Origin of the sequence: Tersicoccus mangrovi (assembly GCF_036881825.1) — a bacterium.
Lineage (GTDB): Bacteria > Actinomycetota > Actinomycetes > Actinomycetales > Micrococcaceae > Tersicoccus > Tersicoccus mangrovi.
Genome location: NZ_JBAJMW010000003.1, coordinates 211,929 through 437,896 on the forward strand (window position 1 = coordinate 211,929; position 225,968 = coordinate 437,896).

Annotated in this window: 213 protein-coding genes, 4 tRNA genes and 1 pseudogene (1 of these 218 only partly in view); 92 read left to right on the plus strand and 126 right to left on the minus strand. The window is 71.6% G+C overall.

The window, feature by feature from the left end; genetic code table 11:
* Window positions 1–63 precede the first annotated feature (63 nt).
* On the minus strand, window positions 64–2,037 hold the full coding sequence (locus tag V6N00_RS07085) for a S53 family peptidase (protein ID WP_334231377.1): 1,974 nt from the start codon (window positions 2,035–2,037) through the stop codon (window positions 64–66).
* A gap of 346 nt (window positions 2,038–2,383) precedes the next feature.
* On the minus strand, window positions 2,384–3,088 hold the full coding sequence (locus V6N00_RS07090; RefSeq protein ID WP_416385043.1) for a TrmH family RNA methyltransferase: 705 nt from the start codon (window positions 3,086–3,088) through the stop codon (window positions 2,384–2,386).
* Window positions 3,089–3,292: 204 nt separating this feature from the next.
* Between V6N00_RS07090 and V6N00_RS07095 the strand changes: the two genes are divergently transcribed.
* Window positions 3,293–4,033: an HAD-IIA family hydrolase gene (locus V6N00_RS07095; RefSeq protein WP_334231378.1), complete on the plus strand. Its 741-nt coding sequence runs from the start codon at window positions 3,293–3,295 to the stop codon at window positions 4,031–4,033.
* A 36-nt stretch (window positions 4,034–4,069) separates the two neighbouring features.
* Here the strand turns inward: V6N00_RS07095 and V6N00_RS07100 are convergent, their stop codons facing one another.
* Both V6N00_RS07100 and pyrE read right to left on the minus strand, forming a co-directional pair.
* Window positions 4,070–5,089: a thioesterase domain-containing protein gene (locus tag V6N00_RS07100; protein WP_334231379.1), complete on the minus strand. Its 1,020-nt coding sequence runs from the start codon at window positions 5,087–5,089 to the stop codon at window positions 4,070–4,072.
* 2 nt (window positions 5,090–5,091) lie between these two features.
* Entirely contained in the window at window positions 5,092–5,664 is a 573-nt protein-coding gene (gene pyrE / locus V6N00_RS07105; RefSeq protein WP_334231380.1) for an orotate phosphoribosyltransferase, read from the minus strand.
* A 129-nt stretch (window positions 5,665–5,793) separates the two neighbouring features.
* Here pyrE and V6N00_RS07110 point away from each other — a divergent pair, with 129 nt between their 5' ends.
* Window positions 5,794–7,443, plus strand: coding sequence for a stealth family protein (locus V6N00_RS07110; protein ID WP_416385044.1), 1,650 nt, complete (start codon window positions 5,794–5,796; stop codon window positions 7,441–7,443).
* Here the strand turns inward: V6N00_RS07110 and V6N00_RS07115 are convergent.
* Together V6N00_RS07115 and V6N00_RS07120 are read right to left on the minus strand one after the other, a co-directional pair.
* The gene (locus V6N00_RS07115) at window positions 7,432–8,361 is read right to left on the minus strand and encodes a phosphodiesterase (RefSeq protein ID WP_334231381.1); all 930 of its coding nucleotides are present in this window, start codon (window positions 8,359–8,361) and stop codon (window positions 7,432–7,434) included. The genes V6N00_RS07110 and V6N00_RS07115 overlap by 12 nt on opposite strands.
* A 215-nt stretch (window positions 8,362–8,576) precedes the next feature.
* Window positions 8,577–9,782, minus strand: coding sequence for an acyl-CoA dehydrogenase family protein (locus V6N00_RS07120; protein WP_416385052.1), 1,206 nt, complete (start codon window positions 9,780–9,782; stop codon window positions 8,577–8,579).
* A 216-nt stretch (window positions 9,783–9,998) separates the two neighbouring features.
* Between V6N00_RS07120 and V6N00_RS07125 the strand changes: the two genes are divergently transcribed.
* Window positions 9,999–11,939: an AMP-binding protein gene (locus tag V6N00_RS07125; protein ID WP_334231383.1), complete on the plus strand. Its 1,941-nt coding sequence runs from the start codon at window positions 9,999–10,001 to the stop codon at window positions 11,937–11,939.
* Window positions 11,905–12,414, plus strand: coding sequence for a MarR family winged helix-turn-helix transcriptional regulator (locus V6N00_RS07130; RefSeq protein ID WP_334231384.1), 510 nt, complete (start codon window positions 11,905–11,907; stop codon window positions 12,412–12,414). The genes V6N00_RS07125 and V6N00_RS07130 overlap by 35 nt, the downstream gene beginning before the upstream one ends.
* A 32-nt stretch (window positions 12,415–12,446) precedes the next feature.
* Here the strand turns inward: V6N00_RS07130 and V6N00_RS07135 are convergent, their stop codons facing one another.
* Genes V6N00_RS07135 through V6N00_RS07150 form a run of 4 tightly spaced genes read right to left on the minus strand, consistent with a single transcriptional unit; the run spans window position 12,447 to window position 16,924 of the window.
* Window positions 12,447–13,268 (minus strand): enoyl-CoA hydratase, encoded by an 822-nt coding sequence (locus tag V6N00_RS07135; protein WP_334231385.1) that lies wholly within the window; start codon window positions 13,266–13,268, stop codon window positions 12,447–12,449.
* 4 nt (window positions 13,269–13,272) lie between these two features.
* Entirely contained in the window at window positions 13,273–14,286 is a 1,014-nt protein-coding gene (gene mmsB / locus V6N00_RS07140) for a 3-hydroxyisobutyrate dehydrogenase (protein ID WP_334231386.1), read from the minus strand.
* Window positions 14,283–15,425, minus strand: coding sequence for an enoyl-CoA hydratase/isomerase family protein (locus tag V6N00_RS07145; RefSeq protein ID WP_334231387.1), 1,143 nt, complete (start codon window positions 15,423–15,425; stop codon window positions 14,283–14,285). The genes mmsB and V6N00_RS07145 overlap by 4 nt, the downstream gene beginning before the upstream one ends.
* On the minus strand, window positions 15,425–16,924 hold the full coding sequence (locus V6N00_RS07150; protein WP_334231388.1) for a CoA-acylating methylmalonate-semialdehyde dehydrogenase: 1,500 nt from the start codon (window positions 16,922–16,924) through the stop codon (window positions 15,425–15,427). The genes V6N00_RS07145 and V6N00_RS07150 overlap by 1 nt, the downstream gene beginning before the upstream one ends.
* A gap of 161 nt (window positions 16,925–17,085) precedes the next feature.
* Between V6N00_RS07150 and V6N00_RS07155 the strand changes: the two genes are divergently transcribed.
* Both V6N00_RS07155 and V6N00_RS07160 read left to right on the plus strand, forming a co-directional pair.
* Window positions 17,086–17,889 carry an exodeoxyribonuclease III gene (locus V6N00_RS07155; protein ID WP_334231389.1) on the plus strand — a complete coding sequence of 268 codons (804 nt, stop codon included), beginning with the start codon at window positions 17,086–17,088 and terminating at the stop codon, window positions 17,887–17,889.
* Window positions 17,890–17,910: 21 nt separating this feature from the next.
* The gene (locus V6N00_RS07160; protein WP_334231390.1) at window positions 17,911–18,753 is read left to right on the plus strand and encodes a DUF8083 family protein; all 843 of its coding nucleotides are present in this window, start codon (window positions 17,911–17,913) and stop codon (window positions 18,751–18,753) included.
* 46 nt (window positions 18,754–18,799) lie between these two features.
* Here V6N00_RS07160 and V6N00_RS07165 read toward each other — a convergent pair whose 3' ends face one another.
* From V6N00_RS07165 to V6N00_RS07185, 5 genes are all read right to left on the minus strand, one after another.
* On the minus strand, window positions 18,800–19,939 hold the full coding sequence (locus V6N00_RS07165) for a LacI family DNA-binding transcriptional regulator (protein ID WP_334231391.1): 1,140 nt from the start codon (window positions 19,937–19,939) through the stop codon (window positions 18,800–18,802).
* 158 nt (window positions 19,940–20,097) lie between these two features.
* The gene (locus tag V6N00_RS07170; protein WP_334231392.1) at window positions 20,098–20,367 is read right to left on the minus strand and encodes a hypothetical protein; all 270 of its coding nucleotides are present in this window, start codon (window positions 20,365–20,367) and stop codon (window positions 20,098–20,100) included.
* A 20-nt stretch (window positions 20,368–20,387) separates the two neighbouring features.
* The gene (locus V6N00_RS07175; RefSeq protein ID WP_334231393.1) at window positions 20,388–21,287 is read right to left on the minus strand and encodes a carbohydrate ABC transporter permease; all 900 of its coding nucleotides are present in this window, start codon (window positions 21,285–21,287) and stop codon (window positions 20,388–20,390) included.
* Window positions 21,284–22,207, minus strand: a complete 924-nt coding sequence (locus V6N00_RS07180) for a carbohydrate ABC transporter permease (protein ID WP_334231641.1) — start codon at window positions 22,205–22,207, stop codon at window positions 21,284–21,286. The genes V6N00_RS07175 and V6N00_RS07180 overlap by 4 nt, the downstream gene beginning before the upstream one ends.
* Before the next feature lie 207 nt (window positions 22,208–22,414).
* Window positions 22,415–23,707 carry an ABC transporter substrate-binding protein gene (locus V6N00_RS07185; protein WP_334231394.1) on the minus strand — a complete coding sequence of 431 codons (1,293 nt, stop codon included), beginning with the start codon at window positions 23,705–23,707 and terminating at the stop codon, window positions 22,415–22,417.
* Between the two features lie 200 nt (window positions 23,708–23,907).
* Here V6N00_RS07185 and V6N00_RS07190 point away from each other — a divergent pair, with 200 nt between their 5' ends.
* Window positions 23,908–25,596 (plus strand): glycoside hydrolase family 13 protein, encoded by a 1,689-nt coding sequence (locus V6N00_RS07190; RefSeq protein ID WP_334231395.1) that lies wholly within the window; start codon window positions 23,908–23,910, stop codon window positions 25,594–25,596.
* A 293-nt stretch (window positions 25,597–25,889) separates the two neighbouring features.
* On the opposite strand, the gene V6N00_RS07195 is transcribed toward V6N00_RS07190, so the two are convergent.
* Window positions 25,890–26,342, minus strand: a complete 453-nt coding sequence (locus tag V6N00_RS07195) for an Asp23/Gls24 family envelope stress response protein (protein WP_334231396.1) — start codon at window positions 26,340–26,342, stop codon at window positions 25,890–25,892.
* A 79-nt stretch (window positions 26,343–26,421) separates the two neighbouring features.
* Window positions 26,422–27,027 carry a TetR/AcrR family transcriptional regulator gene (locus V6N00_RS07200; RefSeq protein ID WP_334231397.1) on the minus strand — a complete coding sequence of 202 codons (606 nt, stop codon included), beginning with the start codon at window positions 27,025–27,027 and terminating at the stop codon, window positions 26,422–26,424.
* Window positions 27,028–27,177: 150 nt separating this feature from the next.
* On the opposite strand from V6N00_RS07200, the gene V6N00_RS07205 reads away from it, so the two are divergent.
* Window positions 27,178–28,203 carry an aldo/keto reductase gene (locus V6N00_RS07205; RefSeq protein WP_334231398.1) on the plus strand — a complete coding sequence of 342 codons (1,026 nt, stop codon included), beginning with the start codon at window positions 27,178–27,180 and terminating at the stop codon, window positions 28,201–28,203.
* Between the two features lie 40 nt (window positions 28,204–28,243).
* Here V6N00_RS07205 and V6N00_RS07210 read toward each other — a convergent pair whose 3' ends face one another.
* A complete protein-coding gene (locus V6N00_RS07210; RefSeq protein ID WP_334231399.1) occupies window positions 28,244–29,245 on the minus strand; it encodes a LacI family DNA-binding transcriptional regulator in 1,002 nt (333 codons plus the stop codon).
* Window positions 29,246–29,367: 122 nt separating this feature from the next.
* Between V6N00_RS07210 and pulA the strand changes: the two genes are divergently transcribed.
* Complete coding sequence (gene pulA / locus V6N00_RS07215; protein WP_334231400.1) at window positions 29,368–32,721, plus strand: pullulanase-type alpha-1,6-glucosidase; 3,354 nt, start codon at window positions 29,368–29,370, stop codon at window positions 32,719–32,721.
* 103 nt (window positions 32,722–32,824) lie between these two features.
* Here pulA and V6N00_RS07220 read toward each other — a convergent pair.
* From V6N00_RS07220 to V6N00_RS07230, 3 genes are all read right to left on the minus strand, one after another.
* A tRNA-Phe gene (locus V6N00_RS07220) sits at window positions 32,825–32,900 on the minus strand.
* Between the two features lie 83 nt (window positions 32,901–32,983).
* Window positions 32,984–33,057, minus strand: a tRNA-Asp gene (locus V6N00_RS07225).
* A 72-nt stretch (window positions 33,058–33,129) separates the two neighbouring features.
* Window positions 33,130–33,205, minus strand: a tRNA-Glu gene (locus V6N00_RS07230).
* A 140-nt stretch (window positions 33,206–33,345) separates the two neighbouring features.
* Between V6N00_RS07230 and V6N00_RS07235 the strand changes: the two genes are divergently transcribed.
* From V6N00_RS07235 to V6N00_RS07255, 5 genes are all read left to right on the plus strand, one after another.
* On the plus strand, window positions 33,346–33,690 hold the full coding sequence (locus tag V6N00_RS07235; RefSeq protein ID WP_334231642.1) for a metallopeptidase family protein: 345 nt from the start codon (window positions 33,346–33,348) through the stop codon (window positions 33,688–33,690).
* A 253-nt stretch (window positions 33,691–33,943) separates the two neighbouring features.
* The gene (locus tag V6N00_RS07240) at window positions 33,944–35,635 is read left to right on the plus strand and encodes a C40 family peptidase (RefSeq protein WP_334231401.1); all 1,692 of its coding nucleotides are present in this window, start codon (window positions 33,944–33,946) and stop codon (window positions 35,633–35,635) included.
* A 66-nt stretch (window positions 35,636–35,701) separates the two neighbouring features.
* Window positions 35,702–36,394, plus strand: a complete 693-nt coding sequence (locus tag V6N00_RS07245) for a TetR/AcrR family transcriptional regulator (protein ID WP_334231402.1) — start codon at window positions 35,702–35,704, stop codon at window positions 36,392–36,394.
* Window positions 36,391–37,491, plus strand: coding sequence for an ABC transporter ATP-binding protein (locus V6N00_RS07250; protein WP_334231403.1), 1,101 nt, complete (start codon window positions 36,391–36,393; stop codon window positions 37,489–37,491). The genes V6N00_RS07245 and V6N00_RS07250 overlap by 4 nt, the downstream gene beginning before the upstream one ends.
* Window positions 37,488–38,327, plus strand: coding sequence for an ABC transporter permease subunit (locus V6N00_RS07255; protein WP_334231404.1), 840 nt, complete (start codon window positions 37,488–37,490; stop codon window positions 38,325–38,327). The genes V6N00_RS07250 and V6N00_RS07255 overlap by 4 nt, the downstream gene beginning before the upstream one ends.
* A gap of 728 nt (window positions 38,328–39,055) precedes the next feature.
* Here the strand turns inward: V6N00_RS07255 and V6N00_RS07260 are convergent.
* Window positions 39,056–40,030: a universal stress protein gene (locus V6N00_RS07260; protein ID WP_334231405.1), complete on the minus strand. Its 975-nt coding sequence runs from the start codon at window positions 40,028–40,030 to the stop codon at window positions 39,056–39,058.
* Window positions 40,031–40,194: 164 nt separating this feature from the next.
* Here V6N00_RS07260 and V6N00_RS07265 point away from each other — a divergent pair, with 164 nt between their 5' ends.
* Window positions 40,195–41,688 (plus strand): NCS2 family permease, encoded by a 1,494-nt coding sequence (locus V6N00_RS07265; RefSeq protein WP_334231406.1) that lies wholly within the window; start codon window positions 40,195–40,197, stop codon window positions 41,686–41,688.
* Between the two features lie 88 nt (window positions 41,689–41,776).
* Here V6N00_RS07265 and V6N00_RS07270 read toward each other — a convergent pair whose 3' ends face one another.
* From V6N00_RS07270 to V6N00_RS07285, 4 genes are read right to left on the minus strand one after another with little or no spacing between them, the layout of a single operon-like run.
* The gene (locus V6N00_RS07270) at window positions 41,777–42,406 is read right to left on the minus strand and encodes a CoA transferase subunit B (RefSeq protein WP_334231407.1); all 630 of its coding nucleotides are present in this window, start codon (window positions 42,404–42,406) and stop codon (window positions 41,777–41,779) included.
* 1 nt (window position 42,407) lies between these two features.
* Window positions 42,408–43,202, minus strand: a complete 795-nt coding sequence (locus tag V6N00_RS07275; protein ID WP_334231643.1) for a CoA transferase subunit A — start codon at window positions 43,200–43,202, stop codon at window positions 42,408–42,410.
* Window positions 43,203–43,249: 47 nt separating this feature from the next.
* Window positions 43,250–44,044, minus strand: a complete 795-nt coding sequence (locus tag V6N00_RS07280; protein ID WP_334231408.1) for a 3-hydroxybutyrate dehydrogenase — start codon at window positions 44,042–44,044, stop codon at window positions 43,250–43,252.
* The gene (locus V6N00_RS07285) at window positions 44,041–45,432 is read right to left on the minus strand and encodes an MFS transporter (protein WP_334231409.1); all 1,392 of its coding nucleotides are present in this window, start codon (window positions 45,430–45,432) and stop codon (window positions 44,041–44,043) included. The genes V6N00_RS07280 and V6N00_RS07285 overlap by 4 nt, the downstream gene beginning before the upstream one ends.
* A 176-nt stretch (window positions 45,433–45,608) precedes the next feature.
* Between V6N00_RS07285 and V6N00_RS07290 the strand changes: the two genes are divergently transcribed.
* From V6N00_RS07290 to V6N00_RS07300, 3 genes are all read left to right on the plus strand, one after another.
* Window positions 45,609–46,523 carry a LysR family transcriptional regulator gene (locus V6N00_RS07290; protein WP_334231410.1) on the plus strand — a complete coding sequence of 305 codons (915 nt, stop codon included), beginning with the start codon at window positions 45,609–45,611 and terminating at the stop codon, window positions 46,521–46,523.
* A 92-nt stretch (window positions 46,524–46,615) separates the two neighbouring features.
* On the plus strand, window positions 46,616–46,858 hold the full coding sequence (locus tag V6N00_RS07295; protein ID WP_334231411.1) for a hypothetical protein: 243 nt from the start codon (window positions 46,616–46,618) through the stop codon (window positions 46,856–46,858).
* Complete coding sequence (locus V6N00_RS07300) at window positions 46,855–47,232, plus strand: type II toxin-antitoxin system VapC family toxin (protein ID WP_334231412.1); 378 nt, start codon at window positions 46,855–46,857, stop codon at window positions 47,230–47,232. The genes V6N00_RS07295 and V6N00_RS07300 overlap by 4 nt, the downstream gene beginning before the upstream one ends.
* A 42-nt stretch (window positions 47,233–47,274) precedes the next feature.
* Here the strand turns inward: V6N00_RS07300 and V6N00_RS07305 are convergent, their stop codons facing one another.
* Together V6N00_RS07305 and V6N00_RS07310 are read right to left on the minus strand one after the other, a co-directional pair.
* Window positions 47,275–48,150 carry a spermidine synthase gene (locus V6N00_RS07305; protein ID WP_416385045.1) on the minus strand — a complete coding sequence of 292 codons (876 nt, stop codon included), beginning with the start codon at window positions 48,148–48,150 and terminating at the stop codon, window positions 47,275–47,277.
* A gap of 34 nt (window positions 48,151–48,184) precedes the next feature.
* Window positions 48,185–48,523: a thiamine-binding protein gene (locus V6N00_RS07310; protein ID WP_334231414.1), complete on the minus strand. Its 339-nt coding sequence runs from the start codon at window positions 48,521–48,523 to the stop codon at window positions 48,185–48,187.
* A gap of 140 nt (window positions 48,524–48,663) precedes the next feature.
* Here V6N00_RS07310 and pta point away from each other — a divergent pair, with 140 nt between their 5' ends.
* A complete protein-coding gene (gene pta, locus V6N00_RS07315; protein ID WP_334231415.1) occupies window positions 48,664–50,760 on the plus strand; it encodes a phosphate acetyltransferase in 2,097 nt (698 codons plus the stop codon).
* Window positions 50,761–50,804: 44 nt separating this feature from the next.
* Window positions 50,805–51,962, plus strand: a complete 1,158-nt coding sequence (locus V6N00_RS07320; protein ID WP_334231416.1) for an acetate/propionate family kinase — start codon at window positions 50,805–50,807, stop codon at window positions 51,960–51,962.
* A 39-nt stretch (window positions 51,963–52,001) separates the two neighbouring features.
* Here V6N00_RS07320 and V6N00_RS07325 read toward each other — a convergent pair whose 3' ends face one another.
* The 4 genes from V6N00_RS07325 to V6N00_RS07340 all read right to left on the minus strand — a co-directional run bounded on the left by V6N00_RS07325 (window position 52,002) and on the right by V6N00_RS07340 (window position 56,765).
* On the minus strand, window positions 52,002–53,918 hold the full coding sequence (locus tag V6N00_RS07325; RefSeq protein WP_334231417.1) for a glycoside hydrolase family 15 protein: 1,917 nt from the start codon (window positions 53,916–53,918) through the stop codon (window positions 52,002–52,004).
* A 4-nt stretch (window positions 53,919–53,922) separates the two neighbouring features.
* Window positions 53,923–54,852: a glycerophosphodiester phosphodiesterase gene (locus V6N00_RS07330; protein ID WP_334231418.1), complete on the minus strand. Its 930-nt coding sequence runs from the start codon at window positions 54,850–54,852 to the stop codon at window positions 53,923–53,925.
* 72 nt (window positions 54,853–54,924) lie between these two features.
* Entirely contained in the window at window positions 54,925–56,064 is a 1,140-nt protein-coding gene (locus tag V6N00_RS07335; RefSeq protein ID WP_334231419.1) for a DUF4383 domain-containing protein, read from the minus strand.
* A gap of 251 nt (window positions 56,065–56,315) precedes the next feature.
* Window positions 56,316–56,765, minus strand: coding sequence for a DUF4383 domain-containing protein (locus V6N00_RS07340; RefSeq protein ID WP_334231420.1), 450 nt, complete (start codon window positions 56,763–56,765; stop codon window positions 56,316–56,318).
* A gap of 167 nt (window positions 56,766–56,932) precedes the next feature.
* Here V6N00_RS07340 and V6N00_RS07345 point away from each other — a divergent pair, with 167 nt between their 5' ends.
* Window positions 56,933–58,243: a DUF445 domain-containing protein gene (locus V6N00_RS07345; RefSeq protein ID WP_334231421.1), complete on the plus strand. Its 1,311-nt coding sequence runs from the start codon at window positions 56,933–56,935 to the stop codon at window positions 58,241–58,243.
* A 125-nt stretch (window positions 58,244–58,368) separates the two neighbouring features.
* Here the strand turns inward: V6N00_RS07345 and V6N00_RS07350 are convergent, their stop codons facing one another.
* The 4 genes from V6N00_RS07350 to V6N00_RS07365 form a co-directional block, all read right to left on the minus strand.
* Complete coding sequence (locus V6N00_RS07350; protein ID WP_334231422.1) at window positions 58,369–59,124, minus strand: SDR family NAD(P)-dependent oxidoreductase; 756 nt, start codon at window positions 59,122–59,124, stop codon at window positions 58,369–58,371.
* Window positions 59,121–59,999: a hypothetical protein gene (locus V6N00_RS07355; protein ID WP_334231423.1), complete on the minus strand. Its 879-nt coding sequence runs from the start codon at window positions 59,997–59,999 to the stop codon at window positions 59,121–59,123. The genes V6N00_RS07350 and V6N00_RS07355 overlap by 4 nt, the downstream gene beginning before the upstream one ends.
* Window positions 60,000–60,196: 197 nt before the next feature.
* Complete coding sequence (locus tag V6N00_RS07360) at window positions 60,197–61,555, minus strand: FAD-dependent monooxygenase (RefSeq protein ID WP_334231424.1); 1,359 nt, start codon at window positions 61,553–61,555, stop codon at window positions 60,197–60,199.
* Window positions 61,556–61,557: 2 nt separating this feature from the next.
* The gene (locus V6N00_RS07365; RefSeq protein ID WP_416385046.1) at window positions 61,558–62,868 is read right to left on the minus strand and encodes an MFS transporter; all 1,311 of its coding nucleotides are present in this window, start codon (window positions 62,866–62,868) and stop codon (window positions 61,558–61,560) included.
* Between the two features lie 55 nt (window positions 62,869–62,923).
* On the opposite strand from V6N00_RS07365, the gene V6N00_RS07370 reads away from it, so the two are divergent.
* The 4 genes from V6N00_RS07370 to V6N00_RS07385 all read left to right on the plus strand — a co-directional run bounded on the left by V6N00_RS07370 (window position 62,924) and on the right by V6N00_RS07385 (window position 66,655).
* Complete coding sequence (locus tag V6N00_RS07370) at window positions 62,924–63,706, plus strand: IclR family transcriptional regulator (RefSeq protein WP_334231426.1); 783 nt, start codon at window positions 62,924–62,926, stop codon at window positions 63,704–63,706.
* Between the two features lie 182 nt (window positions 63,707–63,888).
* The gene (locus V6N00_RS07375) at window positions 63,889–65,019 is read left to right on the plus strand and encodes a cupin domain-containing protein (RefSeq protein ID WP_334231427.1); all 1,131 of its coding nucleotides are present in this window, start codon (window positions 63,889–63,891) and stop codon (window positions 65,017–65,019) included.
* Window positions 65,016–65,888 carry a fumarylacetoacetate hydrolase family protein gene (locus V6N00_RS07380; protein ID WP_334231428.1) on the plus strand — a complete coding sequence of 291 codons (873 nt, stop codon included), beginning with the start codon at window positions 65,016–65,018 and terminating at the stop codon, window positions 65,886–65,888. Before V6N00_RS07375 ends, V6N00_RS07380 begins: the two co-directional genes overlap by 4 nt.
* A 2-nt stretch (window positions 65,889–65,890) precedes the next feature.
* Window positions 65,891–66,655, plus strand: coding sequence for a maleylpyruvate isomerase family mycothiol-dependent enzyme (locus tag V6N00_RS07385; RefSeq protein ID WP_334231429.1), 765 nt, complete (start codon window positions 65,891–65,893; stop codon window positions 66,653–66,655).
* A gap of 81 nt (window positions 66,656–66,736) precedes the next feature.
* On the opposite strand, the gene V6N00_RS07390 is transcribed toward V6N00_RS07385, so the two are convergent.
* Window positions 66,737–67,375 carry an alpha/beta hydrolase gene (locus tag V6N00_RS07390; RefSeq protein ID WP_334231430.1) on the minus strand — a complete coding sequence of 213 codons (639 nt, stop codon included), beginning with the start codon at window positions 67,373–67,375 and terminating at the stop codon, window positions 66,737–66,739.
* A 28-nt stretch (window positions 67,376–67,403) separates the two neighbouring features.
* The gene (locus tag V6N00_RS07395; protein WP_334231431.1) at window positions 67,404–68,531 is read right to left on the minus strand and encodes an SDR family oxidoreductase; all 1,128 of its coding nucleotides are present in this window, start codon (window positions 68,529–68,531) and stop codon (window positions 67,404–67,406) included.
* Window positions 68,532–68,690: 159 nt separating this feature from the next.
* Here V6N00_RS07395 and V6N00_RS07400 point away from each other — a divergent pair, with 159 nt between their 5' ends.
* Together V6N00_RS07400 and treS are read left to right on the plus strand one after the other, a co-directional pair.
* The gene (locus tag V6N00_RS07400; RefSeq protein ID WP_334231432.1) at window positions 68,691–68,930 is read left to right on the plus strand and encodes a hypothetical protein; all 240 of its coding nucleotides are present in this window, start codon (window positions 68,691–68,693) and stop codon (window positions 68,928–68,930) included.
* Window positions 68,931–69,165: 235 nt separating this feature from the next.
* A complete protein-coding gene (gene treS / locus V6N00_RS07405; protein WP_334231433.1) occupies window positions 69,166–71,418 on the plus strand; it encodes a maltose alpha-D-glucosyltransferase in 2,253 nt (750 codons plus the stop codon).
* A 36-nt stretch (window positions 71,419–71,454) separates the two neighbouring features.
* Here the strand turns inward: treS and V6N00_RS07410 are convergent, their stop codons facing one another.
* The 5 genes from V6N00_RS07410 to V6N00_RS07430 all read right to left on the minus strand — a co-directional run bounded on the left by V6N00_RS07410 (window position 71,455) and on the right by V6N00_RS07430 (window position 76,399).
* On the minus strand, window positions 71,455–72,603 hold the full coding sequence (locus V6N00_RS07410) for a cystathionine gamma-synthase (protein ID WP_334231434.1): 1,149 nt from the start codon (window positions 72,601–72,603) through the stop codon (window positions 71,455–71,457).
* Window position 72,604: 1 nt separating this feature from the next.
* Entirely contained in the window at window positions 72,605–73,975 is a 1,371-nt protein-coding gene (locus V6N00_RS07415; protein ID WP_334231435.1) for a cystathionine beta-synthase, read from the minus strand.
* A gap of 137 nt (window positions 73,976–74,112) precedes the next feature.
* A complete protein-coding gene (locus V6N00_RS07420) occupies window positions 74,113–74,346 on the minus strand; it encodes a hypothetical protein (RefSeq protein ID WP_334231436.1) in 234 nt (77 codons plus the stop codon).
* Complete coding sequence (locus tag V6N00_RS07425) at window positions 74,343–75,641, minus strand: glycosyltransferase family 2 protein (protein WP_334231437.1); 1,299 nt, start codon at window positions 75,639–75,641, stop codon at window positions 74,343–74,345. Before V6N00_RS07425 ends, V6N00_RS07420 begins: the two co-directional genes overlap by 4 nt.
* 296 nt (window positions 75,642–75,937) lie before the next feature.
* Window positions 75,938–76,399, minus strand: a complete 462-nt coding sequence (locus tag V6N00_RS07430) for a MarR family winged helix-turn-helix transcriptional regulator (RefSeq protein WP_334231438.1) — start codon at window positions 76,397–76,399, stop codon at window positions 75,938–75,940.
* A gap of 121 nt (window positions 76,400–76,520) precedes the next feature.
* Here V6N00_RS07430 and V6N00_RS07435 point away from each other — a divergent pair, with 121 nt between their 5' ends.
* From V6N00_RS07435 to V6N00_RS07470, 8 genes are all read left to right on the plus strand, one after another.
* On the plus strand, window positions 76,521–77,453 hold the full coding sequence (locus tag V6N00_RS07435; RefSeq protein WP_334231439.1) for an SDR family NAD(P)-dependent oxidoreductase: 933 nt from the start codon (window positions 76,521–76,523) through the stop codon (window positions 77,451–77,453).
* Between the two features lie 56 nt (window positions 77,454–77,509).
* Window positions 77,510–78,373, plus strand: a complete 864-nt coding sequence (locus V6N00_RS07440; RefSeq protein WP_334231644.1) for an amidohydrolase family protein — start codon at window positions 77,510–77,512, stop codon at window positions 78,371–78,373.
* Entirely contained in the window at window positions 78,370–79,554 is a 1,185-nt protein-coding gene (locus V6N00_RS07445; protein WP_334231440.1) for an acyl-CoA dehydrogenase family protein, read from the plus strand. Before V6N00_RS07440 ends, V6N00_RS07445 begins: the two co-directional genes overlap by 4 nt.
* A 42-nt stretch (window positions 79,555–79,596) precedes the next feature.
* The gene (locus tag V6N00_RS07450) at window positions 79,597–80,052 is read left to right on the plus strand and encodes a MaoC family dehydratase (protein WP_334231441.1); all 456 of its coding nucleotides are present in this window, start codon (window positions 79,597–79,599) and stop codon (window positions 80,050–80,052) included.
* Complete coding sequence (locus V6N00_RS07455) at window positions 80,052–80,525, plus strand: DUF3237 domain-containing protein (protein ID WP_334231442.1); 474 nt, start codon at window positions 80,052–80,054, stop codon at window positions 80,523–80,525. The genes V6N00_RS07450 and V6N00_RS07455 overlap by 1 nt, the downstream gene beginning before the upstream one ends.
* 157 nt (window positions 80,526–80,682) lie before the next feature.
* Window positions 80,683–82,020 (plus strand): MFS transporter, encoded by a 1,338-nt coding sequence (locus V6N00_RS07460; protein ID WP_334231443.1) that lies wholly within the window; start codon window positions 80,683–80,685, stop codon window positions 82,018–82,020.
* A 29-nt stretch (window positions 82,021–82,049) separates the two neighbouring features.
* Entirely contained in the window at window positions 82,050–83,594 is a 1,545-nt protein-coding gene (locus tag V6N00_RS07465) for an acyl-CoA synthetase (protein WP_334231444.1), read from the plus strand.
* A gap of 370 nt (window positions 83,595–83,964) precedes the next feature.
* Entirely contained in the window at window positions 83,965–84,906 is a 942-nt protein-coding gene (locus V6N00_RS07470) for a spermidine synthase (RefSeq protein WP_334231445.1), read from the plus strand.
* 163 nt (window positions 84,907–85,069) lie between these two features.
* Here V6N00_RS07470 and V6N00_RS07475 read toward each other — a convergent pair whose 3' ends face one another.
* Both V6N00_RS07475 and V6N00_RS07480 read right to left on the minus strand, forming a co-directional pair.
* Entirely contained in the window at window positions 85,070–85,660 is a 591-nt protein-coding gene (locus V6N00_RS07475; RefSeq protein WP_334231446.1) for a YdeI/OmpD-associated family protein, read from the minus strand.
* Window positions 85,661–85,864: 204 nt separating this feature from the next.
* Complete coding sequence (locus V6N00_RS07480; RefSeq protein WP_334231447.1) at window positions 85,865–86,329, minus strand: class F sortase; 465 nt, start codon at window positions 86,327–86,329, stop codon at window positions 85,865–85,867.
* Between V6N00_RS07480 and V6N00_RS07485 the strand changes: the two genes are divergently transcribed.
* Window positions 86,328–86,621 carry a hypothetical protein gene (locus V6N00_RS07485; protein WP_334231448.1) on the plus strand — a complete coding sequence of 98 codons (294 nt, stop codon included), beginning with the start codon at window positions 86,328–86,330 and terminating at the stop codon, window positions 86,619–86,621. The genes V6N00_RS07480 and V6N00_RS07485 overlap by 2 nt on opposite strands.
* 39 nt (window positions 86,622–86,660) lie before the next feature.
* Here V6N00_RS07485 and V6N00_RS07490 read toward each other — a convergent pair whose 3' ends face one another.
* Together V6N00_RS07490 and V6N00_RS07495 are read right to left on the minus strand one after the other, a co-directional pair.
* Window positions 86,661–87,479, minus strand: coding sequence for a hypothetical protein (locus V6N00_RS07490; RefSeq protein ID WP_334231449.1), 819 nt, complete (start codon window positions 87,477–87,479; stop codon window positions 86,661–86,663).
* Between the two features lie 235 nt (window positions 87,480–87,714).
* Window positions 87,715–88,344, minus strand: coding sequence for a hypothetical protein (locus tag V6N00_RS07495; RefSeq protein WP_334231450.1), 630 nt, complete (start codon window positions 88,342–88,344; stop codon window positions 87,715–87,717).
* A gap of 159 nt (window positions 88,345–88,503) precedes the next feature.
* On the opposite strand from V6N00_RS07495, the gene V6N00_RS07500 reads away from it, so the two are divergent.
* Window positions 88,504–89,877, plus strand: a complete 1,374-nt coding sequence (locus V6N00_RS07500) for an NAD-dependent succinate-semialdehyde dehydrogenase (RefSeq protein WP_334231451.1) — start codon at window positions 88,504–88,506, stop codon at window positions 89,875–89,877.
* 105 nt (window positions 89,878–89,982) lie between these two features.
* Here the strand turns inward: V6N00_RS07500 and V6N00_RS07505 are convergent, their stop codons facing one another.
* Window positions 89,983–90,573 (minus strand): hypothetical protein, encoded by a 591-nt coding sequence (locus tag V6N00_RS07505; RefSeq protein WP_334231452.1) that lies wholly within the window; start codon window positions 90,571–90,573, stop codon window positions 89,983–89,985.
* A gap of 68 nt (window positions 90,574–90,641) precedes the next feature.
* A complete protein-coding gene (locus V6N00_RS07510) occupies window positions 90,642–90,929 on the minus strand; it encodes an acylphosphatase (RefSeq protein ID WP_334231453.1) in 288 nt (95 codons plus the stop codon).
* Between the two features lie 133 nt (window positions 90,930–91,062).
* On the opposite strand from V6N00_RS07510, the gene V6N00_RS07515 reads away from it, so the two are divergent.
* Window positions 91,063–91,836 (plus strand): ABC transporter permease, encoded by a 774-nt coding sequence (locus V6N00_RS07515; protein WP_334231454.1) that lies wholly within the window; start codon window positions 91,063–91,065, stop codon window positions 91,834–91,836.
* 219 nt (window positions 91,837–92,055) lie between these two features.
* Window positions 92,056–92,991: an RIO1 family regulatory kinase/ATPase domain-containing protein gene (locus tag V6N00_RS07520; protein ID WP_334231455.1), complete on the plus strand. Its 936-nt coding sequence runs from the start codon at window positions 92,056–92,058 to the stop codon at window positions 92,989–92,991.
* A 376-nt stretch (window positions 92,992–93,367) separates the two neighbouring features.
* On the opposite strand, the gene V6N00_RS07525 is transcribed toward V6N00_RS07520, so the two are convergent.
* The 5 genes from V6N00_RS07525 to V6N00_RS07545 all read right to left on the minus strand — a co-directional run bounded on the left by V6N00_RS07525 (window position 93,368) and on the right by V6N00_RS07545 (window position 98,952).
* Window positions 93,368–93,934, minus strand: a complete 567-nt coding sequence (locus V6N00_RS07525) for a type 1 glutamine amidotransferase domain-containing protein (protein WP_334231456.1) — start codon at window positions 93,932–93,934, stop codon at window positions 93,368–93,370.
* 297 nt (window positions 93,935–94,231) lie between these two features.
* On the minus strand, window positions 94,232–95,071 hold the full coding sequence (locus V6N00_RS07530) for a carbohydrate ABC transporter permease (protein WP_334231457.1): 840 nt from the start codon (window positions 95,069–95,071) through the stop codon (window positions 94,232–94,234).
* Entirely contained in the window at window positions 95,064–96,044 is a 981-nt protein-coding gene (locus V6N00_RS07535) for a carbohydrate ABC transporter permease (RefSeq protein WP_334231458.1), read from the minus strand. The genes V6N00_RS07530 and V6N00_RS07535 overlap by 8 nt, the downstream gene beginning before the upstream one ends.
* A gap of 114 nt (window positions 96,045–96,158) precedes the next feature.
* A complete protein-coding gene (locus tag V6N00_RS07540; protein ID WP_334231459.1) occupies window positions 96,159–97,502 on the minus strand; it encodes an ABC transporter substrate-binding protein in 1,344 nt (447 codons plus the stop codon).
* Between the two features lie 223 nt (window positions 97,503–97,725).
* Entirely contained in the window at window positions 97,726–98,952 is a 1,227-nt protein-coding gene (locus V6N00_RS07545) for an ROK family transcriptional regulator (protein WP_416385047.1), read from the minus strand.
* Window positions 98,953–99,153: 201 nt separating this feature from the next.
* Here V6N00_RS07545 and V6N00_RS07550 point away from each other — a divergent pair, with 201 nt between their 5' ends.
* Genes V6N00_RS07550 through V6N00_RS07565 form a run of 4 tightly spaced genes read left to right on the plus strand, consistent with a single transcriptional unit; the run spans window position 99,154 to window position 103,251 of the window.
* Window positions 99,154–99,915: a sugar phosphate isomerase/epimerase family protein gene (locus V6N00_RS07550; RefSeq protein WP_334231460.1), complete on the plus strand. Its 762-nt coding sequence runs from the start codon at window positions 99,154–99,156 to the stop codon at window positions 99,913–99,915.
* A complete protein-coding gene (locus V6N00_RS07555; protein ID WP_334231461.1) occupies window positions 99,912–101,054 on the plus strand; it encodes a Gfo/Idh/MocA family protein in 1,143 nt (380 codons plus the stop codon). The genes V6N00_RS07550 and V6N00_RS07555 overlap by 4 nt, the downstream gene beginning before the upstream one ends.
* Before the next feature lie 2 nt (window positions 101,055–101,056).
* Window positions 101,057–102,205, plus strand: coding sequence for a Gfo/Idh/MocA family protein (locus tag V6N00_RS07560; protein ID WP_334231462.1), 1,149 nt, complete (start codon window positions 101,057–101,059; stop codon window positions 102,203–102,205).
* Window positions 102,206–102,249: 44 nt separating this feature from the next.
* On the plus strand, window positions 102,250–103,251 hold the full coding sequence (locus V6N00_RS07565; RefSeq protein ID WP_334231463.1) for a sugar phosphate isomerase/epimerase family protein: 1,002 nt from the start codon (window positions 102,250–102,252) through the stop codon (window positions 103,249–103,251).
* Window positions 103,252–103,655: 404 nt separating this feature from the next.
* Here V6N00_RS07565 and V6N00_RS07570 read toward each other — a convergent pair whose 3' ends face one another.
* Together V6N00_RS07570 and V6N00_RS07575 are read right to left on the minus strand one after the other, a co-directional pair.
* The gene (locus V6N00_RS07570; RefSeq protein ID WP_334231464.1) at window positions 103,656–104,138 is read right to left on the minus strand and encodes a GrpB family protein; all 483 of its coding nucleotides are present in this window, start codon (window positions 104,136–104,138) and stop codon (window positions 103,656–103,658) included.
* Window positions 104,139–104,240: 102 nt separating this feature from the next.
* Window positions 104,241–105,305, minus strand: a complete 1,065-nt coding sequence (locus V6N00_RS07575) for a LacI family DNA-binding transcriptional regulator (RefSeq protein ID WP_334231465.1) — start codon at window positions 105,303–105,305, stop codon at window positions 104,241–104,243.
* Window positions 105,306–105,486: 181 nt separating this feature from the next.
* Here V6N00_RS07575 and V6N00_RS07580 point away from each other — a divergent pair, with 181 nt between their 5' ends.
* From V6N00_RS07580 to V6N00_RS07595, 4 genes are all read left to right on the plus strand, one after another.
* A complete protein-coding gene (locus V6N00_RS07580; RefSeq protein ID WP_334231466.1) occupies window positions 105,487–106,683 on the plus strand; it encodes an amidase in 1,197 nt (398 codons plus the stop codon).
* Complete coding sequence (locus V6N00_RS07585; RefSeq protein WP_334231467.1) at window positions 106,676–107,593, plus strand: nitrilase family protein; 918 nt, start codon at window positions 106,676–106,678, stop codon at window positions 107,591–107,593. The genes V6N00_RS07580 and V6N00_RS07585 overlap by 8 nt, the downstream gene beginning before the upstream one ends.
* The gene (locus tag V6N00_RS07590; protein ID WP_334231468.1) at window positions 107,590–108,798 is read left to right on the plus strand and encodes a hypothetical protein; all 1,209 of its coding nucleotides are present in this window, start codon (window positions 107,590–107,592) and stop codon (window positions 108,796–108,798) included. The genes V6N00_RS07585 and V6N00_RS07590 overlap by 4 nt, the downstream gene beginning before the upstream one ends.
* Before the next feature lie 83 nt (window positions 108,799–108,881).
* Window positions 108,882–109,196: a sigma-70 family RNA polymerase sigma factor gene (locus V6N00_RS07595; protein WP_334231469.1), complete on the plus strand. Its 315-nt coding sequence runs from the start codon at window positions 108,882–108,884 to the stop codon at window positions 109,194–109,196.
* A gap of 56 nt (window positions 109,197–109,252) precedes the next feature.
* Here V6N00_RS07595 and V6N00_RS07600 read toward each other — a convergent pair whose 3' ends face one another.
* The 4 genes from V6N00_RS07600 to V6N00_RS07615 form a co-directional block, all read right to left on the minus strand.
* A complete protein-coding gene (locus V6N00_RS07600) occupies window positions 109,253–110,149 on the minus strand; it encodes an alpha/beta hydrolase (RefSeq protein ID WP_334231470.1) in 897 nt (298 codons plus the stop codon).
* Window positions 110,150–110,326: 177 nt separating this feature from the next.
* Window positions 110,327–112,600 (minus strand): DEAD/DEAH box helicase, encoded by a 2,274-nt coding sequence (locus V6N00_RS07605; RefSeq protein ID WP_334231471.1) that lies wholly within the window; start codon window positions 112,598–112,600, stop codon window positions 110,327–110,329.
* Window positions 112,601–112,694: 94 nt separating this feature from the next.
* Window positions 112,695–113,120: an arsenate-mycothiol transferase ArsC gene (locus V6N00_RS07610; RefSeq protein WP_334231472.1), complete on the minus strand. Its 426-nt coding sequence runs from the start codon at window positions 113,118–113,120 to the stop codon at window positions 112,695–112,697.
* Between the two features lie 40 nt (window positions 113,121–113,160).
* A complete protein-coding gene (locus V6N00_RS07615; protein ID WP_334231473.1) occupies window positions 113,161–113,610 on the minus strand; it encodes an Lrp/AsnC family transcriptional regulator in 450 nt (149 codons plus the stop codon).
* Between the two features lie 79 nt (window positions 113,611–113,689).
* On the opposite strand from V6N00_RS07615, the gene V6N00_RS07620 reads away from it, so the two are divergent.
* Together V6N00_RS07620 and V6N00_RS07625 are read left to right on the plus strand one after the other, a co-directional pair.
* On the plus strand, window positions 113,690–114,436 hold the full coding sequence (locus tag V6N00_RS07620; protein WP_334231474.1) for an AzlC family ABC transporter permease: 747 nt from the start codon (window positions 113,690–113,692) through the stop codon (window positions 114,434–114,436).
* Window positions 114,433–114,780, plus strand: a complete 348-nt coding sequence (locus tag V6N00_RS07625) for a branched-chain amino acid transporter permease (RefSeq protein WP_334231475.1) — start codon at window positions 114,433–114,435, stop codon at window positions 114,778–114,780. Before V6N00_RS07620 ends, V6N00_RS07625 begins: the two co-directional genes overlap by 4 nt.
* A 42-nt stretch (window positions 114,781–114,822) precedes the next feature.
* Here V6N00_RS07625 and V6N00_RS07630 read toward each other — a convergent pair whose 3' ends face one another.
* From V6N00_RS07630 to V6N00_RS07640, 3 genes are read right to left on the minus strand one after another with little or no spacing between them, the layout of a single operon-like run.
* Complete coding sequence (locus V6N00_RS07630) at window positions 114,823–115,875, minus strand: DUF2891 family protein (protein ID WP_334231476.1); 1,053 nt, start codon at window positions 115,873–115,875, stop codon at window positions 114,823–114,825.
* 1 nt (window position 115,876) lies between these two features.
* Window positions 115,877–116,965 carry a DUF979 domain-containing protein gene (locus tag V6N00_RS07635; RefSeq protein WP_334231477.1) on the minus strand — a complete coding sequence of 363 codons (1,089 nt, stop codon included), beginning with the start codon at window positions 116,963–116,965 and terminating at the stop codon, window positions 115,877–115,879.
* Complete coding sequence (locus V6N00_RS07640) at window positions 116,962–117,684, minus strand: DUF969 domain-containing protein (RefSeq protein ID WP_334231478.1); 723 nt, start codon at window positions 117,682–117,684, stop codon at window positions 116,962–116,964. Before V6N00_RS07640 ends, V6N00_RS07635 begins: the two co-directional genes overlap by 4 nt.
* 127 nt (window positions 117,685–117,811) lie before the next feature.
* Between V6N00_RS07640 and V6N00_RS07645 the strand changes: the two genes are divergently transcribed.
* Genes V6N00_RS07645 through V6N00_RS07655 form a run of 3 tightly spaced genes read left to right on the plus strand, consistent with a single transcriptional unit; the run spans window position 117,812 to window position 121,098 of the window.
* Window positions 117,812–119,983: a heavy metal translocating P-type ATPase gene (locus tag V6N00_RS07645; protein ID WP_334231479.1), complete on the plus strand. Its 2,172-nt coding sequence runs from the start codon at window positions 117,812–117,814 to the stop codon at window positions 119,981–119,983.
* A gap of 18 nt (window positions 119,984–120,001) precedes the next feature.
* Window positions 120,002–120,346 carry a metal-sensitive transcriptional regulator gene (locus tag V6N00_RS07650; RefSeq protein ID WP_334231480.1) on the plus strand — a complete coding sequence of 115 codons (345 nt, stop codon included), beginning with the start codon at window positions 120,002–120,004 and terminating at the stop codon, window positions 120,344–120,346.
* Window positions 120,343–121,098, plus strand: coding sequence for an SDR family NAD(P)-dependent oxidoreductase (locus V6N00_RS07655; RefSeq protein WP_334231481.1), 756 nt, complete (start codon window positions 120,343–120,345; stop codon window positions 121,096–121,098). Before V6N00_RS07650 ends, V6N00_RS07655 begins: the two co-directional genes overlap by 4 nt.
* 66 nt (window positions 121,099–121,164) lie before the next feature.
* Here the strand turns inward: V6N00_RS07655 and V6N00_RS07660 are convergent.
* Window positions 121,165–122,402 (minus strand): annotated as a pseudogene (locus V6N00_RS07660) (YbfB/YjiJ family MFS transporter); the annotation flags it as partial.
* Between the two features lie 7 nt (window positions 122,403–122,409).
* Here V6N00_RS07660 and V6N00_RS07665 point away from each other — a divergent pair.
* Entirely contained in the window at window positions 122,410–123,774 is a 1,365-nt protein-coding gene (locus tag V6N00_RS07665; RefSeq protein ID WP_334231482.1) for an ATP-binding protein, read from the plus strand.
* A gap of 217 nt (window positions 123,775–123,991) precedes the next feature.
* Here the strand turns inward: V6N00_RS07665 and V6N00_RS07670 are convergent.
* Window positions 123,992–124,067, minus strand: a tRNA-Lys gene (locus V6N00_RS07670).
* A gap of 93 nt (window positions 124,068–124,160) precedes the next feature.
* Window positions 124,161–124,601, minus strand: a complete 441-nt coding sequence (locus V6N00_RS07675) for a pilus assembly protein CpaE (protein WP_334231483.1) — start codon at window positions 124,599–124,601, stop codon at window positions 124,161–124,163.
* 204 nt (window positions 124,602–124,805) lie between these two features.
* Between V6N00_RS07675 and V6N00_RS07680 the strand changes: the two genes are divergently transcribed.
* Window positions 124,806–125,363, plus strand: coding sequence for an ester cyclase (locus tag V6N00_RS07680; protein WP_334231484.1), 558 nt, complete (start codon window positions 124,806–124,808; stop codon window positions 125,361–125,363).
* Window positions 125,364–125,662: 299 nt separating this feature from the next.
* On the opposite strand, the gene V6N00_RS07685 is transcribed toward V6N00_RS07680, so the two are convergent.
* Together V6N00_RS07685 and V6N00_RS07690 are read right to left on the minus strand one after the other, a co-directional pair.
* Window positions 125,663–127,522: a 5-oxoprolinase subunit B/C family protein gene (locus V6N00_RS07685; protein WP_334231485.1), complete on the minus strand. Its 1,860-nt coding sequence runs from the start codon at window positions 127,520–127,522 to the stop codon at window positions 125,663–125,665.
* Window positions 127,519–128,268: a LamB/YcsF family protein gene (locus tag V6N00_RS07690; protein ID WP_334231486.1), complete on the minus strand. Its 750-nt coding sequence runs from the start codon at window positions 128,266–128,268 to the stop codon at window positions 127,519–127,521. The genes V6N00_RS07685 and V6N00_RS07690 overlap by 4 nt, the downstream gene beginning before the upstream one ends.
* A gap of 164 nt (window positions 128,269–128,432) precedes the next feature.
* Between V6N00_RS07690 and V6N00_RS07695 the strand changes: the two genes are divergently transcribed.
* The 5 genes from V6N00_RS07695 to V6N00_RS07715 all read left to right on the plus strand — a co-directional run bounded on the left by V6N00_RS07695 (window position 128,433) and on the right by V6N00_RS07715 (window position 133,467).
* Complete coding sequence (locus tag V6N00_RS07695) at window positions 128,433–129,224, plus strand: carbon-nitrogen hydrolase family protein (RefSeq protein WP_334231487.1); 792 nt, start codon at window positions 128,433–128,435, stop codon at window positions 129,222–129,224.
* Window positions 129,225–129,278: 54 nt separating this feature from the next.
* Window positions 129,279–129,926: a hypothetical protein gene (locus V6N00_RS07700; protein WP_334231488.1), complete on the plus strand. Its 648-nt coding sequence runs from the start codon at window positions 129,279–129,281 to the stop codon at window positions 129,924–129,926.
* Window positions 129,927–130,002: 76 nt separating this feature from the next.
* Window positions 130,003–131,436 carry a hypothetical protein gene (locus V6N00_RS07705; protein ID WP_334231489.1) on the plus strand — a complete coding sequence of 478 codons (1,434 nt, stop codon included), beginning with the start codon at window positions 130,003–130,005 and terminating at the stop codon, window positions 131,434–131,436.
* Between the two features lie 392 nt (window positions 131,437–131,828).
* Window positions 131,829–132,446, plus strand: a complete 618-nt coding sequence (locus V6N00_RS07710; protein ID WP_334231490.1) for a nuclease PIN — start codon at window positions 131,829–131,831, stop codon at window positions 132,444–132,446.
* A 1-nt stretch (window position 132,447) separates the two neighbouring features.
* Window positions 132,448–133,467, plus strand: a complete 1,020-nt coding sequence (locus V6N00_RS07715) for an inorganic phosphate transporter (RefSeq protein WP_334231491.1) — start codon at window positions 132,448–132,450, stop codon at window positions 133,465–133,467.
* Between the two features lie 49 nt (window positions 133,468–133,516).
* Here the strand turns inward: V6N00_RS07715 and pstB are convergent, their stop codons facing one another.
* The 4 genes from pstB to pstS form a co-directional block, all read right to left on the minus strand.
* A complete protein-coding gene (pstB, locus tag V6N00_RS07720; RefSeq protein ID WP_334231492.1) occupies window positions 133,517–134,296 on the minus strand; it encodes a phosphate ABC transporter ATP-binding protein PstB in 780 nt (259 codons plus the stop codon).
* Between the two features lie 41 nt (window positions 134,297–134,337).
* Entirely contained in the window at window positions 134,338–135,444 is a 1,107-nt protein-coding gene (gene pstA / locus V6N00_RS07725) for a phosphate ABC transporter permease PstA (protein ID WP_334231493.1), read from the minus strand.
* On the minus strand, window positions 135,441–136,376 hold the full coding sequence (pstC, locus tag V6N00_RS07730; RefSeq protein ID WP_334231494.1) for a phosphate ABC transporter permease subunit PstC: 936 nt from the start codon (window positions 136,374–136,376) through the stop codon (window positions 135,441–135,443). The genes pstA and pstC overlap by 4 nt, the downstream gene beginning before the upstream one ends.
* Before the next feature lie 128 nt (window positions 136,377–136,504).
* Window positions 136,505–137,638: a phosphate ABC transporter substrate-binding protein PstS gene (gene pstS, locus V6N00_RS07735; protein ID WP_334231495.1), complete on the minus strand. Its 1,134-nt coding sequence runs from the start codon at window positions 137,636–137,638 to the stop codon at window positions 136,505–136,507.
* 227 nt (window positions 137,639–137,865) lie between these two features.
* Between pstS and V6N00_RS07740 the strand changes: the two genes are divergently transcribed.
* The 3 genes from V6N00_RS07740 (at window position 137,866) to disA (ending at window position 141,621) form a co-directional block, all read left to right on the plus strand.
* Window positions 137,866–138,996 carry an FUSC family protein gene (locus V6N00_RS07740; protein WP_334231496.1) on the plus strand — a complete coding sequence of 377 codons (1,131 nt, stop codon included), beginning with the start codon at window positions 137,866–137,868 and terminating at the stop codon, window positions 138,994–138,996.
* Window positions 138,997–139,069: 73 nt separating this feature from the next.
* Window positions 139,070–140,503, plus strand: a complete 1,434-nt coding sequence (radA, locus tag V6N00_RS07745; protein ID WP_334231497.1) for a DNA repair protein RadA — start codon at window positions 139,070–139,072, stop codon at window positions 140,501–140,503.
* Between the two features lie 53 nt (window positions 140,504–140,556).
* Window positions 140,557–141,621 (plus strand): DNA integrity scanning diadenylate cyclase DisA, encoded by a 1,065-nt coding sequence (gene disA / locus V6N00_RS07750; protein ID WP_334231498.1) that lies wholly within the window; start codon window positions 140,557–140,559, stop codon window positions 141,619–141,621.
* Window positions 141,622–141,698: 77 nt separating this feature from the next.
* Here disA and V6N00_RS07755 read toward each other — a convergent pair whose 3' ends face one another.
* Window positions 141,699–142,334 (minus strand): hypothetical protein, encoded by a 636-nt coding sequence (locus V6N00_RS07755; protein ID WP_334231499.1) that lies wholly within the window; start codon window positions 142,332–142,334, stop codon window positions 141,699–141,701.
* A gap of 84 nt (window positions 142,335–142,418) precedes the next feature.
* On the opposite strand from V6N00_RS07755, the gene V6N00_RS07760 reads away from it, so the two are divergent.
* Window positions 142,419–143,492: an HhH-GPD family protein gene (locus tag V6N00_RS07760; RefSeq protein WP_334231500.1), complete on the plus strand. Its 1,074-nt coding sequence runs from the start codon at window positions 142,419–142,421 to the stop codon at window positions 143,490–143,492.
* Between the two features lie 132 nt (window positions 143,493–143,624).
* Here V6N00_RS07760 and dhaM read toward each other — a convergent pair whose 3' ends face one another.
* The 12 genes from dhaM to lysS form a co-directional block, all read right to left on the minus strand.
* Window positions 143,625–144,341 carry a dihydroxyacetone kinase phosphoryl donor subunit DhaM gene (dhaM, locus tag V6N00_RS07765; RefSeq protein ID WP_334231501.1) on the minus strand — a complete coding sequence of 239 codons (717 nt, stop codon included), beginning with the start codon at window positions 144,339–144,341 and terminating at the stop codon, window positions 143,625–143,627.
* Complete coding sequence (gene dhaL, locus V6N00_RS07770; protein WP_334231646.1) at window positions 144,338–145,006, minus strand: dihydroxyacetone kinase subunit DhaL; 669 nt, start codon at window positions 145,004–145,006, stop codon at window positions 144,338–144,340. The genes dhaM and dhaL overlap by 4 nt, the downstream gene beginning before the upstream one ends.
* Before the next feature lie 2 nt (window positions 145,007–145,008).
* Window positions 145,009–146,010 carry a dihydroxyacetone kinase subunit DhaK gene (gene dhaK / locus V6N00_RS07775; protein WP_334231502.1) on the minus strand — a complete coding sequence of 334 codons (1,002 nt, stop codon included), beginning with the start codon at window positions 146,008–146,010 and terminating at the stop codon, window positions 145,009–145,011.
* Between the two features lie 155 nt (window positions 146,011–146,165).
* Complete coding sequence (locus tag V6N00_RS07780; protein WP_334231503.1) at window positions 146,166–146,339, minus strand: CsbD family protein; 174 nt, start codon at window positions 146,337–146,339, stop codon at window positions 146,166–146,168.
* A gap of 78 nt (window positions 146,340–146,417) precedes the next feature.
* Window positions 146,418–146,606 carry a hypothetical protein gene (locus V6N00_RS07785; RefSeq protein WP_334231504.1) on the minus strand — a complete coding sequence of 63 codons (189 nt, stop codon included), beginning with the start codon at window positions 146,604–146,606 and terminating at the stop codon, window positions 146,418–146,420.
* Window positions 146,607–146,767: 161 nt separating this feature from the next.
* Window positions 146,768–147,322: an amino-acid N-acetyltransferase gene (locus V6N00_RS07790; RefSeq protein WP_334231505.1), complete on the minus strand. Its 555-nt coding sequence runs from the start codon at window positions 147,320–147,322 to the stop codon at window positions 146,768–146,770.
* Entirely contained in the window at window positions 147,312–149,543 is a 2,232-nt protein-coding gene (locus V6N00_RS07795) for a prolyl oligopeptidase family serine peptidase (protein WP_334231506.1), read from the minus strand. The genes V6N00_RS07790 and V6N00_RS07795 overlap by 11 nt, the downstream gene beginning before the upstream one ends.
* A 141-nt stretch (window positions 149,544–149,684) precedes the next feature.
* Window positions 149,685–150,128 carry a YtxH domain-containing protein gene (locus V6N00_RS07800; protein WP_334231507.1) on the minus strand — a complete coding sequence of 148 codons (444 nt, stop codon included), beginning with the start codon at window positions 150,126–150,128 and terminating at the stop codon, window positions 149,685–149,687.
* A 210-nt stretch (window positions 150,129–150,338) separates the two neighbouring features.
* Window positions 150,339–152,834 carry an ATP-dependent Clp protease ATP-binding subunit gene (locus V6N00_RS07805; RefSeq protein WP_334231508.1) on the minus strand — a complete coding sequence of 832 codons (2,496 nt, stop codon included), beginning with the start codon at window positions 152,832–152,834 and terminating at the stop codon, window positions 150,339–150,341.
* 277 nt (window positions 152,835–153,111) lie between these two features.
* Complete coding sequence (locus tag V6N00_RS07810; RefSeq protein ID WP_334231509.1) at window positions 153,112–153,453, minus strand: histone-like nucleoid-structuring protein Lsr2; 342 nt, start codon at window positions 153,451–153,453, stop codon at window positions 153,112–153,114.
* Between the two features lie 94 nt (window positions 153,454–153,547).
* Window positions 153,548–153,712, minus strand: coding sequence for a hypothetical protein (locus tag V6N00_RS07815; RefSeq protein ID WP_334231510.1), 165 nt, complete (start codon window positions 153,710–153,712; stop codon window positions 153,548–153,550).
* A gap of 79 nt (window positions 153,713–153,791) precedes the next feature.
* Entirely contained in the window at window positions 153,792–155,333 is a 1,542-nt protein-coding gene (lysS, locus tag V6N00_RS07820) for a lysine--tRNA ligase (protein ID WP_416385048.1), read from the minus strand.
* A 45-nt stretch (window positions 155,334–155,378) separates the two neighbouring features.
* Here lysS and V6N00_RS07825 point away from each other — a divergent pair, with 45 nt between their 5' ends.
* On the plus strand, window positions 155,379–155,984 hold the full coding sequence (locus V6N00_RS07825) for a maleylpyruvate isomerase family mycothiol-dependent enzyme (RefSeq protein ID WP_334231511.1): 606 nt from the start codon (window positions 155,379–155,381) through the stop codon (window positions 155,982–155,984).
* 252 nt (window positions 155,985–156,236) lie between these two features.
* Here V6N00_RS07825 and V6N00_RS07830 read toward each other — a convergent pair whose 3' ends face one another.
* The 13 genes from V6N00_RS07830 to V6N00_RS07890 form a co-directional block, all read right to left on the minus strand.
* On the minus strand, window positions 156,237–156,953 hold the full coding sequence (locus tag V6N00_RS07830; RefSeq protein ID WP_416385049.1) for a Rossmann-like and DUF2520 domain-containing protein: 717 nt from the start codon (window positions 156,951–156,953) through the stop codon (window positions 156,237–156,239).
* Complete coding sequence (locus V6N00_RS07835) at window positions 156,950–158,629, minus strand: PH domain-containing protein (RefSeq protein ID WP_334231512.1); 1,680 nt, start codon at window positions 158,627–158,629, stop codon at window positions 156,950–156,952. The genes V6N00_RS07830 and V6N00_RS07835 overlap by 4 nt, the downstream gene beginning before the upstream one ends.
* Window positions 158,626–159,138: a PH domain-containing protein gene (locus tag V6N00_RS07840; protein WP_334231513.1), complete on the minus strand. Its 513-nt coding sequence runs from the start codon at window positions 159,136–159,138 to the stop codon at window positions 158,626–158,628. The genes V6N00_RS07835 and V6N00_RS07840 overlap by 4 nt, the downstream gene beginning before the upstream one ends.
* Complete coding sequence (locus tag V6N00_RS07845) at window positions 159,131–159,622, minus strand: DUF3180 domain-containing protein (protein WP_334231514.1); 492 nt, start codon at window positions 159,620–159,622, stop codon at window positions 159,131–159,133. Before V6N00_RS07845 ends, V6N00_RS07840 begins: the two co-directional genes overlap by 8 nt.
* Window positions 159,619–160,158 carry a 2-amino-4-hydroxy-6-hydroxymethyldihydropteridine diphosphokinase gene (gene folK, locus V6N00_RS07850; protein ID WP_334231515.1) on the minus strand — a complete coding sequence of 180 codons (540 nt, stop codon included), beginning with the start codon at window positions 160,156–160,158 and terminating at the stop codon, window positions 159,619–159,621. Before folK ends, V6N00_RS07845 begins: the two co-directional genes overlap by 4 nt.
* A gap of 26 nt (window positions 160,159–160,184) precedes the next feature.
* A complete protein-coding gene (gene folB / locus V6N00_RS07855; RefSeq protein ID WP_334231516.1) occupies window positions 160,185–160,544 on the minus strand; it encodes a dihydroneopterin aldolase in 360 nt (119 codons plus the stop codon).
* A gap of 5 nt (window positions 160,545–160,549) precedes the next feature.
* Entirely contained in the window at window positions 160,550–161,458 is a 909-nt protein-coding gene (folP, locus tag V6N00_RS07860; RefSeq protein WP_334231517.1) for a dihydropteroate synthase, read from the minus strand.
* Window positions 161,459–161,464: 6 nt separating this feature from the next.
* Complete coding sequence (gene folE, locus V6N00_RS07865) at window positions 161,465–162,046, minus strand: GTP cyclohydrolase I FolE (protein WP_334231518.1); 582 nt, start codon at window positions 162,044–162,046, stop codon at window positions 161,465–161,467.
* Between the two features lie 41 nt (window positions 162,047–162,087).
* Window positions 162,088–164,136: an ATP-dependent zinc metalloprotease FtsH gene (gene ftsH, locus V6N00_RS07870; RefSeq protein WP_334231519.1), complete on the minus strand. Its 2,049-nt coding sequence runs from the start codon at window positions 164,134–164,136 to the stop codon at window positions 162,088–162,090.
* Between the two features lie 221 nt (window positions 164,137–164,357).
* On the minus strand, window positions 164,358–164,909 hold the full coding sequence (gene hpt / locus V6N00_RS07875; protein ID WP_334231520.1) for a hypoxanthine phosphoribosyltransferase: 552 nt from the start codon (window positions 164,907–164,909) through the stop codon (window positions 164,358–164,360).
* Between the two features lie 134 nt (window positions 164,910–165,043).
* Window positions 165,044–166,234, minus strand: coding sequence for a tRNA lysidine(34) synthetase TilS (gene tilS / locus V6N00_RS07880; protein WP_334231521.1), 1,191 nt, complete (start codon window positions 166,232–166,234; stop codon window positions 165,044–165,046).
* A gap of 29 nt (window positions 166,235–166,263) precedes the next feature.
* A complete protein-coding gene (locus tag V6N00_RS07885) occupies window positions 166,264–167,412 on the minus strand; it encodes a zinc-dependent metalloprotease (protein WP_334231522.1) in 1,149 nt (382 codons plus the stop codon).
* 90 nt (window positions 167,413–167,502) lie between these two features.
* Window positions 167,503–167,985, minus strand: a complete 483-nt coding sequence (locus V6N00_RS07890) for a DNA-binding protein (protein ID WP_334231523.1) — start codon at window positions 167,983–167,985, stop codon at window positions 167,503–167,505.
* Window positions 167,986–168,117: 132 nt separating this feature from the next.
* On the opposite strand from V6N00_RS07890, the gene V6N00_RS07895 reads away from it, so the two are divergent.
* Entirely contained in the window at window positions 168,118–168,561 is a 444-nt protein-coding gene (locus tag V6N00_RS07895; protein WP_334231524.1) for a MarR family winged helix-turn-helix transcriptional regulator, read from the plus strand.
* Between the two features lie 144 nt (window positions 168,562–168,705).
* The gene (locus tag V6N00_RS07900) at window positions 168,706–169,800 is read left to right on the plus strand and encodes an ABC-2 transporter permease (RefSeq protein ID WP_334231525.1); all 1,095 of its coding nucleotides are present in this window, start codon (window positions 168,706–168,708) and stop codon (window positions 169,798–169,800) included.
* Between the two features lie 37 nt (window positions 169,801–169,837).
* Here the strand turns inward: V6N00_RS07900 and V6N00_RS07905 are convergent, their stop codons facing one another.
* The gene (locus V6N00_RS07905) at window positions 169,838–171,376 is read right to left on the minus strand and encodes a D-alanyl-D-alanine carboxypeptidase/D-alanyl-D-alanine-endopeptidase (RefSeq protein WP_334231526.1); all 1,539 of its coding nucleotides are present in this window, start codon (window positions 171,374–171,376) and stop codon (window positions 169,838–169,840) included.
* Between the two features lie 117 nt (window positions 171,377–171,493).
* Between V6N00_RS07905 and V6N00_RS07910 the strand changes: the two genes are divergently transcribed.
* The gene (locus V6N00_RS07910) at window positions 171,494–172,036 is read left to right on the plus strand and encodes an inorganic diphosphatase (protein WP_334231527.1); all 543 of its coding nucleotides are present in this window, start codon (window positions 171,494–171,496) and stop codon (window positions 172,034–172,036) included.
* A 219-nt stretch (window positions 172,037–172,255) separates the two neighbouring features.
* Window positions 172,256–172,867 (plus strand): hypothetical protein, encoded by a 612-nt coding sequence (locus tag V6N00_RS07915; RefSeq protein ID WP_334231528.1) that lies wholly within the window; start codon window positions 172,256–172,258, stop codon window positions 172,865–172,867.
* A 66-nt stretch (window positions 172,868–172,933) separates the two neighbouring features.
* Here V6N00_RS07915 and V6N00_RS07920 read toward each other — a convergent pair whose 3' ends face one another.
* The 4 genes from V6N00_RS07920 to serS all read right to left on the minus strand — a co-directional run bounded on the left by V6N00_RS07920 (window position 172,934) and on the right by serS (window position 177,562).
* Complete coding sequence (locus tag V6N00_RS07920) at window positions 172,934–173,929, minus strand: cation diffusion facilitator family transporter (RefSeq protein WP_334231529.1); 996 nt, start codon at window positions 173,927–173,929, stop codon at window positions 172,934–172,936.
* Window positions 173,930–174,026: 97 nt separating this feature from the next.
* A complete protein-coding gene (locus tag V6N00_RS07925) occupies window positions 174,027–174,911 on the minus strand; it encodes a Mut7-C RNAse domain-containing protein (protein WP_334231530.1) in 885 nt (294 codons plus the stop codon).
* A 359-nt stretch (window positions 174,912–175,270) separates the two neighbouring features.
* Window positions 175,271–176,158 (minus strand): HAD family hydrolase, encoded by an 888-nt coding sequence (locus V6N00_RS07930; protein ID WP_334231531.1) that lies wholly within the window; start codon window positions 176,156–176,158, stop codon window positions 175,271–175,273.
* A 123-nt stretch (window positions 176,159–176,281) separates the two neighbouring features.
* Complete coding sequence (gene serS / locus V6N00_RS07935; RefSeq protein ID WP_334231532.1) at window positions 176,282–177,562, minus strand: serine--tRNA ligase; 1,281 nt, start codon at window positions 177,560–177,562, stop codon at window positions 176,282–176,284.
* 59 nt (window positions 177,563–177,621) lie between these two features.
* Here serS and V6N00_RS07940 point away from each other — a divergent pair, with 59 nt between their 5' ends.
* The 3 genes from V6N00_RS07940 to V6N00_RS07950 all read left to right on the plus strand — a co-directional run bounded on the left by V6N00_RS07940 (window position 177,622) and on the right by V6N00_RS07950 (window position 180,431).
* The gene (locus V6N00_RS07940) at window positions 177,622–178,311 is read left to right on the plus strand and encodes a cyclodeaminase/cyclohydrolase family protein (RefSeq protein WP_334231533.1); all 690 of its coding nucleotides are present in this window, start codon (window positions 177,622–177,624) and stop codon (window positions 178,309–178,311) included.
* Between the two features lies 1 nt (window position 178,312).
* On the plus strand, window positions 178,313–179,215 hold the full coding sequence (locus V6N00_RS07945; RefSeq protein ID WP_334231534.1) for a bifunctional methylenetetrahydrofolate dehydrogenase/methenyltetrahydrofolate cyclohydrolase: 903 nt from the start codon (window positions 178,313–178,315) through the stop codon (window positions 179,213–179,215).
* A 124-nt stretch (window positions 179,216–179,339) separates the two neighbouring features.
* Window positions 179,340–180,431 carry a diacylglycerol/lipid kinase family protein gene (locus V6N00_RS07950; RefSeq protein WP_334231535.1) on the plus strand — a complete coding sequence of 364 codons (1,092 nt, stop codon included), beginning with the start codon at window positions 179,340–179,342 and terminating at the stop codon, window positions 180,429–180,431.
* Between the two features lie 50 nt (window positions 180,432–180,481).
* Here V6N00_RS07950 and V6N00_RS07955 read toward each other — a convergent pair whose 3' ends face one another.
* The 3 genes from V6N00_RS07955 to V6N00_RS07965 form a co-directional block, all read right to left on the minus strand.
* Window positions 180,482–180,715, minus strand: coding sequence for a hypothetical protein (locus V6N00_RS07955; protein ID WP_334231536.1), 234 nt, complete (start codon window positions 180,713–180,715; stop codon window positions 180,482–180,484).
* 128 nt (window positions 180,716–180,843) lie between these two features.
* Window positions 180,844–181,815: a prephenate dehydratase gene (gene pheA / locus V6N00_RS07960; protein ID WP_334231537.1), complete on the minus strand. Its 972-nt coding sequence runs from the start codon at window positions 181,813–181,815 to the stop codon at window positions 180,844–180,846.
* A gap of 10 nt (window positions 181,816–181,825) precedes the next feature.
* The gene (locus V6N00_RS07965; protein WP_334231538.1) at window positions 181,826–182,152 is read right to left on the minus strand and encodes a rhodanese-like domain-containing protein; all 327 of its coding nucleotides are present in this window, start codon (window positions 182,150–182,152) and stop codon (window positions 181,826–181,828) included.
* 112 nt (window positions 182,153–182,264) lie between these two features.
* On the opposite strand from V6N00_RS07965, the gene V6N00_RS07970 reads away from it, so the two are divergent.
* Window positions 182,265–182,789 carry a DUF6328 family protein gene (locus tag V6N00_RS07970; RefSeq protein ID WP_334231539.1) on the plus strand — a complete coding sequence of 175 codons (525 nt, stop codon included), beginning with the start codon at window positions 182,265–182,267 and terminating at the stop codon, window positions 182,787–182,789.
* A gap of 32 nt (window positions 182,790–182,821) precedes the next feature.
* Here V6N00_RS07970 and V6N00_RS07975 read toward each other — a convergent pair whose 3' ends face one another.
* From V6N00_RS07975 to V6N00_RS08000, 6 genes are read right to left on the minus strand one after another with little or no spacing between them, the layout of a single operon-like run.
* Entirely contained in the window at window positions 182,822–183,697 is an 876-nt protein-coding gene (locus tag V6N00_RS07975; protein WP_334231540.1) for a prenyltransferase, read from the minus strand.
* Window positions 183,694–184,140 (minus strand): lycopene cyclase domain-containing protein, encoded by a 447-nt coding sequence (locus V6N00_RS07980; RefSeq protein ID WP_334231541.1) that lies wholly within the window; start codon window positions 184,138–184,140, stop codon window positions 183,694–183,696. Before V6N00_RS07980 ends, V6N00_RS07975 begins: the two co-directional genes overlap by 4 nt.
* Entirely contained in the window at window positions 184,137–184,574 is a 438-nt protein-coding gene (locus tag V6N00_RS07985) for a lycopene cyclase domain-containing protein (protein WP_334231542.1), read from the minus strand. The genes V6N00_RS07980 and V6N00_RS07985 overlap by 4 nt, the downstream gene beginning before the upstream one ends.
* Window positions 184,571–186,223, minus strand: coding sequence for a phytoene desaturase family protein (gene crtI / locus V6N00_RS07990; RefSeq protein ID WP_334231543.1), 1,653 nt, complete (start codon window positions 186,221–186,223; stop codon window positions 184,571–184,573). The genes V6N00_RS07985 and crtI overlap by 4 nt, the downstream gene beginning before the upstream one ends.
* Window positions 186,220–187,200: a phytoene/squalene synthase family protein gene (locus V6N00_RS07995; protein ID WP_334231544.1), complete on the minus strand. Its 981-nt coding sequence runs from the start codon at window positions 187,198–187,200 to the stop codon at window positions 186,220–186,222. Before V6N00_RS07995 ends, crtI begins: the two co-directional genes overlap by 4 nt.
* On the minus strand, window positions 187,197–188,285 hold the full coding sequence (locus V6N00_RS08000) for a polyprenyl synthetase family protein (protein WP_334231545.1): 1,089 nt from the start codon (window positions 188,283–188,285) through the stop codon (window positions 187,197–187,199). The genes V6N00_RS07995 and V6N00_RS08000 overlap by 4 nt, the downstream gene beginning before the upstream one ends.
* A gap of 57 nt (window positions 188,286–188,342) precedes the next feature.
* Between V6N00_RS08000 and idi the strand changes: the two genes are divergently transcribed.
* Window positions 188,343–188,927 (plus strand): isopentenyl-diphosphate Delta-isomerase, encoded by a 585-nt coding sequence (gene idi / locus V6N00_RS08005; protein ID WP_334231546.1) that lies wholly within the window; start codon window positions 188,343–188,345, stop codon window positions 188,925–188,927.
* Window positions 188,928–188,943: 16 nt separating this feature from the next.
* On the opposite strand, the gene V6N00_RS08010 is transcribed toward idi, so the two are convergent.
* On the minus strand, window positions 188,944–189,612 hold the full coding sequence (locus V6N00_RS08010) for a MarR family winged helix-turn-helix transcriptional regulator (protein ID WP_334231547.1): 669 nt from the start codon (window positions 189,610–189,612) through the stop codon (window positions 188,944–188,946).
* Between the two features lie 55 nt (window positions 189,613–189,667).
* Between V6N00_RS08010 and V6N00_RS08015 the strand changes: the two genes are divergently transcribed.
* The 5 genes from V6N00_RS08015 (at window position 189,668) to V6N00_RS08035 (ending at window position 197,406) form a co-directional block, all read left to right on the plus strand.
* Window positions 189,668–191,116 carry an amidase gene (locus V6N00_RS08015; protein ID WP_334231548.1) on the plus strand — a complete coding sequence of 483 codons (1,449 nt, stop codon included), beginning with the start codon at window positions 189,668–189,670 and terminating at the stop codon, window positions 191,114–191,116.
* Window positions 191,117–191,179: 63 nt separating this feature from the next.
* Window positions 191,180–192,658 (plus strand): peptide MFS transporter, encoded by a 1,479-nt coding sequence (locus V6N00_RS08020; protein ID WP_334231549.1) that lies wholly within the window; start codon window positions 191,180–191,182, stop codon window positions 192,656–192,658.
* Window positions 192,659–192,850: 192 nt separating this feature from the next.
* Window positions 192,851–193,915 (plus strand): LLM class flavin-dependent oxidoreductase, encoded by a 1,065-nt coding sequence (locus tag V6N00_RS08025; RefSeq protein ID WP_334231550.1) that lies wholly within the window; start codon window positions 192,851–192,853, stop codon window positions 193,913–193,915.
* A gap of 215 nt (window positions 193,916–194,130) precedes the next feature.
* Window positions 194,131–195,780, plus strand: a complete 1,650-nt coding sequence (gene pgm / locus V6N00_RS08030) for a phosphoglucomutase (alpha-D-glucose-1,6-bisphosphate-dependent) (protein WP_334231551.1) — start codon at window positions 194,131–194,133, stop codon at window positions 195,778–195,780.
* A 117-nt stretch (window positions 195,781–195,897) separates the two neighbouring features.
* Complete coding sequence (locus tag V6N00_RS08035) at window positions 195,898–197,406, plus strand: metallophosphoesterase (protein ID WP_334231552.1); 1,509 nt, start codon at window positions 195,898–195,900, stop codon at window positions 197,404–197,406.
* Window positions 197,407–197,505: 99 nt separating this feature from the next.
* On the opposite strand, the gene V6N00_RS08040 is transcribed toward V6N00_RS08035, so the two are convergent.
* Complete coding sequence (locus tag V6N00_RS08040; RefSeq protein ID WP_334231553.1) at window positions 197,506–198,126, minus strand: malonic semialdehyde reductase; 621 nt, start codon at window positions 198,124–198,126, stop codon at window positions 197,506–197,508.
* Between the two features lie 169 nt (window positions 198,127–198,295).
* Here V6N00_RS08040 and V6N00_RS08045 point away from each other — a divergent pair, with 169 nt between their 5' ends.
* Window positions 198,296–199,612: a uracil-xanthine permease family protein gene (locus tag V6N00_RS08045; RefSeq protein WP_334231554.1), complete on the plus strand. Its 1,317-nt coding sequence runs from the start codon at window positions 198,296–198,298 to the stop codon at window positions 199,610–199,612.
* Window positions 199,613–199,833: 221 nt separating this feature from the next.
* Window positions 199,834–200,736: a DNA-formamidopyrimidine glycosylase family protein gene (locus V6N00_RS08050; protein WP_334231555.1), complete on the plus strand. Its 903-nt coding sequence runs from the start codon at window positions 199,834–199,836 to the stop codon at window positions 200,734–200,736.
* Window positions 200,737–200,885: 149 nt separating this feature from the next.
* On the opposite strand, the gene V6N00_RS08055 is transcribed toward V6N00_RS08050, so the two are convergent.
* Window positions 200,886–202,748, minus strand: coding sequence for an AAA family ATPase (locus tag V6N00_RS08055; protein WP_465192979.1), 1,863 nt, complete (start codon window positions 202,746–202,748; stop codon window positions 200,886–200,888).
* A gap of 297 nt (window positions 202,749–203,045) precedes the next feature.
* Here V6N00_RS08055 and V6N00_RS08060 point away from each other — a divergent pair, with 297 nt between their 5' ends.
* Together V6N00_RS08060 and V6N00_RS08065 are read left to right on the plus strand one after the other, a co-directional pair.
* Entirely contained in the window at window positions 203,046–203,480 is a 435-nt protein-coding gene (locus V6N00_RS08060) for a VOC family protein (protein ID WP_334231557.1), read from the plus strand.
* 5 nt (window positions 203,481–203,485) lie between these two features.
* Window positions 203,486–204,127, plus strand: a complete 642-nt coding sequence (locus V6N00_RS08065; RefSeq protein ID WP_334231558.1) for a winged helix-turn-helix transcriptional regulator — start codon at window positions 203,486–203,488, stop codon at window positions 204,125–204,127.
* Window positions 204,128–204,228: 101 nt separating this feature from the next.
* Here the strand turns inward: V6N00_RS08065 and V6N00_RS08070 are convergent, their stop codons facing one another.
* The 9 genes from V6N00_RS08070 to V6N00_RS08110 form a co-directional block, all read right to left on the minus strand.
* The gene (locus tag V6N00_RS08070) at window positions 204,229–205,050 is read right to left on the minus strand and encodes a glycerophosphodiester phosphodiesterase family protein (protein WP_334231559.1); all 822 of its coding nucleotides are present in this window, start codon (window positions 205,048–205,050) and stop codon (window positions 204,229–204,231) included.
* A complete protein-coding gene (locus V6N00_RS08075) occupies window positions 205,050–205,943 on the minus strand; it encodes an HAD family hydrolase (RefSeq protein ID WP_334231560.1) in 894 nt (297 codons plus the stop codon). Before V6N00_RS08075 ends, V6N00_RS08070 begins: the two co-directional genes overlap by 1 nt.
* A gap of 5 nt (window positions 205,944–205,948) precedes the next feature.
* Window positions 205,949–206,485: a YbhB/YbcL family Raf kinase inhibitor-like protein gene (locus V6N00_RS08080; protein WP_334231561.1), complete on the minus strand. Its 537-nt coding sequence runs from the start codon at window positions 206,483–206,485 to the stop codon at window positions 205,949–205,951.
* Window positions 206,486–206,586: 101 nt separating this feature from the next.
* Window positions 206,587–207,510 carry a carbohydrate kinase family protein gene (locus tag V6N00_RS08085; protein WP_334231562.1) on the minus strand — a complete coding sequence of 308 codons (924 nt, stop codon included), beginning with the start codon at window positions 207,508–207,510 and terminating at the stop codon, window positions 206,587–206,589.
* A 39-nt stretch (window positions 207,511–207,549) separates the two neighbouring features.
* Window positions 207,550–208,278, minus strand: a complete 729-nt coding sequence (locus tag V6N00_RS08090) for a glutamine amidotransferase (RefSeq protein WP_334231563.1) — start codon at window positions 208,276–208,278, stop codon at window positions 207,550–207,552.
* A 119-nt stretch (window positions 208,279–208,397) separates the two neighbouring features.
* Window positions 208,398–208,901: an SRPBCC family protein gene (locus tag V6N00_RS08095; protein WP_334231564.1), complete on the minus strand. Its 504-nt coding sequence runs from the start codon at window positions 208,899–208,901 to the stop codon at window positions 208,398–208,400.
* Window positions 208,902–209,029: 128 nt separating this feature from the next.
* Window positions 209,030–209,821, minus strand: a complete 792-nt coding sequence (locus V6N00_RS08100; RefSeq protein WP_334231565.1) for a glycosyltransferase family 2 protein — start codon at window positions 209,819–209,821, stop codon at window positions 209,030–209,032.
* Window positions 209,818–211,191 (minus strand): bifunctional PIG-L family deacetylase/class I SAM-dependent methyltransferase, encoded by a 1,374-nt coding sequence (locus V6N00_RS08105; protein ID WP_334231566.1) that lies wholly within the window; start codon window positions 211,189–211,191, stop codon window positions 209,818–209,820. Before V6N00_RS08105 ends, V6N00_RS08100 begins: the two co-directional genes overlap by 4 nt.
* Window positions 211,188–212,414, minus strand: a complete 1,227-nt coding sequence (locus tag V6N00_RS08110) for an acyl-CoA dehydrogenase family protein (RefSeq protein ID WP_334231567.1) — start codon at window positions 212,412–212,414, stop codon at window positions 211,188–211,190. The genes V6N00_RS08105 and V6N00_RS08110 overlap by 4 nt, the downstream gene beginning before the upstream one ends.
* Before the next feature lie 168 nt (window positions 212,415–212,582).
* On the opposite strand from V6N00_RS08110, the gene V6N00_RS08115 reads away from it, so the two are divergent.
* Both V6N00_RS08115 and V6N00_RS17210 read left to right on the plus strand, forming a co-directional pair.
* Window positions 212,583–214,049 (plus strand): OFA family MFS transporter, encoded by a 1,467-nt coding sequence (locus V6N00_RS08115; RefSeq protein WP_334231648.1) that lies wholly within the window; start codon window positions 212,583–212,585, stop codon window positions 214,047–214,049.
* A 1-nt stretch (window position 214,050) separates the two neighbouring features.
* A complete protein-coding gene (locus V6N00_RS17210; RefSeq protein WP_416385050.1) occupies window positions 214,051–214,149 on the plus strand; it encodes an MFS transporter small subunit in 99 nt (32 codons plus the stop codon).
* 43 nt (window positions 214,150–214,192) lie between these two features.
* On the opposite strand, the gene fdhD is transcribed toward V6N00_RS17210, so the two are convergent.
* Entirely contained in the window at window positions 214,193–215,044 is an 852-nt protein-coding gene (gene fdhD, locus V6N00_RS08120; RefSeq protein ID WP_334231568.1) for a formate dehydrogenase accessory sulfurtransferase FdhD, read from the minus strand.
* Between the two features lie 251 nt (window positions 215,045–215,295).
* On the opposite strand from fdhD, the gene V6N00_RS08125 reads away from it, so the two are divergent.
* From V6N00_RS08125 to V6N00_RS08140, 4 genes are all read left to right on the plus strand, one after another.
* Window positions 215,296–215,898, plus strand: a complete 603-nt coding sequence (locus V6N00_RS08125; RefSeq protein WP_334231569.1) for a hypothetical protein — start codon at window positions 215,296–215,298, stop codon at window positions 215,896–215,898.
* Between the two features lie 150 nt (window positions 215,899–216,048).
* Window positions 216,049–216,819, plus strand: coding sequence for a YcnI family copper-binding membrane protein (locus V6N00_RS08130; protein WP_334231570.1), 771 nt, complete (start codon window positions 216,049–216,051; stop codon window positions 216,817–216,819).
* Entirely contained in the window at window positions 216,816–217,433 is a 618-nt protein-coding gene (locus tag V6N00_RS08135) for a copper resistance CopC family protein (RefSeq protein WP_334231571.1), read from the plus strand. Before V6N00_RS08130 ends, V6N00_RS08135 begins: the two co-directional genes overlap by 4 nt.
* Window positions 217,434–217,630: 197 nt before the next feature.
* Entirely contained in the window at window positions 217,631–218,263 is a 633-nt protein-coding gene (locus tag V6N00_RS08140) for a DinB family protein (RefSeq protein WP_334231572.1), read from the plus strand.
* A gap of 122 nt (window positions 218,264–218,385) precedes the next feature.
* Here V6N00_RS08140 and V6N00_RS08145 read toward each other — a convergent pair whose 3' ends face one another.
* Window positions 218,386–218,664, minus strand: a complete 279-nt coding sequence (locus V6N00_RS08145; RefSeq protein ID WP_334231573.1) for a hypothetical protein — start codon at window positions 218,662–218,664, stop codon at window positions 218,386–218,388.
* Window positions 218,665–218,769: 105 nt separating this feature from the next.
* On the opposite strand from V6N00_RS08145, the gene V6N00_RS08150 reads away from it, so the two are divergent.
* The 4 genes from V6N00_RS08150 to V6N00_RS08165 form a co-directional block, all read left to right on the plus strand.
* Window positions 218,770–219,612 (plus strand): aldo/keto reductase, encoded by an 843-nt coding sequence (locus V6N00_RS08150; RefSeq protein WP_334231574.1) that lies wholly within the window; start codon window positions 218,770–218,772, stop codon window positions 219,610–219,612.
* Window positions 219,613–219,763: 151 nt separating this feature from the next.
* Entirely contained in the window at window positions 219,764–223,243 is a 3,480-nt protein-coding gene (locus V6N00_RS08155) for a DEAD/DEAH box helicase (protein ID WP_334231575.1), read from the plus strand.
* A gap of 406 nt (window positions 223,244–223,649) precedes the next feature.
* Entirely contained in the window at window positions 223,650–223,949 is a 300-nt protein-coding gene (locus V6N00_RS08160; protein WP_334231576.1) for a lactococcin 972 family bacteriocin, read from the plus strand.
* A 79-nt stretch (window positions 223,950–224,028) separates the two neighbouring features.
* Window positions 224,029–225,968: the 5' portion of a hypothetical protein gene (locus V6N00_RS08165; RefSeq protein WP_334231577.1), read on the plus strand. The gene runs 4 nt beyond the window's last position; the window shows 1,940 of its 1,944 coding nt (coding positions 1–1,940); its start codon is at window positions 224,029–224,031; its stop codon lies off the right edge, out of view.

Sequence of the window (225,968 nt, forward strand, 5' to 3'; positions counted from 1 at the left end):
CGCCGGGGCGCTGTGGGCGATCATCGCGTCACCCGGCCCGTTCCCGGGTCGGGTGACGCGCGGTCAGCCTCGCCGCAACATGGCCGCCGCGAGGTTCAGCGACAGGCTCCCGACCCCGGTCACGTCGTCGTAGCCACGCGTCGTCTTCAGGGACGAGTCGGTGTCGAGGGTGATCAGGTAGCTCGAGCCGGTGACGTCACTGGTGAACACCAGCGCCTGCTGCGGGTTCTGCGGCAGGACGTCGCGGAACAGGCTCGGCGCGTACCGATCGGTCAGGTAGATGGTCGGGTTCGCGAAGCCGAGCGTGCTGTGGGTCAGCTGCTGCGCGATCGCCATCTGGGCCGCCACGACCGGGGAGGCCAGCGACGTCCCGCCGTAGGTCTCGTTGACGTAGGCCCCGGTCTGCAGGGTGGTGTCGTCGACGATCGGGCTCAACCCGATCTGGTAACCGGTGTACGGGTCGGCGATGGCCGCGATGTCCGGGGAGACGCGGTGGCCGTTCGCCAGCGACGACGGCACGACGCCCTGCTGGTACGCCGGTTCCGGGAACAGCAGGCTGGGTCCGCCGCCGGCGCCGAACCGGAACGTTCCCGGCAGGGGCCCGGCGTAGGCGAGCCCACCGGTCGAGGTCTTGACGATCTGCTGGCGCGACGAGCCCCAGCCCGTCTCGAACAGGTAGTTCCCGTTCTTGCCGACCGCGAGGCTCGTGCCACCGACCGACGTCACCCACGGCGAGCTCGCCGGGAAGTCGGGGTCGGGGTAGCCGAGCGCGGCCGCCTCGTCACCGGAGTCACCGCTCGAGAAGTACAGGCCGATGCCCTCGGCGGCGGCCTGGATCTGCTCGTTCACCTCGCCGGCGATCGCGTCGGCGGGCAGGTTCTCGCCCTGGTTGCCGTAGCTGTTGCTGACGATGTTCGCGAGCTTGCGGTCGAGGATCTTCGCCATCGCCACGTCCAGCCCGCCACCGCAGTTGGTGCCGCCGACGTACAAGATGGAGGCACCCGGAGCGACGCCGTGCACGGCCTCGGTGTCGATGGCCTCCTCGCCCTGCCAGCCGCTCGGCCCCGCGCAGGCGGCCTGGTCGGTGAACTGCGACGGATCCGGGACGATCTCGCGGTACGTCGAGCCCGTGACCTGCGGCAGACCCGCGGCGGTGGAGAACGTGTTGAGGTCCTGCCGCATGGTCGGCGACGCGTAGGCGTCGATGATCGCGACGGTCTGGCCGTGCCCGTCGATGCCGTGCTTCGTGTAGTTCGTCAGGCCGTACGCGGACTGCAGCTGGCTGGGCTGGTAGCCGCAGATGTACGTCCCGTACTGGGTGTTGCCGCCGTAGGCGGGCGGCACCGTCACCTGGTGCTCGTTCCAGTAGGTGCTGCAGGGCGTCTGCACGACGGGGGTCGCGGCCGCGGCCTTGCGCGACGCGGCCGACGGGGCGTCCGGCTTCACGAGATCGGGGTGCGTGAGCAGACGGCCCTGGTCGAGGCTGATGCCCGCCACCTTGCCGGCCAGCGCGGCGGGCACGGACGCGGCCGTGGACGGAGCGACGACGGATCGGCCGCCGTGGTTGTAGCGGTGCAGCTGGGTGCCGAACGCGGCGCCGGCCTGGGCCGCCGTCGTCCGGAAGACGACGAACTGCCGGCTCTCGGGCACGGCGGTGATGGTGGCGTTGTGCGCCTTCAGGTAGTCCAGGACGCTGTTCAGGTCGGCCTGGGTCGGGGAGAACCGCTGGATCCACTGCTGTGGGCTGAGCCAGTGACGGTAGTCGCGGGACGTCGGCGAGGAGACCGCCGTCGCCAGCGCCCGGGCCTGGTCCGCGTTCCGCAGGGGCAGGTAGATCTCTCCCTCCACCGAGGTGTCGGTCGCGGCGGCGCCCTGGTCGTTGGCCGCGGTGGCCCAGGAGGGGACGGAACCGGCCAGGGTGTGGGGGCCGGGTGGCGCGGCGACCGCGCCGGTCGCGCCGATGGTCAGCAGGCAGGTGATGCCTGCGGCGAGTGCGGCGGCTCGCCGGGATCCGGCGGAGCGTCGGAAGGCTCTCATTCGAAACCTCTTCGCTTGGCGGGCGCCCTGTGCGCCCACATGGGCGGGAGCCTAGGCGGATAGTGAGGTTTCCGAAAGATCTCGACAGGTCGTCGATGTTGTGCAAGGGAGTCGGTGGTGCGTCCGGAGAGGGCGACGGACCGATCTCCGGGAGACCACGCGAATCTCTCTCGTTTATCGAGATGATGGGCTAAGCTGTTGATACCTCCCGGGCGGCGACTCGTCCCCCATCCCCCGCCCGGTCGAGGTGGAGAGTGGCTGGTATCGACCCTGTCCCCCCGGGTGCCGGTGCCAGCCGCTTCATGTGGCGGGCTCCTGTGCCGACGGCTCGCGTCGATGCCGGCGGTCAGATCACCGGGCGCTGGTGGAACCGGTGTCGCCGGACCCAGGCGTGCATCGCGATCGCGGCCGCCGCGGCCGCATTGATCGAGCGGGTCGACCCGTACTGGGCGATCGAGAGCGTCGCCTCCGCGGCGTCATGGGCCGCGTCGGTCAGGCCGGGGCCCTCCTGGCCGAAGACCAGGACACAGGCCGGCGGCAGATCGGCGGTCTCCAGCGGGACGGAGCCAGGTCCGTTGTCGATCGCGAGCACGGGCAGGCCGGCGTCCCGCGCCCAGGCGAGGAAGTCGGACAGCGTCTCGTGATGGCGCACGTGCTGATACCGGTCGGTGACCATGGCCCCGCGCCGGTTCCAGCGCCGGCGGCCGATGATGTGCACCTCGGCTGCGAGGAAGGCGTTGGCGGTGCGGACGATCGAGCCGATGTTGGCGTCGTGCTGCCAGTTCTCGATCGCGACGTGGAACGGGTTCCGCTGCTCGTCGAGGTCCGCGACGATGGCCTCGTGCCGCCAGTAGCGGTAGGCGTCGACGACGTTGCGGGCGTCCCCGTGGCGCAGCAGGTCCGGATCCCAGTGCTCCCCCTCCGGCCACGGCCCCTCCCACGGACCGACGCCCACCGGCAGCACCGGCTCGGCCGCGGAGGCTGCCGTCCCCGCGTTCTCGGCGGCGGGGTCGAAGGAATCGGAGGGCTCGGCGTCGGGCGGGATCGTCACCGTCTCACCGTAGTGGGGCGCCGGTGGCCCTCCGGCCCTCCGGCGACCGCGCCGTTCGCGACGGACGACCCGTCAGCGGCATCACACCGCCGAAGCCTCGCGTGGGGGCGGCAACGGTGGCAGGATCGGGGCATCCGCCCTTGCCACCGTGCTGAGGAGGCCACCATCAGAAACCCCCAGGACATCGAGTGCTGGCTCACCGACATGGACGGGGTCCTGGTGCACGAGAACCAGGCGATTCCCGGCGCTGCCGAACTGATCGAGCGCTGGGTGGACACCTCGCGCCGCTTCCTCGTCCTCACCAACAACTCGATCTACACGCCGCGGGACCTCGCCGCGCGGCTCTCCTGGTCCGGCCTGCCCGTGCCGGAGGAGAACATCTGGACCTCGGCCCTGGCCACCGCCCAGTTCCTGGCCAACCAGGCCCCGGGCGGCCGCGCGTTCGTCATCGGGGAGGCGGGCCTGACGACGGCCCTGCACGAGGCGGGCTTCATCCTGACGGACAGCGAGCCGGACTACGTCGTGCTCGGGGAGACCCGGACGTACTCGTTCGAGGCGATCACGTCCGCGATCCGGCTGATCATGGACGGCGCGAAGTTCATCGCGACCAACCCGGACGTCACCGGCCCCTCCCCGCAGGGCGTGCTCCCCGCGACGGGCGCGGTCGCGGCCCTGATTTCCCAGGCCACGGGACGGCAGCCGTACATCGTCGGCAAACCCAACCCGATGATGTTCCGGTCCGCGATGAACCGCATCGAGGCGCACTCGGAGACGACGGCGATGATCGGTGACCGGATGGACACCGACATCATCGCCGGCATGGAGGCGGGGCTGCTGACCGTCCTCGTCCTCAGCGGGATCACGACCCGGGACGAGCTCGGCACCTTCCCGTTCCGGCCCAACCGGATCTACGACCACGTCGGGGCGCTGCTCAAGGACCTGTGACGGGCAGCCGGGATCGTCGTCGCGTCGGACCGGGTATCAGGGTCCTGCGGGGCTCGCCGTCCCGATGGCGCGGGGCACCGGCAGGCACTGCCAGCACAACCGGTCCAGCGCCTGCTGGTACAGCTGCGGGTTCCAGTTCGGGCTCGCGTGCGGGGGCCGGGCCCCGGCCGTGGAGACGAGCGGCGGCACGAAGTTGCGGGGCAGCGCGTCCGCCCAGCCGGCGGCGGCGTTGACCGCGTCGACCGTGTCGTCGCCCGCGTTGCCCAGGTAGCCGACCGCCGTCGAGCCGAGATCGTTCGCGAAGACCCCGACGTCGTAGTTGTAGATGTACGCCGACTCGGACTGGATCAGCATGTTCGATGGCGCGAGCGGGCTCAGCTGCGCGGCGGTCTGATCGGCGATCTGCTGCCAGGTCCGCTCGTTCTTGTTGGCGACCCGTTCACCGAACTCCATCGCCGCCCGCACGGTCGAGGGGATCGCATAGCCGAGCTCGTAGGAGTAGACGAGCCCGTCGAACCAGCGGGAGTTCAGCACGTCCAGGCGGCTGTGCGGCGTCGAGTCGAGGACGATGAGCGGCACCGTCAACCCCGCCCGGCGCAGCCGCACGGCGAGCTGGACGGCGAGCATGCCGCCGAAACTGTGCCCGTAGAGCAGCATCGACGTGATACCCCGCTCGCTCGCATACGCGAGCGCCGCCCGCGTCAGCGCGGCGATCTCGAGGCCCTCGTTGGAGTAGCCGGCCCAGGCGAGCCGGCCCCACGAGACCATGGTCGGCGCGAGGGAGGCCAGCACCCACTGGCTCTCCTCCCAGCTGAGCTTGAAGCCGGGCAGCACGAGCCAGCTGGTGGCCGGGTGCAGGGTGTCCGCGTCGGACCCCACCCCCTGCACCGTGTGGATCGCCCGTTCGTGCGCGATGCGACCGGTGATGCCGAGGTCCGTGGCCAGCACGGCACCGACGACGGCCGTCCGCAGGAACGCCCGCCGGGACAGCGCACCCAGGCGGCCGGCGAACCGCAGCTGGTCCGCAGCCCGCGTGAGGTCCGGCAGACCGTCCACCGCTAGAGCCCGAGGTCGTCCTTGCTGAACGCCGCCAGGCAGGGCACGCCGGCGGTCTGCTCGATGCGCTCGCGGGCCCCCGTGTTGCGGTCCACGATCACGAGCACCGCGACCACCTCGGCGCCCGCGGTCGTCAGGGCCTCGACGGCGGTCAGCGCGGAGCCGCCGGTGGTCGAGGTGTCCTCGACGACGACGACCCGGCGTCCGGCCACGTCGGGACCCTCGACCTGCCGGCTCATCCCGTAGGACTTCTGCGCCTTGCGCACGACGAAGGAGTCGAGCTCCCGGCCGTCCGCCGCGGCCACGTGCATGATCGATGTCGCCACCGGGTCCGCGCCCATCGTCAGGCCGCCGACGGCGTCGACGTCGCCGAGCCCGTTGCGGTCCATGAGGTCCAGCAGCACGCGACCCACCAGCGGGGAGGCCTCGTGGTGCAGGGTCACGCGGCGCAGGTCGATGTAGTAGTCGGCCTCCATCCCGCTGGCCAGCGTGACCCGGCCGCGCACGACGGCGAGCTCGCTGATCAGTTCCTGCAGGCGCGCGCGGGCGGCGTCGAGTGAAGGGGGTGCGCTCATGCACGCCAGTCTATCCAGCGCTACCCGGGCGCCCCGCCGGCGCTCGCGCGGCCGCTCCCCGCACCCGCCCGCACCCCGCGACACCGTGAGGACCTATCATGGCGGCGAGACCGTCCAGGAAAGGATGCTGTGAATCCCACCGTCACGCCGAACGACGTCTATCACGCGACCGCGGAGGACGAGACCTATCTGACCACGGTCCAGGAGGTCACCTCCGCCGCGGCCGGACGGAGGTTGGCCGACCGGCCGGACGTCATCCACAGCGCCCGCGGGTACGCGCTGGTCAACGACGGCCTGACTCCGCACGAGGCGATGGTCGAGGACCTGTTGTTCGTCCGGGACACCCTGGACCGCGCCGGGATCTCTCTGCTGCTCGTGCGCGGCAACGACGCGCGACCCGTGATCGCGGTGCCCTGGACGGAGCGGAAGAAGTTGCAGGAGGCGCTCGTCGCCGCCTGCCAGGACGAGCCGTTCTACTCGGTGACGGTCGACGCCCGCAAGAACCGCGCCCTGCTGGTGGCCGACGGCAAGCTCGCCGAGAGCACCAAGGCCCGCATGTTCCGGCTCTACCGGCCGCGGGTGGTGCCGCACGGCGGTCTGCTCTACGGGCACGAGACCGGCGTGCAGATCGAGCTGTGGAAGTGGGAGGGCGAGACCCTGCAGCTGCCGATCGAGAACTCGATCACCCGGCGCACGCTGCCGGCCGACGAGGCGGTCCGCGGCACGGTCGAGCGGTTCGGGCGGACGTGGCCGACCATCGAGAACATGTTCGCCGACCACGCGACGGACATCGACTTCCCCATCGACATCGTCTTCTCGTGGGTCAACGGATCGGACGCCGAGCTGCTGGCCCGCCGCGCGTCCTACCTGCCCGGCGTCGTGCTCGGGGAAGGGGATGCCGCGGAGGCCCGGTACCGGCAGATCGACGAGCTGCGGTACGCGCTGCGGTCCGTGCACATGTTCGCTCCGTGGGTCCGCCGCATCTTCCTGTGCACCGACTCGGCCCTGCCGGACTGGCTCGACGCCGAGCACCCGGCCGTCACCGTCGTGCGCGCCGAGGACCACTTCGCGGACCCGTCCGTGCTGCCCGTGTTCAACTCGCAGGCGATCGAGGCGCAGCTGCAGAACATCGAGGGGCTCAGCGAGTACTTCCTCTACTCCAACGACGACATGTTCTTCGGCCGCCCGATCGGCCCCGACCTGTTCTTCTCCCCCGGCGGGATCACGAAGTTCATCGAGGCGAGCACCCGCATCGGACTGGGCGACAACCACCTGGACCGTTCCGGGTTCGAGAACGCGGCCCGCGTGAACCGCCGGCTGCTGTACGAGAAGTTCGGGCGGATCACCACCCGGCACCTCGAGCACACGGCCGCGCCGCTGCGCAAGAGCGTGCTGCGGGAGATGGAGCAGGAGTTCAGCACCGAGTTCGCGGAGACCGCGGCGAGCCGGTTCCGGGCCAAGGACAACATCTCCGTGACCAACTCGCTGTACCACTACTACGCGCTGCTGACCGGGCGGGCCGTGACCAAGGTGGGCGCGAAGGTCAAGTACGTGGACACCACGGTGCCGAGCGGGCTGAACCAGCTGGACAAGATGCTGCGGAAGCGCAACCAGGATTTCTTCTGCCTCAACGACGGCTCGTTCCCCGAGGTCAGCGCGGAGGAACGGCAGCAGCGGGTGACGGACTTCCTGACCCGCTACTTCCCGATCCCGGCGCCGTGGGAGAAGACCTCCGTGCCGGAGGACACCGCGAAGCGGGAGACGGCCTCAGAGGGCTGAGGCCAGGCTCCGCGACGCGGGGGCGGTGCGGACGTCGTGGCCGGCCGCGGCGAGCCGCCGGGCCACCTCCTCGGCGTCCACACGCTCGCCCACGAGGTCGCCACCGGCGGCCGGAACCACGGTGTGCAGCACGGTGTCCGGGTAGACGTGCACCATGTTGTAGGTCTGCGCCGCGTCTCGCCCCATCGTCGGACGGATCCCGCTGTCGGCGTCGACCGGCCGCGTGAGGTCCTGTGTGTAGCAGGTCGCCGAGGCCACGGAGACGGGGATGCCGGCGAACGTCGCGGTCGTCGAGTAGTGCAGGTGCCCGGCGAGGATCGAGACGATGTCGCTGCCGCGCACGACGTCCGCGAGCCGGGACTGGCCGCGCAGCTCGACGAGGGCGGCGAGGTCCTGGACGCACGGGACCGGCGGGTGGTGCATCGCGAGCAGGGTGCCGTCCGGTGCGGCCACGGACAGTTCGTCGGCGAGCCAGCGCAGCTGCTGGTCGGAGAGCTCACCGTGGTGGTAGCCGGGCACGGTGGTGTCGAGCACGATGATCCGCAGGCCGCCGACCCAGTGCACCTCGTCCATCGGCTCGGTGGTGCGGGCGTCGCCGCGCAGGTGCTCCCGCAGGTTGGCGCGGTCGTCGTGGTTGCCCATCACCCAGATCATCCGAGTGCCCAGACTCTCGGCGACGGGGTCGACCATGGCGCGCAGGGCGGCGTAGGCGTCCGCCTCACCGTGGTCGGCGAGGTCGCCGGTGACGACGATCGCGTCCGGAGAACCGCCGGCCGTCCTGATCTGCTCGAACACCCCCCGGGTGCGCTCCTCGGCGTCGAGGACGCCGCCGACGCGGCCCTCCGCACGCAGGTGGGTGTCACTGACGTGGAGCAGGAAGTAGGAAGGATCGGGGTGTTCGGACCGGAGGGTGGTCATCGGTCGGCTCTCTCGTGAGACGTGTCTGCGTGGCGTTCCCGGGTGTGTGGACACCCGGTCCGACGGGACGATCGTCACATGATCGAGACCGACCGGTCGGTAACGACACCAGTCAACAAGTCTGAAACCGACGCCGCGTGAATGTCCAGTGAACGCCTCGTGATGTGAGGTATTCGACGTCGTGACACCCTGCGGATGGGTCGGATTCCGCCGACTCAGACGAAGGCGGAGATCCCGGTCGCGGCCCGCCCCACGATGAGGGTGTTGATCTCGAACGAGCCCTCGTAGGTGTGCAGCACCTCGACGTCGGCGAGCAGCTTGGCCATCTCGTGATCGGTGAGGATGCCGTTGCCGCCGAGCAGGTTGCGCCCGACGGACAGCGTCTCGCGGGCCAGGCGCGTGAGCGTGGACTTGGCCAGCGCCGCCTGCGGCATCGTCAGGCGGCCCTCCTCCTGCGTGCGGGCGATCTGCGTCATGAGCCCGAGGCTGAGCGTGAGGTTGCCGAACATCTCCGCGAGCGCGGCCTGCACGAGCTGGAACGCGCCGAGCGGGCGGCCGAACTGCTGCCGGTCCAGGGCGTAGCGGCGCGCGATGTCGACGGCGGCGAGCTGGGCGCCGACGGCCTGCCAGCCGACCCAGGCGCGGGAGTCGCACAGCAGCCGGTTGGCCGCCGCGAAACCCAGCGCTCCGGGCAGCCGGTTCTCCTCGGGCACCCGGACGTCGTCGAAGGTCAGGTCCGCGTTCTGCATGATCCGCAGGCCGAGCTTGTGCTCGATCTTCGTGGCGGCGAAGCCGGGCCGGTCGGTCTCGACGATGAACGCCTTGATCACGCCGTCCGCCTCGTCGCGAGCCCAGGTGAGGACGATGTCGGCGACGGTGCCGAGGCCGATCCACCGCTTGGCGCCCGAGATGACCCAGGTGTCGCCGTCGCACCGGGCCGTCGTGGCCAGGCCGCCGGCGATGTCGGACCCGTGATCCGGCTCGGTCAGGGCGAACGAGCCGAGCGTCGCGAACCGCGACAGCCCCGGGATGAACCGCTCCCGCTGCTCGGCGGAGCCGAGGGCCTCGATCATGCCGACGACGAGCTCGTTGTGGATGCCGACGACGGAGGAGAGGGAGACGTCCGCGCGGGCCAGCTGCGCGTGCAGCAGACCGGTGAAGAGACGGCTGCCGGGCTCCAGACCCAGGTTGCCGTAGCCGCGATCGCCCAGGTCGGCGAGCAGGTCACGCGGCAACTCGTCGCGCTGCCACGGCCCGATGCTCGCCGGTCGCACCCGCTCCTGCAGCCATGCGGTGGCCTCGGCCAGGCGCCGCTGCTCCGTCTCGGGCAGCGCGCCGGCGACGTCGAGCACGTCGAGCGGCAGGAGGCCGTCGAGGGCGTCCGCGGCGGCGGCGGCGGCGGGTCGGAGTGCCGGGCTCATGGCGGCGGTGCCGGTGTCGGCGGCGGTGTCGGAGAGGGCGGTGTCGATGGGGCGCACGGTGCGGGCTCCTCGGTGTGGAGACGGGTACGGCCACGTCTGCGGAGTCTGATCGAGACTTCCACATGGTTGGATGTCCAAGTATAGTCCGATGTGATCTGAATCACGAATGCCGCACCTCAACGCCGCATCTCGAACACCGCCCCGGTCGGAGGTCCCATGCCCATACAGTCCGAGTCCCACGCGTCCGGCACGGTCACCGAGCGCTTCCGCGCCGCACGGGACCGGCTCGTCGAGCTGCGCGAGGACGCCGCGGCCGCCGTCGCCGAGTTCGCGTGGCCCCGGTTCGAGCACTTCAACTTCGCCCTCGACTGGTTCGACGCGGTCGCCGCGGGCCCGCGCGGGGACACGGATGCGCTCGTCATCGTCGAGGAGGACGGCGAGGCCGTGCACCACACGTGGGCCGAGCTGTCCCGGCGGTCCGCCCAGGTCGCGACGTGGCTGCGGGAGCAGGGCGTGCGACGCGGGGACCGGATGATCCTCATGCTCGGCAACCGCGTCGAGCTGTGGGAGCTCATGCTCGCCGGCATCAAGCTCGGCGTCGTGCTCATCCCCACGACGACGCAGATGGGACCGGCCGACCTGCGCGACCGGGTGGAGCGCGGCGAGGCCCGGTGGGCGGTGGCGGCCGGGGACGCAGCCCCCCAGGGCGCCGGGCACAGTGCCGTCCAGGACGCCGACAAGTTCGACGACGTGCCGGGCGACTACCGCGTCGTCCAGGTCGGCGGCACGGTGCCGGACGGACGACTGGACTACGCGCAGTCGTCCGATGCGGCGGAGACCTTCACCCCGGACGCCCCCACGGGCGCGGACGAGCTGCTGCTGCTCTACTTCACCTCGGGCACGACGTCGCGGGCCAAGCTCGTCGAGCACACGCACACCTCCTACCCCGTGGGCCACCTGTCGACCATGTACTGGATCGGCCTCGAGCCGGGCGACGTGCACCTGAACGTCGCGTCGCCGGGCTGGGCCAAGCACGCGTGGTCCAACGTGTTCGCGCCGTGGATCGCCGAAGCCACGGTGTTCATCCACAATTACTCGCGGTTCGACCCGGCGGCACTGATGGCGAGCATGGAGCGCCACGGGGTGACGAGCTTCTGCGCGCCGCCGACCGTGTGGCGCTACCTCATCCAGGCCGACCTGACACAGCTGCGGACCCCGCCGCGCAAGCTGGTCTCCGCGGGGGAGCCGCTCAACGCCGAGGTGATCGACCGGGTGGCCGCGGCGTGGGGGCAGACCATCCGCGACGGATTCGGGCAGACCGAGACGACGGTGCAGGTGGGCAACGCGCCCGGCCAGCGGTTGACCATCGGCGCGATGGGCCGTCCGCTGCCGGGGTACGACGTCGTGCTCCTCGACGTGGCCACGGGCGAGGAGGCCGACGAGGGCGAGCTCGCTCTCCGGTTGGACCCGCGGCCCATCGGGCTGATGCGCGGCTACCACGGCGACCCCGAGCGCACCGCCGACGTGTTCCGGGACGGCTTCTACCGCACCGGGGACATCGCCTCCCGGGACGAGCGCGGGGTGCTGACCTACGTCGGCCGCAGCGACGACGTCTTCAAGTCCAGCGACTACCGCCTGAGCCCGTTCGAGCTGGAGAGTGTGCTGATCGAGCACCCCGCCGTTGCCGAGGCCGCCGTCGTCCCCTCCCCCGACGAGCTGCGCCTCTCGGTGCCCAAGGCGTTCGTCGTCCTCGTCGGCGGCCACGAGCCGGGCCCGGACCTGGCCGAGGACATCCTGCGGTACTGCCGCGAGCACCTGGCCCCGTACAAGCGGATCCGGCGGCTCGAGTTCGCCGAGCTGCCGAAGACGATCTCGGGGAAGATCCGCCGGGTGGAACTGCGTGCGGCCGAGGTGGCGCGGCACGGGTCGGGCACGACGGCGGCCCCGCAGGGAACGGCACAGCAGACGACACCGCTGGAGGGCTTCGGCGTCGAGTACACCGACACGGACTTCCCGTCCCCGCGCGGGTCTGGGACGGACGGGTCCGGCACGGCCGCAACCGGTGCGGCCGCAACCCGCGCCGGTGCAGGCACCGACTCGAGCTCCGGCGAGGGAGGCGAGGATGGATCAGCCGCTGCCGCGGGATCCGATCGCTGACGCGCAGCGGAACTGGGAGCGCCGCGGCTGGGAGGCCCAGGCCGCGCCGATGGCGGCGGTCACCGCGATCATGCGCACCCAGCAGCTGCTGATGCTGCGCATCGAGGGCGTGCTCAAGCCGTTCGCCCTGACGTTCTCGCGCTACGAGCTGCTGACGCTGCTGGCGTTCACGCGGCGCGGGGAGCTGCCGATGAGCCGGGCCAGTTCGCTGCTGCAGGTCCACCCGACGTCGGTCACCAACGCCGTGGACCGGCTGCAGGCCGCGGGCCTCGTGGACCGGACGCCGCACCCGGTGGACCGGCGCACGACGCTGATCCGGCTCACCTCCGACGGACGCGACCTGGCGCGCCGGGCGACGGAGGCCCTGAACCGGGAGGTCTTCACCGACACCGGGTTCGACACCGACGACGTCGACGCACTGATCCGGATCCTCGCCCGGTTCCGGCAGCAGGCCGGCGACTTCGCCGTCGACTGATCGCTCGCGGAACGCGAGCCGGCGGGAAGACCTCAGCGGTGGCGGAACTCCGGCTTCCGCTTTTCCACGAAGGCGGCCATGCCCTCCTTCTGGTCCTCCGTGGCGAAGGCCGAGTGGAACAGCCGGCGCTCGATCTGCACGCCGTGGGTCACGCCCGTCTCGAAGGCCGTGCTGACGGCCTCCTTGGCGAGCATCGCGACGGGCTTCGACTTCTCCGCGATCGTGCCGGCGGCCTCGAGCGCCTCGTCGAGCAGCCGCTCCGCGGCCACGACCCGGGAGACGAGACCGGCGCGCAGCGCCTCCTCGGCGTCGATCTGCCGGCCCGTGAGGATCATGTCCATCGCGAGCGCCTTGCCGACCGCGCGGGTGAGCCGCTGCGTGCCGCCCATGCCGGGCAGCACGCCGAGGGAGATCTCGGGCTGACCGAAGCGGGCGGAGTCCGCGGCGATCACGAGGTCGCACATCATCGCCAGCTCGCAGCCGCCACCGAGCGCGTAGCCGGAGACGGCGGCGACGAGCGGGATCCGCAGCCGGGTCAGGTCCTCCCAGTGCCGGAACCAGTCCGCGGCGTACATGTCCATGTAGGACTGCGACGCCATCTCCTTGATGTCGGCGCCGGCCGCGAAGGCCTTCGCCGAGCCGGTGATGACGACGGCGCCGACGCCCGGGTCGGCGTCGAAGGCCGTCGCCGCGGCGACCAGCTCGTCCATCGTGGACTTGTTCAGGGCATTGAGGACCTTCGGCCGGTTCAGGGTGATGAGGCCGACCCGGCCCCGGGTCTCGACCCTGATGTTCTCGTGCCCGATGTTCTCGTGCCCGATGTTCTCGTGCCCCGCGTTCGCGTCATCACTCATGCCCTCACCCTCCCACGCCGGCGTCGCCGGAAGCGGCCCCGTCGGCAGCCGAGCCGCCCGCCGAGGCGTCCCGGATGTCCGTGATGATGCCGGAGAAGTCCCGGGTGGCGCCCTCCCCGGCGGCGTACCGCTGGTAGATGGCGGCCGCGGCCGGGCCGATCTCGGCGGCGACGCCGGTGCTCTCGAGCGCGGCGAGCGCGAGACCGAGGTCCTTGGCCATCAGTGCCCCGGCGAAACCGGGCCGGTAGTCCCGGTTGGCGGGGCTCGTGGGCACCGGCCCGGGCACGGGGCAGTTGGTCGTGACCGACCAGCACTGACCGGACGCGGTGGAGATGACGTCGAAGAGCGCCTGGTGCGTCAGCCCGAGCTTCTCGCCCAGCACGAAGGCCTCGGAGGAGACGATCATGCTCGCGCCCAGGATCATGTTGTTGCAGATCTTGGCCGCCTGCCCGGCGCCGTGGGCCCCGCAGTGCACGATCTTCCGGCCCATCACCTCGAGCAGCGGCATCAACTGCGGCAGGTCGGCCTCGTCCGCGCCGACCATGAAGGTCAGCGTGCCGGCCTCGGCACCGACGACGCCGCCCGAGACGGGCGCGTCCGCACTGCGGTGCCCGGCCGAGAGCGCGGCCTCGGCGGCCTCGCGGGACTCCTCGACGGTGATGGTCGAGCAGTCCAGGAACAGCGTGCCGGGCTCGGCGGCGGCGAGCAGCCCCGGCCCGTCCTCCTCTCCCCGGTAGGCGCGCAGCAGGTGGGCGCCGCTGGGGAACATGGTGATCACGATCCGCGCGCCGGACGCGGCGGTGACGGCGTCGTCGGCGACGGGAATGCCGGCGGCGCGGGCGGCGTCGAGTGCGGCGGGCACGACGTCGAACCCGGCCACGTCGTATCCGGCGGCGACCAGGTTGGCGGCCATCGGCAGGCCCATGTGCCCGAGGCCCAGGAAGGCGATACGGCTTGCCCTCCCGGACTCGGCAGACGGATCGGCCGGATCCGCAGGGGTCGGCGTGGTCTCGGTCATGATGCGTCCTTCGCTGCCGTGCCGGCGACCTCCGCCGGCGTGAGGTTCAGTTCCCGGTCACCCAGGGGCGCGAAACAGGCCTCGACCGCGGCCGGGTCCACCTCCGCGAGCGTGGGCGGGTCCCAGTGCGGGGTCCGGTCCTTGTCGACGACCTGGGCACGCACGCCCTCGGGGAAGTCGTGGCCCTGCAGCAGGCGCAGGCCCACGCGGTACTCGTCGGCCAGGACGTCCTCGAGCCGGTCGGCGTCCCGCGCCCGGCGCACGCCCTCGAAGGTGACGGCCACCGAGGTCGGCGACTTCTCCCGGATGGTCGCCGCGGTCGCGGCGGCCTCCTCGTGACCGGTCCGGCCGAGCGCGTCGAGGCGGTCCAGGACCGCCGCCGGGGACTCACTGCCGTACGCGTCGTCGAGCCAGGCCCGGCCGGCCGCGAGCGCCGACGGCGGGACCTCGGTGGTCGCGTACCGCGCGACGACGGCGTCCGCGTCCTCGGACTCGAGCGCGGTGGCGATCGCGTCGAGGTCCTCGGAGGCCACCAGGTGGTCGGCCAGGCCCAGGTACAGGGCGTCCGCGGCGTCCAGGTGGGCGCCGGTCAGCGCCGCGTGCAGCCCCGCGCCCCCGGTGCGGGAGAGCAGCAACGTGCCGCCGACGTCGGGCGCGAACCCGATGGTCGTCTCGGGCATGCCGCTGCGGGTGCGCTCGGTGACCAGCCGGTGGCTGCCGTGCGCGGAGATCCCGATGCCACCGCCGAGCACGAGCCCGTCCATGAAGGCGACGTACGGCTTCGGGTAGGCCGCGACGATCGCGTCGAGCAGGTACTCGCGCGCCCAGAACCGCTCGCTCGCGGACGTGTCGCGCTCGCCGTTCGCCCTCGTCGAGCCGGCCTCGCCCGTCGTCATGTCCCGGTAGATCGCCACGATGTCACCGCCGGCACACAGGCCCCGGTCACCCGCCCCGCGGACGAGCACCTGGGCGACGGCGTCGTCGTCCCGCCAGGCGGCCAGCGCGGAGAGCATCAGCTCGACCATCTCGGCGGTCAGGGCGTTGACGGCACGCGGCCGGTTCAGGGTGATGACGCCCAGGTGGCCCCGGACCGCGGTGAGGACGGGCGGCTCGACGGCGCCCGCCGGTTCGGCCGTCATCAGCTGCCCTCGGGCATCACGAAGCTGGCGCCGGAGCGAATGCCCGACGGCCAGCGCGTGGTGACCGTCTTGGTGCGCGTGTAGAAACGGAACGCGTCGGCGCCGTGCTGGTTGAGGTCACCGAAGCCCGACGCCTTCCAGCCGCCGAAGGTGTAGTAGGCGATCGGCACCGGGATCGGCACGTTGACGCCGACCATGCCGACCTCGACGCGGGACGCGAAGTCGCGCGCCGCGTCCCCGTCACGCGTGAAGATGGCGACGCCGTTGCCGTACTGGTGCTCGCTGGGCAGCCGGAGGGCCTCCTCGTAGTCGGCGGCGCGGATCACGGAGAGCACGGGCCCGAAGATCTCCTCGCGGTAGAGCTCCATCTCGGGGCGGACCCGGTCGAACAGGGTGGGGCCGACCCAGAAGCCGTCCGGGTAGCCGTCGACGGTGCGGCCGCGGCCGTCGGCCACCAGCTCGGCGCCCTCCTCGACGCCGGTGGCGATCGCGGCCTCGATGCGCTCCTTCGCGGCGGCGCTGACGACCGGCCCGAAGTCGGCGTCCGGATCGGTGGCCTCGCCCAGGCGCAACCCGTCGATGCGCTCCTTGAGCCGCGCGACGAGCGCGTCCGCGGTCTGCTCCCCCACGGGCACGGCGACGGAGATGGCCATGCAGCGTTCACCGGCGGAGCCGTAGCCGGCGCCGATCAGGGCATCGGCGGCCATGTCCAGGTCCGCGTCCGGGAGGATGATCATGTGGTTCTTCGCGCCGCCGAAGCACTGGGCGCGCTTGCCGTTGGCGGCCGCGTGCGCGTAGATGCTCTGGGCGATCGGCGTGGAGCCGACGAAGCCGACGGCCTTGACCCGCGGGTCGTCCAGCAGCGCGTCGACCGCGACCTTGTCGCCGTTGACGACGCTGAAGATGCCGTCGGGCAGGCCGGCCTCGGTGAGCAGCTCGGCCAGGCGCAGCGGCACGGAGGGGTCCCGCTCGGAGGGCTTGAGCACGAAGGCGTTGCCGGCGGCGAGCGCCGGGCCGGCCTTCCACAGCGGGATCATCGCGGGGAAGTTGAACGGCGTGATGCCGGCGACGACGCCGAGGGGCTGCCGCAGCGAGTGCACGTCGATGCCGGTGCCCACGCTGTCGGAGAACTCGCCCTTGAGCAGGTGCGGGGCGGCGGCGCAGAACTCGACCACCTCGATGCCGCGCGCGATGTCGCCCTTGGCGTCGGCCAGGGTCTTGCCGTGCTCGCCGGAGAGCAGAGCGGCCAGCTCGTCCACGTGTTCGTTGACGAGATCGACGAACCGCAGCAGGACGCGGGCGCGGCGCTGCGGGTTCGTGGCCGCCCAGCCCTGCTGCGCCGCGGCGGCGACGCCGACGATGTCGGCCACCTCGTCCACGTCGGCCAGGGGCACGCGGGACGTCACCTGTCCCGTCGCGGGGTCGTAGACGTCGCCGAAGCGGCCGGACGTGCCGTCCCGGTGGGCACCGCCGCTGTAGTGGGTGAGATCGCGCGTCACCGGAGCTCCTTCGCATCGGGTACCGAGGATCGCGGACCGCCGCTCGGGGTCGAGCCGGTGTGATCCACGTCTCCCCCAGATTACTGGGACATCCTAGTAATTGGCCAGCCGGGCACGGCGGCCGCGGTGGCGGCACCCCCGCGCCTTGGTACGTTGGAGCGGTGAGGATCGCGACCTGGAATGTGAACTCCCTGCGGGCCCGCGCCGACCGCGTGGAGGCCTGGCTGGACCGCTCGGACGTGGACGTCCTGGCGATCCAGGAGACCAAGTGCAAGGACGAGAACTTCCCCTGGGACCTGTTCGAGCGCCTCGGCTACGAGGTCGCCCACTTCGGCGTGAGCCAGTGGAACGGGGTGGCCATCGCCTCCCGCGTCGGGCTGGCGGACGTCCAGCGCACCTTCGACGGCCAGCCCACGTTCGGCAAGGACGGGGAGGACGCCGTGCAGGAGTCCCGGGCGATCGCGGCCACCTGCGGCGGCGTGCGCGTGTGGAGCCTCTACGTGCCCAACGGCCGGGACCGGAACGACCCGCACATGCAGTACAAGATCGACTGGCTCGGTGTCCTGAAGGACCAGGCGGCCGGCTGGATCGCCGCCGATCCGGACGCCCAGGTGGCTCTCGTCGGCGACTGGAACGTGGCCCCGCGCGACGAGGACGTGTGGGACATCGAGCTGTTCGAGCGCGAGGAGTCCACCCACGTCAGCCCCGCCGAGCGCGCCGCCTTCACCGCGTTCGAGGAGGCCGGGTACAGCGACGTCGTCCGCCCGTACACGCCCGGCCCCGGCGTCTACACGTACTGGGACTACAAGCAGCTGCGTTTCCCGCGCCGGGAGGGCATGCGCATCGACTTCGTGCTCGGCTCACCCGCCCTCGCCGCGCGGGTCACGGGCGCCTCGATCGACCGGCAGGAACGCAAGGGAAAGGGCGCGTCGGACCACGCCCCCGTGGTGGTGGAGCTCGCGTGAGCGCGGGTCTACGCTGACCCCATGGTCGGCATCGTGGCGGTCGGAGGGACGTACGACGTCGCCGTCGGCCTGCCCTTCCAGTCGCACCTGCGGGTGTACGAGCCGTTGCGCGCCTTCGAGCCGCACGGTCTGATCGGCGACGCCGAGGACCCCGCCGCCGCGGATCGGCAGGACATGCTCGCCTCCCTCGCCCGGGCCTGCGAGCCGCGCTACCAGCCCTTCCCCGTCGGGCCCGAGCACGTCCGCGCGCTCGACGTGACGGACGAGGCCGGCGCCACCCACACCCTCTTCAACCCCGGCCAGCTCGGCGTCCGCGCCCTGCTCGCCGCCGAGAAACTGAGCAACGCCGTCTCGACCGACCTGGCCGAGCTCGTCGTGCCCGGTGAGGCCCTCGAACGTCACCTCGACGACCTGCGCACCTCGGACGGGACCGACCGGCTGCACACCCGCACCGCGACGTGGGGCGTGCCCCTGGCGTGGTTCGCGCTCTTCAGCGAGGAGGACCCCGTGCAGGTCTTCCGCTCCGGCGGCCGGATCCGCAACTGCCGCCTGTGCGCCGGGATCGAGGAGGCGCGCGGGCGCGTCCACTTCGCGACGAGCAACCTCGCCGCCGTCGTCCCCGAGATGGACCTGCTCAGCGAACTGGCCGAGCTGTCGGAATGGCTCGACGGGTTCGACGACGGCGCGGCCGTCGCTCTGGACTACGGGCAGGTCGCGGAGACCGTCTATCCCGACGACTCCCCGTCGGACCTGCGGCTGGGCATCGAATGCCTCGCGGAGGCGGACCTGACCGGAGCGGCCGCCGCCTACCGGCGCCTGGCCGGCCGGTGGCTGCCGATCAAGCAGCTCGCCCGCGCGTCCTGACCGCGCGCCTGACCCCGGCAGGCCGTGCCGTCGGCCGGCGGTGTCCTCAGACGGTCCGCGCGCGAGACCGGTTCAGCCCGGCACCCATCGGCCGGGACGCCGCGTGACCACCAGCCCGCTCGATCACGCCGCGACCCGCGCGGCTGCTGCCCGACGCGGCCGTGGCCAGGAGCGGAGCCGGACCGGTGCTGCGGCGGAGGATGAGCTCGTGCGGCTCGGTCGCGGGCTGGTCGGTCGGCACGCCCGGCTCGTGCTCGAGCTCGGCGAGCAGTATCGACGCCGCTCGCTCCCCCGCCGCGATCGGGTCCTGCCGGATCGTCGTCAGCCCGAAGACCTCGGAGAACTCGTGGTCGTCGATGCCGATGACCGAGACGTCCTCGGGAACCCGCAGGCCGGCCTCCGCCGCCGCGAGCAGGGCGCCGAACGCCATCTCGTCCGAGGAGGCGACGATCCCGGTGGGCCGCCGTCCAGGGTCGCCGGCCAGGGCCCGGGCGACGACGTCCTTCGCGGTGCCCACGGCGTAGTCGCCGAACAGGGTCGACTCCGGGCCCACGGCCAGGCCGGCCGCAGCCACCGCATCCTCGAAACCGGCGGCCCGCAGCCGCGGGACGGAGAAGTCGATGCCGAAGGACCCGCCGCCGGCCAGGTGGACGATCCGCTCGTGACCGAGGCCGAGGAGGTGCTCGGTCGCGTCCCGCACGGCCGCACGGTCGTCGATGCTGATGTGCCGGCAGCCCTCGACCGGACCGCCGACCACGATGACGGGCTGTTCCAGCGCGTGCAGCGCCGCCAGTTCCTCGTCGGTCAGGGCCATGCAGAGCACCACGAGTCCGTCGATCCGCTTGCGCAGCATCGACCGGTGGAACACCCGTTCCCGGTTGGTGCCGTGGCCGCCGAGACTGTAGAGGTCCAGGTCGTACCCCCGGGAGCGCAGCTTCCGGTCCACGCCCTCGATCGCACTGGAGAAGTACCAGCGGTGGACCACGGGCACGAGCACGCCGATGGCCATGTTCCGGCCGGTGGCCAGGCCCGCCGCCGAGGACGAGGCGACGTACCCCATGGCATCGGCGATCGCCAGGACCCGGTCCCGGGTGTCCGGCGAGACGCCGGCCCGGCCGCGCAGGGCGCGGGAGACGGTGGCCGTGGAGACACCGGCGCGCGCAGCGACCTCGTCGATGCTGGGCATGGGAGGAGAACCTTCCCGGTGAGACCGATGGATGGACGGGTGAGGTGGGGGGGGGGGGGGGGGGGGGGGGGGGGGGGGGGNCCTCGTCGATGCTGGGCATGGGAGGAGAACCTTCCCGGTGAGACCGATGGATGGACGGGTGAGGTGCGGCGCCGGCGTCAGGACGCGCGGCGCCGCACCGGAACCCGGGGAAGCCGGCGGCGCAGCCGCCAGAGGCCGACGACGACGACGGCGAGGACGACGGCGCCGACGAACCACGTCCACGCCTGCTGCCCGGTCACCGCCGTGTAGACGCCGATGCCGGCGACGGCGATGACGGCGAACGCGAGGAAGCCGATCACGGCTTCGAGGTGCTCGGCTATCCGCACCCGACGCAGTTCGTCCTCGCGGTCGAACTCGTCCTCGTCGTCGTCGTCCACATATCGCATGCCGGCGGTGTCCTCCCCTGCTACTTCACGCCGCCGGCCGTGAGGCCGTCGACGATCCGCCGCTGGAAGATGAGCACGAGGATGACCAGCGGGATGGTCACGACCGTGCCCGCCGCCATGACCGTGGTGTACGGCTCCTGGTGCTGGATCGCACCCGCGAAGTACGCGATGGCGACCGTGACCGTGCGGGTGGACTCGTTGGAGAGCTGGCTCGCGATGAGGAACTCGTTCCACGCCGAGATGAACGCCAGGATCGCCGTCGTGAACACCGCCGGTGCCGCGAGCGGCATGATCACCTTCCGGAACGCCTCACCCGGGGTGCAGCCGTCCATCCGCGCCGCCTCCTCGAGCTCCCACGGCATCTCGCGGAAGAAGGAGGTGAGGGTGTAGACGGTCAGCGGCAGCACGAACGAGATGCTCGGGATGATCAGCGCCTGGTAGGTGCCGATCCACCCGATCGTGGTGAACAGCTGGAACAGCGGCGTCACCAGGGCGACGCCCGGGAACATCGAGGCCCCCAGGATGAAGCCGAGGATGAGGAACTTGCCGCGGAAGTTCAGCCGCGCGAGCGCGTACGCCGCGAACACGCCGACGAGCAGCGAGATCACCGTCGTCACGATCGAGACGAAGAGGCTGTTCCCGAGCGCCAGCAGGAAGTGGTTGCCGGTGCTCTCGTCGAACGCGGCCCGGAAGTTGTCCAGGGTCACGTGCGTCGGCCAGGGCGTGTTGTCGAACGTGTAGTTCACGTCGCGGAACGCGGTCACGACCATCCAGTAGAACGGCGCCAGGCACCACAGGAGGATGATGACCGCGCTGATGTAGGTGCGGATGTTCGCCCACCGGTCGCGCCGGCTGGCGGAGTTGTTCGGGATGAGCTCCTGCTCGGCCTGTCCGGCCGCAGGCCCCGCGACGGCGGTCATGCTGCCACCTTCTTCCGCTTGCGGCGCTTCGGACCGGCGCCCTCGACGACGTTGGCTCCCAGGAACTTCACGAAGATGAAGGCCACCAGGAAGATGATGATGAAGGTGATGGTCGACAGGGCGGCCGCACTGTTGATGCCGGCACGCATCTGCTGGATCACGAGGATGGACAGCGTCGTCGTCCCGTTGGCGCCGCCGGTCAGGATGGCCGGCAGGTCGTACATGCGCAACGCGTCCAGGACGCGGAACAGGATGGCGACCATGAGGGCCGGCTTGACCAGCGGAAGGGTGATCTGGACGAACCGCTGCCAGGCGGTCGTGCCGTCGACCTTGGCGGCCTCGTACACCTCCGCGGGGATCAGCTGCAGGCCGGCCAGGATGAGCAGCGCCATGAACGGCGTCGTCTTCCAGGTGTCGGCGATGATGATGGCCCAGCGGGCGGGCCACTCACTGCCCGTCCAGAGGATGGTCTGGCCGATCAGATGGTTCAGGATGCCGTCCGCGGCGAAGATGAAGTACCAGAGCTTCGCGGTGACGGCGGTCGGGATGGCCCACGGCACGAGGACGGCCGCACGCAGCAGGCCCCGGCCCTTGAACTTGCGGGCCATGATCGTCGCCATCCAGAAGCCGAGGACGGTCTCCAGGATCACGGTGACGATGGTGAAGAGGAAGGTGACGCCGGTGGCCGACCAGAACTGGCCGCCGATGCTGCCGTCCGGGCAGGTGAAGGCGCCCGCGCCGGCGGGGCACTGCTGGAGCAGCCACGCCGTGTAGTTGCTGAAGCCAGCGGGTCCTCCGGCCACGAACAGGCCGGTCGCGGGGTCGAGGCCCTCGTCCTTCTGGAAGGAGAGGGTGATCGCGCTGATCACCGGATACAGGATCACGATGCCCAGCAGGATCAGGGTGGGAGCCAGCAGCATGGTCGCCTGGCGCCCGTGAGTCTTCTCCGCCCGTTCCTCGAGCGGTTGGGGCGCCGTGCCGCCGCCGTTGAGGTCGGTCTCGTCCACAGCCGTCGACATGGTCCCTCCTTTCGTGCGCGCCCGGTACTGGCCCGGGTCACCGAATGATGATGAGAGAAAGGGGACCGGGGGCGGGACCGGCTGTCCGTGCCCGCCCCCGGCGTCGAATCACTGGGAGCCGGCGGTCGCGGCCGTCAGTGCCTTGTTCATGTCGTCGAGCGCGGTGCTGACGTCCTTGTCACCCTTGATCGCGGCGTAGGCGTTGTCCTGGATCGCCTTCGTCACCGCGGGGTAGAACGGGGTCACCGGGCGCGGCACGGCGTTGTCGATCGAGGTCTTCAGCACGGGCAGGTACGGCAGCTCCTTGACCACGGCGGAGTCCGTGTACAGGGACCCGAGCACCGGGGCCAGCGAGCCGTTGATCGCGAACGCCTTCTGCTGCTCCTCGCTGGTGACGAAGTTCAGGAAGTCGTGCGCGGTCGCCTTGTTCTTCGAGTAGACGCTGATGGCCGAGCTGTGACCGCCGAGCGAGGAGGCACCCGGGCCGTCCTTGCCGGGCAGCGGCGCCATGCCGAACTTGTCCGCGACCTTCGAGCCGGTGCCCTTGAGCAGGTTGTACACGTACGGCCAGTTGCGCAGGAACAGCAGGTTGCCGTTCTGGAACGCCGCGCGGGACTGCTCCTCCTGGTAGGTGATCGCCTCCTTGGGGATGTCCCCGTTCTTGTAGGCGTCGGCCAGGTTCTGCAGGCCCTGCTTGGCCTGGTCCGAGTTGACGGCGGGCTTGCCGCTGTCGTCCAGGATCTTGCCGCCGGCCGAGTTGATCGCCTCGGAGGCGTTGACCGTCAGGCCCTCGTACTTGGCGAACTGACCCGCGTAGCAGCCCATGTTGTTCTTCTTGGCGATATTGCAGTCCTTCATCATCTCGTCCCACGTCTTCGGAGGGGTCGGGACAAGGTCCTTGCGGTACCAGAGGATGGCGCCGTCGGAGGACTGCGGGGCGGCATACAGCGTGTTGTTGTAGGTCGCCGCCTTGACCGTCGAGGGGATCATCTTCGACGTGTCGAGCGCCATCGTGTCCTTGAGCGGCTGGAGCCAGCCCTTGGCCGCGAACTCGGCGGTCCACACGACGTCGACACTGACGACGTCGTAGTTCGGGTTCTTGACCTGGAAGTTCTTCACCAGGTCGTCGTGCTGCTGATCGGCGTTGTCCGACTGCTCCTTGAACGTGACCTTCTCGTTCGGGTGAGCAGCGTTCCACTTGGCGATCATCGGGGCGACGACGTTGGAGTTGTCCTTGCCCTGCACGTACGTGATCGGGCCGCGGCCCTCCATGTTGGCGGATGCATCGCTGTTCTGCTGACCCCCGCCGCCGGAGCTGGAACCGCCGCCCCCACAGGCGGCCAGCGACAGGGCCATGGCACTCGCCATCGCCAGGGGGACGATCTTCTTCCGCATTCCCATTCTGGTTCTCCTCATTGAGACGTGCCACGAACGGACAGGCCCGTTGCCTCCAGTGACGTGCGTCATAGTAGTGACGCGACGTCATCGTATGCAAGCGCTTACGCCCATGAGAGAGTGGATGGCGCCGAATCGTTACCGGCGGTCTGACCAGCACCTGCGCACGGACCGAGCCACGACCGATCATCCCAGGAGAGGAACCTGTGACCCTCGAACCCGCCCCGGCCGACACCCGGACCACCCCCTGGTGGGCCGATGCCGTCATCTACCAGGTGTACCCGCGGTCCTTCGCGGACGCCGACGGTGACGGGATGGGCGACCTGCCGGGCATCACCGCCCGGCTCGAGCATCTCGCGGCCCTCGGCGTCGACGCTCTCTGGCTCTCGCCGTTCTACCTCTCCCCCCAGCACGACGCAGGGTACGACGTGGCCGACTACCGGCAGGTCGATCCCCGGTTCGGCACGCTCGAGGACTTCGACGCGCTGCGGGAGAAGGCCGACCGGCTCGGGATCCGCACGATCGTGGACCTCGTGCCCAACCACACCTCCGACGAGCACGTCTGGTTCCAGGCGGCCCTCGCGGCGGCACCGGGATCCCCCGAGCGGGACCGCTACATCTTCCGGGACGGCCGCGGACCGGACGGCACCGAGCCGCCGAACAACTGGACTTCCGTGTTCGGCGGTCCCGGCTGGACGCGCGTGCCGGACGGCCAGTGGTACCTCCACCTCTTCGACGTCACGCAGCCCGACCTGAACTGGCACAACCCCGAGGTGGTGGCCGAGTTCGACGACGTCATCCGCTTCTGGCTGGACCGCGGCGTGGACGGGTTCCGCGTCGACGTCGCCCACGGCCTCGTCAAGCACCCGGACCTGCCGGACTGGGACGGGCACACGGCCATGGTCGAGGGCACCACCCACGCCGACGGGGCGGACCCGATCGAGGAGCACGTGCCGGCGCCGATGTTCGACCAGGACGGCGTGCACGAGATCTACCGGCACTGGAACGACATCCTCGGCGAGTACGACGGCGACCGCATGATGGTCGCCGAGGCCTGGGTCGAGCCGGCGCCGCGCCTGGCCAAGTACGTGCGGGCCGACGAGATGCAGCAGGCCTTCAACTTCGAGTTCCTCATCGAGGGCTGGGACGCCGCCGGGATGGCGCGCGCCGTGGACAGCGTGATGACCGCGAACGAGGCCGTCGGGGCACCCACCACGTGGGTGCTGTCCAACCACGACGTCGTGCGGCACGCCAGCCGCTTCGGCCTGGCCGACCCGACGGGCCGCGCCGCCGGCATCGGCGCCGAGGACGAGCAGCCCGACGCGGGAATCGGCCTGCGGCGCGCCCGCGCGGCGACGCTCGCGATGCTGGCCCTGCCCGGGTCCGCCTACCTGTACCAGGGCGAGGAGCTCGGCCTGCCCGAGGCCACGGCGCTGCCCGCCGAGGTGCGCGAGGACCCGACCTTCGTGCGCAGCGGCGGCGCCGACGTCGGCCGCGACGGCTGCCGGGTGCCCCTGCCCTGGACGGCCGGCGCCCCGGCCTACGGCTTCTCCCCCACCGGAGCGAGCTGGCTGCCCCAGCCCGCGTCCTTCGCCGACCACGCCGTGGACGTCCAGGAGGGCGTGCCCGGGTCGACGCTCGAGCTCTACCGGCAGGTGATCGCGCTGCGGCGCGAGTTGCGGCTGGGCACCGGCACGATGGCGTGGGCGCAGGTGCACGCCCCGGCGCAGGGCATCCTCGCCTTCACCACGTCGGGCCTGCTCGTGGTGCTCAACACCTCGGACCGGGCGTTCGAGCTGCCGGCCGGCGCGGAGCTGCTGCTCGCGAGCGTTCCGGACGCCGTCGACGGTGGCGCCCTGGTGCCGGACGCGGCGGTCTGGCTGCGCCTGCCCTGATCTCTCCCCACACCGCGAAACGGGCGGCACCCTCGTGGGGTGCCGGCCGCTCGTGTCTGCGGCTGCCGTCGTGTCTGCGGCTGCGGTCGGGGGTGCCGCCTGTGCGTGCGGATTGCGAGCCGGTCCCGCGACACGCCATGGCGATCGGGGATGGAGCGCCCTATCCCGTTCCGCCTCGGCGGGTCGCGGGACGGAGCTGAGCGGCGCTCCCGGCCGTTCACGTCCGCGGCAGCCAGGAAGAGTCGAGCCGGTATCGGAAATCAGCCGGTATCGGACTCCCGCCGGATCGGAGCTCAGTCGAGGCGGGGGCGTTCCGCCCGTTCGGCACGCTCGAGGCGGCCGTCGGGCACGTGCACGTCGGCGACCTCCACGTTGACCTCGGTCACCTGCAGCCCGACGAGGCGCTCGACGTCGTGGTGGACGGCGGCGCGGACCAGCTCGGCCGTCTCCCGCAGCGGCTCCCCGAACTCGGCGATGAGCACGACGTCGACGGCGATCTGGCGGCTACCCACTTCGACGCGCACCCCGCTGCGGGTGTCGTCCGCACCGACGGCCTCCCGGATCGCGCCGATCGCCCGCGGCGTCCCGGCCCCCAGGGTGTGGACACCGCGCACCCGCCGGGCGGCGAGCGCGGCGATCCGGACGGCGGCGGCCTCGGCGATGTGCGTCGTACCGGCCATCTCCTCGTCGCGGCGGTCCCGGTGCGGAACGGCCGGCGCGGTCGCGCGGCTCTCGAGCGGGCTCACGGTTCTCCTCCGGGTCGGGGCGGATGTCAACTGGCCCCAGCGTATCGATCGGCAGGCGGAGTCGGGCCGAACACCCGCGTCAGTCGGCGGGGCTCCGCAGTCCGGCCAACAGCAGCCGCACCATTCGGGCCTCGCGGCCGGACGCGCGCGACGACGGGCCGCCTCCGTGGCACAGGTTCGCGACAGCGGCGAGGAACTCCGCGGCGTCGACGCGCCGGCTGATGTCGCCGGACGCGATCGCGGCGGAGAGCAGCCGCTCGAGGGTGGGCACGAGCCGCGTCGCGAAGGCCGCGGCGAGGGGCTCGTACGCCGTGTCCCCGGAGTGCAGCGCCGCGGCGAGGCCCTGCTTGGTCGCGACGAACCCGGTGAAACGCATGATCCACGCGTCGAGCGCCTCGCCCGGAGGCATCGCCGCCTCCATCTCCTCCGCCGCGTCGACGCAGGCGTCCAGCTCGCGCCGGAAGACCGCGGAGATGAGGTCGGACCGCAGCGGGAAGTGCCGGTAGAGGGTGCCGACGCCGACGCCGGCACGGTCGGCGATCGTGCGCACCGGCGCGGCCACTCCCGCCTCGGCGAACACCGTCGTCGCCGCCTCGACGAGGGCATCCGCGTTCCCTCGGGCGTCGGCACGCATCCGGCGATGCTCGACCGCGCCGTCGTCGCTGGTGCGCGAGACCGCGGACATCAGAGCCTCCCTTGTGCCGGAACGTTGTTCCGCCTACAGTAGCGGACACCGAACCGGAACGTCGTTCCGAATCGCGATGAGCCCGTCGGCAGGTGCCGGACAGCACGGCCGCTCGGATCGCGAGCCACACCACCAGACCAGGAGCAGACCATGCAGTACCGCACCCTCGGCCGCACCGGCATCAAGGTCACGCCCCACGCGCTCGGCGCGATGATGCTCGGATCGCTCGGCAACCCGGATCGCGAGCAGGGCATCGCGATCATCCACCGCGCGCTCGACGCCGGAATCAATGTCGTGGACACCGCGGATCGCTACGGCGACTCGGAGGAGGTCGTCGGCATCGCGCTGAAGGGCCGGCGCGACGAGGTCGTCCTCGCGACCAAGTTCTACGGGCCCGTCGACGACGACCTCAACCACCGCGGCGCGTCCCGCCGCTGGATCGTGCAGGCGGTCGAGCGCTCGCTCCGGCGCCTGCAGACCGACTGGATCGACCTCTACCAACTGCACCGCCCCGACCCCGACACGGACATCGACGAGACCCTCTCCGCGATGACCGATCTCGTCCGGCAGGGCAAGGTCCGCGCCATCGGTACGTCGTCGATGCGCGGCTCGGAGATCGTGGAAGCGCAGTGGGTGTCGGAGCGCCGCGGGTTCGAGCGGTTCCGCACGGAGCAGCCGAACTACTCGATCCTGGACCGGGAGATCGAGCGCGAGATCCTGCCGGTCACCCAGCGGTACGGCATGGGCACCCTCGTCTACAGCCCCCTCGCGGGTGGGACGCTGACCGGGCGGTACCGCGCCGGGCAGGCCAACGACAACTTCCGCTCGACCCGCACCGGCATGCGCCATTTCCGCGACGAGCGCCGGCTCGCCGCCGTCGAGGAACTCGTCGCCCTCGCCGACGACCTCGGCGTGCCCCTGACGCACCTGGCCATGGCCTTCGCGATCGCCCACCCCGGCGTCACGTCCGCCATCGCCGGGCCGCGGACCATGGAGCAGCTCGAGGACACCCTGGCGGGCATGGAGCTCACACTCTCCGACGAGGTGCTGGACCGCATCGACGCGATCGTGCCGCCCGGCGAGAGCATCGGCGCCATGGACATGGTCTACCGCGGCCCCGAGGTCGCCGACGCCAGCCTGCGCCGGCGTCCGGCAGCGGAGCGCTCGGCGGCCTGACACCGTCCCCCGCGCCGGACTCGCAACCGTCAGCGCGCCGTCAACGAATTCGCGCGCTGGTCGAGCCGCGGACGACGAGCTCGGCGTCGAAGAGGAGCTCGCGTCGGGGGTGCGGGTTGCCCTCCAGGTCCGCCGCGAGCCCGCGGATGGCCGCGGACGCCAGCGCCTGTACGGGCTGCCGCAGGGTGGTCAGCGGCGGATCGGTGAAGTTCATCATCGCCGAGCCGTCGAACCCGACGACCGAGACGTCCTGCGGCACCCGCCGCCCGGCGGCGCGAGCCCCCTGGATGGCGCCGAGGGCGAGGAAGTCCGACGCCGCGACGAATCCCGTGACGCCGTCGCGCGCCGCGGACTCCGCCGCACCGCGCGCCCATTCCAGGGAGTAGTCGCCGCACAGCTCGATCGCGTCGACGTCGCCCGCGGCCGACGCGGCCGCCGCGAAGCCGGCGCTCTTCCGGCGCGCAGGCGTGTAGCGGACGGGACCGTTGACCAGCGCGATCCGGCGGTGCCCGAGCGAGTGCAGGTGCCGCACGGCCGTCGCGGCAGCAGCGGCGTCGTCGGTCGAGACCGCGGTGGCGTCCAGACCCGCGACCGGGCCGTTGATGAGGGCGAGGGGAACGCCGTTCTCACGGAGCGCGAAGTAGTGCTCGAGGTCCGCATGCGGATCCGAGTGGACACCCGAGACGAAGATGATGCCCGACACCCCGTGCTCGCGCAGGAGCTCGACGGAGGCCGCCTCGGCCGCGACGCCGGCGCGGCGGGTGGCCAGCAGCGCGGCGAGCCGGAACGTGGGCAGCGTCTGCTCGATGGCCTGCGCGAAGAGCGGGAAGATCGGGTTCTCGAGTTCGGCGACGACGACGCCGACGAGGCTGAGCCGTCGCGACTGCAGCTGATCGGGACGCTGGTACCCGAGGACGTCGACCGCGGCGAGGACCCGGGTGCGGGCGTCCTCGGAGACACCGGGCCGGTTGTTGAGCGCGCGGGAGGCGGTCGCGACGCTGACGCCGGCGCGTGCGGCAATCTCTTCGAGCCGGGCGACCATGCCCTTACCGTACTGGCTCGCCACGCCCGAACGAGCTGCCGTGCTCTTCCACGTCCTGTAACTGTTTGCTACGGTCCATCTGCAGGCCAGGCGAGGGCGCATGGCCGTAGACGGAGGCAGCAATGCGACGAAGCACGGCCCATTTCCTTCTGACGATCCTCACCACCGCGGCTCTGGTCCTGCCGAGCGCGACGGTGGCCGGGGCCGCGACGACCGAACCCGACGCGGTCTCGGTGCCCGGCTCGTTCGGCTCCGAAGCCGGTTGCGCGGCCGACTGGTCCGCGGACTGCGACCAGGTGCAGCTGCACCGGCGCGCCGACGGCGACTGGTCGACGACGCTGACGCTGCCCGCCGGCAGCTACGAGTACAAGGTCGCGATCGACAAGAGCTGGAACGAGAACTACGGCGCCGGCGGCGCGGCCGGCGGAGCGAACATCACGCTGACCGTTCCGGCCGACCACACCACCGTCACCTTCGCCTACGACCCGGTGACGCACTACGCGAGCACCGACGCGGACCACCCCATCGCGGTCGCGGTGGGCGACTTCCAGAGCGAGCTCGGCTGCTCCTCGGACTGGGCGCCGGACTGCCTGAAATCCTGGCTGACCGACCCGGACGGCGACGGGATCGCGACGTTCACGACGTCGGCGATCCCGGCGGGCGACTGGCAGGTCAAGACCGCCACGAACCTGAGCTGGGACGTCAACTACGGCAAGGACGGCGTCGCCTCCGGGGAGAACATCCCCTTCACGGTCGCGAAGACCGGCGACAGGACCACCTTCAGCTACAACGAGGGCACGCACGTGCTCTCCGTCCTTGCCGGGAACGGCCTGCCGTCGGTGCGCAAGCTCGGTGGCTACTGGCTCTCCCGTGACACGATCGCGTGGAAGCCGTCCACCGACGCGGCGATCGCGTCCTACGCCCTGTACGCGGCACCCGACGGCGGCCTCACGCCCACGCCGACCGGCATCGACGGCGGCACGAGGTTCCCCCTGACCGCGGATCCCGCGGGCCTCCCGACCTCGCTCAAGACGACGTTCCCCGCCCAGGCGGGCCTGCCGGCCCTGCACCTCGACGCCACCACCGCCGCGAAGGCCGGGGACCTGCTCACCGGCCAGGTCGCCGTCGCCGCGTTCGACGCCGACGGCAGGCTCGTCGACGCGACCGGGTTGCAGACGCCGGGCGTCCTCGACGACATCGACGCCGGCGCCGCGCACCGCGTGCTCGGCCCGACGTTCACCGGCGCCACGCCTTCGCTCGCGCTCTGGGCGCCGACCGCCCAGCAGGTGTCCGTGAAGCTCTACGACTCGGCGACCGCGACCGACCCCTCCTCGACCGTCCCCCTCACCCGCGGGGCGGACGGCGTGTGGACGGCCACCGGCACCCCCGCCTGGACCGGGAATTTCTACCAGTACGACGTGCAGGTGTACGTGCCGGAGACCGCCCGCGTCGAACACAACCTCGTCACCGACCCCTACAGCGTCGCGCTGTCGCAGAACTCGACCCGCAGCCTGCTGGCCGACCTGAACTCCCCCGCGCTGAAGCCGGCCGGGTGGAACACGCTGCGCAAACCCCGCATCGGCGCGCCGGTCGACCAGACGATCAGCGAACTGCACGTCCGCGACTTCTCCGTCGGCGACCCGACCGTGCCGGCCGGCGACCGCGGCACCTACGCCGCGTTCGGCGACACCAGCAGCAACGCCGTCAAGCACCTGAAGTCCCTCGCACGGGCCGGCATGACGACGGTGCACCTGCTGCCGGCGGCGGACTTCGCCTCCAGCTCGGTCGACGAGGACAAGTCGACCTGGCAGTCCCCGAACTGCGACCTCCCCTCGTACCCGCCCGCCTCGGACCAGCAGCAGGCGTGCGTCACCGCGACCGCGGACAAGGACGGCTACAACTGGGGCTACGACCCGCAGCACTACACCGTGCCCGAGGGCTCCTACGCGACCGACCCGCAGGGCGCGGCCCGCACCCGCGAGTTCCGCGGCATGGTCTCGAACCTGAACCGTGACGGCCTGCGGGTCGTGATGGACGTGGTCTACAACCACACGTCCGACTCGGGCCAGGCCGGCACCAACGACCTCGACCGCATCGTGCCCGGCTACTACCACCGGCTCGACGCGACCGGCAAGGTCACCACGTCCACCTGCTGCAGCGACACGGCCAGCGAGCACACGATGATGGGCAAGCTCCTCGTCGACTCCGTGCTCACCTGGGCGAAGCAGTACAAGGTCGACGGGTTCCGGTTCGACCTGATGTCCTTCACCCCGAAGCAGGTCATCGTCGATCTCCGCAAGCAGCTCGACGCCCTCACGCCGAGCAAGGACGGCGTCGACGGCAAGTCCATCTATCTGTACGGCGAGGGCTGGAACTTCGGCACCGTCGCCGACAACGCGCTGTTCACCCAGGCGAGCCAGGCCAACATGGGCGGCACCGGCGTCGGCACGTTCAACGACCGGATCCGTGACGCGGTTCGCGGCGGGAAGTTCGACGACGTCGACCCCCGCCGCCAGGGTTGGGCCTCGGGGCTCTACACGGACCCGAACGGCGACGCCGTCAACGGATCCGTGTCCGACCAGCTCGCCGCGCTCGGCAACGCCGAGGACCTGATCAAGGTCGGCCTGACCGGCAACCTCGCGGACTACCGCTTCACCGCCGCGAACGGGAAGACCGTCACGGGGTCGCAGGTCGACTACAACGGCGCGCCCGCCGGCTACACCGCCGAACCTCAGGAGGCCGTCAACTACGTCGACGCGCACGACAACGAGACGCTGTACGACTTCCTGACCTACAAGCTGCCGCAGTCGACCTCGATGGCGGACCGCATCCGGATGCAGACCCTCGCCCTCTCCACGACGGCCCTCTCGCAGGGCGTGTCGTTCTGGCAGGCGGGCACCGAGGCGCTGCGCAGCAAGTCGTTCGACGGCAACAGCTACAACTCCGGCGACTGGTTCAACGCCCTCGACCCGAGCCTGAGCACCAACGGGTTCGGCAAGGGCCTGCCGCCGGCCGCGTCGAACCAGGCGCGCTGGCCGTACGCGAAGCCGCTGCTCGAGGACGCGAAGCTCAAGCCGACCGCCGCGGACCTGGCGACCGCCGAGTCGGCGTCCGAGGCGCTGCTGACCATCCGGAAGACCAGCCCCCTGCTGCACCTGGGCTCCGCGGCGCTGATCCAGCAGAAGGTGTCCTTCCCGAACAGCGGCGCGAGCGCCACCCCCGGCGTGATCGTCGAGCGGATCGACGACACCGTCGGACCGAACGTCGACCGGGCGCGAAAGGGCCAGGTGATCGTGTTCAACGCCGGGACCACCGCCACCACACAGACGGTCCCTGCTATGAAGAACGCGCGGGTGATCCTCAACCCGGTGCAGTTGCTCAGCAAGGACAAGGTCGTCAAGACGGCGCGCTTCGACCGTCGCACCGGCACCTTCACGGTCCCGGCCCGCACGGTCGCGGTCTTCGACCAGTTCTGAGCGTGAGGTGGCGGTCTGCGGGCCGCCACCTCACCGTCCGACCCTCCGGCCGATCGGGCCGGGGACGACAGAAGCCCCCGGGAGAACCCGGGGGCTTCTTCGATGGTGGCTCCGACCGGCGTCGATCCGGTGACCTTTCGATTTTCAGTCGAACGCTCTACCAACTGAGCTACAGAGCCCGGCACCGCTCCGGCGAACCGAGGGCGATATGCCGCGACGACTCCGGAGGAACGATTCTCATCGTTGACCGAAGCCGCCTGAGCGACCCTGACGGGACTTGAACCCGCGACCTCCGCCGTGACAGGGCGGCGCGCTAACCAACTGCGCTACAGGGCCTTGGTGTGTACCCACCAGGACAGGACCATCATCCTACCCCAGCGAGTGAGTCCGGAGTTCCGCAGACCTCCGTGGTACCCCCAACGGGATTCGAACCCGTGTCGCCGCCGTGAAAGGGCGGTGTCCTAGGCCACTAGACGATGGGGGCCCGGGAACGTCACGGATCCTGCGCGAGGAGAGACTCCCCGTCGGCGAGGCATCCCGTTGTGGACCTCCATCAGCATAGGGGACGGCGGCGGTTCCGCCAAAACGACCGCCGCGGGGTGGTGCCGTCACAATGGCAGGGTGATGGAGCTGTCCGAGGACGACTTCGACCTGGCGGTGCGGGTGGCCCTGCAGCAGATCCCGGCCGACTTGCGCGCCGCCATGTCCAACGTCGCCGTCTTCGTGGCCGAGGAGCCCGAGGAACCGGGCCTGCTCGGGCTCTACGAGGGCACCCCGCTGACGGAGCGGGACAGCTGGTGGGACGCCGGTTCGCTGCCGGACCGCATCACCGTCTACCGGCGCCCCATCCTCGACCTGGCGACGACGCCGGAGGAGGTGGTCGCCGAGATCCGCACCACCGTGGTGCACGAGGTCGCGCATCATTTCGGCGTCGACGACGACCGCCTCGACGAACTCGGCTGGGGCTGACCACCCCTCGTCACCACACCGACGTCGCGACACGCCGTGTGACCTGCGCGGCAAATGACACACATGTTGTTTATGTTATTGGTGGGAAAACTGTTGCCAAAGTGATATCTGGCCTTTAGTGTCACTGCTGGTGTCGACCAGCAGGACGTCCTCCGCTGCGCGATCGAGCTCTTCGATGCAGCGGACCGGGACCCCACATGTCGCGGAACGTCCGCCGGCCGGCACCCCGATGTCACCGGCACCGAGGACCCCCATGACCGTCGCAGCACCCCGCCCCACCGCCCCACGACGCGCCGTCGCTCTGACCCGCGTCGTCGCCGGTGTCTCCGTCGGGCTGCTGCTGGCGACCGCCGGCATCGCTCCGGCCACCGCGCAGGAGACCCCGCGGCCCGTCGTTCCCGCCGCCGGCACCGTCACGGCCACCGGCACGCTGCCGACCGCCGCCGACATCGCTCGCGCGAAGGGGAACGTGGCGGCCACCGCCGCCGAGGTCCGCCGCATCGAAGGGCAGCTGGACGTCGCCCAGGCCGACGCCGCGCGGGCCATGGTGACCGCACTGCAGGCAGCGGACCAGTACACGACCGCGCTGCAGATCAGCCAGGACCGCCGCCGGGCCGCGGACGCCGCGACCGCCGCCGCGGACGCGGCCGACGCCTCCCTGCAGTCCGCGCGGGTCGACGCCGGCCGACTGGCGAGCACGATGTACCGCACGGCGGGCATCAGCCCGACCGCCGCCGGCCTGTTCGCCGGACGCGGGTCCGACGCCGACCTCGAGCGCGCCGCGACCGCTGCCGTCCTGGCGGAGCGCCGCACCCGCACGATCGAGACGGCCACGCGCGCCGCCCGATCGGCCGCATCGCTGCGGGCGGACGCGCAGGCAGCCCAGCAGGCGGCCAACGACGCCTCCTCCGCCGCCGACGCGGCCCGGAACGGAGCAGCGTCGGCCGCGGCGACCCAGCAGGACCAGGCCGCCGCGCGGGCGCAGCAGCGCACCGTCATGATCGCCCAGCTGGCCCAGCTGCGGAACACCTCCGTCGCCCTCGAGCGCACGCGGGTGGCCGGCCTGGAGCGAGCCCGTCAGCAGGCGGCCCTGGCCGCGGCCGTCGCCGCCTCCCGGGCGAAGCAGGCCCCGGCCGCTCCGGCACCGGCCACCACGACGGCTCCCGCGGCGTCACCGTCACCGTCCCCGGAGACGGCGGCGCCGGTGGAAGCTGCGCCGGCCGCACCCGCCCCCACGACCACACCGGCGACGACGGCTGCCGCGGCACCGCACGTCCAGCCCGCCGCCGTCCCGACGGCCGATCAACCCACGACCGCGCCCGCGAAACCGGCACCCGCACCGGCGCCGAAGCCCGCCGACCCGGCGCCCGTTCCGTCGCCGAACCCCGAGCCGGCAGACCCAGCGCCGACGGACCCCGCGCCGGCTCCGGTCGTCACCCCAGCACCGGCACCGGCACCCGCGCCTGCTCCGGCACCCGCGCCTGCTCCGGCGCCCATCCCCGCACCGGCGCCGGCTCCCGCTCCGGCGCCCTCCCCCGACCCGGCGCCAGCACCGGCACCGGTCGCCGGAGCGTCCTCGGACGCGATCGGCGTCATGGTTCAGTACGCCCTGTCCAAGGTCGGCGGCCCGTACGTCTGGGGTGGCAACGGCCCCGTGGCCTTCGACTGCTCGGGCCTTGTGCAGCAGGCCTTCCGGGCGGCCGGCATCGACGTCCCCCGCGGCGGCACCGATCAGTTCTGGGCGGCGCCCACCCGCGTCCCGCTCGCCCAGGCCCGGTACGGCGATCTGCTCGTGTTCGGCAGCGGCCCCGGTTTCTACCACATCGCCATCTACCTCGGGAACAACAAGGTCGTCCACGCGCTCAACCCCACGCAGGGCATCATGGTCAACGACCTGAGCGAGCTGGTCGGCATGGTCCCCTACGGCTTCGTCGCCCGGTACTGACGCGCTCCGACGGGCCTGCCAGTCCGGCGCTTGCCCCGACCTGAACGCCTGTTTAATCTGGTGAACATGCGTTCAGCTCGCGACGCCGACGCGACCGACGACGGTGACCTCACCACCCGGGCTCGGCTGCGGGACGCCGCCGTGGTGCGGTTCGCGCGCGACGGATTCCACCGCACGACGGTGCGCGCGATCGCGGCCGACGCCGGCGTCAGTCCCGCCCTGCTCATCCATCACTTCGGCAGCAAGGACGACCTGCGCCTCGCGTGCGACGAACACGTCCTCGGCTGGTTCGTCGCCCAGGCGCGGGCGGAGGCGACGACGGAGGGCATCCGCACCGTCATCACCGCGTTCTTCGCCGATCCGGACCGGTACCGCGTCCCGATGGACTACATGGCCCGGGCCATCGTCGAGGGGACGGCCACCGGCGCGCACTTCGTCGACACGATGATCGACGAGACCGAGCACTACGTGCTGGCCGGCATGGCCGGCGGGACCATCCAGCCGGTGGCCGATCCCCGCGCCATGGCCGTCTTCATCGCGTCCGGCAGCCTGGGGATGCTGCTCGCACCGGACCATCTGGCCCGGAACCTTGGACTGGAGGGCCGCAACCCGGAGGTCATGCGGCGGGTGGCCGGGCCGGCCCTGCAGCTGTACACGACGGGTCTCTACACCGACGACACCGTGCAACGGGTGGCCGAGGAGTCGCTCACCGCCCACGCCGAAGACGCCGGATCGGGAGGGAAGGAGACCGGATCATGAACGGACGTCACTCGGCCACGGCGGCACCGCCGGCGGACCGCGGCACGCCGAACGCCGTCGAGGCGGTCGGGCTGACCAAACGGTTCGGCCGGCACGAGGCCCTCCGCGAGGTCGACTTCGCCGTCCCGGCCGGCAGCGTGTACGGGCTCATCGGCCCGAACGGCGCGGGCAAGACGACCACCATGCGGATCCTGCTCGACATCATCCGGCCCACGTCCGGACGCACGAGCGTCGCCGGGGAAGACAGCCGGACGGGCGGCCCCGACCTGCGCCGGCGCATCGGGTACCTGCCCGGCGAGCTGACCCTGCAGGGCCGGATCAGCGGACGCCGCCTCCTCGCCCACTACGCCGCCGTCTCCGGCACGGTCCCCCGTGGCCGGATCGAGGAGCTCGCCGAACGACTGCGCCTGGACCTGGACCGGCCCGTCCGCAAGCTCTCCAAGGGCAACAAGCAGAAGCTCGGACTGATTCAGGCCTTCATGCACGACCCCGAGGTGCTGATCCTGGACGAGCCGACCAGCGGCCTCGACCCGCTGATCCAGCGCGAGTTCCTCGCCATGGTGCGGCAGGTCCGTGACGAGGGGCGCACCGTGCTGCTCTCCTCCCACGTCATCAGCGAGATCCAGGAGGCCGCGGACGCGGTCGTCATCCTGCGCGACGGCACCGTGGTGGAGGTCGCGGGGGTCGAGGCGCTGCGCAGGTCGGCGGTGCGCCGGGTGCGGCTGCAGGTGCAGGCCGTCGACGGTGTGGTCCTGGAGGCGGGCCTGGCCGACGCCGGGCTGACCGCCGTGGTGCTGCATCCCCACGACGGCGTCGTCGACGTCGACGCAGAGGCCGGCGGCCCGGTGCGGCCGCTGCTCCGCGCGCTGGCGAACCTGCCCGTCGACGATCTCGTGCTGGAGGAGCCGGATCTGCAGGACGCCGTGCTGCGGCTCTACGGCCCGCAGGACGACGCGGGCACCGGCACGGCCGACAAGAGGCCCGACGAGAGGCCCGACGGGAGCGTCGCCGCGCCGTCCGCCGCCGCGACCACCGGAGCCTCGGCGTCCGACGCGCGGATCGCACCCGACCGCGATCGACAGGAGGCGGGACGATGACCACCGGAGTGAGCCGGGTGGGCCGGAGCGCCACCGGGCGACGGGCGCTGCCGCTGTTCGCCGTGGCCATGGAGAGCACCTGGCGGTCCCTGGTGGGCTGGTGCGTCGGGCTGACCGCTACCCTGTGCCTCTACCTGCCGCTGTTCCCCTCGATCGGCGGCGGCCAGCAGATGCAGCAGCTGATCTCCTCCCTGCCCCGCGAACTGGTTCGCACCCTGAACTACGACCAGATCGGCACCGGCCCCGGCTACGCCCAGTCCACCTTCTTCGGGCTCATGGGCTTCGTCCTGACGACGATCGCGGTGATCACTTGGGGCGCGGCCGCGGTGGGCGGCGACGAGGAGTCCGGGCAGCTCGAGCTGACGCTGGCACACGGGGTCACCCGCTCCCAGGTGGTGCTCGAGCGGTTCGCGGCCCTCGTGGTCCGCGTCGTCGTCATGGTGCTCGTCGTGTTCGTCGTCGTGCTGGCCCTGAACGAGCCGTCCCAGCTGGGCCTGGACACCGGTCACCTGGCCGGGATGTGCCTCGAGTTCGGGCTGTTGACCCTGCTGACCGGCAGTGTGGCACTCGCGGCGGGGGCCGTGACGGGACGCCGCGTCTGGGGCATCGGGGCCGGCACCGCCGTCGCCGTCCTCGGCTACGTCTTCAACGCCCTGGGCAACCAGTCCGAGGATCTGCAGGGCCTGCACGCGTTCTCCCCGTACCACGCCGTCTTCGGGCCGAACCCGCTGACCGCGGGCGCGGACGGCGGCGTCGTGCTCGCCTTCGTGGTGGCGATCGCCGTCATCGTCGCGCTCGCGGTCGGGATCTTCTCCCGCCGGGACGTCGGGCGGTAGCCCGCCGGATATCCAGGGCGGTAGCCCGCCGGATATCCAGGGCGGTAGCCCGCCGGATATCCAGGGCGGTAGCCCGCCGGATATCCAGGGCGGTAGCCCGCCGGATATCCAGGGCGGTAGCCCGCCGGATATCCAGGGCGGTAGCCCGCCGGATATCCAGGGCGGTAGCCCGCCGGATATCCAGGGCGGTAGCCCGCCGGATATCCAGGGCGGTAGCCCGCCGGATATCCAGGGCGGTAGCCCGCCGGATATCCAGGGCGGTAGCCCGCCGGATATCCAGGGCGGTAGCCCGCCGGATATCCAGGGCGGTAGCCCGCCGGATATCCAGGGCGGTAGCCCGCCGGATATCCAGGGCGGTAGCCCGCCGGATATCCAGGGCGGTAGCCCGCCGGATATCCAGGGCGGTAGCCCGCCGGATATCCAGGGCGGTAGCCCGCCGGATATCCAGGGCGGTAGCCCGCCGGATATCCAGGGCGGTAGCCCGCCGGATATCCAGGGCGGTAGCCCGCCGGATATCCAGGGCGGTAGCCCGCCGGATATCCAGGGCGGTAGCCCGCCGGATATCCAGGGCGGTAGCCCGCCGGATATCCAGGGCGGTAGCCCGCCGGATATCCAGGGCGGTAGCCCGCCGGATATCCAGGGCGGTAGCCCGCCGGATATCCAGGGCGGTAGCCCGCCGGATATCCAGGGCGGTAGCCCGCCGGATGTCCCGGGCGGTAGTCCCCGCGCTACTCCGCCATCGGGCCGAACGAGGGGCGGTCCGCCAGACGCGGGTCCTCCCGATCCGGCACCACCATGACGGGGCCGCGGGCGTGCGCCTGCACACCCCGGCTGGTCGACCCGAGCAGCATGCCGGCGAAACCGCCGCGCCCCCGCGTGCCGAGGACCACGAGCCGCGCCGACGCGGACGCCTCGACGACGACGTCGACCGGAACGCCGTCGAGGATGTCGTAGGAGATGTCCACGTCAGGGAAGTGGTGGGCGAGCCAGCGACTGCCGGCCACCATCTGCTCGTCGATGTCGTGGCGCATGCCGTCCCGGTCCAGCGGGGCGGGCACCCAGGCCATCGACGCCGTGATCGGCGGCAGCGCACACAGCAGGCGCAGCGGCAGGCCGGAGCGCCGGGCCTCTTCGGCCGCGACGACGACGGCCATGCGCGCGTGCTCGGACCCGTCGACGGCGGCGACGACGACGTCCTCGACCCGGTCCGCGCGCTTGGCGGGCGGCGGGACGGTGACGATGGGGCAGTGGGCGTGCGCGGGCAGGGCGCCGCTGACCGAGCCGAGCAGCCGGCCGACGAAGCCGCCGCGCCCGCGAGAGCCGACGACGACGAGCTGCGCCTGCTCGGACCACCCGAGCAGCACCCCGGCGGCGTCACCGGACTCGACCGACGCCTCGACCGCCAGTCCGCTCGTGTCCACGCCCTGCAGGGCGGCCTTCACCACCGCCTGGGCGCCGTCACGGATGATTCTGTCGTCGATCGTGGCGTAGCCGCCGTCCATCCCGGACGCGGCGAAGATCGGCACGCTGTACGCCGTCAGGGCGACCAGCGGGGCCTGACGGGTCCGGGCCTCCTCCACGGCCCACCGGAGGGCGGTGAGGCTGTGGTCGGAGCCGTCGACGCCGACCACCACGGGCAGCGGCTCGGACGGGCCGGATCCGGTGGTGGGACCGGGGGTCCCGGTTCGGGGCTGATCGGTCATGGCATCCTCGCTCGGGTCGATCGGCGGTGGTGCTCGTGGTCCGAGAGTACCGCCGCAAGTGATTCGACTGAGGTGTTGGTCACGGTGAGCGACCACGACGGTCCGCGGGCGTGATCGAACGGTTACGATTCTCGTGCACTCGGCACGGGCGGAGGACTTCATCCATGAGCGGACATTCACCGGCACCGGCCGGTACCGGCGCGACCACGGCGACGCGACCCCACGGTCGCCTCGATCGCTACTTCCAGATCACCGAACGCGGGTCGACCGTGGCCCGCGAGGTGCGCGGCGGTCTGGCCACCTTCTTCGCGATGAGCTACATCGTCGTGCTCAACCCCCTCATCCTGGCGGGCGCCGACTCGGCCGGGCACACGCTGGGCATCCCGCGCGTCGCCGCCGTCACGGCCCTGGTGGCCGGCATCATGACGCTCGCCATGGGCCTGTGGGCCCGCTACCCGTTCGCGATCGCGACGGGCCTGGGGGTCAACGCGCTGGTCTCCATCACCGTCGCCACCCACCCGGGGATGACGTGGCCGGACATGATGGGCCTCGTGGTCCTCGCCGGCCTCGCGATGCTGGTCCTCGTCGCCACCGGCTTCCGGGAGGCGGTCTTCCGGGCCGTACCCGAAGGGCTGAAGACGGCGATCGTCGTCGGCATCGGCCTCTTCATCGCCCTCATCGGCCTGGTCAACGCCGGCTTCGTCCGCCGCGTGCCGGACGCCGCGGGCACCACCGTCCCGGTCGGTCTCGGCTTCGACGGCAAGCTCGTCGGCTGGCCGACCCTCGTCTTCCTCTTCGGGCTGGCCCTGACCATCGCCCTGGTCGTGCGCAAGGTGCGCGGCGCGATCCTCATCGGGATCATCGCCTCCACCGTGCTCGCCAACATCCTCGAGGCGATCTTCCACATCGGGCCCACGTTCCTCGGCCCGGACACCCCGCCGAACCAGCAGGGCTGGTCCCTCGTCGTCCCCTCGATGCCGGCCTGGTCCGCCCCGGACCTCAGCCTGATCGGCAACGTCAGCCTCTTCGGCTCGTTCGCGCACCTCGGTGGGGTCTCGGCGCTCCTGCTCGCGTTCGTGATCCTGCTCAGCATCTTCTTCGACGCGATGGGCACCATGGTGGGCCTGGGCAACGAGGCCGGCCTGACCGACGAGAACGGCAACCTGCCCCGCGTGAACCGCGTGCTCATGGTCGACGCGCTCGGCGCGGTCGCCGGCGGTGGCGCCTCGGTGTCGTCCAACCAGATCTACGTCGAGTCCGGCGCCGGCATCGGTGAGGGCGCCCGCACCGGGTTCGCCAACGTCGTCACCGGCGTCCTGTTCCTGATCGCCATGTTCCTGACGCCGCTGATCTACCTCGTGCCGTTCGAGGCGGTGGCCCCGGCGCTCGTCGTCGTCGGCTTCATGATGGCCTCGCAGGTGGGCCGCATCGACTGGACGGACATCGGCATCGCGCTGCCCGCGTTCCTGACGTTCGCCCTGATGCCGTTCACCTACTCGATCGCCAACGGCCTCGGCGCCGGCTTCGTGACGTTCACCCTCATCCGGCTCGTGCAGCGACGCGGCCGCGAGGTGCACCCGCTGATGTACGTGGTGGCGGGCGCGTTCGTCCTGTTCTTCGCCGTCGGCGCGATTCAGCAGGCGCTCGGCGTCCACTGATCCACCCGGCCGCGCATGCGGCCAGCACAACGCAGCAGGTCCCGGTCCCCTCGTGGGGACCGGGACCTGCTTGGTTCATGCAGCTGGATCAGACGGCGACGGGCGCGCCCGTCCTGTCCTGGATCTCCTGCACGGTGACGCCCGGAGCCAGCTCGACGAGGGCCAGCCCGTTGTCGGTGACGTCGAGGACCCCGAGGTCGGTGATGATCCGGTTGACGACCTTCGCTCCGGTCAGGGGCAGGTCGCACTCGGCCAGGATCTTCGGGGAGCCGTCCTTGGCGCAGTGGTCCATCAGGACGATGCGGTGCCTGGCGCCGTGGACCAGGTCCATCGCGCCGCCCATGCCCTTGACCATCTTCCCGGGGATCATCCAGTTGGCCAGGTCACCGGCGACGGAGACCTGCATGCCGCCGAGGATGGCGACGTCGATCTTGCCGCCGCGGATCATCCCGAAGCTGGTCGCGGAGTCGAAGAACGAGGCGCCCGGCAGGGTCGTCACCGTCTCCTTGCCCGCGTTGATCAGGTCCGGGTCGACGGCGTCCTCGGTCGGGTACGGCCCGACGCCGAGGATGCCGTTCTCGGACTGGAACATGATGAACCGGCCCTCGGGGATGTAGTTCGGCACCAGCGTCGGCAGCCCGATGCCGAGGTTGACGAACGCGCCGTCGGGCAGCTCCTCGGCCGCCCGGGCGGCCATCTGCTCACGGGTCCAGGCCATCTCAGTTCCCTCCCTCGCGCGCGGCAGTGCCTGCGGCATTGACAGCGGCAGTGACTGTGCGCTTCTCGATCGGCTTGTCGATGTCGGTGCCGACCGGCAGGATCCGGTGCACGTAGACACCCGGCAGGTGGATCTCGTCGGGGTCCAGCTCGCCGGGCTCGACGACCTCCTCGGCCTGGACGATGCAGACCTTGCCGGACATCGCCGCGAGCGGGTTGAAGTTCCGCGCCGCCTTGTTGAACACGAGGTTGCCGTAGACGTCCGCCTTGAGGGCGTGCACGAGGGCGAAGTCGGCGACGATGGCCTCCTCGAGGACGAACTCGGTGGTGTTGCCGCCGTGGTCGAACTCCCGCACCTCCTTCTTCGGGGAGGCGACGGCGATGCCGCCGTCGGCGTCGTACTTCCGGGGCAGGCCGCCCTCGGCGATCTGCGTGCCGACGCCGGCCTGGGTGAAGAAGGCCGCGATGCCCGAGCCACCGGCCCGCAGCTTCTCCGCCAGCGTGCCCTGGGGCATGAGCTCGACCTCGAGCTCACCGGAGAGGAACTGGCGGGCGAACTCCTTGTTCTCCCCCACGTAGGAGGAGAACATCTTCCGGATCCGGCGGGCCATCAGCAGCACCCCGAGCCCGGACTCGTCCACGCCGCAGTTGTTCGACGCGATCGCCAGGTCGGTGGCACCGGAGGCGAGGACGCCGTCGATGAGGATCTGCGGCACGCCGCACAGCCCGAAGCCGCCGACGGCGAGCAGGGCGCCGTCGCCGATGCCGGCCACGGCCTCCTCGACCGTGGCGACCACCTTGCTGCCCGGCCGCTGGGTGAGCGGACCGCTCTCTCGACCGACCGTCACCGTGCGCTCCATCCGCCGTCCATCGTGTACGAGGCCCCCGTGACCATCCCCGCGTGCTCGGAGACCAGCCACAGCGCCAACGATGCCACCTCGTCCGGCTCGACGAGCCGCTTGATGCTGCTCTCCGTGAGCATGATCTTCTCGACCACCTCGCTCTCGGGGATGCCGTGCACCGACGCCTGGTCGGCGATCTGGTGCTGCACGAGCGGGGTGTTGACGTACGCGGGGTTGATGCAGTTGCTCGTCACCCCGTGCGGCCCGCCCTCGAGCGCGGTGGTCTTCGACAGGCCCTCGAGCCCGTGCTTGGCCGTCACGTAGGCGCTCTTGTACGCCGACGCGCGCAGCCCGTGCACCGAGGAGATGTTCACGATCCGGCCCCAGCCCCGCGCATACATGTGCGGCAGGACCGAGCGGATCAGCATGAACGGGGACTCGAGCATCAGGGTGATGATGCGGTGGAAGTCCGCCGGGTCGAACTCCTCGATCGGGCTGACCCGCTGGATGCCGGCGTTGTTGACGAGGATGTCGATCCCGTCCACGGGCGCCTGCGTGATCGCGTCCAGATCGGCCAGGTCGACGGTCCAGGGCGTGCCGCCGATCTGGTCGGCGACCTCCCGGGCTCCGGCGTCGTCCCGGTCGGCCGCGACGACGTGGGCGCCCTGGCCGGCCAGGGCGCGGGCGATGGCGGCCCCGATCCCGCTCGCGGCGCCGGTGACCAGGGCGGTGCGCCCGGTCAGGTCGGCCGCCGCGGCGGGGGCGGGGGTGGTGCTCAGGTGGTTCTCGGTGCTCACACGGTTCCCTTCTCGGCCAGCAGGCGCTCCCGGTCCGCGTCGTCGACGTCGTGCAGGGAGATGCCCTTCGTCTCCTTGATCCACGCTACTGCGGCGAGGGTGATGACGCAGGCGATCGCCAGATAGATCGCGATCGGCACCGAGGAGTGGAAGTCCTTGAGCAGAGACGCGCCGATGGTCGGGGCCAGCGAGCCGGCGATCACCGAGGTCACCTGGTAGCCGAGCGAGACACCGGAGTAGCGCATCCGGGTCGGGAACATCTCGGCCATGATGGCCGGCTGCCCCGCGTACATCAGGCCGTGGAACAGCAGGCCGATGACGATGGCCGCGAGGATGACGAAGGTGCTGCGGGTGTCGAACATCGGGAAGGCGAAGAAGCCCCACGTGGCGGACAGGACGGCGCCGACGGCGTAGACCGGGCGGCGGCCGATGCGGTCGCTCAGCCCACCCCAGAGCGGGACGGTGAGGAAGTGGATGGCGTGGGCGATGAACATCAGGCCGAGGATCTCGGCGGTGTTGACCTTCAGCTGCGTCAGGTAGAAGAGGGAGAACGTGACCACCAGGTAGTACATGATGTTCTCGGCCAGCCGCAGGCCCATGGCGCCGAAGACGCCCTTGGGGTAGCGGCGGAACACCTCGGCGACGCCGTAGGACTGGGCCTTCGACTCCTCGACCTCGTTCTGGACCTGGCGGAAGATCGGGGCGTCGGTGATCCGGGTGCGGATGTAGTAGCCGATGATGACGATCACGGCCGACAGCCAGAACGCGACGCGCCAGCCCCAACCGAGGAACTGCGCGCTGGTCAGCGTCGTGGAGAGGATCCACAGGACGAGGGTGGCGACGAGGTTGCCGCCGGGCACGGCGGCCTGCGGCCACGCGGCCCAGAAGCCGCGGCGCCGGTTCGGCGCGTGCTCGGCCACGAGCAGGACGGCACCGCCCCACTCGCCGCCGACCGCGAAGCCCTGCAGGAAGCGCAGGACGACGAGCAGGACCGGCGCGGCGTAGCCGATGGTCGCGTAGTCGGGCAGGCAGCCCATCAGGAACGTTGCGACACCGACGAGGATGATGGAGATCTGCAGCAGGTGCTTGCGGCCGAACTTGTCACCGAAGTGGCCGAAGACGATGCCGCCGAGCGGCCGGGCGACGAAGCCGACCGCGTAGGTCAGCATGATCTGGATGAAGCCGTCGATCTCGCTCGTGCCCGGCGGGAAGAACGTCTTGTTGAAGACGAGGGCGGCGGCCGAGGCGTAGAGGAAGAACTCGTACCACTCCACGACGGTGCCGGCCATCGAGGCGGCGACCACACGACGGAGGTCGCGGCGATCCGGGTTGGGGTCGCGCCGGTCGGAACCCCCGGGGGTCTCCGCCACGTTGCTCTGGGTGCTCATGTCTGCTCCTGTCGACGTCGTCCTCGACGCCGGTGCGAGGGTGGCCCGGCCGGATGCGCCGGACCGGGGGCGCCGGTGTGTGATCCACGCCACCAGCTGCCCGAGCAGTGTAGGGAGACCCCGGACCCCTGGGACAATGACCAGCCCGGCAGAGGCCATCTGCAAGAATGCAGATCATGGCCCCTACCCCGGTGAACACGACGACACCGATTGCAGATGATCTCCTCGTTTTCCTCGCCGTCGCACGCTCCGGGACCTACGTGACGGCCGCCGACGACCTGGCCATGAACCACACGACGGTCTCGCGCCGCGTCGCCGCCCTCGAACGGCGGCTCGGCGGGCGGCTGCTCGCCCGCTCGCCGTCGGGGTGGGAGCTGACCGAACTGGGCCGATCCGCGCTCGCGGAGGCCGAGCAGGTCGAGGCCGCGGTCGAGCGGCTGCGCGGGCACCGGGAGGCGCCTGCCCTGAGCGGGGTGATCCGGCTCAGCGCGACCGACGGGTTCAGCGCCCTGATCGTGCCGCCCGCCGTCGCGCGCCTGCGACGCCGTCACCCCGGCATCGCCGTCGAGATCATCACCACCACCCGCCGCGCCCTGCAGCACCGCACGGGCCTCGACCTGGAAGTGGTGGTGGGCAAGCCGGAGGTGCGGCGGGCGGAGGCGCTGTGGCTGGCGGACTACCGACTGGGGCTGTACGCGTCGCGGGCCTGGCTGGACGAGCACGGCACCCCGGCCGCGGTGGCGGAACTGACCGGGGCGCCGCTGATCTACTTCATCGACTCGATGCTCAGCGTGGACCCGCTCGACGCGGCGCCGCGCATCCTGCCCGCGATGCGCGACGCGCTGACGTCGACCAACGTGTTCGTGCACGTCGAGGCGACCCGCGGCGGTGCGGGCCTGGGCCTGCTGCCCTGCTTCATCGCCGACCGGCACGACGACCTCGTTCGGCTCTTCCCGCACGAGGTGTCCGAGACGCTGGGCTACTGGATGGTCAGCCGCCGTGAGGCGCTGCGCCAGCCCACCGTCGCGGCGTTCGTGACGGAGGTGCGCCGGCAGGTCGACCGGATGCGGGGCGCACTGCTGGCAGAGTGAGGCGGTCGCAACGGTGGCTCGTTCACCCCCTCAGCACGATCTACGGTCGGCCGTGGGTGCACCCTGCACCCGCTCTGATCTACGATGACCAGATGCCGAAAGTCATGCACATCCGCGACGTTCCCGACGACGTCCACGACGCCATCGCTCGGGCCGCCCGAGCGGAAGGCCTGTCGCTGACCAGGTACATGCATCGCGAGTTGGAGCATCTCGCCAGGCGTGCGCAGATCGTGCGCGACAACGTCGAGGTCATCCACCGCACTCAGGAACGCGTGCGAGGTCGGACGGACCGCGACACCATCCAGGCCGTACTGCACGAGGGACGCGGCGATTGAAGATTGTCGATGCCGGCGTCGTCGTCGAACTGCTCGCCGGGCGGCTCGACCCGAGGAAGCTGGGCGACGAGGAACTGGCGTGTCCGCATCTGATCGACAGTGAAGTGACCCATGTGCTGCGTGGCCTGATGAGCCGCGGCGCGCTCAGTGAGGAACAGGGGGCTCTCGCGCTGGAGGGTTTCATCGAGCTGACGATGACCAGGTTTCCCACCGACTGGCTCCGCCGGCGGATATGGGAACTGAGGCACAACCTCGGCGGCTACGACGCCACCTACGTCGCTCTGGCAGAACTGACCGGTGCCAGCGCGCTGCTGACCACGGACACCCGACTGGCGCGGGCTCCCGGAACTCGGTGCCGGATCGACCTGGTGTGAACCGGCTGTGACGCTCGCAGACCGGCGAAGTGACGATTCTGGTCAGTCCACCCGCGGCCGGGAACCGGCTGCGAAGCGGCGCACCTGCGCGTCGTCCCACACCTGCGCAGGCACAGCGTCGGTGAGCAGGGTGCGGCGCAGCGCCGCGGACGGCTCGAGCGGGGTGTGAGATCCGGCGAGGATGATGTTGCCCCACCGGCGGCCCTTGAACATCGGCGGATCCGCGATCGCCACGGTGTGCTCGAAGACGGCGGCGATGGTCGCGGCCTCCCCGCGGGCCAGGGCGAGGTCCGGACGGTCCCCGCAGTTGGCGACGTAGACGCCACCGCGACCGGAAGAAGCACTGTCGAGCAGCGCGTCGACCTCCCGGGTGAACTCGATCGTGGTCAGCGGCTCGGGCGTGACGGCGCCCGCGAACACGTCCCGGATGACGACGTCGCGCGTGCCCGGCGTCAGGGACGCGGTGACCTCGCGGGCCTCCCCCACGCGCAGCCGCAGCATGGGCGCCCGGGGCAGGGCGAACCGGTCACGGACCAGGGCTGCGAGCGCCGCGTCGATCTCGACGACCACCTGCCGGCTGGCCGGGTAGACGGCGTTGGCCCAGCGGGCCAGGGAGCATCCGGCGCCACCGAGGTGCAGCAGGCGCAGGGGCGTGTTCCCTTCGGGGTATCGGTCCCGCAGGAGGGCGGCGATCCACCGCATGTACTCGAAGTCGAGCGCGGCGGGGTCGTCCGGCACCCAGTGGGAGGACAGGACGCCGTTGACGAGCAGCTGCCAGGCGCCGTCCCGGTAGGGGTCGGGCACGAGCTCGGCGGTTCCCGTGTCGATCGGGTAGGTCCCGGCCACGGGCCCGGTGTCGGCGGTCCTGTCCTGCGAGCGCTCGGGGTCCTCGTCGTGGCCCCGGCGACGGCGCCCCATCAGCGGTCGGGCCGTGGGGCGGGGGCGGGGCGTCTCACGACGCGGTTCCGCTGCCGAGCAGCCCCTCGACCCGCTCGACCTTGCCGGTGATCTCCCCGGTGTGACCGGGCCGGATGTCGGCCTTGAGCACGAGGGAGACGCGGCTGCCGTAGCGGGCCACGGCCTCCGTCGCGCGCTTGACGACGTCCATCACCTCGTCCCACTCCCCCTCGACCTCGGTGAACATCGAGCTGGTGTGGTTGGGCAGCCCGGACTCCCGGACGATGCGGACGGCCTCTGCGACGGCGGTGTGCACCGACGCGTCCCCCTCCCCGGCGCGCAGCGCGGGATCGGAGGGGGCACCGGCGGGTGAGACGGAGAAGGCGACGATCATGGGGTCCAGTCTGGCACTCCCCGCGAGGCACCCACCGCCCGGAGCCCGGGACCGGCGCGTGACCAGTGGGCGCCCAGCCGCCGCCGAGACCCGCAACGGAGTGGCCTGCCACAATGGGGGCAGTCGAGCGAAGGAGCACCATGGCACGCGGGATCTACGTCAGCGCCATGACCGGCGGCGCCGGCCTCAACCTCGTCTCCCTGGGGCTGGCGGACTCGCTGTACAAGCGGGCCGACCGGATCGGGTTCTTCCGGCCCATCACCCCGGCGGCGAGCCCCGAGGACGACTCGATGGTGGCGCTGATGCGCTCCTCCTTCGGGCTGACCGAGGCCACCGCCCGCGCCGGCATGACGGCGAAGGACGCGCGGTCCCTGCTGATCTCCGGAGAGCGCGACGAGATCGATTCCCGCTCCGTCGCCCTGTTCGGGGAGATCGCCCGCGAGTGCGACATCGTCCTGGTCGAGGGCACCAACCTCTCCGGGCAGGACGCCGCGGTCGAGTTCGACCTGAACAGCCGGCTCGCCAACAACCTCGGCTGCCACGTCATCGGCGTCGTCTCGGGGCGCAACCGGACGGTCGAGGAGGCCGCCGACGCCGTCGACGTCGCCCGCCGCAGCCTCCAGGCGGACAACGTGTCGATCCTCGCGATGCTCGTCAACCGCGTGGAACCGGACGACGTGGACGCCCTGACGGCCACCATCCGGCCCGGCACCACCCGGCGGCCCGTCTACGTCATCCCCGAGATCCCGTCGCTCGGCCTTCCGTCGGTCGTCGAGATGGAGCGGGCGCTGGGGCTGGAGCGGGTCACCGGCCCGACCGGTCCGGCCCGCGACATCGGCGGCGTCAAGGTCGCCTCGATGGAGGGCGGCAACTTCCTCAGCGTGCTCCACGACGGCGACCTCGTCATCGTCTCCGGCGACCGGTCCGACGCCATCCTCGCCGCCACCGCCTCGGCGATGACCCCGCAGTTCCCCGTCCCCTCCGCCATGGTCCTGACCAACGGCCTGACCCCGAACCCGCTGGTCACCCAGCTGCTCACCCATGCCGCGTTCCCCGTCTTCCTCTCGAACGCCGACACGTTCACGACCACGCGGCAGGTGGTCGCGGTACAGGGCGACCTCTCCTCCGGCCAGCCCCGGAAGGTCGCGGCCGCGCTCGGCGCGTGGCACCGGCAGGTCGACGGCTCCGAGCTGCTGGCCCGCCTCGACCTGCCCCGACCGGAGAAGATGACGCCGCTGCGGTTCCTGCACGGGCTGATCGAACGGGCCCGGTCGCAACGCCGGCACATCGTGCTGCCCGAGGGCACCGACCCGCGCATCCTGCACGCCGCGGAGATCCTGCACCGGCGCGACGTGTGCGACCTGACGCTGCTCGGGCCCGCGACCGAGGTGCGCGACGTCGCCGCCCGCGAGGGCGTGGACCTGACCGGTTTGACGATCATCGACCCCGCCACCAGCGACCTGCGGGAGAGGTTCGCCGAGGAGTACGCGCGGTTGCGCGCCCACAAGGGCGTCGATGCGGCCCGGGCCCGCGAGGTGATGCTCGACGGCTCGTACTTCGGCACCATGATGGTGCAGCTCGGCGAGGTGGACGGCATGGTCTCCGGCGCCGCGCACACGACGGCGAACACCATCCGGCCGGCCCTCGAGTTCGTCAAGACCCGGCCCGACGTGCGGATCGTCTCCAGCGTGTTCTTCATGCTGCTGGCCGACCGGGTGCTCGTGTACGGGGACTGCGCGGTCAACCCGGAGCCGGACGAGGAGCAGCTCGCCGACATCGCCCTGGCCTCGGCGCAGACGGCCGCCCAGTTCGGGGTGGACCCGAAGGTCGCGATGCTCTCCTACTCGACCGGCGTCTCCGGGTCCGGCGGCGCCGTCGACCAGGTGCGCCGGGCCACGGACCTCGTCCGCGAGCGCCGGCCCAACCTGGCCGTCGAGGGGCCGATCCAGTACGACGCCGCCGTCAACGCCTCCGTCGCGGCCTCGAAACTGCCCGGCTCGTCCGTGGCCGGCCAGGCCACGGTGTTCATCTTCCCGGACCTGAACACCGGCAACAACACGTACAAGGCGGTGCAGCAGTCCTCCGGGGCGGTCGCCGTCGGGCCCGTGCTGCAGGGCCTGCGCAAACCGGTCAACGACCTCTCCCGCGGCTGCACCGTCGAGGACATCGTCAACACCGTGGCGATCACCGCGATCCAGGGGCAGACGGACACCGCCGGGACCGGTACCGGGTCCTGACCGCCGCCGCTCCGCCTCCTGACCCGAACGAAAGGTCCGCCCCGATGCTCGTGCTCGTCCTGAACTCCGGGTCCTCGTCCATCAAGTACCAGGTGCGGGAGGTGCCCGACGGCGCCTCCGTCGACGGCTCCCCAGACACCGGCGAGGTCATCACCTCCGGCCTGATCGAACGGATCGGCCAGGCCGAGGTGCCCGACCACCAGCGGGCCCTCGACCTGCTGACGCACCGGCTCGACGACGAGCTCGGCGGCCGGACGCTCGACGCCGTCGGGCACCGCGTGGTCCACGGCGGGGAACGGTTCTCCGGGCCGGTACGGATCACCAACGAGATCACCCGCGCGATCGAGCGGCTCTCCCCGCTCGCGCCGCTGCACAACCCCGCCGCGGTGCTCGGCATCCGCGCCATCAGCCACTCGCTGCCGGACCTGCCGCAGGTCGCCGTCTTCGACACGGCGTTCCACCGCACCCTGCCCGAGCACGCCTGGCGGTACGCGCTGCCGGACTCGCTCTACACCGAGCACGGGGTGCGACGGTACGGCTTCCACGGCACCAGCCACGACCTCGTCACCGGCGAGGCCGCCGCGTTCCTCGGCATCGAGCGCTCCTCGTTCGCCGCGGTGATCGCGCACCTGGGCAACGGCGCCTCCGTGACAGCGATCAAGGACGGCGTCAGCGTCGACACGTCCATGGGCTACACCCCGTTGGAGGGCCTCGTGATGGGCACCCGGTCCGGCGACGTCGACCCCTCGGTGATCACGCAGCTGATCGTGCGCGGCACCTACACGGCCGAGCAGATGGACCGGCTGCTGAACAAGGAGTCCGGGCTCAAGGGCCTCGCCGGTGAGTCGGACATGCGGGCCGTCGCCGAGGCCGCAGAGGACGGCGACCGGTACGCGGAGCTCGCGCTGGACGTGGCGAGCTACCGGCTGGCCAAGTACGTCGGCGCCTACCACGTGGCGGTCGGCGGGACGCAGGCCGTCGTCTTCACCGCCGGGATCGGCGAGAACGCGGCCGGCTTCCGGGCGCGCGTCGTCGATCGCCTCGGGGCGCTGGGGATCACGCTCGACGCGGCGGCCAACGAGGCCCGGTCCCGGGACGCCCGGCGCATCAGCGGCGAGGACTCGGCCATCCCCGTGCTCGTCGTCCCGACCGACGAGGAGCGGGCGATCGCGGAGGCGACGGCGGCGCTCGTCCGGATCTGACGCGGGCGGCACCGCCCCCGTCAGGCGCGCGTCAGGTCCTCACGACGCTGGAGCGGTCGGCGCCACCGCCGGCGTGGACATCCGGTGCCGGTGCCCGCGGCCGCGGTTCGGGTCGTACCCGCCGAGCGCGTCCGAGGCCCGGATCAGGGCCAGGTGGGAGAAGGCCTGCGGGAAGTTGCCGACCATCCGCCCGGTCTGCGGGTCGAACTCCTCCGAGAAGAGCAGCAGGTCGTTGCCGCAGGCGATCACCGTGTCCATGAGGGCGACGGCGTCGTCGTGCCGGAAGGTCATGGCATACTGCTCGACCAGCCAGAACGAGCACGCGAGGAACGGGTTCTCCCCGGGCGTCAGGCCGTCGTCCGAGTGCTCGGTGCGGTAGCGCAGCACCAGCCCGTTCGGCTCGCGCAGCTCCTTCTCGATGCGCGCCACGGTGCCGAGCATCCGCGGGTCGTGGTAGCCGATGAAGCCGACCTGCGGCAGCTGGAGCAGGGAGGCGTCCACCTCCGTGCCGTCGTAGGTCTGGACGAAGGAGTTGCTGGCCTCGTCGAACCCGTGAGTCATGATCTCGTCGTGCAGCTGGTCGCGCAGCTCCATCCACCGGTCGACCGGCCCGTCCATGCCGTGCTCGTGGACGGCCCGGACGCCCTGGTCGAAGGCCGCCCACATCATGGCGCGGGAGTGGGTGAAGTAGTGATCGTCGCCGCGCATCTCCCAGAGGCCCTGGTCCTTGCGGTCGAGGTTGCGCTCGGCGAACCGGAGCAGCTCGCGCTGCAGCGACCAGGAGAACTCGTCCTCGGCGACCCCGACGCCCCGGAGCTTGCCGAGGGCGACCATCACCTCGCCCACGACGTCGGCCTGGTACTGGTCGACGGCGCCGTTACCGATCCGCACGGGCGTGGAGCCGGCGTACCCGGCCAGGTGCGGCAGCTCCCGCTCGGCCAGGTCCCGTTCCCCTGCGACGCCGTAGACGATCTGCAGGTCGGCGATGTTCCCGGCGACGGCGCGCAGCAGCCAGTTCCGCCAGTGCAGGGCCTCGTCCGCGTACCCGTGGTCGAGCATCGACTCCAGCGTCAGGGCGGCATCCCGCAGCCAGCAGAACCGGTAGTCCCAGTTGCGGGCGCCGCCGAGCTGCTCGGGCAGCGAGGTGGTCGCGGCGGCGACGATGCCGCCCGTGGCCTCGTGGGTCAGGGCGCGCAGCACGAGCAGGGAGCGGCGCACCCAGGGGTTGAGCTCGCCCTCGCTGGTGCACCGGTCGGTCCAGCGTTCCCAGTAGGAGATCGTGTGGGCGAGCGCGGCGTCGACGTCGATCCGGTCGGGTACGGGCTTGTGGGAGCGGAACCAGGTGAAGACGAGGTCCGCCTGGCGTCGACGGCCCGCTCTGTCGACGGTGCCGTCGACCGTCGCGCCGGCAGCTCCCTCGGCCGTGACCCGGACGGTGCCGCGGTGGTGGTGGTCCGAGCCGGTGGGCAGGTCCGGCTGCCGCAGCACGATCGCCTCGGGTCCGCCCATCGCCACGAGGGTGGGCGTGCCGTCGGGGTCCTCGACCCGCCGCACCCACGGCACGGTGCGGCCGTAGCCGAACCGGATGACCAGGTCCTCGGTGAACTCGACGGTGCCGTCCAGCGCCTCGATGCGCCGCACGACGTCGGCGCGGGACGCCCCGTCCTTCTCCGGCTCGCCCACGGGCATGAAGTCGGTGACCCGCGCCGTCCCCGTCGTCGTCTCCCACACGGTCTCGAGCACGAAGGTGCCGGGCAGGTAGCGCCGTTCCTTGACGGTGCCGTCGACGGCACGCAGGGACCAGCGGCTGCGGTGAGGATCGCCGAGCAGCGAGGAGAACAGCGACGGCGAGTCGAACCGGGGGAAGCTCAGCCAGTCGATGCTGCCGTGCCGGGAGATCAGCAGACCCGAGTGCAGGTCGGAGAGGAACGCGTAGTCGCGGATCGGCGTGGACATGGGTTCAGGCTCCCGTGGGGATCGCGGTGTCCGGCTGCGCGGTCCGCAGCCAGGTGCGCAGTTCGCCGGGCCGGTTGCTGGTCAGCTCCTGCACGCCCCGGTCCAGGCAGTACTGCGCGTCCTCGGCGTCGTCGACCGTCCACACCCGCAGCACGGCGCCGGACGCGACCCAGCGTTCGATGCGGCGCGGGTGCCGTCGCACGTACGCGACGCCCGGTCCCACCAGGCCCACGCGCTGGTTGTTGATCACGACGTTCGCCTCGGAGAAGATCCGCCGCAGGTACCGCGTGACGATCGCCCGCATCACGGGGCCGAGGAGTTCCTTGGTGCGCAGGTCGTGGATGGACACCTCGTCGATCAGCTGGCACACGTGGTCGCTGGTGACGGTGGCCAGCAGGTAGTTGACCGCCTCGGCGGAGAAGCTCATGAACGAGACGCTGATGTTGCCCAGCCGGCACGTCTCCGGGTCCAGGCCACGCCGCATCAACACGGTCAGGACGATCTCCTCCAGCTTGCGGCCGGCGGGGCTGGGGTGCTTGAGCTCGATGGCGAGCCCGACGGGGCGGCCGCAGGCGAGCAACAGGTCGAGAAGGTCGTCGAGCGTGAGCAGCTGCTCCGAGCGGGCGCCGAACCGGGTGGGGATCGCCGCGCCCTTCCACGAGCTCACGTCGAGCCGGCGCATGGCCGCGAGAGTGAGGTCCGCGACGTCGCCGGTGCCGTCGGACGTGCGGTCCAGGGTGTCGTCGTGCCAGAGCACGGGCTGCCCGTCGCGGGTCAGGTGGATGTCGCACTCGACGCCGTCGGCGCCGTCCTCGAGGGCCTGCAGGTAGGCCGCCCGGGTGTGCTCCGCCCAGCGGGCGCTGGATCCGCGGTGGGCGTAGACGGCCGGGCGCGGAGCGGTCGCTCCGGGCTGCTGGCTGCGCGCGTCGCTCACAGCGCCGACTCTAGCGGGCAGGCCTGCGCGGACGCTGGAGGCAGCGTCCGCGCAGGTTCGTGCGCGACCCGGTCAGCCGACGATCTCGCGGCTGACGGTGCGGCGGCGGCCCACGATCAGGCCGAGGAGCACCATGACGACGCCGAGGCCCAGGTGCAGCCAGTTGTCGGCGTCGTTGACGGGGACGACGTTCAGGGCGTCCATGTGGCCGAACAACAGGCCGAGGACCCAGAGGACCAGGTAGATGATGCCGCCGCCGATGAGGAAGGTGCGGGCGGCACCGGCCGTGCGGGACATCAGCAGGCCCACGACGCCGAACGCGAGGTGGACGACGTTGTGCAGCACGGAGACCTGGAAGATCCCGAGCAGCAGGGCGCCCGAGCTGTGGCCGGCGATGGTCAGCTGGTCGACGTGGCTGGTGATGCCGGGGATGAACCCGAGCACGCCGACGACGAGGAAGACGATGGCGATGACGGCCGCGACCGTGCGGGCGATGCCGCGGCTCGCGCGGGTGCGCTCCTTGACGATGCGCTCCGTGGTGCCCGCACGGCGTCGGGCGGCTTCCTCGGACCGGGTCTCGGCGGCGTCGACCCGGTTCTCGGCGGCGTCGCGCCGGTCGGCACGGGCGTCGGCCCGGGTCTCGGCGTCGTCGACCCGGTTCTCGGCGGCGTCACGCCGGTCGGCACGGGTCTCGGCCCGATCGACGGCGTCGTCGCGCCGCTCGGCGCGGTTCTCCGCTCGGTTCTCTGCGGCCGCCGGGGTCGTCGCCGCGGCACCGGTCGCGGCGTTGCGTCCGCCGTCGTCGTAGCCGGTGTCCCGGGTGTCCCGGATGCGGCCGTCGTCGTAACCGCCGTCACGGGTATCCCGGACGCGGCCGTCGCCGTAGCCGCCGTCACGGGTATCCCGGACGCGGCCGTCGTCGTAGCCGCCGTCACGGGTGTCCCGGACGCGGCCGTCGTCGTGCCCGGTGTCGCGAGCGCCACGGCCGAAACCGTCGCCGTACGTGTCGGACCCGGTGTCCCGGACGCGGCCGTCGGTCGTGCCGTCGTCCCACGAGGTACCGGCCGTGCGGGCACGGTCGTCGTCGACGTACGACTCCCCGTCCGGACCGTTGTTCGCGGCGTGGCGGGGACCGTCGGCGTTCTCCGCGTCGGTGCGACGCGGATCGTCCGGGTTGTCCCCGAGCGGGTTGGGGCGATTGACGCTGCTCATGTCGTCTCCTCCGTCGGACCGCACCCTCGGGGCACGGTCGGTGATCGATGCTTCAGGTCGATGGCGAACGGAACGGGTGGGCCAGGCGCTGGCGGCACACCGGCCACCGCTGGCGGCACACCGGCCACCGCTGGCGGCGGTGTCGGCACGATGCTACTCGTCAGCGCGTCGGCGTCACAGGGTCCACAGATACACCGATGGCCGGGTGACGTGGTACGTCACCCGGCCATCGGTCGGTGGAGCGTCGGTGATCAGACGGTGCGGCGCTCGACGACGCGGCGGCCGAGCACGAGCCCGAGGGCGAGCATCGCGACGCCCAGGACGAAGTGCAGCCAGTTGTCCGCGGTGTTCAGCGGCACGAAGTTGGCGGCCGACTCCTGGCCGATGAACAGGCCGTACAGCCACAGCACCAGATAGATGACGCCGCCGCCGACGAGGAAGTTCTTGGCGCCTCCCAGCGTGCGGGACAGGGTCAGCCCGGCGATGCCGAACAGCAGGTGCACGATGTTGTGCAGCACGGACACCTGGAACAGGCCGAGCAGCATGGCGTCCGAGTGGTGGCCGCCGAACGACATGGAGCCGTAGTTGCTGGTGATGCCGGGAATGAACCCGAGGATGCCGACGAGCAGGAAAACGGCGCCGACGAGCAGAGCGACGGTCTGCACGGGTGCCCGGCCGGTGCGAGTGTGGGTGGTGGTCATGACCCCTCCTCCGATGACTGTCGGGCAGCGGTTGCTGCCCGTTCATGATGTGTTCGGTGCCCCCTACCGTACCGGATTGTCAGTAGGCTGATTGTCTCATTCCCGTGTCTTTCTGCACGTCAGGCCCGGGAGGGCGACGACTCAGGTAAGCGCGGGAAGATGGAGGCATGACGACGACCACCAGCACCCCGATCGCGGCCGACCCGGTGCCGGCACCGGGCGCGGGCGATGCGACCCGCGCGGCAGCCCTGCGCCGGATGAAGGCGATCGCGCTGACCCTGCTCGTGGCGCTCGCGGTCGTCTTCCTCGTCGCCTTCGCCCTCCAGGGCCGCTACCCGTGGCTGCAGTACGTACGCGCCGCGGCCGAGGGCGGCATGGTCGGCGCCCTGGCGGACTGGTTCGCCGTCACCGCGCTCTTCAAGCGGCCGATGGGGCTGCCCATCCCGCACACGGCGATCATCCCCCGGCGCAAGGACGCGATCGGGGCGTCACTCGGCGAGTTCGTCGAGTCCAACTTTCTCTCCGAGCCGGTGGTGCGGGAGAAGCTCGCGAGCGCTCACGTGGCGCGGCGGGTCGGCGGGTGGCTCGTCACCCCCGGTGAGGACGGCCGGACCGGCGCGCGGACCGTCACCGCGGAGGGCGCCGTCATCATCCGCGGCGCGCTCACGCTGCTCAAGGACGACGACGTAGCCGGCCTCATCGAGAGCATGGTGCGGCGCCACGTCATCGACCCGCCGTGGGGTCCGCCGCTGGGCCGGGTCGCCCACGAGCTGTTCGCCGACGGGCACCACCGCCCGGTCGTCGACATGCTCGTGGACCGTGCGGAGGAATGGCTCGACGGCAACCAGGGCACCGTCATCGACCTCGTCACGGAGCGGTCGCCGTCGTGGGTTCCGTCCATGCTCGACGGCGTCGTCGGCTACAAGGTGCACAGCGAACTGCTCAAGTTCGTCCGCGCCGTTCAGGCGGACCCGCAGCACCGGGTGCGCCGCTCGATCGACGACTACCTGCTGCGCCTGGCCGACGACATGCAGCACGACCCGGCGATGATGGCCCGCGTCGACCGGATCAAGGAGAGCACCTTCGACGACCCGCGGGTCCGCGGGTTCGCCGCGACGGCGTGGGAGCAGGCGAAGGCCGCGCTGCTGACGGCGGTCTCCGATCCGGACAGCGACCTCTCCCGCCGGTTCACGGGCCTGGTCGCGGAGTTCGGCCAGCGCCTGTGCGACGACGACGAGCTCGCCGGCAAGGTGGACGGGTGGCTCGGTGACACCGCGTCGTACCTGGTGCGGCGCTACCGGCACGAGGCCGCATCCATCATCACCGACACCGTGGAGCGGTGGGACGGCGAGGAGACGTCGGCGAAGATCGAGCTCGCCGTCGGCAAGGACCTGCAGTTCATCCGCATCAACGGCACCGTGGTGGGCTCGCTGGCCGGCCTGGTGATCTTCGCGGTCGCCCACGCCATCTTCGGGTAGGACCGACCGGCGGCCCGGCGACAAGGCGCGAGTTAGCGGGTCTCGCCCGAAATGGGGGCTCTTAAAGCACCGGTTTCGGGAGGAGACCGCTAACTCAGCACGACGGCCGGGCGGGACCCGCTGACTCAGCGGCCGAGGCGCCCCGCCGCGGCCATCAGCCGGTCCGGCAGCGCCCGGCCCAGGGCCACGACCGTCCGGTACCGCTTCGACGGAACCACGACGCCGCGACCGGCAAAGGCCCCGGCCAGTCCCTCGCGCACGACGAGCGGCGCGTCCAGCCACGCGAATCCGGGCACGTTCCGTGTGTCCACCTTCATCCGGCCGTGGAACTCGGTCCGCACGAGGCCGGGGCACACCGCGGTGACGACGACGCCGCGGGACCGGTACCGGATGTTGGCCCACCGGCTGAAGCTGGTCAGCCACGCCTTGGCTGCCCCGTAACTGCCGCGCGGGATGAAGCCGGCCACCGACGAGACATTGACGACGTGACCCCCGCCGCGGGCGGCAAAGGCCGGGATCGCGACGTGACTGAGCGCCATCGGCACCTCGACGAGCAGCTGCAGCATGCGTTGCTCGTCGGCCAGCGGGGTGTCGACGAAGTCGGTGGGGATGCCGTAGCCGGCGTTGTTGACGAGCACGGTGACGGGGTCGGCGGCCTGCTCGATCCGGGCGCTCACCGCGGCCAGGCCGTCGTCGGTGACCAGATCCGCAGGCAGCACCTCGGTGCGCACGCCGTGGTCGCGCCGCAGATCGGCCGCCAGCGCGGCCAGCCGGCCCTCGTCGCGCGCCACGAGGACGATGTCGTGACCGGCCGCGGCGAGCTGCCGGGCGAACTCCGCGCCGAGGCCGGCCGAGGCACCCGTGACGAGCGCCGTCGTCACCGGTCGGTTCCCGCGGTCCCGGAATCGCCGGACTCGGCCGCACCGTCCGCGGGAACAGACCCGTTCGACGACGCCGTGCCGGACGAGGACTTCTCCGAGGAGGCGGGCAGCTGGGTCCGCTGCAGATCCGCGACGAGCTCGCCGGGCAGCGTCTCGGGCACTTCGCCGAACGCCTCGGTGGTCGCCTTGATCACGGCGCGGCCCATGGCGAGGTTGGCCCCGCCGCCGATCACGGCGCCGACACCGAACGGCAGTGCCCGGCCGAGCACGGCACCGCCGCTGCGCAGCAGGTACCGCTTGATGAAGCGGCGGCGGATGCTCGCGACGATCGACCTGGTGATGGTGTCCGAGCCCCCACGGCCGAGGACGAGCCCCCAGCGGGCGGTCGGCCCGGCACCGCGGCCGGAGGCCTGCGCGGCGAAGGACTGCATCAGCTGGCTGCCCTCCTCGCCGAGCATGATGGCCATGACCATGGTCTTGGTCTTCTCCGGGTCCTTCGCGTGCACGCCGTGCAGTTCGGCGATGGACTGGGCGTAGAACGCGCTGGCTTCGAGGAAGGCGCCGGTCGCGACGGCGGAGAGGCCGAGGGAGGCAACGGTGCCGATGCCGGGCACCACCGCGGTCGCGCCGATGCCGCCGCCGCCCACGGTCACGGCCGCCAGGTAGTCGCGCTGCAGCAGCTTCGCCAGCTTCTGCGCGCCGGCGTTCGGGTGCTTGCGCCGCAGCCGCTTGAGGTTGGCCAGCACGAGGGGCCGGTTGACGTCGAGCGTGCGGTTGAGCACGCGGGTCAGGCCCGGCTTCGGGTTGCCCTCGTCGTCGAAGGCCGCCTTCGTCACGAATCTCATCGCCGGATTGACCGGTCGCTCCGATGCCATGGTTCCTCCTGGTCGCGCGGACTGGCTTCGTGCCCACTGTACTCAGCGAACTGACCACCCCGCCGTGCCGGGTGGCGGGCGGGGTGGTCGGTGGAGGTGGAGACGACGGATCCCCGCGGGCGCCTACCGCGCGGGGACCCGTCGGGCCGGGACCGGGGCGGCCGCCGAACGGACGGTGCCCCGGAAGGACGAAAGGGTCAGACGGCGATCTTGTGGCTCAGTTCCGCCGGGGTCTCCTCCACCGCGTCGCCGCCCACGACGGCGGCGGTGCGGCCGCGTCCGGGAGCGTTGTCGTCCGACGCGGCGGCGATCTTCTCGATCGCCGCGCTCGGGCCGCCGGCCGGCTCGAGGGAGTCGGTCGCCTCGATGCCGTACGCCCAGTCCGTGAACCGGAAGACGTCCTGGCTCGCGCTGTCGAACAGCATGTCGCGCAGCAGCTTCTCGACGGGCTCGCTGACGTGCCACGACTCGCCCCACACGCGGGCGGTCCGCTGCACGCGCGCCGTCCGGGGCGCCCGCACCGCGTTGTACCGGGCGAGGGCGTCGTCCCATGCGGCGTTGTCGGCGTCGTCGCCGGCGAACACGGTCTCTCCCGTGATCCGCTCGAGCACCCGCGCGTCCTCGAGCGCCTGGCAGGCGCCCTGCGCGAGGTACTGCAGCATCGGGTGGGCGGAGTCGCCGAGCAGGGCGGTGCGGCCGTCGACCCAGGTGGGGATCGGCATCCGGTCGAACATCGGCCAGCTGCGCACGCGCCACAGGTTCGCCAGGGCGGCCTTGACCTCGGGCACGCAGTCCCGGTAGGCCTCTTCCAGCTCGTCCTCGCTGCCCCAGATCTCCTCGCCCCGCAGGAACGCCGGGGACTGGAACACGGCGACGGTGTTGAACATCTCGCCCTTGCGCAGCGGGTACTGCACCAGGTGGCACTGGGGGCCGAGCCAGACGACGACGTCCTCCATGTCCGACTGGTAGGTCACCTCGGAGACGGGCAGGGCGCCGCGGTACGCGACATAGCCGGAGGGGATCGGCTTGTCGTCGGCGATCTGGGCGCGCAGCTTCGAGTGCAGCCCGTCCGCGGCGAGGACGACGTCGGCCTCGAACGTGCGGCCGTCGCGGGCCGTCGCGGTGGCCCGGGACCCGGTGGTCTCGGTGCCCGTCACCTCGACGTCGTTGAGCAGGGTGACGCCGGCCTCGGCGGCCGCGTCGAGGATGATGCGGTGCAGGTCGGTGCGGTGCACGACAACGTAGGGCGCGTCGTAGCGCTTCGCGAACTCGCCCTGGACCTCCTGCCGCAGCAGCTCGGCGCCGGTGGTCGCGTCGCGGAACGCGAGGTGCTTCGGTGCGACACCGACCTCGAGGACCTTCTCCAGCAGGCCCCAGTCGCGCAGCACGCGAGTGGCGTTGGGGGCCATCTGCAGGCCCGCTCCGACCTCCCCGAACTCGGGGGCGTGCTCGACGAGGGTGACGTCGGCGCCGTTGCGGGCCATGCCCAGGGCGGCGGCGAGTCCGCCGATGCCGCCTCCGACGACGAGGACCTCGGTCGTGGTGGTGTCGTTCATGCTCAGTTGACCTCCAGTGAAGCGTTTCGCGTGATGGTGCTGTCGGTGGCCGCGCGGTGTCGACGGACACCGACCAGCAGGACGGCCGCGACGAGGGCCGCGAGACCGAAGACGAGGAAGTTGACCGCCGGGTCCAGACCCTTCGTGGCCAGCAGGATGCCGGAGATCTGCGGGGCGAGGACCGCGCCGATCCGGCCGACGCCGAGCGCCCAGCCGAGCGCGGTGCCGCGCAGGTGGTCCGGGTAGCGACCCGCGATCGCGGCGATGATGAGGCACTGCGTGCCGTGGGTGCCCACGCCGGCGAGGACCAGCAGCAGGTAGACGAACCCGGTGGAGCCCGGGTGCGTCAGCAGCAGGATCAGCGATACGCCGGCCAGGACGGCGGCGACGATCGCGGTGGGGACCGACCCGAACCGGTCGCCGGCCCAGGCGGTCAGCAGGGATCCTGCGACGGCGCCGAGGTTCAGGGCCAGGGTGAAGAGCAGGGCAGGGCCCAGGTCGAAACCGGTGGATGCCATGATCTTGGGCAGCTGGGTGCCGAGGCCGTACCAGGCGAACAGGGTGAAAAGGGTGGCGACGGCGAAGAGGATGCTCATGCCGAGGTAGGGAGCGCGCAGCAGGTGGCCGAAGCCGGGCTTGTCGTGCTCGGGGGCGTCCGCGGCGGCGTCGCGGCCCACCGTGGCCAGGGTCTCCGGGAGCACGGCGAACCCGATGGGGACGAGAATCACCAGGGCGACGACGGCGACCAGGAACATGGACGGCCAGCCGAAGGTCGGGATGAGGGAGAGGCCCGCGAGGGCGGCGATGCTGCCGCCGATCGGCACGCCCGACATCATCAGGGTGGCCGTCATGGAGCGCCAGCGGGCCGGGATCAGCTCGGCGGCGAGCGCGTTGGCCGTCGGCACGAGGCCGCCGAGGCCGATGCCGGCGAGCAGTCGGAGGATGCCGAAGACCGCCGCACCGGGGGCTAAGGCGCAGAGCACGGTGAAGAGGGAGAACACGAGCGCGCAGCCGAGCACGGTGCGCTTGCGGCCCCAGGTGTCGGCCATGCGGCCGGCGAAGACGGCGCCGATCATCATGCCGACGAAGGCGAGGGAGCCGATGGTCCCGGCCGAGGCGGCGTTCAGGCCCCAGCCGGTGCGGCTGATCAGCTGGTTCTGGACGGTGCCGTAGACGATGAGGTCGTAGCCGTCGAAGACGACGAGCAGCCAGCAGACGATCACCGCGATCAGGGTGCGCGGCGCGAGGGGCCGCGGCGCGGGTGCGGCCGACGTCGTCGTCGGCGCGGGGGTGGTGGAGGACATGCGTTCCATGGTGGAGGTCACAGCGATGAGAGCGGGATAACATTCTGCTGTGCAGAATTCACCGTTGCAGACGCGGCCGGCGTACGCCCTCACGTCCGTGGACAACACGCTGCGGCTGCTGCAGTTGCTGCGGGACACCGGCCGGCTGCGCCTCAAGGACGCCGCCGAGGAGCTGGGGATCGCGCCGTCGACCGCGCACCGGCTGATGGCGATGCTCGTCTACCGCGGGTTCGCGGTGCAGGACGAGGGTCGGCGCTATCAGCCTGGTCCGGCCCTCGGCGTCGGCCCGGTGACCAGCAGCCGCAACCGGCAGCTGCGGACGCTGTGCGCCCCGTTCATGGAGACCCTGTGCGAGGACACCGGCGAGACGGTCAACCTCAGCGTGCGCGTGGGCACCAGGTCACGATTCCTCTTCACCGTCGAGTCCGGCAACGTGCTGCGCGTCGGGGACCGCCGCGGCGCCGTCCTGCCCGCCCACCGCACCTCCGGCGGCAAGGTCCTGCTGGCCGAGCTCGACGACGACGCGGTGCGCCGGCTCTTCACGTCCCCCGTCGCGGAGACCGGCGGCGACGCCCTCGGCGAGGCCGACCTGAGTGCACTGCTGCACGAACTCGGCCAGATCCGCGAGCAGGGTTTCGCCGCCAACATCGACGCCACCGAGAGCGGGGTGAGCGCGCTCGGCGTCGCGCTGCGGGGACCGAGCGGGCGGGCCGTGGCAGCGCTGAGCATCTCCGCGCCCACCTTCCGGTCCGACCGTCTGCTGGCCCGGCCGGTGCGCGCCGTCCTCTTCGAACGGCGTCGTCAGATCGAGGAAGAGCTCGCCACCCTGGCCGACCCGGACGAATGACGGTCACCTGCTTCGATTCCGGATAGCAGAACTGTTTTCATCCTCCGTGGACGCAGCCCTAGAGTCGTTCGAAGGCTCGCGTGACCCGCGCCACAGGGACGTGGTCCGGGCCGCCACCGCACACGGCGGATGAGCGACTACGTCGCTCGCCGTCCCCGCCGACGAACCCCCAAGAGGTCACGATGTCCGTCTTCGACGAGCCCACGACGCACGAGAGTGCGAAGAACGCCATGGTCGCCGCCGAGCCGACGCCCGAGGAGGCCGCCGAGCTCGAGGCCATGTACGCCACCATGCAAGACGAGAACATGATCCCGCTGTGGACGCAGATCGACGAGCTGATGCCCATGGTGCCCAGCCCGTCGGCCGTCCCCCATGTGTGGCGCTGGAACACCCTGCTGCCGCTGGCCGCTCGCGCCGGGGATCTCGTGCCCGTCGGCCGCGGTGGCGAACGCCGCGCGATCGCGCTGGCCAACCCGGGCCTGAACGGCCTGCCGTACGCGACCCCGACCCTGTGGGCCGCCATCCAGTACCTCGGCGGTCACGAGGTGGCCCCCGAGCACCGCCACTCCCAGAACGCGTTCCGCTTCGTCGTCGAGGGCGAGGGCGTGTGGACCGTCGTCAACGGCGACCCCGTGCGGATGTCCCGTGGCGACTTCCTGCTCACTCCGGGCTGGAACTTCCACGGCCACCACAACGAGACGGACCAGCCGATGGCCTGGATCGACGGCCTCGACATCCCCTTCGTGCACGGCATGGACGCCGGCTTCTTCGAGTTCGGCACCGAGCGTGTGACCGACGAGGCCACACCGGACATCTCCCGTTCCGAGCGGCTCTGGTGCCACCCGGGCCTGCGCCCGCTGTCGGGCCTGCAGAACACCACCAACTCCCCCATCGGCGCCTACCGGTGGGAGCACACGGACCGGGCACTGACCGAGCAGCTCGCGCTCGAGGACGAGGGGCACCCGGCTACCGTGGGCCAGGGACACGCCGCCGTCCGCTTCACCAACCCGACCACGGGCGGGGACGTCATGCCGACCATCCGCGCCGAGTTCCACCGGCTCCGGGCCGGCGTCCAGACCCGCACCGTCCGCGAGGTCGGCTCGTCGGTCTACCAGGTGTTCGAGGGCACCGGCGCCTTCGTGCTCGACGGCACCACCCACCGGGTGGAGAAGGGCGACATGATCGTCGTCCCGTCGTGGGCCGCCTGGTCCATCGAGGCCGAGACCCAGTTCGACCTCTTCAGATTCGGTGATGCGCCCATCTATGAGCGCCTCGCCTTCAACCGCACCTACATCGAAGGAGAGACCAAGTGAGGCTCGCCACCCTGCGCACGACGTCCACCGGAGGCGACGACAGCACCGTCGCCGTCAGTACTGTTGCCGTCCGGCAGGACGGGGACGCGTTCGTCGAGATCGACGGGTACGCCGACCTGGGACAGCTGTTCGCCCAGCCCGACTGGCGCGGCATCGCCGCCGCCGCGAACGGCGCCCAGCACCCGGTGCAGGGCGCGGACCTGGCCCCCGTCGTGCCGAACCCGTCCAAGGTGCTGTGCGTCGGCCTGAACTACGCCTCGCACATCCAGGAGATGGGTCGCGACCTGCCGGAATACCCGACGCTGTTCGCCAAGTTCGCCGAGACACTGACCGGGCCGTACGACGACGTCGAACTGCCCGACGCCGACCCGGCCATCGACTGGGAGGCCGAGCTGACCGTCGTCATCGGCAGGAAGGCGCGCCGGGTCTCCGAGGCCGACGCCGGCGAGTACATCGCCGGCTACACCGTCGCCAACGACATCTCGATGCGCTCCTACCAGTTCCGCACCAAGGAGTGGCTGCAGGGCAAGATGTGGGAGGCTTCCACCCCGGTGGGCCCCGTCGTCGTCACGACCGACGAGGTGGCGAAGGACGCCGCGATCACCACCGAGGTCGACGGGGCGCAGATGCAGGTCGGCTCCATCGGGGACCTGGTGCACGGGCCCGAGTTCCTCGTCTCCTACATCTCCGAGATCATCACGCTCAACCCTGGCGACCTCATCCTCACCGGCACCACCGGGGGCGTGGGCCGGGCCCGCACGCCCGAGGTGTACATCACCGACGGTCAGACGGTGACGACGCGCATCGAGGGCATCGGCGAGCTGGTCAACGCGGCCCGCGCGCAGGTGTCCGCCACCGCGGGGGCCTGAGCGTGGTCGCCCGCCACGACCTGGTCACCGACGAGAAGGTCCGCGGCGACCTGCTGACCGCCCGCCGGGGCACGGCGTTCTTCGCCCGCAAGCTCGGCGAGCTCTCGTACGCGGACATGGACGCACCGTCGCTGCTGCCCGGGTGGACCCGGCGTCAGCTGATCGCGCACGTCGGGTACAACGCGCGGGCGATCTCCCGGCTGGTCGAGTGGGCGGCGACGGGCGTGGAGACGCCGATGTACCCGGACATGGAGTACCGAAACCGGGAGATCGAGCTCGGCGCCACGCTGCAGCCGATCGCGCTGCTGAACCTGTTCGACCACTCGGCGGTACACCTGTCCGTGGAATGGCGCGACCTGCCCGACGCGAAGTGGACCGCCGAGGTCCGCACGGCGCAGGGCCGCATGGTGCCGGTGTCGGAGACCGTGTGGATGCGCAGTCGCGAGGTGTGGCTGCACGCGATCGACCTGGACAACGGCGCCCGGTTCACCGACGTCCCGACCGACGTGCTGCGGCGGCTGCTGCCGGAGATCGCCCGCACGTGGGAGACCCGGGGCGACGCGTACGTCCTGACCGTGACCGGCGGCGAGCACGACGGGCAGCGGTTCGGGGCGGCCGAGGACGCCGCTGAAGGGTCGGTGACCGAGGTCCGCGGCTCACTGCCGGACCTGGTGCGCTGGGCCTCGGGCCGCGTGCCGGACGGCCAGGACTCCGGCGTCACGGTCGCGGACGGTTCCGCTGCCGGAGCGGCGCCGCGCTGGCTCTGAGGTTCCCGCTCGTTCGGAGGCCGCCCGGGATGATCCTGGGCGGCCTCCGGCATGTCCGGTGACCGAAACGCGCGCGACCCCTCACTCGGCGTCGAGCACGTGCTCCCGGAGGAACAGGTCGGTCTCGATCATCTCGGCGGCCGTGATGACGTGCCGGGCGCCGTCGAACTCGCGCCGGGTCAGCACGGTGTTCTCCTCGAGCCACTCCCGGGTGTACCGCAGGGCGCCGGGGTGGATCACCCGGTCCGCGGTGCCGCGTTGCCACAGGTAGGGCACCCGGGTGGGCAGCGGTTCGGTCACGGCGAGCAGCTCGACCTCCGGGACGAACCCGCCGATGCCGATCACGCACCGGAACCCGTCCGGGCGCAAGCGGAGCAGCATGGTCGCCATCGCCATGCCCTGGGAGAACCCGAAGAGGCTGACGCTGCGGAACGGACCGGTCGCCAGCACACCGTCGAGCCACGCGAGGACGCCGGAGGCGGCCGTGATCACCTGGCCCTGGTCGGTGCGCAGGCCCGGATCCATCAGGTACCAGCCGACGTCGCCGCCCACGTCCAGGCTCCCGCGAGGGGCCGCCGCGGTGATCCCGGCCGGCAGGGTCGCGAACAGGGACTCCATCCGCTCCTCGCCCGTGCCGTAGCCGTGCAGCATGACGAGCAGGTCGGTACCGGCCCGCTCACCCTCCGGCCGGGAGAAGGCGCCCGGCATCGTCGACGTCATGCCGCCAGTATCACCGCAGCTGCGGCTCTCACGGGATCAGCCGGTCCGCCCGGTAGCGGGCGAACAGGTCGGCGAACGCCTGCTCGGTGCGGCGGTAGCCGGTGAAGCCGGCGGCGCGGCTCTTGCCCATGTCGGTGACCACCTCGAGGTCGCGGCCGAGGTCCGCATCGGTGTGCCACCACGACGCGAGCCGGGTGATGTCCGACTCCGCGAGGCCGTGCTTCGCCGCGATGCCCGGCCAGACCGCCTCGTGCTCGGCCATCTGCTGCTCGAGCGGCCGGGGCTCGCCCGCGTAGCCGACGACCCGGTCCGCCGGCACCCCGAGGTGCGCGGCCAGGCGCGGCCACATCCAGCGCCACCGAAAGACGTCGCCGTTGACGATGTTGAACGGCTCGTTCGCGCCGGCGGGATCGGTCGAGGCCCAGATCATCTGCTCGGCCAGGACCCCGGCGTCGGTCATGTCGGTCAGCCCGTTCCACTGCGTCTCGCTGCCCGGGAACACGAACGGCAGGTCCAGCTCCTTCGCCAGGGTCGCCTGCACCGCGAGGGTCAGGCCGATGTTCATGGCGTTGCCGACGGCATGGCCGATCACGGTGTGCGAGCGGTGCACGGACCACGAGAAGCCCTGCCGGGCGGCCGCGGCGAACAGCTCGTCCTCCTGCGCGTAGTAGAAGTTCGGCGTCTCGTGTCGGGGTTCCTCCTCGTGGAAGGGCGTCTCCGGCATCGTGCCCTGCCCGTAGGCCTCGAACGGCCCGAGGTAGTGCTTGAGTCCGGTGACGAGCGCCGCGTGCTGCAGCGGGGCGTGGTCGAGGGCGGCGAGCAGGTCCCGCACCATCGCGCCGTTGACGGCGATGTTCTCGGCCTCGGTGGGCATCCGCTGCCAGGCCGTGAAGAAGACGTGAGTGGGCGCCTGGCCCGCGAGCGCGGCGCGCAGGCTCTCCGGGTCGCGCAGGTCGGCGGCGATACCGCGGACGCCCGGCGTCGACGCCGGACGGCGCGAGAGGGCCAGGACGTCCCAGTCGGCCGCCGTGAGCTGCTCGACGAGGGCGGACCCGGTGATGCCGCTCGCGCCGACGACGAGGGCGGTGCGCCGCTCGGGGCCGGGGGTCGGGGTGCTGGTGGTCGGGCTGCTGGCGTTCTCGGTCGTTTCACTCACCCCTCGTACAGGCCGCGGGCCGGACGGATAATTCCTGACCGGCCTCCGCACGACGTCGTCCGGGCCACTCAGATCCCGCCCGGCCCTCCCGCCGGCGCACCGGACTCGTTAGAGTGATCCCGTCCTTCCCAGGTCCCCGCACTCTGGATAGGAGGCAGGATGACCGAGACCACGTCCTCGGAGTCGATCAGATGCATGGTCGACGACGACTTTCCCGAGGACCTCGACGGGTTGTCCACGGCCGAGCTGCACGTCCTGCACAGCCGTGTGGTCATGCAGCTCGACCACGAATACCTGGAGCTGGAGGATCCGCACCCGGTCACCATGGACCGGCACGCTTGCGTGGCGCGGCTCCTCCGCATGCGGGAGGCGCACCCGGTCCGGCTGCAGGCCGGCTGAACCCCGTGCGTCCCGGCCGCCTCGCGGCCATCGTCACCACGACGTCGCCCCTCCCCCGGTCCGCCGGCGGAGGGGCGATGTCGTGGTCGGCGGACGGCCCGGCACCGGCGGCGGCGGTCAGCAGTGATATGAAAGACCGGTGGCGCGATGGCGTCGCGGCAGGTCCGCACGCCCCGTCACCGCCCGATCGACCCCGACCCCGATCGCTTCGATGGACCCGTTGGAGGAGCCACGCATGACCGTTGCCGAGCCCGCCCCGGAGACGACTCCCCTGCCCCTGGTCGACGTCCCCCCGCCCACCGCGGAGGACGCCGAACCGACCGACGTGAACTACGACGAGGCCTTCTATCCCGCCCGTCCGCGGCAGGCCCGCCCGCGTGCCCGCCGCAACCAGCAGTTCGGGGACACGCTGCCGCCGTTCGAACCCGTCGGCACCAACCCCGCCTACGTCGAGTGGCTGCGGGGCCAGTCCATGCTCGGTGACGCCAAGACGCTCTCCCGGCAGCTCTCCGGCCAGGCGAGCATGTGGCAGAACCCGTACGCGCGGCCCAACCCGCGCAAGGCCGTGAGCACCGCGTCCGTGTGGTTCACCGCCTACCCGCTCTCGCTCATCACCCGCCCGGGGCAGTCCTTCCTCGCGACCCTCGGGGACGCGCGCCTGTGGCAGGCCTTCGAGAAGATCGGCATCGACGCCATCCACACGGGCCCGGTCAAGCGTGCCGGCGGCCTCGACGGATGGGAGTACACGCCGAGCGTGGACGGCCACTTCGACCGGGTCAGCATGGCGATCGACCCGCTGTTCGGCACCGAGGACGAGTTCCGGGCGATGTGCATCACCGCCAAGGACCACAACGGCACGATCATCGACGACATCGTGCCCGGCCACACCGGCAAGGGCGCGGACTTCCGACTCGCCGAGATGAACCACCGGGACTACCCGGGGCTGTACCACATGATCGACGTCCCGGAGTCGGACTGGCACCTGCTGCCGGACGTGCCCGAGGGCAAGGACTCGGTCAACATCGACCCGGCGGCCGAGCGCGCGCTGCAGGAGGCCGGGTACATCATCGGCGAGCTGCAGCGCGTGATCTTCTACGAGCCCGGCGTCAAGGAGACCAACTGGAGCGTCACGCGCCCCGTGGTCGACACGACGGGCCAGGTGCGCCGCTGGGTCTACCTGCACTACTTCAAGGACGGCCAGCCGTCGCTGAACTGGCTGGACCCCACCTTCTCGGGGATGCGGCTGGTGATGGGCGACGCCCTGCACTCGCTGCTCGACCTCGGCACCGGCGCCCTGCGCCTGGACGCCAACGGGTTCCTCGGCGTCGAGAAGGGTGTCGAGGAGGCGGCGGGCTGGTCCGAGGGCCATCCCCTCTCCGAGGCGGCCAACCAGCTGATCGGCTCGATGGTGCGCAAGGTCGGGGGGTTCACGTTCCAGGAGCTGAACCTGAGCATCGACGACATCCAGTCCACCTCGGCCGTCGGCCCGGACCTCTCCTACGACTTCGTCACCCGGCCCGGCTACCACCACGCCCTCGTCACGCAGGACACCGAGTTCCTCCGCCTGACCCTGCACCAGGCGATGGAGATCGGCGTCGACCAGGCCAGCCTCGTGCACGCCCTGCAGAACCACGACGAGCTGACGTACGAGCTGGTCCACTTCGTCACGCGGCACCGGGACGAGGTCTTCGAACTCGGCGGCCGGTCCCTGACGGGTGCGGAGCTGGCCGAGCAGGTGCAGTCGACGCTGCGGGAGCGGATCACGGGCGAGGCCGCGCCCTACAACCTGGTCTTCACGACCAACGGCATCGCGTGCACGACGGCGAGCGTCATCACCGCGGCGCTCGGCATCAGCGACCTGGACACCATCACCGAGGACGACGTCGAGCGGATCCGCAACGCGCACCTGCTGCTGGCGATGTACAACGCGCTGCAGCCGGGCGTCTTCGCCCTCTCGGGCTGGGACCTGCGCGGGGTGCTGCCGCTGGAGAAGGACCAGGTCAAGTCGCTGATCGCGCACGGCGACACCCGCTGGGTCAACCGCGGCGCCCACGACCTGGCCGGTTCGATGTCGGAGACCCGGATGTCCGGCTCGGGTCTGCCCCGGGCCCGCAGCCTCTACGCGTCCCTGCCGGACCAGCTCGCGGACGACAGCTCGTTCGCGATGCGCCTGGCCCGGGTGCTGGAGATCCGCGAGCGGCACGGCATCGCCGCCGGTTCCCTGCTCGACGTCCCGGCCGTCCCGCACCCGGGGCTGCTGGCGATGGTGCAGCGCACGGCCACGGACGCCCTCGCCGTCACGGTGCTGAACTTCTCGACCGAGGACGTCGAGGGCGGCATCGCCTCGGAGCACCTGCCCGACGGCGCCCGGGTGATCGACGCGTTCACGGGCGAGACGGTCGGCCGGGTCGACGGCGGGAAGCTGCCGGTGCGCCTCGGGGGTCACCGCGGCACCACGCTGCTCGTGCGGGAGCCCGCCTCCTCCTGAACACCGCGACATGACGTCGTTCGGGAGAAAGGGGCGTCAGCCGATCGCGGCGAACGCCTGCTCGAGGTCGGCGACGAGATCGTCCGCGTCCTCGATGCCGACCGAGAGCCGCAGCAGATCCTCCGGGACGGCCAGCTCGGTGCCCTTGACGGACGCGTGCGTCATCTCGGACGGGTAGCAGACCAGGCTCTCCACCCCGCCGAGGGACTCGGCGAGGGCGAACAGCTCGGTGTGCCGGACCAGGTCCAGCGCCGCCTGCGCGCCGCCGGCCAGCCGCATCGAGACCATGCCCCCGAAGCGGGACATCTGCCGGGCGGCGAGCTCGTGCCCGGGGTGGTCCGGCAGGCCCGGGTAGAACACCTGCGAGACGGCCGGGTTGCCGGTGAGCGCCTCGGCGACCCGCTGTGCGTTCGCGGAGTGCCGCTCCATCCGCACGTCGAGCGTCTTCAGCGACCGCGAGGTGAGCCACGCGTCCATCGGCGAGTTGATCGCCCCGACCGCGAACTGCAGGAAGCCGATCCCCTCGGCCAGCTCGGCGTCGTCGCCGACGACCAGCGCGCCGCCGACCACGTCGGAGTGGCCGCCGATGTACTTGGTGGTCGAGTGCACGACGACGTCCGCGCCCAGGGACAGCGGCTGCTGCAGCGCCGGCGTCGCGAACGTGTTGTCCGCGACGACGACGGCGCCGGCCTCGTGGCCGATCTGCGCGAGGGCCGCGACGTCCGAGATGGTCATCAGCGGGTTGGACGGGGTCTCGACCCAGAGCATCCTCGTGGTCGGGCGGATCGCGGCGCGGACGGCGTCGAGGTCGGCGACGTCCACGGTCGACAGCTCGATGCCCCAGGGCGCCCAGATCCGGTTCATGAGCCGGTGGGAGCCGCCGTACACGTCGTTGCCCATGAGCAGATGGTCACCGGGCTTGAGGACGGCCCGGACGAGCGCGTCCTCCGCGGCCAGGCCGGAGCCGAAGGTGAAGGCGCGCGTGCCGCCCTCGAGGCTGGCCAGCTGCGTCTGCAGGGCATCCCGGCTCGGGTTGCCGGAGCGGGAGTACTCGTAGCCCTCGCGCATGTTGCCGACGCCGTCCTGGACGAACGTCGACGTCATGAAGATCGGGGGGATCACCGCGCCGGTCCGCGAGTCGGGAACCTGGCCGTCGTGGATGGCGCGGGTGGAGAAGCCGGGCATGTCATGCCTCCTTCGCGTAGAACGCCAGCAGGTCGCTGCGGGTGACGACGCCCACGGGCTTCGCCTCCTCGAGGACCAGCAGGGCGTCGGTGGAGCGCAGCCGCTGCTGCAGGGTGTCGACGTCCTCGTGGATGCCGATGTGCGGCAGCCCGGTGCCCTGGTGCCCACTCACGGCGTCGGCGAGCCGGGCGGTGCCGGTGAAGACGGCGTCGAGCAGGGACCGCTCGTCGAGCGACCCGACGACCTCGCCGAGGACGACGGGCGGTTCGGTGGAGAGCACGGGCAGCTGGCTGACGCCGAACTCGTGCATGATCTCGATGGCGTCGTGGACGGTGTCGGACGGGTGGGCGTGCACGAGCGCGGGCAGGCCACCGTTCTTGCCGGCGAGCACCTCGCGGACGGTGGTCTCACTGTGCGGGTCCGCGAAGCCGAGGGAACGCATCCAGGCGTCCGAGTAGACCTTCTGCAGGTAGCCGCGGCCGGAGTCCGGCAGCAGGACGACGACGACGGCCTCGGCGGGCAGGTCCTTCGCGGCCTTCAGCGCCGCGGCGACCGCCAGGCCGGAGGACCCGCCGACCAGCAGGCCCTCCTCGCGGGCCAGGCGCCGCGTCATGGCGAAGGACTCGGCGTCGTCGATCGCGATCACGTCGTCGACCAGGTCCCGCGCGTAGGCGCCCGGCCACATGTCCTCGCCGACGCCCTCGACCAGGTAGGGCCGGCCCGTGCCGCCCGAGTAGATCGAGCCGAGCGGGTCCGCGCCGGTCACGTGGACGGCGCCGCCGGAAGCCTCCTTGAGGAAGCGGGAGGTGCCCGAGATGGTGCCGCCGGTGCCGATGCCGGCGACGAAGTGGGTGACCCGCCCGTCGGTGTCCCGCCAGATCTCCGGGCCCGTGGTGGCGTAGTGCGCCCCGGGGCCGTTCTGGTTGAAGAACTGGTTGGGCTTGTAGGCGCCGGGCGTCTCGGCGACGATCCGGTCGGAGACCCCGTAGTAGGACTCCGGGCTGTCGGGGGCGACGGCGGTGGGGGTGACGACGACCTCGGCGCCGTACGCGCGCAGCACCGCGCGCTTGTCCTCGGCCACCTTGTCGGGGCACACGAAGATGCAGCGGTAGCCGCGCTGCTGGGCCACGAGCGCGAGCCCGACACCGGTGTTGCCGCTCGTGGGTTCGACGATCGTGCCGCCGGGCTTCAACTCGCCGGACTTCTCCGCCGCGTCGATCATCGCGGCCGCGATCCGGTCCTTGACCGAGCCGCCCGGGTTGAAGTACTCGACCTTCGCCAGCACCGTGGCGGCGATGCCCTCGGTGACCTTCGAGAGCCTGACGAGCGGGGTGTTGCCGATGGTGTCCAGAACGGACTCGGCGTAGCGCATGGAATGCCTCCTGACGTGACACTCCAGCGTACCGAGCGGCGTCAGGCGTCGCGGGGGCCGGGACGCCCGGCGTCATCCGCTCGGGATGCGCCCTGCCCCGGCGTCGGGCCGGGCCCGTGGCCCGGGGTACGAACCCGTCAGAGGTCCCCGTCGGGGTAGATGCTGCGGGTCTCCGCGCGCAGCCGGCGGCCGTTGCGTCGCCGCGGCAGGTGGATGGCCGGGAGCAGCTTGGCGATGGTCAGCGCCGCGTACATCACGGTGTTGATCGCGACGAACGTCGAGAGCACCGCGAACGCGTGGCCGTAGAGCACCGACTCGGGCAGCAGGATGCCGCGCGGGACGGCGACGGCGGCGAGGATGACGATGTTCACGAGCGGCCTGCCGTTTCCGGTGCTTCGGCGCGGGCGAGGTGGGTCCAGGTGGCCCGGCGCCCGCGGGTGATGTCGAGGATGCCCTTGACGAAGACGATGTCGAGGAAGAGGTCGAAGAACAGTTCGGGGAAGATCGTGATGGCGAGCACCCGGGCCCGCCAGCCGCCCTTCCAGACGGTGACCAAACGCTCGAGGGCGAAGATGACGCCGACGCCGAGCCAGAACGGGAACCAGATCCATGTGTCCATCGAGACGAGCATGATCACGATGAGCAGCAGGTAGGTGGTCAACCCGACGACGCTGTACCCGATGCCGAGCTGCTGCGCCCAGTAGCGCAGCGTCTGCGGGGTGACGCCGTAGGCGCCCAGGTTCTCCAGCGCGCCGCGCTGCCAGCGCAGCCGCTGCTGCCACAGGGTGCGCCACGATGGCATCAGCTCGGTGACGACGGTGCATCCGGGCGGGGAGATCATCAGGCCGCCGAGGGACTTCAGCGCGATGGTCAGCTCGTTGTCCTCGGTCAGGGCCGCCGTGTCGTACACGTCGCCGTTGCGGCCGGGGATCTGGTTGCCGCGGGCGGCGGCGATGGCCCGCAGCGCCACCGGGCGGAAGATCGAGGCGGTCCCGGTCAGCACGAACACGCGGCCGCGTCGGCGGGCGATCTCCCGGCTGTACCGGACGTACTCGTTGCGCTGGAACTGGCCGATCAGGCCGTGGCCCTCCTCGCCGTAGAACAGGCCGCCGACGGCCATCAGCGCCCGGTCCCACTCGAAGGACTTCTCGGCGGAGGCGAGGAATCCCTGGTCCAGCGTCGTATCGGCGTCCATCACCATGACGACGTCGTTGTCCTTCTGCCCCGGCAGCAGCGCGCGCAGGACCTGGTTGAGCGCCCCGCCCTTCTTCTCCGTGTTGCCGACCGTCTCGTGCACCTCGACGCCGGCGGCGTACGCGAACTCCACGGTCCGGTCGGTGCAGTTGTCGGCGACGACGATGATGCGGTCCGGCCTACGGCTCTGCTGCTGCAGGGAGGCCAGCGTGCCGGGCAGGGTCGCCTGCTCGTCGTGCGCCGGGATCAGCACCGTGATGGTCACGGGACCGGCGAACACGCCGCGGGTGGCCTCCATGATGACGCGCGGCGCGAGCGGCCGGGACCGCTGGTTCGGCGGTGTCCGCCGGTACAGGGTCGCCACGCGCCGCTCCACCAGGGCGATACCGGCCCCGAGGAACAGCGCGAGCGCGCCCGCGATCGCGAGCACGCGCAGGTCGGGCAGGTTCGCGTCGTAGAAGACGCGCCACACCCCAGCGACGCTCCACTGCGCCGGCTCCCAGAGCCGGGCAGGAACGTTCGATGCGACCCCCCACCACAGGAGTGCGGCAGCGAGACCGACCGCACCCAGGACGAGGAGCCCGACAAATCTCTGAAACCAGCGCCCTCCCACGTCAGCGAGGGTAGCGGCAGCACGCTCGTTCGTCACTCAGGTGGGTGATGGTGTCGCGTGTTCTCTCGCCCTCCGAGACAACCGCGCCGCTGCCGTTGCGGGCGGGTTCCACGGCTGTCGCCGCTTCTGTGACGGATTGTTACGCGATCGGCGAATCAGGAGCGGAGCGCTCGGCGCAGCAGCGAGCGCAGCGTCGCCACCTCGTCGTCGTCGAGCGCGGCCAGCTGCTCCCGCTCGCTCGCCCGTACCGCCGCCTCGGCCTGCGCGTGGATCCGTTCTCCGGCCGCGGTGGCACGGACGATCTTCTGCCGCCGGTCCGCGCGCCCCTGTTCCCGTTCGACGAGGCCGCGCTGCTCGAGCCCGTCGACCAGGGCGACGATCTGGCTCGGGTCGAGGCTGAGGAACTCGGCGAGCTCGCGCTGCGTCGGCTCGAGGCCGCTGCAGGCCAGGCGCAGCACGGAGTAGGACCGCTCGCGCAGGTCGACGTCGGCGAGCGCACGGTTGTTCACCACCGACCCGGCGGCGTGCAGCTTGGCCACCAGCAGGCCGATGTCGTCCGCGATCGCGGCCTGCGCGAGTCGGGGCTGGGTCGTCCCCACGGCATCTCCGACGGTCATGGCGCCTCCCGGCTCACTCGACGAAAACAATCGTTGACATTTTCAATGATCCATATTCTCATGGTTTCCGATCAGGGTCCCCATCCACGGGACCGCACCGGAACGCACAGGAGCAACCCGCATGAGTCTGCAGGGCAGGACCGCCATCGTCACCGGTTCCGGGCAGGGCCTCGGCCTGGCCTACGCGCAGGAGCTGGCCCGCCAGGGCGCCGCCGTCGTCATCAACGACGTGCGCCAGGACGTGGCCGACGCCGCCGTCGCCGCGATCACCGAGGCGGGCGGCCGTGCCGTCGCCGTCGTCGCCCCGGTCGGGTCCACCGAGACGGCGCAGCAGCTCGTGCGCACCGCCGTCGAGACGTTCGGCGGCCTCGACATCCTCGTCACCAACGCCGGCGTCCTGCGGGACAAGTCCCTGCTGAAGATGACCGACGAGGACTTCGACGTCGTCATCGGTGTCCATCTACGGGGCACCTTCACGTGCGTCCGCGAGGCGTACGCGTACTTCAAGGAGCACGGCGTCGCCGGGAGGATCATCACGATCGGCTCCCCCACCGGCCAGTACGGCAACTTCGGGCAGACCAACTACGCCGCCGCCAAGGCCGGCATCGTCGGCATGGTCCGCACCTGGGCCCTGGAGATGAAGAAAGCCGGCGTCACCGCCAACGCCGTCATCCCCGTCGCCGCGACCGCGATGACGAAGACGATCCCCTACTTCGCCGCCGCCGTCGAGGCGGACGAGCGCGGCGAGGCGATGCCCCCGTTCTTCCGGCACGACCTCGGGTTCGGCACCGCCGCCGACGTCGCCGGCCTGGTCGCGTACCTCGCCTCCGACGACGCCGCGTCCATCACCGGTCAGGCCATCGGGGCCGGTGGGGACCGGCTGGAGATCTTCTCCCACCCCACCGCCGTCGTGACCGAGTACCGCGAGGGCGGCTGGACGTACGACGCGCTGCGCGAGCGGTTCCCGGGCATCGCCGAGGGCCACCTGGCCAGCGTGGGCGAGACCCTGCCGCCGCTGCCGGCCGAGCTGCAGCCGCAGGAGGACGCGAAGTGAGCACCCCCGTCCGGTACGAGCTCGGGGTCGACCCCGACGCCGTCTCCGCGATCGACATGCACGTGCACGTCGAGGTCGATGGGCACGGTCATGCCTCCCTGCCGGAGACCCTCACCGAGGCGTCCAGCGCCTACTTCAAGGCCGAGGACCGCAGCCCGGACGTCGACACCATCGCGGCCCGCTACCGCGAGTGGGGCATGGCCGCCGTCGTCTTCACCGTCGACGCCCGGACCGCCCTGAAGCACGAGCCGAACAGCATCGAGGACCTGGTCGCCGGTGCGGCCCGGAACAACGACGTGCTCATCCCATTCGGCAGCGTCGACCCGCGCACCGGCGCCGAGGCGATCGCCCGCGCCGAGTACCTGGCCGGCGAGCTGGGCGTGCGCGGCTTCAAGTTCCACCCGAGCCTGCAGGGCTTCGACCCGTCCGACCCGCAGTTCCACGCCCTGTGGGCCGCGCTCGAGCGGATCGGCCTGCCGTGCATCTTCCACACCGGGCAGAACGGCATGGGCGCCGGCCTGCCCGGCGGGGGCGGCATCAAGCTCGCCTACTCCAACCCGCTGCTGCTCGACGACGTGGCGGCCGACTTCCCGGCCCTGCCGGTGATCATGGCGCACCCGTCCGTGCCGTGGCAGGAAGAGGCCAACTCGATCGCCACCCACAAGGCGAACGTCTCCATCGACCTCTCCGGCTGGTCCCCGAAGTACTTCCCGGAGTCCCTCGTCAAGGCCTCCAACCGGATGCTGCAGGACAAGGTGCTGTTCGGCACGGACTACCCGCTGATCACCCCACAGAAATGGCTGTCCGCGTTCGAGCAGCAGTCGTTCTCCGACGAGGTGCGCCCGAAGATCCTCAAGGACAATGCCGTGCGCCTGCTGGGGCTGAAACCCTCCTCGAGCACCAGAACGGACGCGCGATGACCGACCGTCTCTACGCGGTGTGCGACCCGTACGACCACGAGTCGCTGCTCACCGACGCCGAGCGCGAGGTGCTGCGGAGCCTTCGCCGGGTGCTGGACGAGCAGGCCCGGCCGCTGCTGGCCGAGCACTGGGACCGGGCGACGTTCCCCACCCAGCTCATGGAGCCGCTGCACGCGCTGGATCTGATGACGCCGCCCTCGCTCACGGCCGACGGCGCCGAGCCGCGCGGGCTCTACCACGCGTTCCGCGTGTTCGAACTGGCTCGCACGGATGCCTCCCTGGCCACCTACTACACCGGCCAGGCCGGCCTGTTCCGCACCGCGGTGCGCGAGGGCGGCTCCCCCGAGCAGGTGGCCCGCTGGGATCCGGAGATCACCTCGTGGCGGATGCGCGGCGTGTTCGCCCTGACCGAACCGGACCACGGCTCCGACGTCGCCGGCGGTCTCGCGACCGCCGCGACGCGGACCGGGGACACGTGGATCCTGAACGGCGCCAAGCGCTGGATCGGCACCGCCACCCTCTCCGACTACCTGGCCGTGTTCGCCCGCGACACCGCGGACGGGCAGGTCAAGGGCTTCCTCGTGCGCACGGACGCCCCGGGCGTGCACATGGACGTGATCCCGAACAAGGCGGCACTGCGGATGGTGCAGAACGCGCACATCACCCTGACCGACGTCGAGGTGAGCGAGGAGTACCGGCTGCAGCGAACCGACTCCTTCAGGGACGTGGGCCGGATGCTGCGGCGGATGCGCTCGGACGTCGCCTGGATCGCGGCCGGCGTGCAGGCGGGCGCCTACGAGGCGGCGCTGCGGTACGTCACGGAACGCACCCAGTTCGGCCGGCCCGTCGCCGGGTTCCAGCTGGTCCAGGAGAAGCTCGCCCGGATCCTCGGCAACATCACCGGGTGCCTCGGCCTGCTGACCCGGCTGTCCGTGCAGCAGGACGCGGGCGTCTACCGCGACGAGGACTCGGCGCTGGCCAAGTCCTGGTGCGCGGCCCGGATGCGGGAGTCCGTGGCCCTGGCCCGCGAGATCTGCGGCGGCAACGGCATCACCCTGGACACCGACGTCGCCCGGTTCTTCGCCGACGCCGAGGCCATCTACTCCTACGAGGGCACCCACGAGATCAACTCCCTGATCGTCGGCCGCGCCATCACCGGCATCAGCGCCTTCACCCACTGAGCGTCTCCACCCCTGACCCGTTCCGCTTCGAGAGGACTCTCCATGACGACGATGTACACGTTCGACGAGCTGCCCGCGCTGGTCGGCACGACGGTCGGCCCCGGCCCCTGGCGCACCATCACCCAGGAACAGGTCAACACGTTCGCCGACGCGGCGGACGACCACCAGTGGATCCACGTCGACCCCGAGCGCGCCAAGGACGGCCCGTTCGGCGGACCGATCGCCCACGGCTTCCTCACCCTCGCCCTGCTCATCCCGCTGTGGGGCGAGCTGATGGACGTCTCCGACGTGCGGACGAAGGTCAACTACGGCCTCAACCGGGTCCGTTTCACCGCGCCCGTTCCGGTCGGCGCCCGCGTCCGGATGTCCTCGACGATCGCCGCGGTCGAGGAGGTCAAGGGTGACGGCGTGCAGCTGACCGTGGACCAGGTGATCGAGGTCGAGGGCAGCGACCGGCCCGCCGTCGTCGCCACCTTCCTGGCCCGCTTCTACCGCTGATGCGTACGCCGCGCCTGACGCCCTTCTGCACGCTCAGCGTGCAGGTCGCCGCTCCGGCCAGCATCGGGCAGACCACCGACGGCGCCCGGCGGATCGTGCCGATCACCGGGGGCACCGTCACCGGCACCGACCCGGACGGCCGCCCGTTCACCGGGACGATCCTGCCGGCCGGGGCCGACATCCAGCGCGGCGTCAGCCCCACGGTCACCGAGCTGGACGCCCGGTACGGCATCGCGCTGGACGACGGCGAACACCTGTTCGTGCACAACGCTGCGGTGCGCTCGGGGTCGGCGGAGGATCTGGCCGCGATCGCCCGGTCCGAGCCCGTCGACCCGTCCCGCCTCTACTTCCGCTCGTGGCCGCGCCTGCATGGCACCGGCGAGCGATGGGCGTGGCTGGCCGGCCGGCTGTTCGTCGGCACCGGCGAGCGCCGGCCCGACACTGTCGATCTCGCCTTCTTCCTCCTCGACTGATCTCTCGACTGCTTCCTGCTCCCCGACCCTCCCGTTCACCCGGCGACTCTCACCCCTCTGGTCCGCTCCTCGCGCCGCTCACTGCACTGCTCCCCATCGATGTTCCCCCGACGACGACCGGCAACGACGCCCGTCGTCCCGAACCCTGGAGATCCCCATGAGCAACGCCGCTCCCGAGACCCCCACCGTGGCCACCGCCGTCACCGACCGCCGTGAGGTGCGCCGGGTCCTGCTGTCCAGCTACCTGGGCAGCACCGTCGAGTTCTACGACTTCCTGCTCTACGCCACGGCATCCTCGCTCGTCTTCGGCGCCGTGTTCTTCGCGAACCTGGACCCGCTGACGGCGACCATCGCCTCCTTCGGCACCTTCGCCGCCGGCTACCTGGCCCGCCCGCTCGGCGGCTTCGTCTTCGGGCACTTCGGCGACCGGCTCGGCCGCAAGAAGATGCTCGTGCTGACCATGACGCTGATGGGTATCGGGTCCACCCTGATCGGGCTCATCCCCACGCCGGCCGTGATCGGCGCGCTGGCACCGATCCTGCTCATCCTGCTGCGGGTGTGCCAGGGCATCGCCGTCGGCGGCGAATGGGGCGGCGCGGCCCTGATGGCCCTCGAGCACGCGACCGACGGCAAGCGCGGGTTCGCGGCGTCGTTCGCCAATGCCGGCGCCCCGTCCGGTGCGGTGCTCGGCACCCTGATCATGGGCATCTTCGCGGCCCTGCCGCAGGACCAGTTCCTCGCCTGGGGCTGGCGGATCCCCTTCGTGTTCTCGCTCGTCCTGCTCGCTGTCGGCCTCTACGTGCGGACCCGGATCTCCGAGAGCCCTGTCTTCAAGGCCGCCCTCGAGATGGCCGCGCGGAACGAGGCCGAGCGCCCCGCGATGCCGCTGGTCTCGGTGCTGCGGCGCCCCAAGGCCCTCATCCTCACCGCGCTCGGCGCCGCCGCCGGCTTCGCCTTCCAGGTCACCCTCGCCACGTTCTCCATCACGTACGCGGTGGCCGCCGGCGCCGAACGCCAGTCCACCCTGTTCGCGTTCTCCGCGGCCTCGTTCATCAGCATCTTCGTGGTGATCGGGGCCGGCCGCCTCTCGGACCGGATCGGCCGCAAGCCGATGATCGTCGGCGGCCTGGTGCTGTTCATCCTCTACCTGTTCCCGATGTTCGCGCTGTTCGGATCGAAGAACCCGTGGCTGATCTTCCTCGGCTTCACCATCGGCCTGATCCTGCACTCGTGCCTGTTCGGCCCGCTCGCCGCCTTCATCTCCGAGCAGTTCGGCACCGCCTCCCGCTACACCGGGGCATCCGGCGGGTACCAGCTGGCCACCCTGCTCGGCGCCGGCTTCACGCCCGGCATCCTCGCCTCGCTCTACGCATCCAGCGGACGGTCGATCGTGCCCGTGGTCGTCTTCCTCGCCGCCGTCGGCGTCGTCAGCCTGCTCGCGGTGCTGTTCACGCGGGAGGGCCGCGACCTGGACCTGACCACCGTCGAGCACTGACACCGACCTCTGCCCCGGAAGGAGCTCCCATGCTGAACAACGGGATCGGATCGTGGCCGCACCGCCGGCTGCCGAAGTCGGCCGGCCGCACCGCGCTCGTGTGCCGCGGCCGCACGACCACCTACGACGAGCTGGCCGAACGCGTCGACCGGCTCGCCGCGGTGCTGCGGGAGCACGGCGTCCGGCCCGGGGACCGTGTGGCGTATCTCGGCGAGAACCACCCGGCCTTCCTCGAGACGCTCTTCGCGGCCGGGGGCTGCGGGGCGGTGTTCGTGCCGCTGAACACGCGGCTGGCCGCGCCGGAGCTGCGGTTCGCGCTCGGCGACTCCGGCGCCACCGTCCTGGTCCACGCCTCCTCACTCACGGGCCTCGCGCTGCCCGGCAGTGCGGACACCGCGGTCGGGCTGCGGCTGCGGGTGGACGACGGGCCCGACCCGCGGTTCACCGGCGAGATCCCGGCGGACGACGTCGACCTCGAGGAGGCACTCGCCGCGGCGGATCCGGTACGGGTCGACGTGCACGTCACGCTCGACGATCCCGCGCTGATCCTCTACACCTCCGGCACCACGGGCCAGCCGAAGGGTGCGGTGCTGACCCACGGCAACGTGACCTGGAACTGCATGAACGTGCTCGTCGACTTCGACCTTGCCTCGACCGACGTGTCGCTGATGATCTCGCCGCTGTTCCACGTCGCGGCGCTGGACATGGGGGCGCTGCCGACACTGCTCAAGGGCGGCGTGCTCGTCCTCGAGCCGCGCTTCGACCCCGGGGAGGCGCTGCGGCTGATCGAGGAGCACCGGGCGACGGCCATCTCCGGGGTGCCGACCACGTACCAGATGCTGGCCGAGCACCCGGACTGGGCGACGCGGGACATCTCCTCGCTGAGCAAGCTCACGTGCGGCGGCTCCGCCGTCCCGCATCGGGTGCTGGCCGCGTACGAGGAGCGCGGGCTCGCCTTCACGATGGGCTACGGGATGACGGAGACGGCGCCCGGAGCGACCACCCTGCCGGTGCGGTACTCAGCGGCCAAGGCCGGTTCCGGCGGCCTGCCGCACTTCTTCACCGACGTCCGGATCGCCGGGCCGGACGGCTCGCCCGTTCAGTCCGGTGAGACCGGCGAGATCCAGATCTGCGGCCCCAACGTCATCGGCGCCTACTGGCAGCGGCCCGACGCCACGGAGCAGTCCTTCGACGACGGCGGCTGGTTCCGGTCCGGCGACATGGGCCACCTCGACGAGGACGGCTTCCTCTACATCTCGGACCGGCTCAAGGACATGATCATCTCGGGCGGCGAGAACATCTACCCGGCCGAGATCGAGCAGGTCGTCGCCGAGCTGGAGGCGGTGGCCGCCGTCGCCGTCATCGGCGTCCCCGACGAGAAGTGGGGCGAGGTCGGCCGCGCCGTCATCACGGTGCGGGACGGCGCCACGATCACCGCCGAGGACGTCCTGGCCCACCTCGACGGGCGGCTGGCCCGGTACAAGCTTCCGAAGACCGTGGTCTTCACGCCGGAGATGCCGCGGACCGCGAGCGGGAAGATCCGCAAGGCCGACCTGCGGAAACAGTTCGGCTGAGGCGGGAGGTGTGCCTCCGGGCCCGGCGGGCGGCGGGTGTTTGAAGCGCCCGCTCTCTCGCCGAGTGGACGGACAACGCGACCGACGGCGGTGGCCGCGACATCACCCGCCCACGCGACAGCTGTTCGGCGCCGAGTGGACGGATAGTGCAGCCCGGCGCGCCGAATGAACGCATCAACCGCCCACTCGGCGAATCCAGCAGCGCCCGCTCTCTCGCCGAGTGGACGGTAGACGCGACCGACAACGACAGCGGCGACATCACCCGTCCACGCGGTGGGGAGAGCACAGCAGAAAGCCGCCGCGCCCGCACGAGACGCCGCCGACGGAACCCGCCGCGGTCGGGCACCGACGGGCGTGCCACACTCGAACCATGGCCGCCCGGAAGAACCCTCCGTCGATCCGCCTGCCCCTCTCCGGGACCACCGCGTCCATCGAGCCGGACGGCTGGGGCGGCGAGGGCTTCGTGCTGTTCATCGGGGGCGCCGAACAGTCGCATGTCGACCTGACCGATCAGACCCGGATCGTCTACGAGTACCTGTACCGGATCAGCAACGTCGTCGACACCCTGCCGGCCGGCCCGATCCGCGCCGTCCACCTGGGCGCCGGGGCGATGACCCTCCCCCGCTACATCGCCGTCATGCGGCCGGGCTCGCCGCAGGTCGTCGTGGACATCGAGTGGGGGCTGCTCTCCTTCGTCGAGGAGCACCTGCCGCTGCCGGAGGGCACCGACCTGCAGCGCATCGGGGACGACGCCCGGGTCGCCGTCGGCTTCGCCGCGCACCTGCTGGGCGGCGCGGCCGATCTGATCGTCCTGGACGTCTTCGCCGGCGCCGACGCCCCGCAGCACCTGACGACCACGGGCTTCTATCGCGAGGTCGCGGACGCGCTCGACGACGACGGCGTGCTCGCCGTCAACGTGGGCGACGACCCGCCCCTGACCTTCTTCCGCGGCCAGGCCGCCGCCCTGCTCGAGGCGTTCGAGCACGTCGTGGCTCTGGCGGAGGCGCCCATGTTCTCCGGCGAGCACCCCGGCAACCTCGTCCTCGTCGCGTCGCGCCGGCCGCTGAACCGGCGGTGGCTCAACGACGTCGTGGCGCAGGGTCCGCACCCGGCCTCCGGCCTCGACCGGGACGAGCTGGTCGATTTCGCCGCTGGTGTGCCGGCACCGGAGGACGACCCGGAGCAGCGGTGGCGCCGGGCGCACACGGATCGGCAGCAGCGACTCCGGCGGCTGGTCCAGGGCCTCGATCCGGACGCCCCGGCCACGGAAGAGGACGACGCGGGCGACGGCGACCGGGAAGCCGGCGACTAGGACCTCGATACACCGGAGTTCCCGGGAAGCCGGCGGCCGGCCGGCACCGCCTGGATCACGGATCATTGTCCGGTCGAAAGGCGACCCCGAAGCGACCCGCTGCTGACGAGATCACCCGCCGATGAGCTAGGCGGCCCCGGGAGGCCGACCCGGCGTCGCCTGCTCAGTAGATCGACTCGCCCCGCGCGAGCATCGCGACGAACTCCTCGATCCGGCGCGCTCGCGTCTGCTCCCGCTTGACGTTCTGCAGCCGGAAGTAGATCGCGTACCGGTTCTGACTGGTGAGCGTCGCGTAGAACGCCGCCGCCTCCGGGTTGGCCGCGAGCGCGGCGAGGAAGTCCGGGTGCGGCTGGGCGTCCTTCGGCCCGGCGTAGGCGGCGTCCCAGCGACCGTCGGCCCGAGCACGTTCGACCTCTGCGAGGCCGCGCGGCGTCATCGCCCCCGCCGCGATCATGGCCTCGACGGCGGTACGGTTGCGCACCGACCACACGCTGCGGGATCGACGCGGTGTGAAGCGCTGGAGGTAGGTCGTCTCGTCGAGGCTACGGGCCTGCCCGTCGATCCACCCGTGCTGCAGCGCCACCTCGAGCGCCTCGGCGTAGGTGACGGTCCGCGTCGTCGGGTCCTGCTGCACCGCGCCCTTCTTGGCGAACACCAGCCACACGCCGTCCGGATCGTCCTGGTGCTCGCCCAGCCAGGCGCGCCACTGGGCCTGGTCGGCGCAGCGCAGGCGGGGGGCGTCGGCGGTGGCCACGGCTGCTCCTCACGGTCGGATCGGATCCCGGCGGACGGTGCACACGACGGTGCACCGCAGCGACATCACTGTCCCCCGCATGCCCGCCCGGTGCAAGCACACGCCGTCACGAGAGACGCCTCGGAAGCCAGCGGTCCGGAACGCACGATGCCCCGTCCGCTCACGGGGAACGGACGAGGCACCGCGCGCCGGGACGACCCAGGATCAGCGGTGGCTGCCGATCAGGTGGCCGAAGACGATGGTGTTCTCCTCCCACCGATCGCTCGAGGCCTGGTAGTCGCCGCAGGTGATCAGCCGGATCTCCGAGCGCGACGTGTTGCCGTACACCTGGAGGGTGGGAAAGGTGTCCTTGCGCACGGACTGCAGCCGGTCGACCTGGAACACGGCCACCCGACCGTCGGCCCGGGTGACGCTGAACTGATCGCCAGGCTTCATCTCGTGCAGGCGGAAGAAGACGCCCTCCGGGATGGTGGTCGTGTTGACGTGACCGAGGATGACGGCCGGCCCCTGCTGGCCCGGCGTTGGCGAGCCGTCGTACCAGCCTGCGGGCGATCCGGCCTCGCCGGGAGGCACGGCGACGCTGCCGTCGTCCTGCCGTCCCAGGTCGATCAGGTCGGTGCTGACGCCGATCGACGGGATGTCGAGCCGGGTGGGCTTCGAGGCCGGCATGACGGGGCCCGAGGCCTTCGTCAGTGCCGGCGGGGGCTTCGGCGCGGAGGCCGGTGCCACGCTCGGCTTCGATGTCGCGGTCGGCTTCGCCGGTGAGGACGAGGACGATGCTGTCGGGGTGCTGCTGCTGTGTGCGCCGGTGCTCGTGCTCGGACCGGCGGCGGATCCCGTGGCGGCCGGTGCGGCACACCCCGAGAGGACTCCGCCCGCCAGTCCGAGGGTGAGCACGGCGGCCGCCGCGGACCGGGACACCGATCCGCGGCGGCTGCGTGGGTCACTCATGACCGTGTGACTCTCCTCTTCGCTGTTGCGATGATCGGAGCGGGACTGATCAGTCCTGCGCCTTGCGGGCGGCCCGACGACGGTTCAGACCGAAGGCGGCAGCACCGGCGACCAGGACACCACCGGCAGCGGCGAACAGACCCGGGGTCGCGTCGGTGGCCGTGGTCTGGGCGGCGGCGGCCGGCTTCACGCCGGTCTCCGGGGCACCGTTGGGCATGGAGCCCATCTGGGAGAGCCGCAGCTCACCGCAGAGCGCTGGCGAGGTGGCGGCCAGCGGCAGGGAGGGAACGATGTCGCTCTTCTCCTTCTGGGCGGTGGCCGACAGGGTGGCCGGGTCCAAGCCGTGGACGACGACCGACGCGGTGTTCGCCTTCAGCGCCGCGAGGGTCTCGTCGCTGAGGGTGATGGTGCGCTTGTAGTTGATCGTCCCCCCGGACGGGGCCAGCTTCAGGTCCGTCGCGGACGCCGGCGAGAAGTCACCGCTCGTGGTCAGGGTCTGGGCGATCTTGCCGTAGTGCGGCGCACCCTCGGTGACGCTGACGACGCCGTCACCGTTCTTGTCGGCCGACGCGTCCGGGCACATGCCCATGGCGCCGATGTGGATGTGCTGCACGTGCGGGTACGCCTGGCCGTTGAACGACGCCGGCAGACCGGTGACGTTCTCGGTGACGGTCGCCTGGTTGCCCTGCACCGTGATCCAGACGCTGCCGCTGGCGGTGCTGTTGTTCAGCTGCTTGAGCTGGGTCTGGTAGGTCCAGGATCCGCTGTCGGACCCGGTGGTGCCCTGCGCCTGGGCCGGGCCGGCGGCGAGGGCGAGGGCGCCCAGCGCCAGGGCCGGTGCCGCGAGGAGTGCAGAGGTGCGCTTCATGATGGGGTACTCCCTTGAGTGTGGGCGACCGGCTCGTGTCGGCGCCTGGTGATCCATCTGACATCCGGTATTCGGAGCGTGCTGATGATCGGATTGGACGACTTTCTCGATCGCGTGCCGCTGACCTGCGCGGACCTCGTTCCCACGAACGCGACGACGGGGCAGACGCGCTGCGTCCGCCCCGTCGGGGTCCTGCGGCTTTCCGCGCGGAGGTCCCGCGGGGACTACTGGTCGTTCAGGAATCGTGCCGCCAGCAGGCGATCACGACGCTGGCGATGGCATAGGCGTCGTCCGCTCGCTGCGCCGCCGGCCGGTCCGCCAGCTGCCGAGCATCGATCGTCAGCGTCATGCCGTCGTTGAGGAAGAGGACGACGCCGTCGGGCGTGCTGGCTCCCGGCAGGCCGAAGTTGGTGAGCCCGCCGATGGTCGTGATCCCGGGGTAGCGCGTGCGCTGCTGGTCGAACCAGGCGCGCTCGGCGCCGGCCGGAGGCTGCTTCACGCTGATGACGAGCGCTCCCCCGGCGACCGGGTACCGGCACGTGTAGAGGCCGTTCACCCACGTCGAGGTGCGGCCCGAGACGGCCTTCGCTCCGGCGAGGTCGGCGACCTTCGCGAGCGCCTCCTTGTCCGAGCAGATCATGCTGATCTTCGCCGGTGGGGTAGCCCCAGCGGCGGCACCCCCGGCAGCGCCCACCGAGGCGGTCGACGGCGCGGCGCTCGCGGAACCGGCAGCAGAGGACGGGGCAGCGGAGGACGTTGCGCTCGGTGACGTCGAGCGGGCCCCCTCCCCCGTGGCGGCGACCGGGCCCGCGCACCCGGCGAGCGCGATCACCCCGGCGGCGAGGACGAGTCCGGCACGGCGCATGGTCGGCTCCTTCATGAGGGTTGCAGGTCGAGGACGAACCACGAGGAAGAACAGATCGATCTTCTGATGTTCGATACCGGACGGCGCGCCGGATTGCCGCGATTGCGCTCGTGGCGAGGCCGGATGCGGGGCCCGCCGGACCGCGCCTAGGGTGAAACCATGACTTCCTACAAGACCGTGAACCCCGCCACCGGCGAGACCCTGAAGGAATTCGACGAACTGACCGCCGAGGGCGTCCAGGACGTCCTGGACCGCTCGCACCGGGCGTTCCTCTCGTGGCGCGAGACGCCGGTCGAGGAGCGCAGTCGCGTGCTCGCCCGCATCGCCGAACTCTACGCCGAGCGCAAGCAGGAACTGTCCGAGCTGACGACCCTGGAGATGGGCAAGCCCGTCCGCCAGAGCGGGTTCGAGATGGACATCTGCAAGGACATCTTCCAGTACTACGCCGACAAGGGCCCGTCGTTCCTGAAGGACGAGGAGCTCGACGTCGCCCAGGGCGGCCGCGCCGTGGTCCGCAAGGAGGCCATCGGCTCGCTCGTCGGCATCATGCCGTGGAACTTCCCGCACTACCAGGTGGCCCGGTTCGCCGCGCCCAACCTCATGCTCGGCAACACGATCATCCTCAAGCACGCGCCGAACTGCCCGCAGAACGCCCTGGCGATGGAGCAGCTGTTCCGCGATGCCGGGCTGCCGGCCGACGCGTACATCAACGTCTTCGCCACGAACGACCAGATCGCCGACATGATCGCCGACCCGCGCGTGCAGGGCGTCTCGCTGACCGGGTCGGAGCGGGCTGGCTCGGCCGTCGCGGAGATCGCCGGCCGCAACCTGAAGAAGGTCGTGCTCGAACTCGGTGGGTCGGATCCCTTCATCGTCCTGGACGCCCCGGACCTGGACGCCACCGTCAAGCAGGCGGCCGGTGCCCGCCTCGTCAACGGCGGCCAGGCCTGCAACGCCGCCAAGCGGTTCATCGTGCACGAGGACGTCTACGACGAGTTCGTCGAGAAGTTCTCCGCCTCCCTCGGCGCCGTCACCCCGGGTGACCCGACGAACCCGAAGACCTTCGTCGGCCCCCTGTCCTCGACCGGCGCGGTGGACACGCTGATGGAGCAGATCGACGACGCGGTCGCCAAGGGCGCCACCGTACGCACCGGCGGCAAGCGGATCGACGGGGCCGGCGCGTGGGTGCAGCCGACCGTGCTGACCGACGTGACCCCGCAGATGCGCGCCTACAGCGAGGAGCTCTTCGGTCCCGCCGCCGTCGTCTACAAGGTGGCGTCCGCCGACGAGGCCGTCGACCTCGCCAACAGCTCGCCCTACGGTCTGTCCGGTTCGGTGTGGAGCGGCAACGCCGACGCGGCGGCCGCGGTGGCCGACCGGCTCGACGTCGGCATGGCGTTCGTCAACGAGCACGGCGCCACCGCCGCGGACCTGCCGTTCGGCGGCGTCAAGCGCTCCGGCGTCGGCCGGGAACTCGCGCAGTACGGCATGGACGAGTTCGTCAACAAGAAGCTGGTGCGCGTCACCCGCTGATCGGCGGGTTCCGCGCGCGTCGCCCCGGGTTCGGCTCCGGCCGCCCGGGGCGACGTGCGTCCGGGGACGGGTCGGGGCCGGGTCGGGGTCGACCGGCTGCGTTCGCTACTGCCCGAGCGCGCGCCACTCGGCCTCGGTGAATGCCTGCTCGAGCCGGGTCACGGCGACGGCGTAGGCGGCCTCGTCGGCGACGTCGCGCGCGTCCCGCGCCTGCCGCATCGCGCGCACGACGGCGGCCGCCGTCGGCTGGCTGACGTCGGTCATCTGCGGGTAGTCGATCTGCTTGCCGGGGTCGAGCTCGTACGCGAGCCAGCGTTCGACGACGGCGTCGTGCCGGGCACGCAACTCGGCCATCCGGCCGGCGGCCGCATCCAAGACGCGCTGGCGCACCCGTTGCCGGGTGGTGCGGAGCAAGTAGGCCCCGGCGAGGAGGATCGCGACGAACGCCGCGACGGCGAGCAGCAGACCGGCACGGCCGACGATGGCCGCCCCGAGCGCCGCGACCGCGACGACACCGGCGATCCCGGCGAAGCCGGTCCAGAACGCGGCGTCGGGCTCGATCACGTCGACGTCGCCGGCGCGCGTGTCCGCGGCGGCGCGGTCGGCGCCGCCCTTGACCAGTGAGGCGGAGCTGTAGGTGGCGATCCCCGCGATCAGCAGGACGCCGATCACGATGACGAGCAGTGTCAGGATCATCGGTGCTCTCCTCTCGGTTCGTGCGGCTGGGAGTCCGCCGTCGCAGATGAACAGGTGGACGGTGCGGGTCAGCTCACCGTGAAGCCGTGGAACTGACCGGTGGCGTCGGAGAACTCGCTGCGGACGTCCTCGACCGTGCCGGGTGTCCGTCCCGAGGTGAGGGTGGTCAGCAGGTTCTCGCAGTCGTGGCGGCTGCCTTCGACGACCACCCGCACCGTCCCGTCGGCGCGATTGCTCGCCGTTCCGTTCAGCTGCAGGCGGTGCGCCTGCTCCATGGTCCAGTACCGGAACCCGACGCCCTGCACCATGCCGCTGACGACGGCGGTGAGACGGGACGGTTCGCTCTTCACGCCCATGTGACCAGCGTAGTCACCGCGCCGGTCCCGCGGCAGGGGCCGGTGTCGCGCACCGGGTCTTCCCGGCGTCGGCGACAATCGAGAGGACGGCGTCCCCGACCGGGGGTGGTGAAGACGACGGGGAGGACGGGCGATGGCGGGGTGGTCTGCCGAGGCGCTGGCGTCGGGGCCGTGGGTCGCGACGCTCGTCGCCGTCGCCCTGCTGACCGCGCTGGCCGCCGTCCTGCTGCGCATCGGCCGCGTGCCGGCTCCGGCCGAGATCCCGCTCGCCATCGGGCGCGCGGTGGTCCAGCTCGCGGCGCTCAGCCTCGTCCTCAGCGGCGTGATCACCGACGGCCGGCTCGTCGCACTGGCCCTCGCGATCATGCTCGGCGTCGCCGTGGCCACCGCCGCCCGCCGCCTGCACGCGCCCCGCAGCGCGGTGCCGGTGCTGACCGCGGCGATCGTCTCCGGGCCGGTGATCGCCATGGCCGTGGTGTTCGTGACCGGAGCCATCACCTTCTCGCCCCGCTACGTCCTCGCCGTCGGCGGGATCGTGATCGGCAACGCCATGACGATCGCGACGCTGACCTCGCGCCTGTTCACGGCCTCGGTCATCGACCACTGGGACGAGGTCGAGGCGTGGCTCTCGCTCGGGGCCACCGGGCGGCAGGCGGTCGCCCGGCTCGCCCGCGACGCCGTGCACACGGCACTGGTGCCCAGCATCGACCAGACCCGCACGACCGGGATCGTGGTGCTGCCGGGCGCGTTCGTCGGCGCCGTCTTCGGCGGCGCGTCACCGCTCGAGGCGGGACGGTTCCAGCTCGTCGTGCTCGCGTCGATCCTGGCCGCCGGGGCGGTCACGGGGTCGCTCATCGCGTTCCGCGGTCATCTCGCGTCGACGCGGCCGATCGACCACCGCGCCTGACGCTGCCCCCTCGGGCTCTTGCCGGCCTCGCACCGCGGTGCCAGACTGAGCTGCCGAACCGAGCGCGCCCGCACCGTCGGGTGTGCACCGCCCCGGCAGGGGACGCCACGAGGGCGCCCGCCCGGACACCAGGACAGGAGGACGTGATGACCCGCATCGATCTCGGCCGCATGGCCGGCCACGCGCACCCGCATCCCTCCTGCCCCTGGAGTCCTCCGCATGTCCTGGTCCTCTGACCCGCACGCAGACCCTCACCGCACCACCGATCCCCAGCAGGTCCCCGACCTGCGCCATTTCTCCGAGCTGCGCCACTTCGCGGGCCTCACGCTGTCCTTCGACGACGACACCGGCGATGACCTCGCGCCCGGTCGACGCTGGTCCACCTTCAACGACGTCGAGCGCGGCTGCCGCGGTCCGGACCCCCGACCCGACTGGGTGATCGAGGACGCCGCCGCCGTCGACACCGAACTCGGCGTGCTCAAGACGGGCAAGGAGGCCGACGTCTTCCTGCTCGAACGGGCCACCGCCCACGCCTCGTGCCTGCTCGCGGCCAAGCGCTACCGGGCGGCTGAGCACCGCCAGTTCCACCGCAGCACCGTCTACACCGAGGGCCGCACCACCCGCCGGTCCCGTGACGCCCGAGCGCTCGAGACCGGGTCCACGTTCGGCCGGTCCGTGGCCGCCGCCCAGTGGGCCGGCGCCGAGTGGGCGGCGCTGCGCCTGCTGTACACCGAGGGCCTGCCGGTGCCGTACCCGGTGCAACTCGACGGGACGGAGCTGCTGCTCGAGTTCGTGCCCGACGTGGACGACCCCGACGGCGTCACCGCCGCGCCTCGGCTGCAGCAGGCGTCGGTACCCGCCGGCAGCGGCGGCACCGACCTGCTGTGGGACTGGTGGCACCAGACCCGCGACGTCCTGCTCGCCCTCGCCCGGCTCGGGCTCGCGCACGGCGACCTCTCTCCGTACAACGTGCTCGCCTCCGGGCGGCGGCTCGTCGTGATCGACGTCCCGCAGATCGTCGACACCGTCTCCAACCCGCGCGGAGCGGAGCTGCTGGCGCGGGACTGCACGACGATGGCGCGCTGGTTCGTCACCCACGGTCTGCCCGTCGACCCGGATGCCCTGGTCGCGCAGGTGCTCGCCGAACTGCGCTGACGGCGCCCGGCCCGGTTGTCGAGTGGACGGCTGTTGCACGCAACCGGCCCACACGACCGCTTCGTCCGTCCACTCGGCAGCGGCGGATCCTCGAGTGGACGGCTGTTGCACGCAACCGGCCCACACGACGACATCGTCCGTCCACTCGGCAGCGGCGGATCCTCGAGTGGACGGCTGTTGCACGCAACCGGCCCACACGACCGCATCGTCCGTCCACTCGGCAGCGGCGGATCCTCGAGTGGACGGCTGTTGCACGCAACCGGCCCGCACGACCGCATCGTCCGTCCACTCGGCGACAACCGCGCCGCTGACCGTGCCCGGACGTGCAGCAGGGGCGGCGCCGTCCGGCACCGCCCCTGCTGCACGTGGTCGTGGATCAGGCGTGCTGACCCTCGTGCTGGCCCTCGGCGGCCTCCTCGACGACCTTGGCGCTGAACGCCTCGAGGTCGTCGGGGTTGCGGCTCGTGGTCAGCCCCTGGTCGACGACGACCGTCTCGTCCACCCAGGTCGCCCCGGCGTTCTTCAGGTCGGTCTGCAGCGACGGGTACGAGGTGAGCTTGCGCCCCTCGACCACGCCCGCCTCGATGAGCAGCCACGGACCGTGGCAGATCGAGGCGACCGGCTTCTTCGCGTCGAAGAAGGCCTTGGCAAACGCCACGGCCGCCTGCTCGGTGCGCAGGGTGTCGGCGTTGACGACACCGCCGGGGATCACCAGGGAGGCGTAGTCCTCCGGCTTGGCGTCGGCGAGCTTGACGTCCACCGGGAAGGTGTCGCCCTCCTCGGTGTCACCGTTCATGCCCTGGACGGAGTCGTCCTTCGGGGAGATCAGCACCGGGGTGCCACCGGCGTCCTTCACCGCCTGCCAGGGGTGGGTCAGTTCGACCTGCTCCACACCGTCGGTGAGCAGGAACGCGATCTTCTTGCCGTCGAGCGTCTGTGCCATCTGGGGGTCCTCCCGTCGATCGGTACTGTCGTCGGCGCGCCACGGCGCCGGTCGCCCGGCATCGTGCGCGTCTATCGTCAGCCTACTGAGGATCGCCCGGACGGGCCAGCGGCGTTCCCTGCCCGCGAACAACGCTGCTGGTGAACGACCGGGCTCGCGATGAGCACTGCTGGCGAACGATCGGGTTCACGCCAGGAAGGTCGTGACGGTCCGGACGTGCAGGATCCCGGGTCGGGAGGCTCCGACCCGGGATCCCGGTCCAGCGATCGCGAAGCGGCGTTCGCGAGATGATCCGGCCTACTTCACGGCACCCGCGGTCAGGCCGGCGACGAAGCTGCGCTGCAGGAGCAGGAAGCCGACGACGACGGGGATCGACACCACGAGGGACGCGGCCATGATCTGGTTCCAGTACACGTTGGTCTGTGTCGAGTACAGCTGCAGGCCCACCGCGAGCGTGCGGTTGGCGTCCGTCGTCATCACCGACGCGAACAGCACCTCGCCCCACGACGTCATGAAGCTGTAGATCGCGACGGCCACCAGGCCTGGCCGGGCCGCCGGCAGCACCACGGTCAGCAGCGCCTTCATCGGCCCGCAGCCGTCCACGAGGGCGGCCTCGTCCAGATCCCGCGGGATGCCATCGAAGTAGCCCGCGAGCATCCAGATCGAGAAAGGCAGCGAGAACGTCAGGTACGTGATGATCAGGCCACCCCGCGTACCCACCAGCTGGATGCCGGTCAGGGTGTTGACGTTGACGAAGATGAGGAACAGCGGCAGCAGGAACAGCACGCCCGGGAACATCTGCGTCGAGAGCACCGTCGTCGAGAAGATGGTGCGCCCGCGGAACCGGTACCGCGAGACGGCGTAGGCCGCGAAGATCGCGATGATCACGCTGAGGATCGTGGCGATGCCGGCGACGATGACGCTGTTGAGGAAGTAGCTGGCCAGCGGGACGGTGTTCCACATGTCCACGAAGGGCGCGAAGGTCACCGTCGTCGGCAGCCAGGTGAAGTCGCCCTGCACGTCGGAGAGCGGCTTCATCGCCGAGGTGATCATGACGTACACCGGGACGACCGTGAAGACGGTCAGCACGACGATGACGGCGATCCGGAAGGTCCGGGCACCCGCGGTCTCACGCATCGTTCTTCGACCTCCGGTTCAGCACCAGCAGGTAGAGGCCGGTGACCACGAGCAGGAACAGGAGCAGCAGGACGGACATCGCGGCTCCGGAGCCGAAGTTCCAGGTGAGGAACGAGGCGTTGTAGATGTGGAAGGAGATCAGGTCGCCGGCGGGCGGCTGGGCGTTGCCGAACAGCACGAACGGGGTGTTGAAGTCGTTGAACGTCCACAGGAACATGACGAGCACGAGGACCATGTTGACGGGCCGCAGCATCGGCAGGGTGATCGAGCTCCACTGCCGGAAGGGGCGGGCGCCGTCGACGGCGGAGGCCTCGTAGACGTCGTCGGGGATGGACTGCAGGCCGGCCATCAGCATGAGGAAGGCGAAGGGCCACAGCCGCCAGACGGCGACGATGACGAGCGAGGTGAAGGCGTTGTCGCCGATCAGCCAGAACGGCTTGTCCCCGCCGAAGCCGAGGTTGTCGTAGAACAGGTGGTTCACCGCGCCGGTGTCCTTCTGCAGCATGAACTTCCAGGCGATGATGCCGGCGTACATGGGCAGCGCGTAGGGCACGAGGAACAGGGTGCGGAAGATCGCGCGGCCGCGGAACGGGCGCTGCAGCGCGACGGCGGCGGCCATGCCGAGCACCCAGGCGATGCCGACCACCAGCAGCGTGAAGGCGACGGTGATGCCGAAGGAGCGGAGCAGCCCGGCGCCGATGGCGCTGTTGAAGTCGAGGGCCACGGAGTAGTTGGTGCCGCCGACGAAGGGGGCGCGGCCCCAGTTGGCGATGAACGCCTTGGTCAGGCGCAGCAGGCTCATCCAGATGCCGGTGACCATGGGGATCACGTGGATGACGAGCTCGAAGACGATGGCCGGGGCCAGCAGGGCGTACGGGAGCCACCAGCCGGAGCGGCGGCGGCGCCGGCCCGTGGGGGTCACCGGTGGGGTGGTGGGGCTGGGGGTACTGGGGCGCAGCGCGGTCGCGGACACGCGGGCTCCCCCTTTCTCGATGGGGCGGACACCGTGGGCGGAACCCCGGTCATCGGACGGGGTCCGAGACCGGGAGGGGGCGGACCCGGCGTGGTGCCGGGCCCGCCCCATCCGTCATCCGGCCGAGGACACCTGGTCCTGAGCGGTCTGCAGGGCGCTCTTGATGTCGTCCGTGCTCACCGTGCCGCCGGAGGCGATCTTGGCGAACATGTCGTTCATGGCCTTGCCGACGGTGCTCTCGAACTGGTCCTCAGCGGCAACCAGCGGCAGCGGCTTCGACTTCGTCTCGTAGATGTCGGAGAAGATCTTGGCCTCCTCCGGGTTGTCCGTGAAGTTCGGCGTCTGGCCCTTGAGGACCGGCAGCGCGGTGAACTTCTTGTCCAGCGCGGCCTGCGTCTCCTCGCTGGTCATGAACTTGACGAACTTCAGGGCCGCGTCCTGGTTCTTCGTGTTCTTGAAGACGGACATGTTGATGCCGGCCACGTGGCTGGCGGTCTTCGTCGTGCTGTCGGCGGGAGCCGGGAACGGGATCACGCCGTACTCGGACGACTTCATGCCGTTCGCCTGGATACTGTTGTCCGCGTTGTTCTGGTTGATGATCATCGCGACCTTCCTGGTCGCGAAGTCGTTGACCGCCTTGACGCCGTTGTCGTACTGGGCGTTGGAGACGTTGACGACCTTGTCGGTCTGCATCAGGTCGAGGAACCGCTTGATGCCGTTGACGACGCCGTCGGAGGTGAAGGTCGGCTTGCCGTCCTTGTCGAACAGGTCGGCGCCGTTCTGCGCGGCGTTGATGAAGGCGAAGTGGGCGTTCTCGGTGTAGCTGCCCGCGGCGAGCGCGAAGCCGTACTGCTTGCCGTCGGTCAGCTTCTTGGCCGCCGCGACGAGCTCGTCCCAGTTGGTAGGCGGCTTGACGCCGGCCTTCTCGAGCATCGCCTTGTTGTAGTACAGGCCGTAGGCGAGGCCGTACAGCGGGACAGAGGTCGGGTCCTGGCCGGCCATGCCGCCGGTGTCCAGCGCCGTCTTGACGAACTTGTCCTTGCCGCCGATCGCATCGAGGGCCGACTGGTCGAATGGCATGAACGCCCCGGTGGACTGCAGCGAGGCGGCCCAGGTGTTGCCGATGTTCACGACGTCGGGCGCCTGGCCCGAGGTGACCGCGGTCTGGATGCGGGTCTGCAGGTCGTTCCAGCCGATGACCTCGAGGTTGACCTTGACGCCGGTCTGCTGCTGGAACTTCTGCAGCTGCGGGGTCAGTACCTCCTTGTCGTTGTCGAGGCTGGTGCCCTGGTTGGAGGCCCAGTAGGTGAGCGTGCCGCCGCTGCTGGCGCCGCCGCTGCTGCCACTGCTGCCACTGCCTCCACCGGCGGAGGAGTTGCTGCCGCTACCGCCACAACCCGTGGTGGTCAGAGCGAGCGCGGTGATCACGGCGCTCGCAGCGAGGATTCGAAGTTTCACTGCGGGACTTCCTTGTCTGTGTCGCATGTGTCGGCGTCATCGCGGACGGAGCCAGGAATGTGGCCTGCGCAACAACGTAGACGCACTAACGACGAGCGTCAATCAAAAGTTCGCAGCTTCTTGGTGAATCTGGAAGGAGGCTCGACAGTACCTGCATCGGCACGTGGACACGCCGGAGGAGCCGGGGTCACCGGCGGGGTGGAGCGGTGCCGTGCGGCGCGGGTCAGGCGTCGGCGACGAGGGCGCCGATGCGGTCCGGGGAGAGGACGTGGTCGATGATCATGTGGCTGGCGCCGAGCACACCGGCCCGGTCCCCGGCCATCGACTGGACGATGCGCAGCCGGGCGGTGGCGAGTGGGAGGGAGCGCTGGTAGACCATCTCGCGCACGCCGGCGAGCAGGTACTCGCCGGCCGCGGAGAGGCCACCGCCGATCACGATGACCGACGGATTGAGCAGGTTGACGCAGGTCGCGAGGACCTCGCCGATGTCGCGGCCGGCCTGGCGCACGGCCTGGACGGCGTCCACGCTGCCGTGGCGCACGAGGTCGAGCACGTCCTCCCCGCTCTCGGCGTGGACTCCGCCCGCGTCGAGGGCGGAGGCGACGGCCGGGCCGGAGGCGAGGGCCTCGAGGCAGCCGACGTTGCCGCAACGGCACAGCACGCCGTCGCCCCGGGAGAGCCGGACGTGGCCGATGTCCCCGGCCGTTCCGTCCGCCCCGCGCTGCAGCAGGCCGCGGCCGACGATGCCGGCGCCGATGCCGGTGGCGACCTTGACGAAGAGGAGGTTCTCCTCGATCGGCCAGTACCCGGCGCGCTCGCCCAGGGCCATGATGTTGACGTCGTTGTCGACGAGGACGTCCAGTTCGCCGCCGAGACCGAAGGACTGCTGCACGTACGCGGGCACGTCGAAGCCGTCCCAGCCCGGCATGATCGGGGGGTTGGCGGGGCGACCCGTGGAGTGCTCCACCGGGCCGGGCAGGCCGATGCCGATGCCGGCGAGTTCCCGCACGTCACGGCCGGCGCGCTCGAGCAGGCGGCGGGCCTGCTCGACGACGAGGTCCAGCACCGCGACGGGGCCGACGGCCACCTCGATCGCGGCACGGGACTCGTCCAGGACACGGCCGCCGAGGTCGGTCAGGGCGATCAGCACGTGGGTCGCGCCGACGTCCACGGCGAGCACGACGCGGGAGGATGCGGAGAAGGCGAACCGGGACGGGGGGCGACCTCCCGAGGAGACGGCCTCCCCGGCCGGTCCGATCAGGCCGCATGCCATCAGGGCGTCGATCCGGGTCGCGATGGTCGACCGGGCGAGGCCGGTGATCTCGGCCAGCTCGGCCCGGGTGCGCGCATGCCCGTCGCGCAGCACCTGGAAGAGTTCCCCGGCCCGCAGCGCGGTGCTGGCCGGGGCGGGAAGGACGGCGGTCGCGGAGAAGGCGAGTCCGCCGGGCACCGGCGGCCTCGTGCTGGCAACGAGCGGCGACGGCATCCCCCAGTGATAGCACGCCGCACTTCTGCCTGTCACATGATTGCTGACGTCGAATTTGTCACAGCTTTTGCTTGACCACCGTCAGAAGCTGGCTTAGGTTCGGTCGTGAGTTCGCTCAGCCGGGGACGCGGTCCTGCGTCCCCGTCCACCGCCAGGAGGCCCCTCGTGCGCTATGCCCTGCAGTTGTACACCGTCCGCGACGCCCTGTCGGCGGATCTGGCGGGCACCATCGCCCGCGTCGCCGAGATCGGCTACACCGCCGTCGAGCCCTACAACTTCGTCGCCACGGCCGACGCCCTCCAGGCCGCCTTCACGGAGCACGGCCTGACCGCTCCCTCGGGACACGCTCCCCTGCTCAGCGCCGACCAGGAGGAGATCTTCGCCGCCGCGAAGCAGCTCGGCATCGAGACCGTCATCGACCCCCACGTGGACCGCGCCCGCTGGCAGACCGCCGAGGACATCGCCGCCACCGCCCAGGCGCTCAACGCCGCCGCCGCGGCCGGCGCGAAGCACGGCATCCGCGTCGGCTACCACAACCACGAGTTCGAGCTGCAGTCCCGGATCGACGGGCGCTCCGGCCTCGAGGTGCTCGCGGAGCACCTGGATGACGCCGTCGTGCTCGAGGTCGACACGTACTGGGCCGCCGTCGGCGGCGAGGACCCGGTCGAGCTGCTGCGCCGGCTCGGGGACCGCGTCCGCTTCGTCCACATCAAGGACGGCCCGCTGACCACCGAGGACAAGGACCAGGTGGCCGTGGGCAGCGGCAAGATGCCCATCCGCGACGTCCTGGCCGCCGGCTCGTCCGTCGAGACCGCGGTCGTCGAGCTCGACGACTTCACCGGCGACATCTTCACCGCCGTCGCCGACAGCCTGGCGTTCCTGAACTCCGACACGAGCTCCGACGAGGCGCAGGAGGCCACCCGATGAGCGAGCAGACGAGCGCCACCGAGAAGCAGCGTTCTGCCCAGGGTTCCGGCCCGGTGGGTGTCGCCATCATCGGCGCCGGCGTCATCAGCAAGGAGTACCTGACCAACCTCACGCGGTTCCCGGACGTGCGGGTGCTCATGGTCGCCGACCTGTTCCCCGAGGTCGCCGCGGCGCGTGCCTCCGAGTACGGGATCGGCGCCTCCGGCAGCGTCGAGGACGCGCTGGCGCACCCCGACGTCGAGATCGTCATCAACCTGACCGTCCCGGCGGCGCACGTCGAGGTGGCCACCGCCGCCGTGCAGGCCGGCAAGCACGTGTGGAGCGAGAAGCCCTTCTCACTGGACCGGGAGAGCGGGCTCGGCCTGCTCAAGGCCGCCGACGCGGCGGGCGTGCGACTCGGCTGCGCGCCGGACACGTTCCTCGGCGCCGGCCTGCAGACCGCGCTGCGCACCGTCGCCCGTGGCGACATCGGCACCCCGCTGACCGCGCTGACGCTCATGCAGTCCCCCGGCCCCGAGTCCTGGCACCCGAACCCGGCATTCCTGTTCCAGGCCGGCGCCGGCCCGCTGTTCGACATCGGGCCCTACTACCTGACCACCCTGGTGCAGACGTTCGGTCCCATCGCGAAGGTCGGCGCGTTCGGCTCGCAGTCCCGCCCGTCCCGCACCATCGGCTCGGGCCCGAAGGCGGGCGAGGCCTTCGACGTCACCGTCCCGACCCACGTCAGCGCCATCGCCCAGTTCGAGGGCGGGGAGTCGTCGCAGAGCATCTTCAGCTTCGACTCGCCGAAGCAGAACGTGGGCGTCGTCGAGATCACGGGCACCGAGGCGACCATCGCCTTCCCGGACCCCAACATGTTCGACGGCGACATCGTCCTCACCCGCGTCGGCGCCGAGCCGGAGATCATCCCCGCCGTGGGCTCGACCTCCTCGCGCGGCACCGGGGTGCTCGAGATGGCGCGCGCCATCCGGGCCGGTGTCCCGCACCGGGCCCAGGGCGAGGCGGCGTACCACGTGCTCGACGCGATGGTCTCGATCGCCGAGTCCATCGAGACGGGGTCCTTCATCTCGCTCGAGAGCACCGCCGTCGCCGCCGAGCCGCTGCCGGAGGACTTCGACCCGACCGCGAAGACGCTCTGACCATGTCCGGGAACCGTTCCCGCCCGTTGGGGGTCGCCACCATCGGCTACGCCTTCATGGGCAAGGCCCACTCCCAGGCGTGGCGGAACGTGGCCAGTTACTTCGACGTGCCGGCGTTCGAACGCACGGTGCTCGTGGGCCGGGATGCGGACGCCGTCGCCGAGGCGGCCGCCCGGTACGGCTGGGCGGAGTCCGCAACCGACTGGCGCTCCCTGCTGAGCCGGGACGACATCGACATCGTCGACATCTGCACGCCCGGATGGCTGCACGCCGAGATGGCGATCGCGTTCCTCGAGGCGGGCAAGCACGTACTCGTCGAGAAGCCGCTGGCCAACTCGATGACCGAGTCCGCCGCGATGGTCGCCGCCGCCGAGGCGGCGGCGGCCCGCGGCGTCCGGTCGATGGTCGGATTCAACTACCGCCGGGTTCCGGCACTCGCCCTGGCCCGCGACCTGATCGGGCAGGGCCGCGTGGGCACCGTCCGCCAGGTGCGGGTGAGCTACCTGCAGGACTGGCTGGCCGACGAGACGGCACCGATGACCTGGCGGCTCCGCAAGGAGACCGCCGGCTCGGGGGCCCTCGGCGACATCGCGTCCCACGCCATCGACCAGGTGCAGTTCCTGCTCGGGGACACCGTCACCGACGTCTCCGGCCGGCTGCACACGTTCGTCCCGACCCGGAACGGGCCCGACGGCCCGGAGCCGGTGACCGTGGACGACGCCGCGTGGGCGACGCTGAGCCTGGCCGGCGGCGCCGTTGCCAGCGTCGAGGTCTCGCGGGTGGCGCTCGGCCGGAAGAATGCCCTCACCATCGAGGTGTACGGCAGCGAGGGCAGCCTCGCGTTCGACCTCGAGCGGCTCAACGAGCTGATGGTCCTCGACGGCACCGTGCCCGTCGAGCGGCAGGGCTTGTCCCGGGTGCTCGTCACCGAACCGGGGCACCCGTACCTCGACGCCTGGTGGCCACAGGGCCACACCATCGGGTGGGAGCACACCTTCACCCACCAGATCCGAGACTTCCTCACGGCCATCGACACCGGCGTCGCCCCGAGCCCGTCGTTCGCCGAGGGCCTGGCCGTCCAGCGGGTGCTCGCCGCGATCCAGGAGTCGGCGGCGGCGAAGAGCTCCATCGTCACCGTCGGCAGCATCTGAGTTCCGCTCCCCCTCGTCCGCTTTCGTCACCGCAGGAGGCACCGATGCCCCGCCCGTACACCCTGTTCACCGGCCAGTGGGCCGACCTGCCCTTCGAGGAGGTGGCCCGGCTGGCCGCGTCGTGGGGCTACGACGGCCTGGAGATCGCCGTCTCCGGCGACCACCTGGACGCGTGGCGCTGGGACGAGCCCGGCTACGTCGCGGGCAAACTCGCGGTGCTCGAGAAGCACGGCCTGAAGGTGTGGGCCATCTCCAACCACCTCAAGGGCCAGGCGGTGTGCGACGACCCGATCGACTTCCGCCACCAGGCGATCGTGGGACCGAGGGTGTGGGGCGACGGCGACCCCGAGGGGGTACGGCAGCGCGCCGCGGAGGAGCTCCAGCACACGGCGCGGCTGGCGAAGGCGCTCGGCGTGCAGACCGTCGTCGGGTTCACCGGCTCGTCCATCTGGCCGTACGTGGCGATGTTCCCGCCCGTCCCGGAGTCGGTGATCGACGCCGGCTACCAGGACTTCGCGGACCGCTGGAACCCGATCCTCGACGTGTTCGACGAGTGCGGGGTGCGGTTCGCGCACGAGGTGCACCCGTCCGAGATCGCCTACGACTACTGGACGACGGTGCGCACGCTCGAGGCCATCGGGCACCGCGAGGCGTTCGGGCTGAACTGGGACCCGAGCCACTTCATGTGGCAGGGCATCGACCCGGTCAGCTTCATCTGGGACTTCAAGGACCGGATCTACCACGTGGACTGCAAGGACACGAAGGTGCGGATGACCGGCCGGAACACCGTGATGGGATCGCACCTGCCGTGGGGCGACCCGCGGCGCGGCTGGGACTTCGTCTCCGCGGGCCGGGGCGACGTGCCCTGGGAGTCCGCGTTCCGCGCGCTGACCGCGATCGGCTACGACGGGCCGATCTCGATCGAGTGGGAGGACGCCGGCATGGACCGCCTCGAGGGCGCCCCCGAGGCGCTGGCCGCGCTGAAGACGTACGACTTCGCGCCGTCCACCCAGTCGTTCGACGCCGCGTTCAGCAACCAGAGCTGAGGCGCCGGGCGGGCGTGATCTGGGGACGCGCCCGCCCGGGCCTCGACCATGTCGCCCCGCCTGTTCGGTCGGTCTCACCAGATTCGGTCGCGATGCAGACGCTGCGGCGAGAATCTTTGTCGCCCGGATACTTCGGCATAGACAAGGCGTCTTCCGGTAGCCTCAGCGGCATCATGCGCAAAGCGGCGATGAGGAGGCGGCGATGTTTTCACTTACCGTAGCGGTCGTCAATTCGACGCCGGGCATCAGTTGGACGGTATGGCCCGTGTTGGCGCTCGTCGTCATCGTCGGAATTGGACTTTCCATCGCAAGGAAGAGGAAGAAGTAAAGCCAAACGGTAGGCGAGCCCAAGTCTGCTGCTCTATCGAACATGCGAGCAGACATGGCCGACCCCGGCGACCCCTCTACGAGCCGTTGTCCGCGTGAAGCAACTTTGCCACCGTGGGGTACTTCGCCGCCGTGTAGTCGCCCCAGCCCTGGGCCTTGTCCGCTGCTTCGACCTTCACCTTCTGGTACTCGGCGCGCGCCACAGGATCTGATCGCAGGCGATCGCGGAAGGCGAGACGTGCGGCCCACCTGGTGCCGTCGAAACCGACGACGTGAATGATGCAGTGTCGGGCAGTCCGGTCGGGCATGGAAAGCCAACAGTGACCAGGGCGAACCCCTTCCAGGTCGAATCCTGTGTCCGCGAGAGCAGCAGCAGTCCGCTGGACGTCCGCTTCGGCCACCCCCACGAGAACATCGACCACGTCCTTCGCCAGAATTCCCGGCACGGCCGTCGACCCGATGTGCTCGATGTGCGCATCGGGGACGATCCCCGCAACCACAGGGGCAATCGCCGCGTACCGCTCAGCCCACTCCGCGACGCGACTGGGCACCAGCTTCACCGTTTCACAGTCCTCCACGTCCCGATCTTGCCATCGCATGGCGGACAGACGGTCCTGCAGTAAAGACGCGGCTTCTCGACGCAGCGATCGACGCGGCGGCGCTCACGGCGCCTCGACGACGTCGGTCCGTCCCGCGGCAGCCGTCCCGGACGGGTCCGTCGACTCCCGCACCATCAGCTCCGGCGCGAACACGCGCGACTGGACCGACTCACCCCGCAGCGACCGGATCAGCAGGGTGGCGGCCTCCCGGCCGATCTCGGCCATCGGCGATCTCACGCTGGTCAGCGGTAACGGCAGCAGCGCAGCCAGCGGCGTGTCGTTGTAGCCGGCGACGGCGACGTCCCGGCCGATCTCCCGTCCCGCGGCGCGGACCGCCCCCATCGCCCCGATCGCGGTGAAGTCGTTGACGGCGAAGATCGCGGTCGGTGCCCGGCCCGGTGAGCGCAGCAGCGTCGCCGCGGCCGTCGCGCCCGCCTCGGCGTCGAACCCGGTCTGGATCACCCGCTCGGGCGGGACGGGGTGGCCGAGCTGCGCCATCCGCTCGACGAAGCCGGCACCGCGATCCGCGCTCGTGCTCGCCCACGGCCGGCCGCCAACGACGGCGCAGTCCGTGTGGCCGAGCGCCGAGAAGTGCTCGGCGACGAGCTGCCCGCCCCGGCGATCGTCGCCGGTCGAGCTGACGTGATCGCCGGAACGGCGGTTGACGAGGACCACCGGCACCGACCGCCGGCGCAGGCCGTCCAGGAACGTCGGGTCCAGGGTCGCGTCGCCGAAGATGAACCCGTCGACGCGCCGGCTCAGCGCCGCCTCCGTGAACTGCTCGCGCAGCTGCTGATCGTCCTGGCTGTTCGACACGTAGGTCGTGTAGCCCTCGGTCGCCGCCCGCTGCTGGAGCCCCTCGTACATCGTGGCGAGAACGAGGTCGGAGAGCCGGGGCACGATGACGGCGATCTCCTGGCTGTGCCCGGTCCGCAGGCGCAGAGCGGTCGGGTCCCGCTGGTAGCCGAGATCGCGCGCCACCGTGCGGATGCGCTCGGCCGTCGCCGCGCTCGCGGCACGCCGGCCGTCGTCCGCGGCATGGAGGACCCGCGACGCCGTGGAGATGTGCACCTGCGCCGCGCGGGCCACCTCGGCGAGCGTGGGCGGCGGCTTCTCCCGATCCAGCATGGGTCCAGCTTTCCTCATCCCTGCCGCCCCGATCAGCAGGCGGTGGACGGTCCTCCCTTGACACTCACGGCATTGGTGACTTGAATCATAGCCAAACGTTTGGACCAAACGATTGGGTAACGTGGATCTCGCTTCACCGACGACACCGTGGCCGGACACAGCGGCAGCGCACAGCGTGCGGTTGGCGCACGAGCGAGCCGACCTCAACGCCTTCGTGACCGTCGTCGAGCACCCCGCACCGCCGTCGGACGGCCCGCTGCACGGCCTGCCGTTCGCGGCGAAGGACGTCATCGACACCGCCGGCGTCCTCACGACGCGCGGCTCGAGGCACTTCGCCCACCACGTCCCGACGGACGACGCCGCGTGCGTCGACCTGCTCGTGCGCGCCGGTGCCGTTCTGGTGGGCAAGACGACGACGCACGAGTTCGCCAACGGCCCGATCGGGGACAGTGCCCTCAACGGCGCCGCACGGAACCCGCACGACCTCGAGCGGGTCACCGGGGGCTCGAGCGCCGGCAGCGCGGCAGCCGTCGCTGCGGGCATCGTGCCGTTCGCGCTCGGCACGGACACCGGGGGCTCCGCCCGCATCCCGGCCTCCCTCTGTGGTGTGGTCGGGTTCAAGCCGACGTTCGGGCGGTTGTCCACGCGCGGCGTCTTCCCCCTGGCGCCGAGCTTCGACACGGTCGGGTTCCTGACCGACGATCCCGCCCTCCTCGCCCGGGCCTGGAGCCTCGTCGACCTCGCACCCGCCGGGCGTCCGGCCACCCGGGTCGGACGCCTGACCGGCGAGGGGATCTCCCCCGTCCACCCGGCCGTCGACGGCGTCGTCCGTCGTTTTCTCGACCCGCTCCGGCCGGTCGAGCTGTCCCTGCCCGAACTCGGCCGGACGTGGGAGATCTACCGCCGCATGCAGGGAGCCGAGGCCGGTGCGATCCACCGCGAGCGCCTCGCGACGGCTCCGGAACTCTTCCAGCCCGACGTCCGGGACCGGCTCGAGGCCGGCGAGGCGGTGCGGGGGTGGGAGTACGTCGCCGCTCTCGATCTCCAGCGGCGCCTCCAGGACGACCTGCTGGCCGTGTTCGACGACGTCGACGTCCTCGCGCTGCCCACGACGCCGATCACCGCTCCCCTGCTCGGCGCCACCGACGTCGACCTCGCCGGCCGCCGGGTTCCCGTGCGGGAGGCCCTCCTGAGCCTGACCCACCCGTGGAGCGTGCTCGGCTGGCCCGCCGCCAGCGTCCCCGCCGGGACCGTCGCGGGCCTGCCGGTCGGCGCGCAGTTCGTGGCCGCCCCCGGACGGGACGCGACCCTCATCGATTTCATCCGCCGGGTGTGCACGACGACACCCGAACAACCGCAGGAGACCCACCATGACTGACGCCAGCCCCGACGCCCACCCGCAGACCCCGGCACCGATGAGCCCACTCTCGGTGGCCGCCGTCCAGTTCGACATGCCGGTGGGCATGGAGAACAAGCAGGCCAACGTCGACCGGACCGTCACCCTGATCAACGAGGCCGCTGACGCCGGTGCCCGGCTGATCGTGCTGCCCGAGCTCTCCAACACCGGTTACTCCTTCGCCACCCGCGCCGAGGCGTACGAGCACGCCGAGCCGGTGCCCGGCGGCCCGACCTGCGAGGCGTGGACGGCGCTCGCCCGGGAACGGGACCTCTACATCGCCGCCGGGATCACCGAGGCCGACGGCGTCCACCTGTACGACACCGCCGTCCTGATCGGCCCCGACGGCTACATCGGCCGCTACCGCAAGACCCACCTGTGGAACCGGGAGAAGCTGGTCTTCGAGCCCGGCAACGAGGGCATCCCGGTGTTCGACACCCCGATCGGACGCATCGGGCTCCTCATCTGCTGGGACATCTGGTTCCCCGAGGTGGCGCGCATTCTCGCGACGCAGGGCGCCGACGTCATCTGCTCGGTCAACAACTGGGTGTTCACCCCGCCCCCGCTGTTCGACGAGACCGGCAAGGCCATGGCCACCTACCTGACGATGGCGGCGGCCCACCAGAACTCGGTCTACATCGTCGCCGCGGACCGGGTAGGCGAGGAGCGGGGGGCCAAGTTCCTCGGCTGCTCCGTGATCGCCGGCCTGAACGGCTGGCCGATGGGCGAGGTCGCCGGCGCGACGGAGGAGACCATCCTGTACGCCGACATCGACGTCGTGGGTGGCCGCTCGGCCGTCATCTGGAACGAGCTGAACGACCTGCCGCGGGACCGCCGCGTCGACCTCTACGACCCCCTGCTGGGCTACTCGGGGACGGTGCGTCCCCGATGAGCACGACGTCCACGCGCGCACCCGCCCTGTCCCGCGGCCGGGGGGCCGCCCTCTGGCTCGGCGGACTGGGCCTGCTCGTCGTCGTCGGACTGCTGATGTGGGCGCTGTCCGCGGTCACCGGGGCCGGCGCCTGGCCCGCGTACGCGGTGTGGTCGGAACGCGGCAACCCGCTCCGGTGGCTGATGTGGGTGGTCGGCGACTCGAACGAGGCGCAGTTCTACAAGAGCTCGATCGGCGCCGTCGGCCTCACCGCCGGAGTGCTGGTGGCGACCGTGCTGCTGCGCGCGCGACGGCGGGCCGCCGGATTCCCCATCGCGTACGGGACCGGCCTGATCGGGCCCATCCTCGGCGCCTCCTGGCTGTCCCTCGTCCTCGCCAACGTGGCGTGGCAGTGGACCATCGACGCCGCGTTCCCGTGGCAGCCCACCTTCGTCACCTTCGTCTCGGTGCCGACCGCCATCGTCCTGATCTACGGGAAGGGCTGGCGGACCGTGCTCACGGCGGCCGTCCTCGGCGCGGTACTGACGACGCCCATCGCGATCCTCGTCGTCGACTTCGTCTGCACCCCGCTCGCACTGCCCGCCATCGTCGGCAACGTCACCGGCATGTGGGGCGGTGGGCTGATCGCCTTCGCCCTCTGCCGGGCGCTGCCGTGGATGCGGCTGCCCGAGCCCGCGCCGGACGACCCCGAGGGCGGCCCGCGACCCCCGGAGGGCGACTTCCGTACCCCGCAGTGGGTGGTGCGGCGGGCGCTGGCCGACTTCACCGAACCGCAGTTCTACGGCAACGAGTGGACGTCGCTCGGGCTGATCGCGGGCACGATCCTCGAGTTCTGCCTCAACCCCACGTCGCCCATGTACGGCTCCGGGAGTCTCCCGGCGGTGCTGATGGCCCAGTTCATCGCCACCGTCCTCGGGGTGCTTCTCTACCGGCGGCAGTGGGAGGCGGCGGGCTTCTACCCGACGTTCATCCCGATCGTCTCGGTCGCCCCGGCCCTCGTCCTGACCTTCGGCCCCAGCCCGCTCGTCATCGTCGTCGCCGGGGTGCTGGGGGCGCTGATCGCGCCACCGCTCGGCGCGTGGCTCTCGCGGGCACTCCCGTCCGACTTCCACCCCTACATCGCGTACGTGGGCGCGATGACCATCTCGGTGGCCGTCCTGGTGCCGTTGCTGAAGCTGGTCCCCGGCTTCACCCCCGTGTCCTGACCCGGAACGATGCCGGCCGGATCGTCATCGAATCGTGACGCGGCATCGAACTATCAGTGGGCTTATGATGTCATGCTGAGCGGATGGGGAGTTCGGATGATGCCGTCGTCTCCCGCGACGACCACCTCGCCGGCCTCCTGGCCGCGGTGGCGCGCGGGGATCGTGATGCCTTCAGCGCGCTGTACGACGCGAGCTGTGGCCACGTCTTCGCCGCGATCCGCACGGTCATCGCCGGCGATCTTCACCGTGAGCACGTGCTGCACGAGACGTACCTGTCCATCTGGCAGCACGCCCCGGCCTGGGACGCCGCCCACGGTACCGCGATGAGCTGGTGCCTCATGCTCGCCCGCCGGTGCGCCGCCGCTGGTCGTTCGGACCCGGAGACCCCCGCGGCCTGACGGCGTCCTACCGATCGGCCGCGGGGTTCGCCCGAACGCCCGTTGGGGCCGCCGGTTCAGAGCGCGCGCTTGATGCTCTCCACGACCGCAGCCGAGCCCTCCCGGCCGATGCGGGTGGGCAGCAGCGGGTAGACGTGCACCTGCCCCGCCTTCTCGTGGACCGTGATCTCGACGCCGGCGTCCCGTGCCTTCTTCTCCAGCAGGTGGACGTCGGGGTTGAGCACGTCCCGCGAGCCGATGAAGACCGTCAGCGGGCCGAGGCCCGTGAGGTCGCCGAACAGCGGGCTCACCGCCGGGTCGGTCATCGGCAGGTCACCGCGCCACGCCTCGGCGAACACCGTGGCGCCCTCGGTGCCCAGCCACGGGTCGGTCGGCTGCACGTCGGGGATCTGCGGGTTGCTGAACGTCAGGTCGAGCGCGGGGGAGATGAGGGTCGTCATCGGCAGGCGGACACCGTCGTCCCGCAGCTGCAGGGCGGCGGAGAGGGCGATCTGCCCGCCCGCGGAGTCACCGGCCAGGCACGTCGGCCCGTACTTCTCGAGATCGGACCGGACGAGTTCGACGACCCGGTCCCGGGTCTCCCCCGCCGTCCCGTAGGGCACCAGTGGGTAGATCGGCACGGTGACGGCGACGCCTGCCTCGGCCGCGATGTCCGCGATGAGGCGCCAGTGGAAGCCCACGATCTGGTTGACCCAGCCACCCCCGTGCGCATACACGACGCTGCCGGCCGGCCGCGGTGTCGCGGTGGGCGTGACGGTGTACACCGGCCAGTGCCGATCCTGGACGACGTCGACGCGGACGTCGCTGCGCAGGCGCTTCGGCGGCCCGTAGGCGGCCGGGCGCAGGACGTTGTCCTCCAGTCGCTTGCGGGCGCCGGCGGCCGTGACGAACGGCTTGTTCGCCCCCGCCAGGCGCAGCAACGGGGAGACGAGGGCATCGGGCAGTGTGACCATGGACGAAGCGCTCCTGACTCGGGAGGACCGAACTCGTGAAGACCGACGGATCGGCCGGTGGACCGGCGCTGACGCCCGTCGGAAATGCCTGGTGACCAGCACCGATGCGCTCACGCTACCCCGCGCAACTGTCGGTTCCCGTGGAGCACCCCGTGCCGACCCGCGGAGCCTCCTGTGCTATCCCGCGGAGGCGAGCGTGAACGGCAGCACCGCGCCGGCGCCGGCCCGGCGCAGGTCCCGCGCCGCCACGGTGAGGGTCCACCGGGAGTCGACCAGGTCGTCCACGAGCAGCACCGGCTCTCCGTCCAGCTCCGCGAGCGCCGCGGCGAGCTCGGGGGTGACGACGTGGCCACCCCACACCCCGGCGAGCCGGAACGCGCTGTTGCCACCCGGGCGGGACGCCGGGTGCCCGTCCCGCACCGGCATTTCCCCCAGGTAGCGCAGGCGGCCCACCTCGGCCAGCCCGCGCGCGAGGGAGGTGATCAGTTGCGGCTGTGTCCGGGAGCCCAGCGCGACGACCCCGGCCGGCCGGCGTGCCCAGCCCCACTCGCGGAGCACGCGGACGCAGGCCTTCCCGAGGTCGGCGGGCAGCTCGCCGTCACGCGGAGCGGGAAGGGTCGAGTCGGCCTCGCCCGACTCGACGGGACGCGCGTCGAACACCTCTCGCAGCCGGCCGCCGAACCCGAGGTCCGACAGGCGCGCCAGTGCCCGCCCGGGCTCGGCCCGCTCCGCCTCGGGGATCTTGCCCTTGACCGGCGAACCCTCGTCGTCGGTGACGCCGAGCCGGTCCATGCCCGACGGCCAGGTGGTGCGCGGTTCGATCTCGACGCCGGCCGCGGCCAGGGCACCGGCGGCGCGCTCGGTGCTGCCGGCATCGACGGCGGCCGGGTACCAGGGTGCGGTGCACCGGTCGCACCGGCCGCAGGGGGCGGCGTCCTCGTCGTCGAGCTGCCGGGTGAGGAACTCCATGCGGCAGCCGGTGGTGCGCTCGTACTCGAGCATCGCCTGCTGCTCGGCCTTGCGGGCGGCCGAGATGGCGGCGTACCGCTGCTCGTCGTACACCCACGGCACGCCGGTGGCCTGCCAGCCGCCGGCGACCTTCTCGATCGCCCCGTCGACCGCGAGCACCTTGAGCAGCAGCTCGAGCGGGGTGCGCCGCAGGTCGACCCGGGCCTCCAGCGCGGGCACGCTGAGCGCGCCCCCGGCGTCGGTGAGCTCGGCGATGACGGCCTCGGCCTTCTCGCGGCGCGGCATGGATGCGGTGGCGAAGTACTGCCAGATGTTCTCGTCCTCGATGCCGGGCAGCAGCAGCACGTCCGCATCCGCCCCGGACCGGCCGGCACGGCCGACCTGCTGGTAGTACGCCACGGGCGAGGACGGGGCGCCGAGGTGGATGACGAACCCCAGGTCCGGCTTGTCGAAGCCCATGCCGAGCGCGCTGGTGGCGACGAGGGCCTTGACCCGGTTGTCCTTGAGCGCGTCCTCCAGTTCCTGCCGGTCCGCGGGGTCGGTGCGGCCGGTGTAGGCGCGCACGTCGTACCCGGCGGCGGCGAGGGCGCGGGCGGTGTCCTCGGCGGCCGCCACGGTCAGGGCGTAGATGATGCCCGATCCCGTCAGGTCCCCCAGGTGCTGGAGCAGCCAGCCGAGCCGGTCCGTGTTGTTGCCCAGCCGCAGCACCCCCAGTCGCAGGGATCGGCGCGCGAGCGGGCCGCGGAGGGTGAAGACGCCGTCGTCGGCGCCCGCACCCCGGGGTGAGGCGGCAGCGCCGTCGAGCAGCCGCACGTCCAGCTGCTCGGCGACGTCGGCGACCACCCGGGCGTTCGCCGTCGCCGTCGTGGCGAGCACCGGCACACCGTCGGGCAGCTCGGCCAGCAGGTCCCGGATGCGGCGGTAGTCGGGCCGGAAGTCGTGGCCCCAGTCGGAGATGCAGTGGGCCTCGTCGATGACGACGAGCGCGCACCGGCGGATCAGGTCCGGCAGCTGCTCGGCCCGGAAGCGCGGGTTGGTGAGCCGTTCGGGCGAGATGAGCAGGACGTCGACGTCGTCGGCCGCGAGCCGGCCCGAGATGTCGGACCACTCGGTGGCGTTCGCGGAGTTGATCGCCACCGCACGCACGCCGGCGCGCTCGGCCGCGCCGATCTGGTCCCGCATCAGGGCCAGCAGCGGGGAGACGATGAGCGCCGGACCGGCCCCGCGACGGCGCAGCAGCAAGGACGCGAGGAAGTAGACCGCGGACTTGCCCCACCCGGTGCGCTGGACGACGAGGGCGCGCCGGTGATCGGCCACCAGCGCCTCGATCGCCTCGTACTGCCCGGGGTGGAAGCCGGCGTCGGGGTTGCCGGTGAGGGCGTGCAGCACCTCGAGCGCCTCGGCGTACAGCCCGCGGTCGCGGACGGTCGGCTCGTTCTCGTCGAGCGCGGTGGTGCTGTCGGTCTGCGGGGTCGGGCTCATGCTCCCAGCCTCTCAGGTCCCTCCGACAGTTCGCTCGACGGGCAGCAATCGGGCGCCCGGGCGAGCAGCCGCCAGCGCCGCAGCCGACCCGGCGTCAGGCGCCGGGCAGCAGCTCGTCGATCAGGGCATCCACGCGGCGACCGATGTCGTCGCGCACCAGCCGCATCCGCTCGATGCCGTCGATCCCGCGGATGGACGGTTCGTCGGTGTCCCAGGTGACGATCGTGCCGCGCATCCCCTCGACGGGCTCGACCACGGCCTCCCGGCCGAGCACGACGACGCGATCGGCCCGCCGCAGCAGCGCCGGGTCGAGCGACTTGGGGTACTCGCCGGCGACGGAGGCACCGGCCTCCTCGAGGGACTCGCGCGAGAGGCCGTTCAGCTCCGTCCCGGGCCGGACTCCGGCGGAGTGGATCTCGAGCGCCTCACCGGCGTCGCGGCGGGCGAGGGCGGCGGCCATCTGCGACTTGCCGGCGTTCTTCACGCAGACGAAGACGACGCAGGGACGGTCAGCGGGCACGGTGTCCTCCGGGACGGCGGCAGGGGGGGGGGGACGGGATTCACCGTACCGGCCGCAGCGACTTGATGACCTTCATGGGGAACCGGGACGTGACCGTCTGGATGCCGGCGATGGTCATGATCCGGTTGCGGATGAACGCCTCGTAGGCCGCCAGGTCGGGGACGGCGACCCGGATGAAGTAGTCGGGCGAGCCGAAGAGCCGGAACATCTCGAGGACCTCGTCCATCTCCTCGACGGTCTGTTCGAAGTGGTCGACGGTCGCCAGGTCGAACTGCTGGAGGGCGACGTCGAGGATCACCTCGAACCCCTCGCCGAGGGCCGACGGGTCGATGTCGGCGCCGTAGCCGAGGATCACGCCGTCCTCCTCGAGCCGCTGCACGCGGCGCAGGCACGGACCCGGCGTGAGGCCGACGCGGTCGGCGAGGGCGACGTTCGAGATGCGTCCGTCGTGGCGGAGGATGTCGATGATGGCGCGATCGATGCGGTCCATGCCAGATCATTGCACGATCAGTCGATCAGTCGACCGAATCGGCAACCCGGTGGCAGGCGGATCCTGAGATCATGGTGGAGTGACGGAGACGATCGAGGTGGCGCCACCACCGACGCGGCGCCGGCAGATCGCGGCGGGCGTGCGGGACTCCCTGGCCGCGGGTCTCGGGATGTACCCCATCGGTATCGCCTTCGGGGTGCTGGTCATCCAGGCCGGACTGCCCTGGTGGCTCGCGCCGGCCCTGTCGACCTTCGGTTTCGCCGGTTCCCTCGAGCTGCTGATGATCACGATGATCACCGCGGTGACGCCGCTCGCGACGATCGCGCTGACCACGTTCCTCGTCAACTTCCGGCACGTCTTCTACGCCTTCACCTTCCCGCTGCACGTGGTGCGCAACCCGGTGGCGCGCACCTACTCGATGTACGCCCTGATCGACGAGGCGTTCGCGGTGACCGCGGGACGGCCGCGCGGGTGGACGTCCTGGCGCCTGGTGTCGATGCAGGTCGCGTTCCAGACGTACTGGGTGGGCGGCGGGCTGACCGGCGTCGCACTCGCCCAGCTGATCCCGTTCCGGATCGCCGGCCTCGAGTTCGCGCTCTGCGCCCTGTTCATCACCCTGACGCTCGACGCGTGCCGCACCCGCCGGGAGGTGCCGTCGCTGCTGCTGGCCGGCCTCAGCTTCGCGGCTGCCGTCGTGCTGGTCCCGGACTCGGCGCTGTTCGCCGGGCTGATCGGCTTCGTCGTCCTGCTCGTCATCCGCTACACGGTCGGCCGGGCGCGGTCGATCCGGGACGCGCCGAACCCGGGACCGGGGGCGGCGTCGTGAACGCCGGCGCGCTGAACGGTTGGTACGTCGCCGGTGTCCTGACGATCATGTTCGCCATCACCTTCACGCTGCGGGCGCTGCCGTTCGCCCTGCTCAAGCCGCTGCGCTCCTCGCGATTCGTGCAGACGATGGCGGTGTGGATGCCGGTCGGGATCCTCGGGGTCCTCGCCGCGGTCACGTTCCGCTCGTCCGCCGGGCACGACACGGCGTCGCTGTTGAGCGGGCTGGTGGCCGCCGTCGTCACCGTCGTCGTGCACCTGGCATTCGGGCGGCGGACGCTGCTGAGCGTCGGCCTCGGCACGGCGACCTTCGCCGTGCTGGTCAACGTCGCCGGGATGGCCTGACCGGCACCCGACGTCGGCCGCGGCCGGCGCCGGGCACCTCGCTCAGACCGTGAGTGCGGCCTGCTCCCGGGCCTCCATCGCATCCCACGCGAACGAGGCCAGCCAGTGCGTCGAGTAGTACTCCTCGCCGACGCTCGCGGCGAGACCGGCCGCGAGCAGCGGCTCGACCGCCGGCTCGATCAGCTCGACCAGACCCCCCGCCACGCCGGCACCCCGCAGCGCGTCGACGACGCGGCGCGCGGACCCGGCACGCGAGAGATCCAGCCCGAACAGGTGCACCTGCTGCGGGTCGTTCTCGTCCCGCACGACGGCCGGGGCCAGCACCTCGTCGCCCGGCTCCAGCGCCGAGAAGAAGCCCTCGGCCCAGGCGGCGAACTCGGTCGCGGGAAGCACGGCCCGCATCAGGTCCGCCTCGGCGAAGCCGGCCGAGAGGAAGTCGTGCCCGCTGCGCTCCCACCCGAACGGCCAGCCCGCGTCCGCCCCGAACCACGCGCGCGCCGTGCGCGACACCGTGTCCTCGAGTCCCGTCCGACCGAGCACCCGCGCGGCGTCGAGCGCGAGCAGCAGCCCGAACGCGGAGTTGGAGTGCACGCCGTGGCGCACGGGGTAGGCCGCGTTCTGGACCCACCGGGTCGTCAGGTCCTCCAGGACGTCGATGAACGGCGTGAACCCCGGCGCGAGGGCACGAACCGCGGGCGCCTCGGACGTCGAGACCTCGGCCGCGAGCCGGAAGCCCCACGCCCACCCGTACGGCCGCTCGTAGTGCGGCGTCGCGGCGAGGTACTCGGCCTCCTGCGCCAGGTGGGGGCCGGTCAGGTGGGCCTCGAGAATGCCGGTCAGCTGCGCCGCGAGCCCGTCGTCGAGCGCGTCCGAGGTCGTCGCCGCGTACGCGGCCAGGCGCGCCGCCAGCCAGTGCATGTGCACCGACGAGTGCCAGTCGTAGGACGTCGCGAACGCCGGGTGCAGCTCGACGGGCAGCGCCCGGTCCTCGGGGCCCAGGGCCGTGTGCTGGGCGGCGTACGGGTACTCCCGTTCGAGGTTGCCGATCACCACCCGCGCGAAGTCGGACGCCCAGGCGGAACGATCGAGGGACACGTCAGAACGCGACAAAGTACATCACTCCCATGTTGACGACGAGCAGGATCCCGGCGGTCGGGAGCTGCGCCTTGATCGGCCCGTACTTGTCCCGCATCTCGAGCAGGGCGGCGGGCACGAGGTTGAAGTTGGCGGCCATCGGGGTCACGAGCGTCCCGCAGAACCCGGCGAGCATGCCGATCGCGAAGACGGCCGCGGGGTTGCCGCCGAAGCCCTGCACGAGGACGGGCCAGCCGATCGCCGCCGTCATGATGGGGAACGCCGCGAACGCGTTGCCCATGACGATCGTGAAGATGGCCATGCCGGCGCAGTAGACCACGACGGCAGCGAGCAGGGAGCCGGCCGGCAGCACGGTCTTGGCGATGGTGCCGACCGCGGTGCCGACGCCGGCCTGGGTGAAGACGATGCCCAGCGTCGAGAGCATCTGCGGAAGCAGCGCGGCCCAGCCGATCGCCTGCAGCAGCCGGCCGCCCTCGCGCAGCGGCGTCGTCACGGGCCGGGGCGGGCGCAGGACGAGGACGGCGACGACGACCGCGAGGACCGCGCCGATCCCCAGGCCGGTCAGCGTGGCACTGCCCTCGGCGAGCAGCGGCTTGCCGCCGATGCGGATGAGCGGGCCGAGCGTCGCGACGAGGACGGCGACGACCGGCACCACGAGGGCGGGGACGAACAGGCGGTTGCCGAACCGGGTCGCGAAGTCCTCCCGTTCCTCGGGCGAGGACGTCGCCAGCACCGACGGGGCGGCCTCCCGTCCCGGACCGGCCACCCGCGGGATGGCCGACGTCGGCGTCGCCGGACCGGTGGGCTGCCCGGCCCCGGCGCCGGCGACGGCAGAGGTGCGCGTCCTGCTCGTCGTGCCGGTGAACCCGAAACCGGCCAGGGCCACCATGACGAGGACCGCGATGCCGAGCACCCACGCGGGTGCCGACTTGGCCGCGACGAAGGTGCCGTAGAAGAAACTCAGCCCGAGCACACCCCAGAACGCGGCGTTGCCGAGGCGCTTCGCGTGGCCGGCGTCGAGCAGGATGAGGACGGAGACCGCCACGAAGAACGCGCCGATGAGCCAGTAGAGCCATTCGTTGGTGATCATGCCGCGCCTCCCGTCGTCGCACGCGCCCCGGAGCCGGCGGACTTCGCGAGGTCGGCCGCCATCCGGTCGAGCCGGCGGTCGAGCAGCAGCAGGCGTGTCCCGTGGATCAGCAGCGCCGCGACACCGGTCGGGATCGCCCACAGCGCCAGGTTGATGGGCTCGAGCGTCAGGTGGTACGAGGTGTCGACGAACGTGGTGATGAGCAGGATGGAGCCGACGGCGACGAAGATGTCCTCGCCGAAGAACACCCCGACGGTGTCGGAGGAGGCCGAGAACCCCTTGACCTTCTCGCGCATCCGCTCGCTGAGGGTTCCGTACCGCTTGGTCGCGGCACCCTCGGCCATCGGGTAGACCAGCGGCCTGACGGTCTGCGCCGGTCCGCCGATGCTCATCAACCCGACCGCGGCGGTGACCTGGCGGACCGCGAGGTACGCGGCGAGCAGGCGCCCCGTGGTGAGCCGGTCCAGCTTCGCGATGAGGCGCTTGGCCTGGACCTGCAGGCCGTAGCGCTCGATCAGCCCGATGACGGGCAGCACGAGCGCGAAGGTCGTCACGGACCGGCTCGAGGCGAAGCCGTTGCCGAAGGCGTCGAGGATGCCGACCGGTCCGATCCCGCCGATGAGGGCGGTGACGATGCCGGCGACGGTGACGACGAGCAGGGCGTTGACGCGGAGGGCGAAACCGACGATGACGACGGCGACGCCGATGAGGACGAACATGCGATTCCCTCCGAGCGGCGGACAAAGCAGGCCAGCTTGCCAGCATCGTCCGATTGTCGTCCCAGCTCAACCCCTGTCGCGTGGGGACTCTCCCGCTTATACCCCATGGGGGTATAGGGTAGACGCCATGAACCACGACCTGCACGCCGGTTCCGCCCTCGACGATCCGCGTACCGCTGCCGCTCCGCCCGAGCATGACCGAGCGAGCCACGAACAGCACCGGCACGAGGGCCACGAGCCCGACGCGCACGGCGGTCACGGCGGTCACGCCGGACACGGCGATCACGTCACCCAGTTCCGCCGGCTCTTCTGGATCATGCTCGTCCTCGCCGTGCCGGTCGTCGCCTTCAGCGGCATGTTCGCCCACCTGCTCGGCTACCACCTGCCCGATGCCGCGTGGGTGCCGTGGGTCTCCCCCGTGCTCGGCACCGTGCTCTACGTCTGGGGTGGCCGGCCGTTCCTCACCGGTGGCGTCGCGGAGCTGCGGTCTCGCCGGCCCGGGATGATGCTGCTGATCGCCCTCGCCATCACCGTCGCGTTCCTCGCGTCGTGGGGCGCGAGCCTCGGCGTGCTGGACGTGCAGTTGGACTTCTGGTGGGAGCTCGCGCTGCTCGTCGTCATCATGCTGCTCGGCCACTGGATCGAGATGCGGTCCCTGGCCATGACGACGTCGGCCCTGGACTCCCTCGCCGCGCTGCTGCCGGACGCGGCCGAGAAGATCGTCGGCGACGAGGTCGTGCCGGTCGCCCCGGACGAGCTCGCGGTCGGGGACGTCGTGCTCGTGCGTCCCGGAGCCGCGGTGCCCGCCGACGGGCGGATCGTCGACGGCACCGCCAGCATGGACGAGTCGATGGTCACCGGCGAGTCGACGCCGGTCGAGCGCTCGACCGGTGACCGCGTCGTCGCCGGCACCGTCGCCACCGACTCGGGGCTGCGCGTCGAGGTGACCGCCACCGGGGACGACACGGCGCTCGCCGGCATCCACAAGCTCGTGGCCGACGCGCAGAACTCCACCTCCCGCGCCCAGCGGATCGCCGACACCGCCGCCGCCTGGCTGTTCTGGTTCGCGCTCGGCTCCGCGGTGCTCACGGCACTCGTGTGGGTCGCGCTCGGGATGCCCGACGACGCCGTCGTGCGCACCATCACCGTTCTCGTCATCGCCTGCCCGCATGCTCTCGGCCTGGCCATCCCCCTCGTCGTCGCGATCGCGACGGAACGGGCGGCGCGCGGCGGTGTGCTCGTGACCGACCGGCTGGCCCTGGAGTCGATGCGCACCGTCGACACCGTCCTGATGGACAAGACCGGTACCCTGACCCGCGGCGAACCGACCGTCACCGTCGTCGCGACGGTGTCCGGAGCGGACGAAAGCCGGTCCCGGGACGACGTGCTCGCAGTCGCCGCCGCAGCCGAACGGGCGAGCGAGCACCCGCTGGCGAAGGCGATCGTCCGCGCCGCGGAGGACCGGGGGATCGACGTCCCGACGGCGGACGGCTTCACCTCCTCCCCCGCCGTCGGTGTGCGGGCCACCGTGGACGGCGACGTCGTCGAGGTCGGCGGCCCGCGCCTGCTCGAGCAGGGCGGCCTCGAGGAGCTGGCGGACACGGGCCGCTGGCACGACGAGGGGGCCATCGTCCTGCACGTCGTCATCGGCGGCCGGGTGGCCGGGGCGCTCCGGCTGGCCGACGAGGTGCGACCCGAGTCCCGCGAGGCCGTCGACGCGCTGCACGCGGCCGGCATCGAGGTCGTCATGGTCACCGGCGACGCCCGGGCCGTGGCCGAGACCGTCGCCCGCGACCTCGGCGTCGACCGGGTGTTCGCCGGCGTGCGGCCGGAGGACAAGGCCGCGACCGTCACCGGGCTGCAGCGCGAGGGTCGTCGCGTCGCCATGGTCGGCGACGGCGTCAACGACGCTCCCGCGCTCTCGGCGGCCGACGTCGGGATCGCGATCGGGGCCGGCACCGACGTGGCGATCGCCTCGGCCGGCGTCATCCTCGCCTCCTCGGACCCGCGCTCGGTGCTCTCCGTCATCGCGCTCTCCCGGGCCGCGTACCGGAAGATGAAGCAGAACCTGTGGTGGGCCGCCGGATACAATCTCATCTCCGTGCCGCTGGCCGCCGGTGTGCTGGCCCCGATCGGGTTCGTCCTGCCGATGAGCGTGGGAGCGATCCTGATGTCGATCTCCACCGTCGTCGTGGCGCTGAACGCGCAGCTGCTGCGCCGCCTCGACCTCACACCGGCCCGCAGCGCCGCCGCGTTCCTCGACCGCCGCACGCCCTCCCCGACCTCGTCATCCCGCTGAGAAAAGGAAGCCACTCCCATGGCCACCACTCCCGAGTCCCCCTCCACGACGGCCGCGTCCGATTCCACCCCGGCGAACGCCGTCCACGGGTACATCAGCGACAAGGACCGGTACCTGGCCCGGCTCAAGCGCATCGAGGGCCAGGCACGCGGCATCCACCGGATGATCGACGAGGACACGTACTGCATCGACATCCTCACGCAGATCAGCGCCCTGACCAGTGCCCTGGAGAACGTCGCCCTGGGCCTGCTCGACGACCACCTCAAGCACTGCGTCGTGGACGCGGCGAAGGCCGGCGGCCCGGACGCGGAGGTGAAGATCAAGGAAGCATCCGATGCCATCGCGCGTCTGGTGAAGTCATGACAGACCGTGACATCCTTCCGGAACTCATCGACGGACCGTTCGACCGCATCGCCCTCGTCACTGGGGCGAACAGCGGCATCGGCTACCAGATCGCGGACCAGCTGCTCGATCGCGGCCTGACCGTCTGGGTCGGCGCCCGCGACGAGACCCGGGGCGCCGACGCCGCCGAACGGCTCGGCCGTGGTGCTCGCGCGGTGCAGCTCGACGTCGTCGATCCGGAGTCCGTCGCCCGGGCGGCCAAGACCGTCGGCGACCTCGACGTCCTCGTCAACAACGCGGGCGTCAACCCCGGCGGTGAGGACATCGCGTCGACGTCGCTCGACCAGCTCCGTCTCGCCTACGAGACGAACGTGTTCGGCCTCATCGCCGTCACGCAGGCGTTCCTGCCCGCGCTGCAGCGCTCGGCCCATCCGCGCGTCGTCAACGTCTCGAGCGGCACCGGCTCGCTGACCTGGAACAGCGGACCCAACCCGCAGTTCGACTGGGAACGGGTGCGCGGCGGCGGCCTGGCCTACCGGTCCTCGAAGACCGCGGTCAACGCGGTGACGCTGCTGACGGCCCAGTCCCTCGACGAGCGGGTCAAGGTCAACGCGCTCGCGCCCGGCCTGCGCGTCACCAACCTGATCCCGGGCATGACGGCGGGCGGGGACCCGGCGGAGGCGGCGAGCGGAGCCGTCCGGCTCGCGCTGCTGCCGGACTCCGGCCCGACCGGCGCGCTGTGGTCCTGGGACGGGACGCGCGCACCCTGGTGAGGCCCGTCTGACGTGCGCCCTCGGGCGCCCGTCAGACCCCGGCGCTCAGGCCGATTCCGGACGCGGCAGCCGGAACCGCAGGAGTGCGGCCGCGACGGCGGCAGCGAGGACCATCAGGGCGCCGACGAGCAGCGCGGACCGGTATCCGGAGCCCAGCAGAGGGGCGACGACGAGCGGGCCGGCGACCTGCCCCACGCTGTACCCGGCGGTCATGACCGCCACGGCGCCGCCCACTCGGAGCTGCCGCCCCGTGGCGAGAGAGAGGTTCGTGACGCCCATGAAGGTGGCACCGAACAGCACCGCCGAGGCGATGGCCGCCGACGGACTGCCCGAGAGGGCCGGCAGGCCGATGCCGATTGCCTGCAGCAGCAGTGCCCCCGCGATGAGCGCGTGCCGGGACACCCGGGCACTCAGCCGGGACCACAGGGCGCTGGACGGCAGGGCCACGAGCCCGACGATGGTTCACACGCTGCCACTGAGCCAGCCCGGTGCGGTCGCATGGACCGCCGCGACGAGGAACGTGCCGGCGATGATGTACCCCGCGCCCTCCAGCACGTAGGAGGCCAGGAGGAGACCGAAGCCCCGGGTCCGGCGGACACCCGGGGCCGCCGTGGTCGCCGCGTGGACGGGGCGCGGGCCCACCTGTCCGACGGACCAGCCGACCGCCAGCACCAGGGCGATCAGCACGGCGGAGACCCACCAGGCCGTCTGCCAGTCACCGGCCCGCTGCACGACGGCGACGAGGACGCCGGAGAGGGCGATACCGGCACCGACCCTCCGTACGCCCACCCCACCAGGTGCTCCGCCGAACCGGCGAGATCGGTGAGGATCGCGTTGCCCGCGACCATGAACACGACCGTACTCGCGACCCCGGCGACACCGCGCAACGTCATCCAGGTGGCGACGTCGTGCACCAGGGGCATGCCCGCGAGGGTGATCACGAGGGCGACGCCGCTGATCCGCAGCGCCGGTCGGGAACGGCTGACGGCCGGCAGGACGATGCCGAGAACCGCGCCGACGAGATAGCCGAGGTAGTTGGCCGTCGCGAGGATGCTCGCCTGTTGCGGGGACAGCCCCGCCTGCGCCTCCATCAGCGGCAGGATCGGCGTGAACACGAAGCGGCCCACGCCCATGGCCGCCGCCAGCACGGCGGCCGTCCGGATGACGGCCGACCAGCCGGGCCGGGTTCCCGTCCGCCCCGTGGTGAGGACCACGATTGTCGTTTCCTTTCGATCGCCGGCAGTCGGCGCCCCAGCGCGGGATGGGCGCCAGTCGGCCGTCGATTCGCGCCGCACCTGCACCATCCGGGCTGTGGCGATCGCCGACTGCAGCCTGCACCCGATACCGCCGATTGGTTGGACCGGTGCTCATCCCACATATCAATCCGCGCCACTATCAGTGATAAATTTATCGACCAAACTTGACCATGATAAATTTATCTTTGTGAGATCAGCCACGAACAATCCCTTCAATCCGGGGTCCGATTTCGTGCCACAGGTCTGGGCCGGCCGTACCGCGCAACTCAACGACTGGCGCGATGTGGTCCGGCCTCGGCTCCTGCGCGGGCTTCCCGAGCGGGGACGCACGGTCCTGGGCGAGCCTGGTCTGGGCAAGTCCGCGCTCGTCCGCCGAATCGCAGCCGACGCGGTGGACGGGGGTGGATGGGTCACCCCGCAGCTACGCATTCCTTCGGGTGCGGATCCCCTGAAGCTCGTCGCAACCGCTCTGCTGAACCTTGCGCAGGAAGCCGGGCTGCCGTCGCGGCGCGAGAAGCGCATCAAGGACCTGCTCAGCCGGGTGCAGTCGGTTGCGGCAAGTGGCATCTCGATCGGGCTGCGCGAGAGCAATGGCGCGGATCCACATGTGGAGTTGACCGAGTTGCTTGTCGAGATCGGCCGGGCTGCCATGCAGCGCAACGTGATCTGCCTGATCCACATCGACGAGGTCCAGAACATCACCGACGAGCAGGCGCTCTCGCAGTTGCTCATCGCCCTGGGTGATGCGATCACGCGTCTGGTTCAGGTCGAGGTGCCCGGGCAAGTGAGACTCGAGCGTGCCCTGCCGATCGCCGTGTACCTGACGGGGTTGCCCGAATTCGAGGATCGGGCCGGAGCACACACGGGCGCCACCTTTGCGCGGCGCTTCGCGACAACGGTTCTTTCTGCCATCGACGACGACGACCTCACCTTGGCGCTGCAGGAGTTTGTCGTACCCGGGTGGTCAGTCACGGACGATCGCGGAGACCCAGGCATCGTCCGGATGACGCCGGAGGCCGTGGCGGACATCGTCGAGCTGTGTCGAGGAGAGCCATTCCTCTTCCAACTCGCTGGTGAACGGGCCTGGTACGCCGACGACAGCGACCTGATCACCGGGGACCAGGTGAGAAGGGGGTGGCGAGCAGCCCAACGTGAAGCAGCTGCTCATGTCGAACGCATCCTTGGGCGCCTGCCTCAGCGTGAACGAGAACTCGTGGAGGCCATGGCGCAACTCCCGGAGGCCGAACGCACGTTGACCCGCATCGCCGAACGTGCAGGCTTCACCTCCGCATCCGCGGCCGGCCCGACCTCGCAGCGACTGGACACCGTTCGCGGCATCATCGACCGCGGGAAGCCATACGGCTTCCGTCACCGCGCAGTCGAGGCATACCTGACAAGCGACTGGCCCTCGATTGGTTGAGCGGCTCGTACTCTTGGCCCCCGGGTTGTCAGCCGTCACCAGAGCGCCGAGACGGCTACGTCGGCGGACGGCAACGTCGATGGGTACCGCTGACGACGCACGCAACGGCGAATTCGGCTCGTTCCACAGCGACGGCTATCCGGCCGAACTGCACGTGAGCACGCACCTCGGGGGGACGTGGCGCAGTTGCTCGAAGTGAAGCGAAGACGAGCCGATGTGGTGGGCCCCGTGGGGCTCGAACCCACGACCCGCGGATTAAAAGTCCGATGCTCTACCAACTGAGCTAGAGGCCCCTGCCCGCGCGCGGGCTGCCTCCACGTTAGCGCATGGCGACGGGCCTGACGGCCTCGTCAGGGCGGTGGTCGGCACGGCACTCGGCGCGGCACTCAGGACGGTGGCGCGACGGCCAGCAGGAGCAGCGCCAGCAGCGCCTCCCCGTAGGCGTCCGCGGCTGTGGCCCCGGTGAACACCCGGTCCTCGCCCCGCGGCGTCGCCCGCACCGTGAAGCCGCCGTCGTCGTCGACGGTCAGCGAACGGAACCCGTCCCGCAGCAGGTCGCGCAGCTGCCCCTCGGCCGGCAGCCAGAGGGCATCCTGCAGTGCGACCGAGTCGAGCGCCCACTCGGTCGTGCCGTTGAAACCGAGGATCGTACCGGTCGGGTACTCGTGCGCCTCGATGGTCATGTCGCTGACGGTGTAGACGTCCTTGCGGTCCTCGTCCGGCACCAGCCGGGACTGCTCGGGATCGAGCACGAAGCGGTCCCCCGGTTCCGGGGTCCAGCGCAGACCGGCGGTGCGCAGCGCCCGCGCCAGTTCGGTCGAGATCATGGTCGGGCCTCCTGTTCTGGGTCTCCAGCGTCCAAGGTCTTCCGCGCTGCCGGGCGTTGTGCGGTGCCGGGTGTCCGGCGTCCTGGGGCGCGGGGACGTGTCTGCCAGTATGCCCGGGGCCCGGCGGCCGCGCACGGCGCCGGTCCCGTCCGCTGCGAGTAGCGTGACCGGTGATCCCTCGTGTCGCTCACTGCGGAGGTCGCGATGTCCCGCTCGCCCGAGGACGAGGCACTGGCCGCTCTGACCGTGCGCGCGGTGTTGATGATGCCGGACGGTTCGCCCGCCGACTTCGCGGCGGTCTACGCCCCGGACGCCGTCAACCGGGAGGCCGTCGCCGAGCCGCCCGAGTGCCGGGTCGGCGGGCCCGCCGCGTTCCACGCCACGGCCCAGTGGCTCCGCGCGGCCTTCAGCGACCTGGACTTCACGGTCGACGCCGTCGTCGTGGACGCCGACACCGTGGTCACCCTCGGCACCATGGCCGGCCGGCACACCGGCACCTTCACCCTGTGGCGTCCGGACGGCGGCCTCGACCGGGCACTGCCGCCCACCGGCCGCTCATTCCGGGTGAAGTACGCCCACGCGATGCGGATGCGGGACGGGCAGATCGTCGAGCACTGGGCCTACCGCGACGACCTCGGGCAGGCACGCCAGTTGGGCTGGATGCCTCCCAGTCCAGTGCATCTGGTGCGGTCGGCTGTGGCGACGGCGGCCCTGCGCCGTCGGCTGCGGCAGGCAGACCCGGTCGTCGACGGGGACGGCTGACAGGACGGCGACGCGCCGGCCACGGGCGGAACTCGGCGGAGGCTCTGTCACTCGGTCCCACGACACGCCGGCCACGGACGGGACCGGGTGGGGGCCCCGTCACCCGGTCTCACGACACGCCTCGATGTATCGGGACAGAGCGCCATATCCCCGTCGGACGCGGCGTGTCATGGGACCGGGTACAGGACCGGGTGCGGATACGGGACCGCTGATGCATCCGACAAGAGTCCGACGAGAGCCTGACGACCATGTCGGCGTCCGGCGCCGCCCGACCGGCGGCGGCCCCGACAACGACCCCGTCAGCGGCGGAAGAGGGATCCGATCACCCGTTCGACCCGGTTCACCGGACCCTGCAGGCCGGCGCCGAAGCGGAAGGCGCCGTCGGTGAACCGCAGGCCCTGGCCCGGCCGCAGCTGGGCCAGGACGTCGAGGTCCGCGTCGACGACGACGGCGATCACGGGGTAACCGCCGGTCACCGGGTGGTCGGCGAGGAACACCGTCGGCAGACCGGACGGCGGCACCTGCAGCGACCCGGTGACCATGCCCTCGCTCGGCAGCTCGTCGTCGCGCACGCGCGTCAGGGTCGGCCCGTCGAGCCGGATGCCGACGCGGTTGGAGTCGCCGGTGGCGGTCCACCGCGCGTCCATCAGCGCCTGCCACGCGGCGTCGTCGAACCAGTCCCGGCGCGGGCCGGGCCGCACGCGTACGACGACGTCGCCGTCGCCGTCGGGCAGCGTGCGCGGCCGCAGCGGCCGGGACGGCCGGGCGAGGGTCAGCCGGGTGCGGCCGACCGTCAGCTCGTCGCCCGCGGCCAGCGAGGCGGGCCCGAGGCCGGAGAGCAGGTCGGCACTGGCGGAGCCGAGCACCGGTGTCGCGTCGATGCCGCCCTGGAAGGCGACGTAGTAGCGCATGCCCGCGACCGCGGGACCGAGGTCGAGCAGGCCGCCGGCGGGGATCGTCACAGCGCGGTTCTGCGGCGCCGGCTCGGCGTTGATGCGCACGGGTCCGGTCGCCCCGGTCACGGCGACGAGCAGTTCCGCGTGGGCGCGCAGCTGCAGGCCACCGTGCAGCACCTCCAGCACGGGCGTGCCTGGGTCGTTGCCGACGAGGGCGGTGGCGACGGCGGCCGCGTGCCGGTCGAGCGCGCCGGCAGGGCTCACGCCGAGGTCGGCCCGCCCGCTCCGGCCGGCGTCCTGCACGAGGGTCTGGGGCCCGGCCTGCAGGACGGTGAGCTTGCGGACCGCAGGCGAGGACGGGCGGACGGAGGTGGCCCCGGCCAGCGTGCGAGCCGCGGTCCCGGCGCCGTCCGGCGTGGCCGTTGCGGTCTCGGCGATCGAGGCGGTCGAGGCGTCCGGGTCGTCGGCCACCACGAAGCGGACGGTGTCGCCGGGACCGACCGCCGCGGGCGGCTCGGCGGTGGCGTCCCACATCGGGTGGTCCGTGCGGCCGATCAGCCGCCAGCCGCCCGGCGAGGCCGCCGGGTAGACGGCGCTGAAGCCGTCCGCGAGCGCGACGGACCCGGGCCGTACCCGGGTGCGCGGGGTGGGCAGCCGACGCACGGTCAGGCCGCCGTCGGTGGAAGCACCCGAGGATCCGGACGGCGCATCCGCACCGCCCGTTGCCCCCGGCAGCAGATACCCGAAGCCGGGCGCGAAACCCATGAAGCCGACGCGCCACGTCGTGCCCGTGTGCCGGGCGATGACCTCGTCGGCGTCGATGCCGAGCTCGGCGGCGACGTCGGCCAGGTCCGGCCCGTCATAGTGGACCGGGACGGTGATCTCCCGGCCGGCGGCGGTCGCCTCGGACCCGGCGGCGTCGTCGGCCGACGCGAGGGCGGCCTCGACCCACGCGCTCACCCGGCCGAGATCCGCCGGGCTCGTCGCGATGACGAGGAGGGTGCGGGCGGCCGGCACGAGCTCGGCGACACCGTCGGGCCGCGCGTCCTGCAGCCGGGACCTCAGTCGCAGCACGGCGGCGTTGTCCGCGACCTCGACGAGCAGGGCGCGGTCGCCGTTGGGCAGGATCCGGCCCGCGGGGCCGTGCGCCGACCGGTCCTGCGCCGACCGGTCCCGCGCAGGCAGGTCCTGAGCCGGCAGGTCGGGAGGCGAAACGTCCTGACCCGCCTGGTCCTGACGCGGCTGCTCCCCGGTGCCGCTCATGCGAAGGCCGCCAGCTCGATGCCGGCCCGGGTCAGGGCCTCACGTACCGCGCCGGCCATGGCCACGGCGCCCTGGGTGTCCCCGTGCACGCACAGGGAACGGGGGCTCACCTCGGCGACGGTGCCGTCCACGGCCGTGACCACCCCGTCGCGGGCCATCACCACGGCGCGGTCGGCGATCGCGTCGACGTCGTGCAGCACCGCACCCTCCTCGCGCCGCGAGACGAGCGATCCGCCCGGGGTGTACGCGCGGTCCACGAAGGCCTCACGGACGAACGGATGGCCCTCTTCGGCGCAGACCGCCTCGATCACCGAGGCCGGCAGGCCCAGGATCGGCAGGGCGGGATCGGCCAGGCGCACCGCAGCGACCACCGCCTGGGCCTGCGTCTCGTCGACCGCGATGGTGTTGTACAGGGCGCCGTGCGGCTTGACGTAGCGGACGGCGATGCCGGTGGCCCGGGCGATCCCGTCCAGCGCGGCCAGCTGGTAGAGCACGTCCGCGGTCAGCTCGTCCGGCGCGACGTCCATCCGGCGGCGGCCGAAGCCGGCCAGGTCCCGGTAGGCGACGTGCGCGCCGACGGCGACGCCGTGCTCACCGGCGAGGCGGCACGAGCGCAGCATGGTCATCGGGTCCCCGGCGTGGAATCCGCAGGCGACGTTCACGCTGGTGACGAGGGAGAACATCGCCTCGTCATCGCCCATGGTCCACGCACCGAAGGACTCCCCGAGATCACAGTTCAGGTCCATCGCGCCTCCTGACGACGCCGGCGGGTCGATCTTTCCCCATTATGAACACAGGGGCTCGGAGCACAGGGCGCTGACCGGGCCGCGGGTGGCACCGCCCACCGCCGTCGCCGATGGGACACCTCGTCACCTACGGTGGAGGGACGAGACCCGGAGGACACGTTCTGATGCGTACAGCACTGGCCCAGATCACCAGCGGAGCCGATCTCGAGGAGAACCTCGCCCTGGTCCGCGAGTACACCGCCCGCGCGGCCGCCGAGGGGGCGCGGCTCGTCGTGTTCCCCGAGGCGACGATGCGCGCCTTCGGGCACCGGCTGACCGACATCGCAGAGCCTGTCGACGGCCCCTGGGCGAACGCGGTGCGGCAGATCGCCGCCGAGCACGACGTCACCGTCGTCGTCGGCATGTTCACCCCCGGAGCCGACGGCAAGGTGCGCAACACGCTGCTCGCCACCGGGCCCGGCGTGGACGTGCACTACGACAAGATCCACCTCTACGACGCGTTCGGGTTCGCGGAGTCGGACACCGTGGACGCCGGGGACACCCCCGTGACGTTCACCGTGGACGGTGTCACGGTCGGCCTGGCCACCTGCTACGACGTGCGCTTCCCCGCCCTGTTCACGCGGCTCGCGAATGAGGGTGCCCAGCTGATCGCCGTGTGCGCGTCCTGGGGCGCCGGGCCCACCAAGACGGAGCAGTGGGACCTGCTGGTGCGGGCCCGCGCCCTCGACGCGACCGCCTGGATCGCGGCGGCGGGCCAGGCCGACCCCGAGGTCACCGGCGTCCCGGTCACGGAGGGCGCTCCCACGGGCGTAGGCCACAGCGCGCTGGTCGATCCGCTCGGCTTCCCCGTCGCCGCGCTCGACGGCGAGGCGGACCTGCTCGTCGCCGACGTCGACCCCGACGTCGTCGCGACGACCCGCCGCACCCTGCCGGTGCTCGCCAACGCCCGGCTCTGAGCGGGTCGTCCGGACGACGGATTCGTCCGGAGGGCCGGGAGTATCCTGACGGGCATGAGCGAGAAGCCCGGCTCTTCAGCACCCCGACCGCACCGCCCCGTGCAGATGGACCCCGCGGGGTTCGAGTCCTACGAGGGCGGTGCGGATCCCGTCCGGATCTCGGAGGCCGCGCACCTGGCCGCCCGCGCGCTCGTGCACCACGGCCGCGCGTCCGAGGACCCCGAGGTGACCAGGCGGCTGGTCAAGCTCGCCGACAAGCAGGGCCTCGAGGCCATCGCGGAGATGTGGGCCGAGAGCCCGGCCCGCTCGCTGCCGGGCGCCCTGTGGCGGCTGTACGCGATCCGGGCGTCCGCCCAGCGCGACCCGCAGCGCATCGCCGAGTACTTCAAGGCCGGCCAGTCGGTCGCGCAGGTGTCCAACGTGGTGGCCGGCGCGGCCGAGCCCCCGGGCGCCGTCGAGATGCAGGAGATGGCCGACGCCATCCTCTCGGGCGCGTTCGACGGGGACTTCGACGTCGCGCTCGAGCGCAGCGCCGCCTTCTGCCGCGTCGTGGCCCTCGGCCAGGCGAACTTCGCCGACGACGCGGAGACCAGCAAGCCCGAGCACGCCACCGAGCTCACCCGCCGCTCCCACCGCCTGATCAAGACAGCGGAGGACCTCGAGGCGTCCGCCGAGGCCTGGCGCAAGGGCCACCTGGACTGACGCCCGTACCGCGGCTGACGCCGCGCGGAACCCGGGTCCCGGGACCGTCGCCGGCCGCGCCGATAGGCTGGAACGCATGCAGATCCGGCCAGAGGACCAGCCCGACGACTCCACCGGCGCCCGCCGTTTCCGGGGGTCCGCGTCGCCGACGGAGCCGATCGCCACGTCGTCGTGGGACCGGACCCAGCCCATCGACCGCCCCGGCCGTCCTCGCTCCGCCCGGGGCGACCTGGACGGCGGCGAGCCCACGCAGGCGAATCCGACCGTGCCCCTGGACCGTTCCCGCACGTCGCGGGAGAACGCCGACGGCGGCAACGGTCAGGACTACAGCAACTGGTACGACTCCGACCTCTACGTCGGCGACGACGAGGACACCGCGACCCGGCCGATCGAGACGCCGCGCCGTGGACGTGCCGACGACCCGGCCGACGCCCGCACGCAGGCCATCGACCGGCAGCCGGCCTCGACGGCGCCGCAACCGATCAGCAGCGAGCGCGCGACCTGGTACCAGGACGGTGAGGACGACGACGACCGGTACCCGGACGACGCCGACGACCGTGCCGGCGCCCGGAACGGCCGACAGGGCCGGGACGATCGTCGGTACGACGTCGACGCTCGCGACGCCTGGGCCTCGGACCGGGACCCGTACCGCGTGAACATCGCCGTCAAGCTGGGCCTGCTCGTGCTCGGCCTCGTCCTGGCGGTGATCGCCGCGGTGCTGCTCGGCATGAACGGGCAGGCCGCCGCCGGATCGATCCGCCCGAACACCGCACTCGGCCCGGGCCTGCTCGAGGTGCTGGGGTTCGGCGCCGGCCTGCTGTGCGTGGCGATCGTGCTGATCGCCGGCCGCACGAGTTCGACCGCTCCCCTGATGGGGTCGATCATCGGGCTGCCCGCCCTGATCGCGATGTTCAGCGGCGACGCCGCGGGACTGGTGCGGGGACAACTCACCTCGTGGGGCGTACCGGGGCCGGTGGCCGAGGCGTTCGTCCGCCCCGAGACCGCCCTGGCCGGTGTCCTCCTCCTGCTGATCGGCGTCGCGTTCTCGACGCGGCGCCGGGCCGAGGACCTGGCGGGACCGGTGAGTTCGTTCTTCCTCGGCCTCTTCTCGACAGTCTGCTTCGTCCCGGGCCTGGCGTTGTTCGCCCTCGCGACCCAGGAGAACCTGCTGCGCTCGTTCGCCCAGGCGGGCTGGCCGTCCGCGGACGTCACCCGGCCGGTCGCCATCGTGGTCGGCATCATCCTGATGGCGATCGGCATCGCCTGCACGTCGCGTGCGTCCGGCGGCATGGTGGTCAGCGGGGTGCTCGTGCTCGTCGTCGCCGTCGCGGCCGGATTCGTCTTCCTGGCCGCCTCGGCCGTGCTGCCTGCCGGCGTGGCCGACCTCGTCCAGCGGGACGTCACCGTCACAGCGCCGCTGGTGGCGATCCTCGCCGGTGTGGCATTGATCGTGGCCTCGTTCGCCGGCCTGTCACTGGGCCGGGAACGGGAGCCGGCCGCCCGCTACTGAGGGCGGGCCTGTCGCTGGGCCGGGAACGGGAGCCGGCCGCCCGCTACTGAGGGCCGGCCTGTCGTCGCGGGCAGTCGGTGCCGCGTCGCGACCCCGTCCTGACCTGCGTTTTCTTCCGCCTTGGGGGCATCGGCCGCGGTCGTGTTTGACACGGCCCGAAGTCGAGGAGTTGACTGAGTTACGGCGTCGGACCGTGGCAGCCCCGGGCTCCAACATATAGCCGCTTCGAGCGGCCTTACGCCGAGAGGCGCTCCCGGTTCGGCGCCACCTCTCTGCCCGGAAACATCCGGCGCGAGGGCGTGGCAACCCCGAATCCTGGCCGGATCGGCCCACGACGACGATCCACCGCGAAGCTCCCGCCCCCGTTCACGCGCGCCGGATACAGTGACCCCGTGCGTTTCACGTTGTTCCCCCAGCAGAACGAGGGGATCGAGCTGCTGACCGAGATGGCGAAGCAGCTCGGCGAAGCGGTCCGCATCCTCGGAGAGCTCCTCGGCGCATCCGTGCAGGACGCCGGCCGGCTCTCCGCCTCCCTCCACGAACTCGACGCGACCACCGCCAATCTGCAGTTCGCGCTGCTGACCCGGATGCGCACGAGCCTCATCTCGCCGCTGCCGCGCGAGGACCTCTACGCCCTCGCCGTGCACATCACCGGCGTCATGACGAGCCTGGACGCCGCGGGACACCTGATCGAGCTGCACCGGCTGACCAACCTCTCCCGCCGCCCCACCGAGCAGCTCGAGGTGATCAGCCAGCAGGTGGACAGCACGACGCGCGCCATGCGCCGGCTCACCACCCTGGACGAGCTCGAGGACTACTGGATCGAGGTGCACCGCCTGTCCCGCCGGGCGGAGAGCACCCACCGCAAGCACCTGGCCGAACTGCTCGCCGAACAGACGCACAACGGCTTCCAGCGCCACCGCTTCCTCGCCGACCAGCTCGTCGACACGACCCGACGACTGCGCGACATGGCCAGCGACATCGGCCAGATCATCGTGCGGGAATCGTAGGGTGTCGCTGCTGCTCGTCGTCACCCTCGTGGTGGGCGGAGCCCTCGTCTTCATCGCCGGATTCCACGACGTCGCCAACTCGATCGCGACGTCGGTGCGTACCCAGGCGCTCAGCCCGTCGATCGCCGTGCTCGTGGCCGCCGTGTTCAACGCCTTCGGTTGCCTCGCCGGCACGGCCCTGGGCACGACGGTGGCCGGCTGGCTCGTGCTGCCGGACGGGCGCTTCGGGCTGGCCGTGCTGCTGTGCGGGATGCTCGCCGCGTGCTGCTGGGGCCTGCTGACCTACTGGTGGTCGCTCCCCTCGTCCACCACGCACGCCCTCATCTCCGGGCTCGTCGGCGCGTCCGTCGCCACCGTGATGCTCGGCCACGAGGCGCTCGACGGCGTGGACGGCCAGTTCTGGATCTCGGTCGCCCTGCCGCTGCTCGCGACGCCGATCGTCGCCTTCGGGCTCAGCTTCGCCGCCGTCGCCCTCTTCGGCTACCTCGACCGGAACGCGGAGGTGCGGTTCCTCTCCGCCCGCAACCGGGCGGCCCTCGCCGTCGGGGCCGCCGTCGTCTCGCTGGGCCACGGCATGCAGACGGGGCTGCGCTCGATCACGTTGATGACGGCGGCGCTGATCACCGCCGGCGTCGTGGGCCGCGACGGTGGCCCGATCGGCGTCGTCGTCGCCGTCGTGGCGGTGATCGGGGCGGCCGGGTGCCTCACGGGCGGCTGGCGCATCACCCACACGCTCGCGTTCCGCCTGGTGCGCATCGACCCGCTTCGGGCGATGGTCACCCAGTGGATCAGCGCCGCGCTCATGTTCGGCGGCTCGACCGTCCTGGACGTTCCCGTCTCCAGTAGCCAGACGGTCGCCGCAGGACTGCTCGGCACCGCGGCCAACCACCGGTTCGTGGCGATCAACCGCCCGCTGGCCGGCCGGATCGTCGGCGTGTGGGTCCTCACCGTCCCGGCGTGCCTGCTGCTGGGCGGCGTGCTGTGCCTGGCCATCGACCCGCTGGTCGCCCTCGCCCGCTGACCCGCGTCGGACCCGCGTCAGCTGGACGGCACCCCTCAGTGCGTGACGATCACCCGAAGCGGCCGGAGACGTAGTCCTCGGTCGCCTTGACGGACGGGTTGTTGAAGATCGTCTTCGTGTCGTTGTACTCGATCAGCTTGCCCGGCTTGCCCGTGCCGGCGATGTTGAAGAAGGCCGTCTTGTCCGACACGCGCGCCGCCTGCTGCATGTTGTGCGTGACGATGACGACGGTGTACTTCTCCTTGAGCTCGTTGATCAGGTCCTCGACCGCGAGCGTGGAGATGGGGTCCAGGGCCGAGCAGGGCTCGTCCATGAGGATGACGTCCGGCTGCACCGCGATGGTGCGGGCGATGCACAGACGCTGCTGCTGGCCGCCCGAGAGACCGGAGCCCGGCTTGTCGAGGCGGTCCTTGACCTCGTTCCACAGGTTGGCGCCGCGCAGGGAGGTCTCGACGATCTCCTCCTCGGCGCGCTTGCCGAGCCGTTTGCCGTTGAGCTTGACGCCGGCGAGCACGTTGTCGCGGATGGACATGGTCGGGAACGGGTTCGGCCGCTGGAAGACCATGCCGACCTGGCTGCGCACGGTGACGGGGTCTACGCCGGGCGCGTAGATGTCGTCCCCGTCGAGCAGCATCTTCCCCTCGACGTGGGCGCCGGGGAGCACCTCGTGCATCCGGTTGATCGTGCGCAGGAACGTCGTCTTGCCGCAGCCGGAGGGGCCGATGAACGCCGTCACGGACCGCGGCTCGATGCTGATCGAGACGCCCTCCACAGCGAGGAACTTCGAGTAGTAGACGTTCAGATCGTCCACGTCGATGCGCTTGGACACGGGTACTTCCTTCAGGTTCGGGGACTGTCGACCGGGTGCGGTCAGCGGCCGGAGGTCTTGGGGGCGAAGAGGCGGGCGACCAGACGGGCGACGAGGTTCAGCAGCATCACCAGCACGATCAGGATGAGCGCGGCCGCCCACGCCCGCTGCTCACTGGGGCCCGGGTTCGTCGGTGACGTCGGCGTCAGGATCTGCGTGTAGATGTAGGCCGGCAGCGACTGCATCCAGCCCGCGAACACGTTGCTGTTGATGCCCGTCGCGAAACCCGCGGTGACGATCAGCGGCGCCGTCTCCCCGATCACGCGGGAGATCGCCAGCGTCACGCCGGAGGCGATGCCGGAGATCGCCGTCGGGATGACCACCTTGAGGATGGTGCGCCACTTGCGCACGCCGAGCGCGTAGGAGGCCTCCCGGAGCTCGTTCGGCACGATCCGCAGCATCTCCTCCGCAGAGCGGACGACGGTCGGGATCATGAGCACCGACAGGGCGATCGCGCCGACGATGCCCGCCTTGAAGCCGGGCCCGAGCAGGAGCCCGAACAGGGCGGCGGCGAACAGACCGGCGACGATCGACGGGATGCCGGTCATGACGTCGACGAAGAAGGTGATCGCGCGGGACAGTGCCTTGCCCTGCCCGTACTCGACGAGGTAGACGGCGGTGAGCAGGCCGATCGGGACCGAGATGATCGTGGCCCAGACGGTGATCAGGACGCTGCCGAGAATGGCGTGGTAGGCGCCGCCGAGGACGGCGGTCCCCTCCCGCACGGCCTTGTTGTCCTGCGCGCCCGTCATGCCGTTCATGGACGTGGAGAGGAAATTGCCCGTCAACCCCGGGACGCCCTTGCCGAGCACCGTCCAGATGACCGAGAGCAGCGGCAGAAGGGCGACGATGAACGCCGCGACGATGAGGGCCGAGGCCAGCGCGTCGACGCCCTTGCGCCGGCCCTCCACGAGGCCGACCGTGACCGGCCAGCCGATCACGAACAGGACGGCGGCGATGAGGAGCCAGCCGACGAGGGAGAAGCCGATCAGGGAGGACAGCGCGGCGCCGAGGACGAGGGCCGCGACGAGGATCGCCCACCGGGTCCACGGTGGCAGCGTGCCGCGCGTGAGGGCCGAACGGCCGCGGATCTGGGTGGTGGCGGTCATCCGTTCGCTCCTGAGAACTCCTTGTGGCGGCCGATGATCCAGCGGGCGAGGACGTTGACCGCGAGGGTGATGACGAACAGCACGAGGCCGGCGGCGATCAGCTCGGAGAGCCGCAGCCCGAAGGCCTCGGGGAAGTTCAGGGCGATCTCGGCCGCGATGGTCTGGTTGCCGGACTGGATCAGGCTCGCCTTCAGGCCGCCCGAGGAGAGCACCATGGCCACGGCCATGGTCTCGCCGAGCGCCCGGCCGAGGGCGAGCATGATCGAGCTGACGATGCCCGCGCGCGCGAAGGGCAGCACCGACATGCGGATCATCTCCCAGCGCGTGGCGCCGAGGGCGAGCGCGGCCTCCTCGTGCAGCTTCGGGGTCTGCAGGAAGATCTCGCGCGACAGGGAGGTGATGATCGGCAGGATCATCACGGACAGGACGATGCCGGCGGTCAGCATCGTCTTGCCGGTGCCGGAGGAGGGCCCGGCGAAGAGCGGGATCCAGCCGGCGTAGGTGGCCAGCCAGTCGTACACCGGCACCAGGGCGGGCGCGAGGAACGCGATGCCCCACGCGCCGTAGATCACCGAGGGGATCGCCGCGAGCAGGTCGATCACGTAGCCGAGGCCCTGCGAGACCCGCCGCGGGGCGTAGTGCGAGATGAACAGGGCCACGCCGATACCGATCGGGGTGGCGATCACCAGGGCGATCGCGGCGGCGATCAGGGTGCCGACGACCAGTGGCAGGATGTATGTGCCGAAGCCGGCGCCCCCGCTGATGTCCGCCGGGTTCGCGCCGAACGTCGGCAGCGCCTGCACGAGCAGGAAGAGGGCGACCGCGAACAGGACGACGAGGATGAGGATCCCCGCCGCCAGCGCAGCGCCCGAGAAGACCTTGTCCCCGGCTCGGCCGGAACCTCCCGGTCGGGAAGTGGAGCCGGCCCCCACCAGCTGATTCCTCGTGAGTGACACTCGTCAATGGCCTTTCAGACGACGGGTCGCGTGGACATACCGGTGAACCACACAGGTGCCCTGCCCGAGATTCCGGGCAGGGCACCTGCAGGAGTGGCGACCGGTCAGGAAGCGACCTTGATGGTGGCGATCGCGGCCTTGGCCTGCTCGCTCAGCTTCGAGGACAGCGGGGCGTTGCCGGCCGAGTCGGCGGCGTCCTTCTGGCCCTGCTGGCTCACCACATAGTTCTCGAACGCCTTGACCAGGTCAACCGTCTTCTGGTCCTTGTAGGTGCTGCACACGACGTGGTAGGAGACCAGGACCACCGGGTAGGCGGAGGAGTCCTTCGGGGTGCGGTCCAGCGAGAGCGCGATGTCGTGCTCGGCACGGCCGGACTCGACGGAGGAGAGCTCGACGGCCTTGGAGGCGGCCTCCGGGGAGATGCCGACCCAGGAGTCACCGACCTTGACCTTGGCCTTGCCGATGGAACCGCCGATGGCGGACTCGTCGGCGTAGGTGACGGCGCCCTTGGTGTCGGTCACGGTCTTGACGACACCCTGCGTGCCCTTGGCGTTCTCGCCGCTCAGGGACGAGGGCCACACACCGTCGGCCTTGTCGGTCCAGGTCTTCGACGCGGCCTTCGCCAGGTAGTCGGTGAAGTTCTTGGTGGTGCCCGAGTCGTCGGAGCGGTGGACCGGGGTGATCGCCAGGTCCGGCAGCTGCGCGTTCGGGTTGTCGGCCTTGATCGCCGCGTCGTTCCAGTTCTTGATCTGGCCGCGGAAGATCTTCGCGATCGTGTCGGGAGCCAGGTTCAGGTCCGTCACGCCCGGGACGTTGAAGGCGACGGCGATCGGGGAGATGTAGACGGGGATGTCCATGGCACCGGTGGTGCACTGCTTCTTCGCCGAGGTGAGCTCATCCGACTTCATCGCCGCATCGGTGCCGGCGAACTGCACGGCGCCGGCGATGAACGCCTTGCGGCCCGCGCCGGAGCCGTCGGGCGAGTACTGCACGGTGGCGCCCGAGTTGGCGCCGGAGAAGCCGGCCTTCCAGGCGTCCATGGCGGCGTTCTGGGCCGAGGAGCCGGAACCGGTCAGGGTGCCGGAGACCGAGGCAGCCGCGGAGCCGGAACCGGAGGCGGCAGCAGCGGAGGAGGACCCGCCGGCCTGGCCGGTCGCGTTGTCCGAGCCGCACGCGGTGAGGGCGATGGCGCCGACTGCGAGAACGGCCGCAGCCTGGCTGACGCGAACAAACTTCACTGTGTAGTCCTTTACCTAGGATCGATCCGTCGCCGGCCCAATCCGGGCGACGGTCACGAGCACAACAGCAGTGACGGTAGGCAGCACAGGTGACGGGACCGGGCCGGTCACCTTAACGGAAGGTTAACGGCGGCCAGCGGTTCGCTCCGGGGCGCGTGATCCGTGTCTCCCCGCACGCGCGCCCGGCGGCCCGGCGGCCCTCGCCCGCCCACCCTAGACTTGCGTGCGTGCACGTGAGCGAGGTGTGGAGCAAGGGCAGGCGCTTCATCCGCGTGCGTTCGCGGGTCGGGCTGGCCCGGACCCGCAAGTCGGTGCTCCCGGCCGTCCAGATGACCATCTGCGGGGTCGGCGCCTACGCGTTCGCCGAGTTCGTGCTCGGCCACCAGGGCCCCATCTTCGCCGCCACCGCCGGTCTCGTCTCCCTGGGCTTCTCCCGCGAGCCGCGCGTGCGCCGGGTGCTCGAGGTCGGCGTCGGCTGCACCCTCGGCATCTCGGTCGGCGAGCTGCTGATCCTCGTGCTCGGCCACGGGCTGTGGCAGGCCGCCATCATCCTCTTCGTCTCGATCATGCTCGCCCGGTTCCTCGACCGCGGCGTCCTGTTCACCACACAGCTCGGCCTGCAGTCCCTGCTCGTCGTGCTGCTGCCCGTGCCCTCCTCGGGTCCGTTCACCCGGAGCATCGACGCCGTCGTCGGCGGTGCCATCGCCCTGCTCATCACCATGATCGTGCCGCGGGACCCCCGCACGGAGCCGCGCGCCGAGCTCAGCGCCCTGCTGCGCGAACAGGCGGGAATCCTGCGCGAGTCCGCAACGGCGGTGCAGGACACCGACGCCACCGCCGCGTGGCACGCCCTGGTCCGCGCCCGGGGCACCCAGTCGACGATCGACGCGATGCGGGTGACGCTGACCGGGTCCACCGAGATCGCCTCCCTCGCCCCGGCCTACCGGCGCCACCGGGACGAGCTCGCGAGTCTCGGCGAAGCCCTGTCCGCCGTCGACCTCGCCCTGCGCAACAGCCGCGTCTTCGTGCGGCGGCTGGCCTCCGTGCTCAACAACGCGGCGCTGAGCGAGAGCGGCGCCGAGAGCATCGTCGCGGTGCTGCGCGACCTGGCCGACGCGGTGGACTCCCTGGCCGCCGCGGTCGGCGAGCTGCGCTCCGACGGGCGGGACCGGCTGGTCCGGCGGGCCCGCTACGAACTCGGCGACGTCGCGACCCGGATGCACCCGCGGCTCCTGCACATCGAGCACCTCGAGGGTGAGACGCTCGTCGTCCTGCTGCGTCCCCTGGTCGTGGACCTGCTCGAGTCGACGGGCCTGTCCCACGAGGACGCGCGCGACTTCCTCCCCGACCTCGACTGAGGCCTCTCCCCCGGCTCGCCCCGTCGACCTGCCGTGCGCCGGTTCTGTCGGTGGCGCTGCCTAGGGTGGGACCATGAGCACGCGCACCACCACGGCCCGCAAGTCGGGGTCCGCCCGCACCGCCAACTACCGGTGCGCCGAATGCGGCTGGACCACCGCGAAGTGGATGGGCCGATGCACCCAGTGCCAGGCGTGGGGCAGCATCGAGGAGGTCGGCGGAGCGGTCGTCGGCCGCACGACCGCGGCCAGCCGCGTCTCGTCCCCGGCCCAGCCGATCACCGAGGTCGACGCGACCGCGGCCGCCTACCTGCGGACCGGTGTCGACGAGCTGGACCGGGTGCTCGGCGGTGGCCTCGTCGCCGGTGCCGTGGTGCTCATGGCCGGGGAGCCGGGCGTCGGCAAGTCGACGCTGCTGCTGGACGTCTCGGCGAAGCTGGCCGGGCGCGGCAGCGACGTGCTGTACGTGACCGGCGAGGAGTCCGCCGCGCAGGTCAAGCTGCGGGCCGAGCGCATCGACGCCGTCGCGGACCGGCTGTACCTGACCGCGGAGACGGACCTCGGCACGGCACTGGCACACGTCGAGGCCCTCGACCCGCGGCTGCTCGTGATCGACTCCGTGCAGACGCTCACCAGCACCGAGGTCGACGGCGTCGCCGGCGGCGTCACCCAGGTGCGGGAGGTCGCCGCGTCCCTGATCGCGGCGGCCAAGAAACGGAACATGACGACGCTTCTCGTCGGGCACGTGACCAAGGACGGGTCGATCGCCGGGCCGCGGCTGCTCGAGCACCTCGTGGACGTGGTGTGCCAGTTCGACGGCGAGCGGCACTCGCGGCTGCGGCTGCTGCGCGCGACGAAGAACCGGTTCGGTCCCACCGACGAGGTGGGCTGCTTCGACCTGACCGAGGACGGCATCGAGGGGCTCTCCGACCCGAGCGGCCTGTTCATCTCCCGCACCCGGGAGCCCGTGCCCGGCACGTGCGTCACCGTCACCCTGGAGGGCCGTCGCCCTCTGGTCGCCGAGGTGCAGGCGCTGCTGGCCCCGTCGACGCCCGGCGGCACACGGCGGGCGACGAGCGGCCTGGACGCGTCCCGGGTCTCGATGCTGCTCGCCGTGCTGCAGCAGCGCGCCGGGTACGCCGTCGGGGGCGACGAGAGCTACGTGGCCACCGTCGGCGGGGTGCGGCTCACCGAGCCGGCCGCGGACCTGGCCATCGCGCTCGCCCTCGCCTCGGCAAAACGGGGCGAGGCGGTGCGTCGGAACATGATCGCCTTCGGCGAGGTGGGGCTGGCGGGCGAGGTGCGTCCGGTGCCGGAGATCCTGCGCCGCATCCAGGAGGCCGCGCGCCTGGGTTACACCCACGCCATCGTGCCCGCCGCGCCGAACGGCCCCATCGCCGCTCCCCCGGGCGTCACCGTGCGGGAGGTCTCCTCCCTGAACGAGGCGCTCGCTGTGCTCTATCAGGGCGCACCGGAGGAGCAGCCCGGCGCGGCCGCCGCGCTGCACTAGGCTCGGACGGAACCGCCGGGGCGCGGCGCCGACCAGCAGGAGCGAGACCGACCATGAGCAGCATGCCGCGTGAGACGCTGGCGCGACTCGCTCCGGGCACCGAACTGCGCGACGGCATCGAACGCATCCTGCACGGCCGCACCGGCGCGCTCATCGTCCTCGGCTCCGACCGCACCGTCGAGCGGCTCTGCACCGGCGGCTTCGACATCGGCATCGAGTTCTCCGCCACCCGCCTACGGGAACTGGCGAAGATGGACGGGGCGATCGTCGTCGACCGGGACCTGACCCGCATCCTGCGCGCCGGCGTCCACCTCATGCCGGACCCGGCGATCGAGACCTCCGAGACCGGCACCCGGCACCGCACCGCCGAGCGGATGGCCCGGCAGACCGGCCTCCCGGTGGTCTCCGTCAGCCAGTCGATGGGGATCATCGGCCTCTACATGGGCGACATCAAGCACGTGCTGGAGGGGTCGGCGTCGATCCTCGCGCGCGCCAACCAGGCGCTGCAGACCCTCGAGCGGTACCGCAACCGGCTGGACCAGGTGACCACGGCGCTCTCCGCCTCGGAGATCGAGGCGGTCGCCACGGTCCGCGAGGTCGCCGTCACGCTGCAGCGCCAGGAGATGGTGCGCCGCATCTCCGACGAGATCCGCCAGTACGTCGCCGAGCTCGGCACCGACGGCCGGCTCGTCGACCTGCAGCTGGAGGAGCTGGTCGCCGGCCTCGGCCCCGACAGCCACATGCTGCTCGGCGACTACCTCGGCTCCGACCTGACCGCCGAGCAGGCGGACACCGCCGTGACCACCCTGCGCTCACTGACGTCCACGGAGATGATCGACCTGGCCGTGATCGCGCAGGCGGTGGGACTGATCGGCCCCGGGGAGAACCTCGACGTCCCGGTCCAGCCCAGCGGCTACCGGCTGCTCGCCGGGATGCAGGCGCTGCCGCGACCGGTGATCGAACGGCTGATCGCCCGGTTCGGTGACCTGCAGACCCTGATGGCGGCCAACGTCGAGGATCTGATGACCGTCGACGGTGTCGGTGATCAGCGCGCGCGATTGATCCGCGAGACCCTGTCCCGGATCGCCGAGACGAGCCTGCTCGACCGCTTCGGCTGAGCGGGACCATCGGGCGACCTTCTCGTGGGGCTGGTCCGTGACCGGCTCAGCGGCTCCTCATGGCAGCCGGAGCGGCATCACTGTAGCTGGAAGATCGTCTGCCCGCTGGCCCGGTCGCCGAGCTTGGCCTCGAGCCGGTAGTAGCCCGGGCGCGGCTCGGTCTTGACCGTGCTGCAGCCCGGCGTCGAGCGGTTGCGGTTCCACGGGAAGTTCGCCGAGTCGGTGGCACCGGCGCCGAGGCGCTTCTTGTTGTCCGACGGGTCCACCTGGCAGTCCTTCGAGGAGAACACCCGGTCGTTGCCGCTCGTGATGACGAACTCCATCTGGCTCGTGCCCACGTTGACCTCGCAGGGCACCGGGTTGCCGTTGATCACCCGCAGCGTCAGCAGGGGCTTCTCCCCCGGCGCGTAGACGGCCTTGTCCGTGGCGGCCTCGACGGTCACGCGCGACGGGTCGCAGGTGGCGGTGGGGGTCGGTGACGCAGTGGAGGGCCTGGCCGACGCGGTGGACCGGCTCGCGGTCGCGCTCGCCGTCGCGGTGTCGCCCGCTGGGGCCGCCTGCGGCTGGTCCGAGCGGCCGCTGACGGTCGTGACGAGCGCGATGATGCCGCCGAGCAGGGCGACGACGAGGACGAGGACGAGGAGCGCGGCGACCATCCGACGGCGGCGGAAGGTGGCCGCACTGGGCCCGCGGCCGCTTCCGTACGATGGCATGCTCACCAGCGTAGTGGCGGCGACGGTGGCCCCGCCGGTGACGCGCCGCCACGGCGGCAGCTCGCCTGTTCTAGCATCGAGAGCATGACGCAGGCAGGACCGGAAGACACCGTGGCACCGGTCCGACCCACCCCCGGAACGGGCGGCGGACTGCCCTCACCGGATGATGCGGGCGCCCTGCACGAGACCGTCATCGGCTGGTACCACCGGCACGCCCGTGACCTGCCGTGGCGTTCGGCGGACCGCACCGCGTGGGCCGTCATGGTCAGCGAGTTCATGCTCCAGCAGACCCCTGTCGTGCGCGTGCTGCCCGTGTGGGAGGAGTGGCTGCGCCGGTGGCCGACCCCCGCCGCCCTGGCCGCCGCGCCGAGCGGCGAGGCCGTGCGCGCCTGGGGCCGGCTCGGGTACCCCCGCCGGGCCCTCCGGCTGCACGCGGCCGCGAAGGCCGTCACGGAGCGGCACGGGGGCCACGTCCCCGCCGACGAGGAGGCGCTGCTCGCCCTGCCGGGCGTGGGCAGCTACACCGCCGCGGCCATCGCCGCGTTCGCCCACGGCCGCCGGACCGTCGTCCTGGACACCAACATCCGCCGGGTGTTCGGCCGTGTCCTGAGGGGGGAGGCGCTGCCCCGCCCGTCGATGACGGTCGCCGAGACCCGGCTGGCGCGCGTGCTTCTGCCGGCGGACGACGCGGAGGCCGCGACGTGGAACGTGGCGGTGATGGAGCTCGGCGCCCTCGTGTGCACGGCCCGCTCCCCGCGATGTGACGACTGTCCGCTGGCGGCACGCTGCGCCTGGCTCGCAGCGGGCCGCCCCGCACCGGAGCACCAGCCGACCGGACAGGCGTGGGCGGGTACGATGCGGCAGCTGCGGGGTGCGATCCTCGCCGTCGTGCGGGAGGCCCACCATCCCGTGGACCTCGAGGCACTCGTGCGCACGGCGACCGGGACCACCGTCGACCTGACGGGCAGCGACACCGACGGCGGCAGCAGCACCGGCACCGGCGGTACCGACAGCAGCCCCAGCGGTCCCCTGCGCACGCTGTCCGCGCTGGGTCATGACGAGGCGCGTGTCCGCACTGCCCTCGACGGGCTCGCCGCCGACGGCCTCGTCGCCCTGGACGGCGCCGGCCACGGACGGATGGTCCGCCTCCCGGACTGACGTCTCGCGCACCACCCGGACCGAGAGGCCGAGAGGGAGCAGCCGTCAGTCCTCGTCGAGAGATGTCCCATCGGGCGCTGCGGACGCACCGACGGGAACACCTGGTGACGAGCCGCCGAGAGGGAGGAGCCGTCAGTCCTCGTCGAAGCCGCGGCCCACGAGGTCGCCGACGGTCTCGATCGCCCGCTCCGCATCCGGTCCGGTGGACTCGACCGTCAGGCTCGCACCCTGGCCGGCGGCCAGCGTCATCAGCATCGTCACGGAGGCGCCGTCGACGCCGTTGACCCGGGTCTCCGCGTCAAGGCCGCCGAGCGCCTGGGCGAGCTTCGCGGCGGGCCGGGCGTGCAGGCCGACCGTGTTGATCAGGATGAAGGTGCCCGTCGCGCCCGGCTCGTCCTGCGTGACGGTGCCGGCGGCATCCGTGCCGGTCGCCACCCCGGAGGACGGGCCGCCGGCCGACGCGGTCCCGGCACTCCCGGCCGCCGACGCATCGGCGGCGACCCGGTCCAGGTCGGCTCCGCCCTGCGCCGCGACCGCGGCCGCCACGGCGCCCTCGACGAGGGGCGCGTCGGGCACCCGAACGAGGGCGCGGGCGTCGTCGTCGAGGAACTCGAGCACCGACTCGGCGGTCATCACCGCAGACCCGAGATCCGTGAGCACGACGACGCCGTCACCGCTCTGCGCCGACTCGACGGCCGCCATCACCACCTCGAGGCTCGTGCCGATGCCACCGTCGTCTGTCCCGCCGGCGGGCACGATCGTCACGTCGGCGGCCATCTGGGCGGCGAGATCGCGCACGCCCTCGGCGATCTTCGGGCTGTGGGAGACGATGACGAGGCCGACGCTCACGCGCCGGACCCGTCCGTCGCTCCGGCCTCCGCGCCGGCGCCGGCGGCGTCCGCGGCGGCCCGCAGCAGCAGCACGGTGGACACGGCGCCGGGGTCCCGGTGCCCCACACTGCGCTCCCCGAGGTAACTGGCTCGCCCCTTGCGGGCCTGCAGCGCGTCCGTCGACTCCGCGCCGGTCTGGGCGGCGTCCGCCGCCGCGGCGAGGACCTCGGCGGGCGAGGCGCCGTTCGAGGCCGCTTGCTCTGCGGCGTCGACGGCGGGCGTCCACGCGTCGACCATGGTCGCGTCGCCCACCTCGGCCTTGCCGCGGCTGACGACGCCGTCGCGGGCCGCGGCCAGGGCTGCGGCGAGCGCCTCCGCCGAGGCGTCACCGTCGCCGAGGCTCGTGGCCGCCCGCAGGAACGCCGTGCCGTAGAGCGGCCCGGCCGCGCCCCCGACCTTGGACATCAGCGTCATCGCGACCATCTTCAGCACCGCGCCGGGCCCGGTGAACTCGTCGCCGAGCTTCTCCCGCGCGGCGGTGAAGCCCCGGTCCAGGTTCTCGCCGTGGTCGCCGTCGCCGATCGCCCGGTCCAGCGCCACCAGCTCGGTGCGGTGCTCGGCGACGGCGTCCGCGGCGGCGCCGATCCAGCGCACCGCCCACGCGGTGTCCAGGCTCTCCGCCACGCTCACGCCCCCCACCGCAGCGCCGCGGTGTGCACCGGCTCGTCCCACAGGGTCAGCATCTCGTCGTCGACCCGCAGCACGGTCACCGAGGCGCCCTGCATCTCCAGCGACGTCGTGTAGTTGCCCACCAGGGAGCGCTCGATGCTCACCCCGGTGCGGTCCAGCAGCGCGGCGGCGGCGCGGTAGACGATGTACAGCTCGGACAGCGGGGTGCCGCCCATGCCGTTGACGAACAGGAGCACCCGTTCGCCCGAGGCGAGGCCGAGGTCGTCGATGACCGGTTGCACGAGGTGCTCGGTGATCGCGTCGGCCGGTTCGAGCTTGCCGCGGCGGCGTCCGGGCTCGCCGTGGATGCCGATGCCGATCTCGATCTCGTCTTCGCGCAGCTCGAAGCTCGGGTCCCCCGCGTGCGGGACGGTGCACGGGGTCAGCGCGACGCCCATGGACCGGACGTTGGCGACGACCCGTTCGGCGACGGCGACGACGGCGTCCAGGTCGTCCCCGCGTTCGGCGGAGGCACCGGCGATCTTCTCGACCAGCACGGTGCCGGCCACACCGCGGCGTCCGGCGGTGTACAGCGAGTCCTCGACGGCCACGTCGTCGTTGACGAGGACCTGCCGGACGGTGCTGCCGTCCGCCTCGGCCATCTCGGCGGCCGCCTCGAAGTTGAGCACGTCGCCCGTGTAGTTCTTCACGATGTGCACGACGCCGGCCCCGCCGTCGACGGCGGCGGTCGCGGGAATGATCGCGTCCGGGGTGGGCGAGGTGAACACCGGCCCCGGCACGGCGGCGTCGAGCATGCCCCGCCCGACGAATCCGGCGTGCAGCGGCTCGTGCCCGCTGCCTCCGCCGGAGACCAGGCCGACCTTGCCGCTGCGCGGGGCGTCCTTGCGCACCACGTACAGGGGGTCGGGGTTGACGGTCACGACATCGGCATGGGCACGGCCGAATCCCTCGACCGACTCGGTGACGACGTTCTTCGGGTCGTTGATGAGCTTCTTCATCGAATCTCCTGGTCAGTCGGTCCGCGCGCCGTCATCGCACGTCGCCGCGGTGAGACGACAGTACCGCCGCCCCCGGACACGGGAAAGGGGCGGGAACCCGCAGGTCCCCGCCCCTTCCTCCGGTTGCCGTCCATGAAGCGGACGACGGTCGGACGTCAGTGCTTGAACGCATCCTTCACGTTCTCGCCGGCCTTCTTGACGTCGGCGCCGGCCTGGTCGGCACGGCCCTCCGCCTCGAGGCTCTCGTTGTCGGTGCCCTTGCCGGCGGCTTCCTTGACCTTGCCGCTGGCGTCCTGGGCAGCATTGCTGATCTTGTCTCCGAGGCCCATGGGCACTCCTTTCCTCGGTTCGGCACCCTCATGGCACCGGACGGGTGTGGGGGCGGCTACGGTGCCGCCGCGAGGGGACTACTGGCCCTGGCCGGCGTCTACGCCGTCGCCGCCTCCGAACTTCTCCTGCGCGGCGTCGATGCCCTGGTTGATCTGGTCACCGTGCTCACCGAGCTTGTCGCCGTGCTGCTCCTGCAGGTCGTCGATCTTGTCGGCGTTGTCGCCCAACGCTTCCTTGCCCTTGTTCAGCGCGTCATCGAATCCCATGATCTGTTCCCTCTCGGGTCGGGGATGGAGCATGACCGCGGTGGTGGCTGACGTGGAGTCGAGCCTCCGTCCGCGTCCCCACACTAAGCAGACTGTGTGGTGAGTGTCCAGTGGCCCGGGCGCCTTGCCGGTCGACGGTCAGGAATCGTCGAGCCCGCTGGTCAGGGCGCCACCGGATCACGTCGGTCCAGCCGCCGGATCATGCGCGTGTTGCCCAGCGTGTTCGGCTTGACCCGCGCCAGATCGAGGAACTCGGCGACGCCCTCGTCGTGCGAGCGCAGGAGCTCCGAGTAGATCGCCGGGTCGATGCTGTCCTGGTTCGCCATCACGACGAACCCGTGCCGGGTGAAGAAGTCCACCTCGAACGTCAGGCAGAACACGCGGGAGACGCCGAGGTCCCGGCCCCGTTCCAGCAGCGCGTCCAGCAGGGCGTGCCCCACGCCCCGCCCGCGCCACTGCGTCGACGTGGCGAGGGTCCGCACCTCCCCCAGGTCCTCCCACATCACGTGGAGGGCCCCGCAGCCGATCACCGTGCCGGCGTCGTCCTCCGCGACGAGGAACTCCTGGATGCCCTCGTAGTAGGCGACCGCCTCCTTGGAGATGAGGACGCGCTGCTCGGCCAGCGGGGCGACGAGGTCCCGGATCGGCCCGACGTCGGACGTGCGGGCCCGGCGCAGGGTGTATCCCGGCCGCGGTGACGCGGCCTCAGCGGTCATCGTGCTGCCCGGGAGGCTCCTCGGTCCGATCCTCGGCGGGTTCCTCGGCCACGGCGCGGGTCAGTCCGAGCTCGGACGGCAGCGCCCGCTCGGTGCCGAGGACGTGCTCGGCGAGGAACGCCTCGACCACGCCGTACCAGACCTTCGCGTTCTGCGGCTTGAGCACCCAGTGGTTCTCGTCGGGGAAGTAGAGGAACCGGTGCGGGCTCTGCCCGTCGTCGTCGGCGGGCAGACCGGACCGCGAGAGCAGCTCGTACCACAGCCGCAGTCCCTCGTTGATGGGCACGCGGTAGTCCTTGTCGCCGTGGATGACGAGCACCGGCGTGCGGATGTCCTCCACCGCGTGGTGCGGGGAGTTCGCGTCGGTCATCGCCGGGGAGAGCTCCTTCTCCCAGTACAGCGACATGTCGGTCGTGCGGGCGAAGTTGTCCAGCGCCCACAGGGAGGCATGGGTGACGATCGCGTCGAACCGGTCGGTGTGGCCGGCCACCCAGTTGGCCATGTACCCGCCGAAGGAGCCGCCCATCGCGGCCGTCCGGTTCTCGTCGATGTCCGGGCGGGCGACGACGGCGTCGGTGACGTCCATGAGGTCGGTGTAGGGCTTGTCCCCCCACGCTCCCCAGCCGCGCTGGATGAAGTCCTGCCCGTAGCCGGTGGACAGCGCCGGGTCCGGGAGCAGCACCGCGTAGCCCTGCGCGACGAGCAGCCACGGGCACCAGCGCCAGCTCCAGCTGTTCCAGGAGCCGAGCGGGCCACCGTGGATCCACAGCAGCAGCGGCGCGGGCGCGTCCGGACCCGCGCCGGCGGGCATCGCGAGCCACGCTCGCAGCGGGGTGCCGTCGGCGGCCTGCGTGCGGACCTCCTCGAGCCGGCCGGGCAGCTCCGGCCGGGCGACCGGGCCGCGCAGCGTGGTCACGTCGCCGGTCTCCAGGTCGATGCGCACCGGCTCGGCCGGGTGGGCGTAGCTCGCCTGCAGGGCGTAGGCGGCGCCGTCCTTGCCGACGACGACGTCGGTGTAGGACGCGTCGTCCGTCGTCACCTGGCGTACGGCCGAAGTGGCGACGTCGACGACGAACACGGGGCTGCGCCCGTCCTGGTCGGCGGTGACGACGACGCCGGAGCCGTCGGGCAGCCAGGCGTACGGGTGCCCCCACCGGTCCCACTCGTGGGCGAGCGGGGTGACCTCGCCGGTGCGCAGGTCGAGCAGCATGAGCTGCAGCTGGGCGGCCAGCTCGGGGGTCGTGCGGCGCTCGCGCACGACGACGGCGCGGGTGCTGTCGGGGCTGATGGGGCCGGTCATGTAGTCCCAGTCCGCGTCCTCGACGAGCCGGATCCGCTCACCGGTGGCGACGTCGACGCGGATCAGGACGTTCCGCAGGTCGGCGCGGGCGACGGCGAGCGTCTGACCGGCGAGCACGACGGTGCCGTCGGGGCTGAGGACCTGCTCGGCGTGCATGAGCCCGTTGCCGATGCCGACGGTGATGGGCCGCAGCTCGGTGGGGGCGGTCGCGTCGGTGGTGCCCGGCATGGGCGCCGGCCGGTCCGCCGGCCGGTCCGCCGGCCCGGATCCGCCGCCGGCGCTCTCCTCGAGGGCGAACAGGCGCGGCTCGTCCGGCCCGAGGTCGGCGTCCCAGAACCGGACGGGATAGCCGGCGTGCAGGATGGCCGAGACGGTGGCGGTCTTGCGCGCCGCGCGCAGCTGCGCGTCCTCGGCCTCGTCGTGGGCGCCGGGCAGCACGCTCGCGCGCACGACGGTGACGTCCGCATCCGCCGCGGTGAGCACGGGGCCGAGGCCGCCCAGACGGCTGTGCAGGACGCGGGCCTCTCCGCCGGCGGCGGGGATCGACCAGAGGGCCGTCACCGGCTCCTCGCCGTCGTCGGCGCCGGGGTCCGGGCGGGCGGAGGTGAAGAGCAGGTCCCCGCTCGCGGTGAACGCCGCTCCGGCCTCACCGGCGGCGCTGCGGGTCAGCCGGACGGCGGGCGCCTCGCCGCGGGTGTCGACGGCCCACAGGGCGGTGCTGTAGCCGGTGCCCTTGCCGTTCAGGGTCGCCACGCCGGTCACCAGCCGCGTCCCGTCGGGGCTCAACGCGAGCCCGGAGACGCGCGGGATGTGCACGTAGCGGTCGAGGTCACCGAAGTCGGCGGCGGTCGCCGGGGACGCGGTGGTGTTCGCGGTGTCGGCGGTCGGAGTCGCGGGAGTGGTCGCGGTCACGTCGGTCATGTCCCATCTCTATCACTGCTGGTCGGCGTCATGGCAGGTCGGGGAGGTCTCCCGGTCAGGGAAAGGTCGCATCCGGACGCACGACGGCGGACCCATCCGTCCCCCGGATGGATCCGCCGTGTGGTGGTGTCGTCGGTCGCGTCAGTGCTGGTCGCCCTGATCCACGACGTGCGGCTCGTAGTCGCTGCTCGTGCCGCCGGTGTCCGGGTCGGTCCCATCGTCGTGCGACGTGCGGTCCTTCGCGGTGCCGACCGCCTGATCCGCCTTGGCGGAGACCGTGTCGGCGGCGTCGGAGGCCTTGCCGGAGACCGTGTCGGCGGCGTCGGAGGCCTTGCCGGAGATGGTGCTCGCGGCATCGGAGGCGGCGTTCTTGGCCTTCTCCGCACCCTCCTGGACCTTGTCGGCCACGACGGGCGCCTTCTCCTTGGCCCATTCGGTGCCCTGATTGACCTTCTGCTGCACCTTCGGGTCGTTGACGAAGCCCGTCACCTGGGCGCGCAGCTTGTCATAGGTCTCCCGGCCTGCACGGGTTCCGAGCACGAAACCCACGCCCGCTCCGACCAGGAAGATCGCTTTCTTGAGCATGTGGCACTTCCTCTCCTCGTGGCGGGCCGTTTCCCCGCGTCGCCTCTCAGCCTACTGATGATGCCCGGACGTGCCCAGCCGCGTCCACGGGACGGGCACGCGCGCGGCCGGTCGAGGTGAACCGGGGGACCGTCGACGAACGACGACGGGCCCGGGACCGGCCGCGCGGGGCGGCGGTCCCGGGCCCGTCGAACGGCCGGGTGGGCGGGGTCAGGCCGACGGCACCGTGTCCGGCACGGACGGCTTCGAGGTGCCCTCGAACGTGAACTTCGCGAGGTCGTCCTCGCCCGCCACGTCGACCAGGACGACCTGGCCGGCCGAGAGCTCCCCGAACAGGATCTTCTCGGACAGCTGGTCCTCGATCTCCCGCTGGATGGTCCGGCGCAGCGGCCGCGCACCCATCGAGGGGTCGTACCCGCGGGTGGCCAGCAGCTTCTTGGCCTCCGTGGTCAGCTCGATGCCCATGTCCTTGTCCTTGAGCCGGGTCTCCAGCCGCGCGACGAACATGTCGACGATCTCGATGATCTCGTCCTGCGTCAGCTGCGGGAACACGACGATGTCGTCGACGCGGTTGAGGAACTCGGGCCGGAAGTGCTGGCGCAGCTCCTCCTGCACCTTGGCGCGCATCCGCTCGTACGAGGTCTGCGTGTCGGTGCCGGACTGGAAGCCGGTCAGCACGCCCTTGGCGATGTCCCGGGTCCCCAGGTTCGTCGTCATGATGATGACCGTGTTCTTGAAGTCCACGACGCGGCCCTGGCTGTCGGTCAGGCGGCCGTCCTCGAGGATCTGCAGCAGCGAGTTGAAGATGTCCGCGTGGGCCTTCTCCACCTCGTCGAACAGGACCACCGAGAACGGACGACGGCGGACCTTCTCGGTCAGCTGGCCGCCCTCCTCGTAGCCGACGTAGCCCGGAGGCGAACCGAACAGCCGCGAGACGGTGTGCTTCTCGGAGAACTCGCTCATGTCCAGCTGGATCAGGGCGTCCTCCTCGCCGAAGAGGAACTCGGCGAGGGCCTTGGCCAGCTCGGTCTTCCCGACGCCGGTGGGGCCGGCGAAGATGAACGAGCCGCCCGGGCGCTTCGGGTCCTTCAGGCCGGCACGGGTGCGGCGGATGGACTGGCTGATGGCCTTGATGGCCTCGTCCTGCCCGACGACCCGCTTGTGCAGCTCGCCCTCCATGTTCTTCAGGCGCGAGGACTCCTCCTCGGTCAGCTTGAACACGGGGATGCCGGTGGAGTTGGCGAGCACCTCGGCGATGAGCTCCTCATCGACCTCGGCGACGTCGTCCATGCCCCCGTTGCGCCAGGCCTGCTCCTTCTCGGAGCGCTCGGCGACGAGCCGCTGCTCCTTGTCGCGCAGCGACGCGGCGCCCTCGAAGTCCTGCGCGTCGATCGCGGACTCCTTCTCCTTCTTCAGGTCGGCGATCCGGTCGTCGATCTCCTTCAGCTCCGGCGGCGCCGTCATCCGGCGGATGCGCAGGCGGGCCCCGGCCTCGTCGATCAGGTCGATCGCCTTGTCCGGCAGGAACCGGTCGGAGATGTAGCGCTCGGACAGGCTCGCGGCCGAGGCCAGCGCGCCGTCGGTGATGGACACGCGGTGGTGCGCCTCGTACCGGTCGCGCAGGCCCTTGAGGATCTCGATCGCGTGGGCGACCGACGGCTCGGAGACCTGGATCGGCTGGAAGCGTCGCTCGAGCGCGGCGTCCTTCTCGATGTGCTTGCGGTACTCGTCCAGCGTCGTGGCGCCGATGGTCTGCAGCTCACCGCGGGCGAGCATGGGCTTGAGGATGCTCGCGGCGTCGATCGCGCCCTCGGCGGCACCGGCCCCGACGAGAGTGTGGATCTCGTCGATGAACAGGATGATGTCGCCGCGGGTGCGGATCTCCTTGAGCACCTTCTTCAGGCGCTCCTCGAAGTCACCGCGGTACCGGGAGCCGGCCACCAGGGACCCGAGGTCCAGGGTGTAGAGCTGCTTGTCCTTGATCGTCTCGGGAACGTCGCCGCGGACGATCGCCTGGGCGAGGCCCTCGACGACGGCGGTCTTGCCGACGCCGGGCTCGCCGATGAGGACCGGGTTGTTCTTGGTGCGGCGGGAGAGGACCTGCATGACGCGTTCCATCTCCTGCTCGCGCCCGATCACGGGGTCGAGCTTGCTCTCGCGCGCGGCCTGCGTCAGGTTGCGGCCGAACTGGTCGAGCACCACCGAACCGGCGGGCTGGCCCTCGTTCTGACCTGCGCCGACGCCGGCGGAGGCGTTCTCCTTGCCACCCTGGTAGCCCGAGAGCAGCTGGATCACCTGGTTGCGGACGCGGGACAGGTCGGCGCCGAGCTTGACCAGCACCTGGGCGGCGACGCCCTCACCCTCGCGGATGAGGCCGAGCAGGATGTGCTCGGTGCCGATGTAGCTGTGGCCGAGCTGCAAGGCCTCGCGCAGGGAGAGCTCGAGGACCTTCTTGGCGCGCGGGGTGAACGGGATGTGTCCCGACGGCGCCTGCTGGCCCTGGCCGATGATCTCCTGCACCTGCTCCCGGACCGCGCCGAGCGAGATGTTCAGCGACTCGAGCGCCTTCGCCGCGACCCCTTCGCCTTCGTGGATGAGGCCCAGGAGGATGTGCTCGGTACCGATGTAGTTGTGGTTGAGCATGCGCGCCTCTTCCTGGGCGAGCACGACGACCCTGCGGGCTCTGTCGGTGAAACGTTCGAACATTGGGCACACTCCCTAGCTGATGCGTACTGACGATGCTACGTGCGCGGCCCTGCCCCGTGGCCAGTTGTTCGCCACAGGCGAGATGGGCGTTCCACCGGGTGTTCGTCGCCCGCCACCCCGGCGGATCGGGGGCGCCGGTGCCCGGGACGACGAATGCGGACCGGCCCGGGGGCCGATCCGCACTTGTCGTCCACCGGGTGACGGTCCGGTGGACGGTGACTGCTGGTGTTTCTGTGCTGCTGGTGGTGTCATGCGATGGGTCCGCGCGACACCTCAGTCACTGACCGTGGGCCTTGCGGTACGCATCCTGGATGTCGGAGTGCACGCGCCCCCGGTCGCTGACCGTGTAGCCGTTCTCGCGCGCCCATTCGCGGATCCGCGCGGTGTCCTGGTTCCGGCCGGAGCCGGACGCATTCTTGCTGCTGCGCGTCGAGGAGGAACGGGTCCCCGATCGCCGCGCCTTGGACACGAAGGGCTTGAGTGCCTCACGGAGTTGATCCGCATTGTCCGTGGACAGATCCATCTCGTAGTTCGCGCCGTCGAGCCCGAACCGGACGGTTTCATCGGCGGTGCCGCCGTCGAGATCATCCACCAGGATGATCTTCACCTTCTGAGCCAAGTCAACTCCTCTGGGGAAATGTGCTTGCAAGAATTCCCGGGGTCCGAGGAATTCTTCTCAAGTATGGATATTCCCGCGAGCGGAGTCAAAGACGTCAGCCGTCGGTCGAATGATTTCTGCGGTATTTCTCCTCGGCCTCGGCGAATGCGCGTCGCTCGGAACGATCCGCATTCAACAGTGCACGCATGGCGATGAAGAACAACACGCCGACGCCGACGGAGGGAAGCAGCACCGCGACTGCTGCCAGGAAATCGTTCACGGTGTCAGGGTAGACCGGTCGGCTGGGCGAATGCTCACAGCGGGCGGCCCTGCCGCGACGGTGCGATGGCCACGCCGGATCACTCGGGCTTCATCAGGGGGAAGAGGATGCTCTCGCGGATCCCGACGCCCCTGAACAGCATGACGAGCCGGTCCATCCCGAGGCCGATGCCGCCCATCGGCGGGGCGGCGTACTCGAGGGCCCGCAGGAAGTCCTCGTCCAGCTGCATGGCCTCCTCGTCACCGGCGGCCGCCTGCAGGGACTGCGCCGTCAGGCGTTCCCGCTGGATGACCGGGTCGATGAGCTCGGAGAACGCGGTGCCGGTCTCGGTTCCGGCGATGATCAGGTCCCACGCCTCGATGACGCCGGGGATGCTGCGGTGCGGCCGGGCGAGCGGTTGGGCGATGGGCGGGTAGTCGCACACGAAGGTCGGCTGCAGGAGCGTGTGCTCGATGAGCTCCTCGAAGAGCTTCATGACGATCTTCTGGTCGATCGCGTCGGCGGGCAGCTCGACGTCGTGCGCGGCGGCGATGCGGCGCAGGTCCTCGATGCCGGTCTGCGGGGTGACCTCCTCGCCCACGGCCTCGGAGACGGCCGGGTAGACGGAGAGCCAGCGCCACTCGCCCTCCAGGTCCACGGTGCCGGCGGCGGTCTCGATGCGGGTGCGGCCCAGCGCGTGGGCGCAGGCGAGGATCATCTCGCGCATCCGGTCGGCCATGACGAACTGGTCGGCGTAGGCCTCGTAGCACTCGAGCATCGTGAACTCGGGGCTGTGGGTGGAGTCCACGCCCTCGTTGCGGAACACGCGGCCGATCTCGTACACGCGGTCCAGACCGCCGACGACGGCGCGCTTGAGGTACAGCTCGGTGGCGATGCGCAGGGACATGTCCTGATCGAACGCGTTCATGTGGGTGTTGAACGGGCGCGCCGTCGCACCACCGTGCACCAGCTGGAGGATCGGGGTCTCGACCTCGACGTAGCCGCGGGCGTCCAGGGTCTGGCGGACCGTCCGGGTGATCGTGGCCCGGTCGAGGACGGTCTGCCGCGCCTCCTCGCGCACGATCAGGTCGACGTAGCGCTGCCGGACCCGGGTCTCCTCCGACAGGTCGTTGTGCAGCGTCGGCAGGGGCCGCAGCGCCTTGGACGCCATCTCCCACCGGTCTGCCATCACGGACAGCTCGCCGCGGCGGGAGCTGATCGCCTCACCGTGCACGAAGACGTGGTCGCCGAGGTCGACGACGGCCTTCCACTGCGCGAGGGACTCCTCGCCGACGCCGGCGAGGCTGATCATCGCCTGCAGCCGGGTGCCGTCACCGGATTGCAGGGTCGCGAAGCACAGCTTGCCGGTGTTGCGCAGGAACACGACCCGGCCGGCGACGCCCACGTGCTCACCCGACGCCTCGTCCGCGGCCAGGTGCCCGTACGTCCCGCGCACCTCGGCGAGCGTGTGCGTGCGTTCGACGCCCACGGGGTACGGCTCGACGCCCGCGTCCAGGAGGCGCCGGCGCTTGGCGGCGCGCACCGCGATCTGCTCGGTGCTCTGCTGGCGCAGTTGCTCCTCGGAGGAGCCGTCGGCCGGCTCCGGAGACTGCGGGCTGGACGCGGGAGTCGGTGTGGTCACGGTATCCAAGGGTATCGGGCCGAGCGGGTGGCCTACGATTCCCGCATGCAGGTCACCGTCCGCTTCGCTGCGGCCGCCTCCGCGTTCACCGACCTCGTCACCCGGATCGGGCCCGACGACTGGGAGCGGCCGGGTCTGGGCGCCTGGTCGGTGCGCTCCCTGACCGGCCACGCCGCCCGGGCGCTGACCACGGTCGTCGATTACGTGCAGCGGCCCGCGCCGGAGCGCGAGGTGCCCGACACGACGGCCTACTTCCTGGCCGCCCACGGTCACGACGCCGAGGTGGCCGCCCGCGGGGTGCAGGCCGGGGTGGCCCTCGGGGCGGACCCGGCGACGGCGGTGGCGCAGCTGGCCGCGCAGGCCACGGCCGCCGTCGACGCCGCGACGGCGGGCGGCGCGGACCCGGTGATCCACACCGCGGGCGGCGGCATGCTCCTGAGCGACTACCTGCCCACCCGCTGCTTCGAGCTCACCGTGCACAGCCTCGACATCGCCCACGCCTGCGGCATCGACGCGAACCTGGACCCGGGGTCGATCGCGGACGCGGTGGACACCGCCCTGCGCGTGGGCATCCGCACCGGCAACGCCGAGACCGTGCTGCTGGCGCTCACCGGCCGAGCGGACCTGCCGACCGGTTTCACGATCCTGTGACGCATTCCACAGCAATTCCTCGGCGATCGGCGTCGCTGAACCAGGACGTCGATTTCCTCGCCGGCGCGTGGATCAGCTGAAGTCCTCAATCGCCCGGCTCGTCGATCACCACCGGAATGGTGCGCCGGCCGCTCGTTTCTGCTGATGCAGGGCGGACCACCGGGACATTCGACGGGGGCGCCGCGCGATGTCGCCGGAAACCAGTCGCCTGATGAATCCGAACGATTCGATCTCCGTCCGATTCGGTCGACGTCAGGAATTCTCCGGGCCCGTCAATCCGGTCGACGGGCGTTCGGGTCCGGCGGCGAGCGCATTCTCGAGCACGGCCCGCATCAACGGTCCGGCCAGCCGCGCCGGGTCGTCGAGATGCTGATCGGCCAGTTCGCGCAGGGCATGCCGGGTGTTCCGGTCGGTCTCCTCCCGCACCCGGGCGAGGATCCCGCCGACCACCGGGAACTCGTCCTCGGTCAGCACGACCGGTTCGGCGCCCATCTCCACCACGAGCGCCTGCGCGATCGGCAGGAACGCCGCGGGGGCGGTGACGGCCACCATCGCCCCGCTCAACCGGGTGAGGTCCAGGCTCATGCCGGTGAAGGCCAGCACCGGGTGGACGGCGAGGCAGACGGCGCCGCGGGCCGCCGCGGGGGCGAGCGCCGCGATGCCATGGCGGCCGCTCGTGTGCAGCACGATCTGGCCCGTCTGCCAGTGATCGAGATCCGCCAGCCCGGCCACCAGCGGCACGAGGTCGTCGTCGGGCACGGCCAGCAGGACGAGTTCGCAGCGTTCGACGATCTCCGCGGGTTCGAGCAGGGGAACACCGGGCAGCAGCGTGGCGGCCCGGTCACGGCTCTCCTCGGAGATGGCGCTGACGCCGACGACGGAGTGGCCCACCGCGCGGAGGGCGGCACCGAGGACGGCCCCGACGCGGCCGGCGCCGATCACGCCGATGCCGAGGCGCCCGGGCCTCATCGGCGCTCCTCCGGCCGCGGCGCGGGGGCGGCAGCGGATCCGAATCGCGTGGTGCCGGCCCCGTCGCGCACGGGAGGCACGCCGTTGTCGGGCCCGGGCGCGGGCGTGCCGAGCATCCACTGCTCGGGGCCGGCACGACGCCGGGCCCGGGCGGCCAGGACGGCCTGGTCGGTGAACAGGCGCCGGGCCGTGTCGACCGCCAGGTGCGGGACGACGGGTTTGACCGGGCCGGCCGTGGAGTGCAGCAGGACGTGCGCCAGGCCGAGCCGTCGCTGCAGCGGCCCCTGCTGCAGGGCGACGGACTGGGTGCGCTCGTGCGGGACGACGGCGAGCCGGCGGGTGAGCCGGCCGCTGCGGACGAGCAGGGCGGTGTCGGTGTGCCGGTACCCGTTGCGGCGGAAGGCGAGCGGGTCGAGCCAGCGCGAGCGGGACGGCGAGGCGACGAAGCCCTCCGCGGTCCCGGCGCCGCGCACGCCGGCCCGGAACACGGCCACCGGGTCCTCGACGCCGGGGTGCGGCAGCACGAGGGCGAGGACCGCCAGGACCTCGTCGAAGGTGCCGACCGGCAGCAGCACGGTGCGGGCGTTCTGCTCCCGGCCGGCCGTGCCGTAGCCGGCGACGTTCATCTCGACGCGGTGCCAGCCGAAGGGCCGCCAGAACAGCGGGGCATGCACGGACACGGCCTGCACGCGGCCGGGCGGCACCGTCTGGGCGTGGGTCTCCAGCAGCCCGTAGTGGAGCCGCACCCCGTCCGCGGAGTGGGCGACGCGGAAGTTGAAGCTGCGGGTGAAGAAGGCCCAGTAGGCGGTGGCCGCGCCGAAGACCACGGGGATCACAGCGGCGACGGCGAACGGCTCGCCGCTGATCACGGCCGGGAGCAGCGCAACGACGGCGGCGACGAGCAGCCACACCGTGACACCGGAGAGCACGGCGGCACCGAGCACCCGTTGCGGGGGCACGGTGAGCACGGGCCGCTCGGGGGCGGACGCGATCACCTCGGGATGCTCCGCCGACCCGCGCACCCCGGCGGCGCGGCCGAGAATCGTGGCGCGCAGCTGCTCCGCCTCGTCGAGCTTCAGGAACGACAGGCGCATCGCCGCGTGCCCCGCGTCGGCCACCTCGAACTTCAGTTCCGCCAACCGCAGCAGCCGGGCCACGAGCGGCTGGTTGATGTCGATCGCCTGCACCCGGTCCAGGCGCGCCTGCCGGTTCTGCCGTACCAGGACGCCGGAGTTGATCCGCACGTGGTCCTCGGTCACCTGGTAGCGGGTGAACCACCAGCTGGCGAAGAACACCGCGAGGATGACGACGAGCGGGACGACGGCGAAGAGGACGATGACCCAGATCGGCAGCCCGTCGGTACCGCGCCGGTGCGACGAGGACGGGTCCGCCATCGACCCGATGGCGTTCTGCAGCCAGTCACGGCCGAACACGACGTAGAAGGCGACCAGGGCGAGCCAGCCGCGCACGAGCGGGGACGCCGGGTGCACGCGGTGCCACGTCTGCGGGGCGTCGATGCCCCCGCGCACGGGACCGGCCTTCACGGGATCGGGCGGCACGGGTGCTCCCGGCTCGGGCGCTCTGCCGGGCAGCACCGCCCCCTCCGGCGCACCGGCCGGCAGCGCACCGCTCGCGGGCGCGTTCCCGCGGGCGGCGTCCGGCTCGCTCCCGGTCACAGGCCCGCCAGCCTCGCCTCACCGCGGGCGGACAGCGCCTCACGCAGCCGGGCGGCCTCGCCGGCCGGCAGCCCGGGGATCGCGGCGTCCGTCGCGGCCGACGCGGTGTGCAGTTTGATGCCGGCCATGCCGAGCATCCGGTCGATCGGGCCGGCCTGCACGTCCACGTACTGCATCCGCCCGTAGGGCACCACCACGAGCCGGCGGAAGAAGAGGCCGCTGCGGATCAGCAGGTCCTCGTCCCGTTCGGCGTACCCGACGGCACGCACCTGGCGCGGGATGAGCACGAGGCGCCACAGCTGGACGGCGAGGGCGGCCACGGCGACGGTCCACGCGAGCCAGGCCGGCAGCCAGACCCACGCGCCGAGCAGGACGAGCAGGAGCGGGACAGAGCAGACGACGACGGTGATCACGGCTCCCGGGAGCCACCCGAGCGCCCGGGCCCACACCAGCCGCGGCGAGACGCCGGTGAACGTCAGCCCCTCGGGGTCGATCGGCTCGCTACGCATACTCCCCCTCGCTCGGGTGCGGCCCCTTGCCGCTGTTCTCGCCGTCCTCGGGCGGGATGCGGCAGAAGTGCTCGACGACGATGCCGACGGTGATCATGACGGCCCCGCCGACGATCTGGGCGATCGCGAACCACAGCACCGACTGGTCCGACCGCAGCGCGATCAGGCTCAGCTGTTCGAGCACGACCCCGACGTGCCAGCCGCCGAGGACGGCGCCGGTGTACGCAGTCGCCTGGGCGAGGACGAGGGTGCGGGCGGCCAGCAGCGGGTTGATCATCCGCTTCGCCTTGCCCTGCCGCCAGCGCAGCACCTGCAGGCCCAGCCCGAGGGTGATCGCGACGAGCAGGAGGACCGTCAGCAGCGAGCTCAGCGGCAGCACCGGCGTCGGGCCGCCCGCGCGCGTGATGAGCACGTCGGCCAGCCAGCCGATCACGGCGGAGGCGACGGCCACGACGACGAGCGTGCGTGCGCGCAGGCCGATCATGCCGTGCCCTCCGCCCGGCGCACGCCGTCGCGGTCCTCTGCCGCGGCGAGCAGCTCGGTCACGGGAACCCCGTCCAGCCGGGCGCCGGGCTCCATCCAGGCCCACGGGGCGAGGACGAAGGCACGGCCGGCGGCGGAGGCGTGCGGGAGGGTGAGGTCGGGATCGGCACGGTGCACCTCGCCGGCGGCCGTGACGACACTGACGATGTCGACGTCGAGGGTCCGGGGACCCCAGCGCACGAGCCGCTCCCGGCCGAAGGCGGCCTCGATCCGGTGGCAGGCGTCGAGCAGGTCGTCCGGGCTCAGGTCGGTGGCGACCCGGACCACCATGTTCCGGTAGTCGGGCTGGCCGGCGGGGCCACCCACGGGGGCGGTGATCGCGATCGGGGAGGTCGCCAGCAGGGTGAGGTCGGGGTCGGCGGCGATCGTCTGGACGGCCGCCGCCAGGGTCGCGGCGGGGTCCCCGAGGTTGGCGCCGAGCGCGAGGACGGCCTCGGAACCGGCCGTGGCCGTCCCGGCGTCCACCGCGTCTCTCATCCGTGCCTCGTCCATCCCCGGCCCTGTCATCCCCGGCTTCGCCGGATGGTCACGGCGACGTCGTCGAACGGCACCGGGATCGGGGCGGCCGGCTTGTGCACCGTCACGGTGACCGCGTCCAGCGGGAAGGTGTCCAGCAGATCCTCCGCGATCGCCACCGCGAGGGTCTCGATCAGCGCGACCGGCGCACCGGTGAGCCGCGCGTGCACCCGCTGCGCGGCCTCCGCGTAGTTGACGGTGCGGGTGAGGTCGTCGCCGCGCGCCGCGGCGCTCAGGTCGAGCTCGAGCACGACGTCGGCGCTGAAGACCTGGCCGAGCTCGCGTTCGGCGTCGAGCACGCCGTGCGTGCCGCGGCCGCGGATCCCGGTGAGGGTGATGGTGTCCACAGGGTTCACCGGCCGGACCAGGCCGCTGCCACCTTCACCGCGTCGAGGTTGGCCTTCACGTCGTGGACGCGGACGGCCCAGGCACCCGCGGCCGCGGCGAGGGCGGTGGTGGCGACGGTCGCGTCGTCGCGCTCCTTGGGGGCGGCGGACTTGCCGGAGCTGGCCAGCAGCTCGCCGAGGAAGGTCTTGCGGGAGGTGCCCACGAGCACCCGGTGGCCGAGCGCGGTGAAGCGGTCGAGCGAGCGCAGCAGCTGCCAGTTCTGCTCCCCGGCCTTGGCGAAACCGATCCCGGGATCGAGGATCAGTTTGTCCTGCTCCACGCCGGCGTCGACGAAACGGGCGGCCAGCGGGGCGAGCTCGGCGACGACTTCCTCGACGACGTCGTCGTACTGGGCCCGCGCGGTCATGGTGCGGGAGTCGCCCCGGCTGTGCTGGAGCACGTAGTGCACGCCGCGCTGCGCGATCAGGGCCGGCATGTCCGGGTGCAGCGCGGTGCCGGAGACGTCGTTGACGATCGCGGCCCCGGCGTCGATCGCTGCGGCCGCGACCTGCGGGCGCCGGGTGTCGACGCTGACCAGGGCGCCCGCGCGGACGAGGGCGGTGATCACCGGGATCACGCGGTCCAGCTCGGTGTTCACGGGCACTTCCGCGGCGCCCGGACGGGTGGACTCCCCGCCGACGTCGACGATGTCCGCTCCGGCGAAGTGCAGGCGCAGGCCGTGGTCGATGGCCGCGCCCCGGGTGTTGTGGTCACCGCCGTCGCTGAACGAGTCCGGGGTGACGTTGACGACGCCCATGACGAGCGTGCGCCCGGTCGGGAGGTCGGCGACGGTGCGGGCACGGGTGGCCCGGCGGATGACCGGCAGGGGCAGCGTGTTGGGGCCCGTGCCCGGTGCGACACCGAGTGTGTCCATGACGTTCTACCTTCCGAGGATCAGACCCATGGCTTCGGCGCGGGTGGCCGGGTCGTGCAGCTGGCCGCGGACCGCCGAGGTGACGGTCCGGGTTCCCGGCTTGCGGACCCCGCGCATCGACATGCACAGGTGTTCGCACTCGATCACGACGATGGCGCCGCGCGGCGCGAGGTGCTCGACCAATGCTTCCACAATCTGCGTCGTGAGCCGCTCCTGCACCTGCGGGCGGCGGGCGTAGATCTCCACGAGCCGCGCCAGCTTGCTCAGCCCCGTGACCCGGCCGTCGTGGGACGGGATGTAGCCGACGTGGGCGGTGCCGTGGAAGGGCACGAGGTGGTGCTCGCACGTCGAGTAGAAGGGGATGTCCTTGACCAGGACCAGTTCCTCGTGGTCCAGGTCGAAGGTCGTCCCCAGCACGTCGCCGGCGTCCTGGTGCAGCCCGGAGAACATCTCCGCATACGCCCGGGCCACCCGGTCCGGGGTGTCCTTCAGGCCCGACCGCTCGGGGTCCTCCCCGATGGCGAGCAGGATCTCGCGCACCGCCGCGGCGATCCTCCGCTCGTCGACCCCGGCCACCGATCCGGGCATGCCCGGATCGGTGGGCTGCTCCGCCCGGCCCACGCCGGCCATCACTCGTGGGCGGGGAGCTCGCCGGTGCCGGACTCGTGCGGAGCCTGGACCGGGTGCTCGGGCTTGGCGGCGACGGCCTGATCCTGGGGGGCCAGTCGAACCGGGTTGGGGCGGCCCTCGAGGGCGGCCTGCTCCTGCTCCGCGCGCGTCGTCACCGGCGGGATGTCCGAGACCGGGCGGTCGTCGCTCGAGAGCCACACCGGCCGCAGGTCCCGCTGGCGCACGTCGTGGAAGATGTCCGCGATCTGCTGCTGGTTCAGGGTCTCCCGCTCGAGCAGTTCGAGGGCGAGCCGGTCGAGGACGTCGCGGTTCTCCATCAGGATGGCCCAGGCCTCGTCGTGGGCGCTGTCCATGAGGATGCGCACCTCCTCGTCGACGACCGCGGCCACCTCCTCGGAATAGTCCCGCTCGTTGCCCATGTCGCGGCCGAGGAACGGCTCACCGTTGCCGGAGCCGAGCTTGACCGCGCCGATCCGTGCGCTCATGCCGTACTGGGTGACCATCTTCCGGGCCGTGGCGGTGGCCTTCTCGATGTCGTTGGACGCACCCGTGGACGGGTCGTGGAAGATGATCTCCTCCGCGACACGGCCGCCCATCGCGTAGGCGAGCTGGTCGAGCAGCTCGTTGCGGGTGGTCGAGTACTTGTCGTCCGCCGGCAGCACCATGGTGTAGCCGAGCGCCCGGCCCCGCGGCAGGATCGTGATCTTGGTGACAGGGTCGGTGTTCCGCAGCGCCGCCGCGACCAGGGCGTGGCCGCCCTCGTGGTACGCGGTGATCTTGCGCTCGAGCTCCTTCATGAGGCGGGAGCGCTTCTGCGGGCCGGCGATGACGCGGTCGATCGCCTCGTCGAGCGCCCGGTCGTCGATCAGCTGGGCGTTCGAGCGGGCGGTCAGCAGGGCCGCCTCGTTGAGCACGTTCGCCAGGTCGGCGCCGGTGAAGCCCGGGGTGCGCTTGGCGACGGAGTAGAGGTCCACGCCGGGAGCCATCGGCTTGCCCTGCGCGTGCACCTGGAGGATGCGGAAGCGGCCGCCCATGTCGGGGGCCTCGACGCCGATCTGCCGGTCGAACCGGCCCGGGCGCAGCAGCGCCGGGTCCAGCACGTCGGGCCGGTTGGTCGCGGCGATGAGGATGACGTTCGTCTTGACGTCGAACCCGTCCATCTCCACGAGGAGCTGGTTCAGCGTCTGCTCGCGCTCGTCGTTGCCACCGCCGACACCGGCGCCGCGGTGCCGTCCGACGGCGTCGATCTCGTCGACGAAGATGATCGCCGGGGCGTTGTTCTTGGCCTGCTCGAACAGGTCGCGGACACGGGAGGCGCCGACACCGACGAACATCTCGACGAAGTCCGAGCCGGAGATCGAGTAGAACGGGACGCCGGCCTCACCGGCGACGGCGCGGGCCAGCAGGGTCTTGCCGGTACCCGGAGGGCCGTAGAGCAGCACGCCCTTGGGGATCTTGGCGCCGACGGCCTGGAACTTGGCCGGCTCGGAGAGGAACTCCTTGATCTCGTGGAGCTCCTCGACCGCCTCGTCCGCGCCGGCGACGTCGGCGAACGTGACCTTCGGGTGGTCCTTCGAGATGAGCTTCGCCCGGGACTTGCCGAACTGCATCACCTTGGACCCGCCGCCCTGGGCGCGCGAGAGGATGAACCAGAAGATGACACCGATGATGAGGAACGGGACCATCAGCTGGACGAGGCCGAGCAGCCAGTTGTTCTCCGGTGGCTGGTCCGTGTAGCTGTCGAGCTTGGAGGCGGAGACGGCCTTGACGACGTCGGCGCCGCGCGGGGCGACGTAGTAGAACTGGATGTTCTTGCCGAGGTCCTTGCCGTCCTGCATGTAGTCGTCGCGCAGCGTCAGGTCCACCCGCTGCTCACCGTCGGAGATGCGGGCCTGGCTGGCCTTCCCGTCCGCGAGCAGCTGGAGGCCGACGTTCGTGTCGACGCGGTTGGAGGACCCGGAGGTCATCAGCGGGAAGGCGATCGCCAGGACGATCAGGCCGATCACGATGTAGACCAGCGGTCCCTTGAAGAGCTTCTTGAGGTTCATGCGTGGTTGGGCCCGGACCGGCCCCTACCTCCCGTTCAACTGTGCTCGCCGCGGCGGCCGGCTCGTGCCGACGCGTCGTGTCTGTGCCAAATATCGCACCAGTACGGCTGTAGGACGTAGTCGACGGGCGTCGAGTTCCCTTACAGCGCACAGCGGTGGCGCATGTCACAGCCGGCGTCGGTCATCGAGCGCGTCTCGGCTGGTTCACACCGGCTGTGCCGTCACTGGTAGACGTGCGGGGCGAGGGTGCCGATGAAGTCCAGGTTGCGGTACTTCTCGGCGAAGTCGAGGCCGTAGCCGATGACGAACTCGTTGGGGATGTCGAAACCGACGTACTTGACGGGCAACTCCACCTTGGCGGCGTCCGGCTTGCGCAGCAGGGTGCAGATCTCGATCGAGGCCGGGCCGCGGGAGGCCAGGTTGGACTTCAGCCACGACAGGGTCAGCCCGGAGTCGATGATGTCCTCGACGATGAGCACGTGCTTGCCGGTCAGGTCCGTGTCCAGGTCCTTGAGGATGCGCACGACGCCGGAGGACTGGGTGCCCGAGCCGTAGGAGGAGACGGCCATCCAGTCCATCGCCACGTGGCTGTGCAGCGCGCGGGCGATGTCGGCGACGACCATGACCGCGCCCTTGAGCACGCCGACGAGCAGGATGTCCCGCCCCGCGTAGTCCCGGTCGATCTCGGCGGCCAGTTCGGCGATCTTCTGCTGGATCTGGTCCTTGGTGTAGAGCACGTGCTCCAGATCGTCCTGGACGTCGCTCGAATCCACGCGGGGCTCCTTCAGGGAGGGACGGGCCGTCGTGCGGCCGGCGGCGAGAAGAGGCGCGCCGGATGCGCCGGCGCATGGTCTCTAGCGTGCCACAGTCGCGCCGTCGCCGGTCACATCCGGCCGGCGCCCCTGGGTCAGCGGCGGTGGTCCGGCCGTGCCGGGCCGCGCAGCTCGAGCACGGCCGCGGGCGTCCCTGAGCCGGCGGCTGCGGCGTCGACGCCGGCGGCCGGTCCGGGCCGGGCGTCGCCGACGGTTCCAGCGGTGAGTCGGCGCGCCGTGACGCCGCCCGGCAGCGGGACCGGACCGGCACCCCCGGGTCCGGTGTCCGCCCGCGGCGCGACGAGTGCCTCGAGGGCACCGATGCGCTCCCGGGTCAGTGCGTCCGCGCCGGCATGGGCGGCGGCGGTGGCGAGCACCCGCGGCAGCAGGGCCGGCGGGGCGGCGCGGAGGGCGGCGATCGGCAACACGCAGCGGCCCGGGGATCGCTCGGCGATCCGGTCGTACAGGTCCGCGGCCTCGGCGTCGAGGTGATCCGCGTCGCGGGCCGCGATGGCCGCGGTGCGGGCGAGCCCGGCGGCCACGCCCGGGCCGAGTTCACGGGCCAGCAGGGGCAGGACGATGCTGCGCAGGCGCGAACGGGTGAACGCGCGGTCCGCGTTGGCGGGGTCCTCCCACCACGTCAGCCCCTCGGCCGAGCACACACGTTCGGTGTCCGCCCGGTCCAGGCCCAGGTCGGGGTGCAGGAAGGGCCGGCGGTAGGACCCGCGCTGCGGGGGGATCCCGGCCAGGGACCGCGTCCCGGAGCCGCGCAGCACGCCGAGGAGCACCTGTTCGGCCTGGTCGTCCAGCGTGTGGGCGAGCAGCACGACCCGGGCGCCGACGCGTCGGGCCGACGCGTCGAGCGCGGCATAGCGGGCGTGCCGGGCAGCGGCCTCGAGGCCCTCGCCCGCCGGCTCGACCGTGACACGTTCGACGGTGACCGGGGCGAGCCCGAGGTCGGTGCACCGGGCGGCGGCGTCGGCCGCGACCTGGTCGCTGTCCGGGTAGAGGCTGTGATCGACGACGACGGCGCCGATGCGGGCGTCGCCGCGGCGCACGAGGTGGGCGGCCACGGCGGCGAGGGCGAGCGAGTCCGCACCCCCACTGCAGGCCACGAGCGCGTCGACCCGCTCACCGGTGGCGACGGTGGTGAGGGAGTCAGCGGCCCGCGGCTCGGACGCGTCGTCCGGGGCGGCGAGCGCCGCCGTCAGGCAACGGCGGGCGCGCGCGACGACGGGGTCGAGGGGGCCACGGCGCCCGTGCTGCCGGGTCGACGGGCCGGGCACGGCGTCGTCACCTCGTCCGGGTGGCCGGCTCAGCGCCGGGAGCCGGCCAGGCCCATCCGCTCGACCCAGTCGGCGGGGTGGTGGATCTCCTGCTCGGTGGGCAGGTGCTCGGGCGCGTCCCAGATGCGGTTGAAGCCGTCGAGGCCCACCTGGTCGACGACGCCGCGCACGAACCGCGAGCCGTCGCTGTACTGGCGCATCTTCGCGTCGAGGCCGAGCAGCTGGCGGATCAGCTTCTCGAAGCCGGAGCGCTGGGAACCGCGAGCGTTGAAACGTTGACGGATGGTGCGCACCGTCGGCACGACGCTCGCGTTGACGCCGTCCATGACGACGTTGGCGTGGCCCTCGAGCAGGCTCATCACCGCGGTCAGGTGGGAGAAGATCTCCCGTTCCTGCTCGTCCTGGAAGATGCCGAGCACCCCGGCGCCGGAACCCGGGGCGACCTCGCCGCCGTTCCTGCCGGTGGCGCCCGTCAGGCGCCCGGAGCCGACGGAGCGGGCCGCCTCGGCGATGCGGGCGGCGAACGTGTCCGCCTTGTCGACCATGGACTCCGACAAACGGCCCACCTGGGCGATCATGTGGTCGCGCAGCCACGGCGCGGCCGCGAACTGGACGCGGTGCGTCTGCTCGTGCAGGCACACCCAGAGGCGGAAGTCGGCCGGCTCGACGTGCAGTTCCCGCTCCACCTCGAGGACGTTGGGTGCGACGAGGAGCAGACGGCCGGCGGGCGGCGCGGTGGTGTTCGCGGCGAGGGCGGCGAAGGGGTCGTACTGACCGAGCACCTTGCTCGAGAGGAACGAGAGGATCGTGCCCAGCTGCACCCCGGTGAGCCGGCCGCCGAGCGCGGTGGTCGCGGCCGTGAGCGATTGCCCGCGCGTCTCGACCAGGCGGTCCAGGGCCGGCTGCATGAGCACCGAGAAGCTCTGCGTGTTCGCCCGTGACCAGGTGGCCCGGTCGACGACGAGCACCGACGAGTCCCGCAGGTCCGCGGCGGCGTCGAGACGGCTGATCTCGTGCACATGGGCGACGGACGCGTCGGCGGCCTCGCGCAGGGTCTCGACGGTGTCGCGCATGCGTGCGGCGCTGACCCGGGGGCCGGCCGGGGCGAGCTTCGCGGCGGTGCCGGCGGCGAGATCCCAGTCGATGAGGCTGGGCAGGCGGGACGGGGTGAGGCTCATGGGGCCATTCGACCACATGCCGCTGACGTCGTGCTGGGCGCGGCGCCGCTTTCGCTCAGGGCGTCGGATGACGCGTCGGCGGGACGCGCGTCAGCGGGACCCGGGGCGTGCCGCGTCCCGCAGCAGGTCCGCCAGCGCGCCCGGTCCGGCGGCGTCGGCCGCCGCGTTCAGGGCCGAGCGGTCCCCCGCGTTGCGCAGGTGCGCGACGACGGCGGAGCGGTCCACGGCCCCGGCGGTCGAGGACGACCGGGCGGCACCCGCGTCGCCCGCCGTCGTCATCGCCACCGGCTGGGAGGCGGCGACGCGTTCGAGGATCAGCGCGGGGTCCATGATCGAGTCCATGTCCCGCTCGAGCATGAGCAGGCGCTCCTGCACCACGGGGTTGCCGATCTTGATCCGCTGCCCGGACCCGAGCTGGGAGAGCATCGGGGCGGAGAGGCCGAGCACGGCGGCCAGCCGCCGGCTCGAGATGCCGTAGTGGCTCATCACGGCGCCGAATCGATCGGCGAGGCTCTGCCCGTAGATCTTCTCCTGCTCGGCGATCTTCTCTTCCGTGCTGCGGTGCTCCGACATGCCTTCAGCTTGGCACAGTCGCCTGACACCGCGGTGAGGGCCGGCACCCGGTCGACGGCCTCGTCACGCCCACGACCAGCAGCTAGCCTGATGGATCGAGACGTGCTGACGACCGCCGAAGGAGACGTCGCGATGAGCAGGGACGTGGACGGCCTCTCGGACGAGATCCGCTCGTTCGTCTGGGCCATGACCCGGCGCTTCCGCTTGGAGGCCGAGGAGGTGGCCGACCTCTCCCTCGCCCAGCAGAACGTGCTCGCCCGGCTCGACCGCACGCCCGGCATGACCGGCGCGGAGCTCGCCCGCAGCGAGGCGGTCCGGCCGCAGTCGATGACCAAGACGGTCGCGAGCCTGCGCGAGGCCGGCCTGGTCGAGGCGTCGGTCTCCGCGCTGGATGCCCGCCGCCACGAACTGGCCCTGACCGCGGCGGGTGCCGACGTCCTGGTCCGCATCCGACGGTTGCGTCACGACTGGCTGGCCGAGCGCCTCGACGCGACCCTCGACGCCGCGGAGATGGACCGGGTGGCCGACGGACTCGCCGTGCTGCGCCGTGTCGTGGACGCCACCCCGCGGCGCTGACCGTCGCGCGACGCTCCCCCGCAATCCCGACCCGTATCCCCTAGAGCGCCTCCCGGCGAGACGTGCGTCATGGCATGACGCGAATAGATCAGCTAAACTGATCACTTTGTTTGAGTAGTTGAGATGTTGAGCGAAGGAAGCCGCATGCACCAGGAGACACCCACCCGCTTGCCGATGAGCACCGTGATCTCGCACATCGCCGTGCCGATCGTCATGGGCCTGGTCATGGCGCTGGCCTACTTCGGCGGCTTCCACAAGCCGGAGCCGCACGACGTGCCGGTCGCGATCGTCGGCCAGGCGCAGCAGGTGGGCCCCGTGGCCGCGCAGGTCCAGCTCGCCCTCGGCGACAAGGTCGCGGTGACCACCGTGCCGGACGCCGCCACCGCGCAGGACCAGCTGCGGCACCAGAAGATCGCCGGCGCGTTCGTGCCCGACGCGGCCAGGCCCACCCTGATGACCGCCTCCGCCGCCTCGGCGACGACCACCGACGTCGTGACGAAGATCTTCACGGCCGTGGCCGCGAAGCAGGGGCACCCGCTGACCGTCCAGGACGTGGTGCCGCTCGGCGAGGGTGATCCGATGGGGCAGAACGGCTTCTTCTACCTGGTCACCCTCTCGGTCGGCGCCTACGCGACGGCCATCGCGATCGGCGCCGCGGGATCGACGCGGCGGTTCCGCGAGCGGCTCGGCCTCATCCTCGGCTCGACCGTCGTGCTCTCGACCGCCGAGCTCGCTGTCGCCACGATCCTCTTCGACATGTTCCCGGGCCACGGTGCCCAGGTGTGGGGTCTGTCCGCCCTCTACACGGCCACCGTGATGGCCGTCGGCGTCGGCCTGCACGCCCTCGTCGGCCGCTTCTCGACGCTTCTGTTCTCGGCGATGTTCGTGGCCGTGAACTTCACCTCGTCGGGCGGCGTCGTGCAGCCCGCCCTGCAGCCGGGCTTCTTCGGCTGGCTCCACGACTTCTGGATCGGCTCGGGCTTCCTGCAGGTGATGGCGCACCTCATGTACTTCCCGGACACGGACGTCTCCGGCGCCTTCGCGATCCTCATCGGCTGGCTGCTGTTCGGCATCGGTGCCCTCGCGGTGTCCCACGCCGTGCTGCGCCGCCGCAAGCGTCTCTCCGTCCTGGTCGCCCGGCACGACGAGCTGCGGCGGGCGCTGCACCGGCAGCGCACCGACGGCCTGTCCGAGCAGCAGGCGCGGGAGCTCGAGCTGGAGGAGGACGTCGCCGTCTGACGGCGGACGTCCCTCCTCCGTCTGCTGCAGCGTCCTGTCAGCGGCACCCGCAGCCGGCGAGCGCGGCGGCCGCCCGGTCCAGGGCGCCGCGGGCGGCCGCCGTCGCTCCGGGCGGATTGGACGCCATGAAGGCGAACACGAGCAGCCGACCGTCGCGGTCCATCACGTACCCGGTGAGGGTCGAGGCCTCGTTCAGCGTGCCGGTCTTCGCGCGGACCACACCGGCGCCGGCGGCGTCCGCGTCGCCGGTGAACCGGTCGTCGAGGGTGCCGGTGAGGCCGGCGACGGGCAGCCCGGCCACCGCGTCACCGAACCGGCCGTCGGTGACGATCCGCCGCATCGCGCCGGCCAGGGTCGCCGCGCTGACGCGGTTGCTGTCGGCGAGCCCGCACGCGTCGGTGATGACGAGGCCGCGGGTGTCGAGGCCGAGGCGGGTCACGGTGTCCCGCACGAAGGCCGCGGTCCCGGCGGGGTCCGTCGACCGGCCCGCGGCGCGGGCGGCGACCCGGGTGAGAGCCTCGGCGACGTCGTTGTCCGAGTGCTCGAGCAGCCACTGGACCTGCTCGCCGACGGTCGCCGAGTCGACGGCGCCGAGCCGGGCGGCAGCGCTGCGGACCGGGGCCGCCGTGCGGGTGACGGCCGGCGCGACGTCGGCGGTGGAGCCCAGCGCCGCGCGCAGGGCGGTGGCGAACGCCTGACCGGCGGCCAGGGCCGGGTCGGTGGGCCGCTCACCCGGTGCGGCGTCGGGCCGCGTGTGTCCGGACCAGAGGGCCAGCGGGCCGACGGCGCCGATCTGTCCGGCGGCCACGTCGTCCGCGTACCACGCGGGGTTGAGGGCCGGCCCGGAGAACCGGGTGGTGTCCACGCTCACGCGCACGGTGCCCGTGACCCCGGCGGCGCGCAGGGAGACAGCGGTGCGCGCCGCGAGGGTCTGCAGGCCGGCGTGACCCTGGATCGCCGAAGCGTTCGACGCGCCGCTGCCGAGCATGACGTCCCCGGCGCCGACCAGCACGACGTCGCCCCGCCCGGTGCCCCGCACCGCGGCCGTCGTGAGTCGGGACTGCGGGTCCAGCGTGGTGAGGATCGCCAGCGACGAGAGCAGTTTGAGGTTCGAGGCGGGAAGCCGCGGTTCGGCGGCGCCGTCCTGGTGGACCGAGCGGCCGGTCGCGGCATCGAGCACCGCGGCGGAGACGTCCACGCCCGGCGCCGCCGTCCTCGCGGCCGCGAGCGCCGCCGCGACCCCCGCCGCCGTGGGAAGCGGCGCCGTCGTGATTCCCGTCGACCCGCCTGTTGCACCGCTCGAGGGCAGGCTGTTCGGGGACATGCCGCTGGATGGCGTACCGCCCGCAGCGATGCCCGGGTCGACCGGTGCCGCGAGGGCCGTGGGGGTGCGCTGCGCGGGGACCGCCGCCACGTCGTCCGCCGACGGGGAACCGCCGGTGGCCGCTCCTGGCAGCGCGAACAGGCCCACGGGCACCGCGACGGCGACGATCGCCAGGACGAGCAGCACCCCGATCAGCACCCGGCCGGCACGGGACGGCCCGCGGGTACGCGACGGGGCAGCGGATGCGGGCACCGGTCACTCTCCTCGTCGTCGGTCGATGCTGAACTATCGTGGGTACCAGTCTCGCCGACCCGGGCCCTGCCCTTCGGCACCACTCCCGCCTCACCTGCGATCGCACCAAGGAGAACCATGAACTTCGACGTCACCGTCGAGATCCCGAAGGGGTCCCGCGTCAAGTACGAGATCGACCACGAGACGCACCGGCTGCGCCTGGACCGCGTGCTCTTCACCTCGATGCAGTACCCCGCGCACTACGGGTACATCGAGAACTCGCTCGGTGAGGACGGCGACCCGCTGGACGCGCTCGTGATCCTCGACGTCGACGTCGTTCCCGGCGTGCTGATCGAGTCCCGCCCGGTGGCCGTGTTCAACATGGTCGACGACGGCGGCGGGGACGCCAAGGTGCTGTGCGTGCCGGAGGACCCGCGGTTCGACCACATCCAGGACATCGGGGACGTCTCGTCCTACCTGCTGGACGAGATCAAGCACTTCTTCACGAAGTACAAGGACCTCGAGCCGGGCAAGTGGGTCGAGGCTGCGGACTGGGACGGTCGCGAGGCCGCCGAGAAGGAGGTCCTCGCCTCCCTCGAGCGCTTCAAGACCGAGGGCGCGCCGTCCGAGGAGGACGAGCCGCAGGGCCGCGACGTGGACGCGAACCCGGTCAACAACTGACACCTGCTCTCTCGGTGCCCCCGGTCGCGTTCGCGGCCGGGGGCACCGTCGTCTCCGGCCGGGAAGCGGCCCTCCTCCGGTCGTGCCGCCGGTGCGAGCCTGGCCCGGGACACGCCGGGCGTTGCGGGGACCTGGCGTCCGGTCCCGGCCGGTGACGACGTGTCGCGGGACAGAGCCGTCGGTCCCTCCTCCGGTGAGGCCGCCCGGCATACTGGATCCGTGTTCGCCCTCACCTTCGATCAGCGCCTCGGGCGGGAGGCGGGCGACCTCGTGCCGGACCTGATGACCCGGCTGCGGTTCCACGCCACGCTCGTGCCGTTCCAGCGCTCCGTCGCCGACGAGGTCCAGGGCATCGTGGACGATCCCGCCGTCGCCGTCGACGCCGCCCTGATCGGGCTGCGGGGCGGCAATTGGTCGGTCGGCATCGGCGTCGGGCGCGTCGACGACCTGGTCTCGGACCACGTCCTCGACGCCGCCGGGCCTGCCATGGTGCACACCCGGAACGCGGCCGAGCGCTCCCTGACGATCACCGACCGGGTCGCCCTCTCGGTCGAGGGGCTCGACGAGGAACTGGCCGCGGAGGCGGAGGCCGTGCTGCGGCTCGTCGGCCGCATCGTCGCCGTCCGCACCGAGGCCGAGTGGCGGGTGGCCGACCTGATGACCCCGGGGGCACGCGGCCAGCAGAAGGCCATCGCCGCCGAACTGGGGATCACCGTGCAGGCCGTCTCGCAGGCCGTGCAGCGGTCGTTGCTCCCGCAGGAGTGGGCGGCCCGCCCGGCGGCGGCCCGGCTGCTCGGCCTGCTCGACCGGCAGCGCGTGCTCTCCGCCTGATCGACCGCCCGACCCGACCGCCGACCCCGCACGAGCCGACCCGGCGCAGCGCGGGTCGGCGGCGGGTCAGGCGGGGAAGGTCTTCGGGGCGAGCGAGGGCTCATTGCGCGTGGCCAGGGTGAGGACGGCCTCGGTGATCCGGTCCTCCTCCTCCAGTCGCGACTCGATCGCCCGCAGCCGTTCGGCCACCTCCGACTCGATGCGGTCGCCCGCCAGGTCCACGGCCGCGACGAGGAAGATCCGCCCCGGCCCGACGAACTCGAGGTGAAGGTAGGTCACACGGTCCACCTCGTCGTCCTCCAGCAGGCCGCGCAGCACCACGTCGCGCTGGGGACCGCCGAGCGGCTGCCCGACGAGGAACTCCCGGTTGCGGGCGATGAGGAAGATGGCCATGACCGCGAGCACGATGCCGACGGCGATCGAGCCGAGCGCGTCGTAGACCGCGGACCCGGTGAGCTGGTGCAGCGCGATGCCGGCGACGGCGAGCAGGATGCCGATCAGCGCGCCGCCGTCCTCGATGAACACCGCGCGCAGCGTCGGGTCCGAGGTGCGGGTGATGAACCTCAGCGGGTGGAGTCCGGCGGTGGCCGCCTGACCGCGGGTCTGACGGGTCGCCTGGAAGAACGAGGTGCCCTCGAGCACGAAGGCGATGGCGAGGACGATGTAGGCGACGAGCGGATCGGTCTGCTCGCCCTGCTCGCTGAGGGACTGGATGCCGTGCCAGATGGAGACGACGGCGCCGGCGCTGAACAGGCCGAAGGCGGCGAACATCGACCACACGTAGGCGTCGCGGCCGAAGCCCAGCGGGTGGGAGTCGTCGGGCTTCCGGCCCGCCTTGCGCTCGGCGATCAGCAGGAACACCTCGTTGCCCGAGTCCGCCCAGGAGTGGGCCGCCTCGGCGACCATCGCGGCCGACCCGGTCAGCACCGCCGCGACGGACTTGGCGAGGGCGATGAGGATGTTGGCAGCGAAGGCGACGATCACGGTGAACATCGAGCCGCCGTGCTTCTTCTCCCCCGGCTCGGCGTCCTTCCCGGCTCGCGACTCCGAGACTGCTCTCATCTCCGTCGGTCCTGCCGACCGTGACGCGCGGGAATCCGACATCCTGAAAGTCTAGGCGCGTTCTTGGACGGCACGGCGCGGCGGTCTGCGGCCCCGGTCAGCGCAGGTCCACGCCGATGGAGGCGAAACGAGCCCGCAGGCGCTCGAGGTGGCCGCCAACCCAGTAGGTGCGTCCGCAGCGCGGGCAGTGCCGCAGGAGCAGACCGCGCGCGAGCACGTCGGCGGGGACGGCGACGGGCGCGGGGGCCACGACGTCCACAGGTTCCGCCGATCCGGTGTCCGCTCGGGTCCCGCCCGGCCCGACGGCGCGCAACCGCCCGTCACCGGATGCCGCACCGGACGGCGCCGCCCCGTCCCGCAGCGGCGTGTTGCAGACGGCGCAGCGGGTCAGTGGCCGACCGTGCCCAGCCAGGCCGAACCGGTCGTGGACCTCCCGCAGCTGCGCCAGCGGGTCCGTGGCGTAGACGAAGGCCCCGTGCCGGACGGCGGATCTCCTGAGCAGCCCGATGTCGCGGCTGAGCAGGATGCGGGTCCCCGTGGCGGCGACGGCGGCCAGCTCGTCGTCGTGGGCGTCCGTGCGATGCAGGACATCGAAGCCGAGCAGCCGCAGATAGGCGGCCAGCCGGCCCAGGTGTCCGTCGAGCACGAACGCCGGACCCGTGCCGTCGGGAGGCGGGTGTCCCGCTAGATCGGCACTTACCTCCCCGACGGGCTCCGGCCACGGCTGCGGTGCGGTGACAGGGAGGACGGTCACCTCGTCACCGTCGACCAGCCGCTGGTCGGGCGCCACCTCGACGGTCTCGTCCGCACCGGCGTGCCGCAGCATGATCCGGCCGACCTCGGTATGCGGGACACCGAGCGCCTGGATCCGGTCCAGCACCGGTACGACACCGTCGAGCGGGCTGGTGACGGGACCGCCGCGCAGGGCGGGGCGCAGGAATCCGCACAGTGCCGGGTCCATCCGCATCACACACGTGGACATGCCCCCAGTATGGGCAACTCGCCTCCGGTAGCCCGGGCGTCGCGCTCACCCAGTGGACGGACGACGTCACCGCCCACCTCTCGCCGACGCACCAAGCGTCCACTCGACGACGGGATGCTCACCCAGTGGACGGACGACGTCACCATTCAGCTCTCGCCGACGCACCAAGCGTCCACTCGACGACCGATGCTCACCCAGTGGACGGACGACGTCACCGCCCACCTCTCGCCGACGCACCAAGCGTCCACTCGACAACGGGCTGCTCCATCGCGCGCGGCACCGACACAGGCGCGACACCGACACACGTGCGGCGCCAACACCCGCGCGGCGAGCGGCCCGAGAGAACGCTGCGGCCGGCGTCAGCCGAGAAGGGCCCGCAGGGCGACGGCGGCGCCGTCCTCCTCGACGCTGCCGGTGACCGCATCGGCGGCCGCGACGACCTCGGCGGGCGCCTGGCCCATCGCGACGCCGTGGCCGGCCCAGCCGAGCATCTCGATGTCGTTCCGGCCGTCACCCATGGCGACGGTCAGGGCCGGATCGACGTCCAGCCGGCGGCGCACCTGCTCGAGCGCGCTGGCCTTGGTGGTGCCCTGGGCGGCGATGTCGAGCCATGCGGTCCAGCCCACCGAGTAGGCGACGCCGTGCAGGCCGGCCCGCTCGATGGCGGCCGAGAAGTCGTCGGACGTGGAGTCCGCACTGTAGACGACGAGGCGGACGGCAGTCGTGTCGAGCAGCCGGCCGAAGTCGACGCCCTCGGCGACGACGCCGAAGCTGGCGTCCTGGAACCGCTCGGTGGACAGGAAGTGGCCGCCGTCGTCCTCGAGCGCATAGGTGGCGTTCGGCAGGATGGCGCGCAGCGCGTTCAGGGCCGGCGCGGGGTCGAAGGTGACCCGGTCGACGACCTCGAAGCCCTCGGGCAGGTCGGGGTCGACGCGGACGGTGACGCCGCCGTTGCTGCAGACGGCGAAGCCGCGGGCCAGGCCGATCCGCTCGAGCACGGGCAGCGTCGCGTGCAGCGAGCGGCCGGTGGCGATGACGACGTGGTGGCCGGCGGCGACGGTCGCGGCGGCGTCACGGACTGCGTCGCTCATGTGGCCGTCGTGGTCCAGCAGGGTTCCGTCGACGTCGAGCGCGACGAGGCGGCGCTGCGGGGCGGCGACGGGGGCGGGAAGGGTCCCGGACTCGGGACGGGTGGTCAGGTTCTCGGAGGACCGGTCCTCGATGCCGGTCGTGGTACTCGTGGTCATGCTCCGATCCTGCCACGCACCCCTGACCGTCCGCCGGACGCGGCGGGACACCCGGGTGAAAGCCGGGTGAACAGCGTCAGGCGAACGCGTCGGATACGCGGTCAGGAACAGGAGCGAACCCGACTACGGCCGCAGCTCGGCCATCCCGCCCACGTACGGGCGCAGCGCATCGGGCACCCGGATCGACCCGTCGGCCTGCTGGTGCTGCTCGAGGATGGCGACCATCCAGCGGGTGGTCGCCAGCGTGCCGTTCAGGGTCGCGACCATGCGGGTGCCGGCCTTGCTGCCGTCGGCCGCCGTGACCCGCTCGCGGATGTTCAGGCGGCGCGCCTGGAACGTCGTGCAGTTCGACGTCGAGGTCAGCTCGCGGTACCGGTTCTGGCTCGGCACCCACGCCTCGCAGTCGAACTTGCGGGCCGCGGAGGTGCCGAGGTCGCCGGCGGCGATGTCGATGACGCGGTAGGCGAGCTCGCACTTGCCGAGCATCTCCTCCTCCCACGCCAGCAGCCGCTCGTGCTCCGCGTAGGAGTCCTCGACCGTGGTGTAGGTGAACATCTCCACCTTGTTGAACTGGTGCACGCGGATGATGCCGCGGGTGTCCTTGCCGTGCGAACCGGCCTCGCGCCGGTAGCAGGAGGACCAGCCGGCGTACCGGAGGGGGCCGTCGGCCAGGTCGACGATCTCGTCGGCGTGGTAGCCGGCGATGGCGACCTCGGACGTGCCGACCAGGTACAGGTCGTCCTTGGGCAGCTGGTAGATCTCGTCGTCGTGCTGGACGTCGAAACCGGTGCCGGCCATCGTCTCGCGGCGCACCAGGGTCGGCGTGATCATCGGGACGAATCCGGCCTCCGCGGCCTGGTCCATGGCCATGGACAGCAGGCCGAGCTCGAGGCGCGCCATCGCGCCCTTGAGGAAGAAGAACCGGGCGCCGGAGACCTTCGCGCCCCGCTCCATGTCGATCCCGAGCGGCTCACCGAGGGCCAGGTGGTCGCGCGGCTCGAAACCCTCCGCGGCGAAGTCGCGCCTGGTGCCGACCTCGCGCAGCACGGTGAAGTCGTCCTCGCCGCCCGCGGGAACGCCGTCGATGACGACGTTGGGCATCGTGCGGGCGAGGCCGTCCAGCTCGGCCTGCGCGGCGTCGGCGTCGGCCTGGGCGGTCTTGACCCGGCCCGCAAGCTCCTTGACCTGCGTCAGCAGCTGCGCCTTCTCGTCGCCGGAGGCCTTCGCGACCTGCTTGCCGAAGGCGTTCTGCTGGGCACGCAGGGACTCATACGAGGTGATCGCCGTCCGGCGGGAACTGTCGGCGTCGAGCATGCGCTTCACGAGGGACTCGTCGGCCCCCCGAGCGCGCTGCGACGTGACGAAACGGTCTGGGTCCTCGCGGAGTTCGTTCAGATCGATCACGGGCCAATCCTACGGGTCACGCATCCGCGGCCCGGACTGCGCACCCTACGATGGTGTCGATGGCCGACCATGACGCTGCCCCCGCCCCCTCCGCCGAGGACCACGAGGACCTGTGGTCCCTCCCGCTGGCCGAGTTCCGGCGCCGTACCGCCGGTGCCGCGCCGACGCCGGGCGGCGGTTCCGTCTCCTCCGTGACCGCCACCCTCGGGGTGAGCCTCGTCCAGATGGCCGTGGCCATCACCGCCCGCAAGGCGGCCCGGGAGACCACCGGGGATGCCGACGCCGTGAAGCACGGGTGGGACGACGACGCCCGCCGCGGCGATGAGCTCGCCGACACCCTCGCCGAGGCGGCCGCCGCCGACGTCACCGCGTTCGAGACCCTCATGCGCGCCTACCGCCTGTCCCGCGAGGGCGCGGAGGGCCAGGACCGGAAGCGGGCGGTGGCCGACGCGAGCGAGGCCGCGACGGAGGTGCCGCTGGCCCTGGCCGAGGCGATCACCGACGCCGTCGAGTTCGCCGGCACCGTCGTGGACCGGGTCGACGACCACGTGCGCAGCGACGTCCTCGCCGGAGCCGACATCCTGGCCGGCTCCTTCCACGCCGCCCTGCACACCGTCGAGATCAACCTCCCCTCACTCGACGGCCAGGCCCGCGACGCCTTAACCTCCCGCCGCGACGCGGCCCTGGACCGACTCGAGGCCGCACACCGCCGCCTGCGCCCCGCGCTCTCCCACCCCCAGGAGGACTGACGTGACCGCGACCATCATCGATCCCGCGGAGCTGGCGGCGGACTACCGGGCGAAGATCCGCGCCGACCTGGATGCGCTGGACCACCGGGTGCGGATCGTCGGGCTGCTGGCGCAGGAGTCCGGGCCGGCCGCGACCTACGCGCGGTACACGCGGATCGGTTGCGAGTCGGTCGGCATCGACTTCGACCTGCGGCACGTGGATCCCGCGGACGCCGAGCGGGCGATCGGGGAAGCCAACGCGGACCCCGACGTGCACGGCCTCTTCCTCTACTACCCGCTCCACGGGCCCGGCGGGGACCGGTGGCTGCGCGAACTCGTCGACCCGCGCAAGGACGTCGAGGGCATGCACTCCTTCTGGAGCCGCTACCTCTACGAGAACCGCCGGTACCTCGACGAGGGCCGCACGACGCCGGCGATCCTGCCGTGCACGCCGCTGGCCCTGCTCAAGCTCCTGCTGCGGGCCGGTCTGACCGGGACGGGTTCGGACGCGCCGCTGCAGGGGGTGACGGCGTGCGTGATCAACCGGTCCGAGATCGTCGGCCGCCCGCTCTCGGCCATGCTCGCCAACGACGGCGCCGAGGTCATCTCGATCGACATCGACGGCGCCCTCCGGTTCGCTCCGGCGATCGGCCGCCAGTCCCACGTCATCCAGCCGACGTCGATGAGCCGGCAGGAGGCGCTGGCCCGCGCCGACGTCGTCGTCACCGGCGTCCCGTCGCGCAGCTTCGACCTGATCGGGCCGGACGAGATCAAGCCCGGCGCGATCTGCGCCAACTTCGCCGAGTTCCGCAACTTCACCGACGACATCACCGAGACCGCCGGGGCATTCATCCCCCGGGTCGGGCCGATGACGGTGGCGATGGCGATGCGCAACGCGGTCCGGCTGCACCGCACGGTTCAATAGGCACGGTTCAATAGGCACCGTCCAGGAGGCACGGTCCAGCAGGCACCGTTCAGTAGGCACGGTCCCGTGGCACTCCCGCCGATCCCGGCCCCCGCGCGCCCGTCGCGCCGATAGCATGGGGCGCATGACCGAGACCCGAGTGCCGCTGATCGCGCGCGCCGTCGCGACCCTGACCGGCAGTTCCCGGGTGAGCAATCTGCCGTCCGTCCAGGCGATGCGGGCGCGGCATTCCCGCTCCGCCGTGGGCGGCGAGACGAGCCCCGCACACGAGGGTCCGCAGCGGATCGCCGTCGTGATCAACCCGATCAAGGGCAACGCCGACGAGGCGCGCATGCGCGTCTCCGCGCTCTGCCGCGAGCAGGGGTGGGAGGAACCCCGGTTCTTCGAGACCACCGAGGACGACGCGGGCGTGCAGATGACCCGCGACGCCCTGGCGCACGAGCCCGACGTCGTGCTCGCCGGCGGCGGGGACGGCACGATCCGCATGGTCGCGCACGCCCTCGCGGGCACCGACGTGCCCATGGGCATCGTGCCGCTGGGCACCGGCAACCTGCTGGCCCGCAACCTCGACATCGACCCGGACGATCTCGTCGGCAACATCGAGGCGGCGATCTTCGGGGTGCACCGGGCGATCGACACGTCGACGGTGCGGCTGGAGCGGCAGGACGGCTCGGCCGACGAACACACCGGCCTGGTGATGGCCGGCATCGGGTTCGACGCCGAGGTGATCGCCGGGACCCGCGACGACCTGAAGTCCAAGATCAGCTGGCTCGCCTACGGCGAGGCCGGCATGCGCAAGCTCGTGGGCCACCGCCACGTCGTGGAGATGGACCTGGACGACCGCGGACGCAAGCGGTTCCGGATGCGCAGCGTCCTGGTCGCCAACTGCGGCCTGCTTCCCGGGGGCATCGACTTCATCCCCGACGCCGTCATCGACGACGGCACCCTCAACGTCGTCATCATGGCGCCGCGGAACGTGCTCGAGTGGTTCGCCGTGCTCGGCAAGGTGGTGTTCAAGCACCGCCGCTCGCTGCCGGCGATCCGTTACTACAACTCCAGGGAAGCCCAGATCAGCACGCAGAACGCGCTGATGACGCAGGTGGACGGCGACGAGACCGGTGACGCCGTGGCCATGCGGGTCACCGTTAATCCGGGCGCGCTGACCGTGCGCGTGCTGGCGCCGAAGATGGACAAGCAGCTCAGCAACCCCGCCTGATCCGGCGAGACCGGGAGCGGCGGCGGCCGGTGAGGCCGCCGCCGGTCACGTCAGGACTGGTTGAAGTCCTTCTCGACGTCCTTCTCGCCCTGCGAGACCTGCAGCTCGTCGTCGCCGCGGGACTGGCGCGCGATGGCCTCGGTCTCCTCGGCGAAACGCATGTCGTTGGCCTCGTCGGCCTCGTCGCGGGCGATGTCGTCGTCGGTGCCGGAGGCGTTCGGCTCGTACTGGAGCTCGGGGTTGACGATCTCGCCGTCGTCGGACCGGTCGGGAATCTCGTTCACGGTGATGCGCTCCTTCTCGCGGCCTCGCGCCGCTGTCGGTGTCACGGTCGCGCCGCCCGGTCGAGCCGGGTGAAGCGCAGATCGTTCAGCCTAAGCGGTGACGCCCCGGCCGCTCAATCCGGCGGGGCTCAGCGCTCGGCGGTGTCCGACTGGATCTTTCCGGCACCCAGGGAGCGGATCCACCGGTCGGCGTCCTCGAACGCCTGGTCGCGGTGGTGCCGCGGCACGGAGGGGATCCCGTCGTCGGCGCGGGGGTAGGAGCCGAGGAAGCGGGTCGCGGGGCTGATCCGGTGCAGGCCCGCGAGCGCGTCGGCCACGCGGGCGTCCTCGAGGTGGCCCTCGGCGTCGATGCTGAAGAAGTAGTCCCCCAGGTAGGCGCCGGTGGGACGGGACTCGATGCGTGAGAGGTTGACGCCGCGGGCGGAGAACTGGCCGAGGATCTCCATCAGGGCGCCGGGGTGGTCGTCCGGCAGGGGGACGACGATCGTCGTCTTGTCCGAGCCGGTGCGCGGCGGCAGCGGTCGCGGGCGGCTGACGAGCACGAACCGGGTGACGGCGCCGGTCCGGTCCCCGATGTCCTCGGCGAGGACGGCCAGGCCGTACCGCTCGCCGACGACGGGCGCGCAGATCGCGGCGTCCCACGGCCACGGGCCGGGGCCCGTGAGGGCGACGCCGGCGGCCGCCGTCGAACTCGACGGCAGGTACTCGGCGGCGGGCAGGTGTTCGTCCACCCAGCCGCGGCACTGGGCGATCGCGTGGCTGTGGGTCGCGACGAGGTGCACGTCCTCGAGCCGCGTTCCCGGCCGGGCCAGAAGGTTGAAGCGGACGGGGACGACGACCTCCCGGATGATGCGCAGCTCGTCGCTGACGGCGATCGCGTCCAGGGTCGCGGTGACGCCGCCCTCGACGGAGTTCTCGATCGGCACCATCGCGGCGCCGACCTCCCCGTCGAGCACGAGCTGCAGGGCGGCGTTGACGCTCGTCGCGGGCACCCGGCGCGCCTGGGCGGCGCCGGGAACGGTGAGCAGGGCCGACTCGGTGAACGTCAGTTCGGGGCCGAGGTAGGCGTAGCTCTCGTCGCTCGATCCGTCGGGGCTCACGGAGTGGGGCTCACTTGACGTAGGGCGCGGCGCCGGTCTCAGAGACCATGTCGCGCTGCGCATCCATCCAGGCGCCCATGCCGCCGGAGACGTTCACCGCGTCGAATCCGTTCTGGTTCAGCCACGCGGTGACCCGTGCCGACCGGCCGCCGCTGCGGCAGATGACGTGGATCTCCTCGTCGGCAGGCAGCTCGCTGTAGCGGGACATGACGTCACCGAGCGGGATGTGCTGCGCGTGGGCGATGTGCCCGGCCTCCCACTCGTCGTCCTCCCGCACGTCCAGCACGGTGGTCTTCTCGGTGATCGCGTCGACCGTGACGCTCGGCAGGGAATCCACGGTTGCAGCCTAGTCCACCCCCGGACGACGGCCGCGGTCCGTCGGCATCATGACGGGACGCCGGTCTTGCGAGAATGGGAGGGTCATTCTCGTCCGACCGTCAGGAGCACCCGTGTCCGAGCGTTCCGGCACCGAAGCCACGCCCCACGGCGACCCGGGGCGCGAGGAGACCACCGAGGAGCGGGCGGACCGGAACTGGAACGAACTGCTCCAGGAGATCCGGGTGATGCAGATCGGCGTCCAGATCATCACCGGGTTCCTGCTCACGCTGCCGTTCCAGCAGCGGTTCTCCCAGCTCGACGGCGCCGGGCGCGTGCTCTACCTCGGCCTCGTGGTGCTCGCGTGCCTGACGACGGCGCTCATGCTCGCCCCCGTGAGCCTGCATCGGACGCTCTTCCGCCACCACCGCAAGCCGGTGCTGGTGAGCAACGGTGACGCCCTGATCAAGCTCATGGTCGGCGGCATCGCGCTGATGCTGACGGGTTGCCTGACGTTCATCGTCCACGTCGTGGTCGGGCCCGGCGCCGGCTGGGCCGCCGGCGGCGTGCTGGCCGTCCTGCTGGTGCTGATCCTGCTCGTCTACCCGCAGGCCGTCGGCCGCCACGCCGACCGGAAGGACGACGCCGAGGGCTCGTGAACCGGGCTGGGCCTCAGCGAACCAACCGTCGCTCAGCGCGTCATCGCCCACCAGATGAGCAGCATCGTGACGAGGAAACCGGTCACGTAGTTCAGCCACAGGAAGGTGTGCCAGCCGGCGTTGGTGCGCTCGGCCGTCGTGTCCGTGACCGACCGGAACCGCAGCACGTTGGCGATGTACGGCAGGGCGAGCAGGGCCGCGAGAGGCCCGGGGGGCGTCGCGAACAGGAGCAGCACGCCGGCGAGCGCGTAGACGGCGGCGGCGAACCACACCGTCGGCCGCGCCCCGATCACCGTGGCGACCGAGCCGAGGCCCGCCTCCCGGTCCGGCCCGATGTCCTGGACGGCGCCGAACGCCTGGCTCGCCACGCCCCAGCAGAAGAAGCCGACGGCGACGGCCACGAGCGCGGGCGTCCAGGTCGCGTGCGCGACGGTCAGGCCGAACACCGCCGGGGAGACGAAGTGGGTGCTCGAGGTCAGGGAGTCGACGAACGCGCGCTCCTTGAACCGCAGCCGCGGCGCGCTGTACGCGACGACTGCGAACAGGCTCACCGTCAGCACGAGCGCGGCCACCGGCCCGGACACCGCGTACAGGTAGACGACGAACGGCAGGCACACGAGCACCGCCGCCCACAGGGTCGCCCGGTGCACGGACGGGTCCAGCACGGCGCCCTCGACGCCGCCCTTGCGGGGATTGCGGAGGTCGCTCTCGTAGTCGAAGACGTCGTTGATGCCGTACATCGCGAGGTTGTACGGGACCAGGAAGAAGATCGTGCCGACGACGAAGGTCACGTCGATCCGCCCGACGGTCAGCAGGTACGCCGCCGCGAAGGGGTAGGCGGTGTTGATCCACGACAGAGGCCGGGACGAGGTGACCAAGCGGCGGGGCAGGGTCGCGACAGCGCTCATCGCCCGCTCCCGTCCCGGTTGTCGATGCCTCGGCCCGCGCTTCGCCGGCGCCCGGGCTCGGGCCGGGAACGCCCGGTGCCCAGCAGCCGCCAGACCGCGGGCAGCACGAGCACCGCGCCGACGACGTAGGCCAGGTCCTCGACGGGGGCAAGGCCCGCGTAGAAGCCGCTGATCCGGCTCCGGTCGTACGCGACGAGACCCACGCCGACGATCACCGAGTCGAACACCGTCGCGAGCACGAGCAGGATCACCAGCGTCGCGAGCGCCGCGGTGCGCCGCGGGTGACGCCGGTACCAGGGCCGGTCCGGTCGTCCTGCGTCCTCGGCGTGGTCGGTCACCGCTCCCCCGCCGTCGTGCCGGCGCCGATTCGCCACGCGATGCGCGAGGACGGCGAACACCCCGGCCACGAGCAGGACGACGACGTTGAGGGCGGTGTAGGTCATCGGCCCGGCTCCGCGCGGTGGACGGTTCGGTGGACGGGCCGATCGGCGTCGTCGGGCTCGTCGGCCTGGAGAACGGCGCGCACGTCGCGGTCGTGCTCGGGGACCGCCGTCACCCGGCCCGTGGCCAGCAGCCGGGTGGCCAGCAGCCACAGGTTCATGGTCAGCCAGCACAGGAACGCGAGGAACAGCAGTTCCTCGACCGGGAACTCGGGGCCGAGCACGATGCCGCTCAGATACGGGCCCGCGCCACGGAAGAACACGCCGAGCCCGATGCCGGCCGCGTCCCACCCGATGAAGAAGGCGACGCCCGCGAGCAGGGTCAGCAGCGCGCGCACCGGCCGGCCCGCGAACACGAAGAGCCGCCATCGGGCGTCGATCGCGGCCATCGCGGCGAGCCCGGCGAGCAGGCAGCCGGCGTAGAGGAAGCCGCTCACCGGCGCGGCACCCGGAAGGAGTCCGGGCCGAGCGGTTCCCGCAGCGGGACCGTCGACACGTCCCCGTGCAGGCGCTTGACGAGGTTCTCCGCGCTGATCAGGCACATCGGGAGCCCGACGCCGGGCTGGGTGCTCGAGCCGCAGTAGGACAGGCCGGCCACACGGGAGCTGACCACCGGGCCGCGCAGGAACGCGCTCTGCCGCAGCGTGTGGGCCGGGCCGAGCGAGGTGCCGCTCCACGCGTTGAGGTCCGCCGCGAAGTCGCCGGGCCCGATGACCCGCCGCACGACGACGCGCTCGGCGAGGTCCGGCACGTCCAGGTCCGCGGCCAGTTGCGCGATGAGCCGGTCCGCGGTGGCCTCGAGGCCGGCGTCGCCGGCGCCGTCGACACCGCCGCGGCCGAGGTCCGGGTCGGCCGGCACAGGCACGAGGACGAAGAGGTTCTCGTGACCGGGCGGGGCCGCCGTCGCGTCCGTCGCCGACGTGCGCGAGACGTACATGGACGCCGGCTCGGGCACGTGCCGGTCCCGACCGAAGATGGCGGAGAAGTTCGCGTCCCAGTCCTCGGTGAAGACGAGCGTGTGGTGCGCGAGCTGCGGCAGTTCACCCCGCACGCCGAGCAGCAGCAGGATGGCGCCCGGCCCGGGCAGCCGGCGTCGCCAGAACCGCTCCGGCAGGGTCTGCAGGTCGCGGGGCAGCAGCGTGGTCTCGGTGTGGTGCAGGTCGGCGGCGCTGACGACGGCGTCGGCGGCCAGGTGGTGCTCGGCGCCGTCGGCGGTCCGGTAGCGCACCCCCGTGGCCCGGTGGCGGAAGCCGGAACCGGGAGCGGGCTCGGTGGTGATCGCCGTGACCGTCGCGCCGGTGCGCACCTGCGCGCCGGCCTGCCGGGCGAGCCGTTCGACGGCGTCGATCAGCGCCGCGAAGCCTCCGCGCGGGTAGAAGACGCCGTCCTGCAGGTCCAGGTGGGAGAGCAGGTGGTAGAGGCTCGGCGTGCGGTCCGGCGCGGAGGCGAGGAAGACGGCCGGGTAGCCGAGCAGCTGCCGCAGCCGCCGGTCCTTCACCGTCCGGGCGGCGCGGTGCTGCAGGGACTCGGTGAGCAGCCGGGCCAGCCGCGGCAGCCCGGTGAGCACCTCGCGGTTCAGCAGCGGCCGGAAGGACTGGTAGCTGGTGTAGAGGAAGTGGGCCAGGGCCAGCCGGTAGGCGTCGGCGGCGGAGTCGAGGTACCGGGCCAGCCGAGCCCCCGCGCCGGGCTCGTAGGACTCGAACAGGGCCATCGCCCGCTCGCGTCCGGCGGGCACGTCCGCGGGCGGCCCGCCGTCGCGGAAGTACACCCGGTAGCCCGGGTCGAGGCGCTCCAGGTCGAGTTCGGCCGCGGCGGAGGAGCCCATGAGCGCGAACCAGTGGTCGAACACGTCGGGCATGAGGTACCAGGACGGTCCCGTGTCGAAGCGGAACCCGTCGGCGGACCAGCGTCCCGCCCGGCCTCCCACGGTCTCCTGCTGTTCGAGCACCGTGACGTCGTGGCCGAGCCGGGCGAGCAGCCCCGCGGTGGCCAGCCCGCTGATGCCGCCACCGATGACGGCCACCCGGCGTCGCCCGTCCGCGGCGGCCGCGGTCGACGCAACGACGCCCTCCTCGGTCGCCGTCATGCCGGTCCCCGGCGGGCGGCCGCGACGGCCCCGGCGACGATGAGTGCCTTGCGGCCGGTGGGCACGCTCACCCGCGTGGTCAGCAGGTCCGCGGCGGGGGTGCGCCGCAGCCGGGCGTTCAGCTCGGCGAACAGGTCGTGCGCGGCGAGCACCGCCGCGCGACTGCCGGCGGGCAACCGGCCGATCACCGCGCGCGCCGCCGCGAGGTCGGCGTCGATGTCGTCCACGAGGCGCCGTTTCTCGCTCTCGCTGAGCATCGTCGGGTCGACGCCCGGGAAGTAGCGGCGGCCGAGGGTCTGCACGTCGGCGCCGACGTCGCGCAGGAAGTTGACCTTCTGGAATGCGGCACCGAGCCGGCGGGCGCCGTCGTCGAGCGTCGCGAGCTCGGCGGGGTCCACGGTCGCCCCGTCGAAGAACGCCCGCAGGCACATCTGGCCGACCACCTCGGCGGAGCCGTGGACGTAGGCGTCGAAGCTGCGGGCGTCGTGCTCGGAGCGCTGGGCGTCGGTGCGCATCGAGGTGAAGAACGGGCGGGTCAGCTCGGGGCCGATTCCCGTGCGGCGGGCGGTCAGGGCGAAGGCGTGGACGACGACGTTCGCGCTGTACCCAGTGCGCAGGGCCTCCTCGGTCTGGGCCTGCAGCTCGTCGAGGGCCGCGAGCACGGCCGCGTCGTCGAGCCCGTGCTCGGCGCCGACGCCGTCCACGGCCTCGTCGGCCACCCGGACGAGTGCGTAGATATTGCTGACGTGCCGGCGCAGGCGGGGCGGCAGCAGCCGGCTGGCCGTGCCGAAGGACGTCGAGTACCGGCCGATCACGACGGCGGCGGCGCGCTGGGCCACGTCGTCGTACCGGGCCGAGCTCTGCCGGCGCGTCTCCGCGTCGGCAGAGTACGCGGCAGACGCGGCGGACGGGGACTCGACGGACGGGGACTCGACGGACGGGGACTCACGCCGGTCGCCGGCGGGACGGGCCGTCATCGGACCCGGTCCACGGCGGCGTCGATGAGCACGACGAGGTCCTCGCGCAGGGCGCCCGGCAGGGCGGAGCCGGTGACCGCGGTGCGCGCCCGCTCGGCGTGCTCGCGGACCATGGTCTCCACGTAGGCGCGGGACCCGCTGCCCTCGAGGTACCCGCGCAGGGCCGCGACGTCCCGGGGCCCGCCGGGGCCGATCAGCAGCGGAGCGACCGTCGGCCAGTCGGGCTGCCGCGACGCGTGGGAGAGCAGGAGCGTGTGCTTGACCGCGGTGAGGTCGCCTGTCGTCGTCTTGCCGGTCGCGGACTCGACGCCGAACACGCCGAGCAGGTCGTCGACCAGCTGGTAGGCCGTGCCGATCTCCTGCCCGATGCGGCACAGCAGGTCCCGGTCCGCCGCGGGCGCACCGGCCAGCACGGCCCCGGCCTGCAGCGGCACGTCGAAGGAGTAGACCGCCGTCTTGAGTAGCGCGGTCTGCAGCACGACGTCGGCGGCGGGGATGCGCAGATGTCCCGAGTGCTCGACGTCGAGCAGCTCGCCGGCCGCCGCGGCGTGCACGGCCGCGTCCATGAGGTCGAGCAGGGCGGGCGTGCCGGGAGCCCCGGTGGAGGCGACGAGCCGGTAGGCGGCGGCGAGCGCGACGTCGCCGGCGATGATGGCGGCCGCCTGGCCCCGCTGGGTCGCTACCGTGTCGTCGAAGCCGGCGTCGGCGGCCCGGAGCCGGTAGATGCCGGCGACGTTGGGCTTGCCGCGGCGGACGAAGTCCTGGTCGATGACGTCATCGTGCGTCACCAGAGCGGTGTGCAGCAGCTCGAGCGCCGCCGCGGTGACCACGGCCGGGTCCTCGGGCGACCAGCGCGGACCGGCGTCGTCGAGGCCGCGGCCCGCGTACCCGTCGACGACCGAGAGGAGCAGCCGCGGGCGGATCCGCTTGCCGCCGGCCGCCGAGGAGGCGAGCGCGTCCCACAGGTCGCCGACCGTGGGCGGCAGGCCGTCCGCGCCGGCGCGGCCGCGAGCGAAGAACCCGGTCAGGGCCGCGTCGACCGCGTCGAGGAACTGCGTCTCGCCCGACGCTGTGAGCACCGTCATCTCCCCATTCAACCCCACGTCTCTCGAATAACGAGAAGGCGATCTAGGATCGGGGACATGGACACCCTCACCGACGCGTCCGCCGCGACCCGCGAGGCCGAGCTGGTGGTCCTGCTGGACGAGGATCGCCGCCCGTCGGGCGTCGCACGGAAGGCCGAGGTGCACACCACGGACACGCCCCTGCACCTGGCCTTCTCGTGCTGGCTGTTCGATGGCGACGGCCGGGTGCTGCTGACCCGGCGCGCGCTCGGCAAGGCGACCTGGCCGGGTGTGTGGACGAATGCGTTCTGCGGTCACCCGGCGCCCGGCGAGGAGATGGCCGACGCCGTCCGACGCCGGGCCCAGCGGGAACTGGGCGTCGAGGTGGGCGAGCTGGCGGTGGCGCTGCCGGACTTCGCGTACCGCGCGGTCGACGCGAGCGGCATCGTCGAGCACGAGGTGTGCCCGGTCTTCACCGGAATGCTCGCCGGTCGCCTGGATCCGCGCCCCGACGAGGTGATGGACGTGGCGTGGTCGACGCCGGCCGGCCTGCTCGACGCGGTCGCGGGCGCGCCCTTCGCGTTCAGCCCGTGGCTCGTGGAGCAGGCGTCCCTGCTCGCCGCCGCCCGTCCAGACCGGTTCACCGGCCCGGTTCGTTTCTGACGGCACAGGAGTCGGCTCAGGAGTCGGCGGCACCGCGCGTGCGACCGGTGGACGCAGCACCGTCTGGCGCAGCACCGTTCGAACCGGTGCCGTTCGTGGGCGCTCGATCGGCCCGTGCGCCGTCCGGTCGTGAGCCGTTGGCGCCCGAGGTGGCACGCTCGGCGCCCCCCGCTGCCGCCGTGGCCGAGGTGAGGTCACCGATCATCCGGCTGAAAAGGTCGAGCTCGGATGGGCTGTACCGGTCGAACACCTCCATCAGGGCGTGATCGAGGGGATCGAACAGCTCCATGGCCACCTGCCGGCCGGTGTCGTTCGCGTGCAGCGCCACCCGGCGGGCGTCCGCCCGGGCGGTGCCGCGGTCGAGATGGCCCGCCTCGCACAGCCGGTCGACCAGCGCCGTCACCGAGGAGGAGGACAGGCCGAGCATCGCGCCGAGGCGGCCGGGCGTCATCTCCTCGTTCTCGCGTTCGGCCTCGACGACGGCGGAGACCGCATGCATGTCGGTCCGCCGCACCCCGGCCCGCCGGCGCATCCGGGCACCGTAGTACTCGATCTCCGAGGTCATCCGCTGCAGCAGCAGGAGCAGGGGGTAACCGGGACGTCGGGCGATGGACCGCTGGCTGCGATCGTGGCGCGGGACAGCGGACTGTTCCCCGCGGGGCGGGTCCTCTCGGTCTGCGCGCATAGGGGACATGATAGATACTCCGGCACGTTCCGGTCCTCCGATAGCCTCGGAAGCGATGACCGACTCCCTCGCCGCCCTGTCCGCGCTGGACCTCCGCGATGCTCTCGCCGCAGGTCAGCTCAGTGCCCGCGAGGTCACCGCCCACCATCTGGCCGTGATCGAGGCCCGCAACCCGGCCCTTGGGGCGTTCGTCACGGTGACGGCGGATCAGGCGATGCGCGACGCCGCCGACCTCGACGACCGGTTCGCCCGGACCGGACCGGTCGGCCCGCTGCACGGCCTGCCGATGGGCATCAAGGACCTGGCCGACGTCGCCGGCGTCCCGACGGGTCACGGCACCGCGGCCCTGCCGGCGACCGTCCCCACCGAGGACGGACCGCTGGCGGCGAGCCTGCGCCGGGCCGGAGTCGTCCTCGTCGGCAAGACCCAGGTCCCCGAGTTCGGGCTGAGCTGCCACAGCGAGAGCCGCACCCACCCTCCGGCCCGGCTGCCCCAGGACCCCCGGCTGAGCCCGGGCGGCTCCTCCGGGGGCAGCGCCGCCGCCGTCGCTTCCGGGATGCTGCCGTTCGCGGTGGGCACGGACGGCGGCGGATCGGTCCGGATCCCGGCCGCCGCCTGCGGCCTGATCGGGCTCAAGCCGAATCGCGGCCGGGTCGCGACGGGCTCGGGCCAGACGGACCTCGGCCGGCTGGCCGTCGCCGGTCCCCTCGCCCGGACCGCCGACGACGCGGCCCTGCTGCTCGACGTGCTCGCCGGCGACGTCAACCACCGGGCGCTGAGCGCGGAGCCCGGGTCCTTCGCGCCCGGCTCCTTCACGCCGCCCGTCGCCGGAACCGGCCGGCCGCCGCGCATCGGCGTCACCACGGACTCGCCCTTCGCCTCGGCCTACGACCTGCCCGTCTCCCCCGCCGCGCACGCCGCGCTCGACGCCGCCGTCACCGTCCTCGACGCCCACGGCCACCGGATCGAGCCGGTGCACCCGCACTGGGACCCCCGCTACCCGGACGCGTTCTCCGCCGTGTGGACGACCGGCGTCGGGATGCTCGACCTCGACGCGGACGCCGAACGCCGGCTCACCCCGCTCGCCCGCGAGTTCCGGGCTCGCGCGCAGAACCGGCCCGCCGTCGACCTCGCCCGCGCCCTCGACGTCCTGCGGCGTCTGGAGTGGGACACGGTCGCCGCGTTCGCGCCCTTCGACGTCGTGCTCACGCCGGCGATGGCGGACACGCCCCGCCCCATCGGCTGGTACACCGGTCAGGAGTGGGACGTCGACGCGGACACCGACTACCGGCGGCAGTGCCAGTACACGCCGTGGACGTCGGTGCTCAACGTCGTCGGCCTGCCCGCGATCACCGCGACGACCCACTGGACGGCCGCCGCCCCCGATGCCCCGTCGCTGCCGATGGGCGTGCAACTGATCGGCCGGCCGAGCGGCGAGGCGACGCTGCTGGCCCTCGCCGGCCTGCTGCACCGGCCCGCGAGGGACGCTTCGGACCTGGCGTGATCTCGGCCACATCCGCCGGGTACTGGACAGACCTTGCGGTCCGTTGGGTGTCACGATAGAAGGATGAGTTCAGTCACCTCGCCCCCCTCGCCCGGTTCGCCGGTGCCCACGGAGGGCCCGACCTTCCTCGGCCAGCCGCGCATGCTGGCCAACATCTTCAGCGTCGAGCTGTGGGAGCGCTTCTCCTTCTACGGCATGCAGGCCGTCGTCGTCCTGTACATGTACTTCACCGCGGCCCAGGGCGGCCTCGGCGGTGACAAGGCGACCGCGGTCAGCATCATCGGCGCCTACGGCGGTGGCGTCTACCTGTCGACGATCCTCGGCGCCTGGGTCGCCGACCGCCTGCTCGGCTCCGAGCGCGTCCTGTTCATCAGCGCCGTCATGATCATGCTCGGCCACATCAGCCTCGCCCTGCTGCCGGGCTGGGCGGGCGTCGGCGTGGGCCTGCTGCTCGTGGCCATCGGTTCCGGCGGCCTGAAGGCGAACGCCACGTCGATCGTCGGCACGCTGTACGCGGCCGGTGACGAGCGGCGCGACGCCGGATTCTCGATCTTCTACATGGGCATCAACATCGGCGCCCTGTTCGGCCCGCTGCTGACCGGCCTGGTCCGCGACACCGTCGGCTTCCACTGGGCGTTCGCCCTCGCCGCCGTCGGCATGGCGATCGGCCTGATCCAGTACGCCGTGACCCGCAAGAACCTGCCCGGCGAGGCCCACCACATCCCCAACCCGCTGCCGCGCAACCGGTACGGCCTGGCCGTGGGCATCGCCGTCGTCGCGATCGTTATCGTCGTCATCGCGGTCCTGACCGGGCTGATCAACCCCGACAACCTCGCGAACCTCGTGGTGATCGCCACCATCGTCGCCGCCGTCGCCTACTTCGCCGTGATCCTCTCGTCGAACCTGACGCCGACCGAGCGCCGCCGCGTGTACGCGTTCATCCCGATCTTCATCGCGAGCGCCGTGTTCTGGTCCCTGTACCAGCAGCAGTTCTCGATGCTGACGATCTACTCGGACACCCGGCTGAACCGGAACCTGTTCGGCTGGGATATGCCGATCGAGTGGGTGCAGTCGATCAACCCCGTGTTCATCATCGTCCTCTCGGGCGTCTTCGCCGCGCTGTGGACGAGGCTCGGCCCGAAGCAGCCGTCCACACCGCTGAAGTTCACGCTCTCGCTCGTCATCATGGGCATCGCGTTCCTGGCGTTCCTGCCCTTCGTCGGCACCGGCACCAACGGCACGCCGCTGCTCGTGATCGCCGGCATCCTGCTGCTCTTCACCTTTGCGGAGCTGCTGCTCTCGCCCGTGGGTCTCTCCGTGTCGACGAAGCTGGCGCCGGAGCGGTTCCGCACTCAGATGGTGGCGCTGTTCTTCCTTTCCGTGGCGCTCGGCAGCTCGATGGCCGGTGTCCTCGCGGGGTACTACGACCCGACGAACGAGGCGCCGTACTTCGCGATCATCGGCGGCGTCTGCGTCGTCGCCGGCGTCCTGCTGGGCCTCGCCGTCAAGCCGATCCGGAAGCTGATGAGCGGGGTGCACTAGCCCCCTCGCCCTGTCGCGTGCTCGTGCACTGACGTCGTCCCTCGTCGAGGATTCAGTTCTCGGGGTTTCTCGGCCCGGATGACCCCGGATTCTGCGTTCTCGACGCGTGGAGGCGGGGCGGGAAGCCCATCCGCGCACCACGCATGACGCCGGAGGGCGGCCGGAATAGCCCGGCCGTCCTCCGGCGTTTCCATGCTTATGAATGCAGGTCATCCGAAGCGCATCGGTTTTCTCTCCTTCGGCCACTGGCACCCGTCGGGCCCCCACACCCGCAGCGCGGCCGACGCCCTGACCCAGTCGATCGAGCTGGCGGTCGCCGCCGAGGAGCTGGGGATCGACGGTGCCTACTTCCGCGTGCACCATTTCGAGCGGCAGCTCGCGGCCCCCTACCCGCTGCTGGCCGCGATCGGCGCCCGGACGTCGCGCATCGAGATCGGCACCGGGGTGATCGACATGCGCTACGAGAATCCCCTCTATGCCGCGGAGGAGGCCTCCTCCGCCGACCTCATCGCCGGCGGCCGGCTGCAGCTGGGCATCTCCCGCGGCACGCCGTCGTCCGCGCTCAACGGCTACCAGGCGTTCGGGTACGTCCCCGCCGACGGCAGCACCGACGCCGACCTGGCGCGGCAGCACACCGCCGTGTTCCGCGCCGCGATCGCCGGAGCCGGCGTCGCCCACTCGGACCCCCGCACGACCGGCCGCTCGGACGCCGTCGTCGGGCTCCAACCCCTCTCCGAGGGCCTGCCGGACCGCATCTGGTGGGGCTCGGGCACCCGCGCCTCCGCCGTCTGGGCGGCGCGCGAGGGCATGAACCTGATGTCCTCGACGCTGCTCACCGAGGACACCGGCGTGCCGTTCGACCAGGCGCAGGCCGAGCAGATCGCCCAGTTCCGCGCCGCGTGGGCCGAGGCCGGCTGGGACCGCGAGCCGCGCGTCTCCGTCAGCCGCAGCGTCATCCCGGTGGTCACGGACGAGGACCGGATGTACTTCGGCGACCGCGACAGCGCCGAGGGTGACCAGGTCGGCTACGTCGACGCCCAGACCCTCGCCCGGTTCGGCCCGTCCTTCACGGGCGAGCCGGACGTCATCGCGGCGCAGCTCGCGAACGACGCCGCCGTGCAGGCCGCGGACACGCTGCTGCTGACCGTGCCGAACCAACTCGGCGTCGCGTACAACACCCGGATGCTGGAGACCATCGCCCGCGACGTGGCGCCGGCCATCGGCTGGAGCCCGGCGGGAGCGGTCACGGCGGGCTGACGGCGGGTCCCTTCACCTCCCTCGTCGCTCGCCCCGCTCGCCGAGAATTCGATTTCTGCGGTCATCCGGCCGGCGAAACGACAGAAATCGAATTCTCGGCGCAGCGGGAGGGGTCGGTGACGGGTGCGACGACGGCGGCCCGACGCGGCGGAAGGGTGTGACCACCACCCCGGCCCCCTGTTGACGGCGCCGCCCGCTCTGACATGCTTGGACGCATGGCAAACCGTGCGGGCACCGTGGCCCTCCCCAGCGACCTGATCGACGTCTCCGCGCTCCTGGACGCCTACTACGACCGCAAGCCGGACCTCTCCGATCCGGCCCAGCGCGTCGCCTTCGGCACGTCCGGCCACCGCGGCTCGAGCCTGAAGAACGCCTTCAACGAGGCGCACATCGCGGCGATCACCCAGGCGATCGTCGAGTACCGGGCGGGCCAGAACATCACCGGCCCCCTCTTCCTCGCCAAGGACACGCACGCCCTGTCGGACCCCGCGCAGAACACCGCGCTGGAGGTCCTGGCCGCGAACGGTGTGCGCACCCTGATCGACGCGCGGGACGGCTACACCCCGACGCCGGCGCTCAGCCACGCGATCCTCACCTGGAACCGCAGCGGGAAGAACGCCCAGACGGCGGACGGCATCGTCGTCACCCCGAGCCACAACCCGCCGGCCGACGGCGGCTTCAAGTACAACCCGCCGAACGGCGGCCCGGCGGACACGGACGCCACCGGATGGATCGCCAACCGGGCCAACGAGCTGCTCGCCGAGGGCAACCGCGGCGTCAAGCGGATCCCGATCGAGCAGGCCCGCACCTCCGACGTCGTCGGCACGCACGACTTCCTCGCCAACTACGTCGACGACCTGCCGCAGGTGCTCGACCTCGACGCGATCCGGAACTCCGGCCTGACGATCGGCGCCGACCCGCTCGGCGGCGCCTCTGTGGACTACTGGGCGGCGATCGGCGAGCGCCACAACCTCGACCTGACCGTCGTCAACCCGACCGTCGACCCGCAGTGGGCGTTCATGACGCTGGACTGGGACGAGAAGATCCGGATGGACTGCTCCTCCCCGTACGCGATGGCCTCGCTGATCGAGAAGGCCGGGGACTACGACATCGCGACCGGCAACGACGCGGACGCCGACCGGCACGGCATCGTCTGCGCCGGCCCGGACGGCACCCGCGCGCTGATGAACCCGAACCACTACCTCGCCGTCGCCATCGACTACCTGTTCCGGCACCGCGACGGCTGGCCGGCGACGTCGGCGATCGGCAAGACGCTGGTCTCCTCCTCGATCATCGACAAGGTCGCGGCCAGCACCGGCCGGAAGCTCATCGAGGTCCCGGTCGGGTTCAAGTGGTTCGTCTCCGGCCTGCTCGACGGCGGCATCGCGTTCGGGGGCGAGGAGTCCGCGGGCGCCTCGTTCCTGACGCGCGACGGGCAGCCGTGGTCCACGGACAAGGACGGCATCCTGCTGTGCCTACTCGCCTCGGAGATCACCGCCGTCACCGGCAAGACCCCGGCCGTGCGGTACGGCGAGCTGACCGCCGAGTTCGGCGATCCGGTGTACGCGCGCATCGACGCCGCCGCGGACCGGGACCAGAAGGCCAAGCTGGGCAAGCTCAGCCCCGAGCAGGTGACCGCGGACTCCCTGGCCGGAGACCCGATCACCGCCAAGCTGACCGAGGCGCCGGGCAACGGGGCCGCGATCGGCGGCCTCAAGGTCACCACGGAGAAGGCCTGGTTCGCGGCCCGGCCGTCCGGCACCGAGGACGTGTACAAGATCTACGCCGAGTCCTTCGTCGGCGCCGATCACCTCACCGAGGTGCAGGCCGAGGCGAAGAAGCTGGTGGACTCGGTCATCTCCTGACCTGCGGGACCAGCCCGGATCCGCGCCAACCGTTCCCTCCGGCGCGGATCCGGGGTTACTCTCGATCCGTCATCCCCGTGACGCGATCGTGATCACTCCCACCCCCAGGGGGATCCCATGCCCTTCCGCGTGTCTCTATCCTGCTGTCTCGCTGCGGCCCTCGCCCTCGTCGGTCTCGGTACACCGGCTGTCGCGCAGGCCGACGCCCTCCCCGCCGTCTCGTCACCGTCAGCAGCGGTCCCCGCCGCCCTGTCGCCCGCCTCCTGCAGCGCTCTCGACGATCTGGCCTACCAGATCCACAACCAGAAGAACGACGCCTCCCTCGTCACCACCTCGGCCGCCGAGGCCGCCGCGGCCACCGGGTTCGTCGACAAATGGGGCCCGCAGTTCAAGGTCTCCGTGACTCCGGTGACCGGCCTGGTGCCGGTGTACCGCCTCTACAACCCCCGCACCAACGACTTCATCCAGTCCTTCTCCACCACGGAGATCGCCGCACGGGTCGCCCACGGCGGTTACGTGAAGCAGGGCGTCTCCTTCTACGCCTCGCCGGCCCCCTCGACGTGTACCGTGCCGGTCCTGCGCTTCGTCAAGGGCAACATGCACCTGCTCGGGACGCTCGGCGGCACGCTCGACCGGCGCGCCGCCGCCACGGGCTGGCGCTCGGAGGGCAAGGCGTTCCACGTCGCCCCGCTGCGCGCTGTTACCCCACCGCCGGTGGCACCGACCCCGCCGCCGGTCACCTCGCCGTCACCCACCGACACCACCTTCAGCATCGCCGTGTATCCGGACACCCAGCAGGAGGTATTCGGCACGGACTCCCGGTTCGTCGGGCGTACCAACTGGCTCCTCGCCAACCGCACGAAGCTGGACCTGCGCTACGTCCTGCACACCGGTGACGTCGTCAACTGGGGCGACAAGGACCCGGCGCAGTTCACCGTCGCCAGTGCGGCCATGGCCCCGCTGGACAAGGCGGGCATCCCCTACCAGATGACCATCGGCAACCACGACACCGCGGCGGTGTGCCCCGGTGGCGGCGGTTGTCCCGGCAAGGACGCGCGCGTGACCGTCCGGGACACCACCGCGTTCAACCGGTTCTTCCCGACGTCGCGCTTCCCCGGCGAGACGTTCTACGAGGCCGGGAAGGTGGACAACGGGTACCGCACGTTCAGCGCGGGCGGTGTCAAGTGGCTCGTCCTGAATCTCGAGCTGTGGCCGCGTCCCGCGGTCGTGGACTGGGCCCGCAGCGTCGTCGCCTCCTACCCGTCGTACAACGTGATCGTCGAGACCCACTCGTACCTGACGTCCACGGGCGCCATCTCGGCCAGCCGTGAGTACGGCACGACGACGCCGCAGTACCTGTACGACCGTCTGATCAGCCAGTACGCGAACATCCGGTTCGTGTTCTCGGGGCACGTCGGCCAGGCGGCCTACCGCACCGACACCGGCGTGCACGGCAACAGGATCACCTCAATGCTCGGGACGTTCCACTCGAACACGACCAACCCGGTGCGGATCGTCGAGATCAACACCGCCACCGGGACGGCCACCACCCGGGTCTACGGCCCTCAGGGCAACGTGACCCTCCCGTACAACGCCTCGTTCAGCGGCCTCAAGTTCATCAAGTAGGCCCTCTCCCCGTCAGGCGGTCGCACCACGCGGGACATGACGACGCCGGCCCGTCGAGAGTTCTCGACGGGCCGGCGTTGTGTCTGCGACGGAATCGACTCAGAGGGTCGAGGTCGCGTCCTCGAAGGAGTACCGCGGCTTGGCGTCGCCCCAGGCGCCCTCACCGGCGCGGCCGATGTTGACGACGGCGAACGACTTCTGCGAGCCGTCGGGGAAGAAGTCCGCGTCCAGGCCCGGGGCGTCGAAGCCGCTCATCGGGCCGGCGTCCAGGCCGAGCGCCCGGACGGCCAGGATGAAGTACCCGGCCTGCATGTTGGCGTTGTTGTTCGCGATCTGCTGGCTCACGGCCTCGTTCGCGGCGAAGTTCGCGGCCATCGGTGCGGTGCGCTCCGCCATCCCCGGCATGAAGTCGTCGAACCGCTGGTGCCAGTTGGTGTCGAAGGAGAGGACGGCGACGACGGGCGCGGCCACGGTCTTCGCCTGGTTGCCCTTGGCCATGTGCGTCAGCAGCCGCTCGCGGGCGGCGCCGTCGCGGACCCAGGTCACGCGCAGCGGCTGGCTGTTGAAGGCCGTCGGGCCCATCTTCGCCAGGTCCCAGATGGCGCGGAGCTGCTCGTCGGTGACGGGCTCGTCGGTGAAGGTGTTGGCGGTGCGTCCCTCACGGAACAGCAGGTCAGCCGCGTGCTCATCCAGCACGGTCTCGGCGATCTCGGTGGTCATGGGTCCTCCTGCGGGTGTCACGACTGATTCGTCTGCATCAACCGGTCCGGCCGCACGCCGGATTCCCCGGAGTTCTGTCTCGTTGATCACATCGCCTCGGTGATCGGCGAGCCCCGCGGTCGCATAGTCTGTCCTGCGGCTCTCGAACACCCGCCCGGAAGGGGACGTCATGGCACTGCCCGGATTCTCGTGGACGCTGCACGGCGACGGACGCACCGTCCGGCCGGGCGAGGTCGTCGCCCCTGACGAGCGGCTGAGCTGGCCGCGGACCATCGGCATCGGCATGCAGCACGTCGTCGCCATGTTCGGCGCGACGTTCCTCGTCCCCCTACTCACCGGGTTCCCGCCCGCCACGACGCTGTTCTTCTCCGGCGTCGGCACCCTGCTGTTCCTCGTCATCACGGCGGGCCGGGTGCCCAGCTACCTCGGCTCGAGCTTCGCGTTCATCGCCCCGATCGGCGCCGCGACCGCCCAGCACGGTATGGGCGGCGCGCTCGGCGGCGTGCTCCTGGCCGGCGTCGTCCTCTTCCTCGTGGGCCTGATCGTGCAGGTGGCCGGCAGCCGATGGCTGCAGGTACTCATGCCGCCGGTCGTCACGGGCGCGATCGTCGCCCTCATCGGCCTGAACCTCGCCCCGAGTGCCCGCGCCAACCTGGAGAAGGGCCCGGTGACGGCGGTCGTCACGCTGGTCGCGATCGTCCTGGTCACCGTGCTGTTCCGCGGCATACTCGGCCGCCTGGCCATCCTCGTCGGCGTCGCGCTCGGCTACGTCGTCGCCGTGGTCCGTGGCGAGGTCGACTTCGCCGCCGTCGAGAAGGCGGCGTGGATCGGCCTGCCCCCGTTCACCGCACCCGAGCTGCACCTCTCCGTCGTCGGCCTGTTCGTCCCCGTGGTACTCGTGCTGATCGCGGAGAACATCGGGCACGTCAAGTCGGTGGCCCTGATGACCGGCCGCAACCTCGACGACCTGACCGGCCGCGCGCTGATGTCCGACGGCCTCGCCACCGTGCTCGCCGGTTCCGGCGGCGGCTCCGGCACCACGACGTACGCCGAGAACATCGGCGTCATGGCCGCCACCAAGGTCTACTCGACGGCGGCGTACTGGGTCGCGGCGATCACCGCCCTGCTGCTGAGCTTCTCCCCCAAGTTCGGCGCGGCCATCGCGACCGTTCCCCCGGGCGTCCTCGGCGGTGCCGCGATCCTGCTCTACGGCATGATCGGCATGCTCGGCGTGCGCATCTGGGTGCAGAATCGCGTCAACTTCGCCAATCCGATCAACCTGACGACGGCCGCCGTGGCCCTGGTGATCGGCATCGCCGACGTCACCTGGAAGGTCGGCGACCTGACCTTCGCCGGCATCGCGCTCGGCACCGCGGCGGCGCTCGTGCTGTTCCACGGCATGACGGCGATCAACCGGTTCACCCACGCCGTGCAGGACCCGGAGCACCTCGAGGACGTCGGCGCGGAGCCCAGCCAGCTCGGCTGAGGCATTCCTACGCTGAGTTAGCGGGCTTCTCCCGAACTGACCGGCCACCACCCGCTGAGTCAGCGGGTTCCTCCCGAACTGACCGGGATTTTCCCGGCCTGTTCGTGACGAACCCGCTAACTCACGCTGATGGGGGACGCCCGCCTCACCCGGCGCGCCCGCGCCCGGCGGTGATGCCGGCCTCGCGGGTCCCGAGTTGACGGCCCCGGTACGCTGACGCCATGCCGGAGATGCCGCAGGTCCAGGCCCTCGTCGACTTCCTCGATGCCCGCCTCGTGCACCGGGTGACGCCCGACGGCGAGGCGCTCGAGGGTGGCGCCCACGTCACCGGCGTCTCGCTCGGATCGTTCGCGGTGCTCAAGACGGCGGTCCCGCCGCTGGACGCGATCGCCGGCGCCGAGATCACCGGCGTCGCCCGGTACGGCAAGTACATCGACCTGGACTGCGACGGCGTCCACCTCGTCTTCCACCTCGCCCGAGCCGGGTGGCTGCGCTGGTTGACCAACCCGCCCGTACGCCCGCTGCGGCCCGGCAAGAGCCCGGTCGCGCTGCGGCTGGAGGTCGACGGCGCCTCCGACGGCGGCGTCGGATTCGAGCTGACCGAGGCGGGCACCAAGAAGGCGCTGGCGGTCTACGTCGTCGACGACCCGATGGACGTGCACGGCCTGGCCACCCTCGGCCCCGAGGCTCTGACCCTGAGCGAGGCGGACTTCTCGACGCTGCTGGGTGGGCACCGCGGCCAGATCAAGGGGCTGCTGCGCGACCAGTCGACGATCGCCGGGATCGGCAACGCCTACAGCGACGAGATCCTGCACGCGGCGAAGCTCTCCCCGTTCGCCATCGCGGCGAAGCTTCCCGAGTCGGAGGTCGACCGGCTCTACACGGCGATGCACACGACGCTGGACGCGGCGATCGCGGCCTCGGCGGGCAAGCCGGCCGCCGAGCTGAAGGACTCCAAGCGCTCCTCGATGGCCGTTCACGGCCGCACCGGCGAGACCTGCCCGGTGTGCGGAGACACCGTCCGCGAGGTCTCGTTCGCCGACTCGTCGCTGCAGTACTGCCCGACGTGCCAGACCGGCGGCAAGCCGCTCGCGGACCGGCGGACGTCGAAGTTCCTCAAGTAGCTACAAGTCACAGCCAACGTGTTTCATCGGCGGCTCTCGGCGCCGATCGTCACTCTTTGGTCGTCGGCGCGATTCCTACGCTCATTACGACGGCGGCCAGCCGCACAATCGGCCCCTCTGAACCATTCCGGAGGCGCGCATCGGAAGCGTCAGGCGTCGAATGCTTGTACGAATTTGGCATGCAAGGATTTGAGCACCTTGGCGCCAACCGCGGTTAGTCGCAAGTCTTCATGGCGTAGCAACGCGTAACACACTTCCACTTTGCCTGGAGTCCCGATTCCGTGTTGCTTGGCCCAATCGTGAAAAGACTTAGTAATAGGAATGTTTGACACTGCGTCACTATGGGTGAAGCGCCTATTCTCGCCCATCGCCGCGAGGAAGCTACCGATCACCGAAATGTAGACATCGGTGGCCACGAGATCCTCTACGGCCGCCCCCTCAGGGAGGCTAAAAATCCGGCCTGCCTCAACGCCCGCATTCTGCAGTGCCGCCTTATGGGCGCTCCCTCCCTCGTCCCCGTCGACAAGGTATACGACCTTCGCTGCCACTTCTTCGACACGAATCCCCGAGCCGTGAGCGTTGGCCAGACCGGGAGCTATCTGGTAGTCCAAGTCGCTGAGGCCGGTCGCCATCCGAATAAGCGAAGGCAAGAGCACCATATCGGAAGCGCCCTCGGCCAGAACAGCACTTCGACATACAGAGAACGCTGCGGCGCCGGCACCCATCGCGAACAGGAGGGGTGAGAATCCCGGACCTTCGCCATCCCAGAAGTTGCTCTTGACGATCGATGAGTCTGCGTGGTTGGGATCGCGGGCAAGAACGCGAATGCCCGTACCGAGATCTCCCGGTAAGCACCCAGGCGAATGAGTGGTGTAGAAAACCTGCTTTACATCGACACTCTTGAGGAGGACGCCGACCAAGTCGGCCTGGGCGTCGTAATGGAGGTGCGTCTCTGCTTCGTCGATGAGCAGAATCGGGGGAACATCGTATCCGCCAGCTTCGATGAAAGCCACCAAGGCAACAAACGCCTTGAGTCCGTCCGATCGTTCTCCGATATTTGTTACGTCGCCATCGCCGTGAAGTTCCTTTATTAGCACCTCCAGTCGACCAGCATTCACATTGAACCGCACTGTGACCTTGCTCTGGTTCCACGCTTGGTCAAAGATGCTGCGCAATCGGTCATTGCCCCGCTCTAACGCAGTCTCGCGTTTGGAAGTATCTCCATTCTGAACGTATGTCCACATATCGTCTATGTCGATCCCTGACAGGTAAAGAAGTCGATCCACTGCTCGCGGAATGTCCCGCTGTTGCGGGCTCAAATTGTAAGACGTCTCGAGTGCGCGGTCCTCCTCATTGAATAGGACGAACTTCGGCTCACGACCTTTCACCGCGTTCCAAATAGAATCCAGAGGATGGTCGACAGCAATAAGGGACTCCACGCGCTCAAGAAGTCCCACTAGTTGAGAATCCCGCGCCCGTTTACGTCCGGTTGGCACTTCACCGAACCAGTCGCATAGGTGCTGCAGGCAGTTGCGGGTCGATTGATCCCATTCATCGTCTGGCCGATCGAGGGCCGCCATCACGCTCGCTGACCACTCGTTTGGACCGTCAGAATTGGAACTCTCCTCTTCGAGTTGCTTGGCGAGCCTTTTCGTCGCGGACTTGAGGCGATCCGCGGCCTCCACAAAAGGCCCTCTCGGGCGGCGGGGGCGCGGACGAAATTCATAAGTGCGCCCTCCGTCCGGCCTGCGATAAAGGATGCAAGAGTTAGGGGCGTCTTCGACTGGGACGTGAGCGAATACGGCGCGGTCTTGGTCTTCGAGCTCGAAGTACACCTTGACCACGCTGGCTGAATCGTCTTCCGGCGGCCGACTTCGATTGTATTCGAGTTCCGACAGTACGCTTCCGGAACTGAACCACTCGAGCGCATGGAGCAGCGAAGTCTTGCCCGCTTCATTGAAACCGACGAATGCCGTGAGTTGCCCGTCGATGTTTGAGGCGGTGTCAGCCAATCGGCGATATCCGCGGAACTCAATTCTGGTGACTCGCACGCTAGCCCTCGAATCGTTCTGGTTTCGTTTCCTCAATATTCGCTCACCGCGCTCATGGCCGGAGGCGACCCGCCGAGGCAACTCATGCGCCGTGCTCTTCGGTCGACTGCCGACTCGTCGCTGCCAGACCGGCGGCAAGCCGCTGGCGGACCGGCGGACATCGAAGTTCCTCAAGTAGGTCCGGAAGCACTCTTGACGTGCTACTTGTTTTTTACAAGTATGGCTCGCATCACCACTCCACCCGATGAGGAGACTCCGATGCCCGCCATGTTCGTCAACCTGCCGGTGACCGATCTGGAACGCGCCAAGGCGTTCTACACGGCGATCGGCTTCACCATCAACCCGAAGTTCACGGACCACAACGCGGCCTGCGTCGTGGTCGAGGACGGCCACAGCTACGTCATGATCCTGGTCCGCGAGTTCTTCCAGACCTTCACCGACCTGCCGATCGGCGACCCGGCGGTCAACCCGTCGGTCTCGACCGCCATCTTCCACGACAGCCGGGAGGAGGTCGACGCGGCCGTCGCCCGCGGCCTGGAGGCCGGCGGTGCGGAACCGCGCCCCGCCGCCGACTACGGCTTCATGTACCAGCGCCAGCTCACCGATCCCGACGGCAACGTCCTCGAGTTCGGCTGGATGGACCCCGTCGCCGCCGAGCAGGGCCCCGAAGCGTACTCGAAACAGCAGGCCTGAGGTCGATGGCCGCACGCGACTACGGGCAGTACTCCGGGGTCACCCGCGCCCTGGAACTCGTGGGCGAGCGCTGGGCCATGCTGATCGTCCGTGACCTGCTGGTCGGGCCGCGCCGCTACGGCGAACTGGCCGCCGGGCTGCCCCGGATCCCGACGAACATCCTGGCGGCGCGGCTGAAGGAGCTGCAGGCGGCCGGCGTGCTGCGCCGGGCGTCGCGCTCCCGCGTCATCGTCTACGAGCTGACCCCTTTCGGCCGCGAGCTCGAGCCGGTCGTGCTCGCCCTCGGTGCCTGGGGGTTCAAGGCGATGGGCAAGGCGCGGGACGAGCAGATCATCACGCCCGACTCGATGACCATCGACCTGCGCACCGCCTTCCGGCCCCAGGTCGCCCTGGACCTGCCGCCCACCGCCTACGCCGCGCGCGTCGGCGTCGCCGAGCTGCTGATCCGGGTCGACGGCTCCCGGCTCGACGTGACGCGCGGGGACGGGCCGGCCGACCTCGCCTTCGCTGCCGGCCCGGGCATCCACCGGGTCATCGCCGGCGAGCTGGCCCCGGACCGCGCCATCGCGACGGGCGTGGTCGAGGTGCTGCACGGACGGGGCGACCTGCTCGGCCGGTTCGCGGACACGTTCCACCTGGCCGCCTGACCTCCACCCGGCGAACCCACGCAGCTCGTCAATAGATGCACGAAATCGGCCAATTCGGGCCCGGATCGAACATCTATCGACGAACCGGCGTCAAGGAGGGGTCAAGCCTGCGGCCACGCGCCCCGCTCACCGAGCACCTCGGCCAGCAGGTCGGCGCGGTCGCTGACGATCCCGTCGACCCCGGCGTCGAGCAGCCGGCGCATGACGTCGGCGTCGTTGATCGTCCACACGTGCACCTCGATCCCCCACCGGTGGCCGAGCGCGATGCTGCGCGCGGTCACCACCGGGACAGCGAGGCCGCCGAGGACGGACTGCCGCTCGGGCACCTGGAACGCGTCGACGTCGCGCAGCAGCCGCGCCGCGAGCGGCGCCAGCACGGGCAGCGCCGCGGCGAGCACCCAGACCGCCGTGAGCGCGGTGCCCGCGGACGTCGCGGTCGGCCGGGTGAGCCGCCGCAGCACGGCTCGGCGCCGGCGGTCGGAGAAGGAGGCGACGAGCACCCGGTCGTGGGCGCCGAAGCGCTCGATGGCGGCGGCGAGGGGGGCGACGCCGGCGGCGGTCTTGACGTCGATGTTCAGCCGCAGGCGTGGGAACCGCTCGAGCAGCTCGGCCAGGGTCGGGATCGGGTCGCCGTCCACACGCACCGCCCGCACCTGCTCCGCCGTCATGGCGGAGATGCGCCCGGCGGTGCCGGCCACCCGGTCCAGGGTGTCGTCGTGGAAGACGAACAGGTGCCCGTCACGGCTGGCCTGCACGTCGGTCTCAACCCAGCCGCAGCCGGTCTCGACGGCGGCCCGGACGGCCGCGAGCGAGTTCTCCCCGCCGTCCGGTGCGTACCCCCGGTGGGCCAGGCCCTTCGGCCGGGCGACGCCGTCGACGTCGTTGTCCAGGTAGGGCGGGCGCCGGCGGGGCAGCTCCGGCATCAGGCGCGGGCGGGGTCCGGCGCGCCGGCCGCCGCGCCGCCGTCGGAATGATCGTCGGCGGCGAGCACGCGCTCGATCACCTGGGCGACGCCGTCCTCCGCGAACGGCGGTGCGAGATGCGCGGCCGCCTCCCGGGCCTCGGGATGCCCGCTGGCCATCGCGTAGCCGTGCCCGGCCCAGCGCAGCATCTGCCGGTCGTTGGGCATGTCGCCAAAGGCGTAGACATCGGCCGCGGCGATGTCGCGGCGCTCGGCGAACCGGGCCAGCGTCACGCCCTTGTCGATGCCCAGCGGCGCCATCTCGACGAGGGCGACGCCGGGGCTCGAGTGGGTCACCGAGACGAGGTCGCCGGCCAACTCGCGGACCTGGGCGAGGAAGTCGTCCGGCGTCAGGGTGGGGTGCTTGGCGAGGAACTTGACCACCGACTCGTCGTCGGGCAGTTCCTCCTCGACGTCGGCCGCGACGCGGGCACGCTCGGGCAGCACGTCGCGGATCCACTGGGGCTCCAGCTCGGTCAGCTCGATGCTCTCGATGTCGAGGAAGCCGGGCTCGACGACGAAACCGGCGATCGACTCGAACGCGAAGCGGGCATCCGGGAACGCCTGCTCGATCCGCTCCCGCACGGCGTAGACGTCCGCGGCGGCGATCGTGGTGCGGGAGAGCACCCGGCGCTCACCGAGGTCGTAGATGACGGCGCCGTTGGAGCAGATGACGAGGCCGTCGTGCCCGAGCTGGTCCACCAGGGGGCTGAGCCAGCGCGGCGGGCGCCCGGTGACGAAGACGATGCCGACGCCGGCGGCACGGGCCGCGTCGAAGGCGGCGACCGTGCGCGGCGAGATCTTCCCGTCGTGGCCGACGATGGTGCCGTCGAGGTCGCTGGCGATCAGCCGCACGGGCGTTACTTCTCCTCGTGGGTGCCGGTGATGCGGGCGCGGCCGATGCTGTGGCTGAACAGGTTGAAGCCGAGGTACGCGGGGCTCGCGTCGGCCGGGATGTCCAGGTGGTCCGTGTCGAGCGCGTGCACGACGATCATGTACCGGTGCGGGCCGTGGCCCGCCGGCGGGGCGGCACCGACGAACCCGGGGTAGCCGGCGTCGTTGCGCAGGGCGACCGCGCCCTCGGGCAGCTCGGGCAGCTTGCCCTCGCCGGGGCCGGCGGGCAGCGACGTCGTCGAGACCGGCAGGTTGAACACGGCGAGGTGCCAGAAGCCGCTCGCGGTGGGCGCGTCCGGGTCGTACACCGTGACGGCGAAGCTCTCCGTCTCGGACGGGAAGTCGCTCCACGTCAGCTGCGGGGACACGTCCTGGCCACCGGCGATGCCCATGGCGCCGCTCAGCTGCGGGGCGTCCAGCGGGGCGCCGTCCGTGACGCTCTCGGACGTCACGGTGAACGCGGGGACGAAGGGAAGCTCGTCGTACGGGTCGATGGAGATCATCGTGGTCCTATCGCGGGGCGGATGTGCTGTTCCCACCCTACCGACGCCGTGACGTCAGCGGGTTGCCGCTCAACTGGCCACGCGCCCGTCAGGGACGCGCATCAGTGCGAGCGGGGCACCTCGTGGCGGGTCGGCGGGTTCGCGCCGGCCCGGGACACCGTCACGCCGGCCGCCGCCGTGCAGAACCGGAGGATGTCCCGCAGGTCCTCGACGGTGACGCCGGCGAGCCGGTCCCGCTGGGCCGAGCCTGACCAGGCGCGGTCCACGACCGAGGAGAGCAGGGCGGCCATGAAGGAGTCGCCGGCGCCGACGGTGTCCACCACCTCGACCTGTGCGGCCGGCACCTCGGTCGACCCGGCCCGGCACACCGCCCACGGCCCGTCCGCGCCCCGCGTGACGACGACGACGGCGGGCCCGAGCTCGAGCCAGGCGGCCGCCGACTCCTCGACCGACCGGTCCGGGTAGAGCCAGGCGAGGTCCTCGTCGGAGGCCTTGACGACGTCGGCCAGGGCCGCGAAGCGCTCCGCCCAGGAGCGGGCGCGGTCCACGTCGGTGATGATGGACGGGCGGCAGTTGGGGTCGAAGCCGACCGTCGCGGCGGGCCGCGCGTGCTCGATCGCGGCGAGCACCTGCGCGGCGCCCGGATCCAGCATCGTGGCGATCGAGCCGGTGTGGACGAGGGTGGTGCCGGCCAGCAGCCGGGGCAGCTGCTCGAGCAGCCCGGGCAGCTCCCAGTGGAGCGTGAAGTCGTAGTCGGCGCTGCCGTCGGGCCGCAACCGGGCCGCGGCGACGCTGGTGCGGCCGGTGTCGGCCGGCCACGGGGTGAGCACCGCGTTGGACCGCAGGTGCCCCTCGATCAGGTCGCCGTACGGGTCCTGCCCGAACCGGCCGATGAACTGGGTGGGGTGGCCCAGCCGTGCGAGGCCGACGGCGACGTTGAGCGGGCTGCCCCCGACGTGCGCCCGCTGCGGCTCGCCCTCCCGCTGGACGACGTCGACGAGCGCCTCTCCGATGACCGTGAGCATGCAGCGAACCTACACCGCAGGCCAGCGGAAGAGAGCGGGTCAGCCGTAGAGCTCGACGAAGCGACGCAGGATCGCGTGGGACGCCTCGACGTCGGCGGCCGCGACCTCGGCCTTGAGCTCCTCGGCGGTCTCGGGCGGGAAGTAGCCCTCGTACTTGTAGACCTCGATCCGCTGCGCCAGCGCGGCGGCGTCGAGCTCGGGGTGGAACTGGGTCGCGTACAGATTCTGCTTGAGCCGGAACATCTGCACGGGGCACGTGGGCGAGGAGGCGAGCAGGACGGCGCCCGGCGGGAGCTCGCGCACAGCCTCCTTGTGCCCGACGTAGGCGTCGAAGGCGGTCGGCAGGCCCGCGCAGAGCGGATCGGTCGTGGCGTCGTCGGTGAGGCTGACGCGTACCGCGCTGATCGGCTCGGCGTACGTCCGGTCGACGACGCCACCGGCGAAGACGCCGAGGGTGCCGACGCCGTAGCAGGCGCCGAGGAACGGCATGTCCGCGGCGACGACGGTGTCGAGCAGTTGCCGCAACCGTGCCTCGACGGCCACCTGGAGGGCCGACTTATCCTCGAGCGGGTCCGAGGAGTTGAAGGGGCTGCCGCCGAGCAGGACGCCGGCGTACCGGCCGAGCTCGATGTCGGCGTCGGGGTCCAGAACGAGCCGGACGCGGTCGAGCCGTTCGGGCGGCAGGCCCGTGAAGGCGAGGAAGGAGTCCAGCTCCCCGGCCGCGGCCCCGTCGTGGTCGCGGGTGGACAGGAGGAGGAACGGCTTCACCCTCGTGATCCTAGTCAGCGGGTGGCGCGGTCCCGGACACCGGCCCGGGCGGGCCCCGGGCGCACCACGGGCCCCGACCGAAGTGGTCGGGGCCCGCGGTGAAACGCAGGAGAAGCCGGTCAGCTCTTGACGACGGCTCCGGCGAGGAGGCCGAGCGAGTGCTCCATCTGGTCCTTCGAGACGAGCGGGAAGGACACCTTCTTGAGCAGTTCCTTGTCGGTGACCTTGGCCCAGTCGTAGGTCAGGGTGACCTCGGTGGCGTTCGGGCCCTGGGCCTCGAGCTCCCACAGCCACTCCCAGCCCGGAGGCTCGGTGCCGGCCGGCGCGGTCTTCCAACCGACCATCTTGTTGTCCTCGTAGGCGGTGACGTGGTTGTCCGTCTGGTACTCGCCGCCCATGTGGTCGCCCTCCATGTTCATGGTGAACACGTCGCCGACCTTGCTGATCCGGAAGCTGCGGTCCTCGGACCGGAGGAAGCCGGAGCCGTCGAACTCGCGGTGCTTCGCGGGGTTGGTGAGGAGGTTGAAGATGTCACCGGCGGGGGCGTCGATGACGCGGGAGACGACGATCCGGGAGTCGTGGTGACCCGGGTCGTGATCGTGCTCGCTGCTGTGGTTCGCCATGGCGTGATCCTTTCTCGAGGGACTGCGGCCGTACGTGGCCAGCCTAGCCACCGGGCCGGTGGCGAGGAGTGCGGGGGTGCCGGCGTTCACCGGAAGTGAACGGGCGCGGGGAGGCGTGCGGTGCGGTGTCAGGCCGAGCTGGGGCCGGGGTACGGGAGGCGGGGGTCGAGGGAGCGGACGTAACCGGCGAACCCGGCCGGTGCCCTGCCGGTGCCGCGGCCGGACGTGGTGACCCGGATCCGGTCGGTCGCGACGACGGTGGCGCCCGTGGCCCGTGCTCGCCGCGCGAGGCGGACGTCCTCGTGGGCCGCGCCGGCCCCGAAACCGCCGGCCGCCCGGTACGTGGCCAGGCGGATGCCGAGGTTGGCGCCGTGCACGTAGGGGTGGCCCTCGTCGAGTTCGTGGCGGCGGTGCCAGGCGGCCAGTTGCGCGGGCGAGGTGTCCGCGGGATCGGGCTGGACGGTGCCGAGGACGAGGTCGGCGCCGTCGTCGGCGAGGTCCACCTGCACGCTCAGCCAGTCGGCCGGAACCCGGCTGTCCGCGTCCGTGCTGGCGATCCACACCGTGCCCGGGCCGGCCGGACCGGTGGGAGACGGCTCGTCCGTGTCCGTGTCCGTGTCCTTGTACACGTCCGCCGACTCGACACCGGCCGAGCGTGCCGCCCCGACGGTCCCGGAGCTGACGGTGAGGGCGCGCACCCACGGGGCCGCCGCGACGACCTCGGGGGTGGCGTCCGTGCACGCGTCGAGGACGACGGTCACGTCGACGTCCACGGCCGGGTGCGTGAGCGCGAGGCGGTCCACGGCACGCCGCAGTGCCGCGAGCGCGCCGGGCAGCAACAGCTCCTCGTTGCGGGCCGGCACGACGACGTGCACCGCGCGCACCGGAGCGAGGCGATGGACCGCCGAGGGTGCGGTCACAGCAGGCCCGTCTCCCGCGCCACGGACCCGACGCCGGGCCGGGCGAGCACCTCGATGAGGACGTCCTCCTCGACGTGGCGGACCGCGACGTGCAGGCCGAGCCGGTGGCGCAGCCGTTCGTGGACGGGGTCGCCGTCGAGCGCCCAGCCGGTCATGGGGTGGCGCCAGTGGCACAGCAGCACGACGCCGTCGTCGGTCAGGCTCGCGAGGATGCGATCGGCCAGCAGGTCGAGCCCGGCCGCGGTCAGGTAGTACCCGACCTCGGAGACGACGACGAGGTCGAAGGCGCCCTCGGGCCACTGCTCCGGCAGCCGCAACCGCTGCAGGTCGACCGTCCCGCCCTCGCCCACGGCGATGCCGGCGTCGGCCAGGGTGGAGGCCGCCCCGGCGAGGGCGGCCGGGCTGACGTCGGTGGCCACGAGACGGTCGCAGCGCGGCGCGAGCTCGGCCGTGAGCACCCCGATCGAGCAGCCGACCTCGAGGCCACGGCGGAACCGCTCGCGCGGCAGCGAGGCGACGGTCAGGGCACGCTTGCGGCGTTCGTACCAGCGGTCGCGGAAGCCCCACGGGTCGGCACCCCCGGCGTGGATCCGCTCGAAGATGCCGGCGAAACGCTCGGCGTCGAGAAACGTCTCGAACGGCCGCTCGAACCGCGCCACCATGTCCGGCAGCAGGATCGCCTCATCGCCCGGCGCGTCCGAGAGCGGACCGACCTGGCTCGTGTGCTCTCCGAGAGCGGCGGCCTTCGCCTCGCGCTCGTCCGGCTCCAGCTCCAGCCGCACGACGCCGTCCCACGGGATGTCGGCGTCCTGCGCCCACAGCCACGCCCACACCGGATACTCGAGCAGCCTCACGGCGGTGCCGATCACCGCGGCGGCCGCGGCACGACCGGCCGCGTCATGATCCGTGTGCCCGTCCAGGTGCCACGGGGCGGCCAGGACGGTGCCGGGCTCGGTGAGCCGGGCGTGCAGGTCCGCCGTGACGGTGGGTTCGTGCGCGGCGAGCCGACCGTCGGGCAGCCCGAGCAGGACGACGTCGGCCGAGGCGTGCAGGTGGGCGACGGCCGCCCGGATTTCGTCACGCCGCAGCTGCGCGAGCCGTTCCGGGGTGTGGGTCGGCGAATCGGGATGAGAGGCCTCGCCCTGCGTCGCGACGACGACGGTGACCTCGGCGCCGAGGGCGGCGGCCCGCGCGATGAGGCCGCCCGCGCCGAGCGTCTCGTCGTCCGGGTGGGCGGCGAGGACGACGAGGCGGCGCATCGCCACCCCGTCCCGGTCGGTCAGCTCGGCCGCGGGCAGGCCCGTGAGCGGGGAAGCCGCCCAGGACTGTTCGCTGCGGCCGGTGTCGGTGTGCGTGAATCGGGCGGTCACCAGGGCATCCCCTCATCAGAGCGGGTGACGTGGGAGCGGGTGACGTCGGAGCGGTCGGCGTCGGACCCGGCGGCCAGCAGGGCGGCCCCGAGCGCGGCGCGATCCCGTTCGGCGTGTTCCTGCCGCACGTACAGCTGGAGGTCGGCGACCCGCTGCGCGTGCGCGGCGTCGAAGGCGAGCGGGGCCGGGCCGGTACCGTGGCCGACGGCACGCAGCACGGTCTCGACGGCGTCGGCGACGACAGCGCGCACCCTCAGGGCGAGGGTCGAGCCGTCGGCGCCGGTGGCCCGCCCGTCGTCGACCCGGGCCGCCGCGTCGGCGAGTGCGACCCGCGCCGCGTGGAGAGCGACGTCGACGTCGCCGACGAGCATCCGGCCGATCTGGTCCAGCGTCTCGCCGCGCTGCCGGGCCTGCCGCCACAGCAGCCCGGCGACGCCCACCGCTCCCCCGTACCAGCAGGCAGCGACGCCGATGCCGCCCCAGGCGAAGCCGGGCCGCCGCAGGTACCAGCCGGGCTCGCCCACGGGAACCGCGGGGACGTCGGCGAACTGCACCGGTCCGCTGGGGACGCCGGGCAGGCCGAGTCCGCTCCAGGCGGCGGCGTCCACGGTGACGCCCGCGTGGCGCAGGTCGACGGCGAAGGCCTGCCGGCCGGGAGTGCCGTCGGCGGAGGCCACGTGCGCGGTGACGATCGCGTGGCTGAGGGTGCCGGCCAGGGAGCACCAGGGCTTGCCGCCGGTCAGCACGTGCGACGGCGATCCACCGGCGGAATGGCCGGAGGTACCGACTCCGAGCTCGTGCGCCTCGAGGCGCAGCCCCTGGCCCTCGGCGGCGAAGACACCCCACGTGCTGTCGGGGCCGGCGCCGACGGCGGCGACGGCGGCGCGCTGTTGCGGCGGGAGCTGGTCGAGGATGGCGAGGGCGTCGAGGTGGGGCTCGACGGCGCGAGCGACGCCCAGGTCCCGCGCCGCGACGTCGGCGAGCGTGTCCCAGATCACGGCCGTGCGCCCCGTGCCGGGCCCGGGCAGGACGGTGCCGAGTCGGGCCGCGAGGCGCAGCGCCTCGGCGAGCGCCGTCGTCGTCGACGTCCCGGCCCCGGCCGCGAAGGCCTCCTCGACGATGTCCGACGGAGGGACCTCCAGCGGACCGGAGGACCGGTCGAGGTCCCGAGTCGTTCCTCCGGCGGCATCACCGGCCCGTTGACCAGCGCGTTCACTCGACATTCGGTCAGTCTACTGATATTCCGGGACACGGACCGATGTCTTTGCATCCACCTGTGAGCCGGGACACAATGCGAATCGGCCCCGTCGGCACACCGATCGGCGGGCACTCGCACCGACCACCGTTCGCGCCCATCCCGCGAACGACAGAACGGAGTCGCTTTGAGTTCTCTGAGCGTGCTCGATCGCTCGCGCACCATCGCCGGCGCCGGCTTCAACCGCTGGTTGATCCCGCCGGCCGCCCTCGCCGTCCACCTGTGCATCGGCCAGGTCTACGCCACCTCGGTGTACAAGACCGCCCTGGTGCAGCACTTCGGCACCAGTCAGACGGCGATCGGCGGCATCTTCTCCGTCGCCATCGTCATGCTCGGGCTGTCCGCCGCGATCTTCGGCACCTGGGTCGACACCAACGGCCCCCGAAAGGCCATGGTCGCCTCCGCCACCTGCTGGGTGGCCGGCTTCCTCGTCGGGTCCCTCGGCATCTTCACCGGGCAGCTGTGGCTGCTCTACCTCGGGTACGGCGTCATCGGCGGCGTGGGCCTCGGCATCGGCTACATCTCCCCGGTCTCCACGCTGATCAAGTGGTTCCCGGACCGTCCGGGCCTGGCCACCGGCATGGCGATCATGGGCTTCGGCGGCGGTGCGTTGATCGCCAGCCCGCTCTCGACGGCGCTGCTGAAGCTCTACGACCCGGCCGCCGGGTCCGGCACCCCCAGCGGTGACGCCGTCGGCAAGCTGTTCCTCACCTTCGCCGTGCTGCACCTCGTCTACATGCTCTTCGGCGCCTTCACGATCCGCGTCCCCGCGGACAACTGGCGGCCGGCCGGCTTCGACCCGTCGACCGTCAAGGCGAAGCCGCTGGTCACCGACGCCAACGTCTCGGCCAACAACGCCATCCGCACCCGTCCGTTCTGGCTGCTGTGGATCGCGCTGTTCTGCAACGTGACCGCCGGCATCGGCATCCTCGAGCAGGCCGCCCCGATGATCCAGGACTTCTTCCGCCAGTCCGACGGGCACTCGCTCGTCTCGGCGGCCGTGGCGGGCGGCTTCGTCGGCCTGCTCTCCATCGGCAACATGGCCGGCCGTTTCGTCTGGTCCACGACGTCGGACTACATCGGGCGCAAGCGTATCTACCTCGTCTACCTGGGCGTGGGCGCCGTGCTGTACCTGGTGCTCGCGACCGTGGGCTCGGCGGCCACCCTGCTGTTCGTGCTGCTCGCCTTTGTGATCCTGTCCTTCTACGGCGGCGGGTTCGCGACGGCTCCGGCCTACCTGCGGGACCTGTTCGGCACCTACCAGGTGGGCGCCATCCACGGCCGGCTGCTGACCGCGTGGTCCGCGGCGGGCGTCGCGGGACCGCTCATCGTCAACGGCGTCCTGGACGCCCGGGGCAAGCCCGGCACGCTCGACGCCGGCGCCTACCACCCGGCCCTGTTCACCATGGTGGCGCTGCTCGTCATCGGCCTGATCGCCAACCTGCTGATCCGCCCGGTCGACAAGCGCTTCCACGAGCCGCGCAAGGACGCCGGCGCGTCCGGCACCGCCGTCGACGGAGGCGCCTCCGGAACCGGGACCGGCCGCGCCGCCGGCCGCGCGGCCGCCACCCGCACCACCCGTACCGCCACCGAGGAGGCCTGACATGCGCGCACGCGTCGCCATCGCCTGGACCATCGTCGCCGTCCCCCTGATCTACGGCGTCGTCAACACCCTGGCCCGGGCCGCCGACCTGTTCCGCTGAGTCGGCGTCCCCAGTAGTACCTCGGTCGACCGGGTGGTCCGGATCAGTCCGTGACCACCCGGTCGATCCGTGTGTAGAGGTTGACGGACCGGCCGCGGCTGAACCCGGCCAGAGTGATGCCGGCCTCCTCGGCCAGTTCCACGGCCAGCGAGGACGGCGCCGAGACGGCCGCGAGCGCCGGAATCCCGGCCAGGTGCGCCTTCTGCACCAGCTCGAACGAGGCGCGCCCCGAGACCTGCAGGACCGTGCCGCGGGCGGGCAACCGGCCCTCGCGCAGCGCCCAGCCGACCACCTTGTCGACGGCGTTGTGCCGGCCCACGTCCTCACGCAGGCACAGCAGTTCCGGTCCGTCGGGGCCGACGGCGAACAGGCCGGCCGCGTGCACGCCTCCGGTGCTGGAGAAGAGGGACTGCTCGGCGCGCAGTGCGTCCGGCATGGCCAGCAGCTGCGCCGCGGTGAGCCGCAGCCGGTCCCCCGAGACGTCGAAGGAGCTCGCCTTCGTGACCGCGTCGATCGACGCCGTCCCGCAGATCCCGCACGAGGACGACGTGTACACGTGCCGCTCGGCGCTCGTGTCCGGCAGGGCGACCCCGGGCGCGAGGCCGACCTCGACGATGTTGTAGCTGGCGCGCCCGTCCGCGTCGACACCGGGGCCGTAGCGCAGCGTCGCGATCTGGTCCATCGAGCTGATCACGCCCTCGGAGACGAGGAAGCCCGCGGCCAGGTCGAAGTCGTCGCCCGGCGTGCGCATCGTGACGGTGAAGGGGCGGCCGTTCAGGCGCAGCTCGAGGGGTTCCTCCCCGGCGATGGTGTCCGCCCGGGCGTCCACGTCAATGGCGCCGTCGTCCTGCACCCGCACCCGGGTCACCCGCCGTCGCCGGCTCGCTCGCACCATCTGCCACCCTCCCGCACCGCCGTCCCTGCGGACGGCATCAGGCCCACCCTAACCAGCACGCGTCTGGCCGGCAGCCTCAGGAGCCGACACCGATCGGCCGGCGCTGCCGCCGTAGAGTGGAGGAGGACCCGCGCGGGCGACCTCGAACCCCCACTGCCACCGAACGGCCGTCGGCACCGAACAGTCACCATCACCACGGATCCGACCGCGGTGGCGGTTCATCGAGTCGACGACGGTTCAGGAGGGACGGCGTGACTTCCACCCAGCTGCGCCTGCCCCGGGCAGCCGCCGTCACCACGGCGATGCTCGTGCTTGCCGTCGGCGCCCACGCGCTCGGCGGCGGGGTGCTTCCTCCCGTGCCGATCCTCGTCGTTGTCGCCGTCCTCGCCCTGATCCCCACCATGCTGCTGGCGGGCCGGCGGTTGACGCTGACCGTCCTGGCGAGTCTGCTCGTGGCCGGCCAGTTCGTCCTGCACCTGGTGTTCACCCGGCTCGCGGTGCCCGGTTCCGGCGTCCCGGCCACGTTCCTCGTCGGTCACGGCCACCACGGTGGGCACGACGCCGGCGCCCTCGATCCCTCCGCCGTCGGCTCGGCCATGACGGCCTCTCCGAGCCTCCCGATGATGGCGCTGCACCTGCTGGCGACGCTCATCACCGCCGCGATCCTCGCGCGCGGTGAGGCCGCGCTGGTGGCGCTGCTGAACTGGCTCCGCCCGCTGCTGCACCTGCCGTCCCCGGCCCGCGTGGTCACGTCGCCTCGCTCGACGACAGGCCCCGTGGCGACCGTCCGGCCCGCGCGGGTCGCACTGCGCCTGCCGCGCCGCCGTGGGCCGCCGCGCTCGACCGCCCGCTGATCCTCCTCCCCCGCCGCCGACGTCCGGTGCCCCTGCGCACCCGCCGACCGTCCCGCTCGTCTCCCGTGCCGTGATCCACCCGGACGGGTGCCGAGCCGGATGCCCGTGCGGCCCCGAGCGCGCCTGCGCCCACCCGAAAGGTCTTCTCTCATGCGCACACCCCTGCGCCCCTCCCTGTTCCCGCACCTCCGTCGTGCCGTCACCGCCACGACCGTCTCCGCCGCCACCGCCGGCCTGCTCCTGCTGGGAGCCGGTGCGGCCAGCGCGCACGTCCACGTCGTCCCCGACACGACCGCCGCGGACGGCTACGCCCACCTGACCTTCAACGTCCCGAGCGAGGAGTCGGCCGCCGACACCGCGAAGGTCGCCGTCGACCTGCCGACCGCGACGCCGTTCACCTCGGTGTCCGTCCGGCCGATCGAGGGCTGGACTGCGAAGCTGACGACCACCACCCTGCCGAAGCCGGTCGTCCTCGACGGCACCACCGTCACGAAGGCGGTCACCTCCGTGACCTGGACCGCCGACGCGACCCACCGGCTCCACCCGCACGAGTACCAGGCGTTCGACCTGTCCGTCGGGAAACTGCCGGCGCAGGGCACCACGGTCGCCCTGCCCACGACCCAGACGTACTCGAACGGCCACGTCGTGCGCTGGAACCAGCCGGCGAAGGGCAGCACCGAACCGGAGAACCCGCTGCCCTCGTTCACCACGACCGCCGCCGGATCGGAGGACGGCCACGACGCGTCCTCCGGGCACGCGGTCGACGCGGCCCCCGCCGCTTCGGTGACGACCACGTCGACCGCCGCCGGCTGGGGCCTCGGCCTCGGACTCGCCGGGTTCGTGCTCGGCGCCGTGGCCCTCGCCGTCGCGCTGCTGAACCGGCGTCGTCACGCCGTCGCCACCCGTGAGGCCGGACGATGAGCCGCCCGGTGGCCCTGCTGCGCCGGCGCCGGATCCGTTCCCTCGGCGTCGTCCTGGCACTCGTGCTCGCCGCGCTCGGGCTCGGCGTTCCCGCAGCGCAGGCGCACGACGAACTGATCGGCACCACGCCGTCGGACGGGTCCTCGACCTCGTCCGTCCCGGCGTCGATCAGTCTGAGGTTCAACGAGACCCCGGAGGCCCTCGGCGCCCAGGTGCAGATCCTCGACCCGTCCGGCGCCGACCAGGCCGACGGCTCGGTCAGCATCACCGACGCGACGGCGACGCAGAAGATCAAGGCCGGCGCCCCCGCCGGCGCGTACACGGTCCACTGGCGCGTCGTCTCGGCGGACTCGCACCCGATCGAGGGCACGTTCCGGTTCACCGCGAAGGGCGGCAGCACCGCCTCGGCCGCCACCGGTTCCGGCACGTCGGCCGGATCGGCGGGAAGTTCGGCCGCGGCGGCGTCCTCACCCGCGGCGGCTCCCGCGTCGTCCACCGGCGGCAGTCGCGTGCCGGTCATCGTCATCGTCGTGGGTGTGCTGCTGCTGGTCGGTTTCGGGATCTGGATGGTCGTCTCCGGTCGGCGCCGTCGTGAGGACGACGCCGGGCAGTGACCCGTCCCCTCACCGGGCGCCACGGATACCTCACCGCCGGGCGGCCGCGCACCTCGCGTGGCCGCCCGGCGGTGCTGGGTCGGGTGACGGCGCGGCGTCACCCGGGTAGGCGGTGGCGCCCTCCGCGGGCTCTCGACCGGTCGGTCCGTCCGGTGGCATGCTGGCGACGAACCTGTTCCCCTTGCCCAGGAGCGCTGATGGCCTTCCTCGCGGTCCCCGTCGGGTCCGAAGCAGACGCCCTCGCCACCTTCATCGAGCAGCAGCTGCGCCAGCTGCGGCTGACCGCCCGCGGCCTGTCCGACGAGTTCGCGCGCCGCACCGTGCCGCCGAGCACGCTCTCGATCGCCGGGCTCGTCGCGCACGTGAGCCTCGCGACGCACACGTGGCTCGTGCGGGTGCAGGTGGCGCCGGAACAGGCGTCCGACGCGCGGCTGCAACAGGACCGCCCCGCCGTGCTCGCCGGCACCTGGTACGCCGGTTCCGAGATCCCCGAGGGTGCGTCCCTGGCGGACCTGCTCGAGGCGTACGACGACGTGGCCGCCAGGGTGCGGCCGGTCACGGAGTCCGTGCCGCTCGACGTCGCCGTCCCCGTTCCGGAGGCCCCCTGGTTCCCCCAGGACGTCGACTTCTGGACGGTTCGGTGGGTGTTCATGCACCTGGCCACGGAGGTCGCCCGCCACGCCGGCCACGCGGACCTCATCCGGGAGGCGCTCGACGGCAAGGTCGCCTACGAGCTGAACGCCGAGGCGGACGGGCAGCCGTGGGACCCGACGTACGGCGGCCGTGGGGATGGGAGCGCCGGCCCGGAGCCGGAGGACAGCACGGCCTGAGCCGTCACCCGGGCTCGGTCACGCGATCTCCGTCACTCAATCTGAGGACCGGCCGGCCACGACGTCACTGCGCACCGGCGCGGCCGGACGGACGCGCCGGCCTGGGTGTCGTCAGGGTGTCCTCAGCGGTCCTCGCCCGGCACGACGTCGTCGCCCGGGGTCAGGTCGTCGGTGGAGTCGTCCCCGGCAGGGTCGACGTCGGTGTCCGCCGCCGTGCCCTCCCCCGAGGCGGCGGCGACCGTGGCCGTCGCGTCGCCCTCGACCGGGGTGCCGGACTCCGGGTCAAGCGAGTCCTCCGAGGCCGGCACGAGCGGTTCCTCGGGCCCGCCGGGGCGGGGTTTCTCGTGGTAGTCCTCCGCGGCCAGCTCAGCCTCGGACAGGACCGGCTTCTGCTCCGTCATGTCTCCAGTGTGGTGGCCGGGACGCCGTCTGTCAGCCCCGGGGTCGACGCCCCCGAGGTAATGGGGCGAGGGAATGCGGCACCGCGCCGCCGGGTTGCCGCCGATATGACCGACACCATTGACCTGAAGGATCTCGGCACCGTCCACCGGCTCGGCTTCGGCGCCATGCGCATCGTCGGCGACGGCGTGTGGGGCGAGCCTGCGGACCGCGAGACGGCCCGCAGCGTCGTCCGCCGCGCCGTCGAGCTCGGCGTCGACTTCATCGACACCGCGGACTCGTACGGCCCGAACATCAGCGAGGAGATCATCGCCGAGGCGATCCATCCCTACCCGGCGGCCGTCAAGGTCGCCACGAAGGCCGGCTTCGTCCGCACCGGGCCCAACGTGTGGGTCGAGGTCGGGCGGCCCGAGTACCTGCGCCAGCAGGTGGAGATGAGCCTGCGGAAGCTGCGCGTCGACAAGCTCGACCTGCTCCAGCTGCACCGCATCGACCCGAAGGTCGAGCCCGAGGAGCAGTTCCGGGTGCTCGCGGACCTGCAGCAGGAGGGCAAGATCGGTGCGCTCGGTCTCTCCCAGGTGGGCGTCGACGAGCTGAAGGCCGCCGGGAAGTTCTTCACCGTCTCCACCGTGCAGAACCGCTACAACCTGACCGACCGCAGCTCCGAGGACGTCCTCGAGTACGCGCAGGAGCAGGGCATCGGCTTCATCCCGTGGGCCCCGGTCTCGGCCGGTGACCTCGCGAAGCCGGGCGGACCGGTCGACGAGGCCGCCAAGCGCCTGGACGCCACGCCGTCGCAGGTCGCGCTGGCCTGGCTGCTGCGCCGCTCCCCGGTCATGATGCCGATCCCGGGCACCGGCTCGGTCGAGCACCTCGAGGAGAACATGCGCGCCGCCGACGTCGAGCTCGACGACGCCACCGTCGCCGAGTTGGACCGCGCCGGCAAGTAGGTCCACCACCCCACCGGCCCGTCGACGGACGTGCAGCACCGGCTCCTCGGGCCGGGTTGCCGCCGTGGGCGGGCCGGTGCCGTCCCGACACCTGGAGCGCCACGGCGGCAGCCGTGTGCGGCGCGGGCACGGGCGGTGAGAGAATGAACGGATGCCCACGGTGCCGCTGATCGATGCCCAGGACCTGCTGCGCGTTGTCGGCGGCCCGGCGATGCACCGCGGCAAGGCCTACATGCGCGACGGCGCCGTCGTCTCCCTCGACTGGGACGCCGACGCCGGCCGGCTCAGCAGCCGGGTCCAGGGCAGCGAGCCCGTCCCATACCGCGCGAAGCTGACGCTCAAGCCGCTGCGCGACGGCCGGCACCGGATCGCGTCGACGTCGTGCGACTGCCCCGTCGGCACCGCGTGCAAGCACGTCGCGGCCACGGCGCTGCAGGCGAACGCGGACCACGCCCGCGAGCGCCACCTCGCGGAGCGAGAGAAGACAGAGCGAGAGAAGACAGCGCGGGACAAGGCCACCCAGGCGGCCCGCACGAGCGAGCCGGACTGGCGCGAGCAGGTCGAGGCGCTCCTGCCGCCCGAGGAGACCACCGAGGGCGACGAGTCCGCGCCCACCCCGCTCGCCCTGCAGTTCGAGCTGCGCGAGCTCGGCGACACGTTCTCCCGCTGGGCTGCCAGCCGTGGCATCAAGCGCCGCAGCGCCAACCACAAGCTCGGCGTCCGCCCCGTCGTCCGCAACCAGAAGGGCCGCTGGGTCCGCAACCAGCTGGCCTGGTCCAACATCGCGTTCCAGACGCAGGGCATGACGTTCGACGCGGACCAGCACCGCTGGTTCTCCCAGTTCCCGGGCCTGCACCGCGCCACCGGCGTCGGCTACTTCGGGCAGAACGACTCGTGGCTCTACCTCGACGACTTCGCCAACCCCCTGCTGTGGCAGCTGCTCGACGAGGCCGAGCGGCTCGGCATCGCCATGGTCTCCTCCTCGAAGGACCTCACGGTGCGCATCGGCCGGCGTGCCCGGATCAGCCTCGACGCGGAACGCATCGAGCCCAGCGAGGACGGAGAGCGGGACGGCGCGGAGATCGCCACCGCGTCCGAACCCGACAGCAAGGAACCAGCCGAGGAAACCGAGCGGCACGGCGACGTCCGGGTGGTCCCCGTGCTCGAGGTGGACGGCATCGCCTCGAGCCTGGCCGGGGTCAGCACCATCGCCGACCACGGCATCTACGTGCGCCGCGACCTGGCGAACCCGCAGGGAGCCGGCGGCGCGTCGGGGGCGACCGGCGAGATCCTCCTCGCCCCGCTGGAGGAACGGCTCGGCGCCACCCAGAAGGAGCTGCTCACCCAGCCCGCGGGCGTGAGGATCCCGGCCGCCGACGCCGACGAGTTCGTCCGCGACGTCTATCCGGCCCTGGCCGACCGGATCCTTGTCACCAGCACGGACGGCTCCGTGCCGCTGCCCGTCCCCGAACCGCCGACGCTCGTCGTCGAGGTCGAGTACGCCGACGGGCCGACCGTGCAGACCCGCTGGCACTGGGAGTACGTGCACGGCGCCCGCATCACCCGCCGCCCGCTGCGCCGGTCGCCCGGGGCGCCCGGGCACCGGGATCGCGACGCGGAGGACGCCGTGCTGGCCCGCACCGCGGGCGCGCTGGCCGACCCGGAGGCCGAGTCAAACGCCGCACCCGTGACCGTCGCCGATCGCACCCTGCACGACATCGACGCCGCGGAGTTCGTCGAGCACACGCTGCCCCGGCTGGTCGACGTCGACGGCGTCGAGGTGCACGACCTCGGCACCCGGCCGGATTTCCGCGAACTGGACGAGACGCCGCGGTTGGTGGTCAGCACGGTCGACTCGACCGAGCGGGACTGGTTCGACCTCGGCCTGATGGTGCGCATCGCCGGTCACGAGATCCCCTTCCGGGCGATCTTCGAGGCGCTGAGCGCGGGCAAGACCAAGGTCATGCTGGTCGACAAGAGCTACTTCTCGATCGACCGCCCGGAGTTCCACCGGTTGCGCGATCTCATCGACGACGCGCGGGAGCTGCGCGAGTGGGAGACCGGCCCACGGATCAGCCGGTTCCAGGCCGGGCTGTGGGAGGAGCTGGAGGAGCTGGCGTGGGAGACCCACGAATCGGCCGCCTGGTCCCGGACCGTCGCCGGCCTGCTCGACGTCGACGCCGTGCCGGCCCCCGCCCTGCCGGCCGGCCTGGACGCGGACCTGCGCCCGTACCAGCGGGACGGCTTCACCTGGCTGACGTTCCTGTACGAGCACGGCCTCGGCGGCGTGCTGGCCGACGACATGGGGCTCGGCAAGACGCTGCAGACCCTGGCGCTCGTCGCCCACGCCCGAGAGCACCCCGGTGCCGGCGCCGGCACCGACACGGAGCGCCGGGCGCCGTTCCTCGTCGTCGCGCCGACCTCCGTCGTGCACAACTGGGTGGCCGAGGCCGCCCGCTTCACGCCCGGGCTGACCGTCCGCGCCCTGACCCGGACCGAGGGGAAGGCGGCCGGGTCGCTCGCGGAGGCCGTGGACGGGGCCGACGTCGTCGTCACCTCCTACGCGCTGCTGCGTCTGGACGAGCGGGCGTACCAGAAGCGGGAGTGGGCCGGCCTGATCCTCGACGAGGCGCAGTTCGTCAAAAACCGCACGGCCCGAGTGCACCAGGCCGCGCGGGACCTCGCTGCGCCGTTCAAGCTGGCCATCACGGGCACCCCGATGGAGAACAACCTGATGGAGCTGTGGTCGATGTTCGCCATCGCCGCGCCCGGGCTGTTCCCCACCTCCCGCGTGTTCACCGAGGACTACGTCAAGCCGATCGAGCGGAACGCGGACACCCGGATGCTGGCCCGCCTGCGGACCCGGGTGCGGCCCCTGATGATGCGCCGCACCAAGGAGATGGTGGCCCGCGACCTGCCGGAGAAGCAGGAGCAGACGCTCGAGGTGGAGCTGGACGAGGCGCACCGGCGGATCTACGAGACGCAGCTGCAGCGGGAGCGGCAGAAGATCCTCGGCCTGCTGGACGACCTGGACCGACAGCGGTTCATCGTCTTCCGGTCGCTGACGCTGCTGCGGATGCTGTCCCTGGACGCGGCACTGGTCGACGAGGAGCACGAGGGTGTGCCCTCGGCCAAGCTGGACGCGCTGATGGAGAAGCTCGACGACGTGCTCGCCGAGGGGCACCGGGCGCTCGTGTTCAGCCAGTTCACGTCGTTCCTCGGCCGGGCCGCGGACCGGCTCGACGAGGCCGGCATCCGGTACGCGTACCTGGACGGGTCGACGACGAAGCGCGGCGAGGTGGTCGACTCCTTCAAACAGGGCGACGCCGGGGTGTTCCTCATCAGCCTCAAGGCCGGCGGCTTCGGCCTGAACCTGACCGAGGCGGACTACGTGTTCCTGCTGGACCCGTGGTGGAACCCCGCCGCGGAGGAGCAGGCGATCGACCGCACGCATCGCATCGGGCAGACCCGCAATGTCATGGTCTACCGGCTCGTCTCCTCCGACACCATCGAGGAGAAGGTGATGGCTCTGAAGGAGCAGAAGGCCGCGCTGTTCGCCTCGGTGATCGACGACGAGAACGCGTTCTCCTCCGCCGTCACCGCCGAGGACATCCGGTCCCTGCTGGCGTAGGTGCTGTCCGGTCGGGGTCCGCGTTCGCTGCGGGCCAGTTCCGTCGACCACCGTCAAGCGGGCCGGCATCCGTGTCTCCCAAACGTTTCAGAATCCAACTCGGGCACGTTCTGACCCAGTCTGCCACTGGACATGCATTCTGACCTGCTGATTGGGGATTTTCGCCGGCGTCTGAGGCAACGTGTCAAAACCGGTCGTTCAAAAACCGCCAACTGCCACGACGAGGGAGTCACCCGGAGGCCGATTATCGCATCCACCACGACAAACACTAGAGGGAAGCCCCTTGTGTTTCCGCTGAATACTGCACGTTGATGGGTGCCCAAGAAAAATCTTGCCGAAGGCAGTGGCCCTCTCCTCGAACCCGGGTTATCTCTTGTCCGTCATGTTCATCACTCGAAGGGGCACCATGTTGAAGATTAAGAAAGTGGCGGCAGTGGTAACACTTGCGGCCACCATCGGTCTCACGGGTGCTGCGGCCGCGAATGCGGACGTTCAATACCCGGTCCAGGGCGGGAAATGGGAGTACGGCTTCTGGGACGCCTACGCCCGTTCGTACTACGATCACGGCACTCGGTGCCACGGATCGACCGCACAGAACGACTGGGGAACGAGCCGCAGCATCGACACGGCCGCCGGACACCGAGCCGCGGCGGAGGTCTTCGGTACGATCTTCACGCACAATAAGTACTACTACCGAGTCTGCTGAGCCGATCATCGTTCGGCTGCTGGCTCGCTGCGTCGCCACGTCGGGTCAGCAGCCGAACCGAGATCGATTAGGAGGCTGAATGCTCGCCTGGATCCTTCGTTCAGGGGCCTTCGCAGTTGTCATTCTCGTGTCACTGTTGGCCGGATTGCAACTGCAAGAGACGCAACGGACGTTTCCGCTGGGCACGGATGAAACGCTTACACTGAGTTTCAATTCATCGTCGATCAGTAAGGCCCAAGCGATCGATGGAATGAACCGGATCGCAACCGATCACGCTCTGACTCTGGTCAAGAAGAACGCTGATCGAGACGACTTCCTCCACGGCCTTTCGTTGTACCAGTTCGGCGACAGGGCTCCCGCCGAGCCAGCTAACATCGACTGGTTCGATTCGTCGATGCATGGCCAGCTGTTCAGCAGTTCCCAGATAGCCCAGACCAGTCTGGACGGCAGTTACGCTGTCGTTGGGCCCGAAGCCGGGGTCTCGGCGCTGCAGTCATTTCTCGCCGACTCAGGGGTGCAGGTCGACGCCACCCGCGCCGGCTGGCTCGATACCGCAGCGGCGCTGGTCGTCGGCAAGGGTGCCGGCCTCGCTCTGGTCAGCGGTCTCGTCCTGATGACCACCGTGGTGATGGCTTGGTCGGCCCTGCACTCGCGCGCTCGTGCTCTACACATCCTGGCCGGAGTCAGCACTCCTCGCATTCTGCGGACCGAGCTCCGCTCTCTTGCCGGTCTGCTTGTCATTCCGGCGTTGGCCGGCATCGCGGCGGCAGGCGTCTATGTCTTCTTCAGCCGCGGGGGATCGGCTGTGACCGATTACTTCAGGACCCTAACCCCATGGTTGGCAGGGTTGGTCGCCGTCCTGGTCATCGGGTCGGTCGTGGTTACCGCGTTGAGCTGGCCGTCCGTGGACACCATCGCTCACCGACGACCACCCGCGCGCGCCTACCGCGTCTTCAGCGAGGTCCTCAAGGTCGCTGCATTGGTCCTGGTCGTAGCGAGTCTGCCCCCATTGGTGAGCGCCATCAGCGCAGCAACCAACGCCACCGCCGACAATGCCCGGTGGAGCAACCTCGGCAACGAAGTCGGCCTGCGGATGACAAACATCTCCGACGAGGAACGCCTCGCCGCCGTTCTGCCTCGGTTCGTCACGCTGACCCGTGATCTTGACGAACGGCACGACGTTGCCGTCTCGTACGCGTTCGACCCTGCCACCGTTCAGGCCGGGCAGTACGACGATGTAGTCCTGGTCAATCCGCGGTACCTGGAGTTGCAGCACGTCACTGCACTGTCCCCCGTGGAGGCCGGAGATCTGCCTGCGGTCACCCGCAGTGACCTAAAGGCGAACATGCCGTTGTGGACCAAGGGCACCGCTGCAGCGGCCGATCCGCTCTCCGCAGCCTCATACGCGACGATCCGGCCTGGCACCGGTCCCGTCCAGGCCCTCTCACCCAATGCCGGCCGAAGCGTGACGCTCGATCGACCTCTGTTCGTGATCGTCAACCGGCCCGCCGACGTGTTCGGCGGCAGCTTCCTGCTCTCCCTGATGTCCACATCCAACCTGATCTTCTCCTCCGACAGCCAACTCACAAGTCAGCTCACCGACCACCAGCTGGACGGGTACGTCCTGTCGATCGACCGGGTGTCCGACACCGGTCTGTATCAGAGCCAGATCGACAACCAGGACGCCGCGTTGCGGACGATCTCCATCGTGCTGTTGAGCGGCTCCTTGATCATCAGCGCCATGCTCTCCGCCCTGGTTTACGCACTCAGCCGGGCGCGACCGATCTTCGCGCTCCGGACCTCGGGCTCCTCGTGGCCACGACTGTTGCGGGAACGGCTGCTCATCGACATCGCCACCGGCACCGGCCTGACCCTGATCGCAGCCTTCCTGCTCGGCGTCGACCGAGCCTCTCATGCCTCCGTGTTGCTCATCGTCCCGGTGGCGTACGCAGCACTGACCGTGACGCTCCACTGCCTGGCGGCCCGGTCCGTCTTCGGCCGGACCCTCACTCGCTCCAC

Bases quoted from the DNA above. Each gene is read 5' to 3' on its own strand.
- V6N00_RS08085 (WP_334231562.1), bottom strand. From the start codon at position 207,510: ATGCTCACGGTCATCGGAGAGGCGCTCGTCGACGTCGTCCAGCGGGAG.
- V6N00_RS07500 (WP_334231451.1), top strand. From the start codon at position 88,504: ATGACTTCCTACAAGACCGTGAACCCCGCCACCGGCGAGACCCTGAAG.
- V6N00_RS07240 (WP_334231401.1), top strand. From the start codon at position 33,944: ATGACCGTCGCAGCACCCCGCCCCACCGCCCCACGACGCGCCGTCGCT.
- V6N00_RS07325 (WP_334231417.1), bottom strand. From the start codon at position 53,918: ATGTCCACGCCGATCCGCGACTACGCGTTCCTCTCCGACCTGCACTCG.
- V6N00_RS07455 (WP_334231442.1), top strand. From the start codon at position 80,052: ATGCGTACGCCGCGCCTGACGCCCTTCTGCACGCTCAGCGTGCAGGTC.
- pulA (WP_334231400.1), top strand. From the start codon at position 29,368: ATGCGACGAAGCACGGCCCATTTCCTTCTGACGATCCTCACCACCGCG.
- V6N00_RS07755 (WP_334231499.1), bottom strand. From the start codon at position 142,334: ATGCCATCGTACGGAAGCGGCCGCGGGCCCAGTGCGGCCACCTTCCGC.
- V6N00_RS07785 (WP_334231504.1), bottom strand. From the start codon at position 146,606: ATGGGATTCGATGACGCGCTGAACAAGGGCAAGGAAGCGTTGGGCGAC.
- V6N00_RS07780 (WP_334231503.1), bottom strand. From the start codon at position 146,339: ATGGGCCTCGGAGACAAGATCAGCAATGCTGCCCAGGACGCCAGCGGC.
- V6N00_RS07445 (WP_334231440.1), top strand. From the start codon at position 78,370: ATGACCGACCGTCTCTACGCGGTGTGCGACCCGTACGACCACGAGTCG.
- V6N00_RS07565 (WP_334231463.1), top strand. From the start codon at position 102,250: ATGCCCCGCCCGTACACCCTGTTCACCGGCCAGTGGGCCGACCTGCCC.
- V6N00_RS07200 (WP_334231397.1), bottom strand. From the start codon at position 27,027: ATGTCCGCGGTCTCGCGCACCAGCGACGACGGCGCGGTCGAGCATCGC.
- V6N00_RS08015 (WP_334231548.1), top strand. From the start codon at position 189,668: ATGACCGACTCCCTCGCCGCCCTGTCCGCGCTGGACCTCCGCGATGCT.
- V6N00_RS07940 (WP_334231533.1), top strand. From the start codon at position 177,622: ATGGCCGACCATGACGCTGCCCCCGCCCCCTCCGCCGAGGACCACGAG.
- V6N00_RS07365 (WP_416385046.1), bottom strand. From the start codon at position 62,868: ATGGAACGCATGTCCTCCACCACCCCCGCGCCGACGACGACGTCGGCC.
- V6N00_RS07210 (WP_334231399.1), bottom strand. From the start codon at position 29,245: ATGGTCGCCCGGCTCGAAGAGATTGCCGCACGCGCCGGCGTCAGCGTC.
- V6N00_RS07505 (WP_334231452.1), bottom strand. From the start codon at position 90,573: ATGATCCTGACACTGCTCGTCATCGTGATCGGCGTCCTGCTGATCGCG.
- V6N00_RS07440 (WP_334231644.1), top strand. From the start codon at position 77,510: ATGCACGTGCACGTCGAGGTCGATGGGCACGGTCATGCCTCCCTGCCG.
- V6N00_RS07635 (WP_334231477.1), bottom strand. From the start codon at position 116,965: ATGATCACCAACGAATGGCTCTACTGGCTCATCGGCGCGTTCTTCGTG.
- V6N00_RS07130 (WP_334231384.1), top strand. From the start codon at position 11,905: ATGGATCAGCCGCTGCCGCGGGATCCGATCGCTGACGCGCAGCGGAAC.
- V6N00_RS07250 (WP_334231403.1), top strand. From the start codon at position 36,391: ATGAACGGACGTCACTCGGCCACGGCGGCACCGCCGGCGGACCGCGGC.
- V6N00_RS07085 (WP_334231377.1), bottom strand. From the start codon at position 2,037: ATGAGAGCCTTCCGACGCTCCGCCGGATCCCGGCGAGCCGCCGCACTC.
- V6N00_RS07335 (WP_334231419.1), bottom strand. From the start codon at position 56,064: ATGAGCAGCGTCAATCGCCCCAACCCGCTCGGGGACAACCCGGACGAT.
- V6N00_RS07265 (WP_334231406.1), top strand. From the start codon at position 40,195: ATGAGCGGACATTCACCGGCACCGGCCGGTACCGGCGCGACCACGGCG.
- folK (WP_334231515.1), bottom strand. From the start codon at position 160,158: ATGAGAGACGCGGTGGACGCCGGGACGGCCACGGCCGGTTCCGAGGCC.
- V6N00_RS07340 (WP_334231420.1), bottom strand. From the start codon at position 56,765: ATGACCACCACCCACACTCGCACCGGCCGGGCACCCGTGCAGACCGTC.
- V6N00_RS07590 (WP_334231468.1), top strand. From the start codon at position 107,590: ATGAGCACGACGTCCACGCGCGCACCCGCCCTGTCCCGCGGCCGGGGG.
- V6N00_RS07285 (WP_334231409.1), bottom strand. From the start codon at position 45,432: ATGAGCACCCAGAGCAACGTGGCGGAGACCCCCGGGGGTTCCGACCGG.
- V6N00_RS08160 (WP_334231576.1), top strand. From the start codon at position 223,650: ATGTTGAAGATTAAGAAAGTGGCGGCAGTGGTAACACTTGCGGCCACC.
- V6N00_RS07170 (WP_334231392.1), bottom strand. From the start codon at position 20,367: ATGCGATATGTGGACGACGACGACGAGGACGAGTTCGACCGCGAGGAC.
- V6N00_RS07700 (WP_334231488.1), top strand. From the start codon at position 129,279: ATGAGCGAGAAGCCCGGCTCTTCAGCACCCCGACCGCACCGCCCCGTG.
- V6N00_RS08045 (WP_334231554.1), top strand. From the start codon at position 198,296: ATGGCACTGCCCGGATTCTCGTGGACGCTGCACGGCGACGGACGCACC.
- V6N00_RS07205 (WP_334231398.1), top strand. From the start codon at position 27,178: ATGCAGTACCGCACCCTCGGCCGCACCGGCATCAAGGTCACGCCCCAC.
- V6N00_RS07910 (WP_334231527.1), top strand. From the start codon at position 171,494: ATGAACTTCGACGTCACCGTCGAGATCCCGAAGGGGTCCCGCGTCAAG.
- V6N00_RS07585 (WP_334231467.1), top strand. From the start codon at position 106,676: ATGACTGACGCCAGCCCCGACGCCCACCCGCAGACCCCGGCACCGATG.
- V6N00_RS08145 (WP_334231573.1), bottom strand. From the start codon at position 218,664: ATGACGGAGCAGAAGCCGGTCCTGTCCGAGGCTGAGCTGGCCGCGGAG.
- V6N00_RS08095 (WP_334231564.1), bottom strand. From the start codon at position 208,901: ATGGCGAACCACAGCAGCGAGCACGATCACGACCCGGGTCACCACGAC.
- V6N00_RS07495 (WP_334231450.1), bottom strand. From the start codon at position 88,344: ATGCGCCGTGCCGGACTCGTCCTCGCCGCCGGGGTGATCGCGCTCGCC.
- V6N00_RS07115 (WP_334231381.1), bottom strand. From the start codon at position 8,361: ATGACCACCCTCCGGTCCGAACACCCCGATCCTTCCTACTTCCTGCTC.
- V6N00_RS07560 (WP_334231462.1), top strand. From the start codon at position 101,057: ATGTCCGGGAACCGTTCCCGCCCGTTGGGGGTCGCCACCATCGGCTAC.
- V6N00_RS08065 (WP_334231558.1), top strand. From the start codon at position 203,486: ATGGCCGCACGCGACTACGGGCAGTACTCCGGGGTCACCCGCGCCCTG.
- V6N00_RS07360 (WP_334231424.1), bottom strand. From the start codon at position 61,555: ATGAACGACACCACCACGACCGAGGTCCTCGTCGTCGGAGGCGGCATC.
- V6N00_RS07520 (WP_334231455.1), top strand. From the start codon at position 92,056: ATGTCCTGGTCCTCTGACCCGCACGCAGACCCTCACCGCACCACCGAT.
- V6N00_RS07135 (WP_334231385.1), bottom strand. From the start codon at position 13,268: ATGAGTGATGACGCGAACGCGGGGCACGAGAACATCGGGCACGAGAAC.
- V6N00_RS07790 (WP_334231505.1), bottom strand. From the start codon at position 147,322: ATGACCGCTGAGGCCGCGTCACCGCGGCCGGGATACACCCTGCGCCGG.
- V6N00_RS07255 (WP_334231404.1), top strand. From the start codon at position 37,488: ATGACCACCGGAGTGAGCCGGGTGGGCCGGAGCGCCACCGGGCGACGG.
- pta (WP_334231415.1), top strand. From the start codon at position 48,664: ATGGCACGCGGGATCTACGTCAGCGCCATGACCGGCGGCGCCGGCCTC.
- V6N00_RS07375 (WP_334231427.1), top strand. From the start codon at position 63,889: ATGTCCGTCTTCGACGAGCCCACGACGCACGAGAGTGCGAAGAACGCC.
- V6N00_RS08050 (WP_334231555.1), top strand. From the start codon at position 199,834: ATGCCGGAGATGCCGCAGGTCCAGGCCCTCGTCGACTTCCTCGATGCC.
- folE (WP_334231518.1), bottom strand. From the start codon at position 162,046: ATGCCCGGATCGGTGGCCGGGGTCGACGAGCGGAGGATCGCCGCGGCG.
- treS (WP_334231433.1), top strand. From the start codon at position 69,166: ATGACCGTTGCCGAGCCCGCCCCGGAGACGACTCCCCTGCCCCTGGTC.
- V6N00_RS07885 (WP_334231522.1), bottom strand. From the start codon at position 167,412: ATGAGCCTCACCCCGTCCCGCCTGCCCAGCCTCATCGACTGGGATCTC.
- V6N00_RS07490 (WP_334231449.1), bottom strand. From the start codon at position 87,479: ATGAAGCGCACCTCTGCACTCCTCGCGGCACCGGCCCTGGCGCTGGGC.
- V6N00_RS07235 (WP_334231642.1), top strand. From the start codon at position 33,346: ATGGAGCTGTCCGAGGACGACTTCGACCTGGCGGTGCGGGTGGCCCTG.
- V6N00_RS07310 (WP_334231414.1), bottom strand. From the start codon at position 48,523: ATGATCGTCGCCTTCTCCGTCTCACCCGCCGGTGCCCCCTCCGATCCC.
- fdhD (WP_334231568.1), bottom strand. From the start codon at position 215,044: ATGGTGCGAGCGAGCCGGCGACGGCGGGTGACCCGGGTGCGGGTGCAG.
- radA (WP_334231497.1), top strand. From the start codon at position 139,070: ATGAGCACGCGCACCACCACGGCCCGCAAGTCGGGGTCCGCCCGCACC.
- pstA (WP_334231493.1), bottom strand. From the start codon at position 135,444: ATGACCGCCACCACCCAGATCCGCGGCCGTTCGGCCCTCACGCGCGGC.
- V6N00_RS07805 (WP_334231508.1), bottom strand. From the start codon at position 152,834: ATGTTCGAACGTTTCACCGACAGAGCCCGCAGGGTCGTCGTGCTCGCC.
- V6N00_RS08060 (WP_334231557.1), top strand. From the start codon at position 203,046: ATGCCCGCCATGTTCGTCAACCTGCCGGTGACCGATCTGGAACGCGCC.
- V6N00_RS07345 (WP_334231421.1), top strand. From the start codon at position 56,933: ATGACGACGACCACCAGCACCCCGATCGCGGCCGACCCGGTGCCGGCA.
- V6N00_RS08080 (WP_334231561.1), bottom strand. From the start codon at position 206,485: ATGATCTCCATCGACCCGTACGACGAGCTTCCCTTCGTCCCCGCGTTC.
- V6N00_RS07295 (WP_334231411.1), top strand. From the start codon at position 46,616: ATGCCGAAAGTCATGCACATCCGCGACGTTCCCGACGACGTCCACGAC.
- V6N00_RS07430 (WP_334231438.1), bottom strand. From the start codon at position 76,399: ATGACCGTCGGAGATGCCGTGGGGACGACCCAGCCCCGACTCGCGCAG.
- V6N00_RS07525 (WP_334231456.1), bottom strand. From the start codon at position 93,934: ATGGCACAGACGCTCGACGGCAAGAAGATCGCGTTCCTGCTCACCGAC.
- V6N00_RS07575 (WP_334231465.1), bottom strand. From the start codon at position 105,305: ATGCTGGATCGGGAGAAGCCGCCGCCCACGCTCGCCGAGGTGGCCCGC.
- dhaK (WP_334231502.1), bottom strand. From the start codon at position 146,010: ATGAAGAAGCTCATCAACGACCCGAAGAACGTCGTCACCGAGTCGGTC.
- V6N00_RS07895 (WP_334231524.1), top strand. From the start codon at position 168,118: ATGAGCAGGGACGTGGACGGCCTCTCGGACGAGATCCGCTCGTTCGTC.
- V6N00_RS07650 (WP_334231480.1), top strand. From the start codon at position 120,002: ATGGCCACCACTCCCGAGTCCCCCTCCACGACGGCCGCGTCCGATTCC.
- V6N00_RS07245 (WP_334231402.1), top strand. From the start codon at position 35,702: ATGCGTTCAGCTCGCGACGCCGACGCGACCGACGACGGTGACCTCACC.
- V6N00_RS07555 (WP_334231461.1), top strand. From the start codon at position 99,912: ATGAGCGAGCAGACGAGCGCCACCGAGAAGCAGCGTTCTGCCCAGGGT.
- V6N00_RS07605 (WP_334231471.1), bottom strand. From the start codon at position 112,600: ATGAGCCCGACCCCGCAGACCGACAGCACCACCGCGCTCGACGAGAAC.
- V6N00_RS08110 (WP_334231567.1), bottom strand. From the start codon at position 212,414: ATGTCGAGTGAACGCGCTGGTCAACGGGCCGGTGATGCCGCCGGAGGA.
- V6N00_RS07320 (WP_334231416.1), top strand. From the start codon at position 50,805: ATGCTCGTGCTCGTCCTGAACTCCGGGTCCTCGTCCATCAAGTACCAG.
- V6N00_RS07600 (WP_334231470.1), bottom strand. From the start codon at position 110,149: ATGGTCACACTGCCCGATGCCCTCGTCTCCCCGTTGCTGCGCCTGGCG.
- idi (WP_334231546.1), top strand. From the start codon at position 188,343: ATGGACACCCTCACCGACGCGTCCGCCGCGACCCGCGAGGCCGAGCTG.
- V6N00_RS07180 (WP_334231641.1), bottom strand. From the start codon at position 22,207: ATGCTGCTGGCTCCCACCCTGATCCTGCTGGGCATCGTGATCCTGTAT.
- ftsH (WP_334231519.1), bottom strand. From the start codon at position 164,136: ATGAACCTCAAGAAGCTCTTCAAGGGACCGCTGGTCTACATCGTGATC.
- V6N00_RS07615 (WP_334231473.1), bottom strand. From the start codon at position 113,610: ATGGACCGCATCGATCGCGCCATCATCGACATCCTCCGCCACGACGGA.
- V6N00_RS07840 (WP_334231513.1), bottom strand. From the start codon at position 159,138: ATGCGTAGCGAGCCGATCGACCCCGAGGGGCTGACGTTCACCGGCGTC.
- V6N00_RS07305 (WP_416385045.1), bottom strand. From the start codon at position 48,150: ATGGGGCGCCGTCGCCGGGGCCACGACGAGGACCCCGAGCGCTCGCAG.
- V6N00_RS07470 (WP_334231445.1), top strand. From the start codon at position 83,965: ATGGCCGCCCGGAAGAACCCTCCGTCGATCCGCCTGCCCCTCTCCGGG.
- V6N00_RS07290 (WP_334231410.1), top strand. From the start codon at position 45,609: ATGGCCCCTACCCCGGTGAACACGACGACACCGATTGCAGATGATCTC.
- V6N00_RS07410 (WP_334231434.1), bottom strand. From the start codon at position 72,603: ATGCCCGGCTTCTCCACCCGCGCCATCCACGACGGCCAGGTTCCCGAC.
- V6N00_RS07900 (WP_334231525.1), top strand. From the start codon at position 168,706: ATGCACCAGGAGACACCCACCCGCTTGCCGATGAGCACCGTGATCTCG.
- V6N00_RS07980 (WP_334231541.1), bottom strand. From the start codon at position 184,140: ATGACCTACACCGCCCTCAACGTCGTCGTCCTGCTCGTGGCCGGGGTG.
- V6N00_RS07145 (WP_334231387.1), bottom strand. From the start codon at position 15,425: ATGACGGCCGAACCGGCGGGCGCCGTCGAGCCGCCCGTCCTCACCGCG.
- V6N00_RS07685 (WP_334231485.1), bottom strand. From the start codon at position 127,522: ATGAGCGGCACCGGGGAGCAGCCGCGTCAGGACCAGGCGGGTCAGGAC.
- V6N00_RS08130 (WP_334231570.1), top strand. From the start codon at position 216,049: ATGCGCACACCCCTGCGCCCCTCCCTGTTCCCGCACCTCCGTCGTGCC.
- V6N00_RS17210 (WP_416385050.1), top strand. From the start codon at position 214,051: ATGCGCGCACGCGTCGCCATCGCCTGGACCATCGTCGCCGTCCCCCTG.
- V6N00_RS07480 (WP_334231447.1), bottom strand. From the start codon at position 86,329: ATGCCGGCCTCGAAGCCCACCCGGCTCGACATCCCGTCGATCGGCGTC.
- crtI (WP_334231543.1), bottom strand. From the start codon at position 186,223: ATGACGGCGACCGAGGAGGGCGTCGTTGCGTCGACCGCGGCCGCCGCG.
- mmsB (WP_334231386.1), bottom strand. From the start codon at position 14,286: ATGACCGAGACCACGCCGACCCCTGCGGATCCGGCCGATCCGTCTGCC.
- V6N00_RS07680 (WP_334231484.1), top strand. From the start codon at position 124,806: ATGTCCCGCTCGCCCGAGGACGAGGCACTGGCCGCTCTGACCGTGCGC.
- V6N00_RS07165 (WP_334231391.1), bottom strand. From the start codon at position 19,939: ATGCCCAGCATCGACGAGGTCGCTGCGCGCGCCGGTGTCTCCACGGCC.
- V6N00_RS07260 (WP_334231405.1), bottom strand. From the start codon at position 40,030: ATGACCGATCAGCCCCGAACCGGGACCCCCGGTCCCACCACCGGATCC.
- V6N00_RS07950 (WP_334231535.1), top strand. From the start codon at position 179,340: ATGACCGAGACCCGAGTGCCGCTGATCGCGCGCGCCGTCGCGACCCTG.
- V6N00_RS08010 (WP_334231547.1), bottom strand. From the start codon at position 189,612: ATGCGCGCAGACCGAGAGGACCCGCCCCGCGGGGAACAGTCCGCTGTC.
- V6N00_RS08040 (WP_334231553.1), bottom strand. From the start codon at position 198,126: ATGACCACCGAGATCGCCGAGACCGTGCTGGATGAGCACGCGGCTGAC.
- V6N00_RS07845 (WP_334231514.1), bottom strand. From the start codon at position 159,622: ATGATCGGCCTGCGCGCACGCACGCTCGTCGTCGTGGCCGTCGCCTCC.
- V6N00_RS07830 (WP_416385049.1), bottom strand. From the start codon at position 156,953: ATGAGGCCCGGGCGCCTCGGCATCGGCGTGATCGGCGCCGGCCGCGTC.
- V6N00_RS07645 (WP_334231479.1), top strand. From the start codon at position 117,812: ATGAACCACGACCTGCACGCCGGTTCCGCCCTCGACGATCCGCGTACC.
- V6N00_RS07930 (WP_334231531.1), bottom strand. From the start codon at position 176,158: ATGACCACGAGTACCACGACCGGCATCGAGGACCGGTCCTCCGAGAAC.
- V6N00_RS07675 (WP_334231483.1), bottom strand. From the start codon at position 124,601: ATGATCTCGACCGAACTGGCGCGGGCGCTGCGCACCGCCGGTCTGCGC.
- V6N00_RS07120 (WP_416385052.1), bottom strand. From the start codon at position 9,782: ATGAGCCCGGCACTCCGACCCGCCGCCGCCGCCGCCGCGGACGCCCTC.
- V6N00_RS08135 (WP_334231571.1), top strand. From the start codon at position 216,816: ATGAGCCGCCCGGTGGCCCTGCTGCGCCGGCGCCGGATCCGTTCCCTC.
- V6N00_RS07595 (WP_334231469.1), top strand. From the start codon at position 108,882: ATGGGGAGTTCGGATGATGCCGTCGTCTCCCGCGACGACCACCTCGCC.
- V6N00_RS07510 (WP_334231453.1), bottom strand. From the start codon at position 90,929: ATGGGCGTGAAGAGCGAACCGTCCCGTCTCACCGCCGTCGTCAGCGGC.
- V6N00_RS08155 (WP_334231575.1), top strand. From the start codon at position 219,764: ATGCCCACGGTGCCGCTGATCGATGCCCAGGACCTGCTGCGCGTTGTC.
- pyrE (WP_334231380.1), bottom strand. From the start codon at position 5,664: ATGAGCGCACCCCCTTCACTCGACGCCGCCCGCGCGCGCCTGCAGGAA.
- V6N00_RS07705 (WP_334231489.1), top strand. From the start codon at position 130,003: ATGCAGATCCGGCCAGAGGACCAGCCCGACGACTCCACCGGCGCCCGC.
- V6N00_RS07690 (WP_334231486.1), bottom strand. From the start codon at position 128,268: ATGGACCTGAACTGTGATCTCGGGGAGTCCTTCGGTGCGTGGACCATG.
- V6N00_RS07160 (WP_334231390.1), top strand. From the start codon at position 17,911: ATGGTCGGCATCGTGGCGGTCGGAGGGACGTACGACGTCGCCGTCGGC.
- V6N00_RS07095 (WP_334231378.1), top strand. From the start codon at position 3,293: ATGGACGGGGTCCTGGTGCACGAGAACCAGGCGATTCCCGGCGCTGCC.
- V6N00_RS07640 (WP_334231478.1), bottom strand. From the start codon at position 117,684: ATGTTCGTCCTCATCGGCGTCGCCGTCGTCATCGTCGGTTTCGCCCTC.
- V6N00_RS07185 (WP_334231394.1), bottom strand. From the start codon at position 23,707: ATGGGAATGCGGAAGAAGATCGTCCCCCTGGCGATGGCGAGTGCCATG.
- V6N00_RS07695 (WP_334231487.1), top strand. From the start codon at position 128,433: ATGCGTACAGCACTGGCCCAGATCACCAGCGGAGCCGATCTCGAGGAG.
- V6N00_RS07270 (WP_334231407.1), bottom strand. From the start codon at position 42,406: ATGGCCTGGACCCGTGAGCAGATGGCCGCCCGGGCGGCCGAGGAGCTG.
- V6N00_RS07485 (WP_334231448.1), top strand. From the start codon at position 86,328: ATGACGGGGCCCGAGGCCTTCGTCAGTGCCGGCGGGGGCTTCGGCGCG.
- V6N00_RS07800 (WP_334231507.1), bottom strand. From the start codon at position 150,128: ATGCTCAAGAAAGCGATCTTCCTGGTCGGAGCGGGCGTGGGTTTCGTG.
- V6N00_RS07415 (WP_334231435.1), bottom strand. From the start codon at position 73,975: ATGCGCTACGCCGAGTCCGTTCTGGACACCATCGGCAACACCCCGCTC.
- V6N00_RS08140 (WP_334231572.1), top strand. From the start codon at position 217,631: ATGGCCTTCCTCGCGGTCCCCGTCGGGTCCGAAGCAGACGCCCTCGCC.
- V6N00_RS07125 (WP_334231383.1), top strand. From the start codon at position 9,999: ATGCCCATACAGTCCGAGTCCCACGCGTCCGGCACGGTCACCGAGCGC.
- V6N00_RS07355 (WP_334231423.1), bottom strand. From the start codon at position 59,999: ATGGCATCGGAGCGACCGGTCAATCCGGCGATGAGATTCGTGACGAAG.
- V6N00_RS08000 (WP_334231545.1), bottom strand. From the start codon at position 188,285: ATGACGGTGCTCACAGCGTCGGGCGAGACGCAGTTCCTCGACGCGGTC.
- V6N00_RS08025 (WP_334231550.1), top strand. From the start codon at position 192,851: ATGCTTATGAATGCAGGTCATCCGAAGCGCATCGGTTTTCTCTCCTTC.
- V6N00_RS07175 (WP_334231393.1), bottom strand. From the start codon at position 21,287: ATGACCGCCGTCGCGGGGCCTGCGGCCGGACAGGCCGAGCAGGAGCTC.
- V6N00_RS07390 (WP_334231430.1), bottom strand. From the start codon at position 67,375: ATGACGTCGACGATGCCGGGCGCCTTCTCCCGGCCGGAGGGTGAGCGG.
- V6N00_RS07515 (WP_334231454.1), top strand. From the start codon at position 91,063: ATGGCGGGGTGGTCTGCCGAGGCGCTGGCGTCGGGGCCGTGGGTCGCG.
- V6N00_RS08020 (WP_334231549.1), top strand. From the start codon at position 191,180: ATGAGTTCAGTCACCTCGCCCCCCTCGCCCGGTTCGCCGGTGCCCACG.
- V6N00_RS07450 (WP_334231441.1), top strand. From the start codon at position 79,597: ATGACGACGATGTACACGTTCGACGAGCTGCCCGCGCTGGTCGGCACG.
- V6N00_RS07435 (WP_334231439.1), top strand. From the start codon at position 76,521: ATGAGTCTGCAGGGCAGGACCGCCATCGTCACCGGTTCCGGGCAGGGC.
- V6N00_RS07460 (WP_334231443.1), top strand. From the start codon at position 80,683: ATGAGCAACGCCGCTCCCGAGACCCCCACCGTGGCCACCGCCGTCACC.
- V6N00_RS07995 (WP_334231544.1), bottom strand. From the start codon at position 187,200: ATGACGGCCCGTCCCGCCGGCGACCGGCGTGAGTCCCCGTCCGTCGAG.
- V6N00_RS07465 (WP_334231444.1), top strand. From the start codon at position 82,050: ATGCTGAACAACGGGATCGGATCGTGGCCGCACCGCCGGCTGCCGAAG.
- V6N00_RS07920 (WP_334231529.1), bottom strand. From the start codon at position 173,929: ATGAGAGCAGTCTCGGAGTCGCGAGCCGGGAAGGACGCCGAGCCGGGG.
- V6N00_RS07925 (WP_334231530.1), bottom strand. From the start codon at position 174,911: ATGTCCACGTGTGTGATGCGGATGGACCCGGCACTGTGCGGATTCCTG.
- V6N00_RS07760 (WP_334231500.1), top strand. From the start codon at position 142,419: ATGACGCAGGCAGGACCGGAAGACACCGTGGCACCGGTCCGACCCACC.
- V6N00_RS07825 (WP_334231511.1), top strand. From the start codon at position 155,379: ATGCAGGTCACCGTCCGCTTCGCTGCGGCCGCCTCCGCGTTCACCGAC.
- V6N00_RS07400 (WP_334231432.1), top strand. From the start codon at position 68,691: ATGACCGAGACCACGTCCTCGGAGTCGATCAGATGCATGGTCGACGAC.
- V6N00_RS08070 (WP_334231559.1), bottom strand. From the start codon at position 205,050: ATGCCGGAGCTGCCCCGCCGGCGCCCGCCCTACCTGGACAACGACGTC.
- V6N00_RS07530 (WP_334231457.1), bottom strand. From the start codon at position 95,071: ATGCGTGAGACCGCGGGTGCCCGGACCTTCCGGATCGCCGTCATCGTC.
- disA (WP_334231498.1), top strand. From the start codon at position 140,557: ATGAGCAGCATGCCGCGTGAGACGCTGGCGCGACTCGCTCCGGGCACC.
- V6N00_RS08035 (WP_334231552.1), top strand. From the start codon at position 195,898: ATGCCCTTCCGCGTGTCTCTATCCTGCTGTCTCGCTGCGGCCCTCGCC.
- V6N00_RS08150 (WP_334231574.1), top strand. From the start codon at position 218,770: ATGACCGACACCATTGACCTGAAGGATCTCGGCACCGTCCACCGGCTC.
- V6N00_RS07795 (WP_334231506.1), bottom strand. From the start codon at position 149,543: ATGACCGACGTGACCGCGACCACTCCCGCGACTCCGACCGCCGACACC.
- folP (WP_334231517.1), bottom strand. From the start codon at position 161,458: ATGGACACACTCGGTGTCGCACCGGGCACGGGCCCCAACACGCTGCCC.
- V6N00_RS07890 (WP_334231523.1), bottom strand. From the start codon at position 167,985: ATGTCGGAGCACCGCAGCACGGAAGAGAAGATCGCCGAGCAGGAGAAG.
- V6N00_RS07975 (WP_334231540.1), bottom strand. From the start codon at position 183,697: ATGAGCGCTGTCGCGACCCTGCCCCGCCGCTTGGTCACCTCGTCCCGG.
- pgm (WP_334231551.1), top strand. From the start codon at position 194,131: ATGGCAAACCGTGCGGGCACCGTGGCCCTCCCCAGCGACCTGATCGAC.
- V6N00_RS07655 (WP_334231481.1), top strand. From the start codon at position 120,343: ATGACAGACCGTGACATCCTTCCGGAACTCATCGACGGACCGTTCGAC.